A 230,686-nucleotide genomic window follows, 5' to 3' on the forward strand; every position below is an offset into this window, starting at 1 on the left:
TCCCAAGACTTTGCTATACCAAAAGCGGTTTTAATGCAAGAACGACGCATGTCTTGAACTGTGTTGATCTGCAAGGGAATTTCCGGGGAGGGTCTTTGTTTGGTAATTAATGTTAATTTCTCTACAACGCTATACAAGTCATCAGATTTTAAATTGAGTAGCTCTAAATTCTCCAGAAATACCAAAACATAAAACTCAGTTGTATCTGCGTACAATTGTTTGGTAGTAATAATATGTTTAACTATTTCTTCCCTGTAAGCAGTTTCACTTTTAGCTCTTAATATCACTGTCTTTTGAACTTCAATATGTCCTTTGACTCGCCCCACGTTGTATCACCTCCTTCGCTTGACTGTTTTAGTATACAAAAATGTCCCCGACATTTCCGATTTAGACATCATTCTTCATGGAATCTTCATCTAATTTTTCTACTTCTAAAGTTTTTCTGATCGGTTTTTCATACTTTCGCAAGCCGTAAAGCCTTGCAGAAAAACAATGCATGATTGCTAGCAGATCTTGCACTAACTCTTGTTGAGGAGAAAGCACGACTTGATTCAACACAATAACTTTACAATCAAATTGAGCACAAAGCCAAACTACAAGGTCAAAACCGAACCTGACCAACCGATCTGAATAAGCTACTACTATTTCTTTTACTTCGCGATTAATCACTCTTTCTAATATCGATAAAAGCTTTTTCCGCTTAAAGTTCAACCCCGAACCTACTTCGTAAATCATCTCTCCTTTAGGGTAGCGCGAGCGTAAAAAATCTAACTGCCGTTGCAAATCATCCTTTTGAGAATGCGTTGAGACTCGTCCATATATGATGACTGCTCGGTCGTCCTCCCCAATCATCTTTCTGAGGGAGGTCACATCGTATCGGCGATAACCACTCTCAGCTTTGATAAAGTCAATTTTCCCGGCGTCTGCCCACTTAGCTAGAGTTTTTGGATGAAAGCCTGTTAGTTCTGCGGCGTCTTTAGGACTGATATAAGGCATAAACTCAGAAATAGTATTAGATATCTTAAAATTAACACTAATTCCGACTTGTTCCATGAAACCGTTACTAGCTACGTCTCTCGCAATTCTCACAAATCAAATAGTATTGCTATAGTTGGGATTAAAGGACAACGACAATGTGGGTGGAAAGCATTACTCTCTCGAACATTAAGTGCTTTCGAGAAGAAAAAATATTCTTTACTCATAAGCAAGCCACGGGTCAGAGAGCAAAACCTTATTCCTGGATTACTTTACTGGGTGAGAATGGAGTTGGAAAAAGTACATTATTGCAAGCACTTGCACTGCTTTTGGCAGGTCCTGAAGCTGCGAAAGAACTTCTCCCACGTCCTACTGGTTGGGTTTGCGACCCCTCGATCCCTGGGAAATTAAGTGCTGTTTTACACAAAGAAGAAATTGATGCAGGTAGTTTCGGGGAAGATAAAAGGAGGCAGACATTTGCCTATTCTTACTTTGTGACTGGTGGAATACCTGTCCAAGTAGGAAAAGAAAAGGAAACCTACACTGAACCCGCACTCATTGAAGAACCTTCCAAAATCCTAAGTTGGCTGCGAACAAATGCTTTTGCTTCAGACAGTAAAGGGTGGTTTTCTGTCGGTTATGGAGCTTTTCGCCGATTGACAAGAGTTAGCCAAGTCTTGATACCTAGTTTAGAACCAGCAAAACGTTCTAGCAATTTCATCACTCAATTTGATGAAGATAGCGCTTTAAGCTCTTTTGAAAGATGGATGGTTTATTTAGAATTTCGTATTGCTAAAAATTCGAGTGATACTAGAGCGCAACAAATGCGAGAAGTAGGGGAAAAAGTTATCGAAAAGCTACTTCCTGGAGATGCAAAAATTGCTGAAGTTACTGCTGATGGTTTGATTCAATTCATAGTAAATGGTCAAAAAGTTTCAACTATTAATTTATCTGATGGCTTTCGTAGCGTTATAGCTTTAGCAGGAGATTTAATCTGGCGCTTACTTCAAGCTTTTCGGGATTTGGAAGATCCAACCCAGGCGTCTGGTGTAGTCTTAATAGACGAGTTAGATATTCACTTACATCCATCATGGCAAAGACAAATTGCTGGTTGGCTGCGTCAGGTTTTTCCCCGACTCCAATTTATTGTGGCTACTCATAGTCCCTTAGTAGCTGCGGGAGGAGGAGACGATGCCCTAACTTTGCGCTTAGAATTGGTAGACGGTGAAATTGAGGTTAAACAAGTTCAAGATATATCAGCTTACGACTCTGACTATATTCTGAGAAGCCCTGCTTTTGGTTTAGAATCCACTTATTCACCAGAAACTCAAGAAAAAATAAATCGTTATCACGAACTTAGTAAGAAAATAGACAATCTTATGGAGCAAGAACGTAGGGAGTACGAGCACTTAAGACGATTCATGAAAGAAGCACAACCTATTGGTGGTCCTCCCGAACCTGGTAGTTTAGAAGCTCGAACTAGAGCTTTTTTGGAGGCAAATTTGCCTTGATTCCTGTATCTCGACCTCAACAACCACCAGTGGTTTTAAAACGAAATGCAGCAAAATGGTTAGCTAATTTACAGACAGCCATAGCTCATTTACAGACTGTTAAGGCTAATCCTTCTGCCACAAAAGACGAAATAGCTAAGGCTGTCAAGAATGTTGAAAATGCTACAAATAAGTATAGACACAAAGAAATTAAAGACTTACTAGAGCAGATATTTCATGGTAAATGTGCTTACTGTGAAAGTAAAGTGACAACTACAGGATATGGGGAGATCGAACACTTTTGCCCAAAAGGAAATTCACGATGCATTCATTTGACATTTGAGTGGAATAATCTCTTACTTTCATGCGAAAGATGCAATGATGGTGGTCACAAAGGTATACAATTCCCACTCGATCCCAGTGGCAAACCTTTGTTAATAGATCCAACCGATGGTGTTACAGATATTAATAAACATCTAAAATTTTCCTGGGATGATGTAGATGGTGCAACAGTCGTCGGTCTTGATGCACGAGGAAAAGCGGTTGAGCAAATCTTCGACCTGAATTCTATTCGCGGTACTAGAAAAGAACTAATAAAGCACCTTACTAATTACGTTCGACAAATACTTAGCTTGCTAAAAATTGCTCTGGAAGCTGGTAACTCTTAAGCAATAGCATTGCTTCTAGAACATTGCCAGCCAAGTTCTGAATACAGTGCTTTTGCTCGTATTCATGTTCTCCCTTTCCTTGCTCACCATTTTCAGATTCCAGAAGCGATCGCGCTTTTAAAAGAATTCAGCAAGCAAAGTCCAGAGTATGCAACTTTTGTTCGTATTGACCAATTTCCTGGGTAAGGAGGTTTTAGATATCCATTGTCTGGGTTGAGATGTTGGTGAGGGATTTCGTAACAAGTAAGGAGTAAATAGACACATTGTAGGGGCGCAAGACATTGCGCCCCTACGGTCTGTGCTTCCTGGTTTCCATTAGTTCGACTTCCGAAGAAGTTCAAAGCACAGGTAAACATCAAGGTACGTGGTCAGGAGAGTGTTTCCATTAGTTCGACTTCCGAAGAAGTTCAAAGTGGCAGCTATGCTACACTCTCTCTGAGTAGCGTCGTGTTTCCATTAGTTCGACTTCCGAAGAAGTTCAAAGTTTGTGTGGGTTTTGTTGGCATCACTGCGGTTTTGTTTCCATTAGTTCGACTTCCGAAGAAGTTCAAAGTTATCACTAAGTCTGGTGCTTAATTCCTGACACAACTGTTTCCATTAGTTCGACTTCCGAAGAAGTTCAAAGGGTAAAGGACTCGAGATGACTCTCGATAGCCGTGTTTCCATTAGTTCGACTTCCGAAGAAGTTCAAAGAAACGGTAATCAGTATGATCTTGATATTTTTGTCGCAGGTTTCCATTAGTTCGACTTCCGAAGAAGTTCAAAGTATTCCGATGGCAAAGGACTCGAGATGATTCTCGACGTTTCCATTAGTTCGACTTCCGAAGAAGTTCAAAGTTCTAACGAAGAAGTAAAGAAGAAGTCTGGCTTTGGTAGCGTTTCCATTAGTTCGACTTCCGAAGAAGTTCAAAGACCTGCTCAAGACACAGACTTGACAGTGGACTACCAGTGTTTCCATTAGTTCGACTTCCGAAGAAGTTCAAAGCAAAAATCAGTGTTACTTGAAGCATAAATTGGCAAAATTGCAATTTAATGCTTCCACTTTGAGTGTTACTTAAAGCAAAAAGTGGCAGTTTTTAAAGCATAAAGTGGCAGCAGTCAGTTGAAACAGTAATGGTAAATATTTGTATTGAAGCCAGAAATTGAATTAGCAAAAGTCTAAATTTGTGGTAAGAGCCTGTTGCGTGCTTTGAAGGCTTGGGGAGTCAGTATGTTGAGTGACCTTGAGTTCAATGATTGGTGTCACTACGTGAATTTACCACAAGCGGCTCGGCAAGTCATCTCCCAAATCCGCGAGTCTCAACCAATCCGGCGAGTGAAGAGTAGCGGGATTAATGTTAGAGGCGACTACGCCAGTCGAAAAATGGCAAAAACCATCCAATTCGAGTCGCATTCTGTCGAATTACCAGGTGTAGAAGAGTATGAAGAAGATTCAGATGTCCTGGAATACTACGACCAACCTTATCAAATAACTCTAGAATTTTTATCAAACAATGGGCAAATAGTGAAAGCTTCGCATATACCGGACTTTTTTGTGATTCGGAACAAGAGCGCCGGTTTTGAAGAGTGGAAACCAGAAACAAGATTAGAGAAATTAGCCGCTAAACAACCACAGCGCTATATTCGTACAGAAGATGGGCAATGGCGTAATCTACCAGCAGTTGCCTATGCAGAAAAATTAGGTTTATACTACCGAATCCGTTTAGACACAGAAATTGATTGGATTAGATACAGAAATCGACTATTTCTCAAAGCTTATAACGATAGCAGTTACGAAATTTCACCAGAAATAGCCGAGAATTTAGTAGCAGTAGTCAGTTTAAATCCTGGCATAACTTATTGGCAACTTCTGGATGATAAACAGGCTAATGCTGACGACATAAATGCTTTGATAGCCACTCAAAAAATTTACCTGAACTTGAGCGCGGCTCCCTTAGCAGAACCAGAAAGAGTACATCTTTTTCAGAACAAAGAAACTGCAGTAGCTTATAGTCAAATGGTGAAGTCTCAGCCCAAGGATGTGGCTGTAGATGTCTGGGATTTTGGCAAGATTACAAGCGTGTCTTCATCTCACAATCAATTAAGAATCACGCCCAAAGGAATGGAGATATTTCTCAGAGCTAGTCCTGAAGAATTAGCACAAGCCAACCAAAAATATCAAGTGATTGAACCATTACTCAATGGCTGTCCAAGGGATAACAAAACTGTTGCATCACGTACTATTTATAGATGGAAAGCTAAGTTTAAAGCCGCTCAAATTGCCTACAACTGCGGTTATATTTTTTACTTTGCCATCTACATCTAAGGGAACAGCAAAAGTTCAACCAAGCAGAGGTGTGAAAATTAATTATCTCTATTATTGGTCAACTGATGATTCGTTCCTAAGACCAGAAATTGAAGGAACTAATGTACCGATTCGCTACGACCCTTTTGACGTAGGAACTGCTTATGCTTACGTTAAAGGTCATTGGGTGCGCTGTATCTCTGAATATTACAAATCTTTTCAAAATCGTTCGGAGCGAGAAGTAAACATAGCTAGTACCCAATTACGTCGAAAAAGACAAAAACACGCTCAAAGGGTTACGCTCTCTGCCAAAGAAAAAGCTACTTATTTAGAAGGAATTGAAGCCCAAGAAGCTTTGTTAATACAACGCTTGCATGATTTAGCACATCAAGATGTCTGCGCTTTGATTGAGGGGAAGTTAACTCAAGAAAATCCTCAGAATTTTCGGAAGAGTTTAGAGAAAAATAATGGAGAGCTATCCGAAGATAATCAACCCGTAAAAGTATCAGCAACCCCATCAATAGATTTCAACGAAATAGAAGCTTACAGTAGGTCGGAATTATGGTGAGAACACAGACACGCTCTTTTCCAGATGAACTCCTCTTACAGTCGAACGAAACCAAGACTAATTACTTCAAAAATATTACTATTCCCCATAAACGACTCAAAGAAGCTTTGGATGTTTTATTAATTAATATTCTAGAGCCAGCCGACACATTAGTCTTTTTAGTTTTTGGTGTGACTGGCGTAGGAAAAACAACGTTACGCTTACGTCTTGAAAAGATGCTCCTCTCGGAATTCCTCCCTTCATTACGCCAAAACCCCGGTCAAATTGCTGTTGCAGGTATTGAAGCTATTCCTGCATCTGGTGGGAAGTTTAGTTATAAGGATTATTACACTCGTGTCCTAGAAGCTCTCAATGAAGTTTTGATTGAATACAAAGTTGATTATGGATTTACTGGAGATGAGGGAAATGATTTGGGCTTGCTAAATCGGGCTTATCGCCAAGATGCATTTGCATTACGCCGAGCAATGGAAAAAGTATTTCGTCACCGTCAGCTCAAAGCTTTTACTGTAGACGAGGCGCAGCATTTATTGATGATGGCTGGTGGACACCAAATGTTACAGCAAATGAACTGGATTAAGTCCATTGCTAATCTTACTGGTACAGTGCATATCCTATTTGGCACTTATGAACTGCTTAACTGTCCTACTCTGAATGGACAGGTAGGACGACGTAGCGAGGATATCCACCTCTCACCTTATCAAGCTGATAACCCAGAAGATATGACTGAATTTCTCAGAGTTATTAGAACTTTTCAACACCATATTCCCCTTGCACAAGAACCAAAATTAGAACAACACTACGAGTATCTTTTTTCTGGCTCAGTTGGCTGTGTGGGACTCTTGAAGAATTGGTTGACTCGCTCTCTGAGGGTCGCTTTAGCAGAAGAAGCTCGTACTCTCAATACTAAACATCTTAAAGTAGGTGCTTTTTCTGCATCCCGTATCAACAAAATTAAGGAAGAAGCAGAACAGGGATTTAGACGCTTCCGAGAAGAAACAAGTTTTGTTGAGCAGCAATATTTAACAGAATACGGCACAAAAATGCGAGTCGGAAATCGTGTATCTAAAAAAGGTCGTGTTGGACAAAGAAAACCCAAACGAGATACTGTAGGGGTGAATCCAGATGATATTTAACACAGCACTTAACGATGAATTATGGATTCAAGAAACACAATTTATCCCCAGCCCTAGCCGTTTGTTTCATCTAGAACCAATTGGTATAGGCACAAGTTATGTTGAGAGTCTGACTAGTTATGTTGCTCGTCTAGCCGAAGCTCACAGTGTACCAAGTGGAACTTTATTAGCTAGAGAGGTAAGACCACTAGTCAGACATGACAATGCTACCAATTCCTTGAATTCCTCAAGCACAGTAGCTTTGTATGGGCAAGCTTCTGTAAAAGCTTTAAACGGAACTCAAAGTGGAGCCAAACAACTTGTTAAAGCTCTCGAAGCACTTACAAAACGCACTGACTTACAGTTTTTGACAATGCTACCTTGGGCACAAGTCTTTCCTGTTTTGGGGTTGCTCAAAGATTTTCATGCTTGGTGTCCTTATTGCTATCAAGAGTGGTTGAACAATAAACAGGTCATTTATTCACCTCTACTGTGGGCTTTGAAAGCTGTCAAAATTTGTCCAAATCATCTTCAATTTTTAGAATCTAAATGTCCCCACTGTGAACAAGAATTTTTACCTCTATGGCACAATTCCCGACCTGGATTTTGCTTAAAGTGTGGTCGCTGGTTAGGAATTAAGCCGGAAATGAACGACCAACACAAGCACTTGTTTGAGGAGACAACCAACTCCCAACAAGAAATTTGGAAAGTTCAGACTTTAGGAGAATTAATTCAATTAGCTCCTGAGTTTTCCCATCCACCTTTGAGAGAGACTATTAAAACAATGCTCAAGGCTTATGTACATCAATATACTCAGGGCAATGTTTCCGCTTTTGGTCGTTGGTTGGGACTATCGAGATATGAAATCCTACATTGGTATTCAGGTGTAGCCATCCCCAATTTGGATAAACTCCTAAAAATTTGTTACATATTGGAAACAACTCTTGTCAATTTTCTCCAGCTTAAACTAGTACCGATTTCTCCTAATAAACTAGCTTCTTTAGAAGCTAATGAGCCGATAAAATTAACACAACCTGCTCTAGTTACTTCTAAAAATACTCCCAAGCCCGAACAAGTTATTCAAGCGATGCAACTAGCTTTAGAAGAGGAACCACCTCCTTCTTTAACTCAGTTAGCTGTTCGTTTAGGATTCAAAACTTATAGTAGTTTAACCGCCATTTCAAAATCTTTATCAGCATCTATTGCTGCTAGATATACTGAATATCAGCAACAGTTAAGGCACTCACAGATCCGCGATTTACTCGAATTGTCTCTTTTTGGCTCGGAGTCTCCACCACCTTCTCTGAGAAAAATAGCTCTTAGGACTGGGATTGGTCTGGCAACTTTTTACCACTATTGCCCTACTTTGTGCCATGCTATTTCTTTGCGCTACAAAGATTACCGAAAATTTCTTCATAAACTATCAATTCAGCAGGGTTGTCGAGAAGTCAGGCAACTAGCTCCAGTGCTTCATGCACAAGGCATTACTCCCACTGCTAAAAATCTGCGAAAATTTATGCAGAATCCCTCTTCATTGTGGCACTCTGAAGTCATTGAGGTTTTAAAACAGGTAAGACGCAATCTTGAATAGTCAATATCATTTTACCCTGTATCAACAGGGGTTTTCCGCTACTGCCACTTTATGCTTTAAAAACTGCCACTTTTTGCTTTAAGTAACAGCAGTGTGCAAATTTATCCTTACAGTCTGTGCAGATTTATGGGTCAAGTAACAAAATGCTAAGTTTGACATTGTTGATACGAAAGTTTCCATTAGTTCAACTTCCGAAGAAGTTCAAAGGCTAGACTTTTGAAAGGCTTGCCCTGACTGAATTGTACACCCCATTATCTGAGGGGGTCAAGTTTTCCCCAAAATTATTAATAATTCTTCTCAATAAACTCATAACCAACCACCTTCAAACCCTTATCCAGTAAGTTACCTGAGGGGGTCAACGAAAGAATGAAGGTTTCAGCCATTGCTTGACCCCCTCAGATGCTTATCAATAATGGAGAAAATATAATGGTAACTTATTAATTAAGAGTGCCATACACTCTTTAAAGGCCACTTTGTATCAATCAACATTTATTCCAAGCATCAGCAACATAAGCCGAATCAACCACAGTACCCATTAAATTGACAGGCGTATTCGCTGAAGCATAATATTTAACCTTTCGCGACAGTTCATCAATAGCATTTATTCGTTGCTTCCCAGGTCGAATATAAACGACTAAAACAGCTTTATTTGGAAGCGCATTCAAAATTTTTTTAATTTGCTCAGCTACTCTTTCTTCTGTTAAATTAGCAATTTCCACTTCTGATAACTTATTTTTTTCTTCATCTAAGATTAACTGATAATTTACTAAATCTAGAACAACAACATCGCCAGATATTTTCAGACGTTTGGAAGCATCTAAAATTTGTGTGGATTTAAAACCCCTTTCTGCAAGCAGTTGATACTCTTCTGGATAATCATCACTCAGCAATGGTTTGTCTTGTGGAAGAATGTAATTAATATTTATCCCACCAAGAACCTGTTCTCGGTCTAAAATTCGTTTGAGATTGTCAACTTGTTGTCCGATCGCTTCACCAACCGATATTTGGAGTCGTCGTTCAACTTCCTCACGAATTAACTGTCGTGCTTCTTTAAGACTTTGATTAAACAAGTAAATGCTAATAGTTCCAGTCACTCCTAAAATGACTCCAAAAACTACAAACGAAAGATTAATAGCACCAACAAAACTACCAAAACTATTATTCAGGCGCGTGTTAGCATCTTGTAGAAACTGGATTTGAGTTTTTAGCAGTTCGACATCCGCAGCTGGTGAGGGTGATGGTTTAGGAGTTGATGCAGGTAGCCCAGGAGTTTGCGCGATGAACAACATCCAAACTTTCCAAAACCAAACTCCAGTTAAATTCAATAAACTTTGCCAATCCATATCTTCCTCTATATCTAGTACTTTTGTCACATCATTGACCGTATATAGTGGTATGATACGCGACAAATAGGGCTGCGATCGCCGAGCCATAGCACACCAGCGTTCAAGCTCCCAAGCGGGTAGAGTATAGCATTGAGTTAAATATTTGTCACACAATTGGTTCCAAATGAGACCAATTTGCTCTGAGATGGTCTAAATGTGTGCCATCAAGCCATTTCTATGTAAATCTACATAGAGCAAACCTCTATAAATATGAGGATAAGAGTTCAGTATGAGCAACCCGCAAACAGAATTTGATAGTCCTTGGAAAGATATCCTACAAATATATTTTGAAGACTTCATGCGCTTCTTTTTCCCCCAAGCTTATGAGGAGGTGGATTGGACGCAAGCACCAGAGTTCTTAGACAAAGAACTGCAGCAAGTGATGCGGGATGCAAAACTGGGGCGGCGATTGGCGGATAAACTGGTGAAAATTTACCTGAAAACAGGAAAAGAAGTTTGGGTGCTTGTACATATTGAAATTCAAAGTCAAGAAGAAAGCGACTTTGCTCAAAGGATGTTTATCTATAACTACCGCATCTATGATTGTTACAAGTGCTCGGTGGCTTCATTGGCGGTTCTAGGAGATGAACGCAGTAATTGGCGACCGAATCAATTTGGATATCAGTTATTTGGTTGTGAAGTTGGGTTTAAATTTCCGATAGTAAAGTTGTTAGACTATCAATCGAGGTGGTCAGAGCTAGAAGCCAGCCGCAATCCCTTTGCAGTGGTAGTGATGACTCACTTAAAAGCAAGACAAACCCGTAATAATCGTACAAAAAGGCTTCAGTCGAAGCTAGAGTTGACTAAACGACTATACGAGTTGGGCTTCAGTCGAGAAGATATCATTAACTTATTCAAGTTAATCGATTGGATCATGAGCCTCCCTGAAGAGTTAGAGCAAGAATTTTGGCAGGAATTTCGGAATTTTGAGGAGTCTAAAAGTATGCCGTATATTACAAGTGTCGAACGACTTGGAATTCAAAAAGGTAAACAGGAGGGACGACAAGAAGGACGACAAGAAGGACTGCAAGAAGGACTACTTGAAGGTATATCCTTAGGTTTGAAACTCAAATTTGGTGGATCTGGTCAAACTTTATTACCAGAAATTGAAGCCATCGAAGACGTGAATTTATTAAAAGCAATTCTCAAAGCTTTGGAATCAGTCTCTACACTAGAGGAGTTGCGTCAAATTTATCAGACTCACAACTGATAGTTGGTAGTACAGAGCGTAGTATGGTGCGAAGCACAAAGCCTAACGTACCATACAGAAACTACAAATTCAGTCAGTTAATCAGGTCTTGAACGTGAGAATGCGAGCAACTTACAGTCATGACGCTACACGCACAATGCGATCGGCTGTAAGGAAACCCAACAAATGTCTGTAAATGTTGGGTTTCGTTCCTCAACCCAACCTACGTGTTTTCGTATTTTTAGGCTTAACCACAAGTATTGAGTTCCGATCGCATTATGGTGCGAAGCGCAAAACCTAATGCACTATAGAAGAACTACAAATTATATTAAACGTCTAACAGCGCGTAAGCCTCGTTAATTAACCGCATTTTCTCTTGAGCCTGTTTTTGCTGTTGTGGCTTATTGACAAACAGATCGGGATGCCATTTTTTCACCAAAGTTCGATACGCCTGTTTCACTTCAGACTGTGAAGCACCGGCTTGCAAACCCAAAATAGTATAAGCACTCTGAATTTTTTCTTTCTTCGTCTGTGCTGATGGTTGATTTGGTACTTTGTTACTTTGAGTCGATCTCTGTTGCTGACTCGCTTGAGAACTAGATGAACCCGTGTTCGCTTTCATCTGTGCTATTTCTTCATCAATTTCCCAAGCACGGAATTTTGCTTCTACATCTTTCATATTAGGAGGTGGAGGTGATGGAATTTGGGAAGTATTCCCCTTGTCTCCCTTATCTCCCTGTCCTTTTGTCCCTACTTCCTCCTTCACCCCCTTACCTGATTGACGGTACACCGATCGCACGTCTTTAGGTTTAGGCATTTCCGCTTCCACCTTCACCTCAGCAGGAATGGGAATTTTCAAAGTTTTTTCTAACTGTTGATACAATTGATATAAACCATTTTGTAGCTGCCATAATTCCTGACGCTTTGGAATCATATCTAAAGGCTCTTGTTCTTTATTTTCTAAAAAACAAATGACTTTTTCAGATTTTTTATCACAATCACTTAAGATAGATAATCCGCGATCGCTAAGACAAATTAAATAATTATCAACAGCATCCAAACAAAGTTTAGCTACCTGTTGATGATAAGATTCTTTTGTTGTTTTTTCCCCATCTTGTTGTATTTTCTTATTCACTAAATAAGAAATACTGCCAACAACAGCAGCGCCTATAGGACCGCCTAACAACCAACCGATACCACCTCCAACTGCTATGGAACCAGGTTCACTCAAACCATCAGAGCTACCTGGCTGAGAAGGTAAAATGACTTTTGGCTCATCGGGTAAGGGAATGAATAAATCCTCTGGGCGTTCTTCTTGAAAAAATTCGTATGCTTGGTACAGCCATTTCACTATATCTTGCTGTAACTCTTTTAAATCCTTTTGAAGATGATCTTTCTCCCAAGTTTTAAAACTATTTTGTGCTAGAGCCACGGCTGCATCCGCTTGATACTTATCTTGTAAATTGGATAAAGCCAACCAACCGCGTAACTTAGAGAGACTAACAGAGAAGCCTTGTTTGATGAGTTGTTCTGCACGGATTTTTATATCATGTTTAGCGTTTTGTTTCTCATCAAATGCTTTGATTTCATTTTGCAAGGGAGTTATTTTAGCTTGTAACGATTGTTGAATTTTGACAGCTATAGATTCAACCCTTGGTAAACGCACCTTTTGACTATTTTGTTGAAATGTTGACACAATACTTTGCAAAGCAGATTCAAAAGCAACTAAACCGCTACTACTTGCTGCTGCGACATCACCTTTCAGCCTTGCTCTTAACGCAGGTAAAGCATCAACACGATATAAATTGCTAAAACCAGGTGGTAATTCAGATCGAAAACTTTCAGCGACAAACCGCAAACGATTTTGGACTTGTTTTTGGTCTTCTGGCTCCAGTAAGTTAATAAAATTAGCAACAAAAATAACTGTTTTAATACCCCGTTCTAATAACCAGTCCCGCAAGTGTTCTCGCTCGCCTAAAGTCATTAACTTACGAGCATCAAGAAGTTGTACAACTAAATCTGCACCCAAAAGTTGTTGGCGGACTAAATTATCTTGTTCTTCTCTGTCATTTGTTCCTGGTAAATCCAAGAATTCTACACCAGTGTCTAAAAAGGGGTGAGGACAAAAAACTTCTACAGATGCAACATCGCTTCGCATCCGCCGGTCATTATCTAAAACGGCAAATTGCTTTAAAACTTCGGTTCCATTACGATAAACTTCTGTCCCATCTGTTAGCATAATCCGAGTTCTGAGGCTAGTTCCATACCTAACAATAATTGCAGCCCCAGTTGTGGGAATCAAATCTATTGGTAATGCGCGATCGCCCAACATGGCATTGATTAGGGTAGACTTACCATGATTAAACGGACCAAAGACTGCAATCCGAAAGTTGGGATGAGTGAGGTGATTGCAGATAGCGATCGTATCTTGATACAGTTGTGATTTAGGATCTAAATTGAGCAAAGCAGATGCCGATTTTAAAGTATCTGCTAGTTGTTGGTAATCTTCTTGTTGCTGTGGTTGCATCCTTTTCTTCTCCTCCCCACTCCCTACTCCCTACTCCCCACTCCCTATCTAAAGCTAACTGTAGTAAGCTAGTAAATTGTTGTAAGCTGACTCAACTGTCTGCAATTGAGTAAAGATGTCTTCTTCCAACTTTTTCAACCGCTTCAATTCAGTTTCGCGATCAATTTCACGAGTTTCCTTTTGCTTGAGCAAATTATCCAACTCCGATTTCCGGGCGGAGATATCATCATTAATGCGCGTGCTGACTTCTTTTTCATAAGAATCAAAGCACTCCTTTACCGCCTTATGAACAGTATGCCATTGCTCTTGGGCGACTTGTGGCAAATGCTTCACTAACTCTTTCTTTGCTGTTTTCACTAACTCTTTACGTGCTTGATCTGCTTGTAAAAAGCCAACACCCAAGCCTAGCAAAGCAAATCCAATCGGTCCGAGGAAAACACCTGTCACTGCTGTAATTATCCCACCAATCCCAATGACAGTGAAGTAGTTTAACAGAATATTTTTCCAGTCAAAACCAGCACCAGCCATCGCAACACCCGCTAGGTTACCGCGAGAGAGGGATAACAATCCCATCGCCCACTTCGCCCAACCAGGAGAGTTATCTTCTTCAGCTCTGCTGTTCGTGTTAACGTTGACTTTTTCTCCAGTCAATTGTTCTGTGATTCTGTCTGTGACTTGATTATAAGATGCACCATACTGTGCTGCACTTCTCGACAGTTGGACAAAGGCTGTACTGATGTCTTTTTCAGCGGTTAAAGTCCAAGCAGCAGATTTATCGGTGATGTATTGTTCAAAAGCTTTTTGCAGTGCGATATTAAAGGCTTCTCGCTTCCCACTGCTGAGAAAATCAAACAGATTTAATTCTGGCTGATAGCGGAGGAAATCTGTTTCAAAGGTATTTCCCAAGCCCAAAACATAGTCGCGGAAAGAATCTGCAACAGCTTTAGATTTTGTGTCACTGGTGTTTCTGATTTCTTGCTGAAATCGATCTCGGATATTTGTGAGTTTTTGGAATTCTGGTTCTACAGAGTTAATTCTTGTTCGCAATTGGTTGACATCTTGGTCAAGTAATGGGATTCTTCTTTCAATGGCTTCACGAGTGCGATCGCATGCTTGTCTTGCTAATGTTCTGACTTGGCGCAGTTCTGCGATCGCTCTTTCGCGAGTCAGAAAAGTGTTCAGCGAACCCATAAATTCAGGAAAACCAGTTCCCTCCAAAGAAGCCTGAGGATTTTTCAATCTGCGGCGCAGTGCTTGAATAGAAGAGATTTCAAACACTCGTTCATCATAGATATCGTGACCATCTACGTAACAGTATTCCGATAAATTAGCTCGGAAAACTTGTCTCAATCTATCCTCAGCCGATTTTAATTCCTCTTCGTCGTCAGGGTCAATCAAAGATTCCTTCACTTGATCCCAAGCATTAATCAGAAAGAAAACGGACAGTCCCCGACCTTTAATATAATTTTCCAGATAGCGCCGTTCCCCAAGCGTGCAAGGTTGCGATGCTCTCATAACAAACAAGATAGCATGACAGTTATTAACGTAACCCAACGATAATTCGTTTCTTGCTTCTGTATCATTTAATCCTGGGCTGTCAACAATTTCAATCCCCTTGGATAATAGAGGTAAAGGGTACTCAACCACTGCATAATCAACATCTGGAAAAGCTTGTTTTTTCTCTTGCTCTAGTTTTTTTGCTTCTTGCGGGTCGATAGTATATTTAAACTTAAAATTTTGAAAATCCAATTGCTGCGGGCTTTTGCCATCATTATAGTGGACAGTGACTTTTTTTTCCGAGCCGTAGCGTAAAACTGTTAAAACTGCTGTACAGGGATTCACATCACTTGGTAACAAATTCTCACCAAGTAAGGCATTCAGCAAAGTACTTTTACCCCGTTTCATATCTCCGAGAACGAGTAGGCGAAAGACACCAGTACGGAGGTTTTTACTAGCGACTTTAATATCTTCAATATCGCGTTCTAAACTCAGTTTTCCGGATGTTGTGTCTCCAGCAACTTCCGCTTTATCAATGGTGTCAGCTATTTTATTTAAAGCAACAGCCACCTCAGAGCGAACTTGTACAACACGCTCTAAGTCATTGAGAAATCTATCAGTTCCTGCTTGAGTTACCATATTTATTTTTTCCTAAAAATATTTTTACTTGTTGGGTCAAAAAAGAGTTTATAAGCAACAAACCCTAGCAATCCAATGATGACAACGCCTGCTAAAGCTGATGCTACTTTAACAGCAACAATTGCTATAACTCCAAGAGCAAATAATTTCGCTCCTAGAATAGCTTTTTTTTGCCACAGTTTTTCAGATGTTTCAGGCTGATGCTTTACGGTTTGATAAACCTTGGCATTGTCAGCATTGATTTGATTTTCTAACTCACGCAGTCTCAGTTCAGTCTCTTTTTCCCGAAGTTGACGCTCAACTCGTTCTAAGTCTTTATACTTATCATCTGGAGATTTCACCCTTGTTTACTCCAATCAATTAGGATAATATCAGCACTAAAAAAGGATTATAAGTAAAATAGCCTACATTTATTTAAAATAACACCAGTGTAAGTACGGATTTAATGGTCATTAAATTCCATAAGATCCCCGACTTCTTCAAGAAGTCGGGGATCTTGCAGAGCGTCAAATCTTGGACTGATTACTGTTCACTGTTCACAAATCTTGCTAACAGATCTTCACGGGATAAATTAGGTAACTGTAACAACAAAGCTGCATACTCTTGTGAAGGTAAATCAGCGATTGGTTGAATCGCTGCTGCTAATTCTTCATCTACAGTTCCAAATCGCATTCTCAATCAAGAATCTAAAGTATCTATTGTACGGCGACGTTCTGCTTGAACCCCTTGTTCTCTGGCTTCTGCAAGTCTTTGTTCGTAAACTGGTGATAACTGCATAATTAAATCCCGCTCCTCTGGGTCTAAATCTTGTTTCAGTTCTAATGTACTTTTGAGATTACTTAACAAATCCATCAATACTTCCCGTACGGGATGATCTTCTGGTAACGCTTGCAATTCTTGGATAGCTTGTTGCTGTACTCTTCCTTTTCCCAGTATCCTCAACCATAATGTTTTTTCTGTCGGTGGTAACTGATGTATTGCAACGATTGCTACTAAAGTTTATCCGTGTATCTACTGTTATTTAGACAAATATGGTTATGACTATTGCTCTTTTAAAGCTCGACGTGCCAATTTCGCATAAGTCTTTACAGTCTCATAAGGCATATCCAAATCTTGCGCCACGACCTGCAAAGACTCTCCCATTTCCCGTCTTGCCAAAATAGTTGCCCATTTCGAGGCTATTTCATCTGCACGTTCTCCTCCAGTTCGCTTGCGTTGCGCCCTAAAAATTTCTACTAAATCCTCAATTCGTTTTGCTAACACGCTTTGCACATCAGGTATATCTTGGAGAACTTCAGATGACCAACCCAAACGTGTTTGTCCCAAACCAAAAGTGGTTTTATGACCGGTTCCACAATAAATTGCGAGTTTCCCCAAAGCATAAAATAACTGCTGAAACTCTGGTTGTTGTGCTGCTTCCTTAGTCAAACTCAACTCAATTGACCCTGTAAATCCTGTAACTGCACCTTTTTTACCTGCTAATACCTTTACAGTTGTCACCTGACAACGATTAATCAAGACATTATCATCGACCCAAGTCAGAAAAGCATCTTGGTCAACAGATATACCGGAAAAGTCATTCCAACGCCTTAGGTAGCTGTGAAAGACGTTCACTGGAACGGGTAAAGGTAGATGATGACCTTTGCGACGGAAACTCGTAGGGCTAAGAAATTTTAAAGAGATTATTCCACTGTGTTCAGAATCTAACAGTTCAGCATAGGTTGTAGGAGGATGTGAAATTTGACAGGAAGCTATAGTCAAGGGGGCGTCCCGCAAATCTACTGTAGAAGGTAACTTTTTTACCCACTGCGCCATCCACTTTTGCACTCGACTGGATAAAGCGGTGACGTACCAATGATAAGAAGTGTTTGCAAGTAGTTGTATTTGTCTACCGCTACTTGTTAGCTCTCCATCTAATGCTGAAATAGTAAAGGGTTTTTCGGATTCTCCATCGTGGAGGTAAGCTGAAAGTTCTGGATCTGTGGAACGTACTTGATCGAGAAACCAAGCATGAAGTCCGATAGTGTATTGGGCGTAAAGATAAAAATCTTTCTGGGGGACTAACTCAAACACCAAGCCTATTAATTCTGTGTTTGGCGACCATTTTAGGCGAGACTGAGGTTTGCTTGGCTTTTTTTGAGAGCGTGGAGGCATGATGGTGTTTGAGTTTTTTTGTATTTTATCTTGCTTTCATCCCCATTAGGGGATGAAAAGATAAATTTTTATTGACTACAGGCAAAGGTTTTTTTCGGGAATATTACAGGTTTGAATATGGACAAATCACAGCAATTGTCACTCTTATTAGACCACATGCAATACTTGTCGGTTAAGCCTTTTTTTCCTCCCCTGCACCCCCTGCAACCCCTGCACAAAGGTGCTTGTCTCCCTCGACAATTTTCTCAGCCCTTGCAGTATTGAGACCACATGGAGTGGGGTGGGCGTCCTCGCCCGCCCTCTATGATGTACGGGCGGGGACGCCCGTACCACAAGAGCATAGTGTGGTTCATATATTGGAAAACTGCTGTAGTCTTAATTAAGCATGACATCCATTGTTTTGCTACCTCTTGATTAGGTGCAGGCTGTTGTAAAGAGAGTTCATTTAAGATTAAGTCGATATCCATGTTCTACTCTCCTGCTGGTTCAAGCAAAGCGTCTAAACTTTTTTCCCACTCATCAAAGAAGCCATCTGGCCATTGGTCTATTCTTCCATTTCTATCAATTTTTGGTGAAACAACTTCAGAAAAAGCCAATCCTTCTTTTTCCTTGCGTTGAAAGTAATGCAACTGAACGTCTTCAGGAGCAAGCTTACCGCCATGAACAGCAAGACGAATTCCATTTAAAACATGGTCGCTATGAGTTTCTATCACAACCTGAACGCCGCAACTAGCTGCGATCGCTAGCAACTCGCCCATTTTTGCTTGTCCTCTTGGATGCAGATGAGCTTCGGGATTTTCAATTATAATTAGCGTTCCTGCATACGATGACAGTACTGTTAAAATAATCGGCAGAGTGTAACTAATTCCAAAACCAACATTTGTGGCACGATAAGGGTTACTATCTCCATAAGAGTATTGAAAACTCATCAAATCAACATCTGGTTTTGGAGTAATTTTGATGCGTGTACCAGGACTCACTTCCCCTATCCATGCTTCAACTTGATTAATTAAATTCCAAGACTTTGCCTTTGGATGGCTCAGTTCTTTATTAGGAATATCTTTATCTCTATAAATTGAAAGAAAGTGTGCAGTGTATTCACCTTTAGTCCCAATTTGCCCAAGTCGTCTTACTTGATAATCTGACATTTCATTAAAGGGTCTCGGTCCAATACGCTCTGCTTGAAGATAATGAAATTTGTTGCTGAAAAGGCTTAATTCATAAACTTCTTGAGTAAGCATCTGTGATGCAATATTCAATACGTCAACCTCTCTGTCATATCTAAAACGCCATATTCCTTCTATACCATTTTCCCAAACAATATCAAAGCCAATAGGATCTTCTTTACCTGCACCCTCAAAAAGAGCATCTTGAGCTGTACCAATACAAACTAGATCCCCATTTAATGCTAAACCTATGTCAGGCAATAAACTTTGTTGATATGATTGACGCAAGAGTAGTAATGATTGTAACACTGATGATTTCCCAGTACTATTGAGACCAGAAAATAGAGTGAGTGGTCTGAATTTAAGGGATTGATTTTCAAAAGCTTTGAAATTAATTAAGCGTAGTAAATGAATCATACAAGTACTTCCTGAATAATTTTTTCAATAGTAATAAACCTATATTCTATTTTACTTGTAGCTTGAGAAATAGACGTTAAAAAATCTTTATCATTGTCTACATAAAAAGTAAAACTATTGAGTAATTTTTTCTTCCGTTTTTTCAAGGTTTCAATTTGTTCATTATTCAGTTGGCTCAAATTTACTGACCAGGACTCAAATAAGGATTTATTGACTGGATATTTTTTCTTATTTTTATTGGAAACTTTTCGGAAAGCATCCGTTCCAAAAATTTCCAAAGCTACAAGCATTACTTTTTTAAATTCTTTTTCAATATTTTCTAATTCTTCATCTGATAAATAATTCGCTTTAGACAAGGCTTTACTTAAAAAAGAATCTCTAGTTTCCTCTTTATAATCTTTATAAGAAGTCAGAGTAAAAGCTAAGAAACCTAGTACAAATTCCCGATCATCCATACGTTTTCTTTTTGCATCACTCAAAGGAATTACTCGCTGAAACTCTTGAGTTTCCGTAAGTCTAATCAAAAACTTGTTTGCCTTACCAGGGTTTAAAGCATGACGCAGTTCTTGAGAAGAAAGTGGTACACCTCCTGTATTAATTCTTTTAAAAATATTATATTTTACTTCAATAGGAGTGCCTTTTTCAATCAGATAAACTGTTACTTGAGTTTCTTCAATTCGCCGTTGATATCGACGCTCTAATTGATCGTATGTTTTATCCTCTAACTCCTTGAGATACTCCAGACCTGTTAGCTTTAGATTTTTATCACTCACAAACTGTTTCAGAGCAGATAGCCGTTGCAAGCCATCTACAACCAACCATTTATCTTCATTAGTAGCATCCATATAAAAGGCGGGTAGGGGAATGCGAATGAGGATAGATTCAATAAGTCTGCTTTTAACATCCTCCTTCCATATGTTGGCTTGACGTTGAAAATCAGGTGCTAAATCAAGTGCTTCCTCATCAATTCGTCTTAATAACTGTTCAATAGTTGGTTCTTTGGTAACAATATTAATTTTTTCAGGATCGTACCGTAAAGTAGTATCTTTATCATCTAGAAATTCTTCTTCATTATTTTCTTCATCTACCATATCTTCATCAATGAATTCAGCATTATAATTCTCATTTTTCATTTCAAATACTCCTTAGCCATTAATATCTAAATCTGTTGTCACAAATCAAGCTAACTAGTCAGGCTTGCTATTTATCATTTATCAGTTGTTATTTTTTAAGTATAGGATTGAGTTAATCCTAACTAACCGTTGAAAATCTCAGTTCTCTCTTTCCTCTGTGTCCTCTGCGTCCTCTGCGGTTCAAAAACAAATCAAATAGGATTGCTATAGTCCAATCATATCAGCTAGGTAAATTTTTTTTAACCAACCATTAAGTACTCTTAAAATTTGCTTGATAGATAACCTCTTGCTTACCATAACAGCTAGCTCTGATAAAATGAGTACTAAGTGTAAAGCTGCACTTAGCACTCAAAAAACTCACAATTTCGCAAAAATCAAATTGATTTTGCTGAAAAAAATAAATTTGTTATTATTCAAGACACAACACTACCAACTGGTGCAACCCCTGCTAAATCCAAAATTTGCGGAATCAAATCTTCACGCTTCACCGCCATCATGTGAACTCCATGACACAATTGACGCGCTATCTGCACTTGTTCGGCAGCAATTTTCATACCTTCTTCTAAAGGTTTTTTTGCTTTTGCCAATCTATCAATTATATCTTCAGGAATATTCACACCCGGTACGCATCGATTAATAAATTGAGCATTCTTAGCTGATTTTAAAAGAAAAATTCCTGCTAAAATCGGTTTATTACAACCACCCCCTATTTGATCCATAAACTTTTCTAGCCGTTCAAAATCTGTAATTAACTGACTTTGAAAGAACTGCGCTCCTGCTTCTAGTTTGCGCTCAAATCGGCTTTGCAAACCCGACCAACTTTTACATTGTGGGTCAACGGCTGCACCAGGAAATAAGTTAAGTGCTCCATCTGTTAAAGGTTGCTCGTTGCAATCAACACCATGATTGAGCTTCTGTATTATTTGTAGCAAGCGTATTGACTCTAAATCAAAAACCCCTTTGGCTTCTGGATGATCCCCTGCTTTCACGGGGTCACCAGTCAAAGCGAGTATATTATGAATACCCAAAGCATGAGCGCCCATAAGATCGGCTTGCAAACCAATCCGGTTGCGATCGCGGCATGCAATCTGACAAATCGGCTCAATTCCATTCTGTAACAAAATAGCTGATGCCACTAGCGAAGACATCCGCAGCACAGCACGGCTACCATCTGTGATGTTGACAGCATGAACCCTCCCCTTAAGGGTCGCCGCCATTTCAAGCATATGTGTTGGATCTCCCCCTTTAGGAGGTGCAACCTCAGCAGTCACGAGAAACTCCCCTGCAAGCGCTGCTGCGCGAAATGAACTCAAGGGAGTTGTTTTTAAGATGTTGTCCATAAAATTGGAAGAAGTTAATTTTAGACCTTAGATGTACAGTCCATCTAAAATCTAAAATTAAAAAGGTAAAAATGCTACAGTGGTATTGAGTAACCCATTGCCTTCTTCACTTGTGTCAGTGTTTCGTTGGCAACAGTCTCAGCTTTCTGCCTTCCTTCACGCAACACAGACTCAAGGTAGCCTTTATCGTCCACGATCGCCTGATACTTTTCCTGAATGGGTTTCAAAGCAGCGTTCACCACATCTGTAAACAAAGGCTTAAATTGTCCCCAGCCCATATCCTGACATTCAGCCGCAACCTCTTCCTTAGTTTTGCCTGAAAGCAGCATATACAGTGTTAATAAATTGTTACTTTCAGGACGTTCTGAGTTATCAAACTCCAAACCGCGAACTGGATCGGTTTTACACCGCTTAATTTTCTTGGCAATCTCATCAGGAGAGTCTAACAGATTAATCCGGCTCAATTCTGACGGATCGGACTTTGACATTTTCTTAGTCCCATCCGTTAAACTCATTACCCTAGCACCTTCCTTACGAATTAAGGGTTCTGGTAACTTCAGCACTGGACGATCCGGTTTAGCAAACAAGTGGTTAAACCTGTTAACAATATCCCGCGTCAATTCCAAATGTTGCTTTTGGTCTTCACCCACTGGCACCTTATCTGCTTGATACAGTAAAATATCAGCAGCCATTAACACTGGGTAGTCTAACAAACCCGTATTAACGTTTTCTCCCTGCTTCACTGCCTTTTCTTTAAACTGAATCATATCTTCCAGCCAGTTTAGGGGAGTGATGCAGTTAAGCAACCAAGTCAGTTCGCTATGGGCAGATACGTGAGATTGTATAAAGATAGTGGAGTGGCTTAAATCAATACCACACGCCAGATAGAGAGATGCGATCGTGTAGCTATCTGATGCAAGGGTTGCGGGATTGTGCGGTGCTGTAATGGCGTGCAAATCCACCACACAAAAGAAATTATCGTACTGGTTTTGGATTTCCACCCAGTTACGGATAGCACCTAAGTAGTTACCCAAATGTAGATTGCCCGTAGGTTGAACGCCAGAAAGGACTCGTTGCTTGTTGCTCATGTATTTTACTTTGATTAGTCGTTAGTGGTTGGTGGTTAGTTGTTAGTGGAAGAACTACTAACCACTGTACGGGCGCAATGCCTTGCGCCCCTACTAACCAATAACAATTAGTTTACAAAAATAGACAAAACGTAAGCTCTTTTGAAGCAAAGTAGAAGTAACCTAAGTTTAAGTATTTTTAACACTCCGAGGTGTGTGCTCCATGAAAGCTTTACTCCTCTGGCCTATAATGCCCAATTCTTTCTGGTCTTACCAAGAAACACTCGATTTGTCAGGTTTACGCACTACAAATCCGCCTTTAGGATTAATTACTGTAGCTGCATTGTTACCTGCTGATTGGGAAATTCGGTTGGTAGACCGTAATGTCCGTCTGGAGACAGATGACGATTGGGCTTGGTGCGATATTGTGATTATCTCTGCAATGATAATCCAGAAACAAGATTTTCGAGAATTGATTCAAAAAGGAATTGCGTTAGGTAAAAAAGTTGCCGTGGGTGGACCATTCCCCACATCAGTACCAGAATTTGCTTTAGAGGCCGGAGCTAACTATCTCATTTTAGATGAGGGGGAATGCACTATCCCCATGTTTTTGGCAGCTTTAGCACGAGGAGATGAACGGGGAATTTTCCGCTCTACAGAAAAACCAGATGTCACTCAGACTCCCATAGCCCGCTTTGACTTACTGGATTTGAATGCATACCTAGCGATTACCGTACAGTTTTCACGGGGTTGCCCTTTTCAGTGTGAGTTTTGCGACATTATCAACTTGTATGGACGTAAGCCCCGTACAAAAACACCAGAACAAATGCTTAAGGAGTTTCAAGTCCTCTACGATTTGGGCTGGCGGCGGTATGTGTTTGTTGTGGATGACAATTTTATTGGCAACAAACGCAACGCTAAATTGTTTTTGCGATCGCTCATCCCTTGGATGGAGGAACACAATTATCCGTTCATCCTCATAACAGAAGCTTCTCTTAACTTAGCAGAAGATGACGAACTCATTGAGTTAATGGTGAAAGCTGGTTTCACCATGGTGTTCATGGGTATTGAAACACCAGATACAGATAGCCTATTGGGCATTCACAAAGTTCAGAACACGCGCCAAGATTTAATGGAGTCTTGCCATAAGATCGCACGAGCGGGATTGCAGATTATGTCTGGCTTCATCATGGGCTTTGACAACGAACGCCCTGGTGCAGGTAAAAGGATTCGGGCATTTATGGAAGAGACAGGAATTCCTCAAGGACATTTTAGCTTGCTACAAGCATTGCAAAACACTGCTATGTGGAACCGCTTGCAGCAAGAAGGAAGATTGCTGGATGGGTTTGGGACGGTTCACCAAGGCTCGATTATGAACTTTGTACCAACGCGTCCAGTGGAAGAAATTACCGAGGAATACATTGACGCATTTTGGCATATTTACGAACCAATGCCCTATCTCAAACGAACCTTCCGTCACATGATGATGATGAAAGGATGGCGTGGGAAAACCAATCGGCCAATAACGTGGCATGAAATTCGCTTATTTGCGGCATTATGCTGGCGTCAGGGTGTAGTGCGTTCTACAAGATTTAGGTATTGGTGGCAATTGATAGCGATCGCTCTTGCCAAACCCCGTCTTGTCTATGATTATTTAACAGCCTTAGGTATTGGAGAGCACTTTTTTACCTACAGACATGAAGTTAAAGCACAGTTGCAAGCGCAATTAGACGCATTACGCCATGCAAAGGAAGAACAGCAGGAGGAAAAAAGTTATCAGCTCGAGACTGTTTAAGAGAAAGCACATTTAACTAACAAATTGCTCGCTCTTAAGGTTTTCTTTGTGTTCTTAGCGTCTTCATGGTATAAAAAATATTTTTGAACCGCGAAGACGCTAAGATCGCGAAGGTTAACAGCAGTCAAAATATAGTTGGGTGAGAATGCCTACCTCTCGGAACAAAGGGATTGCAGTTTTGTTACTTGATGCCGAAAATCTTCAATTAACGGTAGAGATGGAAACGTTCTTGCAGTCGCGCTGTTCTTACCAAATCACTTACAAAATCGCATTCGCCAATTGGCGGACGTTAGGAAATGCAGATCAATTATTGTACGAGAGAGGATACGATCTTATTCAAGTACCTGGGGCCAAGGATGCTGCTGATGGAAAAATGATTGCTTTTGGATGTCAATTGCGCGAACTATACCGCAAAGCCAAAGCTGTATTTGTCTGTTCATCAGATACAGTTATGGTAAGTTTGTGTAATTGTTTGTTGCAACAAGAATTAGAAGTCTACCGAGTTGTGCGACAAGATACCCAAATCAAAGTATCGAAATATCCTGGCGATAATAATGTCGCTGTTTTTGGTAAGAAAACTGCGACGACAACAACTGTTGCGGCTACTCAAACTGACGAGCCTAACCGAGCAGCGATTGAACAGCAGTTAATAGATATTATTCATGATGTTGGTACTGACAAACAATCTATTGCCTTATCGATTTTAGGTCAAGAGTACTTAAAGCGTAATAATGAACCAGTTACTAAAGCATTGACTCGGTTGAAACTAGGTGGCGATTTTAAGAAGTTTATTACCAATTCTAAACTTCTAGAATTACAAAAAGTTAACAAAGTTTTTAAAGTTACGCTTATTTAGAGGATGTTTGTAAAGTCTCAATTCATGCTTGTCTTGGCGAATGGAATTCGCGTCTATACAGGCAAAACCCACCTACGTGGGTTGGGGCGATTTGCGTTTAGCTTATCACTGAGTGCCGTTCTGTTTACGGTTGGCTTTCTCTTTCTAACACGTAACCGTTCAGGGAGGGAGTGCCCTGAAACAGATCCATTGCCTAATTAATCGCTGTGGGCAGAGATAATTAGACGAAGATGAACCGATGTAGATTCAGGGAGAATCACTCAGGCGATCGTAGACAAAGATGAACCGATGTAGATTCAGGGAGAATCACCCAGGCGATCGTAGACAAAGATGAACTGATGTAGATTCAGGGAGAATCACTCAGGCGATCGTAGACGAAGATGAACTGATGTAGATTCAGGGAGAATCACTCAGGCGATCGTAGACAAAGATGAACCGATGTATATAGTCAACATCCCCAGAACCGAGAACTGCTGATCCTCACCAAGGAAGTTACAATTGCATTGCTAGATTTTGGCTCCTGGTCACTCATTGATTACCTCTGGAAGCAAACAAGGAGCTTGTTTGCCAAGGCGAGCACGACTCAACCGCTTGTGTTATAAACTCCAAAACATGACGTTGCTGAGATTTGAGAGTTGTAACAACAGTGAGCATTCGCGCCACAAAAGTGCTCCCAGCTTTTGTTTGAGAACCAAAACTGGTACGTCGCTTTTCGGACCGCAGGACGAATAGCTCTTTCTGCTGCATTATTTGTTGGCTCTACACCCTCCGTCGCCACAAAAAGCCACATTGCAGATTCGACCTTAAGTAGTTGACGACAAGTACGAACAGTTTTAGCTAGAGGGGTTTTTTCACGTGATGTAATCTCGTAATCTGCCGCTTCAAGCAATAGTGCTTTTATACTGCTACGAATATCTTTGACTAATTAACGCTCGTAAGAAGGAAGAGGGAAGACCGAAGTTGTATCCCCATCAATAAATTGAGGGGATTTGAAATGGCAAGAACAAAATTTTACTTTTCCATCAATAAATTGAGGGGCTTCTACCTTAGGAAGGAGGAAGTGAATGGGTGGCTCAAATTTGGGCAACCTTTGTGCTGCGATCGCGTAACTAACTTTCAGGTAACTTGCACTTCAGAGAGTTAAAAACTGTTTCTGCTTTTTGCACGCCATCCACACCATGAGCCAACACAATAACAAAATAGCGGTTCTTTCCGATTACCACACTCGTTTTGTAACTAACAGTAAAATGAGTTTTGGCATCGTCTGGTGATTTCGTCTCCCCTTCTTCCACAGTTACCAGGGTGGGTGAACCACAAAGTTTTTTAGGTTCTGACCTGGAAGTAGAGACTTGAAAATTATCTCTGTCTCCTAGAAAAGTGCTATCAAGAATTTGCTCAACTTGCTTTTTATCTGTTTGCGAATCAATGACAACCCTCGCAACTAAAAGACGTATGTCCGGATTGTCACTGTTACTGGTAATGAGTGCTATTTGCGCTCCTGCTAGATTTAAACCAAGTACACCTTGAGAACCGTCTGGAAAGCTATAGTTCATAATGCTCCTAGCTATAGCTTCTGCTCTCTGTGGCTTGAAGGCATTGGTCGTGAACTGAATCGCTAGTCCAGTGATGCCAATCATTACTAGAAAAATAGCCCCAAAAAATACAGCAATTATTTCTAGTAACGTAACTTTATACTTGAAATTTTTTGGTGGTAAAACTTGGTTCATGTGTATTTGTTCAGGAGGCATTGCGACTGTTCTTTTTTCTTGGCGTTTTTGGTTCTACCGATCCCTTTATGCAAAATTGGGTTCAAAATCGTTGGAAGCATTACCCTGTATGTATTTTAATTACGCCTTGAAAGGATTGGCAATACCCATCCTACACTATTTGAAGAAGACCGTATTTAAATGAACTGCATAATTGGTTTTAGCATAGCTTCTGAATACCGTAGAAAAAGCCTCTTGTGTCCGGTCAAACTATAACGGACATCAAGAGGCTGATATAAATGACTACTAATTAGGACATTGTCAGTTGCCTATTCAGCAAATAGCTGCCAATCAAAGACGATCTGATACTTGCCACCGTATCCAAAAAAGGCGATCGCTTCCCAGGTGATTCCTGTTGTCTGCCTACTGGAGAGCACTAATTAAGTAGTCGAAGTAACAGTTAAGGTTTAACATTCAATTGCATAAGCTTTGTTAGCATTCCTCTACAGCATGACAAAGTGCTGTTTTATTTCTGGGTTTATTCGTTTTATTTGATTGACTTACAATACAAAAAGTAAGGAAAGTGTCGATTTGAACTCTTTTAATTGACGCTCACGAAAAATCTTCGATGTGGAACTCATTCTCATAATTAGGGTCTTGAGTACCGAGTAGTTTGTCCCAGAGCGTAAAATACAATCCGTAGTGCATGGTGTACTTGCGATGATGTATCGAGTGATGCGTCGGACCGATGAACCACCTTCCGAACCAGTGGCTCTTAAATGACGAGGGAAATAGCTCGAATCCAACATGATTCAACACTGCCCATACCGTCATCGTTATGAGCGCCGCAACTAAGGTGATGAAATGGAGCGGGACTATGAAGACTACACCTACAAAGAAGAGCGCCTGTACAATCGCCTCTGGCGGGTCAAAAGCGAAGGAACTCCAAGGTGTTGGATCTCCCGAACGGTGGTGTCCATGATGCATCCATTTGAAAAGCAAGGGGTGGTGAAACATCCGGTGAATACAGTAAAAGTACGTATCCTGAAAGATAAGCACTGCCACAAAGCTGACTCCTAAATACCACAGTCCATACTCACGGAGGTCAGTGTACAAGAGCGTTACTCCCAAATCGTATTCTGAGATGATGAATGCTGCACAAAGAGCAAAAATAACCGCAGAGAGAATCGATAGTTTGATATCGTTCCAAATCGACCGACTCAACGGTGGCTTGAAACGCAAACTCCGTTTGGCCAGAGACTTCCCTAGAATCGAATAGAAGAGCAAGTACGCTCCCCCTGCGATCAGAAAGTATCGGGCAAAAATAACCCCGAAGAAGACAAACCAATAGAACCAAAATGAGTAGTTCGTCAATTTAACGTTTTCTCCTTCGGATAGAACAAATCGCTCTCACTTTATATTTCGTTTTTGAATTTTGAGTACTATCTGTTAGTATACTTTTTTTCATACTAAAATACCAACTAGAAGAGCATACAGATTACGAGTAGAGCCTTACCAGAAATAGCTTTCATATCGATAGCTCAACTAACTGCTTCTCTGGCTCAATTTCTTCTCGCTCACTTGCAACCTCTAACCAACCTTGAACAGCTTCCTGTAACATCTCTAGCAAGTGTTCGTAGCTCTCTCCCCAAGTATGACATCCTGGTAGTGCAGGTACAGAACCACACCACACTCCATTTTCTTGCCAAATAACCGCTTTGATTTTCATGAACTATCCATCAGTCTGTACTCAATAAATTTTAACGCATTGGGCATTTTCTGCGCTTCCAACTTCTGACTAAATAGTGATCGGTAATTTGGATTGGTTTCATTTCGATAAACAGCCAAGCACAGCAAGGAACTCATCAAAATCCAAGGGTTTGGTTAACCACAAGTCAAACCCAGCACACAGAGCACGTTCAAGCATCTTTTCATTGCCATAGCCTGTCACAGCAATGGCTAGCACCACTTCCCCTTGCTCTCCCGAAGAGGTTCTCACTTGTTGAATTAGATCGTAGCCCTTATTCAAAATTAACTTTATCGTAAATATCAGCAAGCGCGATTTCAAAATTAATATAATTTAGAGAAATTGTTTCGTTTAAATCATCATATTCGACAAAAGTCCAGCGCTTCTTATCTGTTTTAAAATATTGCTCGATATGTACTTTATATTGATCTATTAAAATATATTCTTGGAAAGTTGGAATAGTACGATAAGCCGCAAATTTATCATCTCTATCGTAACTTTTAGTAGAGTTTGATAAAACCTCAGAAATTATCAAAGGATTAGTAATAGTATCTTTTCGTCCTTCTTGTAATTGCAACTCACCATCAACAACCATGACATCGGGATAAGTGTAAATACCCTTTTCGGGTATCCACAACCTTTGGTCAGTGACAAATACTTGATAGGGTTGACGCCTAAGCGCGAAATTTAAAGCAGCACTCAAATTGAGAGCAATTTTATTGTGATTTGGTGTACCACCAGTCATAACTATAATTTCACCATCGATATACTCATGACGTTCCTGGGAATTAACTTCTAGTTCCAAATATTCCTCTGAAGTATAATATTTGATTTCGTCAACTTGTGAAATCATCGCTTTTGCTATCTAACCCTTCAAGACCTTATTCCCATTCTACTAAATTATGAGAAGGTGTCAGTGCTTTTGAGGAGTTGTAAGTTCAAAATGGCTGAACGCACCTATGCGAGCGCAAAATCAGTTAATCACCGTTCTTCAGGATAACAATAATTTGGCGATCGCTTTGTTCTACCGCGAACAACATTTCAGCGTTTAATTGCTTGATTTCAGAGCTTGGAACTAGCTACGCATCCCAAGGTGAGTCTTTTAACTCTTAATGTGAACCCAGCTTGTTTAAGGCTGATAGTCTGGTGCAACTAACTAAAATGGTGAGGCATGAAGCCCCATCACTTTAGTGCGGGGTGCTGACGCTAGGTATCTTCGTTTGCGGGCATAATTTACATCTAAGTCTTGCCTTTCATTGTAGACCCAAGTTATAGAATAAATTTATCCTCTATGTAAACCCCATCATGACTATCCCAGAACTCGAACAAAAACTCCTTCAGCTTCCCCCCAACGATAAACTGTATATCATTCAAATCCTTGCACAAAGCCTGACTACACACAAAAACAACACCCACTCAGAGCAATCCACTAAACTCTCAGAATTCTTCCGTCAATCCCTCTTAGCTGAACTTACCGAAGAATTAGACATTAGCCGAGGCTGGACATTGCTAAAAACCCTCATCGACTCCCTACAACCAGAAACTCCAACTCAAAAACCAGAATACCCCCTTCCTCAATTTTATGGATGTATCCAAGATGAAACATTTTTTCGACATCCCCAAGGACAACAACAAGAACGCGAAGCGATTCTATGAAATTCTTGCTAGATACTAACACTTGCATTATCTATCTGCGTGGTAGAAATTCTACCTTAAAGCAGAAACTAGAATCCACTACCGCTAGAGATATTGCTGTTTGCTCAGTCGTCAAAGCCGAACTCTTTTATGGTGCAATGAAAAGTGCTAATCCAGAACGTAATCTTACTTTGCAGCAAGAATTTTTAGCTCAATTTATATCACTACCCTTCGACGATCTAGCAGCAATGACATTTGGAATAATTCGCTCTCAGCTAGAAGTATTAGGCACCCCAATCGGAGCTTACGATCTACAAATTGCCGCCATCGCACTGACAAATAACTTAACCCTCATTACCCATAATACCAAAGAATTTAAGCGCGTTCATAACTTGCTGATTGAAGATTGGGAGATAGAAAATTGACAAAGGACTCGACTGTCTACTCCCTTCCCTCTTTCTTCGCGTTCTTTGCGTCTTTGCGGTTCATTTAAATAGATAGTCTTCGATCGGAAAAGGAGTAGTCGTTTCGCGAGTCTCAAAAAATCATGCTTGACTCGCATTCACAGTACAATCTTATTCCAAATCAACCCCCAAAAAGCGGTCTAAAAATCGCGATCGCCACATCAAACGCACAATGAAACTCCACTCTATAGCAACTAACCCCAACCACAAGCAATTGACAGGTGAAATTGGTGCTAATTCAAAAAAGTTACGGATAGGAGGAATATATAAAATTAAAAGATAGGCAATAATTAAAATCCCTGCGACAGTGGAATAACGCCAGTCACCACTCAGAGGTTCACTAGCAACCCATGCTGTTGTGGGCGGTTTTAGAAAAGGAATTAATAGCAGTTCGCAAAATACCAAAATAGTCACGAGTGCTGTGCGAGGAATTTCATAATCGACTCTAGCAATTCCAGCCGCAGGAGGTAGATCGAGTATGGCACTGACTAAGTAGAAAAGGTAAACAATTAAAGCCACCAAAGTGATAGACAAACTTGCAGGAATAATAAAATGGAGAATGGAACGCACCATGCTTCGTTTTGATTGTTCTCCCGGTTGCGCCCAAACAGGAATAAACATGGTGGGAATGCCAACACCAATGAGAGTGACAATTGCACTGTGTTTGTTCATCAACGGGAAGCTATCGGAAACGATCGCTGTGGCAAAAATAAGTAGTGTGACACAGCAAACTCGCACCATAAAGAGTTTCATGACATCACGGATGCCATTGCGAATCCTTTGCCCTTCTAAAAAGGCAGGGGGTAATGCTTCAAAGGAATCTTTGAGCAAAACTATATCGGCAATACCTCTAGTTGCTTGAGTGCCACTTTCCATGGCAATTCCTAAATTTGCCATCTTAAGGGAAAGGACATCGTTGACTCCATCTCCTGTCATAGCAACGTAATGTCCTGCATCTCTGAGACTTTTGACAATTTTGGCTTTCTGCTGGGGCGTAATTCGCCCAAAGACATTATAACTGGAAGCCGCTTGAGCAAATTGGGTATCATTCATTTGCTCTAACTCAGCACCAGAAACCAGCTTGATTTCTTCGCTAAACCCTGCTTGTAAAGCAATGGCTGCTACAGTTTGAGGATTATCTCCAGAAATGATTTTAACTGCAATTCCTGCTTTGGCAAAACCTTGTAGTGTTTCACTCGCTCCTTTTCGCAAGCGATCGCTAAAACTTAATATCCCGATCGCGCTAAGATTTGGTGGCAACGAAGGAGTCTTATTTGCTTCTAGAGAAACAGATCCCCTGCTGCGAGCAAACAGCAGAACTCGTAACCCTTGGTTAATTTGCTGCTGAATGTAATTTTGTGCTGCTGCATCTAAGGGTGCAACAACTGACAAAACTTCCGGCGCACCCAATACATATGTACCATATCTTTCGGAGTCGTCAAAGACTACTGAACTCCACTTGCGATCGCTAGAAAAAGGAACTTCAGTTTTGATAGGCTTGGTATAACCGGAGCAACCGTTAAGAATGGCAACTGTTGTTCGATTGCCTGACTTAGTACTGGCAGCATAATCACCTAGTAAGGAGCGAAGATCTCCTTCAGGAATTTGTATGGGATAAAGATCGTGTAATTCAATTTGATTGGTTGTGAGTGTTCCGGTTTTATCAAGACACAATACATCGACATTACTTAAAGACTCTATAGCATTAGTTTGCTGGATTAAGATATTTTTTCCCAACATCTGAACTGCACCCATGACATAGGCAAGTGTAATTGCAATTAAAAGCCCCGCCGGAATTAAACCTGCAATGACAGCGGCTCTTTGAACAATTTCATTTAATGATTGAGAGCGGATAATAAAACTAATTGCAATCAAAATCCACAAAAAACAAGCTAGGAGTAAAAGTATCCGAATAATTAAGTTAATTTCTTGCTGTAGTGGCGTGTAAACTTGACGGAACTCTCTTGCACCAGCCATGAGTTGGTAAGCGACTGTTTCAGTACCCACCTTCTGTGCTTCATAGCAAGCACGCCCACTGACACAAAAGCTACCAGAGTAAACTTCCTGTCCCTCTATTTTTGGAATTAAATCTGATTCACCTGTTAGCAGTGACTCATCGACTTCAATCCGTCCTTCACCAACAATCTTACCATCCACCAGGATTTGTTCGCCGGAATACAGTAGGAGGAGATCTCCCAACACTATTTCCTTCGGATCGATAGTATATTCTTTGCCGCCTCGAATGACAGTTGCCAAAGGGCGAGTTAGCAGGGCAATTTTATCTAGTTTTCGCTTTGCCCAAATTTCTTGGCAGATACCAATAACAACACCACTAAAAATGATAACTGCCACAAAGATCGCATCAGAAGGGCGCTGTAAAAACAGAAAAACACCGCTAATGGCAAAAAAAACTGCGTTGACAAAAGTAAAAAGGTTTTCGCGTAAAATTTGAAAGTAAGAACGGCTAGTTGGCAGTTTGACATTGTTACTCTTTCCTGCTAATCTCCTTTCTCTGACTTCTTGTTCGCTCAACCCTTGGAGCTTTGATATCTGCATAAATAATAGCAATTTTGGATTTTGGATTTTGGATTTTGGATTGAAAAACTTTGTATTTAAACTGTTTCAACCCAGGCATACAATACAAACTCTTCCAATTTGGTATAATTTAAAATTACGCTCATTCCTACACAATGTTGCCTCAATTGAGGTAAACAGTGGTTTTTCATGAGTCAATTGACAATAACTGAAACTGCCTTTGAAGTTAATTCAACGTTCATCGTTCCTTCACAGCAAGTCTCAATGTTTTTGCTAGAATCGTCAGGGTAATTACACAATTTAGTTTATCCCAAACAAATACAAAATTACATCCAAAGATAGATTTATTATTTTGCATTTTTTTGACTTGTCAAGGACAGGTTAGAAGCAGCGCCGCTTGGAAATCAGCAAACTGCGGCTGGTTACTAACGCGATCGCGAAGCGCAAGCTAAAAGAGCGCTTATCGCTCCTTGTGTATCAACCATCAGTGACTGAGATTATGATTTTTTCCCTCTCTGGCTCCTTTATCAAACGACCTGTCTTTGCAACGGTTTGCTCTATCATCATTACATTACTGGGGATAGCCTGTATCCCGACACTGCCAGTTGCTCAGTATCCGGAAATTGCTCCCCCTCTAGTCACCGTAACTTCAAACTATGTTGGGGCGAATGCGGAAGTCGTTGAGTCTACAGTGACCAATATTCTGGAGCAACAACTCAATGGTATTGAGGGTGTGCGCTACATCAAATCCACGAGTGCCAATGATGGAACGAGTAGCATTAACTTGACGTTTGAACTGGGGAAAGACCAAGACATTGCCGCAGTAGACGTACAGAATCGGGTGTCAACCGTTCTATCGCGGTTACCGGGACCTGTAACCCAAACAGGTGTACAAGTCCAGAAGGCTAACAACAACTTCTTGTTGGCGATTGGGCTTTACTCGGATCGCGATGAAAGCAAAGGACAAGATATTTACGACGTGACCTATCTCAGTAACTACACCGACCTTTATATTGCAGATGCTATTAAACGGATTAAAGGAGTTGGTGATGTTCAGATATTTGGGGAGCGGAAATATGCTATGCGCCTTTGGCTTGACCCCAATCGTCTCGCTAGCCGGAACTTGACTCCTCAAAATGTCATTACAGCACTTCAGCAACAGAACTTGCAAGTAGGTGCCGGACAGATCGGACAACCTCCTACTCAATCATCACAGCAGTATCAATATGCTGTCAATGCTCAAGGACGACTCAAGGACGTTGAAGAATTCAACGAGCTAGTTATTAAAACCACGGAAGATGGGACGCTTATCAAGCTGAAGGATGTGGGTCGGGCTGAGTTGGGAGCGGAAAACTACAGTTCTTTGTTGAGGTTTACTTCCAGCGATCGCGTGACGCACCAAGGTGTCGGGTTAGGGATTAACCAGCAAGCTGGTAGTAATGCACTAGATACGGCTGTAGCAGTCAAAGAGGAAATGAAGCGATTGGCTGAAAATTTCCCTCCGGGCATCCACTATGAAGTTGCTTTTGATACCACTACTTTTATCGAAGCGGGAACAGAAGAAGTTATTGTCTCTTTGTTTCAAGCAGTCGTTTTGGTTGTTCTCATTGTTTACCTGTTCTTGCAGAATTGGCGTGCTGCATTAGTGATTTCACTGGCAATGCCTGTAGCTCTTGTCGGTACGTTTATCTTCGTTAAACTGCTGAATTTCTCTATTAATACCTTGACTCTATTTGGTTTAACTTTGGCAACAGGTCTGGTGGTGGACGATGCGGTGGTGATTGTGGAGGATATCACTCGCCGCATTCAAGACCAGGGACTAAAACCTGTGGAAGCAGCAATCCAATCAATGAACGAGCTGTTTAGTGCGGTGATTGCCACCTCTGTTGTGTTGATTGCGGTATTTGTGCCAGTCGCATTTTTCCCCGGTACAACAGGACAGCTTTACAAGCAATTTGCACTCACGATCGCTTTTTCCATCACCATATCCACCTTTAACGCTGTTACCTTTACCCCCACACTGTCTGCCATTTTACTCAAGCGGACTCAAGCACCGAATAACTGGTTTTTTAACAGTATTAACTGGTCGATTGATAAAACACGACAAATGTACAGTCGCAGCATAGTCGTTTTAACCAGGTTTAAGTTTGTTATCTTAGCACTCTTCTCAGGTGCATTGGTGCTAACTTATTGGATTTATAATATTGTGCCGGCTGGTTTTATTCCAGATGAAGATCAAGGGATCTTTATTACTCTGGTTCAAGCACCAGAAGGGGTGTCTCTCAACTACACTCAAAAGGTGTTGGAACAAGCCGAGGCAATTCTCAAAGAAGTTCCAGAAGTTCAGCAAATTTTTGCCGTTGGTGGCTTTAGCTTTAGTGGTTCGACGCCTAATAACGGTTTAATATTTACAACCCTCAAACCTTGGGAAGAACGTAGGGAAGCAAACCAATCGCTGCAAGCCATTATTGGGGGATTTTTCCCACAACCTTTTGGGTTATTCCCTAAAATGCTGGGAATTCAAGAAGCAACTGTAATTCCATTTAATCTGCCATCCATTAATGGTGTTGGTAACTTTGGTGGTTTTGAGTTTCACTTACAAGATAGGGAAAATTTAGGATTTGATACGATGGGTACAGCCCTCAATAGCTTGGTTGGTCGAGCCAGTACTTACCCATCTCCCGATAAACCTCAAGTAAACGGGTTGCGTCCCAATTTTAACGCCAATACACCCCAAATTTCTGTGGAAGTGGATCGCACCAAAGCCAATGCCCTTCAAGTTCCTGTTGAAGATATTTTCAACACCTTGCAAGTTTTTCTAGGCTCAACCTACGTGAATGACTTTAACCAGTTCAATCGAGCATATCGCGTTTACGTTCAGGCAGACCAAGCATTCCGCTCAAACCCAGAGGATATTCAAAAGCTGTACGTGCGTTCGCAAACAGGTCAAATGATTTCCCTAAGCAATTTAGTGACGATTAAAGAAATCATTGGACCCTCAATTATTAGCCATTACAACCTGTTTCGCTCTGTGGAAATTAACGGTTCCCCAGCACCTGGTGTAAGTTCGGGACAAGCCCTCAAAGCAATGGAAGCATCTGCTAAAGAAACCTTGCCCAAGGGATTTGGTTATGAGTGGTCTGGGCTTTCTCTAGAAGAAATTGAATCTGGCGGACAAGCTCTCTTTATCTTTGGTTTGGGTGTTGTCTTTGTCTTTCTCATACTATCAGCACAATACGAGAGCTTTGTCGATCCATTTATTATTTTGCTGACTGTACCGTTGGCAATTTTGGGTGCGTTAATTGCTCTTGTTATCAAAGGATCTGCTAACGATATTTATACCCAGGTTGGATTTGTCATGCTGATTGGGATGGCAAGTAAAAACTCGATTTTGATTGTGGAGTTTGCTAACCAACTTTGCGACCAGGGTTTAAGTATTACAAAGGCTGCGATTGAGTCTGCTAAGGAGCGTTTGCGACCCATTTTGATGACAGCTTTCTCCACAGTTGCTGGTGGTATTCCACTTATGGTGGCAACAGGACCTGGGGCGGCTGCTCGTCAATCCTTAGGAACAGCAACTTTTGGTGGAATGTGCATTGCAACTGTGCTGAGTCTGTTTGTTATACCAATCTTGTATATCATTATCAAGAATGCAGAAGTTGCTTTTGGTAAACGCGATCGCACAGTGGTAGCTAGTGAGGAAACAGTGACCAGTAACCAGTGACCAGTAACCAGTGACCAGTGACCAGTTATCGGTCACTGGTCACTGATGACTTGGTAAATAAGTTATTCATCCTTATAAACTTCCCTACGATGTCCAACTCTTACAACCGATATTATTAAAACGTCGTCAAAAATATCGTATAAAACGCGATAGCTACCCACGCGAATACGATAAGTATCATTACTTCCTTCTAGCTTTATAACCCCACTAGGACGGGGATTTTCAGCTAGTTCTAGAATTTTTTCGTTAATCCTATCTCTCATATCATTGGGTAGCTTTTTTAATTGCTTTGCCACCTTACTTTTAATTTTTATTTGATAGGTCACGATTCTAATTCTCGCTTATATTCTTCCCAACTAATACTAGGATCATTTTTAGCTTCCTTAATAGCTTGAATATCTTCTTCATCTTCAGCCTTGCGAATGTTTAACAGTTCTATGACATCTTCTAAAGTGTCTTCATAAGCCTGTTCTAATTTTTCGTAGATTACTTTTAACAACGCTTGTCTTTTGGTTGTGGTTTCCATTTTTAGATCCTTAATTAAATTTAATACCGAAATTAACTCCTAAGACCTCTTTTATTAACTGTTGACTCATATTTATCCAACACAGATTATACTATATGGGATATAATTAAAAAACGTTTTTCATGTTTCCAGGGTTGTGGCTGGCGGTGTCGGCATTATTGGAGGGTAACATGATGTTCGTGCTGAATGTGCTGCAAGCAGGGATTGGTGACCCGAAACATCAGGCGTTTGTTCAGGATCTGGCTGGGCGATCGTAAGCTGAATCTATACTGAGATGAACAAGGCAGATGAGATTTTTACCCAAATCATTCAATGGGCAAAAGGTGAAGAACCTATCCGTGCGATGATCCTGGTTGGTTCACGAGCAGGAATCGAACCTGTTGATGAATTAGCTGATTTTGATGTCGCAGTCTTTGCCACAAACTACCAGTCTTACCTACAAGAGGATAGATGGTTACATCACTTCGGTCAGCTATGGGTTTACATTCCCGAACAGTATGAGATAGACAACAAAGGAATTGCTCTTGCAGATGATTGAGTGGCATGAACAAGCTCATCACGGTTGGAACTACAATACACATTATATGGGAAAGCACCTCAAGAAATGGGTGGATGCTGACATCTGGAAAGCTCTGCATAAAACCTTTGGTCACTTTGACTATGCGGACAGCCGAGATGCTCTGTATAGAACAATGCAATTGTTTCGACAATTAGCACAGGAGACAGCAGAGCAACTTAACTTCACTTATCCAAAAACTGTAGACGAAAGCATCAGTAAATTTATTGAACTCACTATCATCTAGCCTCACTCATAAAATGAAATTATGCACGCTCTATATACTCTTATTCAGAAAATCCAAAAAGCACCTTCCATGTATCTGGGTAGAGCATCGATTGTTTGTCTTCAAGCTTTTCTATCTGGGTATAGTATAGCCCAATATGAACTTGGTGCTACTCAATCTCCGCAAGACAAAGATTTTCAAGAATTTCCAGAATGGATTAAACAAAAGTTTAATATTCAAAGCAGTCAGTCTTGGGCAAACATATTACTTTTTTATGCGGAAGATGAGCAAAAAGCTTTGGATTTATTCTTTAATGTGTTTGAAGAATTTCGCGCTCGGCATGCTTCTGTTTCCACCCCGGTCAACTCTTGCAAATCAGAAACTTTAGCTTCTTAAAATTTCAATGTTTGAGCATCACCGAATTATTAGTATATCTCCTGAGTAATTATGGAATATTCCAATATGTAGTTCTAACGATCGCGGGTCTCGCGAATTTCACGCTAGGATGAGATGAGCGAGAGAGGTTTTGTTGTCATGAGTAAGAGGACTCAACTGCTCGAAGCAATTGCAGCCCTACCGGAAGAGCTAGTTGACCAAGTGTCGATCTATGTGCAGATGTTGCAAAATCCGATTCAGATTACACCGGGAGTTTGCGGGGGGCAGGCACGGATTCGGAATACGCGGATTCCGGTATGGACTTTGGTGGCATATCGTCAACAGGGTTCCCCGGATGAGGAGTTATTGGCAAACTATCCTGGGTTGACTGCACACGACCTCAGTGCGGCTTGGGATTATTATGAGCAAAATCGCGAACAGGTTGATCGAGAGATTGCCCAAGATGAGGCAGTTTGATAGTATAATCGTCTGTTGCGGGTCATGAAGCAAAATATAAAGTCAATCAGACCTAGTTTTGTTGTGCAGGAGTATGGCAAAGGTTGACTGTCTCCACTCATTCCTTCGCCTACTGTCTGAATGTTACTTTCGCACAGAAGTGTAATTTCCGCACGAAAGTATAATTTTTAATTTACAGAACGCAACTTGCGCGTATTTTCAACTAAACTTTGGGCAAATTGGTCAAACCGTTGTGAAAGCTTCTCATCTAAAAGTTTTCCCTCAGGGCTAAAAGCTTTCCATGCTTGTCCGATCGCAATTTGTTCCGGAATCACCCAACCATGCACCCATCTCATGATGATTCGTAAATCGTTTAAGGCATTACTATTGGGTTGTCCCCCCAAAATACTGATAAGCCCGGTAACTTTGCCTGACAGTTGATCGAAACTCATCAAATCAAGGGCATTTTTGAGGACGCCACTGACTCCACCATGATACTCTGGTGTTGCCAAAATTAACCCGTCAGCTTGACTTACCGCATCACGCATACGCTGAACATCTGGGTAATTTGGATATTCCTCTTCACCATTACAAAACGGTAACTGCATTTGCCGCAAATCGAGGATTTTAACTTCTGCACCCAAGGCTTCCACTCGCTGTGCAGTTATATTCAACGCTACTTGCGTGTATGACTCAGTTCTTAAACTGCCGCCAATTCCAACAATTTTTACCATACTTAACTCACAAGGTCTCAATTATAGTTAGCTTTAATCCAAGGTTAGTTTTTTTGTAAAGCGTAGTCATTACGAGTATGTTTATAGAGTAACCTATATATTAGCGAGTTGTGACAGAATGTGTAAAATTTCAGTTGGTAAAGAATTTTCTGCTATGGAGATTGAGTTTTGGTCTTTTTGATGGGCTGCAAGATCCCTGACTTCTTGAAGAAGTCGGGGATCTGACACATAAAGGAGCAAATGATTTGTGTCAATTCCTGGTATGTGTTCAAGTGGGAGGAATTTGTAAAGAGTGGATGCATTCAAGGGAATAAAGGGGAAAAACTTGGGAATGGTTTTTTGTGGAAGCTACACTAGACAATTAGACACCAAAAAATTATTTGCTAGAAGAACAGCCATAAAAATGAGCATTAGCTTCTGCCAGCACAACAAGGGTAGTTATTTATGAAAAAGGTTGAGAAAAAAACATCAATGAAAAAGCAAGCAGCAAAGCGGGCTGCCTTGACTGGAGCGCTGGCTGCCAGTTTGCTCGTATTGCCTAGTGTATCGGGAGGGGCTTCCGCACTAGCACAAAAGGCAGAACGCGACTCTCAAGCCCTATCTTATGGCGATTTGATCCAGAAAGTTCAGAGTGGAGAAATCGCAAAAGTAGAGCTTGATGAAACCGAACAAGTCGCAAGAGTGTATCTAAAAGATCAAAAGCCAGAGACACAACCACAGCAGGTGCGGCTTTTGGAACAAAATCCAGAGTTAATTAACAAACTAAAAGAAAAGAAAGTTGACTTTGAGGAAGTTTCCTCTGCTAGCAGTAGAGCTGCTGTCAGTCTTTTGATTAACTTAATGTGGATTTTACCACTCGTAGCTTTGATGCTGTTGTTCTTGCGCCGCTCCACAAATGCTTCTAGCCAAGCCATGAATTTTGGCAAATCTAGAGCACGCTTCCAGATGGAGGCAAAAACTGGAGTCAAGTTTGATGATGTCGCTGGTATTGAAGAAGCTAAAGAAGAACTTCAAGAAGTTGTTACTTTCCTTAAACAACCTGAAAAATTTACTGCTGTTGGCGCACGTATTCCCAAGGGAGTCTTGCTCATTGGACCGCCTGGAACAGGTAAAACATTATTGGCAAAAGCGATCGCAGGTGAAGCTGGTGTACCGTTCTTTAGCATTTCCGGCTCAGAATTTGTAGAAATGTTTGTTGGGGTCGGTGCGTCTCGCGTGCGCGATTTATTTAAAAAAGCAAAAGAAAATGCTCCGTGTTTAATATTTATAGATGAAATTGACGCTGTAGGACGGCAAAGGGGTGCAGGAATTGGCGGTGGAAATGACGAACGGGAACAGACCCTCAACCAACTGCTAACGGAAATGGATGGCTTTGAGGGCAACACGGGCATCATTATCATAGCCGCCACGAACCGTCCGGATGTGTTAGATGCTGCTTTGCTCAGACCCGGAAGATTTGACAGACAAGTCATTGTGGATGCCCCAGACCGTAAAGGTCGCCTTTCTATTTTACAAGTTCATGCCCGGAATAAGAAAGTCGATCCATCTGTTTCTTTAGAAGTTGTTGCTCGTCGCACGCCCGGTTTTACAGGAGCAGATTTAGCAAACCTTTTGAATGAAGCTGCTATTTTGACAGCACGCAGGCGAAAAGAAGCAATTACACAGCTAGAAATTGACGATGCTATTGACCGTTTAACAATTGGTTTAACTCTCAATCCACTGTTAGATAGTAAGAAAAAGCGGTTGATTGCCTACCATGAAATTGGACACGCTATTTTGGCTACACTTTTAGAAAATGCTGACCCGCTCAATAAGGTGACCATTATTCCCCGTTCTGGAGGAGTGGGTGGTTTTTCACAGCAAATTTTGAACGAGGAAATGATTGACAGTGGGCTTTACAGTCGGGCTTGGTTGATGGATAACATTACCATGACATTGGGTGGAAAAGCAGCAGAAACAGAAGTCTTTGGAGAATCTGAGGTCACAGGTGGTGCTAGTAGCGACCTGAAAGTCGTAGCTAATCTTGCGCGTAAGATGGTGACGATGTATGGAATGTCAGAACTGGGGTTAGTGGCTCTTGAAAATCAAAACAGTGATGTTTTCCTCGGTCGCGATTGGATGACTCGCAATGATTATTCAGAAGAGATGGCTACCAAAATTGACCGACACGTTAGGGAAATGGCAAGTTTTTGCTACCAAGAAGCCCGTCGCATTATTCGCGAAAACCGTCCTGTAGTTGATCGGTTGGTGGATTTATTGGTTGAACAGGAAACAATCGAAGGTGAGCAATTTCGCAAGATTGTTTCGGAGTATACTGAGTTGCCAGAAAAACAAAAGATTGTGGTGTTTGGTTAGTGGTTCACCAGTGACCAGTGACCAGTGACCAGTGACCAGTGACCAGTGACCAGTGACCACTAACTAATAATTTGAATCTCGTTGAAATTTAGACTCCTCAATTACGACTTGCGATTGTTGGGGAGTCCATTTTTCTGATGATGCTCTTGTAACTTGTTGCTGTGAAAACATTGCCCGCAGAACTACAGCTGGATCTACGTAGTTTTTGGCGTATTTTAATCCCCAATGGAGATGAGGACCTGTTGTACGCCCAGTCATCCCTACCCGACCAATCCTGAATCCAGCCGGGACTGGCTGACCTTCCCAAAGTTGAATTCCCCCGTTTCGGTCTATTAGGTATCGGCGACCACTTGCGCTTTCTACGTGTCCTTCCATATGGCAGTAGGTGTGCTCCCACGGACCGGATTCAATCACAATATGAGTGCCGCAAGCGTTGCGATCGCCTACCTTACTCACTCTACCTGCCCACCAGTTACGAATGTAACTTCCTTGTGGTGCGGCAATATCTAAACCACTGTGAAATTCCCACCTAGAACCACCAGTCGCAGAGGGACGATATCCAAACGCTGATGTGTATGCCTTGAAATTTTCTACGGGGAAAGAAGCTGCTAACCAGGTGTTATTATTTGTTGCTTGTAAGCTTGGTTTTTTCTGAATTTGACGCGGTGCGATCTCATCTGGCGTTGATGAGCGTGGTATTCTTGCTATAGGAGTCGGAGTTGAACTGTGTGAATCTCGCTCGGGGATTGAAATAAAGGAAAACGCATTTACGTTTTTATTTTCCTTGGGCAAGAGAGTATTCAAATTAGCAATACTCAATCCTGATAAAAATAGTGTGACTACAGAAATTGCTACTGTTTGTCGCCACTGACTCATTTTAAAATTCCTCTAAGCGATGATTTATCTGTAAATTAGGCACAATTTAAATGCAGCAGAAGTTTGAATCTGATGGCCGATTATGATTGACATCTGCTCGCTTTTACGTTATGCACCATGATGAAAGATGAAAATCGTCTTATTTTTGCTTTTCCATCGAAATATATTACCAAAAAACCTTCCCAATGGTAGAGTGGAAAATCAGTAAAAATGCTGATAAGTTATTTTAATACCTTTGGGGAATAAAGTAGATTTGGCTTCGATAGAAGCAGAAAAGCATCATCTACACTACCGTCGGAAGCCATGCTCACTGAAATATTGCCTTTTAGCCTTGAGTTCGATAAAATAGCGATCGCAGGAACTAGTTTGTGGTCGTTGGCATTGTATTTGGGATTTTCCACCGCCGGTGAATGGGTGGCTCTACAACTCAACAGCTGGTTTAATTTTGCAGAGCGTTCCCTTTACATGAGCCAATCAGAATTTGAAAAGACCAAAAAGGCAAGGGAATCTCAAAATGCCCTGTACGCTTCACTTTTTAGTATTCTGCCTTTTTTAGCGATTGGAGCTTTGTGTAATTGGGGAATAGAAGTTAGCTTAGGTCAAAGTTGGTCTATCAGCATGGGGATACTGGCTTGTATGGGTTCGGGAGTTTACGAACTCGGACGGCGCGATGGAAAAAATGATGAATTATGAACTCTCCAATTCTTCTTTCACCAAGTTGGCTAACTTTTGCGCTGCACCAGGTTCTCCTCGAATACTACGTAGCTTGGCTCGCATCTTTTCTAATTTTTCTGGATGATTCAGAAAATCTAGGATCATTTCCCCAACATCTTGAGGCTGAAGTTTTCCCACTAGTTCTGGTACAACCATTTCTTGTGCCCAGATATTAGGCCAAGCTAACAAACCCAATCTTCTCAGTACTAACCAGTTAATTAACTTGGCAAAACTGGAACCAAGCAACGGCATATTTGCTAGCAGTCCTGGCAATCCATCCCAAGAACGCATGGCATCTAGCTGTTGTGTTGGTAGCAAAACAATCATCGGTACAGCTAAAGAACCAAGTTCAGCTGTATTTGCTCCTACAGTTGTTAAACAAATACTGCACTTAGATAATATATCGTATGCTGGTGTCTCAGTGTACAGTTCGACATTCAAGCCTGTTTCTGTTTTGAGACTGAAGATTGAGGACTGAGCATTGGAGATTGTGGTGAGAGAAGCACTACTAAAACCAAAGGTTTGAACAAAATTGTTTTTCTGAGGATCGGCAAAACTGGCTAAAGTTTCTACATTTAAAGTGGGAGCAACAGGAATCAAAAATTGAGTTTGCGGTCTTTTTGCCTTGATATATTCGGCAATTGCCAACATTAAAGGGACTCCCTGTGTAAGTTTTGCCGCCTTCGATCCGGGAAGCAAACCAATCAACTCGGTAGGAACTTGGGAGGGGGTGAGGAGGTGAGGGGGTGAGGGGGTAGAATTCTCCCCATCTCCCCATCTCCCCATCTCCTCCTCTCCCTGGGCTTCTGCCATCAAATCTCCGATGACTGTGAACTTATGAGTATATTTTTGAGGGATACGAGCTGCTACTTCAGGTTTCATCACTCCAAAGCGGTCAATCCAGTTATGCCATCGTGCTTCCCATTCGGCATAAACAACTGTACGGTATCCCAATCTTCTGCCAATAATAACTGGGAAAATCTGATCCCCGCCCAAAAAAACAATAACACCGCACTTGCGCCATTCCCAATTTTCACTGGTTTTTCCCCAAAGCAAAAAATTCCAAAAATGTTCTGCTGCTTGCACTCTATCGACTTCGGGAAAAGAACGGGCTATCTCTGCCTCTTTTCCACTAGAGTTGGGACAAGGTGACAAAATGATGGAAATCCTAATTTGTTCGCGGTCATTTCCCAATTGTTGCCGCAATTGCTTCACCACTGGGCGCACCCAAGTTGTGATTTCTCCAGGACCGTTTGAAAGAATTAAAATATCGGCAGTCATTAGGGGATAGGGAGTAGGGAGTAGGGAGTAGGGAGTAGGTTTCCTCTCCTCCTCTCGTTCTGGTGGCTGAGCCACTGGAGCGAGATGAGATAGTACAATACGGTTGGTCAGATGCCCGACTTCTTGAAGAAGTTGGGCATCTTGCATATCTTGCACCATTGTCATTATTAAGGAAATTTTTGTTCCTTTGTCAGTTGACGATTTAAAATTCTGTACGAAATCCCTACTCCCTCCAAAATTATTGCGAATTATTTACAATTAGTGAGGCAATACTCAGAAAATTTGTCAAACAAGGTTACAAAATATTTCATTTTTTATATCATTTTGTGTCAGATAGAGGACAAAATGCCTTACTAGTAAGCATTTTCTGATAAAAAACTCATATTGCCGACCAGAGGAAGACTCGATTGGCAAGTTTTGCCGAAAAGTTCTTCCAGTCAGAGAACACGCATCAAAGGAGCCTAGGAAGCATGTTCACCCACGTCAAGTCCACCATTAGACATATAGCCCCCAACCAATTGCAGGGACGTCACTTAATTAAGGTGGTCTATGTCGTGTTAGAGTCCCAGTACCAAAGTGCATTGTCACAAGCGGTTCGGGCGATTAACGAAAACAATCCCAATCTGGCGATTGAAATCAGTGGTTATTTAATCGAAGAACTCCGCGACCAAGAGAACTACGAGGAGTTTAAAAAAGATATCGCAACTGCCAATATCTTTATTGCTTCGCTGATTTTTATAGAAGACTTAGCCCAGAAATTAGTAACAGCAGTAGCACCATACCGCGATCGCCTAGACGTTGCCGTTGTGTTCCCCTCAATGCCTGAAGTGATGCGCCTAAATAAAATGGGCAGTTTCTCTTTGGCACAGTTGGGGCAATCCAAAAGTGTCATAGCACAGTTCATGCGAAAGCGCAAGGAAAAATCAGGTGCGGGTTTCCAAGATGGAATGCTAAAGCTACTGAGGACATTGCCGCAGGTACTTAAGTTCCTGCCAATGGACAAAGCACAGGATGCCCGAAATTTTATGCTCAGCTTTCAGTACTGGTTAGGAGGCTCTCCAGATAATCTGGAAAACTTCTTGCTCATGCTGGCTGACAAGTACGTTTTGAAAGGTATAGAGACGAGGAAGAGCGGGTCTGTACAATACCAACCACCAGTGGTATACCCAGATATGGGGATTTGGCATCCTCTTGCTACCACAATGTATGAGGATGTCAGAGAGTACCTGAATTGGTACAGCAGCCGTCAGGATATCTCTCCCGATCTCAAAGACCCGTTAGCACCGTGTATTGGGTTGGTCTTGCAACGCACGCACCTTGTTACTGGTGATGATGCTCACTACGTAGCGATGGTACAAGAACTCGAATCCATGGGAGCAAGGGTTATTTCTGTGTTTGCATCTGGGTTGGATTTTTCCAAGCCTGTAGAAGCATATTTTTATGATAAGGGGACTGAGAAAACTTCCAGCCCTCATTCCTTAGTGGATGCGGTTATCTCCCTAACGGGCTTTGCTTTAGTAGGTGGACCTGCACGTCAAGACCATCCCAAGGCAATTGAGGCGCTGAAGCGGTTAAACCGTCCTTACATGGTGGCGCTACCTCTCGTCTTCCAAACTACAGAAGAATGGCAGGATAGCGATTTGGGATTGCACCCCATTCAGGTGGCATTGCAAATTGCGCTTCCTGAATTAGATGGTGCAATTGAACCGATAATTCTCTCAGGTCGGGATGGCACAACAGGGAAAGCGATCGCACTGCAAGACCGCATCGAAGCAGTGACACAACGCGCTCTCAAGTGGGCTAACCTGCGCCGCAAACCCAAGTTAGACAAGAAAGTTGCCATCACTGTGTTCAGTTTCCCACCAGATAAAGGGAACGTGGGAACGGCTGCATACCTAGATGTGTTTGGTTCCATTTACGAGGTGATGAGAGCACTCAAGAACAACGGTTATGACGTGCAAGACTTGCCAGAAAACGCTAAGGAGTTGATGGAACAAGTCATCCACGATGCCCAAGCGCAGTACAGCAGCCCCGAACTTAACATTGCTTACCGGATGTCGGTTCGCGAGTATGAAGCACTCACACCTTACTCCCAACGATTAGAAGAAAACTGGGGACCACCACCGGGACATCTTAACAGCGATGGTCAAAACTTGCTGATTTATGGTAAGCAATTTGGGAACGTTTTCATTGGGGTTCAACCCACCTTTGGTTATGAAGGCGATCCAATGCGGTTGTTGTTCTCCCGTTCTGCAAGTCCCCACCACGGTTTTGCGGCTTACTACACCTACTTAGAACAAATTTGGCAAGCGGATGCAGTGCTGCACTTTGGGACTCACGGTTCCTTGGAATTTATGCCAGGGAAACAGATGGGTATGTCTGGAGAATGTTATCCAGATAACTTAATTGGAATGATTCCCAATCTTTATTACTACGCTGCCAATAACCCCAGTGAAGCAACAATTGCCAAGCGCCGCAGTTACGCTGAAACAATTTCCTATCTGACTCCTCCTGCAGAAAATGCTGGATTGTATAAGGGTTTGAAAGAACTCAGCGAGTTGATTGCTTCTTACCAAACTCTTAAAGATAGCGGACGCGGTATTCCTATTGTTAATACCATCATGGATAAATGCCGGATGGTAAATTTGGATAAGGACATCATTAACGATTTTGGATTGCCGATTTTAGATTTTGGATTAGAATCGGATAATCCAAAATCCGAAATCCAAAATCCAAAATTCCTTGATGCCAAGGATATGAGCGGTGAAGAACGCGATAATATCGTTGGTTTGGTGTATCGCAAGTTGATGGAGATTGAATCGCGACTGTTACCCTGTGGATTGCACGTGATTGGGAAACCACCTTCTGCAGAAGAAGCGATCGCAACTCTAGTTAACATTGCTAGCTTAGACCGTTCTGAGGAAGAAATTCTCAGTCTTCCCCGGATTATTGCAAGTAGCGTCGGACGCAACATTGACGAGGTATATCAAAACAGCGACAAAGGCATTTTAGAGGATGTCCAGTTGCTGCAAGACATCACAATGGCAACCCGTACTGCTGTTTCAGCCCTTGTAAAAGAGCAAACAGATGCTGAAGGACGAGTTTCCCTCGTTTCCAAGCTCAACTTCTTCAATATGGGCAAAAAAGAACCTTGGGTTCAAGCAATTTTGGATTTGGGATTTCCGATTTTAGATTCTAATTCTCAAATCCAAAATCCCAAATCTAAAATCCAAAATCTCTTTGAGTATTTGGAATTCTGCTTGCAACAAGTTTGCGCTGATAATGAATTAGGAGGATTGCTCCAAGGGTTAGAAGGTGAGTATATTCTTCCCGGTCCCGGTGGCGACCCCATCCGCAACCCAGATGTATTGCCTACAGGGAAAAACATCCACGCCCTCGATCCCCAATCTATCCCCACAACGGCTGCAGTACAATCAGCAAAAATTGTTGTAGATCGACTGCTGGCAAGGAATAGGGCAGAAAATGGCGGTCAATATCCCGAAACCATCGCTTGCGTGCTCTGGGGAACCGATAATATCAAAACTTACGGTGAATCTCTAGCACAAATCATGTGGATGGTGGGAGTGCGCCCGGTTCCCGATGCGTTGGGACGGGTGAACAAGTTAGAACTGATATCTCTAGAAGAGTTGGGACGCCCCCGCATTGATGTGGTTGTTAACTGTTCTGGTGTATTCCGCGACTTGTTCATCAACCAAATGAACTTGCTGGATCAAGCAGTTAAGATGGCAGCAGAAGCGGATGAACCTCTAGAAATGAACTTTATCCGCAAACATGCCCTGGAACAAGCTGAGGAAATGGGGATTAACCTGCGTCAAGCAGCAACTCGCGTGTTCTCCAATGCTTCTGGTTCCTACTCATCCAATATTAACTTGGCAGTAGAAAACAGCACTTGGGAAAGCGAAGCTGAATTGCAGGAAATGTACCTCAATCGTAAGTCCTTTGCGTTCAGTGCCGATAACCCCGGTACGATGGAAGAATCAAGGGCTATTTTTGAAAAGACGTTGAAAACTGCTGAGATGACTTTCCAAAATCTCGACTCTTCCGAGATTAGCTTGACTGACGTTTCCCATTACTTTGATTCCGATCCTACCAAGGTCGTTGCTAGCCTGCGGGGTGATGGTAAAACACCAGCATCCTACATTGCAGATACGACGACAGCTAACGCACAAGTTCGCACTTTATCAGAAACTGTACGTTTGGATACCCGTACCAAGTTGTTAAATCCCAAGTGGTATGAAGGTATGCTTTCTCACGGTTACGAAGGTGTGCGAGAACTCTCCAAGCGATTGGTCAATACAATGGGTTGGAGTGCAACTGCAGGTGCTGTTGATAACTGGGTTTATGAGGATGTCAATACCACGTTTATCAAAGATGAAGAGATGCGGAAGCGTTTGCTGAATCTTAACCCCCATTCTTTCCGCAAAATGGTTTCTACTTTGTTGGAGGTGAACGGTCGCGGTTACTGGGAGACGAGTGAGAACAATTTGGAATTGTTGCGCGAGTTGTACCAGGAAGTTGAAGACCGGATTGAGGGAATTGAGTAGGGTGCGATCGTGTAGCATCTAAATGTAGAGACTAGCCATGCTAGTCTTTACAGAAATAGGGACAAAATCTTTGGACGGAGTTGAGATGAACCACCCCACCGCATGGCTGATGGGGTTTCTAATTTACTGACCCGGTTCAGTGAGTCCTATAGTCGTACAACAAGACAAGCCTGCTGCCGTACCTTTACGTGATGGTAATTTTTTACCTATCCAAATATTGATTGTCTTGAGAATTTGACACACCCGAAAAGTAATTTTTGATGTATCAATTTTTGCTTTTCTCAAAATATTGGATGCACCTTATCTCTTATTAAATTCTTAATAATAACAACAACAACAGCGTAGCTGATATTAAGTTTTATCACTACGCTGTTTTTACTTGTCAGCAATTTTGTAGTATACAATTACAATGTAAACATAGCGATTGAAGTTAAAGACGATGAAAGTCCAAAAAGGTATCATTCCATACTCCAACCGTCCGGTTTGGATGGTGTTGGATGACAATTACTTACCGATTGAAGCAATCGAAAAGTACTTGCACTACCTAGATAACGTGGGACGTTCTCCAAATACGATTGGAACTTATGCCCATAATCTCAAGCTGTTCTGGGAGTTTTTACGAGATTCTCAGTTAGATTGGCGCTCTATTAATCTGGAACAATTATCGGATTTTATTCACTGGTTAAGGAACCCTAATTCGCCTGTTGTCTCGATTCAAGCACAAGTATCAAAACGTTCTGAAAAAACGATTAATCACTGTCTGACAACTGTGAGTGGATTCTATGAATTTCAAGAGCGTATAGGAGCAATCAAAAAAAATGACGTTTATCGTTATCAGTTACAGCCAGGGCATAAATATAAGTCTTTTTTACACCACATCAGCAAAGGTAAAGGGGTTAAAACACGACTATTAAAAATCAAAGAGCCAAAAACATTCCCTGGATGTTTAACACCTGAAGAGGTAAACATATTGATTGAAGCCTGTAACACATTACGTGACAAGTTTTTCATGAGGTTGCTATATGAAACAGGATTAAGAATAGGTGAAGCTCTGGGGCTAAGACATGAAGACATGGTTACTGGTAAAACAAATGAAATCTATGTTGTGCCGAGATTAGATAACGTTAACAATGTTCGGGGGAAATCGGGAGTAGAGCGAGTAGTTCATGTTAGCAAAGAACTAATGCAGTGGGACTCAGCCTACCTCTGCGATGAGTACCCAGAAGATATTGATTGTGATTTCGTGTTTAATGTGCAAGCTAGAGCCTTAGAGCATGGATACTGCGCTAGACCTAAAATGTTAGGTGATTGTGATATTCCTGGTTTTGATGGATGCTACAACTGCCCACATTGGAGAACAAATAAAAATTTCTTACCGATATTGAAAAGCACTTTAGAACGCACTAACAACGTTTTAAAAAAAGCTCAAAGTTGTGCTTGGGAGTTGCAAATTTATAAAAATACTCCAATTAAAGACAACTTAGAAAAAGTTATTAAAACCTTGGAGGTAGACAATGACTAACACTAAGATTGAAGCCTTACGCTCTGCAGCAGCACAGAAAGCCCATGTAACAGCAGAGCGTGTGGATAAAGCTCTTGAAAGGATGATAAAGCCAGGTCAAATAATTAGTTTTCAATCTGTAGCAACCACTGCTAATGTATCTACCGCTTACTTGTATAAGCAGTCAGATTTGAGAAATAGAATTGAAACTTTACGTAACCAACAAAAACAAAAACCCAAACAATCGCAACCACCAGCATCTGAAAATTCTAAATCAGTTATTATTTCTACTTTGAGGGAAGAGAATAAGAAATTAAGAGCAGAAATAGAAGGTTTACGCCGAATTAATGAGGGTTTAACTGGCAGAATTTATCAACTTAAAGGTGCAGAGGAGTTAGTAGAGAGACTTAAAGTTTCCTATGCGGAGTTAAAACAGCAATTTGATGAATATCAGCAACAAGCACAACCAAATACAACATTAACAGTAAATCATCTAAAAGTTGCATCTTTAGATAAAAAGAGAACAGAACGTTTAAATATTACTGAGCAAGTTAAACAGTTACTTGAGCCATTAGGTATTCAACTTAATTCAACTTTAACTAAAACAATTAAATCCGTATCAGAATCAACTGTTTTAGATGCAGTAGTTACATGCATCAATTTTAGCCTGAGGTAATGGGATGTCTTTTCCAAAAGTTAAACGCCAAGCAACTTGATGATTTTACGGCAGCAATGCTTAATTGGCAACAGTCTCTTGAGATGGAGGAATGGCTCAAAGGGAACGAAACACCTCATGACTAATTAACAATATTTTTCGGTGAGACTTCTCGAAAAGAAATCAGAAAAAGTGTTAGCCCGTTCGTCAATCAAATCGGATGGGTTAACACTTTTTAATGTTGCAATTTATTCTGTAATAATTATTGCATTCGAGACCTGACTTCTTCTATGGGCAATGAAAGAGCTTCGGCTATTTGTTCAATAGATAATCCTAATCTAAGTAGCCGGGGAATTGCATCTCGCTGTGCATTTTCTGCTACTTCAGCACGCTCACGCTCAGTTTCGGCACGCTCACGCTCGGTTTCGGCACGCTCACGCTCGGTTTCGGCACGCTCACGCTCAGTTTCAGCACGCTCACGCTCAGTTTCAGCACGTTCCCGTTCAATTTCAGCACGTTCGCTACCAATTAATAGCATATTTCCTGAAGTATCCCACCAACGTAACCAACGTTGGGTTTGATTTTGATAAGTTCCTGACCATAAACCTAATTCGACTTCCAATGGCTCAATCAAGTAACGTCCTTGTGCATTTGGTTGCATTTTACGATAGGAACCACCTACTAATTTGTAAACTTCTAGATTACCTGTTTTAATTTCGTATATTCCATAATAAGGTATATTAATAATACATTCGTAAACCCAAAACTTGCCTGGTTTAATTATTTCGCCTTCCTGATTACGAGATAAAGGAGTCGTATCTCTTTCTTCTGAACCGTCACCACTGGCAAATTCCAGAGCAATTAATGGTCGGATATACTCTAGCCTAAGTACGTAGGAGCGTCTAATTTCGCCATTAATAGTAGGAGGTACACCACCAACATAAAACCAGTCAGGCGCCTCTGCACCTTTTTCCGGGGGGTCAGTTTCTCTCCAATAGATTCCACAATCTTGCCCAATAGCATATTGACCATCAGAATGAATTTTTTCTAAGACTGGGCCAATAGAGTCTGTTAAAATAAGACTCTGGGGATGCTCCTGAAAATTCTTCACAAAAGTTCCGTCTTCGTCTGGTAATTGAGTATGGTCTGGGAAAGGAGAGAGTATTGCCGTGCGCTCAATGCTTGTAGTCATGTTATCAAATAGCGTTAAAACGTAGTAAATCAGGGTCAATCGCAGTAAAACTGTATTCATAGCCATCGGAGCGATGAATTAATTTAACGTATTGTCGATCTAGAGAAATCCGATGACCGCTAATTAAGACTTCTACTCCTTTTTGAGTTGGAGTTTTAACTCTGGCACGATAAGTTCCTGCTTTAACGTGTTTGCGATCCTTTCGGAAATCACAAATTACGTAGTCACCTGCTGTGGCATGAGTGTATTTTTGATTTTTGCTAACTAACTTAACTTCTTTTTTACCTGTAGCAGAGTTCTTTTTAATGCTGGCTATAGCCGGAAAACCACTGGCATTCATTCTTTGAACTTGTCTTGTGCCATGTCCTTTACAGGTAACGCGCAATGGTTGGCATATTCGCAATTTTACAATTTGGTCGGTTGCGACGCACGCTGAGTCAATCCAGTGTTGTTTCGGTAATTGGCTTTTAATCCTAATCATCTTGGTAGATGCACCATCTCCACTAATTACGGGTAATCCAAATTTGTGTGCCATTTCAAATACAGCTTTACGAGTTGAGTTAACAGCAGCTGCATTTGATAATGACTTTTTTTGGTGTGCTTTAATTTTTTGGAGAATTTCTGATTTGTTTTTCAGAAATTGCTCTACTGGCTTATTCCCCTTTTTTTGATTGCATTTTTCACAAGATAATGTGAGATTTGAGAATCGGTCACTACCTCCTAGTGAGCGTGGATTGATGTGTTCTATTTGTAGTGGCACATCCGTCTTGCCACAATACACACACTCTCTACCCCAATGTTCTAAGAGTGCAACACGAGTGAGTGTAGCCGAATAATGTACCTTGCTGATATTCAATGCCCTCTATATCTGGTGTTTCCATTTTTTGCAAATCGAATTTAACCGATTCGATGGCAATGGATTTAATTGGTGCAACTTTAAGTAATCGTTTTATCCAAGTCTCAGTAGTTAACAATCTATGTCTTAAACTTGGCGGTAGCCAACCATCTGGCTTTTTGCGGTCAAATCTTTTCTGGCGATAACGAAGTCTTCTTGACCTTCTAGAACGTCGAACACCTGCTCTAGTCAGCATCTCCATTTTTATGGCTAATCCCCGATGTTCTAATTCCATTGCCCAAATCACTTCGTTCTTATTTAAGTCTACGAGAGAAATTCCCGAAAATTGGCTTCCTGGATCGATCCTAAGTTCCAATAATGGTTCTACATTTTCATCAACCTCCTTTTCTAAGATTAGAGTAAATGGGAATAATTTCCGTTTTTTAGCTTGGCCTTGGGATTGTAAAATCCTTGCTCTAACTGGTGTTGTTGGCTTTAGTATCTTTCCATTTTTACTCAGAACGAATACAGAGTTGCTAATCATTTGATTAACTCCCAAAAGGGGTATAGTTTGCCTTGACACTGCTTTTAAACTTCTCAAAAAGGTTCGGTGTTACACTAGCGCAAAATAGCCATGTTCCTCCCTCGACGCTTGGGACTGGCAAATCCCATTAAGTCATGATTTAAAAGCGGACTGAAATCCAATTAATTGGATAACGTAGAATAAACAGTTCTACGCTGAGTCTTGGTGAAGTCAGTTAATCGAATTGCTCCGATTCACTACGAATTACTTCGTTTTGCGAACTTCTCATAGTTTTTAGCCTCCGTTTTTCCATTTCTCCAATATAACAATCCTAAACGCGGCAAATATCTACACACACTTTATACTTCAGCACCTCAATTAAAAGATTAGCATAAGTAACTAGTTTCTTTGTACTGTTTTTTTGCAGAAAAAGGATTAACCGTTTTCTTCTTACCCACGTACTCACCGTAGTTAAATATTATTGAGATTCTCTGGCGTTTTATCAAATATGAATGGTTAAGCGGTATCAACTTGAGCAATGCTAACCTAAGCGGTGCTAACCTGAGCGATACCGACCTGTTCGGTGCTAACCTGAGCGGTGCCTACCTAAGTAATGCTGATTTGAGGAATGCTTACCTCAGCTGTGCCTACCTAAGTGATGCCAACTTGAGCGGTGTTAACCTATTTGATGCCAACCTAAGTGATGCTATTGTTGTTAATGCCTTGTTCGGAAGGAATGAAGGTCTTACAGAGGATATGAAGCATGACTTAGAGCAACGAGGCGCAATTTTTGGCGATCGTCCTCCGGTTTTGACTCCACACTAAAAAGCGAGTGCGCGGAACGGTATAAACCCCTGGCAATTAAGTTATTTCAACAGCAATAATAATCCCGCCGGATTGGTGGGGGTTGTGTTGAGGGAGGAAGTTCAACTACTTCGCTAGTTTTTACTGGTTCAACGGGTTATGGCTGATTAAACTCAATCACTCAATGAACTGCTTCAAGTGGCTCAGAATCAATTCAGGGTCATAAGGTAGATTCCAACGCTGCTCGATCCCAATTTCCTAAATTTGCACCTGCATCATAAGTACTTTGCAAAAAGGCAAGGATGACTGCATCCGGATCGTCAGATCGCCGCACTGCTTCGTATGGCAAAATGAACTCTCGCATCTGAGAACTGTAAAATGCTTCCTTTGGTTGGATGGGGTAATCTTTAAATCCCTCCGGTTCGGGGTAAGCATAGGAGTAAAAAATAGGTTCTGTTACTGCTCCACCACCTAGCCAAAACCCACAGCTGCTCACCTCATGGGAGTAAGCCTCTCGTGTTACCCAATCCGCCATGTTTGGAACTCCACCTGGATGCTCTGGAGCACGATATCCAGAGAAGCGGGTAACAGCTAAGTCAAAGCTGCCCCAGAAAAAGTGTACAGGGCTACATTTACCAATGAAACGCGAGCGAAATATTTTCATGACTCGATCTGCTTGCACCAGAAGACGCCAAAACCTCTTTGCGTACTCCGGATCGTAAGCTGTATGTGTACGATCGCGATTAAAGGGAATTGGCCGATCTACTTCTTGTGGCATTGTCCAAATCCGAACAGAAATGCCGATTGCGTTCAGCGTACTCATAACTTCCTGGTAGAAGTCAGCTACAGAGCGAGGAACAAGCGCGATTGTTCGGGTAATGCCGTCGCTAGTTTCGATTTGTAACTGATGCTCAAAAAAGTCAAAGCTAATCTCCAAGGTGCTTGTTTTGTAAGGAATTGAAGAGGTTGTTAGCCCACGCGGAGTTACATACAGAGTAGAGTGCCACCAGTGGTTAATTTTGGGAGCTAGCGCCATCCGAATTTTACCAACGATTTGAGTCCACATATGCAGAGTTGCATATGTATTTTGCCATGTTGCAAGAGGCAAACTGGGCCAGATGGGATCGCTAAGTGTGCCACGAACAGGTTCTACCATAACGGAAACCTCCATGTAGGGATATGGGTAAGGGAGACTATTGAACGAAAATTACTATGGTTATGTGGGCTGAATGAACTGAAGATTGCCTGATTTTTCTGTGTACAGTGCGTACCCAATCGCTTATCTATTAAACCAGGTACAGCAGCCTAAGTTCTTTTTTTCATTGATTAATTTTGCTTATAACATTATTCGCATAATCACTCATGAAATATGCTGAAACGAATTAGCATTGCCACGCATTGGAATATTTCGGAGTTAGAACTGCTTTACTGACAGGCAAAAAATCGTTAGCAATAGAGGGGCGATAAGCACTCTTTCGGCTTGCGCTTCGCGATACGGCAGTATAGCCGTTAGCGCTTACGCTATCGCATTGACAAAATCTTACAGTCCATACTCTTGTTCTAGAAAAGCCAGTATTTTTTCTTGCCGAACGGTATTATATGTATCAAATTGCACTACAAAGTCTAAAAAATATACTGTAAATAAATATTTTTGGAGAATTACGGAATAGCGTCATTTCGCTTTGTAGGTAATTACAGACATAGGACTTACGCACGCTCTACGAATTCTTGGCGCTCTTGGCGTCTTGGCGGTTCGATAAATCAAGGTTTCTAGCAATTTTTGCGTAAGTCCTGAGACAAATAAAAACGGGGTCAACTGATGAGAGGTTTGTACCTTTCTGGAAAAACCCCACACCTCAATAACTTTTTAATTTATTAACTTGAAAATCTTTATAATAATCCAGACCGCATTGCTAATAAAGTAGTGCGGTCTTATGATTTCTAACCCCGGATTTCTCACAAAATTTGAAGAAACAGGTGAAATGAGAAAAGATGACAGAGGTTTTGAAGTAGGCGATAATCTTCGATTAGTTGAAGTTGACCCCGACAAAAACTTAGAACCTACTGGGAGAGTTGCACGATATAAAATCACCTACATCCTAAGAAGTGAGCAATGGGGCATACTGCCAGAGTACGCGATACTAGCAATTAAATAACCAGTAAATATGAGACCAGAAACCCGAACTGTACTGCTAAAAGCTTACGCGCAACTACACCAAATCATTGAGGATTTATATAACGCTCATGATAATGCAGCTGCAAATAACGATGATGAAGAGTAACCGTTCAGGGGGGAGTGCTCCAGCAACGCAAAGCTGAAAAATCATCTCCAGCAATTATACTACATTGACTACAAGGACTTCTCTACCTTAAGGCAATAAAGCTGTGAGTGCTTCTCTGTATCTTAACCACAGTTTTTGCTATACCTCACCGAAAGGCCAAAATGACCCTTCGGTAATATCGCATCAACAAAATCTTACAATCCATACTCTTGTTCTAGAAAAGCCAGCATTCTTTCTTGCTTGGCGGTAAGATTTGATGGATCGGAAATCCTTGCCAATGCCTCTACCACAGCCACATGAGTCAGCTCGTACTCTTTGTAAATTTTGTCACTCAGTTGTCGAATGCGATGGCAGTTTTGAGCAGCACGCACTTCACACTTGACATAGACTGGCTCTAAGTTTTCTGGTTTGACTGTAGGAAAATCCATTTTCCAAGTTTGGATGTAACAACTGTGTAAATTAACTTCTTTGATTATGCCCCAGCATTTGGAGAACTTTTTCAATTCGGGATCGCCTTGAGCAACAATTTGACAAATTTCCCCTACACGTCGAGGGTTGGGTACGCGCTGTTTATTTTTGATTTGTTGCGTGATATCCAAAGAATTACGTTTATTCTTTAAAAACAGCTGTGCGGCTTCTTTGCCTTCATCCCTTACGATCCTAGCCAAGGACAAAGTGTCTTTTTTGGTCAGTCCTGCGGTACGAGTTAAGATGGAGTGTTTGAGATCTTCCCCCAACACCTGAGCTATGATATCCAGTGCTGTAGTGAATTGAGCATCTCGCTTGATAGTACGCTCGCCAACTTTGTGTTGCTCAGCCAAAGTTTTTGCTGTGCTCTCCGAAGGGTCAAAATGGCCCTTCGGTAAATTCACATTCTCAGGTTCTTCTTTCGATAGGAAACTTTTGTCCTTTGGTGGGTTCTTCTTCTGAGGTTCTTCTTCCGAAGGGTCAAAATGGCCCTTCGGTAAATTCTGTTTGAGATTATTCTCTTTATTGCCCTTCAAATGCAAGTAGCGCTTACCTCTGAGATAACTTGCTGTCTCTGGTGTCACGTTGCGCCGTCCTAACTGATGGTTGGCAATCCAACATATAGCTGCGTCTTTACTTGGCAAGTCTATCTCTACTGTCTCATAGTGCATTTGAAGACGAGTACATATTTCATAGCGATTGTGTCCATCTAATAAAATACTTGTGCCTTTCCACACTATGAGAGGATCGAGACAGCCAAATTCCTGAAGGTTTGCTTCGAGTTGTAATTTTTCTTCAAATGACAGTGGTGGAATGAGATTTTTGAATTCAGGATCGATTTTCAGTATCCAGTAGGATTGTCGTGACTCAAATACTTTCCGAGCGATCGTTGCAGATGTTGTGGGTGACTCCCCATATATCCAAGAGTCATCTACAAAAAATGAATGCACAGATCTGTGTTCAGCAGACGAATTGTCTGCTAACCTATACTTATAATTCATTTAGTACGTGTCTCCGTCTTAGCTGTTCGGAAATACTGCCCCTGGAGTTGCCGATCGCGAGGGGTCTTTCAAATAGATTGTATCGAATTGTACCACAAAATTTTGAAAATATACTGTAAATAAATATTTTTGAAGAATTACGGAATGGTGGCATTTCATTTTGTAGGTAATTACAGACAAATAAAAACGGGGTCAACCGATGAAAGGTCAATATCTTAAATCTGGAAAAACCCCACAACTCAATAACTTTTTAATTTATTAACTTGAAAATCTTTATAAGAATTCAGACCGCACTACTTAATAAAGTAATGCGGTATTATAATTTTTGATATAATTGAAAACTTAGGTAAATATTACTTTAAGTTTTTTACAAAGTTGTGTTTTTACAATAAGGTAGAGTTGGTTTACATTCTTTACCAGGGTATGAAAAGTTTTATGACAATCGGGGAATGTATGATTTAGGTCTCGATGAAGATTTAGATGAGCTAGTATATTTCGAGTATGGAATTTGGCGTCAACGCTTACCCTGAGGTGAAAATGGACAACCTAAAAGAACAACTCTATTCAGTCTCCAGTCCTCTCGACTTATTAGTTGACTCTAACTATATGTCGCAGGCAATAGCAGACGAAGGAGAAGTTGGAGGCAACATCGGTGCCGGATTGGACTGGGGATTGCTTATGGGTTCATTATTATCCGATTTACCCCTACTTGGACGCCTGACCACTCTACGTATATCGCTTAACCGTGAAGCACGACTAACTATCGAAGCTCTGAATTTGGGAGATGGAACTAAACAGATAACACGAACGGCGAGAGCGTGTATAAAAAATAGATTGTTGTCCCCGACAGAAGCAGCTATTCCTCATATAAAAGCTGTCTTGTTACAAGATAATTTATATACCGAAGAGTATATATCTAACAGGCAAGTTTTAAAATCTTTACTTAAAGAACTTCTCACAGATTCCGACAGAGAAGAAATCGCTACAGCAGGAGCTAGTTTAATCCGCACACAAATTCTCTCTCAACTGAACTAGCGGCTGTTGCTTACAAAGATCTAGGCAAAGCAAAAGATGCAACTTTTGAAGACTTTCAATCTAAAATCTAAAATCTAAAATCTAAAGTCCAAAATAGTCTTATGCCAGAAGAAAAGACATATTTAGAGTTTTCAGACGCTAATGGAGGCTCCCATAAGTTTTATGAAGTGTTAGTTCGAGATAACGAATTAACGATTCGTTACGGTCGTATTGGCGATTCAGGACAAACTCAAACGAAAACTTATCCCACTCCAGACAAAGCTAAAGCGGAAGCTAGTAAGAAGGTTAAAGAAAAACTCAGTAAAGGCTACGAACTAGCCGTCATGGGTGTTCGCCAGAAACGTCCCGTGACGCGCCGTCAAGTTACCAGTACCACCTCCACAGCACTCCAAGCTCCAATTCTTTGGAAGTTTGCTTCCAATTCAGCAGCTTTTGGGATTTTCATTGATGCTAAACTATGCTGGATGGGGAATCAAGATGGTCAAGTTTTTGCGTTGAATCATCAAGGTAAAGTTGTGAATCGGTTTAAGCTTCCCGATGGTGTTAAATGCTTAGTTGCTGATGATGTTTGGATTTATGCTGGCTGTGATGATGGTAATGTTTACGACTTGACTGGCAAATTACCACGTCTTAGTTACAAAATAGATGAGAATGTGGATATTTTTTGGTTGGATATTAAAGATGGTTTACTAGCTGTCTCTGATGCTAGTGGTGGTGTAACGACAATTGACCATGATGATGAGTCACAGTGGACTCGTCTCAGTCAGGGGGATGATGGTTGGATGGTGCGCTGCGACGAATCGAGAATCTATCACGGTCATAGTAAAGGCATAACTGTGTACGATCGCTCTGAAGGACGGATGTTATGGCATCAAAAAACTCAAGGTAGTGTATTATTTGGCTGGCAAGAAGCATCAGCTGTCTATGCAGGGACAAGCAACCATAAAGTCTACTGCTTTAGTAAAGACGGGGAAATTGGTTCAGTCTACAAATGTGATGCAGCAGTTTACTCTTGCGCTACTGCTCTTAACGGTCAGTATGTCTTTGCTGGAGACAACAGTTCCTCTATTTACTGCTTCAATCAGGGAGGAGAACGTCTTTGGAAACTCTCTACTGGGTGCGGTTCGGCTTTATCCATGCAGTTTCTCGATCGCCGTGTTTATATTGTGACTACAGATGGTTATTTAGCTTGCATTGATACAAGTGAGACTGCGATCGGATCTGCTCAAACTGGTACAGTTCCAGAAACAGCAGTTATTCAAGCACCACTAGGTGAAGGAGATGCACCATCTGCTGTTTTAGAAAGTACGACAGATACAAGCTCTGGAGTAATTGTTGAGTGCTTTAGGGAAGGAACTAAATTGAGAGTTCGTGTTGTTTCTCCGGGATACAATTCCAATTGGAAAGTGCAATTTCCAAAAGATATCCGTATTGAGGGTGAGCGTTACCTTGTTCAAGAAATACGCGAATCTGCTAGTGGCGGATTTTACCGTGCTTATGGTGATATTCAAAAATTAGTTTAGCTTAACTGTCTCAAACCTTAATTTAATTGGTATCATTCCCGTAGATTCTGGCTGGGTTGAGTTTGATGAATAGGTTGAGTGTTGTTGAATTGCTTCAATACCTGTAAGCTGAGAATGGCAGCTACTAATGCCCCAAACAACCTAAAAATCCACCATTTCAATGGTTTCTTTTCTGGAGAATCATTAATATTATTAACTACAGTATTTTCTGCTTCAGTGCTTGTACTTGCAAAGTCAGATGTGTTTTGTAGGGCTTGAACTATTGCCTGAGAGAGCGCAGTTAACCCCACTGACTCAGTAAAGTAACCGAAGCGATCGCAACCTACTTCTTGAATTTGCGGTTGTGAATTTCTCTCCATACTGATACTTTTTATACTTTTTACTGTGACGGCGATGTCATTGGGTTGACTGAAAAAAGGCACTACTACAGCTTTACGAAATAATTTTTGCATGAGCCGTTCTAAGGGACTTGAATTTTGATTGGCGTCTGCTTTCAGAGCAGAGGGAATAATAGATGCATTCCCAGCAATAATTGAGTAAGGTATTTTCGGGTCGGGGCTGGCTGCTAATTTTTGCAAGAACTGAGAACTGGGATGCATCTGCTCTAAGGAAATATCAACGGTTTCCATCCCATCAGCAAATTTGTTAATTGCCTTGAGCAACATCCCGATTGCTGATGCTGACCAAGTAAATTCTGACAGATCATTTAAACCAATGCTTAAGGTAGCTAATGCCCAATCTTGAACTGTAGACCAAGGAACGCCAGCATTGGGTGTACCTACCATAATTAAATGCTGAACGACCTGGTTACCTCCTTCTTGCTCAATAAACCAACGAGAAACCAACCCTCCCATTGAGTGAGCGATAATGTGCAAAGTTTTCCCGCGATCGTCCCCTAAACCTACAGCTTGGAGTTTCTGCTTCAGGAATCTGGCATTCTGTTCAATTGAGATATTCAAATTCTCATAATCATAAGTGAGAACTAGGTCATACAGTTCAGCAAGCGGTTTTTCGACTCCATCGACTTCAACCTTGGCTGAGTGCATACTGGAAACCCAGCTTTGACTGTTACCAATCATACCGTGAATATACAGGACTATTCGCTTGGCTTGGGCAACCCGCATCTTGACTTGCTCAATTTGTGTTGTGTATTCTACAACTCCTTCTGGAGTGACATCCGCTACCGCCAAAATTGGGTCATTAAACTCCAACCCCAGTTGTTGAGACACGACTTTTTGGAAGAAAATCCGAATGGAACCTCCCAAGCTGCGGCTACCTTCACTTATTGGTTCCGTTAACCGTTCCAATAAAATCTCTGTTTTGCCCTCTGGGGTTGTACAAGCACGTCCCAAGGGAAGGAAAAATTCACCATCGTAGCTAATGGGTAACAGTTGCTCGTTGGATGCAAGGGGTATATCAACAATGACTTTCAGGGGATTGTTAGGTGTAACAATTGATGGGTTTTCGACCTCAGTAAATTCCAACACGCTCAATCCGGGGTCAGTTCCCCGACTAGTAGTGAACTGGAAGGGCTGAACTCCCGGATGGTCTGCCCGCAGTATTGTTGGTAACATATGGTTGCCCAAATCGCGGGTTGATTGGGTGACTGTGGTCAAACGTGCCTTGGCTCTAAATTCAGAATGTGCGTATAATCTAACGTCTTCTCTCAGAAAAGCCGACTCGTCCCCTCTGGGAATAGGAGTTGTGTGCAGAGGACGCACGGTAGTCATGCTAATTTGACTAGTTACCCAATCGTCATATATTTCGTCTTCTTCTGGTCTGCTGCGGAGATCGCGAGATGGAATTCTTTGCATTAAGCGGTTTAGGGTACCATGACCGCGACGGGGTGTAGGCGAAACCCGTTGGGGTAGGTCAAGTTCCGGTTGTTCGAGCAAAGTCGCATCAAATTCTGTCGTGCAGACAATGAGTTTGAGAATATCTTTAACTTCCGTAATCCCTGCGTTCTGCCATAGTTGTTTTGGAACCGATGGATAAATTGGATTTCCTCGATTTACCGATGCTTCATCTCCTACTTGTCCGCTTGGTTGTAACCAAATTCCTCCTCCATCTAACAACTCAGCTGTGACTGCATAACGATCGTTCAAATCAAGCAGGGCGCAATAAAGTGGTTCTTGAGTGGTATTTTTCAGCTTAATTTTAAATGTGGGCTGTCTCCACTTGCCATTTTCTTGTTGATATTCTAAGCGAATTTGAAGATCGGACAATGGTTGCCCATTTTGCTGGTAAATCAGCATTTCTACGGCATCAGGACGAATCCGGCTGGTGGCTGGGCTGGAAAGTTCAGCGATATTCATCCAACGGGTAATGTGTTCTAATCGTTGGATCGCCTGCAAACTTGTGGCGTTGGTGTAACCTAAAATTGGAGCAACTAAGGGACGGTCGTCTGCTGGTCGTGTAATTAAATATTTATCATCACGGGCAAGTAATTTAAACTCGGCAGTTTCAGGTGTTGCTACTTCCCGGACGTAAAGTGAGGGTTGATTGCGTGCAGCAGTGAGCAGGGTGGCATGAGCTAATTCTACTCCTGCAAGTTCTCCTTCTAAGAGAACTCCTTTAGATGGTAGGGGCAGACTGGTGACCACTGCTTTTAACGTCATTTCCGGATTTAAATCCCCGACGCCACTTATTCTTACTTGACTCAATTGTGGCATCACTTCCAAGATTGTTGCTTCACCTACTGCCGTTGATAATTGGCGAAGTTCCTCTGTGGGTGTGTCAAAGGGAAATAATGCAAGTATCGTTGTCTCATCCCCAACTGGTTGAGAAATGCCATGAACAGCACCGCCATCGATCGCCCAGCCGTAGTTTCTATCATAAAAGACAGTAAAGTAGGGTGTACGGTGAGCGATCGCACCTCCCAAAAAAGGTTGGTCTAAGTCACTCAACTCCGTAGCTTCGATTTGTGGAGATTGTGCATCAACTTGACTGCGAACTAGGGCATTGGTACGCTTAAATAAATCTCTATAACTCAGGCTGCCATTGGCTTTCTTTAAAGTATCTATTAAAAAGTAAGAAAATGCTCCCCTTGGTTCCTCATCCACGTAGTATTCTTTCGCTGTCTCACTATCCCGACAAGCAGCCAGGACGATATGTTTTCCTTTTGGGAAGTTCCAACCACTGGGATTGTTTTCCGGGCTAAGGGTAGCCGAAAGTTTATCGGCTTCACTCAAGGAGAAAATAAAACTATCCAAAGGACGCTTGCGTTTGTCAGTGGAGGTTTTACGAATTGCTGTTTCTCCTTCTAGATCGCCACGGGTGCCAGAACCGGAGTGACAGCAGTCTAAAATGATGGCAATGTGAGTTTTTTTTTCGGCTACCTCAGCGATTAGCTTTGCTAACTCCTTATCTGCCAAGTCCCAGCCTCCCAAACAGCGACTGTCATAACAGACTAAAGTTTCATCCAGTCGGTCTGGCTCGATAGCCCAAAACTCCTGTGGTGCTTGCTCTTGGCTACCATGCCCTGCATAGTAAAAGAAGGCAACATCTTCACAACTGGCTTGACACAAATGCTGCCTAAAACCATCAATGACAGCCTGACGGGTAGCATCTTGATTTAAAAGCGTGCGAATATGAAGTTGATATCCATCTGTAGTGACCCGTCCTTGTAAATATTCTTGTATTGCTAGAATGTCGTTCACACAACCATTTAAAGGCGGAACAGGCTCAATGTATTCATCAATACCTACTAGCAGAGCATAGATACTACGGGTCATATCTTATAGCTTAGTGGTTTGTAATTGTATGCATACATTAGAGACGCGATACGTCTAGAACTCAAGTATTGACAAAAATTTTATTATGTGCAGTATATAAGATTTTGATTTGAACTGTTTTTCAGATGCATTACTTTGTCTCAATTAGAGCTTTCAGGTTGAGAATACATACACAATGTGAGAAACTGGCGAGAATATTGTAAATTTATATAAACTCGCCGTTTACCAGGATTAAATCCACAAAAGTTGAATTATGCAGGCAAAATTAGTCAATCAGTTGTGGAGTGGGAATTTGGGTATCAATATATGCTTGAGATAGCGTAGGGATTGACCAGGTACCTTCACCAGCCTTGTATACTTTAGCAGGTTCAACATTCAATTCAATTGCACCAGTTGCAGGGTTGACTTTAGCAACAGATTGTGTACCATCAACAAACTTAACGGCGATGGGTTCAGCCAACTCTTGTGGTTGAGCATTCGGGCTGAGAGCTACCTGAGTCTGAGCAGGCAAATAGATGCCATCACAATCCCAATCATCATCAGTGATTTTTCCTGCTCCTAAATAGTAGAGCTGAGTTGGAGATTTTTTTGGTTTATTGGCATATACAGCTAACGTCTTTCCAGTTTGATTGCGGCATTGTGCTCGTTTCGTCGCTGTTTCGATGATATTTTTCTGTAACTGTAATTGTGCCAGTCGTGTCTGAAATTCTTCGGGTGTATAGCCTGCTTGCTCTGGAGCATTTTGCACTCTCAGAAGTTCATTCAGCCCCTGAGTAACCTCAGCATAGTCAGCACCCTTGGTGAAATTTTTACCTGCCCAAGAAGGCTGAGCCATCACCAAGTTCACGATAAACACAACAGCGACAAGAACAATTTTGATAAACTGCATATTTTTCTCCTTTGTTTGACATGAGTATGGGTTCTGACAAAAAATGTGATGGGGAAGTTGGATGTTGCTTCATCCTTCAGTCAGCGACGGGAAATGCTTTTTTACATACTTTTGGATGAATTTTATTAACTTTTTAACTTAAAACATGGGATTTCGGTATTAATTTTACTACACTTGTGATGACTTTACTTTAAACTAGTGAATCAAGAATAACAAATAGTTTTAGTTGTTGATTGCATAAATTTAATTGATGAATTATTCAGTAAATCTTTAAACTTTCTCTTGAATAGGGTGAAACTTCTCCAGCTTGTTTGGATTTACCCAACGATTGATAAATTCGTGGTTTTTGCGGATTTTGATTTGTACTTGCTTGTCGCTTAACTTCACGACTTCAGCAGGAATTTTGTGAACTTCATCAAAGTCGGCACGAGCTTTGTAAAGCCAAATGACTTTCTGTCCTACTTCAAAATCATCAGCATCTTTAACCAAGGAAGGAGTTTTTGCCCAAGAGGGGAAAGCGATGACTAGGTTCAGCACAAGCACTAAGACCACTAAAAAGACTCGAAAAAGTTTCATGGTTTTTTAAGGATTACAAACTTTGAGTTTTGAATTTTGAATTTTGAATGGTTTTGATCAGTCCCATTAAACTCAAGCAAATAGCTATTAAGGTAATTGGAGTTAGGGAGGCACTATCTAAAATAATAAACACACCCAAGCCTATCAAGACAAACGGTACAAGATTATTACCATAGCGGTTTAGGAGATTAGCGATCGCAGGTTTGCAGGTAAGTTTGTACGTTAGAGTACACCAAACACCAACCAGTAATAAGAAGACTGCAATAATGACTAACAGATCCCCAAGGGTAGAGTGAGCAAACAATGGCATATAAATTCCCACATTGTCACTGCCATTAGCGATGGTAATAGCTGCCACACTATAAGTTTGGGGAGACAGGAAACCAACAAAGGCAGAAGAATGAGTCAACTCGGATTCTGACTGACTTTGAGATGGTGAATCGCTGTCTGGATTGAGCAGACGATTTAGTCCAATGGAGATCGGGACTAAACCTAGCAACCCAATCCATTGGGATGGTACAACTAAACCTCCGAAAAAACCAACTAAGCTGGCAACCACCAAAGTACAAAAGCCCAGGTACTGACCAATGACAATGTGCCGACGCCGGAATGTTGCATTTACCTGCGAAAATAACAGTGTCAGGATAACTAAATCATCCAAGTTTGTGGCTGTAAAAGCTGTAATTCCAGTAGGGATAGCGGTAACAAGTGAGTGCATTTCTATTTCTCCTCAATCTTCTTGCTAGCGATGTCTGAGCTAGATGTGGTCTATATCTGCAAAGACTTGTGTTTCACAGGGCTTTGGGCATTGGCTATCATCTCTTTCAAACTTTTTTCTGCCATCAATGCCCTCAGCAGAACTGTCTTCTTCAAGTGCAAAGGCTATAATTACACCCAGAGAACGGACTTCATCAAAGTAAATATTCTTTTTTCTCAAAATCTTTAAGAGAGTCTAGAGCCTAACCTAAAAACGTATCGATTCGGTGTAACATTACGATTCTCATAGCGATAAGCCGGGTACGGCTTGCGCTTCGCGATCGCAGGGATGAAACAAGTACTGGTGGCTCAATCTTACCAACGAATCAACTCTTCAGCCACTTTGCGATCGTCATCTATTTGTTGCTCAACACTCGAAAGCTTATTATGGGAAGCTGACTTCAGGAATTTGTGATTGGTTTGAACATTACTTCCTTTGACTAAATGGACTTTAACCTCTTGAGATTCAGTCACTAAAGCGACTTTCATCTCATTCAGAGCTTGTTGTTGCTCTTTGATAATTTGTGTTAGTTCGTTTAACTTTTGAGCGTGAAATTCATCCAATTTTTCATGCAACAGTTCAATATTTTGTCCGGCTCTGAGATTCACTTGGTGGTCAATTTCAGCATTTCTGCGATCGGTATCAGATTGGCGATTCTGACTCATCAAGACTACAGGGGCTGTGTAGGCTGATGCAAAGGAAAACACTAAGTTCAGCATCATGAATGGTGACTCATCCTTTGTGAGGTACTCCAGGCATAGCATTCAAACCTACCCATCCTGCCAAAATTGCACTTTGACTAATGAGAAATCCCCAAGAACCTACTTGGGAAGCTAATTTATCTGCAAGGCGCTGTCCCCTCGTCAATTCTTGAGTTGGTGTGTTTTGGGTTACCGATCGCTCTTTCTCCACAACAGAGGAATTTTGAACGGCTTTTGTATCAACAGTGTTTGATAATGTTTTCTTTGTCAGCTTCATCTTGCACCTCGGCGTTTTTCTTGTGTTTTACCTTATGTCTCTTAATGTACGCCGACCCAACGATAAGAGCAAATACTCTTTGTTTTCAAAACGATAGATAAAATTGATGGTGCAACTTTTGCTCAAGGCTAGACAGACTGTTTCTCTTTTTGACCTCAAGCAAATTATAGCGTTGCTAAATATCCAGTCTGCATAAGTAGGACAATTTATTGTATCGACGACCACCTGTTTTGGTATTATCAATTGACAGTTTTTTGGAATGAAAACCAACAAATAAAGATAAAATGGGAAGCAAACTTAAATCACCTTGAGCAATCAATGTATGAATCCAAGTTTTACCCGCAAGATTTGCCCTCACCCTAGCCCTCTCCCAAAGGGAGAGGGGACAAGAATTCTAGCTCCCTTCTCCCAAAGGGAGAAGGGTTGGGGATGAGGGCAATTCATACTGTTATTCAGCAACGCCTTTCCTCCTTGAGAAAACGATTTTTTCTTACAAATGGTATGATTATCATTAATCATCCCTAAAACTATGTTTTCCCGAAATGTAGCATTGATAATTGGTATTAACGATTACACTAACGGCATTTCTCCCCTACAGAATGCCGTTAACGATGCTAAAAAACTGGTGGAGATTCTGCGCGAACAACATGAATATCGAATTTGGGTCTGTTTAAACCAAGTTGCCACCCTGCACAACCTCAACAAATTACTGGCAGAAACTCTTCCCCAACAAGTGACAAAGGATGACCGTCTCTTATTTTACTTTGCAGGTCATGGAATTGCTCTTAACGGTGATGATGGTCCACAAGGTTATTTAATTCCTCAAGATGCCAAGCTGGGCGATATCAACACTTACCTGTCAATGGTTCAGTTGCACGAATATTTAAGTCAACTCCATTGTCGCCATTTTTTGGGAATCCTTGACTGCTGTTTTGCAGGTGCTTTTAAATGGTCGAGTAACAGAGATTTGTTAACAGCCCCAGAGGTGATTCACCAGGAAAGATATGACCGCTTTATTACCGATCCTGCTTGGCAAGTCATAACGAGTGCTGCCTATGACCAAAAAGCTTTAGATGCTTTTAATTTTAATACAGAACGTGGCAAGGCTGGCAATCATTCCCCTTTTGCTGCGGCATTAATCGAAGCGCTAGCAGGTAAAGCTGATGCTTATCCTCCTTCTACCAATGGTCAACCCCCAGGAGATGGGGTGATTACTGCTACTGAGCTTTACTTGTATCTCCGTGATATCGTAGAACCAGCCACACAAGGACGACGCCAACGGCAAACACCAGGGATTTGGCCCCTGAAGAAGCACGACAAAGGGGAGTATATTTTCTTGACTCCGGGACATATACTCAACTTACCACCTGCACCACCGTTGGATGTGTCAAAAAATCCCTACCGAGGTTTGGAATCATTTGAAGAAGAACACAGCCAACTGTTTTTCGGGAGAACTCAACTGGTAGAAAAGTTACAGAATTTGGTCAAAACTCAACCGCTCATAGTGCTGTTAGGTGCTTCAGGTTCGGGTAAGTCTAGCTTGGTGAAAGCAGGATTAATTCCCCAATTACGGCAAGACAAAACGGAGAAATGGTATATTTTGTCACCCATCCGTCCTGGTGAGGCTCCCTTGCAAGCGTTAAACCATGCTTTGAAAAATGCTCAATTGCCAGAAGTCGCAGCCCAAAACCCACAAAAAACTCTGGCGATGAGCATTGATGCTTGGGCGAAAAATCACCCCAACTCTAAGTTATTAGTGTTTATTGACCAAAGTGAAGAAATTGTCACACTGTGTCAAAATGAGGATGAGCGTAAAGAGTTTCTTCAAGAGATACTCAAGGCGGTTAATACCCATAACCAGAGATTGCGGGTCATACTCTCTTTACGTTCTGACTTTGAACCCCAACTAAGAGATGCAGGTTTACAGTTTGTTCCCACAATCCTAAAAGTTGGAAACACCGTGCTGAAAAATCGCTGGCAAAGCGGACGATTTATTGTATCGGCGATGACACGAGCCGAACTGCGCCAAGCCATTGAGAAACCAGCAGAAACACGGGTGATGTTTTTTCAGCCCGACGAATTAGTAGAACAACTGATTGATGAAGTGGCGGATATGCCGGGAGCATTACCTCTGCTGTCTTTTGCCTTGAGCGAACTTTATCTCAAGTATTTAAAGCGACAAAGGGATGCACAAAATAAAGGTATAACGATTGACCGAGCGCTCACTCAAGAAGATTATCAAGATTTAGGAGGGGTGATTCAGTCACTGACTCAAAGGGCTGATGAAGAATATGAAGCGCTTGTGAAAGAGAACCCCGCTTATGCTCAGATTATCCGCCAAATGATGCTGCGGATGGTTGCCCTGGGTGGAGGTGAATTAGCACGCAGACGAGTCCCGTTATCGGAACTGGAATATCCGCAACAGAAAAACCATTTCGTGAAAGAAGCCATTGAGCGCTTTACGAATGCCCGCCTACTTGTTAAAGGAGAAGATGCTGAAGGGAATCCTTATGTAGAACCAGCTCATGATGCTTTGGTGCGGGGATGGCAGAAGTTGCTGGCATGGAAGCAAGAGGATGAGGAAAGTTTAATTTTGCAACGGCGTTTGACTCCATCTGCAATGGAGTGGAAAATGCTTGAAAGCAAACAACAATCATTCGGTTTTCAAACCAAGATTGATTGGTTGGATCGCAACCTCTACGGTGTCAAAAACTTGTTGAACATCATGACTCAATTGGTTCAATCCGGGCGGCGATCGCACAATCATCAAGAGCGCTCCAGAGAGAACCCAGTACAGTTTTTGTGGAATAGCAATCCCTATCTTGATGTCTTGAATGAGCAACTTAAGTCCAGTAACAACTGGTTTAACCAGGTTGAAGTTGAGTTTGTTCAGCGAAGCGTTTTGCAAAAACGCAAAAATTCAGCTTGGCGTTGGCGCATTACCTTTGGTGTCATGTTAGGGTTAAGTGGACTAACGCTTTTAGCTCTCATCGGTCAAAGGCAAGCACTTGACGAAGAAATTATTGCCGAGCGACAATCTTCAGAAACATATTTGCAATCAAATCAGCCGGTTCTAGATGCATTAGTGAGTGGTTTACGAGCAGGTAAATTACTCAATCATTGGCTGCTGCAAGTAGCTAAACCAAGCGAACAACAGCAAATTCAAATTACCCGGACGCTGCGAAAAGCATTTTACACAGTGCGTGAAGACAGTCATTTGGTTGTCAATAAAGGTAAGATTGCAAGTGTCTTTTGGAAGAAAGGTCAGTTATTGCTGGCAACATGGGAAAATAATGGTACTGTCAGCATTTTGGAAAGAAACCAAGGACAGCTAGCTGAAATAAATGTACCACCAAACTCAGTGACAAAAGTTGCTTTTAGTCACGATGGCAGTCGAGTGGCGATCGCTCGTAAAGATGGAATAATTCTCTTGTGGGATTGGAGAAAGACAGCATTGCCGAGGGAATTGAAGGCACATGAAGCTGAGGTAACAGATGTTGTATGGAGTCCAGATGGCAGTCGATTTGCAAGTCTGACAGCTTCGGGAGTTGCCCGTATTTGGGACAGTTTTGGTAACAAGTTGCAGGAATTTAACAAACCGCAAACTGAAGTTGTGGGTATTAGTTTTGACTTAAATAATCAATTTCTACGGCTCACAATTGGTCGAGACAATCGTATTGTCTGCTTGTGGGGTTCGAGGGGACGAGAGTTAGAAAAGTTCACTGCTCTGACTAGAATTAAGAAGGCAACAATGAGTCCTGATGGCAAGCCAATAGCTATTACTTATACATCTGAGCAAAACGGTGTCTCGAGTTGGTTGTGGAACTGGGAAGAGAAAAAACTACACCCTTTGGGGAACGATGTTCTTGTCAGTTTTAGCCTTGATGGCAGACTGTTAGCAACAACAGGGTTTGATGATGGCACTGTTAGGTTAAGAAATTGGTTTGGCGAACAGGAAGGACAAGAATTTCAAGGGCATCAAAGCCAAATTAGTAGTCTCAATTTTCGGTCTGATGGTGAATTGCTAGCGACTGGAAGTAATGACGGTAAAGTGAAATTATGGAGGGTGCAGCCTCCACAGTTAAGCTTATTCAAACAACTTCCTCTTAAAGTGACAAGTGCTAGCTTTAACTCAAACGGTACACAGATTGCTACCCTAGGAACCGATGGTAAAATCCGTATTTTAGATTTGTCAGGCAACTCATTGAAAGTATTTTCAAGTGAATACGACTTAAAAGGGAAGTTAAGTTGGAGTCCGAATGGCAAGCAATTAGCGGTTGCGGATAAAGGGAAAATCCTCCTTTTAGATGCATCTTCGGGTAAACAAGAGGGTGAATTACCAGGACAATACGAAGCTGTTAGTCTTTTGCGCTTTAGCCCTAATAGCCAGAAATTAGCGCTGATGGAAAAGAATCGGATTATTCGCACCTTTAATTTGTCCAACAAAACAGAAGAAATACCATTTACGTGGTATGAAAACATTCCCCTCAGCACTGTAGTTTGGCGTCAAGATGACAACCAAGTGAAGCTATTTGTGGGTGTGATTGAAGAAAACGAGAATTCAAAAGCTAGGAGTATCCGTATGTGGGATATAAAAACAAGTCAACAAATTGCTATTTCATTCCACAAATATTTGCGTGATTTCAAGAGCATTCATTTTAATAATGACGGAACTTTAGCAGCGGTTGCTAAACCCGATGCAACTGTTAGCATTTGGTATATGGAAGGAGATAAGATGGGAGAATTGAAAGCGGATACACCCAGTCTTCAAAGTGTTAGCTTCAGTCCCAGGGGAAATGTGTTGGCTGTCATTGCTAGCGATGGAACAATGAAGTTGTGGGAGCTTGGAGACTTAAACAAACTGATGGTAATGGGGTGCGATCGCTTGCGTAACTATCTTGAGAAGAACGCCAATGTTAATGAGGGTGTTAGCGAAGCCATTCCCGAAAGGCAGGAGGCTCGCCATCTTTGTAGTGATATTGGTAAGAAAAAATTATCAGACTAAAAATCTCGATCTTTCCCAGGAGAACGAGAAGACACTCCTCTTATAGAACGAGAAGGCGAGTCATCAGTTCTATCGGATTCTACTTTTTCTTTTTTAGGAGGAGTTACTGTTGCCTGAGATTTAGAGTTGTCTTCTTCTAAGGGTTTAGTTTCGTCATATGTATCAATTGGTACTTGATTTTCCGTTATTTTTTTAGGCTCTGTATTTTCCATAGCAAATTTTTTACATTATGATAGTTTATCAATATGCACTCGTAGCAAGCCTGGAGTGACCTTGGCATCGGTCGTTTCATGACAGCTTTATAGATTTTATCAGTAACTGACCAGAAGTCAGCCACAACTTAGAAACAAGTCAGTCATCCTCAGGTAATAAATCAGTACGCGGTAGAGTTTGATAAATATATCAGGATCGAACAAGCTAAACCTGATGTTCAACAAACCTTAAATACTAAATCTGTTTTTCTAACCCCTTTTAGCCGTGCGATTGGAAATCGCGGCTATACAAACGAAGTCCGCCTGCGCGGACTTCTATATTAAGTCCACGTAGGTGGACTTTGTTTGTATAGCCCCAGAATTCTATTCTTGCAGGCTTGTGCCAAATTGGAATGCTCCCAAACCTGATGCTCAACAAACCTTAATTCATAAAGGAGAAAAACAAGACATACTTCGCAGAGTCTGCTGGCATACAAAACTCTATTTTAAAGGGGTTTAAACAAAAAATCCATATGATGAAAAAATAGATTTGTAATTGTATAAATCTGATATTTTTCAAGTGAAGAGAATGGATTAAGAATTTAACTCACCTGTAAGAGTTGACCATCAATTTTGATATCTTAGAGTTTTCGCTCTTTAGCAAAAAGTATTTTTGACAATAATTCGGAAAGCTGTTATCTATCGTTGTAGTTTAGCAAGTCAGCTTATTTTTGTGGTGGAAGTAAATAAACACAATAAAACTAAACTGTAGGAACAAACGTAAATAAGGCTCAAACCTTTTTACCCCCTGCTTCCTGCTCGCTGTCTCCTGTCTTATTCCAACAATAATGTGTTTACGCCCACCTACTTATTGTAAAAAATAATATTGTTGCTATATGAACCGGAAGATCTACGCATTCATCAAGTTACGTTAGCTATATTTCATTAACCAAGTATTTATAAAAGTCAGTTACAAGTCAGTCATCTTCGGACGGTAAGTCAGTATGGGGTGGCATTTGCTCAATGTATCACATTCAAACAAGTAGAACAAATAACCAACATATGAAGGAACTGTTTTTATGTCTGACTTTTCTAGAAATCTGGCATTTATCATCGGAATTAATAATTACAAAAACGGTATTTCGCCTCTACAGAACGCAGAGAATGATGCCAAAAAGCTCATTGAAATACTGCGGGAACAGCATGGATATCAAATATGGGTGTGCTTAAACGAACTTGCCACCCTCAACAATTTAAATCAACTATTAGAACAAACACTACTAGAACAAGTCAGTGAAAATGACCGCTTGCTGTTTTACTTTGCCGGTCATGGAATTGCTCTCAATGGCGATGATGGTCCAGCAGGTTATTTAATTCCCCAGGATGCCCAATTGGGAGATACGAATACATACCTGCCGATGGCTAGGTTGCTTGAATGCTTGGAGCAACTACCCTGTCGTCATTTCTTAGGAATCCTCGACTGCTGCTTTGCAGGAGCCTTTCGTTGGTCAAGCACCAGGGATTTATTAACTGTACCAGAGGTGATTCACAAAGAGCGTTATGACCGTTTTATTAGCGATCCAGCATGGCAAGTCATCACTAGCACAGCTTATGACCAAAAAGCCTTAGATGCATTTGATGTTAACACAGAGCGCGGCAAGGCTGGGAACCATTCTCCCTTTGCAGGGGCGTTAATCGAAGCGCTAGCAGGTAAAGCTGATGTCTATCCTCCTTCTACGAATGGTAAACTCTCAGGAGATGGGGTGATTACTGCTACCAAACTCTACTTGTATCTGCGTGATGCCGTTGAACCAGCCACGGAAGAACGTCGTCAACGGCAAACTCCAGGAATTTGGTCTCTGAAGAAGCATGATAAAGGGGAGTTTATTTTCTTATCTCCCGGACATCCACTCAACTTACCGCCAGCGCCGCCTTTAGATGCATCAAAAAATCCCTACCGAGGTTTGAAATCATTTGAAGAGAAACACAGCGAACTGTTTTTCGGTAGAACTGAACTAGTAAAAAAGTTACAGGATTTTGTTAAAACTCATCCCTTAACAGTAGTGTTGGGTGCTTCGGGTTCGGGTAAATCTAGTTTGGTGAAGGCAGGATTAATTCCCCAACTGCGGAAAGACAAGAGTGAGCAATGGTGTATTTTACCACCCATTCGTCCTGGCGAGACTCCCTTACTTGCCTTAAATAATGCTTTGAAAAGTGCCCAATTACCAGAGGTAGCACCACAAAACCCACAGCAGAATCTGGCTTGGAGTATTGATGTTTGGGCGAAGCGCAACCCCAACTCTAAGTTACTACTGTTTATTGACCAAAGCGAAGAAATTATTACACTCTGTCAAAATGAGGATGAGCGGAAACAGTTTTTCCAAGAGATACTCAAAGCAATCAATGCCCATCGCCATAGATTACGAGTAGTGTTAACCTTACGCTCTGATTTTGAAACCCAAGTCAGAGATGCTGGCTTAGAGTTTGTCCCCACAGTTCTGAAAGTAGGAAACACAATGCTGAAAAATCGTTGGCATACGGGACGATTTGTTGTACCAATGATGACACGAGGAGAACTGCGGGAAGCCATTGAGAAACCAGCAGAAACACGGGTAATGTATTTTCAGCCCCACGAACTCGTAGAACAATTGATTGATGAAGTGGCAGATATGCCGGGAGCATTGCCTCTGCTTTCTTTTGCGTTGAGCGAACTTTATCTCAAGTATTTAAAGCGACAACGAGATGCTCAAAATAGAGGTATAACAATTGACCGGGCACTAACGCAAGAAGATTATCAAGGCATGGGAGGAGTCATCCAATCACTGACTCAAAGGGCTGATGAGGAATATGAGGCGTTAGTTAAAAAAGATCCAGCGTATGCCCAGATTATCCGCCATGTGGTGCTGCGGATGGTTGCTCTTGGTGGAGGTGAATTAGCACGCAGACAAGTCCCGTTATCGGAATTAGAATATCCACCAGAGAAAAATGATTTTGTTAAAGAAGTCATTGAGCGTTTTACCAAAGCACGGTTACTGGTTAAAGGAGAAGATGCAGAAGGTAATCTCTATGTGGAACCAGCCCATGATGCTTTGGTGCGGGGATGGCAAAAGCTGCTGAATTGGGTAAAAGAGGAGAAAAACTTAAGATTGCAGCGCCGTTTAACACCTGCTGCCCTAGAGTGGAAAAGCAAACAACAGCTACGGTTTCTTTGGAATGTTGACCCCTATCTGGATGTGTTGCAAAAAGAGGTACTTAACTCAGAAAACAACAACTGGTTGAACCAGTTAGAAACTGAGTTTGTGCAACAAAGCATTAGGCAAAAACACAAAGATACCCGTTCGCGTTGGGGTATTGGGATCACTGTGTCGCTGGTCATCACAACATTTGTTGCATCCGCAGCGACATTTGTAGGGACAGTATGGTCTAGCTTGACAAACAAACCAAATGTTATATTTGCTTCTCCTGGGCAAGAGATTCAAGGAACTACAGACTATACATTCTCGTATAATCCTTCCACTCAAAGAGCCTTTGGTCCAAGCGTATTTCACCAAATTGTGTTCGGTATCCCCAAAAATACACAAGATTGCATAAATGTTAATCAACTTCCAGATGGGGAAAAATCCGAAAAGGGAAAGCCTTTCAATATAACTGCACCAAAAGAGCCAGGGGTCTATTACATTGAATTCGCTATAGACTTAGAGTACTCTTGTGACGTACCTAAAGGTAGGTGGGTACGTGGAGAATATGGAAACGTTCCTGGGCAATCAAAATTAGGAATTGTTGTAGTCGGGAATGTATTTAACTTCTCTATCTATAGCAAGATTTTGGATGCCTACTCTAAAAATGTACCTACTTCATACGTTCTAACTGGTGATGAACATAAGCGTTCAGGTGGCTATATTGCTTTAAAAAACTTTAAGTTTGACAAATAATAGCGGCAATGCCTCCAAGTAATTTACCAGCTTTGAAGATAAAAAATTGAACGTTGCACACTAGCACTTCTAGCTTTTCACTTAAAGTGAGAGGAATCGTGAATAATTTTGTTACTGTATTCCGAACCAGCCACCAGTATCGCCACCTGCCCAGCAACCCTCTTTGCAGGCTGACGGCAAGAGTTTAGCAAAGATTAATTTGAACTTAGGGTCAGCGCTAATATCCACTTTTTCATAACCTACTGGCAGACAAATTCTTTCCTGATAACCGCCGGGAACCCTAACTTGTCCCATTACATATATGTCTCCACCGACTGAATACACACTTTTCTCTTTTCTGCGGGAGTAGGCGGCAACATAACAGCCTGGATAACCGATAAATTTATTAACAGTGGGTAAAGTCTTTTCCTCAAATCCTGGATAGGACACATTCACCACAACATTATCTCTGACGTAAACTTTGAAGTTTGCAGGAAGAATAGCTTTATTGGGATCTGGATCTTTTCTGCCATAAATACTGATATCCGTTGATTGCCCCTTGACTTTGAATTTAATTTGTCCATTTACTAAGGTAGGCATTCTACTATTTCTCTCCCCTGAAGCCTGTTGATCTTTGCTTGGAGATAATTGAAATTTGCCAACTTCCTGCTTGAGGGTCACAAATTTATTGCTTATTAAGTTATCTAATACACTTTGCTGAATCGTAAAATTTTGCTGGCAACCAACAAGAAAGCTGAGGGAAACAGCTACGAGGGTTTTGATATAGTAATTATTAAATATAGGTTCCATCATTAGAGAATTACTCTAGCCTTGTTAAAGTTAATATCTATACTAACCCTCCTTCATCACTCTCGCCCAGGGAAAATCATAAGCCTTGTTTATCAAAATTTTTATCGATTGACCAATACTAATGAAATAAGGGAAGCGATCGCCGCTAGCGGGAACTTCGTGCCATCGCGCTTCTGGTGTGTATCTTCGTTCAGAAGTAGTGAGGTTAAGGCTTATCGCCTCAATATTCTCTATGGTTGCTGGAGGAAGCTAAGTACAGCATTTCATAAATTCGTGACGAATTGAGTGGCTTGCTGGTAAGGCTTTTCAAGGACTCAATAACGCTACGAACTTGTGCAAAGCTGTAATAAGCGATCGCTTTGTTTGGGATGGGTATAGTATTTGGTTCAGGTGCAGGCTATTCTAAAAATAAGATGCGTTTGTCGCGATCAGTAACACACTAAAGTCAGTCACAACTCACAAACAAGTTAGTCATCCTCAGGTGATAAGTCAGTATACGGTGGGGTTTGATGAATATATCAGGTTCAAACAAGCTAACCCTGAAGTTCAACAAAACTCTACTAATAAGGAAACAAATATGACTAAGGCTTAAGCACTTTACAAATAGCTCGTTGTATGAGTGAACGGCACATTTGCTGTTGTTTAACTATAATGCGTACCACCATACTCATACTTTCGCCCTGGAGTCTGCTTGTGGGCAAGGCGCTAGCATTTTTCTTACTTGTATGTCTTAGAGTACATAAGTAAATATTGCTTACACCTTTTAAAAATATAAAAGAAAGGCGCTGATAACTCTATTAAATATTAGGAGATAAAATGCTCAATATTTTACCTATTGATGCTGATAATAAAACCAGAAACCTCTTAATGGAATGCTTGGAAACCGCAGGATTTGAGGTAGTTAGTATAGAGAATGACCTTGTTGTTGTTCAGCTAGCACAGGAGAAATTGTCTACTAATGAGGAAAATATAAAATCAAATACTCTACGAACGTCCATCTTTCCATCTATTCCCCGACTACATGAGGTCTTCGAGTTTATAGAATTGAATTATCATCAACCTATTAACCTAAAAGAAGTCGCTCAAGCAGTAGGTTATTCCTCAGCTTACTTAACCGATTTAGTACGAAGACTTACTGGAAAAACGGTTAATAACTGGATTATTGAACGTCGGATAGTTCAAGCATGTAACTTACTTCTAGAAACTAATTATTCAGTTAATCAGATTGCTTTGGAAGTAGGCTATCAAAATACCAATCATTTCTACTGTCAATTTCGCGCTCGCCATCAAAATACTCCTCATGCTTGGAGAGAAGCACAGCGTTGCAAATTAGATCGCAACTCAATACATTTCTAAAAACAAGCTCCCCGACTTTGTAAGGATATATATGATACAAAAAACTAGTTCAACCATCGTGATGATAGCAGTTTTAGCATCCTTCATAAGTGGCTGTCGCTCCAGTGCAGAATATCAAAGATTAGCAAAAGCTGGAAACACATACACTACGGCTATGGATAAGTTATTAACAACTGCTGGTCAAATTAGAATTGACACAACTTCCGAGCAGTTACTGAAGGATGACGAGCTCAGTCATCAAACGCCTGAAAGTTATAACGAGTTATCTAAACTTGATGTTGAAAGACTTGAAATACTGGAAAATCTCCGCAAACATAATCGACTTCTAACGCGATACTTCGCTCTTATAGATGAGCTTGCGACTTCTAATGCACCTCAAAAAGCTCAGCAGGAAATTGAGGGTGTTGTGGGGAATCTGAATAAAATCGGTACTCAACTTCGTGGTAGTGCTCTTGTTCCGAATACAAGTGTCATTAAATCTGTAGGAGGTTTAGTTATTAGTTCACAAATTCGAGGTGCGCTTAGGGAAGAGCTTGAAAAGCGTAAAGATATTATCGATCGCGAATTTAAAACTCAACAATTTTTACTAGAAGCACTTAGTAATTCTATTAAGCAAGATGTCAGACTTACAATAGAATCACGAGAGTTACGCCAAGTTATTAGACCTTTAGTTGATAGAAAACAATCCATATCTGATGCTGATAATTGGATTGCAAAAAGAAGAGCTATCTTGACTATGAATAACACTGTCTCTGAACTGGAAGATGCAAGTAAATCTGCAGGAAAGTTTAGGGAATTATTTAAGGATTTTGTAGAAGGTAAGCTCAACCGCGAGCGCCTCAATACTCTTCTGACTGATATCGAATCATTTATCACAATCGTTGAACAACTTAAAAATTCATAGGAGGACAAATATGTTACTTGATATTGATAATCTAGATAAAATTAGAGATGAACGTCTGGAGCAACTAGAAAAGCAGGAACGAGAACTTAATTCAAGCAGAGTTCAGCTTTTCTGGGAAGATGTTAAGAAGCGCGATTCAGCTAAAGCAGAAAAATTTTTCAGGGAGCGACGGGTAATTGTAGTCCAACGAGTCAAGTTGGAGAATGAAACTTTGACAAGGATTGCCCGATCGCTAAATGAACTTGAAGATGACCTTAAAGAGGGCTGCGATAATCTACAAACTCAGATTGACAATCTAAATGATGAGGTGGCCTTTCTCAATGTTATCTCTCGCGTGACTGGCATTTTAGCTAGAATTCTTCTATTGTTCTAATTCGATAAGAGACCGAGCGCAGGTATTAGTAGAAGCTTTGCAACTAATTTTTAGCTTCCGTTATGTTGCATTTTGCATCTAAATGGAGTACACCCCCCTTTCATCCCCCCTTAGCAAGGGGGGACAGAGGGGGGTAATTTTTGTACCTCACCAAGTTAAAATTTGCTGTTTATTTATACATTGTTTCATAAAAGTCAATTTTTCATATCTCCATTAATGAAACTTTCTTAAATATAAAAAATAATGAATAACTAAAAATAGTTAATTATCTGTTCTCTTAATACCTAAAAATCTTGAATTAGCGATCAAGTTAATCATGAATACTATTGATATTAGGAAAGAACAAAAGAGCTAGCCCTCAAGGTAAAGTCTCGTTTCATAAAATCAGGTAGAAATGAACGCGAAGACGAAAACTTTTCTCAAGGCATAATTTCTCAACCTATTTAATGACAACTTTCCTTCAACAAAACCTTCTAAACAACATCTAACAAAAAATTACATTATCAGGAGCAAACCTCATGTACAAAAATGTCAGGGCGATCGCTGCTACTTTTGTGACTCTTTCTACGACTATTCTTTCTCTCTTGAATACACCTGCTTATGCTATTGGATATACCTTAATTTATCTACAAAAGAATCGGTGCATAGCTGACTATGAGTCCGATCGATCTGTTACTCTTCCCAGGGGTTACTACCCTCTTGTAAGTAGAGAAAGATTGATAAATGGTGATGACTTATTTGAAATTATTGCACCAGATCCAGAAGAGCCAAGTATGCCAATAATTGTCACTGTTTCCAATAATTGTCTGATTAACGTTAATATGCCTTGTGCATATGATAGTTCTTTATATACAGTTAATCCTGGAGATTCGCTTTTTAAGATTGCGCGACGAGAGTTGGGTGATAGTAACCGTTGGCGGGAGATTAGGAAATCTAATGGTACACGATTGACAAAAGAGGAGGCTCAATTTTTAGAGCCAGGTGAGGAAGTCTGCATTCCTAATTCATATTAAATCCGGTTAAACAATCGCACTAAAAATGGCTAAAACGCTCATTATGATATGATTGCACATAGATGCAATCAACCGGATTTGATATCATATATCGAGTACATAGAAGTTAGGTTGTTCGCTCGGATAAGAAATCAGCTCACTAACTTTGAGTGTGTCCAAGAGATTGCATCCAACCCGCTAGAGCACCGCTCAAGTAATAAAGGTTGTCAAAAACAGCATTATGTGGATAAGTTAAAACGCCTATTTCCGGCTAAATTTTTGGGTCTAGTTTTTAGCGATTCTCCTTTGGAGACGCTACGCGAACGCATAAAACCTAAGCGCCTAAAAGTTCGATTTCTACAAGATGCACATCCTGTATTTTATGTCAACTACTTCTACTTGACCGACGCTCTAAACCCAACAAATGTCTGTAAATGTTGGGTTTCGTTCCTCAACCCAACCTACGTGTTTTCGTATTTTTAGGCTTGACCGACGCTCTAGGGGGGGCGATCGCTCTATACAATTTCTGAGGAAGAAATCTTGAGGTTTTCGCCGTAAAATATGTATTTAATGTCAGCTCTGCTGGATAAGGGAAGTTTACTCTGTCTCTACTGCACCAAGAGCTTTCAAAGTGTTTTTCTGAGGAGTTGTTAAACCACTTGCATTTTTAATATTCATACCTTCATAGGGTCTATCAATTCTCATGGTTGTGAGGCATTCGCCTGTTTTAATATCCCAAAACTTAATGGTTTCGTCTTCGCTGCTACTTACTAGCATTGAAGCATTAGGACTAAAAGCAATTGACCTTACTGCTTTGTGGTGTCCTTGAAATGTTTTGAGAACAACACCTGTACTCATATCCCATAGTTTAACAGTCTGGTCGTCACTACCACTTGCTAAAATCTTACCGTCTGGACTAAAAGCAATTGTTCTAACTCGATATGTGTGACCTGTTAACGTTTGTACACATTGCCCGGTTGCAATATCCCACAGTTTAATAGTCTGGTCTCCACTGGCACTAGCAAGGATATCTCCACGGAGGGTAAACATAACAGATAAAACCCAATCACCATGCCCTAACAACGTTTGCAGACAAATTCCCGTACTTACATCCCAAAGTTTGATAGTGTTATCATCGCTACCACTAGCCAACATTTTCCCGCAGGAACTAAAACTAATTGTTTTTACTTGATTAATATGTCCTTCCAAAGTGTGCAGGCATTCTCCCGTATGCCAATCCCAAAGCTTTACCGTTTGGTCGCGACTGCCACTTGCCAGAATTTGTCCATTTGGGCTAAAGCTAACTGAATGCACCCAACTATCATGTCCCCAAAGTGTTCTCAAACACTCTCCTGTATTTGCATCCCAAAGTTTGATAGTTGTGTCGTCGCTGCTACTTGCCAGAATTTGGCTTTCTTGTTGTTTACCAATCTCTCGGTCTGATATTATGCTCTTACTTGCTGTACAATCATTTAGGTTTTGGGGAGCAAATGTCACTGATGAAATCAGGTTAGTATGCCCTGGTAACGTTCGCAGGCATTGTCCTGTCGTCACATCCCACAATCTTACTCGTTGGTCTTCGCTACTACTCGCCAACATTTGACCATTTGGGCTAAAAGCAACGGATAAGATCCAATTACTATAGCCGTACACTTTTCTCAAACATTGCCCCGTGCGGATATCCCATAACTTCATCGTTTGATTTTCACTAACACTCAGCAAGCTTTTACCATCTGGATTAACAGCAACCAACCAAATGCGTGAAGCTTCGTTACCGCCTATAGGCGAATTGTTATGCTCGTGCAAAGTTTGTAAACATTTTCCTGTCAAGACATCCCATACCTTGACTGTTTTATCCTCGCTTCCCGTCACCAGTGTTTTACCATCTGGGCTGAATGCAACTGCCCACACATAGCTGTTGTAGTCTGGTAATGTTTTTATGCACTCACCAGTGGCTAAATCCCAAAATTTTACTGTTGTGCCATCGCTTCCTGTCGCTAGTGTTTGCCCATCTGGGCTGAGAGCAATGGATAGTACCCAATTGATGTGGATTTGTAGGACTCGCAGACATTTTCCCCCGTTCACATCCCAGAGTCTAACAGTTTCGTCTTCGCTGCCAGTGACCAAAGTTTGTCCATTGGGACTGAAAGTCGTAAAAATAACCCGATCGCTATGCCCTAACAAAGTTTGCAGGCATTGCCCGGTGTGGGCATTCCACAACTTTACCGTTTGGTCATTGCTAGCACTCGCTAAAATTTGCCCGTCTGGACTAAAAGCAAGCGATTGCACCCAACTTGTATGACCCCGCAGAGTTTTTAAACATTGCCCGGTGTGGGCATTCCACAACCTCACCGTTTGGTCGTTGCTACCACTGGCTAAAATTTGCCCGTCTGGACTAAAAGCAAGCGATCGCACCCAAGCCGTATGACCATTGCAAGTCACAATTTGGTTCATGTTTGCCACTTCCCACAACCAAATCTCATTATCAATACTTGTTGCTAGTAGTTTCCCATCTGGGCTGAAAATTGCTGATAAAACACCTCCTAAGGTTCGAGTCAAAGCAGCCTTGCTTAAATCTGTATTGGTAAAGTTAACTCGATGCAAATTCATGCCCTGTAGGTAAGCTTGCCAAACTGTTAAATTAGAAAAATCATAGCCAATCAGGTTAATATGAAGCTGCCAGAGTAAATTGAGAATATTACCACCTGCATATCCTGGTTTTCGAGGAGCAAAAGACTTCAGCTTTGCTAAAAGTTGATTCAAACAGTTCTGCACATTTTCTTGAGTACCAAAGAGGTTTAGTAATTTATCTGCAAGGGGTTTGAGCAACAGTTGAATTTGTGCATTGATTGCGTAGTCTTTGGCTTGAGTTTTGATTAATGCACAGCTATTAAATAGTGCTGTTTCTCCATTCTGAATTTCTTGGCAAATGTTCTCGATAAAGCGATCGCTGACATACTCCATCACCACTGGTTGTTGAGTAAAACTCCCAGAATTCTTCTCAATAAGCGAGCGTAACCGTAGAGATTCTAAAGTTTCTAACAAATTTTTGAGTGAAACAGCAGGAATAATATCCTTTTGTAAATCTGTAAACAATACCCATTCTCGATTAATGGTCAGCCAGTACATGATCTGTTTTTCTAAAGCTGACAAACGGTAAAACTGTTGATCGAGTAAATCCGAAATATCTCCAAAAATAACGGTACCTTGTTGTAGAAAGTCAGCAATATTGCCGTCAAATAACTCATGAATAGTAGTTGCGACAATTTTTAATGCTAAAGGATTACCTGCATAAAACTTCACCAGCGATTGACATTCGTCTTCTGAGACAGAAAAGCCTTTTTCTGTAAGAATTTTCTCACCTTGTACCTCTGTTAAACCGGACAATCTCAGCGAACGAATTGGAGAGTTGGTACCTTCTTGAATGCTAATGCCTCTGGGTTTTTCCCGGCTCGTCAACACTAAACAACTCTGATGGTTAGTCTCTCCCAAGCATCTGATGAGCTGTCCATATCCTTCATATCCTTGCCGATATCCTCCTGCACGTTCGTCACTAGATAAAATTGACTCCGCATTGTCTAACACTAACAAACAACGCTCTGCACGCAAATATTCTATTAAACAGGAGATTTTACTGTCTAAGCTTTCTGGTAAAGTTGTTTCTTGTTGAGCGGACAAAAAGTGAATCAGTTCGCTCAAAAGCTCATGAATTGGTGGCGCATTCCGCAGACTTCGCCAAATCAGGTACTCAAATTCGGTTTGCAAAAGCTGCGCTAATTTCACAGACAAAGCAGTTTTACCAATTCCACCCATGCCGACTAAAGTAACCAGTCGGCAACGATCGTTAACAATCCATTGCTTTAATGTGGCGATTTCTTCGGTGCGCCCGTAGAAAACTGAGACATCAATCGCCTCTCCCCAGTTCTGACGGGTGTTAGTGGTTCCAAAGCCAGTATTTTTATCTCGATCTAGAGTGTGGGCTGAAACCTCAAAGTCCAAATCGGCAATTTCTCTCCACGAGAGTGCTAATTTCTGACAAAGTTCTTCAAACGTTGTATGGTCAACGGGTTTACCTGTGAGAAAGTTGCTGACTGTGGCTAAAGCCAGCCCTGTGTCCTCAGCCAAAGCTCTTTGGCTGGGGAAGCAGTTACGCTTAACTGCCAGTTTTACTTTCTGAATGCAATCCTGACGAACTTTGAGTGACCTTGGCATAGCTCGTTTTATGATGACTTTATGGATTTTACCGTAATTGTTTCTTCCTCATCAGTTTCGACAATGAATCAACAACAAAGCCTTGATGCTGGTGGTCATGATTTTCTGGTGAAACCCGTTCCAGCCGAGGAATTATTTAAACTTTTACAAAAATACTTGCAAATCGAGTGGGTTTACCAATCCATTTCCACCAGCCGAGTTAAACCCCACAACAGGTGTTCAGTAAAGCAAGCAGGCTATACACCCGAAGAATTTCAGACCCGACTAGCACAATTACAGTTACAAAAAAATATCATCGAAACAGCGACGAAACGAGCACAATGCCGCAATCAAACTGGAAAGACGTTAGCTGTATATGCCAATAAACCAAAAAAATCTCCAACTCAACTCTACTATTTAGGGCTTGCTGAAAAAGAAAAAAAGGAGACAGTCTCTAAATTCTCAGACTATAGAAGTATATTCAGGTGCAAGAGAGGAGGGTAGAATAGCCAAAAATGCTTGCATCACTGCGATCGGCAGCATCAAGTATGCTGTTAGTAACCATGTACCGAAAACAGGGACAAACTTCAATCCCAACTGAAAACTTTGAACTCCCGTTCGAGGGCAAGTTATCAGAAGATAATCGTTGGGTAATGATGGCTGCTTTCATTCCTTGGACAGAATTTGAAGAAGAATATTCTTCATTTTTCTCAGTAGAGATGGGAGCACCTGCCAAATCTTTTCGGATGGCATTAGGGGCATTAATAATCAAAGAAAAGTTGGGGATAAGCGATAGAGAAACAGTAGAGCAAATTAAAGAAAATCCTTATCTACAGTACTTTATAGGAATGTCATATTATAGTAATGAAGCTCCATTTGATGCATCAATGTTGGTACATTTTCGGGAAAGAATTAGTGTGGAGCTTGTTAACAAAGTGAATCAAGAAATGGTGAAGAAGATGCTAGAAGCAACATCTTCTAAACTATCTGAAAAAAAAACAGAATCACCAGAAGAAGAAGGTGAGACACCCAAAAATCGGGGAAAATTAATAATAGATGCAACTTGTGCTCCGGGTGATATCAGCTATCCGACAGATTTAGAGCTACTCAATCAAGCAAGAAAACAGACAGAGAAAATTATAGACTTACTTTACGAACAGACTTTGGGTCAATTAGAGAAAAAACCAAGAACCTATAGAGAGAGGGCTAGAAAGGATTATCTAGCAGTCGCTAAAAAACGTCGCGTTTCCCAAAAAGACAGGAGAAAAGCAATTAGAAAACAACTTCAATATATCAAAAGAAACTTATCTCATATTGAACAGCTAATTATTTCAGGAGCCTCTCTGGAAGATTTAAGTCACAGACAATATAAGATGTTGCTTGTAGTTGCAGAAGTCTACCGTCAACAACTCTGGTTGTATGAAAATAAAAAACAGAGTATTGACGACCGCATTGTCAGTTTAACCCAACCACATATCCGTCCAATTGTCCGAGGGAAAGCTGGTAAATCGGTAGAATTTGGGGCAAAATTGTCTGCTAGTTGCTTTGAAGGATATATATTTTTAGACCATATAAGTTGGGATAATTTTAATGAATCAGGAGACTTAAAAGCTCAAGTAGAAGCCTTTAAAAATTACACAGGGTACTATCCAGAATCTGTTCATGTTGATAAAATTTATCGCACAAGAGAGAACCGAGCTTGGTGTAAAGAAAGAGGTATTATAATGAGCGGACCTCCTTTAGGAAGACCCCCAGCTAATGTTAGTAAAGAAAAAAAGAAACAAGATTTAGAATCTGAGAGAATTCGTAATTGTATTGAGGGAAAATTTGGACAGGGGAAAAGAAGATTTAGCCTCAATCGCGTGATGACGAAACTTGCTCATACTTCTGAAACTGCAATTGCTATTACTTTTTTAGTGATGAATCTTTCTACTCAGCTCTCGCGGCTATTTTATGCTTTTTTATGTCTATTTTTTAAAACTACACCTTTTTCCCCATTTACTATTATTGAAAATAATCAGTCCTTAAATCATAGATAGCATCTGCTTATATTAGACCCTTGTTGAGTAACTAATCAATTCTTATCTTGCTGTTTTCTGACTTTTTCAGCAAGCCCTATTTAAACTATTACAAAAACACTTGTCAATCGAGTGGGTTTACCAATCCAATGCATCGCCACTTGAGCCATCGGTTTGCTCGCAAGATGCATTGGCAACAAGTATTCCGTCTGTGGAACTGGTTGTCCCTGATGCAGAAGTCTTGGCACAGTTGCTTCAACTTGCTCAAGATGGACGTTTGAAAAAACTAGCGGAAGTGGCTGTTACCTTGGAAAAGCAGGATCGACGTTATACCACTTTTGTACAGCACATCTTGGAACTTACCAGGGAATTCCAGGTGGAGAAACTGGAAGCTTTTATCCAGCAATTTACCCATTAACTAGTACGTAAAGAGGTAAGATGAGAGAGATACAATTAATTTTGGTGGTAGATGATACTCCGGCGAATTTGGCAGTGACTTCCGAAGCACTGACTGATGCGGGGTTTGAGGTGGCGATCGCGAAGGATGGCGAACGTGCCATTAAGCAAGCCGAACGCAATTTGCCCGATCTGATTTTACTGGATATCATGATGCCCGGTATTGATGGTTTTGAGACATGCCGCCGCCTTAAAGCTTCACCGATTACCCAAGAAATTCCCATCATTTTCATGACTGCCCTTTCAGACACCACCGATAAGGTCACTGGGTTTAATTTGGGTGGAGTAGATTATATCACAAAGCCATTTCAAGAGGCGGAATTGCTTGCGCGTGTCAAAACTCATTTAAAATTACGTCTTCTCACTCAAAACCTAGAACAACAAGTTGCCGAACGTACAGCTGAACTTACAGGGACGGTACAACAATTGCAACAGTCTCAGTTTCAGTTGATACAATCAGAAAAAATGGCAACCTTGGGACTTTTGATGGCGGGAGTTGCCCATGAAATCAATAATCCAGTTAACTTTATCCATGGTAACCTCGGTCATATTGAGGAGTACACCCAAACGCTAATAGAATTTATTCAACTTTATCAAAAGCACTATCCTCATCCCGCGCCAGAAATTCAAGCGAAAACAGAGGATGAAGATCTAGAATTTTTGCAAGAAGACTTGCTCAAAATCCTGACTTCTATCAAAATGGGTAGCGATCGCATCCGAGAAATTGTGAAGAACCTCCGTAATTTCTCCCGCACTGACGAATTAGAAGTTCAAGCTGTTGATATTCATGAGGGAATCGACAGTACTTTGACTATTTTGCAACACCGTCTCAAAGCTCATTGCGATCGTCCGGTTATTGAAATTATCAAAGATTACAGCGCTCTACCCTTGGTAGAATGCTATCCTGGGCCTTTAAATCAGGCATTTATGAACATTTTAGTCAATGCGATTGATGCTCTAGAAGATTCATTTTACGCAGGACAAATGAGTCTTAAAAAACTGACAATTTCTATCCACACCTCAGTTATTGATGCTCAATGGATAGAAATAGCCATCGCTGACAATGGACGTGGTATTCCCGAACAGATTAAACAACGTATCTTTGACCCATTTTTTACTACCAAACCTGTCAATAAAGGTACGGGAATGGGGTTATCTATTAGCTACCAAATTATTACTGATAAACATAACGGCAAGTTAGAGTGTTTTTCTACTCCTCAAGCAGGAGCAGAGTTTGTTATGCAGATTCCGATTCAGCAATGCCAGAAATTAAAGAGTTTAGGAACCGCAGATGAACGCAGATGAACGCAGATTTTATGTACCTTATTGGTGTAAAAATTAGTTGCAGGCAACGTAAGCGAATTGAACACATCACACTCCCTCATCAAAAATGTCGCCGCTAATTTATGGAGTTGCAGGAATAGATAAAAGTGTTGGAGTAGAACTAGGCAACAGGGGAAGTTGATGGCGCAGTTTTGCCCAATCTTTGTACGTTAAACTACTCCAGTCACCATCAATGGGAGTGACTGTGATAAATCCAGAAAGGAATTGACCTCCTTCTGAGTCCGAATTGGAAGTTGTGTTTGATGCTAGGCTCACAGGCTCAAACTTCAAACCAACTCCAGTACCTGTAGGTAGTTCGCCGAAGGTAATATCGAAAGGTGTGATGCTATCAAAACGGGTTAAAGCAACTCCCCGAATTCCAGAAATACCATCTGGGAATCGCACGGGAATATTGATATTTAAGCCAATCCCTGGTGGTAATATTGTTGAATTTGGCTTTTTCTTCGCTTCAAGTTCTTTGATGAGCGCAACAATAAAATTTGCTCCTGTTTCATACGCTTGACGAGTGCTGGGGTAACCTGTAGCGCTCTCTGTTTGATTTATCCCAGCACTGATTGCGATCGCCGGAACACCGCGATTGAGGGCTGCTACTGCTGCACTGACTGTTCCAGAAGAAACAGCAAACAAGCCAACGTTTTCGCCTTGGTTAATCCCAGATACAACCAAATCGGGTTTATTGTCTTTAAGAATGTAATCCAAACCAGCCCATGTTGTCACTGTTGGCGTTGCATCTACGTACCAACGACGACTGTCATAATTGACAACTTCAGTTGGTTGGAGAATGCGAGCTGCATTAATTGATGTGCCAATACCGCTTTGGTCTTGTTTTGGAGCAACTATCGTAACTTCATGTCCTGCTGCTTGTAGGGTATCAAATAAAACTGCAATCCCTTGTGCTTGGTAGCCATCATCATTGACTACCATAATTTTGAGTGCCTGTGCTTTTGCTTGAAATACAAAAACCGCACAAGTCGTTGCTAAGCTAGTAAGTATTTTGGCAGAACTAGAATTAAGAAACTTCATTGATGACCTCCCCTAAGCAAAAACACCACTCTTTTTTGAACTGTAGGGGAAATGCATTAAACCTTTGTTAAAGCGTTATTAAAAACCATACGTAGTAGGTTAAGATAACAGATGTCTAGAAAATAGGGAGTAAAGAGTAGGGAGTGGGGAGTGGGAATAAAAAAATTTTCATTCCATCGTTGTGGGCGATCGCCTATTTTGTTTCCCAAAACTAAACAAGTGCCTAATCCTTTTAGGGACTTCCAAATAAAAAAATCTTCCAAAATTTCTTGTGGTGCAGGCATTCTGCCCGCCACTAATACAGCATGGGTCTTGACGCCCGTCCTACATTCCAGGGATGATTTATTTCTTGGAAATACTTATGAAATTACTGTTTATTTGCAGCCAGAATCGTTTACGCAGTCCGACAGCCGAAGCTGTGTTCTGTGAGTATGAGGGATTAGAGGTAGAATCAGCCGGACTGGACCGGGAAGCAGAAATACCTTTATGCAGTGAATCAATTCAGTGGGCAGATATCATTTTTGTGATGGAAAAGTCCCATATAAGAAAACTTTCAAATAAATTTCAACGTTGGCTTAAAGACAAGCGAGTGATTTGTCTGGATATTCCTGATGAGTATGAGTATATGGACTCTACTTTGGTGGAGTTGCTAAAGAAAAAAGTGCTACCACTGCTCGGAACCTTTTAAAGGTAAGTTTTCAGCAACAGCTTGTAAATTGTTATTAATTTTGGTGCGATCGCTTTACCTTATAATCCATCCAATTTCACAACAAAAAGCATCCCCCTGAAGATCGCTCTTGTTTAATCCAGAACCAGATTTCTGCGCCCTTAGATTTATCTATGAAGGACTTCATCCTTGACTTGACGTTTCAGTATGGAAAGAGCGCCGAGAGTGCTGAGGGCGAGTAAGCTAAGGATGGAGGTGGGTTCAGGGACAGTGATTATGGTTGCAGAAAAACTAATGGGTAACTCACTATCTTCTGGTCCAAAATTTTCAAAACCTGGTATAAATGGCGGCGCAGAGAAAACCTCTAAATAACCCGGTGTCGGCAAAAAACTAGCGAAAAACGGATTAGAGTAGTTTCCTCCTGATGTAAAATACCCAAAACCGTCACCCGTTAACTGCTGAGTATTCAGACTAATTAAATTGTCAACATCAAAAGGTTCGTTTCCTGGTATTGGAGTCCCGGAGGCTTGCAGACCCGTAATTGTTTCACCATTTCGCGTACCAGTAATTCCAGAAATCTGGTAAAAACCCAAATCGTTAGTGGTGTCATTTGTGGTAAAAGTACCACTCGCCGCTAAACCAGTACCAGAATAACTCCAGTTCCAAGTTAAAGCAGAGGCGGTTTGCATTGTCCCGAAAACTAATCCAGATGTTGCAGCAAGGGCTGTAGCAGATAGTAGAGCTAGATTTTTCATAGAGGTGTTAGTGCGATCGCGGATCTTGTAGCTTGGTCTCCCGGCTACCTGCTTCCCGTGCTATTAAGGTGTGTGGAGCGTCCGCTTTAAACGCTTCAGGCTTTCGCTTCGCATTGAGAGCGATCGCGGGTATTCTATCGTACCTTGTCTTTTAGTATTCAACAATTACCAATATTTTGTGACAGTAGTATAGATAGCTTATCAGTACATTTTCTGTATAAAAATATTAGCTTTTACCCGTACAAAAGTAATGTAAACCACTCAATTTAGGGAGGTGGGGACAGAGTATTTATACTCAGACAATCCCCAATCGCATCACCCCTCCCATTGCCCAAGTGCGATCACTGTACTCAGCGCAAGCGAAGCGATCGCACTCCGTCCCTTGTGTTCCTTCCGTACATTATCAGTATAATATAAGCTTATCCACCCGTACAAAAAGGATGTAAACCAGCCATTTGGGGAATGCGTCGATGAACATCTAAATCCTGACAAACGCCCATCTTAATATTCTGTTGATGAAACTCCAGATATCTTCATGCATTCTTCACTCCGGATTCTAATTTTACCGATTAGATTATCTATATATACAGGCAATAACTATAAATCAAAATTTAAACGCCTCCAGATATCGCGCTAGAGGCGTTTAAATTTTGAGGATGTCCTAACCGTATTCAAACAGACTACAGAAACCTCATCCGCTTTTTAACTTTTATTTTTAGTTTATGACTAGACGAAAACACGCTTATAGAAATCAACTTCTTGCTGAGGTGGCAACGACACGATCGCTGCTGTTGTTTCTGTTGCTATTGCTGTTGCTATTGCTGTTCCTTTTCCTGCGAGCCTGCGCTCCATTAAGTCCGTAGTCCTTTAGAATACTTATAACCTATGAGGGACGAGAAAATCATAGAAAAGTTTAGTCAACAGTGTTATCAGCGCCTGAGAGAACTAGCACGCTTGTCAAGGAATTGACATTCAAATTTCCAGGTGCAACATATGAGGTACTCCATCCACTACCAATACATCTCTGTTTGGTATACTGTACTATTTACTTGTATGCTTGAAATAAGTACGATGGGCGGGATATGCTTTACAGGACAGTCATAGTTATCGCTTTGGTAACCTTATCAATAAGTGTTTGCTCGCTCGGCTCCCTTTCTGCAAAGGAAATGACTCCTCAGCCTCACTCATTCCTATCAGTATCTACTATGAGTAATCTTACCGTTTTATCTGATACCGAACTCAAAGAAGCTTTAAGTCAACTCAGTGGTTGGAGTATCCAGTCTAAAAAACTTCACCGCAAGTTTGAGTTTAAGTCATTTGTTAAAGCCTTTGGTTTTATGACCAGTTTGGCACTAGTTGCCGAGTCTATGGGACACCACCCGGAATGGTCTAACGTTTACAACCGCGTCACCATTGATTTGACCACCCATGATGCTGGCGGAATCACAAGTAAGGATGTGGAATTTGCTCGTAAGGCAAACGATTTGGCTTCATAATTCTGTGGTCTAAAGGATGGAATATCGAGCGGCTATTACTAAGTAGTGGTTTTCTTGCTCAAAGTTCTCCAAAGTAGACCAAACCTGTCCTGGACTATTCGACAAGTTTGGGGAAAAGTACTATTCACTCCTTTCTAAAATTAAAAAAAAAATGAGAAAGTTTGCGTCAGATGTACAAGAGGTAATGTATAATCACCGAATAGATAATTTTAAGAAAAGGGGGTGATCAGCTTGCCCAAAGTAACGATACAGACGATAGTGCCAGAGCTAGAAGCTAATATCAAAGGACTGGAATACTTGGACGAATACAATGCCGTCTTTGGGCAAGCTATACGTAAGGGATTCTCATTAAGAAACCAAATTGGTAAGACTACTTTAAAGGAATCTTCGTTAGAGAAGCTGATCTGTAAAGAGTTAGAAACCCGGTTTGGGTTATCGAATTCTGAAGCAAAGAATGCCTACAACAAAGCCGAGGGTGTATATAGTTCTCAGGCGGAATTGGTGGACACATATATCGATGATAACTATAACCGGATAAAAGGGATTAGAAAGTCGATAGGTAAACTGAGGGGGAAAATAAAAAAAGCCTCAGAGATGGGGCACGCTCTCGCTGTCAAGTCTTTAACAAGAAAGATTCACTTCAAGTCGCAGAAGCTTAATAAGCTACTTGCCAAAATAGAACGACTCAAAGAGTCCAAGAAATCCGGTAAGTTTACCGTTACTTTTGGCAGCAGCAAGTTATTTAAAGCTCAATACAATTTAGAACAGAACGGGTATAGCTCTCACAAAGAATGGTTGGAAGATTGGCGCAAATCCCGGAGTGGACGGTCGTTTTTTGTTGGTTCCAAAAACTTCACCGCAGGCAATCAATTAGTAAGATATAGCCCAGAACTAGAAACATTAACCATCACCGTCTCACCATGCCTACAAGCCAAATACGGAACTCATGTTGTTCTGTATGAAATCACGTTTCAACGTGAGGAAAAATGGCTGACGGACGCAATCAAACCGACTGTCATCAAGTCAACTCGTAAGGGAAAAGATGGGGAGAAGAAAGAAACGGCTCGTCAGGGAAGTGAGCAACCTGTAACTTACGAAATAGTAGATAAAGATGGCAGGTTCTATATCAATGCGACGGTTAATGTCCAGCCAGCCAAGAAGGAATCTTCTCTCGAAGCAGGCGCTTTAGGAGTAGACTTCAATCCAGGCAGTATTGATTGGACGGTCGTAGATAGGCACGGCAACTTAAAACGTCACGGCTCTATTAAAATCAATATACAGGATAAACGGTCTAAACAGACGAAAGACATAATCGGAAAAGCAGTTGCCGAGATAGTTAGAATTGCATCCAATCATGGTGTTCCTGTCGTAATTGAAGATTTAGATTTCGCCAAAAAGAAAGCATCAATGATTGAAATTGGTGCGAAGTATGCACGGATGCTTTCTAATATGGCTTACAGTCAATTCAACCAAATGATTGAGACTAGATGCTCGAGATTTGGTGTTGAGTTGATTTTGGTTGACCCTGCCTATACATCGATTATTGGGGTCACAAAGTACATGAAAATGTATGCCTTGAGTTCTGGATGTGCAGCTGCATTGGTAATAGCACGTCGCGGTCAAGGCAGACTTGAAAAAGTACCTTCGTCTCTTCGTTCCTACTTTAGAAAGCCAGAGGATATGCTAAGGTCGGGCGCTTGGAGTCAGGTAGCCAAAAAAAGTAATACCATAGGCGGTTTTAATCGCAATAAGTTTTACTTTTCCGGTTCTCACAAAAAGGTTCCGACTAACTGTCGGATGCATGGCAAGCTACGGCAAACAAGTACCTTTCGCTTGCGAAAGTACAGTATCGTGCAAGTCCTTGAGGCTCCTCATATCCGTCAAAAACCCCGCGCTATCGGTTTTCCTGCCCTTAAGCACATTAATGCTTAAGTTTGGACAGGTTTTGAATAGCGCATCCGGTTAAGTTGCTAAGCAGACTCTTGCAGATGTTTGTGAAAGAATCGTGTTAGCTCGCGCCAAGAGTCTTCAGCCGCCAAGGGATTGTAGGAAGAACGCTCGTGGCAAAAAAACCCATGGTCAGCATCATTGTAAACCTTCAACGTGTAGTCTTTACCGAGTTCCTTGAGCCGAGACTCCATTTGTCTAACCCGTTCAAGAGGAATGAATGGATCGGTATCACCAAAGAACAAGTATATAGGCACCGTGATGTTTGTTGTTAAGGAAGATGCGATCGCAAATTCTCTCAATTAATTTTATCTTTGATAGCTTTATGAAGAGACGCTATCCAATCAGCTTTGACTAACGACTTTGGGGAAAGGTAAAGTAAAATGTTGTTCCTTGTCCTAAGTGCGATTCAGCCCAGATAAGCCCTTTATGACGTTCCACAATCTTCTTACAAATAGCCAGCCCAATTCCAGTCCCAGGAAATTCTTTGCGGGTGTGAAGGCGTTTGAAGATTTCAAAAATCCGATCGAGGTATTTTGCTGAAATCCCAATTCCATTATCTCGTACTGAAAACAACCATTCCCGTTCCTTTAACTCTGCTGAAAGATGAACTTGGGGGGGTTGTTCCCGGCGAAATTTAATTGCGTTGCTAATAAGATTTTGAAATAGCTGTACCAGTTGTGTCCGATCGCTATCAATTGTAGGCAAAAGGTCATGAGAAATGTTAGCATTGCTCTCGGCGATCGCCACCTGTAAATTTTTCAATGCCTGATTCACTACATTATTAACATCGGTGGGTGCAAATGCTTGACCGCGAGAACTTACACGGGAATAAGCAAGCAATCCTTGAATCAACTCCTGCATTCGATTTGCGCCATCCACAACAAAATCTGCGTATTCCAGCGCTGTCCCATCCAAACGATCTTGATACTCCTCCATTAAAAGTTGCGTATAACTCGTAACCGCCCTTAATGGTTCTTGCAAATCGTGAGCAGCTACATAAGCAAATTGTTCTAATTCTAAATTAGAGCGTTTTAATTCTTCATTTAACTTTTGCAATTCTAAATTTTTTTGTGACAAACTTTGTTGCATTTGCTGAAGTGTGAGTTGATGCTTGACACGCGCTAAAACTTCCTCTCGTTGAAATGGCTTGGTAATATAATCTACTCCCCCAACTTGAAAGGCTTTAACTTTATCAAATACTTCATTAGAAGCACTTATAAATATGATAGGAATATTACTGGTTTCTGATTTTTTTTTAAGCTGGTGACAAACTTCATAACCATTCAAATCTGGCATCATAACATCTAGTAATATCAAGTCCGGCTGACTTGCTTTCACAGATTGAAGCGCCATTTCACCATCGACAGCGACTCGCAATTTATAACCTTGTTCGGAAAGGATTGCTACCAAAAGTTGTAAATTTTCTGGGTTGTCGTCAACCACTAAAATATTGGCTTTGATAGTAGTGTTATCTATCATTTAAGTTTGTCATTGGTTATTGGTCATTTGTCAGGGTTGGGTTAGGCTTAATATCTTTTTAAGCTGAAAGTTGTTGACTAAAAAAGTCAAAGCATTGGCTAGAGACGGATGGCGATCGCGAATTTGGTCAATTAAGTTGAGCATTAACTGCATATCTCCCTCAATTGTAGCTGTATGGAGGGATTCGACCCAATGGCTGGGCAAACTGGCGAGAGATTCTGGAGTGAGAGTTTCTGGTTTGAATTCTACAGCAGATTGCTGAGAAATGCTTTGTTCGTATTGATACTGCACTCCCAAGTGTGTCTGAATTTTTTCAAATAACTCTGCTTCTTGAAAAGGCTTGCAAATAACATCATGACAACCAGTGGAAAGAATGACTGTGCGTTCTTCTTCAAAGGTACTGGCGGTTACGGCAATGATAGGTGTAGCTTGTCCTTTTAAAGTGGCTTTGATTTGTTTTATAGCTTGGTAACCATCCATGACTGGCATCCGCATATCCATTAGTATAAGATGGGGGTCCCAAGTATCCCAAACTGCGATGGCTTCAGCACCGTTACTGGCTTCGCACACTTCAAAGCCAACGGTCGTCAGTAATTTAACCAGCAGTTGGCGATTGTCCCATCGATCATCTACAACTAAGAGGCGGTAGGTTGATTGGTTGGGTTCTAAACCAACCACTCTATGGATTACTTTATTAGCGACAGGTGCTTTTTGAGGTGCGATAAGCCGGGTACGGCTTGCGCCAAGGGCGATCGCATTAATATTAAACTTGAAAATACTGCCTTTGCCTAACTCACTGCTAACTGTGAGGTTCCCTCCCATCAATTGCACAAACTTGCAGCTAATAGGTAACCCCAAACCCGTACCTTCTTGGATTTGCTGTCCGGCTTTGGCTTGTACAAAAGCTTGAAAGATAGTATCTAATTCCTCTGTAGCAATTCCGCACCCCGTGTCTTCTACTTCAAAATGTAATTGGACATTTTCTTGTCGATCCATCATTTCCTGTTTGAGACGTAAGGTCACGCTGCCAGTTTTGGTAAACTTGATGGCATTAGAGAGCAAGTTAATCAAAACCTGACGCAATTTAATTTCATCAGTTCTGATATATTGGGGTATATTTGGGGAACAGTCTAAAATTAACTCCAACTGCTTGACGTTCGCCTTTAATTGAAACATTTCTTTTAAATCCTTCAGCAGGTGGATGAGATCGAAGTCAGTTTCGTTAAAAGTGGTGCAACCGGCTTCTATTTTCGCCATGTCCAGCACCTCATTGATTAAGTTCAGCAAATGTTCCGCGCTGCGACTAACAATGCTAAGATTTTCTTTATGTTCGTTTGGTAAAGCAGAACTGCGGTTTATAATTTGAGTGAAGCCGAGAATAGCGTTAAGCGGTGTTCTCAGTTCGTGACTCATATTTGCCAAAAAAGCACTCTTCGCCCGGTTAGCAGTTTCAGCCAGTTCTTTGGCTTGTTGTAGTTCTAGCTCAGCTTTTTTGCGATCGCTAATCTCTTGTTGTAATTGAGTATTGGTACTAGCTAACTCAGCAGTTCTTTCTGCAACTTGAATTTCTAAAGTGCGGTTGTATTCTGCTAAAATTTTCTGAGTTTGTCGGCGTTCTGTAATATCAATAAAAGCATTAAGGGCAGAACTAATATTACCTTTTTCATCATAAATTGGCGTGGAGTACACTTCTAAAGGGATAATTTTATTAGGTAGACGAATTTCTAGATCGTTCACTTTCACAGTTTCACCTTTTAACGCCCGTATAGGTGGTAACCTATCGGTAGGATAGAGGTCATCCTTACCAGCAATATAAACTTGATAAACTTCTGATAATTGTTCTGCGAGTCGTGCTTCTGCTTTTACACTCTGACCAAGTATAAGCTGTCCAATCTCATTGAGATAAGCAACTTCACCATTAGTATTGTGAACGGATACTCCTACAGGCAAACCCTCTAATAATTGCGCTAATTTAGCCTCGTTTTGACGTACCTCAGCATACAGTTGGGCATTTTTGATAGAAACAGCCGCTTGGGATGCCAACAAATTCAAAACTTTTAATCTGTCGGGAGTAAAAGCACCAGTTGTGAGATTATTTTCTAGATATAAGATACCCGTAAGTTGGGCTTGATTCACCAGTGGCGAACACAGCACAGATTTTGGCTGCTGTTTGACTACATAGGGGTCGTGAGTAAAATTTCCCTCATGAACAGCATCGTGTAAAACTACACTGTTTTGGGTACGGATGACGTAATTAACGATCGCATTGGAAACTAATGGCGTATCTTGATTATTACTGACCGTTGTGATTGGGATAGATTGCAAAACATCAATTTCATCTAAGTTAATATTGCCTGATGCTTCGATCCTCCATTGCGATTGTTCATTCAAAATCAAATAACCTTTTTCTGCACCAGCATTTTCCAGCACTAATTTCATAATTTTTGCTAAGAGGACATCCAAGACAATCTCCTGAATCAAAGTTTGCGATGCTTTTAGAATACTGGTTAAATCAAGAGCATTTGATGAGTTTATATTAGTGTTGGAATTTGTGAAATTTTCTTCTGTAGAATTGATTAATTTTTTAGCAAGAAATTGAGGATATTGTGCTTCTAAATGCTTCACCTTTGCCACCGCTTGCCAACGAACATAACCATAATGGGCTTTAGTTATGTAAGTTTGAGCAAATTCTTCCATCCCAAGTTCTAAGTAAAACTTAGCTGCTAATTCATAAGCCAAAGCTTCTTCTTGTAAATAACCGTTAATTTTAGCACCTTTAATTGCTCTTTCGTAACCATTCATGGCTTCAACTATTTGACCTAAGACTCGTGCTTTCTCTGCCTCAACTAAGTCATATTTGTGCTGAAAATTCATAGGAGCAGATATTGCCCATTTTTGCATTTTTTCTTGATTAGCATTAACTCGCTCGTTGAAAGCTAGTTTTTCCATATCTGAAAGTTCGGGAAAGACTGCTAAATGCGCTAAAGAATCATAAAAATGAAAGATAGGTGTGACTATCATTGATAACACACTTTGTAAATACTGTTTAGCCATCTCCGCATTTATTAAGGCTTGATGAAAATCTCCAAATAAATAACAGAGAATAAGTTTATTTAAATACAACATTTGTAATCCTACGTTGTCTTCTGCTGCGATCGCGATCGCTATAAATTCTTTCTCGTTAAAATCATGACCGACTAGCTGTATAGGGTTTTCAGAGCTATCAAGTAAGTTAAGAATTGTTTGCCAATAGATAGCTATCCAATTACAAGACATTTTCTGCTTTATTTTGCGAATTTTCTGATGGTAATTCGCCACTTTTTTCTCTATCTTAACTAAATCTTCACCAAGTAAATATGCACATTTGCACCAACCACAGGCGCTATATGATGCAAATTCAAAATCTCCGCTTTCTAACGATCCTTGAAATGCGTCAGACAAAAATGTTAGTGCTTGTTTGAAATGTTCTTTCCAATGCAGAACGTGCTCGACAAACACAAGTAGGGATTTAGAACGTACTTTTTGATTGTAGAGTTTATGAGCTAAATTCAAAGACAGTTTTCCAAATCTATAACCTCTATCGATTTGTTGAAATACACCACATAAAACTATAGTATAAGCAGCATAAATTGATGGAGCAGAAGAGTTATTGCCATATTGGATAGATAAATTAACTTTTAATAAAGTAATGAGAAAGGACATTTTTGGAGAAACTATATATGCAGTAGGAGATATACTGTCTAAAATATTTAGAATAGCTAATTTTTCCGGTTGAGTTATTTCTGGTAGATGAATTAAATCTTCAATTTCACGATCGGCTAAAAGTAAATTATTTTCTTCTAGCAATTTTTGAATATGGTCAGAGCTTGGTTCTACTGGTATAATGACTCCTAACATCTGTAGGATTTGAAGACCTATAAGAATAACAGCTTTTAAATTACCTTGAGCTATCAAAGCTAGAATTTTGACTTCATAAACTTTTACTTTTTCTAAGTCTGTTTTGGCATGAGTTAGTACTGCTAGTACCAATTGCTCCATTTGCTGAAATTCACCAACTAAATAAGCTGCTTCAGCCATTTTTGAGTAAAGACTTAAAGTGAGTTTATACTGTTGCTGCCAACTATCTGTATTTAGGAGCTTGATTCCATTCTTAAAATATTGAAATGCTGGTTCATAAGCCGTTGCAGCTACAGCTTTTTCCCCAGCCATTAAATTTAATTGCGCTAATTTAACTTTTTCTGTTTGTGAATCAATGATGTCGATCGCTTGATTAAATTGATCGACGACATCAAAGATTCTTGCTTCTAAATCTTCCTGCGTAAAATTTGCTAAGAGTAAACGTCCGATTTGCAAATGAGTCACTTGCTTTTGCGTTTCCTCAATTAAAGAATAAGCAGCTTGCTGGACTCTATCGTGTAAAAACTGTAACCTAACTTGACTTAAAAAACTATCATCTCCAAGTCCCAGTAATTTATACTTCTCATTTAAGGAAATCAATAAACCTTCTTGCAATGCGCCTAGGAGTGTATTGAAAACTTGAGGAGCGGATGTTTGAGATATAGTAGCTAACGTTAGCAAATCAAAGTTATAACCAATACAAGCGGCTAACTTTAATATAGACTCAGTCATTTCTGGCAATTTGTCTATTTTGCTCACCATCAATTCCACCACATTCGCTGTGATATTTTTGGCTTGAATTTGGCTGACATCCCATTGCCACTTACGTTGCGTATAATCGAAGTTTAATAAACCTTCAACGTAAAGAGACTTTAAAAACTCAGTTGTGAAAAAGGCGTTTCCTTGTGTTTTTTCATAAACTAAATTGGTTAATGCTTGACTGGAAGTTTGGGAACAAGCTAAAGCGTCAGCAATTAAAGCGTTGATATCTGGCTGAGTCAGGTTATTTAAATGAATGATGGAAATTATCCCTTGTTCTTGTTTGATTTCCTCTAAAATTCCCATCAATGGATGGGTTGCATCTACTTCGTTATCTCGATAAGCACCAATAATTAGGATATGTTGCAGCGTGCGATCACTTATAATTGTTTTTAGTAAACTTAATGATGTCCTATCTGCCCATTGCAAGTCATCGATAAATAAAACTAAAGGATGTTCCGGCTGAGCGATCACTCTAATAAAGTTTTGGCAAACAAAGTTAAAACGGTTTTGAGCTTCTTGCACTCCCACTTCCACAACAGGTGGTTGAGAACCAATAACTCTTTCCAAATTAGGTATAAAATCTATTAAAACCTGTCCGTTATTACCAACTGCTGTCAGTATTTTCTCTTGCCATTCATTTAAGACAGCTGCGGTTTCAGTTAGGATGCGATCGCACAAACTATTGAAAGCCTGAGAAATTGCATAGTAAGGAATATTGCGCTGGTATTGGTCAAATTTACCAGAAATAAAGTTGCCACGCTTGGCAGTAATTGGTTTGTGAACCTCTCTCACTAAAGCAGACTTACCTACACCAGCATATCCAGCAACTAATACCATTTCGATTTTGGATTTTGGATTTTGAATTTTGGATTGGGGATTGGAGATTGGAGATTGGGGATGAAAAGTTTCTTCTGCTTCTTCCTCAGCAATGCGAACAAATGCTTCTAGTAACTTTGCTATCTCCTGTTCCCTACCATACAGTTTTTGAGGAATTTGAAATTTACCAGAAAAATCTTGTTTGCCGAGAGGAAAAGAAGCCATTTCTCCTTTACCAGTCAATTGTTGCAAACAAAACTCTAAATCTGTTTGAATGCCGTAAGCCGATTCATAGCGATCTTCAGCATTTTTTGACATTAATTTAAGAATGATTTGGGAAAGAATTATGGGTAATTCTGGTTTGATTTCATGGGGTAGGATTGGCTGTTTGGCGATATGATTGTAAACTAATTCCAAAGCATCATCGCTGTGAAAAGGCAATTGACCCGTCAGTAACTCATAGAAAGTTATGCCCAAAGAGTAAAAATCAGTACGATAGTCAATTTTTCGATTCATGCGCCCTGTTTGTTCGGGCGAAATATAAGCAAGCGTTCCTTCTAGAATATTTGGATTTTGAAAAGTTGGTGTTTCTCGTAAAAGAATTGCTGATATACCAAAATCAATAATTTTTACTTCTTTGGTATGAGGATTCAGGACAATATTGCTAGGATTGATATCTTTATGAATGATATTTTGAGCGTGAATTCGACCTAAAATGTCAGTAATAGAAATAGCTAATTGTAGAAAATCTAACAAAGATAAATTTCCAGATAATCCTAATAGAGATAAAGATTCACCACCAAAATCTTCTAAAACTATGATTGGACGTTGCTCTTCAGCTTCTATCCCTATTGCTTTGATTACCCCTGGTATATTTAGACTGCGCGTAATTTCATATTCGCGCTTAAACCAAGCCAAACGTTCTGGTGATGGATAGGCGTCTTTAAGCATTTTGAGAATAACAGGCTGTTGGTTTGATACCCGCCATCCTCGATAAACTAAAGAATTATTACTCTCATACAATTGCTTGATAATAGTCGTTCCTGAAATTGTCAGCATCTAAACACCTTCCTTTCAAGATATAAAATCAAAAGCTCACCGTTTACTCCCTTCCACTATAGGAATCATAAATGATTTATGAAAATCTCACCTCTTACCTCTGCGTACTCTGCGTCTCGGCGGTTAAATAAATTACTTTTAAACCTGACTAGGCGCACCAGAGCGCACCAGAGAAAAGATGAGGAATTGCCACCTGAATAGAACAGAAGGCTTATAATACAACAGTTACTTATTTCAAATTTATTCCGCGAGCTTTTGGCATAATGGTTGCGTTAACCGGATTTATCATTGGCACTTTGCTAAAAACAGGGGTAAAAGCAGTCTTATACCGTGGAATCCGGATTGAAGATCGATGCCCTGTTATTATCAAAGGGTTACGTCCAGAACAGTGTACACCTAATAATATTGAGCAACTCAAACACGAGTATACGATCTCCCGCCAGTTAAACACCACAGCAGCAGTCAAAGCCTACGCCTTAGAACTACATCAGGGTATCCCTTATCTTATCCTAGAGGACTTTGGCGGGCGATCGCTTGACCAACTTCTGGACGATTTTCGCCAACCCCTATCGTTCCTCAAAATTGCCCTTCAAATCACCACAGCACTCGCGCAAATCCACCATCGTAATGTTGTTCACAAAGACCTCAAGCCGCAGAATATCCTCATTAACCCCCAAACCCATGAGGTAAAAATCGCAGACTTTGGAATTGCGGCTTTCATCCCCTACGAACAGCAAATTGTCAGCAGTTCCAATCAAATTGAAGGAAGTCTGGCTTATCTTTCACCAGAACGAACCGGACGCATGAATCGGGGAATTGACCAACGCAGCGATTTATATTCCCTGGGAGTCACCTTTTACCAAATGCTAACAGGTCAGCTACCGTTTCAAGCCAAAGATCCCCTAGAGTGGCTCCATTGTCACATTGCCAAATCTCCTTTACCCCCTACACAAATCATCTCCCATATTCCCCAAATTCTCTCCGACATTATCATAAAACTGCTGTCAAAGATGCCAGAAGACCGCTATCAAACTGCTTTGGGCTTGCAGTTTGATTTGGAACGGTGTTTACAACAGTTAGAAACCACCGGAAAAATCTTACCTTTTCCTTTAAGTGAACGGGATATTTCAGATCGGTTTCAGATTCCACAAAAATTATATGGGCGAGAACAGGAGATTGCACAGCTTCTAGAAGCATTTGAGCGAGTTGTTAGCCAAGGGACACCAGAAATTGTGCTTGTCTCTGGCTATGCTGGTGTTGGGAAATCTTCTCTCGTGAATGAGATACACAAACCCATTGTCAGAGAACGTGGGATTTTTATCTCAGGTAAGTTCGATCAATACAAACGAGATATTCCTTATTTCACAATAGTTCAAGCTTTTCAAACCCTCATTCGTCAAATTTTAACTGAAAGCGAAGATAAACTTGCCATTCGGAAAAAGAAAATAATTGCTGCATTGGGCAATAATGGTAAACTGATTGCAGATGTTATTCCCGAAATTGAACTGATTATCGGCAAACAATTTCCCATACCAGATTTAGGACCTGCTGAATCACAAAATCGCTTCAATTTGGTATTTCAAAACTTTATTCAGGTCTTTGCCCAAAAAGAGCATCCAATTGCTATCTTTTTAGATGATATGCAGTGGGCAGACAGCGCTACTTTAAGTTTAATTCAAACCATTATTACAGGAGCGAGAATTCAGTCTCTTTGCTTCATTCTAGCCTACCGAAATAACGAGGTCGATCTCACGCATCCTTTAAATTTGATGGTGGAAAAGATTCGCCGCCAGGAGGCAAGAATCACTGAAATTGTGCTAAAACCCTTGAATATTACCTGCTTGAATCAGTTAGTTGCTGATACTTTACATAGTTCGGTAGAGCGATCGCAACCTCTTGCTCAATTGATTCTCCAGAAAACAGACGGCAATCCTTTTTTTGTGAACGAGTTTCTCAAAACCCTGTATCAAGAAAATCTGCTGACTTTCGTTCCCCCTCAGTCCCCTAATTATAAGGGTGGCTGGCAGTGGGAGCAAGCTAAAATTGAAGCTCAAGGCATGACAGATAATGTTGTCAATTTAATGCTTCAGCGAATGCAAAAACTTCCACCTGCAACTCAGCATGTGCTTAAGTTAGCTTCATGCATTGGTAACCGCTTTGATTTGGAAGTTTTGACAATAGTTAGTGAAACATCTTCTGAGGAAACATCTCATGCACTTTTGGAAGCTGTGCTGAGAGGATTCATCGTTTTAATAGAGATAACGGAAAATTTTGAGAAAAGCTATCGCTTCTATCATGACAGAATTCAACAAGCTGCTTATGCCTCGATCGCAGAGGAACAAAAACCAGCAATTCACCTCATGATTGGAAGGCTTCTACTTCAAAATACCAGCCCCGAACAAGCAGATGATCTCATTTTCGATATAGTCAATCACTTTAATATTGCTGTCGATTTGATTGTTGAAAAGACAGAACAAGATGAACTGGTTCGATTAAATCTCATTGCAGGTAAGAAGGCAAAAGCATCTACAGCTTACCTACCTGCAAAAAGGTTTTTTTCCACAGCTACAAACCTTTTATCAGAAAATGCTTGGAGCGAAGAATACGAACAAACCTTTACTTTATTCCGAGAACTCTCTGAATGTGAATTTTTAACGGGAAATTTAGAGCAAGCAGAAGAAATATTTAAACTTTTATTGCTGAGAGCACAATCCCATTTGGACAAGTGTGACGTTTATATGCTTCAAATCAGACTTTACCAAGTGGCAGGTAGGTATGAGGAAGCACTGGTACTGGGATTAGAAGCTTTAAAACTTTTTGGCATAATTATACCAGATTCTGATGCGGAAATTCAAGATGCGATCGCGAGGGAAAAAAATCAAGTCTCAACCAACTTAGATGGCAGAGCAATTTCCACTTTAATTGACGCCCCAATCATTCAAGATCCCAATCTAAAAGCATTAATTGCTTTGCTCACAACGTCAAGTCCTCCAGCTTATCTCGGCAAACCCAATATTTTTCCCTTGATTGTGTTGAAAGCAGTTAACTACTCCCTACAGTTTGGCAATACGGAAGATTCCTGTTTTGCTTACAGTATGTATGCCATGTTGTTAGTCTCCATCTTCCTTGATATTCCTACAGGTTATGCATTTTCTGAAATGTCAATTCAATTGAATGAAAAGTTGAATGACTTAAAACTGAGAGGAACAGTTTGGCACATTCATGGCAGTCATATTAATGTTTGGCGGAACCATATTGCTACGAGTCTTCCCTTTTTAGAGAAGGGATTTCTTGGGTGTATAGAAGCAGGTGATGTGACGATGGCTAACTACAATGGCTATCAAGGTTCTTGGCAAATTATACAAGTGGGTGCGCTCCTTTCAGACACTCATACCTCACTAGAAAAGTACATTACCTTTGCCCGACAATCCAAGCATGAAGCTGCTTATCAAACGATTAAATTACAGCAACAGCTACTAACAAATCTTCGGGGACTCACTCACCACAACCTGACTCTAAGTGATGCTGAATTTGATGAATCACTGGCTCTATCTATCATTACAGATGCCGGTTTTGTCAGTGGAATTATCTTTTATCATATTGTAAAATTAGTTGTGTTTTTCACTTATGGAGAGTACCTCGAAGCGCTAAACTCTGCCTTACAATTATCTGCGTTGCCAGTCACAACACTGGCATTACCCATTGAAACAGATTATATTCTGTATTACTCCCTAACCCTAACGGCTGTTTATCCGACAGTGTCTTGTGAAGAACAAGAAAGGTTCTGGCAAATTCTGGCAAAACATCAACGTCAATTGGAGTATTGGGCTAACCACTGCCAAGCTAACTTCTTACACAAATCTCAATTAGTAGGGGCGGAAATGGCTCGAATTGAGAATCGAGACTTGGAAGCAATGCACTTGTACGAGCAATCAATTCGCTCAGCCCGCAAGCATGGATTTGTACAATATGAAGCTTTAGCACATGAGCTAGCTGCTAAGTTTTACTTGGATCGGGAGTTTGAGACTATAGCCAAAACCTATCTGCAAGAAGCAAAAAATGCTTATGTCCGTTGGGGTGCGATGGGCAAAGTCAAGCAACTTGAGGAGTGCTATCCGCATATATTCCCCCATCAGGTTCCTGTCTCTAACAGCACATTTTTAAGCATGGGCGAACAACTTGACTTTCTATCGGTGGTTAAAGCATCTCAAACTATCTCTAGTGAAATTGTCTTCTCTCGGTTGTTAGAGATATTGATGCAGATTGCGATGGAGCAAGCGGGAGCAGAACAAGGTTATTTACTACTCGAACGCGAGGAAAATTTAGCGATCGAAGTAGAAGCTAAGGTGGATTTACAACAGGAAATCAACGTTTTGCGACCTGTATTTGAGGGTGAAATTTCACAGGTGATTCCTCTATCAATACTGAATTACGTTCAGCGAACTCAAGAAACAGCGATCGCGCATAACGCTACAGAGCACGACCTGTTTTCAAAAGATGAGTATATCATTCAAAAGCAGCCTAAATCCATACTCTGCTTGCCAATTACCCGGCAGTCAAATTTGCTCGGTATTTTGTATTTAGAAAACAACTTGATCCCAGGGGCTTTTACCCATGGTAAGCTTTCCGTATTGGAAATATTAGCAACCCAAATTGCCATTTCTCTGGAAAATGCCCGTCTTTATCAAGGGCTAGCAGAAAGTCAAGAACAGCTTAACCTAGCGTTAAAATCTGCCCAAATTGGTGTTTGGAGTTGGGACATTCTTAACAATCGATTTGATTGTGATGAGCAGATTTATCAAATGTTTGGCATCACGCCCGAAACCTTTATTGGGAGTTTAGAAGCAGTTTTAGATCGGCTGCATCCAGACGATCGCCAATTGCTAACCCAATCTTTGAACCAAGCAATTCAGGAAGGTGTGGAACACAACCTAGAATATAGAATTATAAGGGATGATGGTACTATCCGCTATGCAGCCTGTCGGGGAAAACCCTTTTTCAAGGAAGCAGGTGAAGCAATTTGTATCAAGGGAGTTATCCTTGATATCACGGAACGCAAGCAAGCAGAGGCTGAACGCGCTCAACTGATTCGAGAGCAAACCGCTAGACTGGAAGCAGAAGCAGATCGGCAGGGTGCAGCGTTTTTGATTGAAGTCAGTACGGTACTGACCTCTTCACTGGATTATGAAAGAACTCTTTCTAGTGTTGCCAATGTGGTTGTACCTTACTTTGCAGACTGGTGCTGTATCGATTTACTGGAAGAAAACCAATCTATCAGTCGGGTAGCAATAGCGCACCGCGATCCAGATAAGGTGAAATTTGGCTGGGAATTCCATCAGCGTTACCCCAGACGGCTGGAGATGAATTATGGAATTGCAAAAGTTTTACGTACCGGGCAAACAGAACTTGCGGCTGAAATTCCCGACTCTGCACTGGAGTTGGTTATTGAAGATGCCGAACAATTACGGTTACTGCGCGAACTTGGCTTAAAGTCTTGCATCATCTCGCCTTTGATAGCACGCGGACGAATCTTAGGTGCTATCTCCTTTGTCACGGCTGAATCAGAACGTCGTTACAGCACAAGCGATTTAACTTTGGCGCAGGAAGTTGCTCATCGTGCGGCGATCGCGATCGACAATGCCTGCCTTTACCGAGAAGCACAGCAGGCACAACAAAAAGCAGAGCGAACTGCTGAACGGATTGCCCGCCTACAGTCTATCACTGCTGCCCTTTCAGAATCGCTCACGCCTGCCCAAGTGTCTGATGTTATTGTAGAGCAAGGCATGGCTGTGTTAGATGCTAGTTCGGCACTAGTTGCTTTAGTGAATGAAAACAGGACGGAACTTCATATTGTGCGTGCGGTTGGCTATGAGGAGGATTTGGTAGAGGCATGGAGTTGTTTTCCCATTGATTCCCCCGCTCCACTTGCAGAAGCCGTGCGAACTGGGCAACCTGTTTGGACTGCACCGAGAGAAGATCGCATAGCGCGTTACCCTCATTTGGCTGAAATTTATGGGCGGTACAATTTTAGTGCTTGGATTTCTATTCCATTAATGGTTGAGGGGCGGGCTATTGGAGGCATATCTTTGGCATTTGTCAAGCCCCAACAAGTGAGTGAGGAAGATCGGGCGTTTATCCTAGCTCTTGCTCAACAATGTGCTCAAGCGATCGCTCGTGCTCACCTTTATGAAGCAGAACAAGCCGCACGGGAAACGGCTGAAGCAGCCAACCGATTCAAAGATGAATTTTTAGCTGTTCTATCTCACGAGTTAAGAACACCGCTTAACCCGATTCTGGGTTGGGCAAAACTTCTGCGGACTCGCAAGTTCGATCCCGCAGCGTGCGATCGCGCCTTGGAAACCATTGAGCGCAATGCCAAGTTACAAACCCAATTAATTGACGATTTGCTTGATGTCTCCCGCATCCTTCAGGGTAAGCTAAGCCTCAATGTCTGCCCAGTTAATTTGGCATCAGTGATTGAAGCTGCCATTGAAACAGTGGGTTTATCAGCTCGAGCCAAATCCATTGAGATGAGGTTAATTCTCGAACCGGATGTCGGGCAAGTTTCCGGCGATGCCAATCGATTGCAACAAGTCATTTGGAATCTGCTTTCCAACGCCGTTAAGTTTACGGAAGTTGGGGGAGAGGTTGAGATAAGATTAGAGCAGGTTGGCTCCCAAGTGCAAATCCGAATCACTGACACTGGTCTTGGGATCGCACCAGAGTTTTTACCCTATGTCTTTGATTATTTCCGTCAAGCAGATAGTGCCACCACTCGCCAATTTGGCGGTTTGGGTTTGGGATTGGCGATTGTCCGTCATTTGGTAGAACTTCATGGGGGAAGCGTGCGGGTAGATAGCCCAGGGGTTGGTCAGGGAGCGACTTTTACAGTGACCTTTCCACTTTTTAAGGGTTCAAAGACCAAGGATACAATAGATAAGCCCTCTGGTGTAAGTTTTTCTGCTTTACCTCTGGTTGGCTTCCAGATTCTAGTGGTAGATGATGATGCAGATATGCGAGAGTTTTTGACCTTTGTGTTGGAGGAGTACGGTGCAACTGTCACGACGGTAGCCTCAGCTTTTGAAGCTTTAACAGCACTCAGCCAATTTCACCCGAATGTTATTATCAGCGATATTGGAATGCCGCAAATGGACGGCTATATGCTGATGCAACAGGTGAGAAGTTTGAAACCAGAGCAAGGGGGAGAAATTCCTGCGATCGCGCTTACTGCCTACGCTGCCGAGATTGATTATCACAGAGCCATGGCAGCCGGATTTCAATTGCATATTCCCAAGCCTGTAGAGCCAGAGGAGTTGGTGAGGGCAATTCAGTCTTTAAATTGTGAATTAAATCAGTGGAACTACTCATAAATTCTTCCATCAGGCATAATTGCCCCAGTTAGGTTAGCTCCTATCAGTTTCACAAGAATTCTATCGCCAGAACTCATGCGTGCTCCTGTTAAATTGGCTCCCCGCAAATCAGCACCACTTAAATCAGCTCCGATTAGATTAGCACCGCATAAATTCGCTTCTCTTAGGTCAGATAACAGCAAATTTGCCCTAAATAGATTGGCGTCAGATAAATTTGCGCCTCTGAGATTCACTTTATGCATAAAACTATCACTGATATCGGCACCGCTCAAGTTGGCATAGCTCAGATTTCTACCGGATAAATCTTTGCCTTTCAAGTCAGCTTTACTGAAGTCCTTCCCACTTAAGTCGTTGTTGGGCTTCGGAGTAGAGTAAGTTTTTTGAGTTGGTTTTGTCTGTGTGTAGGACGTATATGCTGCTTTGCTATGTGACATTTGATACTGGGATTTAAAAGAGCGCAATTTTTCCCGAGCTTCATTAATTTCTTGCAGCTTTTTTTGCGCTTTTTCTTGCAAGCGGACGTTTTCTTTTGGCAGTCGGTCGGGATGCCATACAAAAACCAAATCTTTGTACGCTTGATTCACTTCCTCAAGTGTTGCTCCAGGCTCTAATTCCAACAATCTATAGTACCGCTCCAGCTCGCTCATAAGACTTTTCAGTGGAAATTAATTTCATTATGAGTGATACAGACAAATTCCGACTGCATCATTTGTATAATCTTTGTTTAACAGTGACCAGTGACCAGTGACCAGTAACCAGTGACCAGTAACCAGTGACCAGTAACCAGTGACCAGTGACCAGTGACCAGTAACCAGTGACCAGTGACCAGAAATTAGGTTTTTTTCGTAGTTGCTTTTATTTGGTGCTTATTTCATCCTTCATCTTTATATCCTTGAGTGGACTGGTTTCATAATAATCAAGAATTCAGTAGATTTTTCTTTAGCTAATAAACCTTACAAGAATGTAAATACTTGTATCAACATCAGCCCACTCGTGTTATCAATTGTAAACTAGTAATACAGAATGTATTCGTTAATTTCTGGATGAAAACAATTGGAAATTGAGCATCCATTATCAATCATATGCATTTTCTGAATAAAACCAATCTTTATTTTACCCTCTGCTTAGGAATCGCTGTTGTAGTGCTCGTACATAAGCTCGCAGCGGAATTTGATATACCTCAATCAACAGCCAAACAATAATTGCTAAATGAAAAGAAAAGGTTAAGACTGTCCAAATATATGGCACCCACGATAAGGGAACTTGTCCATTGGGTGGAAAATTATACGCTACTACACCAATCAAAGCAGTGGGAAGAAGTATAAAAATGACCGCAGCTACCACGTAACCCCAACCAAACTCGACTCCTTCTATTTGCGCTTCTGTCCAATTGAAGCCGTTCCAATACCAAATAAGAGGAGGTTGTCTAGAAGGCATTTTGAGTTGTTGTTGTTCTACGTTAGCAACAAAAATTTGCTGGCAAAAGTCACAAGACATAGCCTCCATCAGTGGCATATGACTAATTTTGCCCACACGGCACACCGGGCAAGGGTAGACTCCTTGATAATTAAAAGATGTGGAAAGGATTTTGGAACTGGGCATAAGCAATTCAAAAAGATTCAACACTAAGAAACGTACCACTGACAAGTATCCTACCTTCGTTGTAACTGCAATAAAATGCGTAACAGCTTGGTTACCTTTGTAGGGGGTAAGAAGTTGATGAGGTGAAGTAGAAAAATGAAGCCCTTTCGGGTTTGCACCAAGCGCACGCACTTGCCATTCTTCAGGCGTAAGAGACCTGCCTACAAGTTTAAGTACTTTGTGGGGGGTTGACGCAACTCTTTCCCTCTGTTAAGGTCATGTATATTAAGTCTAATCTATCTTTCTCCACAAAACATCGATCAAATGTTAAGCACTAATTCCTATTTTTATTTTTGGTTTAGGGTGGTTCACCGGGAGTGAATTCAGTTTCCACATGGAAATCACCCGGTGAACCGCAGAGCGAACTCTGCGGTTTTTGTTTTTTTCAGGAGAAGTTAAAAGGGCTAGAAGCTGTTAGATAATTTCTTGCCACCTCTTGCCAAACCTTCCGGAATGGTGAGAGAATGGGATGTAGTCTCTAATGGAATCCAAAATGGACAACATCTCAGAAATGACAATCAGTATTGGAGATGCCGCTAAAGAACTCGGTGTCTCAATCACAACTTTAAGGAGGTGGGCAGACTCAGGAAAGATTCGTTCAGAGCGTTCACCTTCAGGACAGAGAAGATTCTATCTAGCGGACATCAAACGCATCACACCAAGAGACTTGAAGCAGCTAGATGATCGCGTAACAATCAATTACGCCAGAGTTTCAAGTCATGACCAGAAAGAAGATTTAGTGCGTCAAGTGCAAGTATTAGAAGCGTTTAGCGCGGCTAACGGATGGCAATTTGAAACCATCCAAGATAATGGTAGTGGTCTTAATTACCAGAAGAAAGGACTAAATAAACTTCTGAAACGTATCATGCAAGGTGACGTTAGCCGTCTTGTGTTGACTCACAAGGATAGACTTTTGAGATTTGGTGCAGAATTGGTATTCGCCATGTGTGAAGAGTTTGAAACTGAAGTGGTCATTATCAATAAGACTTCGGAAGAAATCACATTTGAACAAGAACTCGTACAAGACATGATTGAACTTATCACAGTGTTTTCAGCACGTTTGTATGGTTCTCGTAGTAAGAAAAACAAGAAATTAATTGATGGGATGACTCAGGTTGTAAATGAGGTAGCGTAATATGACGACTCTCACATATGTTAAAGGATTACCGACAAGAGCAGAAGAATTGAATAGTTTAGGACTCACAGAGTTTGAGATGTTTCTGGCTGCTTACAGTCCGGTATTCCATAAAGCAGCGTGTGAGACGGCTAATCACCTTTTAAATAGTAAAAGTTTCAATAAGTCAAGTTGGAATACCCATTTGCAAGTAACTTATGGGATTTCTAAACGTCATGCTAATGGTGTGATAGCGAGTGCTCAAGGTGCGGTTGACGCTTCAAAGGAGCATCGTAAACGTCATATCAAAACATTAGAAGGCAAGCGAAAATCCATTAATTCTTGGATTAGCAAGTCTGAGAAAAAATTAGCTGATTCTTTAAAATTTTATAGTAAAAACAACTGGGAACAGTCCAAGACTGGCTGTAAGTTGCCCCTGTTCACCGACCTCCAATCCCGACAAACTAATTGGAAAAGTTTACATTTTCAAATCCACTCCAAAAAGCGTCGTGCTTTTCAACTAACTAAGCAGATTGAGCATTTAAAGACTGCACCAATTCAAACAGTTATTCCAAAGAATCAAGCTTTTGTTGTTGGTTCCAAAGATGAATCTTTTGGAAACCAGGTTTGTCAGTGGGATGGAGAATTTCTGAAGTTTCGTGTTCCAGCTTGCTTGGAAACAAGATTTGGGAAGTATGTTCAAACCAGATTAGGTGATTTTGAGCGTAACATTAACAGATTGCCTAAAGATGGTTCTAAGACTTGGCATTTCTACCGTAAAGATGGTAAGTGGAATGCAGCAGCGCAGTTTACACCAGCGCCCGTAAAGCGCGTTTCTCGACATTATACTTATGGCTGTATTGGGATTGACATAAATCCTGGTTCAATTGGTTGGGCATACGTTGACCATGACGGTAATCTCAAAGCGCATGGACAGATTCCATTACAAATGGGATTGCCATCAGGTCAACAGGACGCTCAAATTGTTGACGCTTGTTTACAATTAGCCATATTAGCCAACACCTGGGCTTGTCCAATTGTTTGTGAAGAATTAGATTTTTCAACCAAGAAAGAGCAACTTAGAGAACGTGGAAGAAAATACGCTCGAATGCTTTCTAGTTGGGCATACAGCCGATTCTACGAGTTACTAGAAAGCATTCTGAGTAATCGCGGTATTTATCTGATGAAGGTAAATCCTGCTTACACCAGCGTTATTGGACTGGTGAAATATGCACGTCAATATGGTCTAGCTAGTGATGAAGCTGCTGCTATGGCTATTGCTCGACGTGGTATGCACTTAAAAGAAAAAATGCATGACCCCATAACCGCCTCAACTTCCGTGAAGGATGGAAAGCACGTATGGAGCCAGTGGAGTCAACTGAATAAAATTCTTAAGTCTCGTACTGCTATTAAGAGTAGGCACTCTTTTTACAGTATCTCTAACTGGGGATTAGTGGTCAAGGAACCGGAGTTACGGAGCGATGGAACCAAGCGGCAACGCACTTCTAATTGAGCGAACTTATACCGTGGAGTTGGACTTGTTCAGTTTTGCTCATAATTGAGTAGATTTGGATAGGTTTTTAGAAGCGGTTAATTATAGAGTGCCACCCAGAACCAGAAAAATCTGTGTCTGATGCGCGTCAGGCATTGTCTTTGGAAGATATGGTGAATTTGGTTGATAGCTTAAAGCCCGTGGCTGCATCTGTCGGGCGGAATATATCAGAAACAATGGGGGCGGGTTTACAACCCGCCCCTATTTGTTATGCAGCTTAACTCTCTTGAAGTATAAATGATAAAATTTTTATCCTTTATACTTTATCCTTCATCTTGCTTAAGCTACGGCTAGCAACATCAGCGCTTAATCCCCAAAGTATCAACCCTAGAAAATCAGTAAAAGGTCTGGCTCCAAAGGTTTTACCATTTTCTATATAGAGAGAATTTAACCCCACACCAGTAAGAGTCAGTAATAGAGTTAAGGACAGTAACGGTTTGATAAACCATAGTGTTGCTTCAGCACGAACTTGGTCTGATAATCCAGAAAGTGTTACAAAAAACTTTTGCAAACGATCAGCTATGGTAGGTTTAATGAATGGGATAGACTCTATTTTAACAAGACGGTCAGTTGCAGCTTGTGCATTGTCTATAGACCTACTCATTTCTGAATGACCCGCCGATCTAGTTCCTATATTCTCAAAACATATTTTTAAATTTTCTAATAATTCATTTGCTGATATATCATCTTGTTGTGCTATAAAAAACCGGATTTTTTCTATTTGCGATCGCACCAATTGTTCGGTTTTCAAATCGAGTGATTCTTCTCCTATTCTTTGCTCCATTAATTGTAAGTTCAATAAAACTTCCAAGCGATTTCTGATAGCTTCAATTTGAGACATTGCCCCATCAATTTTGTCTCGAAAAACCAGTTTTCGGACTTCCTTAGACATATTTGTTAATATCTTGCGATCGTCTTGATTTTCTAAATCGGCATCTGCGATGTCTAAATCAAGACGATTCACTTCTTTCAAAGCCTCTGCTTGAGCGCCTCCTGACTTTTCTACGTACTGCATGAGCCTACCAAGAATGACTCCTAACAATAGTACAAGGAGAGGAATAAGTGGACCACTTCTGACATTTAAATCTAGGGGCAATGCTAGGCGGTTGCCAGTATCAAAATTCAGATAGACAGCACCGATGTAACGATCGGGAGGTATTGCAGAGCGTTTTAATAAAAGATTTATACCAACTATCTGGTTAGCAGGTAAAATCTGAGAGTTAGGCGAGATGACTGTAGCAGATGTGTTGAGTTGATAGCCCGTGATTTCACCTTGAGCGACAACTGTAGGATTAAGAACAGTTACATCTCTTGGAGTCCTGTTATCAAATTGCAACTCTCTACTATCAATATACGCACTTGCAGGCAGAAAGACACGCGACAAAGCACAATCTAACCACCCTCTACAATTCACTAAATTAAGCTGAATTTGCTTAGTACCTTCTAACGGAAGTAATGTTAACTGTTTGTTATCAGAAGTGCTGAGTGGAGGTGTTTGAGCTAAAGCTGAGTTCTGGAGTAGAACTAGAGGTAGTAGGATTGTAAATAACCATTGTTTCATTGCATTGTTTTTAGAAAATTTTCACTTTCATTGCAAGTGATGATCGTGCAATCCCTTGAGACCTCCCTTACTACACTGGTGTATTCTAACCTAAGATGCCGCAAGGCTTTGGATCGAAATAGTTGCTCTTTTAACTCTTCAGCCGTAAGGGAGTGAGGGTCAAGAAAACGAGAACTTGCTAAAATTAAGTATAAATATTGTGTGATACAAGTCTCACTTGCGATCGCACATCAGTTGAGTACTCCTTCAACCATGAGGATATTATTTTAGGTTTGCATCCAGCTTATAAGCGACCATATACAGGATATGGGGTAGCTTAGGTAACCGGAAGCGAGATATCTACTTAAATGCACCTGTTTCTCTGCTAGGTGCATTATCACATAGATAAATTTGCTTAGAGTTTTCAGGAATGTAAATCCAGTCAAGGTCTTTTAAACGATGCTTGAGATTACGTTTTGTTACTCCAAGTTCGTGTGCTATTGCATCAAGGTGAGACTCCTTAGTTAAGTCACGTCCCTTGCTTTTCTCTTCTAACTTAGATTGAGGCATCAGCAAGCAACTAGCAAAATACTGAGCCTGCCACTCAATCTTTTTAAGCTGTCTGCTCACATTACGGCATAGGAACGGTGGCATATTTACCTCAATACCTTGCTCTAACCGTTCTACACAAGATCCAAGCACATTGTGGTTGATATGAAGTTCCCAGTGTCCAATCTCATGGGCTAATGTGGATTCTCCGTATCCTCCGTGCAGTCCTGGAACATCTTGATTGATAACAATTTCACGTTCTGTAGGTAGGATTAAAGCCGCTATTGGTCCTTGTTCGTCAGGTGGTATGCTGTCCCAAACAACACCTATATCCAAAAAATCAGCCACACGAGTAGCATCAAAAGGCCATCTTGGAGAGTATTTAGGTGTAGCTTGCATCCGAGCAAGAAGGTCATTAGCTTGACGCTCAATTTCGCTTTTGGGAATGAATTGATACTGCTTAAATATATTCAATTTGGCTTCTCCTGCTGATCTGATTGTGTCGCATCCCGAAGAAGCTTTTTAGCAAAATCAGGGTTTTCCTGCATTCTGCGTAGCAAAGCAGGTACTTGTTTGTTATAAGTCTTAAGAAGTTCACCAAAAATTTTCTCATCATCGCTTGTGATTCGACCAGCTAAATACATTAGCTCCTCTTCACGTTCGGTTAAATCAAGGGTTAGCACTAACAACTGAATGACCTCTTTACTAGGAGGATACGCGGCATGGTCGTTCTCCAGTTTGGACAGGTAGGTGTAATCTACATCTACTAACTTCGCCAGCTCGCGCTGACTGTATCCCTTGTCCTTACGGGCTTGACGAATAACTTTGCCAAAAGTCTGACTCACTGTTTTTTCCTACTTAGCTATAAATCATATCAGGGGTTGACTTTCTTAGTCAACATAAGTTAGCGTTTGAATAACGGGTTGACTAAGGTAGTCAACAAACGAATTGAACACTGACTATGGTGCATCAAGACATTGGAGGAAAGAAAATGCCAACTCATTGGCTACCGTTTGCTAGTTACAACCTCTGGTTACAATTCGCTCCACCAGTAGGGCAAGAGCGTTGGCATTGTGATATGAAGCGGGGCTTTACTAAGGCTCGTAAAAAAGAACCATCTGTTGCAGCACTCTTGGCTACGGACACGACACCTCAACGGATTGGTCTATTGGCACAACGGGGAGTTTACGAATTTCATCAAGACCCCCTAATATTGTATAGCAGCGATGCTGTTGCGAAAGTGGCAGAAATTCTGCAATTGAACCAAGAGTTAGGGGTCGTTCAGGAGCGAGTGATTTCTATCCTGAAAAACTACCATTCCAATCCTATTCTCTTAGGGAAGAACATTATCAAGTTGAGCCGAGGCGACGAGGGGTTTCCAGAACCGATTTTAATTGAGCAGGGTAATTATCAATTCAACTTATTCGCTGCCATTGACTGCATTTTTGAAGAGCAAGATGGCACACTGCACATCTTGGATTTTAAGACTGGTCAAACTGACTTTGACAAACGACAAGCTTATGTTTACTTGCTAGCAGCGAGCTTTCTTGACCCTAGCCAACCAACTGTAGCATCATTTTACAACTTGGAAAATGGGAAGTGGTCTGAGTCCATCACTGCAACAGTGAGTCAGTTAAATGCCTTTCAAATTGAACTGGCGCGGATATCCCAACAACATCAGAAAGATTTGCGACATTACAGGCATTCTCCATCTGAATTTAGCCGAATTTTTCCTCCCAATCCAAGCATTAACTGCCAATACTGCCCATTCAATTCAATTTGTGAGTTTTCTGAACTTGAGGTTTCTGCATGACTGTTGCCCCTGTTGTTGTTTCTCAAGCTCCAACATTTTTAAGCGAAATTTTTCCGATCAACAACTCTCAACCCAATTTGATGTGCTTTAGGCTGACTCCAGAAGTTGAACGACAGGATGGCAATCGTTTAGGCTTCCGTTTTAGTCGTAAGTTCCCTGAGATTGTTGTTACCTGGCACAGTGGATATTTTTTTGTTTTAGCTAAACCAGGTCAGTCCATGCCTAGTCAAGATGAGTGGCGAAAAGCAATCTTGGAAATTCAAGAGGAATTGAAAGAAGATATTGGCGATCGCTATTACTCAATTCAATGGGTACGTCAGCCACACGCAACACCTTTAATCCTTGCCCAGCTTGCTATTCAAGTATTAAAAGTAAATCGCCCCTTTACACCTGTAACCGTTTGGGCGGAGTGTGGGGTAAAAGTCATACGAGAACCTGATTTTTGGGCAGAAACTGTTGAATTGCCAGAAGGTTTAAAGCCTGCTCTGACTTTAACGATTCACAGCAGTATTGTATCCAGGGGTGATTTGGCTGACTTTTTGGAAAATCACCCCTATCGCCAAGATCCAGAGAAGCTTTTGATTGGTTTGAAAGTTCAAGAAATTGAACGGGGTAGTAACTGTACTATTACTGGAATTGTTGGAACAGTTGGGGAACACAGAGAAGAACTGAAAGAGAAGGCAACTGGTGCAATTAGTCACCAAAAACTAGAGGAAGCACCCGACGATCAACCCCTCGTTGCTGTGCAGTTTGGCAAGAACAAAAAGCAGTTTTATTATCCACTTGTGGCTTTGCGTCCCAGCGTGACCGCCCAAACATCTGACCAATTGCAAGTTAAATACGGAGAGTTACTCAAGGCAACTAAAATTAGTCACTCCAGCCGACAGCAACTTTTAATTGAATATAAAACCGAAGCAGGAATTGCTCTAGCCGCCTATGGATTTCAGTTAGGGCGTAGTATCAACAGCCGCGATTACCCAACATCATTTTGGCAACTGCCAGTAGCGATTGAGCAAACCCCACTTCTTTTTGGTAAAGGAGTTAGAGGAATTAGAGGAGAAGTTCTTAAGGGACTCTCTAAAGGTGGTGTTTACAAGCGTCATGATGATTATCGTGAACCATCAAGAGTCATTCGCATTGCCGCTTTGAAGCTTTGCGATTTGAAGGTAGGTAAGTTTTTAGAGGAAATTCGGCAAAGATTGAAAATCTACGGATTTGAAAGTGAAATTGTGCATAAAAAAGAGTTACCTCAGTTAAGTGGCGCTGAAGCCAGAGCCGAACTGGAGAAAGCTATTAATGAATTGGAGACAACTGTTAATGAATTAATGACTGTTCCAACTGACATCTTTTTGACGTTTCTGCCAGAAATTGACCGCAGTGCTGATAACGACGATGGCGGTAGTTTATATCAACGGGTATACTCGCAGTTACTCAGACGCGGAATTGCTAGCCAGGTAATTTATTCTGATACATTGAGCAGTGTTGACCACCGACAAATTCTTAATCAGGTGATTCCTGGGATTTTGGCAAAGTTAGGGAATTTGCCTTTCGTTCTGGCTGAACCTTTAGAGATTGCTGACTATTTTATTGGGTTAGACATCTCCAGAGAGTCTAAGGAAAAGCTACCAGGAACTCTGAATGCCTGTGCAAGCGTGCGTCTCTATGATAGACAGGGGAAGTTTATTCGTTATCGGTTGGAAGATGCTTTGATTCCAGGTGAAGAAATCCCCCAACGGCTTTTAGAAACATTGCTTCCAGCAGTTGAACTAAGAGGCAAAACTGTTTTAATTTACCGAGATGGCTTTTTTTGCGGTCAAGAAGTTGAGCATTTACTGGAATGGGCTAGAGCAATTAACTCAAAATTTATTTTAGTGGAGTGCAAAAAGTCTGGCATTCCCAGGCTTTACAACTTAAATGAACAAAAAATTGTGACTTCCCCAAAAAAAGGGTTGGCACTTCGTTTATCATCCCGTGAAGCGGTTCTGGTAACAACTAAGGTTTCAGATCGGGTAGGTTTGGCTCGTCCTTTGCGTTTGACAGTGCATGAAGAAGGACACCAAGTCTCAATTGAAAGTGTTCTAGAAACTACTCTAAAACTGACATTGCTGCATCATGGGGCGTTACAGACCCCTCGGTTGCCAATGCCCCTCTATGGAGCAGATCGCATGGCTTATTTGCGGTTGAATGGGATTTATCCTACGAGTATGCTGTCAGGCGATCGCCAATTTTGGCTGTAGAGAACCCCCATTGCTCCAATCTACAGGGGTAGACTTATGTCCCGCCATTGAGAAAGACTACTATCGTGGCAAAGGGGCGATTGTCAAAAGTTCGTCAGAACTGTTGCAGTTGGTGAAAGAAGAATTGGAAAAGATGAAAAATAATGACCTTTTGTCGTAGGAGTGCAAGTCGTAATGATAGGATTTCAGTGCAGACAACAGTTGCCTTTGATTTTCTTACACGGGCATCAACCTGTGCGGGAGTTGAGCAATTCGTTGGTAAGTCTAGAACCGATAAGTACGAAACCTGTTGCCACCTCTGATGCCGTCGTCAGGCGTTTAGTACCCCTTATATCCACAACAGGTTTCTTCATTAATTCTCTACCATCTATGTTAGTAGGTAAATCTAGAAAAGCATGGTAGAGTAAAAAAAACTTCGGTCACCAATTTGGAGCCGAAGGACACACAATTATGTCAATGAAAACGGGGCTAAAGTGTCCCCGCAATACCCGTATGACTGCTTGAACTGTTCAAATCAGTGTTCTAGCTATTCATCCAGCCTAGAATTGGGACTACGTGGTGGCAAACAGTTAGCACAGTATTACCTGGAACTGGTGAAAATGCACCTGCCTTTCCACAATATGTTTGCCGATACCAGGAATCTACTACAAACTGACGCACAAAGAGATAGAGAACGCCGTGAAATAGAAGAGTACAGCAAGAAGTTCCCTAAGCGATGGTAAGGTAGCCATCTGTTTATTAACTTAACTGGGGTAACATTTAGCACCCCAGCTTGTCCTTCTATTGTATCAATACTCAACTTACTCAGCTAATTCGAGCGTACACAAGATTTTGGGTTTGATGACTGTAAGTAAGTCGGTGAGAAAAAACCAAACGATGTAACGAAAAGTAAAATCTCTGTATTTGGTTCGTAGTAGCGCTATGGCTGACGCCACGCGGCGCGAACAGCGCGCTCATCGCTACTACAAACCATGATTATTAACACCGACTTAGTTAATGACACAAAAGGTTTTACCACTTAGAGTGGAAAGCTAAAAGGTTAAAGAAGTTTTTCGCTGTTGACTTCTCCATTTACCATGAATAACATCATCAATTTGTCTTTTCCTGCGATCGGCACAGAGTTACCCGCAGATCACAACCATCGCCTCTGTGCAGCATTATGTAACAAATTACCGCATTTACACGGTCTGGAAGGGCTGGCTATCAACACAATTACAGGTATTCCTGACAAACAGGGCAAAATAAAACTTACGCACCAATCAAGGTTGCTTTTACGGCTACCTGTTGAGGCGATCGCCCAAGTTTACTCACTCACAGGTCAAACTTTAGATGTAGGTGGCTACAGCATTCAATTGGGTAACCCGGAACTTCAGACGTTAAAATCTGTAGATACTCTTAAAGCAAGACTAGTCACTATTAAGGGTTATACCGCACCAGAACTATTTTTGGGCGCGGCTTATCGCCAATTACAAGAATTAGGCATCAACGCTAACATCGGTATTCTTGCCAATGATAAAGGGGAACCCAAACGTCTGACACTCAAAATTAGAAAGTACACCATTGTTGGTTTCAGTGTGGTTGTTTCTGACCTGAGTTCAGATGATTCGATAAAGCTACAAGTTCACGGCTTAGGTGGTAAACGCCGTCTAGGTTGTGGTGTTTTCTATCCTACTGTTGCAGTATCTCAACGCCAAGGGGGCAATCGCCATGCTGAAACAGCTATTAGCTAAAAGACCTAAAACAGATGGGACAAAGCTCTCCTTGAAGCAGCATTTAATTGATACAGATGACGCTGCATTGGCTATTTTTAAAGGTCGAATGCTGCAAAACTGGTGCCGATTTTTTCGAGTGCGCGATCCACAGAAATTCCTAATTCATCTCCGGATTGCTGCTTTGTTCCACGATATGGGGAAAGCAAATGCAGAGTTTTACGCAGCTGTTCAAGGTAGTCGGGAAAAGCAAACTTTACGCCATGAATGGTTTAGCGCTTTCATTTTGCACCTACCTAAGGTCAGAAATTGGTTAGCAACAAGTGGGTTAGATTTAGAGGTTATTACTGCTGCGGTACTGTGTCACCACTTACAAGCCCATCCTAAAGAATGGGGAAAACCTCGCACTTTGGTAAAGCAAGTTGAATTGTACTTGACTCATCCAGAGGTTACCGACATTTTGGAAAAGATTGCTCAACTTGCTGGTGTTGAAAATTTACCGGAGTTACCACAACAGTGGGTTGCAGGGAATGTGTTTTGGAATCAGGTTTATCAAGATGCCAACGATGTTGGTGATGACTTTTTTATAGATATCCAAGACGATGATGAACAGCATAATGAACGGCGTTCCCTTCTACTGGCTGTGAAGGCGGGAGTTATTGCAGCTGATTCCGTAGCTTCTGCCATGTTTCGGGAAAAAGATTATACCATGCAGCAGTGGCTTGACAAGCATCTTCATCAAAGGGCAATTACATCAGAGGAAATAGAAACTAAAATTCTCCAACCTCGTTATCGCCAAATTGAGAAAAAGTCAGGAAACACATTTGAGCTAAGACCTTTTCAAGAAAAGGCTAAAGATTTAGGCGATCGCGTTCTTCTTCTCAGTGCTTGTGGCTCGGGCAAGACTATCTTTGGATATAAGTGGCATCAGTCAGTACTCAGCCGTCACCAAGTTGGTCATCTTATATTTCTCTACCCAACCCGTGGCACGGCTACGGAAGGATTTAAGGATTATGTCTCTTCAGCACCAGAGTCAGATGCAAGCCTTTTAACTGGGACAGCTAGTTATGAGTTGCAAGAAATCGCTCAAAATCCCACAGAGTCTACCCAAGGCAAAGACTACACGACTGACGAGCGGCTTTTTGCATTGGGCTTCTGGGGTAAACGTTTCTTTTCCGCCACGGTAGATCAATTTCTTTCCTTTCTTACCCATAGCTACAGTGGTTTGTGTTTGCTACCAGTTTTGGCTGACTCAGTGGTGGTTATTGATGAAGTTCACAGTTTCTCTAAAGATATGTTTGATAACCTCATAAGCTTCCTTCAGCATTTTGATATTCCCGTGCTGTGCATGACTGCTACTCTACCAAAATCGCGACGACAACAACTAGAAAAGGTAGGGTTAAAAGTGTTTGCCTCCGATGCAGACGAGGAATTAACCAAAGTAGAACAACAGCCTCGGTATCTCATAGAAAAAACTGATTTTCAAACTGCCTTTCAACGAGCAATAGAAGCATATCAGCAAGACAAATGTATCTTGTGGGTTGTCAATACCGTTGACCGTTGCCGTGAGACAGCCGCAGATCTGGAGCAAGAACTAGGTGTCAATGTCCTCACTTACCACAGTCGCTTCAGGCTAATGGACAGGCAAGAGCAGCATAAAGCAACTGTTGCAGCATTTGCTTTTAATAGGGGTCAACGTCAGCCTGTCATTGCTGTGACGACCCAAGTTTGTGAAATGTCACTTGACCTAGATGCGGATGTCTTAATCTCTGAATTAGCACCAATTTCATCACTGGTTCAACGGTTTGGTCGTTCTAATCGGTCTTCAGAGCGTCAAAAAACGTTTCGCTCTCAAATCTTAGTCTACGAACCTCCAAACATTAGACCTTACAAAGATGACGAACTTAAGGCAGCACAAAGGTTTATGACTGAAGTGATTGGTGAAGTCAGCCAGTGGAAGTTAGCAGTAGAACTAGAGCGGTATTCACCAGGAGAACGATTTGCGGATGGAGGCAGCAGCTTTGTTCATGGCGGTTACTGGGCATTTTCTCAGCCGTTCCGAGATACTGATGACTATTCAATGAATGCTTTGCTAGATAGTGACCTCAATGCAGTTAAGGAACTGATTAAAAAACGTAAATTTTATGACCAGTATGTGTTGCCAGTGCCAAAAAAATTCGCTCTTCCGGAAGATCGCCGCCCAGAGTGGATACCAAATTATATGGCAATTGCCGATCGCCAATTCTATTGTCCAAAAAGGGGGTTTGGAGAGTGAAAGAGCTAGAACTGAGTTATCAACTAGTGGCACTACCCTGTGCTCAACATCGTGCTGGTTTGGCAGGTCTGGTGCTAATGGTGCAAGAATTGCATCATCAATCTTGGTTTTTGGAGCGCCAAGGAGCAATGATTGAGCTAGAAGACCTCAATGAATTGGGCGTTACACTGCGATCGAACCTAGAAGGATTAAAAGCACTGTTTGATTTTACCTACAAAGCTTTTGAAGAGGAACGCTCAACGGATACAAAGATAAATAACTACACTCGTATCGACACTGTTGAAATTACTGGTGCCAAAGGTAAAAATAAGACTGTGTAACGTTACTATTATACAGCCACTGTTCCTCATGGTGCTTTCTTACCGGGCTGGGATCGATCAAGTGATGACCCTGACAACGGCATCTGGGTTAAGCTGTGGCGGGATATGCTTTGGCAAATTGTCCGAGGCGTTCCAGCAACTCGCAACCCATTTACGAATCGGGTGAATGGTGCATCATACTCTCAAGATGCTGAGCAAATTTGGTCACAACTGCAACATCCTGACAAGATTATCGGACAGTCAGGCAATTATTACCTAGGCGCAATGGCGCTTAATCCCGAAAATGTACCAACTAGAGATAAAACACGTTATCAGTTTCTCCTGCACTTTTGGGTTTTTGTGGTGCAAGTTTATTGTCCCGCAGTTCTGGATAAAGATGGTCACCGGGAACTAGCTGGTTATGCCTTAGCAATTCCAGACGTAGCAAATTTGCGAAATTTCTGTCGTGTATTTCCAGAAGTTTTGAAGGCACGACATTCAGATAAATGGAAATATTTGCCTCGTGAAGCAGTGATTGATTTGCCGGAAGAAGGGGCGCTAGACCTGCTCCTTCTATTGCAAAATCGGCTTGCCCGTGAAGCAGGTGACCAACTCAGGCGTATGATTTTGGGGGTTGAGCTAATTCATGCTGAGAAAGTTGGTAACAATGTCAAGATTCGTTCTATTAGCTATGTAGAGCCAGTTAAAGAGCAAGTGGACAAATATGCCCAAATTAAACAAGCTTACTGGTGTCCGTGGTTTCGGAAGCAGAGATTGCTCAATTTATTACAAGGAGATAAACCGGGATGGTTTGAATTTGGGGCTGTCTTGAGCCGAATCCCGCGTAATTGGTTGGAAGACCCTTACTTTAGCCATGATGCCCGTGAACTGTTGACTTTTGAAGGAGAAATTAAGGTGAAAAGAGACATTCGTGAATCTGCCCAACTTGTTTATGATGTTTGTCAACAATATGTTTTTAGTAAATTAGAGACTAAATATGGGATGAAATGGGACAAAACTAAGAACTGCCATATTCAATCTGGTCAACCCATTTCTCAACAAGATTTTGATGAAAAGAAATACAAAATCGCAAATGATGCTTTTCTTTCTGTGCGATCTCGAACAGAACCTAAAGCGTTTATAGATTATTTCGTTTCGACTCTCTATCCCTTTGTCCGTAAGGAGGAATTTGTAGATTTTGCAGAAAAACTATTCAATAAAACTGATGATATTCGTGCTCTAACCTTATTAGCACTTGCCAGTCAGTTTCCTCACCAGAAAAAATCAGAAGTGAAGAATGCGGAAGCTGCCTAGTTAATTAGAACTTTTCCTTTGATACTGAAAGTTGTTGAGCAACTGAAAGGTGTTGAGCAAAAGGCTTGTTACTCTGTACGCGATCGCACAGCTAAAGAGGTTTAACCTTTGATTGCCATCAGGCGTGTAAAAACTCCAAGGAAAATAGTAATGAACAAGAATCTGAATCTTTTTGCCACAATTTTAACTTACCCTGCTCCCTCAAGTAACTATCGCGGCGAGTCGGAAGAAAACCGCACGGTGTTGCAAAAAATTTCCATAGATGGTCAAAAGTATGCAATTGTCAGTCCTGAATCACTGCGGAATGCCCTGCGAGAAACATTAATTTTGATGGAACAGCCTCATAACCGCACGCGAATACATAATGCAGACCAATTAGCAGTGGAGTTTAAGGAATTTCCCAATGCTAGTAAGTATGCAGATGATTATTTGTTTGGTTTCATGGCAGCAAAGCCTCCCGAAGAGGTGAAAAAAAGCCGTCTCTTACCACTGAAAAGAGATAGTATTTTCCGTTGCAACATGGCAGTAGCTCTGACTCCTTATAGGTATGATGCAGTATTTCATCAATCTCCTATGAATGCTAAGACAAAGAATAATGAAAAAACCTACTGGAGTAATGCCACCAATTCGGCTTTACTACACCGCGAAGTGACTCATACAGCATTTCAATATCCTTTTGCTTTGTCGGGACGGGATTGTCAAGAACATCCTGAATGGGTACGGGCGTTATTACAGGCTATTGCCCAACTTAATGGAGTTGCAGGTGGTCATGCCCGCGCTTACTACGAGTTTTCACCACGCTCAATAGTAGCAAGATTAACATATAAGCTGGTTGCTGGTTACAACACTTACGGTTTCAATAATGCGGGAGAGTTTCCAGAGTTAAACCGTTTAGGCAATCGAGATGATGAAAATTGCGATTTGCCTGGTAATGAGTTTTGGGTGGGTGGTGAAATTGTTCGTAATTTAGAGGCAAATGCAAAAACGCGCCTGGATGATGCTGGAGTACATCTCTACGCTAATTCTGAGCGTTTGTTTGATGATTTAGCCAAAGAGTTTATGGGTAGCAAAAATGACGCAAGCTAAGAGATCTCAAGATATTGAAAAGCCGCAAATGATTGAGCAATATCTCCGGATGAAAGCTCCTTTTGCCTCTTTTCGCCCCTTTCAATCTGGTGCTTATCGTTCGACAACAATTGTACCATCACCATCAACAGTGTATGGGTTACTACTGAATTTAGCAGGTATTGAACAGCGGTCTGACTTGGCTGCTCCAATAACTCTGATAAAAGAAAATTTGCCAGAAATGGAAATTGCCATCGGGCAAATATCTCAGCCAGAAATGGCATTTCTGTCCCAGCAACTGCACCAATACCCAGTAGGAGCTTCCGGTGCAGAACTGGCACAAAAAACACATGGTGCCAAATACTGGATTGCACCAGTGCGGCGAGCTGTGTTGGCTAATCTGGATTTGGTTATTGGAGTAAAAGCTGAACAATGGTTGTGCGATCGCATTGTCCAAGGACTGAACGGAGAGCTAGATGAATCACGCTATGGGTTGCCATTTGCTGGTGATAATAACTTCCTGTTTAACGAAATTGAACCAATAGACAATCCAAAAATGGCACGCTGGTATTGTCCATTACAAAAGACTAGTCGTCCCGAGCGTGGAATTTCTCGTTTAACTGTTTGGGTAAACCGAGCAGATAACACTCAGACCAAAACGGCAGAATTTGCCCCCAGTGCTTTTTGCTTGATTCCTCCTACTGCTGCTTGGATACGGCTACCACCAAGAGCACTTGAAGAAAATTAAGTAGCAAACTCAACCTTTGATGCTGTAAGGCGTTGAACACCTCACGTTACCTTACAGACAACAAAAATGGAATTACTTGACTATATTACTACTAAACCTGACACCATCCGTGTTTCTGCACTCCATGCCCTAGCTTACTGTCAGCGCCTTTTCTACTTGGAAGAAGTCGAAGAACTTTATACCCAAGATGCAGCCGTCTTTGCAGGACGAAGATTGCATGTTGAAATTGAAAAAGCAGAGGACGAAGAGTGGGAAGAACTTTTCCTTACCAGTGAAGAATTAGGGTTACGGGGTCGGCTTGATGCCCTTCGCACCCGTGATGGACAAACAATTCCCTACGAACACAAACGCGGTCGCTGTCACCGAGACGAGAATAAGCAACCTCAAGCCTGGGAGAGCGATCGCCTGCAAATCCTCGCTTATGCCTATCTCTTAGAATCAGCCTTGGGAATCACGGTTCAAGAAGGTCGCATTCGCTATCATGCTGATAACGTACTAGTTCGCGTACCACTAGATGACTCAGGACGGTCAGCGGTTCGAGAAGCAATTCAACAAGCAAGGACCCTCAGACAATCTACCCACAGACCTCCAGTAACTGACAACGAGAGATTGTGCGCCCGTTGTTCCCTTGCTCCGGTTTGTTTACCAGAAGAAGCACGATTGGCTCATGACCGAGAGTGGCAACCAATACGCCTGTTTCCAGAAGATGACGATCGCCAAATCATTCACATATTGGAACCAGGTACCACCGTTGGTAGGACAGGAGAGCAAATCAAAATTACCCGTCGCGGTCAAGCTGTGGAAACAGTTCCTGCTCGTCACGTAGGACAGTTAGTGTTGCATAGTTTTTCGCAAATTTCCACCCAAGCACTGCATTTTTGTGCAGAACAAGGCATTGGAGTGCATTTTATCTCTGGAGGCGGACGCTATATTGGTAGTTTTGACACCAGGCAAGGTAGCATTCAACGCCGCATTCGCCAGTATGCTGCCCTAAGCAATCCTGATACTTGTTTGGAATTGGCTCGTAAATTGGTCAATTGTCGCGGTCAAGGACAAAGAAAGTTTTTAATGCGAGGAACTAGAGGCAAAACCGAAGTTTCAGACACTTTGAAGAAAGCCATTAATCAGATGCAAATTCTGCTCAAACAAGTTCCTAAAGCAAAATCCTTAGAATCGTTGCTAGGACTAGAGGGCAATTTAGCAAGACTATATATTAGTGCTTTGCCTTGTTTGATTTCTCAAGACATTCCAAAAGAATTACATTTTAGTAATCGCAATCGTCGTCCTCCCAAAGATAGATTTAATTCACTTTTGGGTTTTGGTTATGCCTTGCTGATCAAAGATGTGATGAACGCTATTTTAACTGTGGGATTAGAACCAGCTTTAGGTTTTTATCACCAACCTCGCTCTCAAGCTGCACCACTGGTACTAGATTTGATAGAAATTTTCCGAGTTCCGTTAGTTGATATGTCGATAATGGCGTCAATTAATCGGGGTCAATGGGAGGTACAAACAGATTTTGACATTCGAGGAGAACAAGTTTGGTTAAGTGAAACGGGTAAGCGCAAGTTTGTTGAGTTGTATGAACGACGAAAACAAGAAACGTGGAAACATCCAGTTACAGGTTATTCCCTAACTTACCGCCGCCTCATGGAATTAGAAGTGAGGCTGCTGGAAAAGGAGTGGTCAGGTGAAGCAGGTTTGTTTGCTCAATTAATCTTGCGGTGAGGTGTGGCAATGGCTGAATTAAAAAACTGTTACCTAATTTGTTACGACATTCGGTGCCAAAAACGCTGGCGCAAGGCTTACAAGTTGTTAGAAGGTTACGGGGAAAGAATCCAATACTCTATATTTCGCTGTTGGCTCAATCAGCGCACCCGCGAAAAATTACGCTGGGAACTCGAAAAAATACTCACAACTGAGGATGCTATTCTCTTCCTGCGATTGAGTAATCGCTGCCTTGAAGACATCCATAAGTATAACCGACCTAGCTCCTGGCCTCACGTGCAGGAACCATATCTCATCGTTTGACGCAAGCACCTGTGAGTGTGAAGTCTAGTAAAATGAATTTGTAGCGCAAAACCTTTACCATTAAAGCATTTAGGGACTTTTTAACTCTTTCTAGGTGCTTGCAAATCGCCAAATGCGCTCTAGAATAGGAGGTCTAGCTTGTACATTTTCTTTGGAAGCCTTCAATTTTTAACCAGTAGTGCCATTTCTCAACAGGTAATTGTAATATTGGTACAGAGCCTATCTCTGGCAAGGCTTTCAGAGACCGCCGTGTCCTAACCTAAGATGCCGTAAGGCGTTGAGCACAAGCTGAGAGAATCCTTGATTTAGCTAAGAAGCTAGTGTGTCCTAACCTAAGATGCCGTAAGGCGTTGAGCACTAAAATAATGGCATGGCTAGTCAAAGCCATTGATCGTGTCCTAACCTAAGATGCCGTAAGGCGTTGAGCACGAACTGGTTCGGAACAACCAAGTAGATGAAGTCATGTGTCCTAACCTAAGATGCCGTAAGGCGTTGAGCACTTCTAACATTGTTTTTGTACGTTAAATATTTGAACGTGTCCTAACCTAAGATGCCGTAAGGCGTTGAGCACATTTAGCTGCTAGCTTCCCTGTTTCTTTTGCAATAGTGTCCTAACCTAAGATGCCGTAAGGCGTTGAGCACACCTGGGCAGCTGCTCTTCCTTCAACTGAGATGCTCGTGTCCTAACCTAAGATGCCGTAAGGCGTTGAGCACCGTAGCATACGGAGAGCATCCCAATATATCCATCCAGTGTCCTAACCTAAGATGCCGTAAGGCGTTGAGCACAAATTGATGAGTGTAATAGATGCTATCATTGCGAGTGTGTCCTAACCTAAGATGCCGTAAGGCGTTGAGCACAATCCTAAATTGGTTCAGTTGCCACATCTTCAAGGGTGTCCTAACCTAAGATGCCGTAAGGCGTTGAGCACATAACTTCTGGGTTTGCGTATGCTGTACTAGTTCGTGTCCTAACCTAAGATGCCGTAAGGCGTTGAGCACGAGAATTGAAAAAATTCAAGCCCGAACATACAAGGGTGTCCTAACCTAAGATGCCGTAAGGCGTTGAGCACTTGTCGCCTGAGCAAGTTATTGCTCTTTGCAAATGTGTCCTAACCTAAGATGCCGTAAGGCGTTGAGCACGACAGCAAACAAGGGAGCGCTTCAAACCCCCGAACGTGTCCTAACCTAAGATGCCGTAAGGCGTTGAGCACTTTTGGCTAAAAAATCTCCCGCTGCCAAAATGCGGTGTCCTAACCTAAGATGCCGTAAGGCGTTGAGCACACAGAAGACGTAGTCAATAACGCAGCCAACAACGTTGTGTCCTAACCTAAGATGCCGTAAGGCGTTGAGCACAGTCAACCCCAAGGTTTAAATCGTGTCGAGAGCCTGGTGTCCTAACCTAAGATGCCGTAAGGCGTTGAGCACTACTTTGATCTATTTCTTCAATCTTGTAGGCATCATCGTGTCCTAACCTAAGATGCCGTAAGGCGTTGAGCACGCTCCCGATTGAATATTTATGGTTGCATTATTGCCGTGTCCTAACCTAAGATGCCGTAAGGCGTTGAGCACTAATACTTTCCCGATCGCCCCACTGGACGATTAATAGTGTCCTAACCTAAGATGCCGTAAGGCGTTGAGCACTCACCTTTAAGCACTTCATCTAACACGCCACGCTGTGTCCTAACCTAAGATGCCGTAAGGCGTTGAGCACACAGTGTTTGCGTTGGTGTTTGCGTTGTTGGCTGCGTGTCCTAACCTAAGATGCCGTAAGGCGTTGAGCACGTGGCACTGCAGGCGATGCAGGGAACCAAACCCAAGTGTCCTAACCTAAGATGCCGTAAGGCGTTGAGCACAATGCGAGATTCTAGATTCAATCGAGCGCGATCGCGTGTCCTAACCTAAGATGCCGTAAGGCGTTGAGCACGAAGCAGTCAAGGAAGCTATCAAAGATTTTAACTAGTGTCCTAACCTAAGATGCCGTAAGGCGTTGAGCACTAGATTGCGTAAAATTATGCTGTCTTTGTAGGTTGTGTCCTAACCTAAGATGCCGTAAGGCGTTGAGCACTGCGTTAAGCAGAGAGACCCTACAACGTAGGCATGTGTCCTAACCTAAGATGCCGTAAGGCGTTGAGCACATTATCTACCATAGATAAAAATCTAAGGCTTTTGATCGAAATAGTTGCTTTTTTAACTCTTCAGTGGGACTGGCGTGAGGGTCAAGAAAACGAGAACTTGCTAAAATCAAGTGTAGATATTGTGTGATAAAATTCGCTTATGAATCGGGCAACGTTCCCAGATGTTTTAACTCTTGAAGAAGCCTCAGAGTATCTTCGGTTACCTGTTGAAGCAGTTCTGCGTCAAGCCTTACAGGGGAAGATCCCAGGTCGCAGAATTGAAGATGATTGGAGGTTTTTAAAAGCTGCGATTGACGAGTGGTTACGTTCTCAAAGTGGTCAAACTATTCTCCTTCAACAAGCAGGTGCCTTGGAAGATGATAATTCTCTTGCTCAATTGAGAGCAACAATTTACCAGGCAAGGGGACGATCTGAAGTGGATGAGGAGCCTAGTGCTTGATGCATTTGCTGGATACTGACACACTGACCCATCTTTATTCCGGACGGTCAAGTGTAGTCGAGCGGTTGAGGTCGGTAGAAGATCCAAATGTCGGAATTACTATCATTACCAAAGTCGAAGTTTTACGAGGACGACTTGATTACCTTCTCAAAGCTGAGACAGCGACTGATGTGCTGAAAGCTCAAGAACTTTTATTTCGTACAGAGGATCTGCTAAATCAGCTTCTGATTGTTCCGATAAATCAGGCTGCATCAGAACAGTTTGATCGCCTGCGTACTATATCAAAGCTACGCAAAATTGGACGAGCCGATTTATTGATAGCCAGTATTGCTTTAGCAAATCGAGCTATTTTGGTCACGCGCAATATACGCCATTTTAAACAAATTCCTGGCTTACAAGTTGTAAATTGGGTTGATTAAATCTCCTGCAAGACGGCTGGAGCAATTAAGTCTCCCAAAATTTCACCGCTTCCTTTCATTGCTCCAAAAGTTGCGCGTTTGGGTTGGGTTGTTGCCGGACATATAACTACTAATGGTTTGCCCTCATGGGTAACAGTTAACGGTGTTTGAGTACGTTGTACTTCTGTAAATAGTTGCTGGAGATTTTTGGGTAATTCGTTTGTACTAATTTGTTGCATTTTTGGGTTTAATCGTTGGTGAGTGGGTTTTGGCTAGCGAAGTTAGTAAGCTTGTATGCTTCAAGTTTACATTCTCTCAAGTAGTTAAAGATTTGATATTAATTAACAGTTGTATCAATTAACCTCGTTTTCTCGGTTAATAATTCTTGCACCATCCCCTGTTTGATCCCACATTCCGCACCCTAAATGTTGAAGTCGGTTTTTACTTAGCTAAATGACTAAAAAAATTTAAATAATACTTAAGGTATTGTCAAAGAAACCTGGTTTCTGATTGCTTCACTGATTTCTAAATAATGCTTTTTGTAGGGTGGACACTGCTCACCGTTGGATGTTGGTGGGCAGTGCCCACCCTACGCTAGATAATAGATACTTGGGTTAGATTGAGACTAAATCAAAGCTTTATCAATCCAAAATCCACGCATCGACAATCCAAAATAATTAAGTTCCAGAAGTCCAAGAGTTGATGTACTCAATTTGGTCTGCAGTCAGGCTATCAATCTGAATACCCATTGCTTGCAGTTTCAAACGAGCAATATCTTGGTCTACCTCAGTAGGTATGGAGTGAATACCGGGTTCTAAGCTACCCTGATTCTTCACTAAGTACTCGCAAGCTAGAGCTTGGTTCGCAAAGCTCATATCCATCACCGCACTGGGGTGACCTTCTGCTGCAGCCAAGTTAATCAGGCGTCCTTCTCCTAAAACAACGACTGATTTACCGTTGTTGAGAAGATACTCTTGGGTGAAGGGACGTACTGTCTTCACTTCTTTTGCTTTACCACCTAAGGCGACGAGATCGAGTTCGATGTCAAAGTGACCGGAGTTACAAATAATCGCACCGTCTTTCATTACATCGAAATGCTCCCCACGAATCACGTGCTTGTTACCTGTCACGGTGACAAACAAATCGCCTATAGAAGCGGCTTCTGCCATTGGCATAACTCGGAAACCATCCATCACAGCTTCGATCGCTTTGATGGGGTCAATTTCTGTCACAACCACGTTAGCGCCAAGTCCTCTTGCGCGTAACGCTGTTCCTTTACCGCACCAACCATAGCCAACAACAACAATGGTTTTGCCTGCTAACAAAATATTTGTAGCGCGGATTATACCATCAAGGGTGGATTGCCCGGTACCGTAGCGGTTGTCAAATAAGTGCTTCGTGTCGGCGTCGTTAACGTTAACTGCGGGGAAGGAGAGTACGCCATCTCTGAACATGGCGCGGAGTCTTACAATTCCTGTTGTTGTTTCTTCAGTGGTACCAATAATATCAGCCAGTTGGTGCTGGCGTTGTTGTACCAAGGTCGCGACGACATCACAACCGTCATCGATGATGATGTTGGGACGATGATCTAGAGCAATTTGTACGTGGCGGGTGTAGGTTTCAGCATCTTCACCTTTGATGGCAAAGACGGGGATTTCATAATCGGTAACTAGACAAGCCGCTACGTCATCTTGAGTTGAAAGGGGATTGCTGGCAATCAATACCGCATCCGCACCACCAGCTTTGAGTGCAATTGCCAAGTTAGCTGTTTCTGTCGTGACGTGACAGCAAGCGACCAGGCGAATTCCGTCGAAAGGTTTTTCTTGGGCAAAGCGATCGCGAATCTGCCGCAAAACTGGCATTTCACGTCCCGCCCATTCAATGCGCTGTCTTCCCAAGGAAGCTAGGGCGAGGTCTTTAACCTCGTGCTTTAATCGGGGAGAAGTTGCAGTCATTAAATAGTCCTCAAATTGAGTAAAAAGTTGCGTAGTGATTTACGCACTCTACTAGAGTATTCCAAATTCTTAAAAATGCAAAAATAATCAGTGACCAGTGACCAGTGACCGGTGACCAGTGACCAGTGACCAGTGACCAGTGACCAGTGACCAGTGACCAGTGACCAGTGACCAGTGACCAATGACCAGTTGGTTATTGTTAAATATTTGTTACAAATGAAGAAAGACTAGTAAAATTACACACATTGAGTTTAGAGCTTAGCTCTAGACATGCACTCGACAGTCTATTCTGCACGAGGAGGTGTATATAGTGCGCTTTAAATTTTTGGCAGTCGCTCTTTGTTCGGCAGTAATCACCATTGGGGCGATGCCTCCAGCGACAGCGCAAATACCCTTTTTGCCCACAGTGCAAACTCCTACAACTCAAACTACTGAATCAGACACGAGAGTTGTTTCGCGTTGGGTTGCGTTGGATGGTCGCTCTTTGTTCCAGGTAGCGGCACCAAGGGCAAATATTTCAGAAAGATTAGAACAAATCAACCAAAATCTAGAAACGATTAGTCAAAGTTATTTTCAATCGTCCACACAAGACCCTAAAGTAGAGGTCACATTAGAAAATCAAATCCCCGTTATTCGCGTTAACGGCAGATACTTGATGACCATTACTCAGCAGGATGCTAACCTACGGCAAGTAGAACCAAAGGAGGCAGCAACTCGGATCTCTCAATTGTTGGAAGAACAATTGAGGGAAGGAAAACAGGAACGACAGCCTAAAAGTTTAATTCGTCAAGGTGGAATTGCTGCTGCTGTGGGCTTAACCATGCTTCTTGTCAGTTTGGGATTAAACCAATGGCAGAAACGTTCCAGCAAACGATTGACACAACAACTTGCTCCAACCCCTTCAATTGATAAACCAATCACAACCCAACTCAAGCAACAGCAAAATCGACATATGCATGAAGTCAGGAGACGTTTGTTTCAACTGGCTCAAGCAGGATTGTGGGGAGGTGGAACTTATTTTATACTGGGTCTGTTTCCTGTCACGCGAGTCCTGCAACTAGAAATTCTCGCAGCCCTGCAAATCCCTTTGAGATTGGGTGTTGTAGCACTCGGCACTTATGTCGCTATCCGCTTCAGCTACGCTCTCATCGATCGCTTTACTTCTGCGATCGTGAATAGCAGCGTTTTGCTGACTCCTGAAACCTCCGAACGCTTGCAACTCAGAGTTTCTACTATCTCTGGCGTGGCTAAAAGTGTTGTGACTATCATTTTGGTAGTTGCTGGAATTTTGGCAGCACTTACGTCCTTAGGTATAAATATTCTTCCCTTACTAGCTGGTGCTGGTTTAGTAGGTGTGGCAGTTTCCCTTGCCTCACAAAACCTGATAAAAGACGCAATCAACGGCTTTCTTATCATTGCAGAAGACCAATATGCAGTGGGCGATGTTATAGATGTGGGCAATGTGGGAGGTTTGGTAGAAAGTCTGAATCTCCGAATGACTCAATTGCGAGATGCAGAAGGGCGGCTCATCTCAATTCCTAACAGCGAAATCAAAATAGTTGCCAATCGCTCAAGTCGCTGGTCGAGGGCTGATTTAACTATCCCGGTAGCTTATGATGCCAATATTGACGGAGCATTGGAATTAATTGGAAAAGTTGCCTTAGAGATGGACGCAGATCCTAAATGGCAGTATCAAATTGTCGAAACCCCTCAAGTTTTGGGGGTCGATAATTTTGGCGACAGGGGTTTGATTATTCGCGTGTGGATTAAAACACAACCCCTCAAGCAATGGGATGTCGCACGGGAATATCGCCGTCGCCTGAAAGTTGCCTTTGACCAAGTTGGAATTTCTATTCCCGTACCTCAGCAAGCCATTTGGATCAACGATGGTCATTTGCTGAAATCTTCCCTTGATGGCAGAGGGAATTAATCGGTGATTAGTGGTTAGTAGGGGCGCAATGCCTTGCGCCCGTACATGGTTAGTGGTTGTTCTGACATACACTTATATAGTATTTTTGTACTATAATAGAGATAGCGTCCATAAAGCAAAGTAAAGTGCAAAACGGGTGCAGAACAGCGACGGGTTCAACGGTTTCTCCTTATGATTAAGCATTATATTCTCAGCCTCAATCCAACTGCTAAGCACGAATGGGATCGCTGTATCTTACGCGATCCGCTAACAGCAAAACGCCCAGAGATCGCCAAATTAGTTGCCGAAGTCGTTGGTGCTGATACGGGGAGTTATCTGGTGAGTGTCAATATCGAAGTTCAAGTTTTGGAACAAGCTGTAGTTCCTCAAACCGAACAACTTACACTAAACATTTTGGAGGTGAATGACAAGCCTCAAATACGAGAAGCAGCGTAGAACAATACGTAATTCTTAATTCGCAATTCCCGCCTGTATTGGGAATAGCGAATTCCCTACAATTTTAATAGGGACAAATATATTTAATACCAAGTTGAAAAAATCATGCGCCAAATAGGAGTGTGAAATTTTGCCTGGGGAAAGCTTTCCCAATCCAAAATCCAAAATCTAAAATCCAAAATGATAAATTTATGATGCAATTGAATCATTATCCAGCTGCGATCGCTCAAGCTGTTCAAAGAGTTAATGAAATTGACTCTCAGTTAATGGCGGTACAACATCAGATTAACCGATTTGAAGGTAATGCGGATCGAAACGCTGCCTTTGATATGGATTTAAAGAACGATACCCAACGCAAAGCACGTCGCTTTGAATTGCTACTTGTTAATCAAGAATATCAAAAAGCAATGGACACCTTAATACATTTGACCTCTGATAAAGCAAATGCCGTTGCTCACGTAGAATATTTACGCAATCAGTTTAGTGTAGCAAAATTGGAAACAAGACTAGCGATCGCACAACAACTTACCGATTTTGAAGCTCGTGAATTAGTAGGATTATAGGGGCTAATGACTAATGGCTAATGGCTGATTGTGGTGTTAAGAAGTTTGGCAATTTGCTGATTGATAACTGTGACATCAAAACGCTGGCTTGCAGTGGTCCTTGCATGATTAGCTACAGTCACAGTTTTCTCTTTTTCTTGAAAACAATTCGTAATGACTTTTGCAAGTTCTCGAGCATCTCCTGGCGTTACTAAAAAACCATTTACACCCTGTTCTACTAACTCAATAGCACCCCCAGCTTTCGCTGCAATGACAGGTTTTCCACAAAGCATAGCCTCTACAATCACTCTACCAAAAGGTTCTGCTGCAGTTGAGGTGTGAGCAACGATATCACAAGCTGTCATTAACACGGGAATTTCTGAACGAAATCCTAAAAATTTGACTCTTTTCTCTAGTCCTAACGTTGTCACTTGTTGGTGCAAATGCTGGACATATTCTTGTTCGCCAAACAAAGCATCACCAACTAATATAACTGTTACTTGTTGGGGACATTCTGCCAGAGCTTCTATTAATATATGCTGTCCTTTCCAAGGTGCAAGACGGCTGAAATGTCCGACAATAAATTGTCCATTAAGTTCCAGTTCTTGTTTGATTTTACTAATCTCAGAGTCTTGAACTTTAAAGCTTGCAGGATCGAACCCGTTGTAGACGACTTCTGTGATTTTGGCATTTCCTCCTGCTGCTATAAAAGCCGCTTTACTTGCTTCAGAATTGGCAATGACTAATGAGGCAAAACGATTGGCTAAGGTAACGGCAATGCGACGGTTTGTTTGACTGAAATGCTCTGGTGAAAGAATATCATGTAAGTGATAGACTAAAGGAGCGCGACTGAAAAAACTAGCTAAAGCTCCAACAACTAATGCTTTTTGCGTGTTGGCGTAAATTACATCAAATTTGCTTGCTTTTTGCACAACTTTGGTAATTAAGGGTATGAGTTGACTCAAGCTGCCTAATCCTTGTGCCAAGCTACTTTCTTTGCGGACTTGTATTTGTTGGGTTGTTAGAACTTCAACCGGAATTTGATTTTTCTCTAGTAAAGTTCTAAAAGAACCATCAGCAAATAACCCCACTAAACAGTTTTCTTTATAGGGTTTAGCAATATCTATCAAGCATAGTTCTGCTCCGCCCGGTTTACCGCTTTGGTCGAGGAAGAGAATTTTCATGATTTTGAATTTTGGATTTTAGATTTTGGATTTTGGATTGGGTTGACTGCGTTGGATAAATCTGATTGTAGAGTCTGATGGGCTGCAAGATCCCCGACTTCTCTAAGAAGTCGGGGTTCTAAGGGGATCTGACTTATCTAGCAAGCAAAACACTCCGCACATCTAGGGCTATTTTATGCCAGTCGAAATTGGCAACGGCGTACTGGCGACAGGCTTCTCGTGAAGGCGCTTGCACTTTTCCTGAAAGGACGTGTTCTAATTTTTCTGCAATGGCTGAAACTTCTGGAGAACTTGTAATTAAGTCCGGTGAAAATGGTTCTAGGATTTCTGGCATTCCTCCAACAGGGGTCACAATTACGGGAGTCCCACAGGCTAAAGATTCTACAACTGCTAGTCCAAAACCTTCAAAGGACTGACTTGGCATGACGCTGAAATCGGCAGCTTGGTATGCTATTGGTAAGTCTTCATCGGGTAAGTAACCTAGAAATTGGACGCGATCTTGAAGCCCTAATTCCAGAGCTTGTTGTTGCAGGGTCTCTCGAAGCGGTCCGCGACCTGCAATTGCCAACCAAACATCGGGAATTCTTGGCTGAATTTCTGCTAGGGCTAGTAACAATTTATCAAGTCCTACTCGATTCACCAATCGACGAGATGTGAACAGGATTCGACGGTCTAGATGCCACCCCAATTTAGCACGAGCCTCTTGTGGTGATAGGTTTGGTTGAAAACGCTTAACATCCACTCCACCAGGGATGATGTGAATTTTGTGCCATGGAATTTTATACTGTTGATGTAAAATTTTACCAAAAGCTTTACTCAGAACAATGAAGCGATCGCAGCGATTGTAAGTTCTTTGTTCTACAAAATAAGCTTTAAGAAAAATACTCAGATTTTGTTCCATGACTTCTTCTTTACTTTCATATGCCCAAGGACCGTGAAAGTTAAAGGTAATGGGTACTCCTTTTGGGAGGAGATCCAGAATTGGAACGCTGTAGAGCGCGAAATGTAAATTAATGGCGTCCGGGACATCACATCTTGTTTTCTTAAATGTATTGCGAATTGACCACAATCGCTTCCAGATGGGCGATTCTGGAGACGCTAAGTTAGTCAATTTTACTGGCAAATTTGGTTCGTTTTCCGGTAGACCAACTCCGCATAATTCAACTTGGTCTTGATTTGCTGCTAACTCATGGGTCAGGTCGTAGATATATCGTTCGAGTCCACCTGGTGTTTTGGGAAACCAGCCTACTCCTACACAGAGAATTGACGCAGATTCTGAAGCAGCATTTCTTTTGTTACCTTCCACTTACCTTTCTCCAAGTACTGGTTGTGCGCGTGTCTACTTATCTTTGTTTTTTCGCCTTTTTCTAGGATTCAGCATACTTCGTTGACGCTGACAGTACATTTCTTCTTCATTTCCGTACTAAATCAGAAATTTTTATGTCATTCTGCCGGGAGATTTTATTGCTTATCATCTATCTGAGGATAGTTTAATTTTATTTGATATAATATCTAGTCCAAATTTTAGTGATTAGTTCTTTTTTATACAATAAAATCTTGAACCAATTGCATAAACTTTGTCAATCTTAGATTATAGAGTCTGAGTGTGGTTTCTTTATAATATAAAGCATCTTAAAAGTAATTTTTCATGCCATTAAAAATTTTTTGTCGAGTTGAATTGAAAAACTTAATCAGTATTAAATATTACCTATTAACTAATTGTAAATAGATACTATAAATTCATTTGATTTAAAGTAAGATACTAGTACAAGTTGGCGGAATAAAGCAACCATTAGTAACAGACAAAAAGCTTCCACTACAAGCTTTTGCGCCTTCTACCCTAGTAGCGAGCGGACTCCTGCATTTTTGTACTAGGACTTCGCCACACTAAGTTTGCTAGGTAAAACAACATTCAAACTTATCATATGTCCCTCTTACTTTGTGCTATGAGCGTCTTTGTGGTTTTTTAATAACCTAGCAGGCGTTAGTGTGGCGGACTACTAGGACTTACACATAGCCGCCTTTTTAAAGGGGGTAGGGGGGATCGACAACACGTCAAATCCCAAAAATACCGTTGATATTGCGTAAGTCATGCTAAATTTTTTATAAAAAATTTTAAGTACTGTAGGGTGGGCTAAAGCAAGGGCAAAAGCTTTAGGTAGTGGGCTTTAGCCCTACCTACGTGTAGTTCAAAAATCAAATAGGATTGCTATAGAAGTCATTGAATTTTATAAATTGTACTTTTAGTATTAGATTTTGATGTTAAGTATCTAAAAAGACTTGATAAGTCATAATGTAGGATAAACATTAAGACAATTAATTAAAATACATTTAAAAAATATGTGTTTTTGATAAAGATTTCGTAAATATTATTTCTGAGAATTCTAATCTCAGTATTTACTAGGATAATTTTTATGGTAACGGTATAGTAAACTCATGAGATTTATGGGTTCAATTGATAGATTCAAGAATGGGAGTATTTATTGTATAAAGATAACACAAAATAGCAAGAGGTTAAATTTGAATTATGTATAAAAAAATGAAGACTCAGTAGACGGGAGATGAACAGCAGACAGATAGTCTAGCTGTAGAAAAACTAGAAGCCTGTAATTGTGTAGCAATATTGACTCACGCTATTGAACTAGAATGCATATGTTTGATCGATACATAAAGAATTTATCTCAAAGCAAGTACTTTCTAAAGAGGAAATACCATAAGTTTGCACTCACTCTGATTGTCGGTGCGATCGCAGCAATTTTTCTAACAACATGCTTTGTTCCCAAAATTACACCGGCTGCCAATACTTACACGACATCCTGGATAGCAAATTCTTTTGGTGGAGGAAAAAAGTGGGTACAAATTCAAATCAGTGGAATGTACGTGACTCCTGATGGTACAGTTTACACTAACAGTCCGTGGGATGAAGCAGGTCGAGAAGTTGGAATTTATCAAAATGGTGATGTCATTGGTTTAGCGGACGATTTACACGGATGGGAAAGACTTGGTGGAGTTGCTGTCACGGCTGATAAAAATTACATTTACGTGGCTATGTCCCAACGTCAAAGCGGGAGTCCTGGAGAAGATTACCCACCTAAGGGAACAACGTGGTATTGTGTAAGACGCTACAATAAGACGACTGGAAAAACCGCTCCATTTCCAGGTGGTCGTGGTTGGGATAAAAGTATGGCGATCGTCAGCACCAAAAGCCAAGTCACGGGATTGGCAAACGCAGGTTCGGAGTTGTATGTGAGCGATTCGGGAGGGAACAAAGTTCGCGTCTACGATACCAAGACGATGAAGGAACTCCGCAGTTTTTCAGTTCCCAACCCAGGTCCTCAGGCTGTCGATGGTAAAGGCACTCTCTGGATTCTTCCAAAGGCAGAAAGCGCTAGCTCTGGTAAAGTTTTCCATTATTCAAAACAAGGAAAGCAATTGCCAAATACCATCGCGGATGTTGCCAAGCCAAGTGCGATCGCAGTTGATAATCAAGGCAGACTCCTGATTGCAGACAATGGACCGCGCCAGCAAGTGCTGATTTACAGCATAACGGGAACCAAGCCAGTACAAGTAGGAACATTGGGTGCAAAAGGTGGGATTTATGGAGGTGTTCCCGGTGCTGTAGGGGATTTGAAGTTTGGCGGTATTACTGGAGTCGGTGCAGATGCCAAAGGGAATATTTACGTTGCGACTGATGGATTCAACCGTTCGGGCGCAGAATTAAAACAATTTTCTCCATCAGGAAAACTTCTGTGGCGGTTAATGGGTTTGTCATTTATAGACAACGCTGATGGAGATCCGGCGACAGATGCTGTAGATGTTTACACAAAAGACGAACACTTCGTCATGGATTACAGCAAGCCCCCTGGTAAGCAATGGACTTATAAAGGTTTTACTATCAATTCCTTTAAGTATCCTCAAGATCCGCGTTTGAATACCGCACCAGACGCCCCCTTCTTCCGCCGCATCAAGGGGAAGCCCTATTTGTTCCTCACGGATATGTACGGTGTCTTTCTACAAATCTATCGTTTTCAAAAAGACACAGATGGGGAAATTGCTATTCCGTCGGGGATGTTTATTGGCACCTACGAAGGTAAACAGGCAATACAAGGAAAGTGGCCACCCAATCAACCAAAGTCAGGCGAATGGATCTGGCGGGATAAAAATGGTAATGGTGCGTTTGATAGTGGTGAATATGATAACAGCCAAGATCATCCATATATTGGGGGATGGTGGGTAGATAGCAAAGGTGATGTGTGGAAAACTCTACGGACGCAGGATGGTGTTGGCATTCGGCATTATCCTTTACAGGGAATAGATAACAAGGGCAACCCTGTCTATACTTATAAGTCTATGTCCAAGCAAAAGACTCCTAGCTTCTTTACCGATTTGCGGAGAATTGAGTATTTTCCCGAAACCGACACTATGTATTTAACAGGTTTTACCAAAGAACACCCTGCAATTAATGGTGACTACGCAAAATTGGTGGGTTCGGAAATTGTCCGTTTTGATAATTGGAGTAAGGGGAACACCAAACCTCGTTGGCGGATTGTTTTTCCGGTCGATAAAAGTACACCTCCTGAAGTTTTGACTCCATCTGCAGTAGATGTGGCAAGGGATTACGTGTTTGCCGTCACTGTGAAAAAGGCAGAGGTCTACGTTTACAATGCGAAGACGGGGGCGCTTGTCAAAACATTAAAACCTGGTTCCGAGGTTGGGGGTGAGAGTGGCTGGGTTGATATCCCATATGGAGTTCGGGCTTTCCGTCGTTCCAATGGAGAATACTTAGTGTTTGTTGAGGAAGATCACAAAGGAAAAGTCATTATGTATAGAGTAAGCGGATGAACGAAATCGGATAATCTGCCAGTGTAGAAAAATACAGGCACCGTAAAAAGCAGGTAACTCTAGTACTTGACCAGATCCCCGACTTCTTGAAGAAGTCGGGGATCTAGAATGTAGCAAACCACTAGGTAACCTGCTTTTTGTTGAAAATAGGCATCCCCGAGTTCCCCAATCCCTTGATTGGAGTACAAATTGTTGCATAGATAACAGTAATTACAATAAATTTATATTTGTTATGTAAAAAAGAACAAATTTTGAATCAGAAAAAGCCAAAACTAAGGGATAATACTGACAAGGTGTTTTAAAAAACTATCAGTAAATTCTAAAAATGCATGAGTACAAAAGAAATTCTTAAACGAATCCAAAAACTAGTGCCAAGCACTTGGCTTTACCAGTTACAAGATATTCATTCTAGCCTAATTTTTCGGTGGCTTTTATATCGTGGCACTGAACCTGCAGCATTGAGCGAAAAATCTGCTTTGGTATTTTCTCCTCACCAAGATGATGAAACCTTTGGCTGCGGTGGTGCGATCGCTTTGAAAAGGGAATGTGGAATACCTGTTGCAGTCGTATTTTTGACGGATGGACAGGGTTCCCATGGCTCAGATTCACCAATCAAACACGAAATTGTTCAAATTCGCAAGCAGGAAGCCTTAAAAGCTCTAGATATTTTAGGAGTAGACGCATCAAAGATTCACTTTTTAGATAAGCCTGATGGAACTTTACCAGATTTACAGCCCGGACAACGAAGCGAGACAGTTGAGCAGATAGTTCAACTGATAAAGCTTTACAGTCCAGAGGAAGTTTACGTTCCTCATAGAAAAGACTGTCACAAAGATCATGAAGCTACTTATGAATTAGTGAAGGAAGCCATAGCAAAAGCAGGCGTCAAAGTAGAGCTACTGCAATATCCTATTTGGCTGTTTTGGCGAGCTCCTATTTTTATTATGCTGAAATTGCAGGATATGGCAGCTGCTCGCTGCCTTTCAATTACGTCTGTTCAAAATAAAAAAAGCAACGCCATAGCCTCTTACTGTTCGCAGTTAGAGGGTTTACCGAGTGGATTTGTAAAGCGGTTCTTAAGTCCTTATGAAATCTTTTTTAAAGTATCCCAATAGGTAAATACTTGATGATGATTAACTTTTATCAGGGGTTGTTCTTGTATCTACTAAGTACACATACACGCAAGCAAATCAAATAGTAAGCGACCGCTGTGGAGATAATATAAATGCGTATACTGCATCTTACAAATCACGTAGAAAAAATTGGTAACGGTATCGTTAATGTGGCAGTGGATCTCGCCTGTCAGCAAGCAAAGTTAGGTCATGATGTGGCGGTCGCATCTGCAGGAGGAGAATTTGAAACACTCCTACAATGTTATGGCATCACCCACTTTCAACTGAATCAATCGAGAACGCCGATAAAGCTTTTAAAAGCTGTATGGCGTTACTTAGATATTTTGCAAAAGTTTCAACCGGATATCGTCCACGCCCACATGATGACGGGGGTTGTACTGGCATCCGTTTTCAGAAATTCTTCATACCACTTGGTTTCTACGGTACACAATGAGTTTCAGCGCAGTGCAATATTTATGGGATTGGCTGACCGCGTCATTGCAGTCAGTCATGCAGTTGCTAAATCAATGGAACGACGGGGCATACCACAGAGTAAATTGAGTGTTGTTTCTAATGGAACATTAGGCAGTCCCCGCCATCGTAACATCAAAGAATACCAGCCCTTACCCCTCAATCGCCCTGCAATTACGACTGTCGCAGGGATGTATCAACGCAAGGGGATTGGTGAGTTGATTGATGCTTTTATAGAAATTGCCGAGAAATTTCCCAATGCCCATCTTTATTTGGTAGGAGATGGTCCTGACCGCAAGATGTTTGAGGAAAAGGTAAAAAAGACAGAATTTACAAATCGCATTCACTTTGAAGGGTTTCAGACAGAGCCTCAAAAGTATATGCTGGCATCTGACATCTTTGTCTTAGCCTCGTACCATGAATCCTTTGGCTTGGTTTTGACAGAAGCACGGGAAGCAGGATGTGCGATCGTTGCTAGTGATGTAGATGGTATTCCTGAGACATTAGACAATCGCCAAGCAGGTATTTTAGTACCACCTAAAGATAGTCATGCTTTAGCAGAAGCTATAACAAAACTACTGAGCGATCCTGCTGAACTGCGTAAGTGGAAATTTGTTGCTCGACAAAATTTAGAACGATTCAGTACTGCACGGGTTAACGAAGAAACTCTAGCTGTTTACAAAGAATTATTAAAGGATTCTTGTAAAACTTCATTGGTTTTGTAGCAAATTTACCAAAGCAAGGCAGTCTGAAAGCCCTCCTTTAAAAGAGGCTTTAGGGATTTCCAGGAAATAAATTGTCCCATATTGTGGGACGGGCGTCCCCGCCCGTCTTCTATTAGTCGCGGGTAGTCGCGGGTAATCGCGGGTAGTCGCGGGTAGTCGCGGGTAATCGCGGGTAATCGCGGGTAATCGCGGGTAGTCGCGGGTAATCGCGGGCGAGGACGCCCGCACCACAAGAAATTTTGGGAGATTTTTTTATTTGGAAATCCCTTAGCTCCTTAAATTCCTAAACCTATTAAGTATTTATACTTATAAAAATGGGTTTTTCAGATAAAAACTAAGAAATTCTATCAAGTAGAATTTTTAACTAACAATCTAATACTTAGATAGTCTTCTTGTTTTAAAGAGGTTAATTCAGCCGTTTCCATATGTGTTAGCTCTGTATCAAAAAATGCAAAGAAATGTATCATTTTGATGAGATTACGTTAAATAATGCTTAAATATATTAAGTACTTATAAATTTTTTGATAAAATTTCTAGCTACTTTGCCTATAATTAATGAGTAAGCATCTTGCTCGTGCTAGCTTAAGAGAATTCTGAACAGCTAAATTGAGTAAGCTGAGTGAGCAAGAACAATCAACTTGTTAAGGTTGAGAGATGAGCCAGTCTGTAGAGAGCGCTATCAACCAACCGCTCGCGGAATGCCTCGTTTGTTCTCTCAAGATAGACGATGTATGCACAGCAAAATCTTCTGGAGAAGCAATGGAACTGGCACACGTATTTATGAGCGACGACAAGCAGCACGATTCTCAACCACCCTTAATTTTAGCAGTAGAAGATAATGATGATAATCTACTGCTGTTAAGTTATGCTCTCGATTCGCTTGGCTGTAGGCTGATTTGTCAAAAAGATAGTTCAACGACGGTACTCGTTGCCAAAGAATACCAACCTGATTTGATATTGTTGGATATCCTGTTACCAGGGAAGAGCGGTATCGATCTTGTGCGTTCTCTGAAGCAAGAACCTCTGACTTGCCACATTGCAGCTATTGCAGTCACAGCTTTAGCTAGTGTGGAGGATAGAGAAAGCATTTTGAGAGCAGGATTTGACGACTATATCAGTAAGCCTTACATGATCGAAGACTTAGAAGATATGGTTCGCTCCTATCTGAATAGAAAATTAAATGTTGATTCAGCATTAGACTTATGCTGGGATTGAGTTCTCCCCCGGTTGAAACACGAGGGATTCTACATGGATGTTTCTCCGTGGGCTAAAGCCACACTCCGTAACGTATTACGAAATGAATGTTTGACGAACATGATAAAGAGCACAATTAATCAAACTGTTAGCGTGTTGACACTGGTCAATCCAAAACGCTTCTTCAATGTCTGTAAACCTTGCTTTAAGTGGGATTGTTCGATACAGTTAACTCACCTCCTTAGCTTCTGTTAATCTATATTTAGATTACTCGATAATTCTAAATATATAGTTTTACGAGGCTGTTCTCTCTGGGTTTTTTTCACTTGTAGATGAAAGTTTACGCTTAATTTTAGAAGTTGGATCGGGAGTGCGAACTTCTGGCGCATTTGTCAGAAGGGCAATAATTCCAGTCCGACCGGAGGCCAGTGTTGCATCGCTCAGTAGCTCAATGACAGAAACATTTAAAGTCTCTTCTATAAGTGTCTTAAGTTGTGGCTGAATTGCATCATCTAAGTCCGAGTGAACTTGCTCAGCGAGTTCTAATCGACCTGATTGAGCTAGTAATTGTTCCGGTTGAGTGGTGGAACCTTCCAGAACAAGAACTACATTTTGATCGGACAGTTGACAGGTGATCTTACTTGGTTGATGTCCTAATCGCTCTCGGTATAGAGCTTGAACACGTTGTACCAATGTTCTTTCTACTTGACCGCGAGTTGGTGTTGATGGAGTCATGCGTTTTTTTTCCTAGATAGTTAGACCGCCACTGACAAGTCAGAAAGCAAGCTGAGGAGAATTAGTCATTATGAGTTAGGAACTATGGATTCCTCACTCCTAATTCCTCACTCTTGGCTATTTGAGTTGTCATTAGCGATGTAATTTTTAATTTATTTTAATCAGCCAATACCAATTGGAAAAAAGACTAAGACAGATTATTGGGTGAGATCGAGTCCAAGCAAGACTTTCTCAATCCAAAATCTAAAATCTAAAATCCAAAATGGTATAAGGATTCATGAACCATTACTTGCATTGTAATGAAAGGGATTTCTTAAAATCACCATCCGAACGCAGTATTTTCCATGAATGCCAAGCAATCGCTTGGTATAGGCGGGAAAAAAGGGCAGAGAGTAGAAATACTGCCATATTTGGCATTTAACATTGCTTTGGCAAGCACACCGTAAATACACTGCCTTTACCAAGTTCGGAAGACACTTGAATTTTTCCTTTGTGGGACTCAATAATACGTTGCGAGAGATGCAGCCCCAACCCACTACCAGCGCGTTTATTTTTTCCTTGTCGAAAACGCTCAAACACAAAGGCTCGATCGTCGGGTGCTATTCCGTATCCGGTATCTTTGACATCAATGACAACCCACTCTTTATCTTTTTGGCTTGTCGGCGTTTCAGAAATACGAATGTTGACCCCGCCTGTATCGGTAAACTTGATAGCATTCCCTATAAGGTTGCTGATGACCCGCCTTAACTCTAGTTTATCGCCCATAACTGTACCGGCACTATCGCCTATTTCATCTAAAACGTTTGTATCTACCTCTACAGTCAAACCCTTCTCTATTGCCAAAGGACTTAGTTCTTGAGTGACCTCTTCTACAATCTGCTGCATATTACAGCTATCAAGTTGCATGGTTTTTTTACCTGCTTCAAAGCGATACACTTCTAGCAGGTTGTTGACCATTTCTAGTAAATTTTGATTGCTCCGAATCATCGCAGCGATCGCTTCTTTCATTTCCGGCGAAATTTTGCAGAATGTTTCTTGTTCAAACAAATTCAGCATCCGATCTGCTGCAACTAAAGGGGTTCGCAGATCGTGGGTGAGACGAGACACAAAGTCTTCTCGCATTTTTGCCATCTTTTGTTGCTCGTCAATACTGTGCTTGAGGCGCAGTAGCGATCGCACTCTAGCAAGGAGTTCATCTTGGTCAAATGGTTTGCGGATAAAATCATCTGCTCCAGCATCCAAGCCTTCAACAACGCTCACTTCGATGTGTGCTGTTAACAGCAGGATGGGAATGTATTGTATTTCGGGATGGGTACGGATTCGGCGCGTGACTTCATATCCATCCATTCCAGGCATCATAACATCCAATAGAATTATGTCTGGCGGAGATTTAATAATTTGCTTTAAAGCACTCGCTCCATCTGACACTAAGTCAACCTTATATCCTTCTACTTCCAACATTGTTTGAAGTAAGATGAGATTATCAACAGTATCATCGACAGCAAGAATGCGATCTATTTTAGAAGTTTCGCCAGACATCATAAATTTATCGACTTTTTTTGAAAAGAATATATAACTTGATTTTATGAGCTAATCTTAAAATTATAATTCCCTACTTTTCCTTTGCATACCTTCTGGAGCAAAGCGAGCCATTTCCTGCTGACGCCATAGATTTGTGCTAGTTGAAGAAGGAGCATTCCCTTCTCCGTCAGCACTTTGTTGATTTGACGCTATTATTTTACGGGGGATCTCAATCCGAAATACCGATCCCTCTCCCAAGCCACTTTCTACAGAAATTGTGCCATCCATCATTTGCAACAATGCTTGAATAATTGGCAGACCCAAACCCGTACCGGGATACCTGCGAGTTGTACTCTGATCGACTTGCCGAAAAGCTTCAAAGATATGCTTTACATCAGCCGGATCGATCCCAATTCCGGTATCAGAAACGACAAGCTGCACTTGCTCGGAAGTGAGTTCTTTAACCTCAATTTTAACACTTCCAGACTCTGTAAACTTAATTGCATTTGAAAGCAAGTTTGTTAAAATCTGTCGTACACGAGTTGGGTCGTTAAACACCACAGAGTTTGTTAATTCCATTTTAACCACCAAAGACAAATTTTTCTCCTCCGCGAGCGATCGCATTTCTTCTACAGTGGCATTAACCACCTTTGATAAATCAAATATTTCTGGCTTTAAATCTAACTTTCCTGCTTCTAGTTTAGAAAAATCGAGAACTTCATTGAGCAACATGAGCAAATGCTTGCCATTATTTAATATCCGCTCTACCATATCTTTTTGTTGATGCGTTAACGGTCCGCATTTTGGTCGCAATAACAACTGAGAAAACCCAATAATAGCATTCATTGGTGTTCGCAATTCATGAGACATAGTTGCTAGAAACTGCGATTTCAGCCTTGATGCTTCCACAAGTTTCAAATTTTGTATTTCAATTTTTTTTCGCTGTACTTCTAATTCCTGGTTTTTCCGAATGAGGAGATCGTTACTCTCTCGTAACTGGTGATTGGCTAAAGCAACCTGCATTTCCGCCTTGTGAACTCGAATTGCATTTCGCAACACCTGTGCCAATATTTCTGGAGATAACCTAGATTTCGAGAGGTAGTCAATAGCACCAGCTTTCATAAGTTCCACCGCTATTTGTTCATCTCCCTGACCTGTAAGAACGACAACTGGAACCCGAACCTCTTTTAAGCGTAGACTGTAAAGTAGACTTAAGCCGTCTTGGTCTGGTAAGCGATAGTCGAGAAAGACACAATCATAAGAACTCTTGCATAAGGTAGCGATCGCACTATTGCCATCACTTACTTCAAAAAGTTGCATTTCTACACCTGCTTTAGTCAGTGCGCGACGCACTGCCATGCGGTCTACTTCATCATCGTCTACAACTAAAACTCTTAGTTTCTCTTCCATCGCTCTTAGCTTTCGCCATTATTCAACACAGAAATCGCGTATTATAGGATTTACTTTTTGTATAACAAAAGTCTCTTTTTTTGACTGTCATTAAAATCATTTTATTAAAATATCAATAGTAGCTACCAGCACTTTTTTGTCACTGGTCACTGGTTACTGGTCACTGGTCACTGGTCACTGGTCACTGACCTACGGCATTTCACACAATGTCCAATATTTGTTTAAAGTTGCCATTAGTTCTATAAAACTATTGAAAGTAACAGGTTTAAGAATATAACCAGCCACATTGAGATTATATGCTTCAACTCTGTCCTTATCTTGATTAGATGTTGTCATCACTACCACAGGGGTTGCCCGTAATTGAGAATCGGAACGTAATTCTTGAAGAAATTCAATTCCGCCCATTTTAGGCATATTTAAATCTAACAAAATTAACCGTCTATCGGATGGAACTTCTGGTGGTTGACCGTTATTTCCACGTAACATTGACAGTGCTTCTATCCCATTTGTGGCAAGATAGAGGGGATTATTAATATTTACCTTTTTGAATGCCCGCTTGACATTCATCACATCAACTTCGTCATCCTCCACCAATAAAATGTTTATCACTCTTTCTGACATTTCCTTCGATTAAAAACAGTGTACTCAATATCCATTTCCGGCTATCGAAACAGATATTTTATCTTTAAAAGCTAATACTTTTAATTTGGCATAAAATGATGATTGTATCATACTATTAGCATAAAAAAAATGATTATACAAATAGCAAAAAAGGCTAAGTCCTAGTAAAACGAAATACTCAACTCAGCTCCAAATCGATTGTAATTGTACAGTGAGGAGTGCGTCTTCAGCCATTGGTCAGAGCTTGGACGACGATTTTGGATGCGTGGATGCGTGGATGCGTGGATTGAGCATTAGTTATCACTTCTACTCCCTACTCCCGTACAGACTAAGCATGGCTAGTCTCTACAACTCCCTACTCCAGAGATTTTTTGAGCCAAGTAAAGCGAAAAGTGCTACCTGCGCCATCTTGAGACTGTAACGAAATCGTTCCACCTTCTGTTTCCACAATTTTCTTGACAATCGCCAAACCGACTCCAGTGCTTTCTTTGCGATCGCGAGCTTCTAGAGTTTGGAAAATCAGAAACACTTTATCGTGAAACTCAGGAGCAATTCCAGAACCATCATCAGAGACAGCAAATTCATAAAACATTCCTCGGTCTTGCACGGAAATCTTGACGCGACCATCAGTTCTAGAATGGTGCTTCACGGCATTTCCAATGAGGTTACTAAATACCTGTAGCAGAGGTAAGCGCTTGGTCACAAAGGTAGGCATTCCTGATTCTACGTCAATGATGAACGTAGGTGGCGGACAAAGGGAGTCAACAACCTCCTTGATAAGTGAAGCAACATTGACCACCGATAATGGCACTTGAGTGCGTCCAACTCGTGAATATTCTAACAACCCGTTGATTAAAGCTTCCATTCGGCGTACTCGCCCTCGCAACAAGCGCATCTGCTGTTGATTTTCTTCGGGAAGACTATCTGCAAGATCTTCTTCCATCCATTCTGAAAGGCTAGCAATTGCTCTTAGGGGTGCTTTAAGGTCGTGAGACGCCACGTAAGCAAACTGATCGAGTTCGTCATTACGTTTTTTTAACATTGCTGTGGTTTGCGCCAAAATTGTGTTTAGATTTGCTAACTCTTCCGCTCGTTGTAGCAGTGCTATTTCTGCAGCTTTACGCTCGTTGATTTCTTCTATGACAGCAATGAAATATTTGGGCTGACTTGAAGGAGACAAGATAGAATTTTCTCCCTCGCTCCCCCTCTCCCTCTCTCCACTTTCTTCCTTCGCTAAAGAAACGGTCAAATCGATCCAAACAATTGAACCATCCTTATGGATGTAGCGTTTTTCCAATGAATAATGCTCGAGTTCACCTGCTAGCAGTTGCTTGATGCAGTTTAAATCATTTTCCAAATCGTCCGGATGAGTAATGTCCTGAAACCTTTGTTCTAAAAGTTCTTGATGAGAATAACCAACAATGTCACATAATTTTTGGTTAACTCGCAACCATCGACCGTCTATGGCGACATGAGCAATACCAACCGCCGCTTGTTCAAAAGTTGCACGCAACCGTTCGTCCGTCTCGCGTAATGCTTCTTCTGCTTGCTTTTGTTGTGTAATATTATCAAACACAACCCCAATACACCGATTTGACAATGGAAACACTTTAAGGCTAAAAAATTTACCAGATATGCGTTCGGCGCTACAGTACGCTTCATCTTGGTCTATGTGGCGATCGCACAGAGCCACTTTTGCATAGGATTCCAAAGTTGCTCTGTTCTGGTTGTCAGCACTAGGAAAGCATTCCGTGATTCGTTGACCGACACAATCTTTAAGAGATATTCCAGTGAGGCGGCTTGCTACAGGATTGCTAGTGACTAACCGGAATGAAGTCACATCTTTGGGATCTTCTAAATGCCACACAATCAAGCCGAATTGCATATTTTTAACAATGTCGGCGTAAAGCTCTAGTTGTATCTTTTCTGCCTCTAAATGTGGGTTCATGCTGCAATTTTCTATTTTGGTGGTAGCAGATGTAGAATCCTTGGAATATCTTAGTTGTTAAAATTCAATAATATTTCTACAGTTTAGTTTCTTTATAAATAATCATGCTCGCATGGAAAAATGATTTGTTGTCTATAGTATACAAAGATTCTATTTACCTCAATTTCTAATAAAAATTTAATATTATGCCCGGAGATAATTCATAAGGTTTAGCAGGTGGGTTTAGATGAGAGAAAAAGTAGGAATGAAACTTTCAGTATTTACAAACCCTGCACGAGCTACAAGACTCCGTCTAGAGAGCCGATACAGTAGTCAAAACGGGGCAAAAAACCCGGTTTATCTCTCTTGCAAAGCTTGATATCTCGTAGGCTCAACTTAAAGCAACCGGGTTTTTGGTATTGCTGTACCGACTCTTTAGTAAGAAATAGAATTTGTATAAGTATTCCACAACATTTTGTAAAGGAGCCATATATCTCAAGCTAGATATCGATCTGTATCCAATGACAAATAGATAAGAAATACCTTATTTCTATCGGTGGATGCAAGATAGAGCAAATATCATCTATCTTAAGTGTAGAAAAATAATAAAAACGTTGGCGATTTAGTCGGCTATTGACAGATGCTATCAGGAGCGAGCGAGTGTAGCGATGAGCGAAATTAGTATTGTTCTCATTGAAGATCATGACCTAACACGAATGGGGTTGAAAGCTGCATTACAATCTAACAGTACACTTCGAGTTATTGGCGAAGCACCAAATGCTAGTAAAGGATTAAAACTTTTAGAAACGGCTAAGCCAGATGTCGCTGTTGTCGATATTGGTCTACCCGATATAGATGGAATTGAGCTTACCCGAAGATTTAGGCAGTGGCAAGCAGAAACAGGTAACGCAGAAACAAAAATCCTCGTACTGACAATGGATCATACAGAGGATGCAGTGCTTGCCGCTTTTGCAGCAGGGGCAGACTCATACTACATGAAAGATACTAGCATCGATAAGCTAACTGAGGCAATCCATGCAACTCACACGGGTAACTCCTGGATAGATCCGGCGATCGCTAACGTTGTACTGCGTCAAATGCGACAAGGTTTACCTGAAGATCAGCCTACCGATAAGCCAAAAACCGTCAAAATAGAAGCGCTGTCTTCAGAGTACGAGCAAGTCCTAGAAACTTACCCACTGACACAAAGGGAACTAGAGATTCTAGAGTTAATCGTAGCCGGATGCAGCAACGGACAAATTGCTGAGAAGCTGTACATCACAGTTGGTACAGTCAAAACTCACGTCCGTAACATTCTGAACAAACTCTGCGCTGATGACCGTACTCAGGCTGCGGTTCGTGCTCTCCGTTCTGGGTTAGTCGCATAAAATTTAAAAATTAAGAGAATGAGGAATTTAAGTTATGAATATTATTGCTTGGATCGTACTAGGTCTAATTGCTGGAGCAATTGCCAAAGCTATTTATCCCGGTCGTCAAGGTGGTGGAATTCTTGCCACAATGATTCTCGGTATTGTTGGTGCTTTCATCGGAGGTTGTTTAGTTACTTTCTTGGAAACGGGAACGATACAATTTGCTGCTGCTAGTTTGAGTATTCCCGGTCTACTTGTCGCAATTCTTGGAGCAATGATTGCTATTTTCCTGTGGGGCTTAGTAACTCGTAATGCTGCTTAACAGTGACCAGTGACCAGTAACCAGTGACCAGTGACCAGTGACCAATTAATCCCTATATTTAAAAGTATGGGATTTGAATCATAAATCAGTGCAGTCATCTCTAAAAGTTAATAGTCTTCATATATAAGTGAAAAAGCAGAAAAGATTCGGTTAATTAATTTATCAGATTAATCGAGTTTTTTTTATTTAAGGTAAAATTAAGAGATGGTTTATAAGTAAACATTAAGAGCCTGTAGATTGGGTTGAATAACGAAACCCAACCGAAGCAGGATATTCTGTTTGATAATTTCTAAGACTGGGTTATGGGTATAGCAAGAAGTCGTAAGAAAACATTGTGGAAAAGTGAGATTAACGACGTCATCAGGGGTATTTGTGGAGGATTTTTATTTGGTATTCCTTTGCTTTATACAATGGAAGTCTGGTGGATTGGTTCGAGAGCCAAACCACAAATGGTGATGTTGGCTATAGCACTTATGTTTGTCGTAGTTTTCTTACTGAATCGTACAGAAGGCTTCAAGAAACACAAACGAAATTGCCCACCCTATCAATCAATAACAGACACAGTAGAAGCTATGGCAATTGGACTGTTCTGCTCTACTTTTGTCTTGATATTATTACAAGAAATTACACTGGCAACGCCTCTTAAAGAAGCTTTAGGTAAAATTGTTTTTGAAAGTGTCCCATTTACTTTAGGGGTAGCTTTAGCGAACCATTTTTTAGGAGACACTCGTAACGCCGACGCACAAGAACAAACAAGGGGCAAAAACAATCAAAATTCCAAAGAGTTAAGTGCTACTCTTGCTGATATTGGTGCAACCTTAATTGGTGCAACTGTAATTGCGTTTAACATCGCGCCTACAGATGAAGTTTCCATGTTAGCAGCAGCAGTTTCTCCACCTTGGCTATTGGTTATTATTGCCTCATCTTTGCTAATTTCCTATGGAATTGTGTTTGAAGCAGGATTTTCAAATCAGCAAAAGCGCAGACAGCAAAAGGGTATTTTCCAAAGACCTTTAAGTGAAACTGTAATGTCTTACCTTGTTTCACTGCTAGCAGCCACATTTATGTTGTGGTTCTTTCAGCAATTAACTTTTAACGATCCTTGGACAATCTGGTTGGAAAACACACTGCTGCTTGGCTTACCAGCAACTATCGGAGGTGCAGCAGGAAGGTTAGCAGTATGAGTCAACAAATAAACGAACTTACAGATTCTGAACAAAAACAACAGGAACCAAAGCGCAGTCTCGCGGAATGGATTACTTTCGGAGCCGCATCATTTATCTTAGCAGTGGTTGTGAGTTTGGTATGCTACACTTGGCTAAACGATAAGCAAGAACCTCCCGTCCTTTCCGTTAGCAGCAAACAAGCTATCCGACAAGTTAACGGACAATTTCATGTTCCCTTTGAAGTTGTGAATACAAGGGGAGAAACGGCGGAGTCAATTCAGGTTATTGGTGAGTTAAGGATAAATGGTAAAGTTACTGAAACAGGCGAAATCCAGATAGATTTTTTATCGACTCATGAAACAGAACAAGGGGCTTTTCTCTTTAGTCGCGATCCCCGACAAGGTGAGTTAATTATCAGAATTGCTAGTTATAAATTGCCGTAAAGTTGTTAATGGTTAGTTGTTATATAAATTCTAACAAAAAAGTAGGGTGGGCAATGCCCACCACAAGTTTTATGTGGTGGGCATTGCCCACCCTACGTATATTTCAAAAATCAAATAGAGTCCTATAGTTAATAGCTTGTATTAACAACTAACAACTAACAACTAACTAAACAGTCGTTTTTACTTTGGAAAGAACACCCTTTTCGTCTTCATCATATCGCTGATGAACTGTTTCCCAAGCGGCTTGTTCAGCCTTGGATTCATCGTTTGTTTCTCTGAGGACGGTATTGTAGCGCTCAATAAATGTGCCTTGAGCTTCAACAGAAAGATGAGAGCGAATCTCTGGAGATAAATCCTCTGGGCTGTTACAACCTCCAGTACATGCACGAGGTAACGCTTGCTCGATTGTATGAACTTCTTCGCCACCTGCACTTTGTAGTAAAAGTTGAAACTCTCCAGAACGTTCTGCAGGAATTTCTATCATGACCAAGAATTCACCAGCTTGCAAGCGGGTTTGATAAATAGCGGCTTTGTCCTCTGGCATTCCCAATGCAGTTAAGACGGATACTAAACCTGCACCAGCACTACCTGCGATCGCACCGCTAGCCGCCCCTAGTAATATTGCACCAATAGGACCTGCGGCAACAATCGGACCGACAAAAGGAATAAACAGTACACCAACACCAGTGAGCAAGCTTAGGAAGGAACCGAATAAAGATCCAAAGATTGCTCCTGTTCTCAATCCTCCTAAAATGACATCTCTTTTACTAATGAAGCCAGCAATTCGGGTTTCTGATTGAAAGTTTCTGCCCATAACCGAGATGTGGTCTCTAGACACACCTCGATCGAGTAAACGTCGAATTACATCATCAACTTGCTTTTGCTCTTTAAAAACAGCTGAGGTAGTACGTTCTGCTTTGTATACTTCTGCCACCTGGATACTCCTTTTTATTGGGAATGGGGAATAGGGAATGGGGACTAGGGACTGGGGACTAGGGACTGGAAACATCCCCAATCCCCAATACCTTATACGCCTACAGGGGTTTTTGTTTGTTCTAATCTATTTGAACCGTCAGATTGAACAGACTGTCCTTCAATGAAAGAACGCAGCATCCAAGCTATTTCCTCATGTCCTTCCATCAACCCGGTTAAGAAATCAGCAGTTCCTTCATCGTGGAAATCATCACTACTGCGATCTATATGTTCCCGTAAGTTGCGAATAACTTGTTCGTGATCGTCTACCAATCGAGCCACCATCTCAGTTGCTGTAGGGACATTCCCAGCTTCTTCTTTAAGAGTGGCATGATCTAGAAATCCTTTCAAAGTACCAACTGGGTATCCACCTAAAGTACGAACTCGCTCAGCTAAAGCATCAATGGTTTCAGTGAGTGTTTCATACTGTTCTTCCCAAAGTTCGTGAAGAGTGCGGAATTGAGGTCCGGTAACATCCCAGTGGAACTTTTTAGTTTTTACTAAAAGCACGTAGGCATCTGCCAAATCTTTATTGAGCAACTCAATAACGCCTTGACGTTGTTCTTCTGTTAAGCCAATATTTAACTTACGCATTGCTTGGTATTCCTCAGCTATCTTCTTTACTTAAGTTCACAACTTCTATCCCATATCATCATCAACCTAAGGAATGATTATTATAAATATAAATAGAAATAGACACCTTGCCATCAGCTATCAAGATGCCTATCCTATTGGTAAGATTGGTAGAGTCTTTCACCAATTTACTTTTGATTTGAGCAACTATTTACTTTTGAAATGCATTTCAAAAAATGTATCCCGATTCAGTAAAAAGTATGAAATGTTCCGTTAGTCCTTACCTGTCACTTTGTCTAACAAATTCTTCACTTCATCTTCTACTGTTGTTGCATTGCCTGAATTTTCAGGACGCTTCTGCTTCTCAATATCAGCTGTTCCCTGAATCTCATTCAGCCCGCCACCCTTTGTTGCCTCAATTTGCTCTTCAGCATTTAGAGGTGGTTTTGCAGAGGCTTCATCAGTTCTTTTTTGTATATCTAATAACTGTGTTGTAGCATCTTTAGGATTGCTCTTGTTGGTTCCAGCTGCTACAGCAGGAAAAGCATTAGAGAAAAACAACAAAGTACAAGCGATCGCTACAATTACAAAACGTACTGGACGTAGCATAGATAAATCAAAACCAACTTTCTTCATCTAAAATCCTCCTAAATGATTAGGTTATCCAAAAATCACGCATATACGGCTTTGACCGCAAACAAATAAGCATTACATAAATACTTATTTGTCGTCAGTTTCAGATACCACAACAGCCAACTACAATCGGCATATGATTGAAAGTTCTATCTTTACTAGCTGGAACGCCATATTTAAGATAGTTTCAAGGATGCCTATCGATATGGGTTAGCTTATTCTTTTTTTATTATGAAAGCAGTCAGTTATGTATCGACCCCAAGAAGGAAATTTTACCTGTATCAAAATCAATCTACAGATAGACCCAATTTGTACACTTTTAGTATCTGTATGAGTGATATTATGTATAGAGGCTAATGTTTTTTATTTGCTGCTAAGTATTCTATTTTATGCTATTGGCTTAAACTCAGACAACATCATAACAAAAGAAAATTTCAGGAAAAATTCCCATGAAAAGCATTAACCAAACTAGCTATGTTTGTTAGAGGATGTTTTAAAAGTCCTCTTGTTGGTAGCAAAACGTTTTAGATTTCCCTAAATCCCCCTTTCCAAGGGGGGCTAGGGGGGATCAATAGGTGCTTAAAAACACAGCAAACTACTTTTCAAACAACCTCTTACTCCCTTCTTTAAGATTGTTAAATGGTCACTGGTCACTGGTCACTGTTAAGGATGGAAATAATCGTAAATTTCTTGAGCTAAACGCTGACCAATACCCGGAACTTCAGCAATTTGTGCGAGTGTAGCCTGTCGAATGTAATCAACCGAGCGGAAATGTCCCAACAGTTGCTTTTGCCGATGGTGTCCCAGACCGGGAATTTCATCTAAACGCGATCGCTTTAACTTATCGCTACGCTGCTGTCGGTGAAAACTCACAGCAAACCTATGCGCCTCATCCCGCAATCGTCGTAAGAGTTGTACTCCAGATTGTTCGGGATCGGTTTCTAAAGGTTGCGACTCACCCGGTAAAAAAATCTCTTCCCGGCGTTTTGCCAAACTCACGACTCGCAAGTCTTCCAATAAATTCATCTCTTGCAAAACAGCAACAACAGAAGACAATTGACCTTTACCACCATCTATCATAATGAGGTCAGGCCAATCAGGGTTTCCCTCGCGAGGCAATTGCGGATCTTCGCCGTACTTGCGAAACCGACGTTGAATGACTTCAGCTAGACTGGCAAAATCATCTGAATGTCCTACTGTGACTGTCGGATTTTTAATTTTGTAATGGCGATAATACTGCTTTGCTGGTAATCCATCGATAAACACAACTTGGGAAGCAACAGCATTAGACCCTTGGATGTGGGAAATATCGTAACCTTCGATTCGGTGGGGTAAGTCGGGTAGATCGAGAATAGTGGCTAAATCTTGCATCGCTTCGTTATTGCGATCGCTCAATTTTTGCATTCTTTGCAGTTCATACTGAGCATTTCGCTCTACCATCTCAATCAACTCTGCCTTGACTTGGCGCTGGGGAGTCAAAATTATTACCTTTCGTCCTTTTCTCTGAGTCAAGACATCTGCCAGTATTTCGCTATCTAGCAGATCGTACTGTACCAAAATCTCTGTAGGAATTTCTACTGAGTCAGCTGTTTGATAATGCTCCTCAAGAACTCGTTGCAATATCGCCCCCGGTTCAAATTGGGGAGTGGGCTGTAGGGGTGCAATGCCTTGCGCCCCTACTTCCGCAACAAATGCCAAGCGTCCCACCAACTGTCCGGCACGAATCTGGAATAATTGAATGCAGGCGTGTTGTTCGTCTGCTGCCAAAGCAATGGCATCCCGTGACACAGTATCATCTGGTAAGGATACTTTTTGATCTGCACTCAGTGATTTTAACCCAGAAATTTGGTCGCGGATGCGTGCTGCTGATTCAAAATTCAGCGCCTCTGAGGCTTTGTGCATTTGTTCTGTTAGGGTATCTATAAGTTCACTAGACCGACCCTGGAATACCATTGCGACTTTTTGTACGGTTTTGCGGTATTCCTCTGGTGAAATCATCTGCTGACACACACCCGGACAGCGACCTAAATCGTAGTTCAAGCAAGGACGATCTTTAAACAGAGGTTGGGGGCGCTGTCTTAGAGGAAAAATCCGCTTGCACAGGCGCAGTATTTCCCGCAGTAAGTGAGAATCTGTATAAGGTCCGTAAAATTTATCTTTTTCTTTACCTATTTGGCGTTTGCGGGTAATAAAGATACGCGGATACTGTTCTGACCAAGTGATACAAACATAGGGATATTTCTTATCATCTTTCAGCAGAACGTTAAAGTACGGCTGATGCTGCTTGATCAGGTTAGCTTCTAAAGCTAAGGCTTCAGCTTCTGTATCGGTAACAATGAATTCTATCTCTGTCACCTGTTTGACCATCGTCGCAATACGTTCGCTCAATCTTTGGGATTCTCGAAAGTAGGAACGAACTCGCGATCGCAACTTTCGCGATTTCCCTATATAGATAATGCGATCGCTACCGTCCCGCATCAAATAGATTCCCGGTTCTGGAGGAATTTCTTGTAGACGGTTTTCCAGACGTTCTGGATCTTTAACAAGTGGTACTGTTTGAGCGGATGCTGTCACAACAATCTAATTTCTGGTATTTACAAAAATCTATCTAAGTAAGTCGGCGCAAACGTCACTAGTTTGTAGTTGCGTTTTAGCACGCTAAAGCGCAACTACGATCCGAATATAAACATTTATTTTTCATTGTCAACCTACTTATCTCTATTTTAAGGGATGTCCAAGAAATAAATTATCCCCAATTGTGGTAATAGCGTCCTCGCCCGTTTTATATCAGTGACGGGCTGTGAGCACCGCACCACAAGAGAAAGTTGGATATTTTTTTATTTGAAATTCCCTAAGTAAGATTACTAGGATTGTATAGCTGCGATGACGAACATCGCCAAGACAAGTATGAAATAGGACTTCTCAGACATCCTCTGAGGAGTTTTATATCAAGTAGAGCCATTAAATTAACAAAAACCCGGTTTCTTTGAGAAACCGGGTTTCTATGTCTCAGTTTTTTGATGTTGACCTAGTTAGTAGTCTGATTTGGTTTTAAAATACTCTTTTTCTCTCTGTGTTCTATCTTATCTCATGCGGTTAATAACAGTTTTCATAATTCCAAGAAGATTTTAATTATGAAATATACGTAGGGTGGGCAATGCCCACGTGTCAAGCTTTTGGACGGCATAGCTCTACCTACACAACCATCTTGATATAAATTTATTGTGTAAGAATAATTAAAATAAGGAAGACTTCGGATTAAAAATTGAGTCTTCAATATTAAGAGAATCAACGGATTTATATCTTAGAAAAACTCAATTATAATTAATAATACATTTAAGTTATTGGTGAAAAAGAAGAAGTGAACATACAAGAATTTGAATCACAGTATCGAGTTACTATGGAGCGAACGTTAAATGAACTGCAAACAGCGATTTTGCTCTTGGAACAAGTTCAAAGCAAAATTTCCCAGATTGGCAGTTCTGTACAAACTCTCAGTCAATGTGTTGAAGAGTTTATTACCGAGCAAAAGTCAGAGTAAATATGAAACAAGCATATAAATTTATATACTAAGACACGCAAATTCTTCTTGAATTGCCTGCATAAGATGTGAAAGATTGATAGGTTTAACAAAGTAACGACGAACTCCCAGTTCCATTGCTCTTTCTCGATCGGCGCGAAAGGCAAAAGCTGAAACTACGATAATAGGTATCTTGGCAAGCTGTGGTTGCTGTTGGATTTGTTCTAGCAGCACATAACCATCAATATCTGGTAATTTTAAGTCTAATAAAATTAACTCTGGCTGAAATTCAGCTATGGTGGAAAAAAAATTAGAGGCTTCAGCCAAGCTTTGAACGTTATAACTGTGGTAGCTCAGATAATCACTCAGCAACATCCTATTGGCATCATTGTCTTCAATAAGCAAAATTCGTCGAGTTTGTTGAGATTGCCGTTTCTGCTTTGCAGAAAGTAACTTTGCCGCCATTTCTACCTATCTTTTAAGTTATGAGTCAAGAATGATTGCCAAAATTTCAAATCTTGAAGATCGTAAAGTTACGTATTTAAACGGATGTCAAAATTTTAGTTTATGTATTTAAAAATTTTTAAATTAGGATTTTAAGTCAAAAATAAAGATGATGTTGTTAGCATCATCTTACAATATAATTTTCATAAAAATATCAAGTTTTATTGAATTTTTTTTAAAAAACTTTGAATATTTATAATCGCTCTCTAATTTCCTAAGATTACTCGATCAATCTACTTAATGTAAGCAACTAATGCTTCAATCTACAGTAATCATGAAGTAAAGATGTAGAGAAATAGGGGAGACCGAAAAAATACGGAAAATAAAAAGGAGCGATTATGCTCCCCTATTTAGTTTTTAGTTTGCAACCGTCATCTTAACGATGATTACGCCTTTTTCAACTTACGTTGTGTAGCAAATACTCCACCAACTACTAACATACCCAGCATGACAGAAGGTTCTGGAGTTGATTTTACAGGCTCGCCTTGAATAGTAACTTGGTAGTTGCCATTATGAGATTTACCATCACTTTTTTCAACTAACCCAGACTGTGTAGCTTGGAAGCTGTAAAGGAAGTCAGTTACTCCGTTGTAGGTATACTTCACAACTTCACTGGCTTGGAATCCATTCGGTACAAAAGAATACACATCTTTTAAATTGTAGTGACCGGCTAAACCAATACTGATTAAGCCAGTTGAGTCATTTTGGTTGACATAGGAGATGTTGGGGTCACTGGATCTTTGAAATCCACCGTTGGATAAAAAGCCTAAATATGTCGCAAAATTATAGCCAACACCAGCTTTGGTACTAAAATCTTTAAACCAACGGTTAGCAAGGTTATTTGCTCCAAAACCAGTGCTGTAGGTACCACCCGTTGTTGTAAACCAGTCCGCACCAGTTAGGCTGCTCAAGCTCAGGCTCTTGCCACCAATAGTACCGCTTAATGTGGTAACAGGAGCGTTTTTGAAGCTAGCCAAAGAGGCATAGGCGGGAGTTTCGCTGTCGGAAAAGAGTTCAACGTTACCAGTGGGGCTGTTGCTGTCACCAGTTAAGATATTGGACAAGCTAGCATTTGGATCTGCAAATGTATTCGTGGCATTAGCATTGTATTTAATATATTGACCACCAGTAATCGAAGCATTAGTCAAGCTTCCTGCAAATGCTGGGGAGGTTGCGATCGCACTTACACCTGCAGCGATTGATGCACCAATCAAAAATTTGTTAATAAGCGTTTTCATTTTTTGTCTCCATCAGTTGTGGGGTTGAGTTTTATACACTTAACTCTTTTTAGGGTTTGGCTGGCTTGACTACAGGTAATGGTTGTTTAACTACCGTTTCTTTTCCAAAACACGGCTGTTTTGCTCACCCCTGTTCATCACCTACACTCCACATTCAGTCTACGAAACTGGGAGACACAATAGGTTAAGTTACTGTAGAGTCTATATAAACTCTAGCTAAAAATATAACGGGAGTTATTGCAGTACTCTTAAGTAAAATCTCTTGATTTTCTAAAAATTAAAGTTTTATATAACACAAGCTTTATTGCAGTGACCAGTGATTAATCAGTCCCCAATACTGAAAGGCTGAGAAAATTGTCGAGTGAGACAAGGAGGCAATACTACTCGGATAAGAATTTTGTGGGTTGGGCTTTCCCCAAGGGGAAACTCAACAATGTCCTGTAAATGTTGGGTTTCGTTCCTCAACCCAACCTACTACCGCGTCCACCTTAAAATGTTGGGTTGAGACTGCAGGGGGGCATGGGAGCAGGGAGCAGGGAAGAAAAAAAGGGCGCATCCCAATTTGGAAAAAACACGCCTGCGATGTTCGTAATTGCGTCTATACAAACAAAGTCCACCGACGTGGACTTCATATGAAGTCCACGTCGGCGGACTCAGGCTTTTGCCAAAACTAATTTTCTTCCTGTCCCATGTTGAAGTTTGAGTTGCTTTGCTATCTTTTCACCAATTGGCGCTGAGTCGCACACAAACCCAAGACGGCCATTAGCCCCAACAGTGCTGAAGGTTCTGGTACTCTTCTTCTCTGAGTCTCGGCTCGATCGATCAAGGGTACCAAAGTTGTGGTATACGTAAATGTGTATGGATCTTCATTTACTTGAGCTTGTACCGAGGTCATAGCAAGCCCGTAAAAAAATAATGTTATTGACGCGTATCCAACAAATTTTCTAATCCTGTTCGCCATACTTAATATATATATATTCTTTTTACTTTTCGTAAACAGGCTACTGCAATTAAATGCTAATTGCGTGTTTGACAACTAGCATTTGACTCAGGTATGAAAACAACAAATTACTTAAGTAATATTTCAGTAGTTTAACTTGACTTTACGGAAAACAAGGAATAGATTTCGTAAACTTATCATTAATTCCCAGTAAAGCCTTAATAAATTTTCTCCAGAAAATGAGAAATTCTTTGGACAGCGGTTTGTAAAACAGGTACATCATGTACTAAAGCAAAACGAACATACCCTTCTCCAGATTTACCAAAGCCTGCACCTGGTGAAACGGCTACTCCTGTTTGTTGCACCAATTGGGTACAAAACTCTACAGAATTTTTCCTCCAAGCTTCTGGTAACTTAGCCCAAGTATACATTGTGGCACTAGGGGTAGGAACATCCCAGCCAATTTGGTGTAAAGCACTGATAAAGCCGTCTCGGCGTTTGCGGAACGTTTCAACAGTTGCTTTGACTCCAGTTTGAGGACCAGTCAGGGCTGCTATGGCACCATTCAAAATGCCTTGATACTGATTAAAATCAATTGCAGCTTTTATTTGACGCAAAGCTCCGATCAATTCCGTATTACCAATCGCAAAACCAATACGGAAGCCGCCCATATTGTATGACTTAGAAAGGGTAAAAAATTCTATCGAGACGCTTTTGTCTGTGTCGGCTTGGAAAATTGATGGGGTTGCCCATTGCCCAGTTTCTTCAAACACCAAATCTACGTAAGGAAAATCGTGAACCAAAACCAAGTTGTGTTGCTGACAGAATGCAACAGCGTCTTTAAAGAAAGACAGAGGCGCGATCGCAGTCGTAGGATTGTGAGGGTAGCTCAATACCATGAGTCGTGACTGTTCCAAAACAGGAATGGGAATATCCGCGAACACGGGTAAAAAACCGTTTTCTTCCTGCAGTGGCATTGCGTAAATTTGACCGTTAGCCAGGTGAACTCCTCCCATATGTGACGGATAACCTGGATCGAGCAGTAGGGCAAAATCTCCTGGGTTGAGAACTGCTAAAGGAAAATGACCTGTTCCTTCTTGGGAACCGATTAGGGGTAAGACTTCAGTTTCCGGATTGACGGGGATACCAAATCTTTGCTCGTACCAGTTTGCTGCTGCTTGACGAAATCCTTGAGTTCCACGAAAAAGCAAGTAGCCGTGAGTGCTTGGATCGTGTAGAGATTGGGTAATTGCTTGTATGATATGTGGTTCTGCTGGTAAGTCTGAAGACCCCAGTGATAAATCAATTAATTGTTGTCCACAAGCCAAAGCTTTTGCTTTCGCTCTGTCCATATCAGCAAATACATTAAATTGTAAGGGTTGTAACCGTTTAGCAAATTCCATATTTGGTTAGTGGTTAGTAGTTGGTGGTTAATGGTTGGTGGTTAGTGGTTAGTGGTTAGTGGTTATTAGTAGCTACTAACAACTAACAACTAACAACTAACAACTATCCACTAACTAAGTTCTCATCTAACATTTGAAGGAGCTTTTCTTTACCGATAACTCCTTCAATAGATGTTAGCAATTTGTTTCCTTGAATTAACCGGAATGCAGGTACACCTTCCACCTGATACTGCTTAACAGTAAGTGGGTTTGGATCGACTTCCATTTTGACAACTTTAAGACGGTCACTGTATGTAGTAGCCACCGAATTTATAACCGGTGACATTAATTGACAAGGTCCGCACCATGAAGCCCAAAAGTAAACCAATACTGGCTGTTCAGCTTGCAGCACTTCAGTTTCAAACTGAGCATCAGTGATGGTTATTACACCCTTACTCATTGCTGTCTCCGTCAGATGGCATTATTTAACGTTTGCACACAAATTACTTTATCCCAATCTGTTCGTAATTGACGCCAAGAAAGTCGGTTTCTCTAAAAATTCCTTCGTCAAAAATTTAGAGGGCTGCTGTGGCTGTTGTTGGTGAGTTGCTGAAAACCTTGAAATTGTAGTTTGGATAGCCTATCGTACAAAAGGTGTATTTACGCAAAATTTAAACAATTTACAAAAAAGTCTTTACTTTTGACAAAATTTGACAAAAGCTTTATACGTTTCAAAAGAAGAATAATGATAACACAATCCGCAATTTCTATTCCCAAGGAATAACTAATTTTACTAGATTCTATCAGGACTTACGCAAAAATTGCTAGAAACCTTGATTTATTGAACCGCCAAGACGCCAAGAGCGCCAAGAATTCGTAGAGCGTGCGTAAGTCCTATCTATTTTGACAAGCTTTTATTTAAAGTTTTAGTAATTTCTTAAAACTCAGTAGTATTACTTAAGAAAAATTCTGTAATGATGGCGATGAATAACGAGGCTCTGAAGGCATAAATAACCGCAGATCTGTTGTTTCCAGCTTTAACTAAGTACCACTTTTCGTAAATTCCTTATTTCCTGACAAACTTGTGCAATCGTATACTAAGATTTACAATAATAACAAATCTTGATAGTCTCTTTAGGCAAGCGCCAAAGAGATTATCAAGGCTTTTGTTTTTTGGCAAGAGTATAGGAACCTAGCAAAGGTTACAAATTGTCTAACTGCTTGCGTAGCGAATCCAACTCAGCATCGACAATTTCATTCTTATTCCCAGTGTTTGAATTGGGAGTCGTTGACTGTTGTGGTAGTGCCTGTTGAGTTGGTGAAGCACCAGGAAGGGTCATTTGTGCCTTCAAAGCTGCTAATTCATCATCAACATCGCTGCTAGATTCCAATTTTGCAAACTGAGTTTCTAGATCGGCACCAGCTAACTCAGCCGATGACTGGGCGCGGGCTTCCTGCATCAACACTTTTTCTTCCATACGCTCAAAAGCAGCCATTGCACTGCTGGTATTCATACCGCGCACCATGCCTTGGAGTTGTTCTTGAGCTTTAGCAGCAGTAATCCGTGCTTTAAGCATTTCTTTTTTGGTTTTTGCCTCAGAAATTTTGCTTTCTAGCTGGATGAGGTTGCGCTTGAGGGAGTCTACTTGGGTAGTTTGTTGATCTAAGCTCGCTTTGAGCGATCCTGAAGATTCGTTAAAAGTCTTTTTCCGCTCCAACGCTTGTCTTGCAAGGTTTTCATCACCTTTTTGCAAGGCAAGTTGGGCATTACGCTGCCACTTGTTCACTTCGTTTTGAGCATCATTGTACTGCTTTTCAGTACGTTTTTGGGCAGCAATAGCTTGAGCAACACCCTGGCGCAGCTGTACTAAGTCTTCCTGCATTTCTAGGATGGCTTGTTCTAGCATCTTTTCAGGGTCTTCTGCTTTACTCACCATGTCGTTGAGGTTGGCACCGACGACCCGCTTAATGCGATCGAATAATCCCATAGCTTTCCTTTTTCCTCTTGTGATTTACGCGCTTGGTTGGGCTGGCATGCTTTTTTAACTAATTTATAGCTACCTATTTCAATGTAATCTTTCCGGTTTAAATTGGTACCGCTCAACAAGCCCCTAATAATAAGGATATTCTTGAACTTCGGTCTTTGACCAATCTTTTACTTGTCGAGATTTCCAGGTAATTGCTGGGGTAATTTCCCGGAGTCGTGAGAAAGTTTATTTTTCATGGCTTCTAGTTCTGCATCTACCTTATCACTTTCTTCTAAGGCGGCAAACGCCGAATTCAGAGGATCTGCTTCAGTTATAGAAATAGTTTCGGCTTGAGCTTCTAGCTGTAAAACTTTTTCTTCCATGCGCTCAAAAGCTTTCATACTTTTGGCGTTGGAAGTAGCGCTTAACATTTCTTGAAGTTTATAGGAGGCTTCAGCAGAACGGGCGCGAGCAATATACAGATCTTTTTTATTCTTTGCTTCAGTCATTTTCATCTGTAGCGTCCGCATATCCTGCTTAAGCTTAGTCGCAACAGCATTTTGCTGTTCCATCTGAGCTAACAGTGCTGTTGCAGTTTCCTGATAAAATTGGCGTTTTGTCAGCGCTTCCCTTGCTAGAGATTCATTTTCTTGTTGCAAAGCTAGTTGAGCACGACGATACCATTCTTCTGCTGTAGATTGAGCGCTAGCTATCTGTCGTTCGGTACGTTTTTGGATAGCAATTGTTTGAGCTACTGCCTGTCGCAACTGGACTAAATTTCCCTGCAGTTCCATCACGGTTTGTTCCAGAATCTTTTCTGGATCTTCCGCATCTGCAACCAGACTGTTGAGGTTTGCACGAATCACCCGTAATATCCGGTTCATCAGTTCCATATCAACTTAACTCTTCCTCACTGGTCACTGGTCAGGTGGTCACTGGTCACTGATTCTGGCTTTGATACCTTTGTTTTGAAGTTGTTGCAGCAGAGTTTGTGCTTTTTCTTTGCTCTTGAGCGCCCCAAGATAAATAAATGCACCATTCTCTGACAAGTAAGCATCGGGAATAATTTTTCTTGCAGAGGCAAGAGCATTACTGTCTTTATTATCCGTAATGATGTGATAAAGCCCATCTGCTGATGGTTTTATTTCCGCATTCGGCGTTGGTTTGACACTTGGTGGTTTTGGTTTTGGAGAGGCAGTGACTATTGGAGATGGCAGAGTCGCGGTGGGAGGTGGTAAGGGTTGCACTCTCTGTGTTGGGGGATTGATAGGAAATGGGGGAGGAACTGGGTTTGGTGCGATCGCTGGAGGTGCTGGTTTGGATTTGGGTTTTAAACCAACGACATCATTTGGATCTCTCAGTTCTGGAAACTCTTGATTGGCAAGATTGGGATACTTACGTAGGGGTGTAAGTGTTGGTTCAGGGATATTTGTAGCAGACTTTGCACTCCTTTCCAAAGTTTCTGTAGCGAGTTGTGGATTTTTTTTAAACAGTCCATCTAAACTAATTTGCGGCAGACTCTTGGGATTGAACACTACGTAACCCAATGTCATACTTGCTACTAACAATAATAACATTGAGCCTATACCTAATGGTGATAGCAGACTGTCATTACTAGAACTTGGTTGCTTTTTCTCCTTTGATTGTTCTTCTGTTAAGCTTCGCAAAAGTGCCTCAGAGGACTCTAAGTAGTCGTTTGGCTGTGTTCGGCTATCATGATTATCTACTTCTGCTAGATTTTTCTGACTAACGTGTTCTTTTACACTGGTAGGAACTATACTAACAGAACTAGATCCGGTCGTGGTTTTTGTTTTAGCATGGTCAGAAGAGAGTGAGCTTTCGAGTTCCTTTATTGTTGAAGAAACTGATGCAGCCAAGCTTTGCAGTGTTTCTCGTTGCAGTATATCTTCAGCTTTGGCTGGAGAAGACGCCTTTTGAAGAGGTTCTTCTGTAGATGTTAGTGGCGTGTTGATTGTCGTAGCAGGAACAGCAATGTCCTCTTTTTCCATCCCTACAGGTGCAGATGGAGTTGCCACAAAACCAAACTTCTCTAACTCGTCTCCAAGACTATCTTCTGCTAGTAATTGAGATTTACCTCCTGTCGTAGCAATGGCTGACAACGATTGAGGTTGATTAGCCATCACTTTACCAACATGGATTTGGCTCAATGTTCTATATCCTGTTTTTGTGCGTCTGTATCGGGTTAACTCTTGATCTAGTTGCACTTCTAGACTAGCAAGAGCTGCTGCTAGTGCTGGTCTTAACCTATAGGGTTTGGAAGATTGAGCCGACGACGTATCTACTAAGGAGTTTTGACTCATTGCCTGTCTGCCTCAAACCAAGATTTACGGAATAACAGTAGTTTGTGACCACTTACCAAATTTTGGTTACGGGTCACTGTTTAATTGGTGACAAATTGAAAAATACAATTGTGCCAATCAAGCGCGAAAATTATCCTATATATAGGAATCCTAAATCATTCCTGAAAAATTTTAAGTAGCCATCATGAGAATTTGTCTTCTCCCTACTCCCCACTCCCTACTCCCCACTCCCCACTTTCGATGTCGTTAAAATCAATTAATAATATTTTAAGCGTTCTTGAAACACAGTCTAACTTGCAAGAACAACCATTTCAGCAATTACTCAAGTGTTGGGCTGAAATTGTAGGAGCAGCTGTAGCCGCTCACACTCAACCTTTGTCTGTTCAACGTGATGTGCTGCGGGTGGCAACTTCTAGTGCAGCTTGGTCGCAAAACTTAACTTTTGAGCGCAAGCGCCTGCTTTTAAAGTTGAATGATAAGCTGTCTCTTTCTCTCGTTGATATTCACTTTTCTACAGCAGGATGGCAAAGCCCTAAGGATAAGCTAGCCAAAGAGCCAATTATTTCACCACGGGAACACCCCAGTTATGTGGGCGGCGCAGACTCTTCCTGCAAGTTGACTTCTACTGCTTTGGATGCAAATGCCACTTTCCAAGATTGGGCTAAGAGGGTACAAGCGCGATCGCATAGCTTACCCCTTTGTCCTGCGTGTCACTGTCCCACCCCGCTTGGTGAACTTCGGCGTTGGCAAGTCTGTTCTATTTGTGCTGCTAAGCAATTTTAACGATAGGGGTTAGAGATCGGTCTTGAAATGGGGTGGGCAGTGCTCATCTCATTTTTTGCTAAATTTTGATGAAAATACTGAGATTTGTTTTGAAAACCACATTTTTTACTCTTTTTCAACAGTAAAATTACAGTTAAATTTTTTATTAAGAGATAGAGCATTATACTTTTTTTTAAAAAATTCCTCTTCCAAAAGATAGGGAAAGGCATATTACTTTAGTAAATATATTGAGTAACCGTTAAATTGGGCTAAATATGCCAAAAGATAAGCACCTGAGTCCGTGAAAAGTGCTTCTTGGGGCTGAAGTTAAAAGGCTAATGAAATCGTTAAAGTTGGTATTAGCGTTGATCCCCAATAATTTTTGCCTGAATTCAATATGCTTTACCTAACGCAATTAATGTATCACTTTGTTAACACAAAAATTGAAAAATATAACACAAAGATAAAAAGATTATAAAATTAACTTTTTCGTTGGGATCGCTGAAACCTAGATATATTCACGGGTTTCGGCTTTTACCCCAAGTTGTAGATAGACCAGAATAAAAAGATGAAAATCAAGCTCTAAAAGGGCAAACAATTTCACTGACTCTCTCCTTAGGTAGAGAGAGATTAACAGCCTAAAAGTTGTCGATCTAACAAGTGAGTAAACCTGAGCGTTGAACCGGAACGTACTTACGGATACCCCGTAAATTCGTACTATCTATCAAACCGTGTTTACGGTTGCTTTAGAAGGGACATCCTGTTAAACGCGATCGAGAAGACTTGAAAACAGGTTTGACGTAGTTCCTGGCTGATTAGCATTAAAAACTAAGTTTTTGTACTTTTTAGTAGTACGAGCATCTGATTTCCTCCAGCTTATCAATACAATATTTCCCACAAGGTTTTATGAAAAACATTAAATACTTGACTTCTGCCTGTCGATATTGTCGTCATTACCAGCCAGAGGGGCGTCGCGGCGGTGTGTGTCAGCAGCTGGGAGCACCAGTTCGAGGAGATTGGAAAGCTTGTTCTTTAGCACTCCCACCATTTGCACCTTCTTGGGAAAGTTTGGAAGATGTTTGGAGTTTGCCAGATGCAAAAGTAGTGTTAGCTTCAGGTTTAAGTAAGGGAGCGATCGCGAGTGCGGAAGAAACAGTAAACATCTCTCCCGAACAAGTTAAAACTCATACACGGGAAGCTTTGATAGTATAAAGGATGAAGGATAAAGGATGAAAACCTTATCCTTTATCCTTTGTTCTTGACTTTATGGCAGCCAAGGAAAGTCGCGAAAATTAGGTGGGCGTTTTTCTAAAAAAGCTTGTTTACCCTCTTGACCTTCTTCCGTCATGTAATAAAGCAAGGTGGCATTGCCAGCAAGTTCTTGCAAACCAGCTTGTCCGTCACAGTCAGCGTTTAACGCTGCTTTTAGACAGCGAATCGCAGTTGGGCTTTTTTCTAAAATTTCTCGCGCCCATTGGATACCTTCAGTTTCCAATTGTTCTATTGGAACAACGGTATTGACTAAACCCATGTCTAGGGCTTGCTGGGCATTGTACTGGCGGCAGAGAAACCAAATTTCTCGGGCTTTTTTTTGTCCTACAATGCGAGCGAGATAGCTAGCACCAAAACCACCGTCGAAACTGCCCACTTTAGGACCACTTTGTCCAAAAATAGCATTATCTGCAGCAATGGTCAGGTCACAAATTAAGTGCAGGACGTGTCCGCCACCAATCGCATAACCAGCAACAAGAGCAATGACTACTTTTGGCATTGAACGAATCAGGCGTTGCAAGTCCAGCACGTTTAAACGGGGGACACCCTCATCATCTAAGTAACCTCCATGTCCCCGGACACTTTGGTCACCTCCGGAGCAAAAAGCGTATTTGCCATCAGTGTGGGGACCTGCACCAGTAAATAATACAACACCAATCTTTGTATCTTCCCGTGCATTACAGAACGCGTCGTACAGTTCAAATACAGTTTTTGGACGAAAGGCATTGCGTTTGTGAGGGCGGTTGATGGTGATTTTTGCAATGCCCTCAGCTTTGTGATAGAGAACGTCTTCGTAGGTTTTTGCCGTTTGCCAGTTTAGAGCCATGAGGTAGAGTATAACTTTGCTGGTGTGGAAATTCTACCGCAGGTGGCATTGCTCACCTCACTTTCTGTGCAACGATTTGTATAAAAAGTTGGTTGGGTATGGCACAGACTGAGATTGAGAACACCTGCATGAATATAGACCTTCTGATGTTCACCACAACCCACATAGTGAGCAATACGCTTGTGTATAAAGGGTAAAATCTCTTGCTACCGCAATCCTTTCTCTCGCAGTAAAGAATCCATCCACTCTGCTTCTAACTTCGTAAGTGGTGGAACTGGTTCTTTGGTATAGTCAATTGCAACATCATAACCAGCCCTGTCATATACACAACTTAGTAGCACCTGTAAATCTACGCTTGGTAATCTATCTTGCGATCGCAATGGCAAGGAGAAAGTAGGAATTTTATCTGGTAAATTAAAGACAAACAAATCAGCACGGGGACGGCGATCGCCATGGCTGACTAAAATTCGATAATTGCCTTGGGTAGAATTACCAAAAACTGGCATGGGTTCGCCCCCTCTCAGTAAATCAATCTCAACTAAATTAGTCCGGCTTCCCAACACCTCCTGACGCTTTTGTTCGTATATATTCCTTCCTTTTCCCGGACGTTTATTGGTAGGCGAGAGGACTTCAATAACTGTCACCACTTCCTTTGTTGCTATCTCTCGAATTTCTAAATATCCCTCTCGAAATTCCATTGGCATTGGTACTGCTACAGCAACCGGAGTGGATGGAGGATTCGCCACAGCAACATTATGAGATGGCTTTAAGCTGGTTCCAGTTCGCGACTGTTCCACAGTAACATCAGGAATTCCTACAAAGATAGAATCTTCTCCACTTACCTGATAAACTCGCTTTTCAATAGCAGCCCTATATTTTGGTAGCAGTTGTGGATTTAATGACTCAGCAAGAATTCCGATGATTAAGTGATGGACTTCTGGCCAAAATTCTGGATTCTCTAGATAGGGATTCATTCCCGGAAATGGATAAGGCATGGTAAGATTAAACTTTTTTATTTGCTATTTGCCAAATGGATGCTATTATTATAACTTTTCTACTGCCTACAGGTTCGGGGTCAGACGCTGATATAGGTGTGATTGCTGTTGGTCAGTCATGCGATGTGACTGAGATACCAGGCATGACCCCTAGTAATTGGGCTAGTACCGTGCAACTCCATACAGGATTAAATGCTAGATTTGTCACATTGAATATATAAAAGTATAGAAATATACAGAAACAAAACTTAGCTTGATTGATGTTGATGAACCTGAAGATTATCATGGAGAAATTGAATTGTAAATATGAAACCAGAAACTAGAAACACATTACTAAAAGCTTATGTCCAATTACATCAAATCGTTGAGGAGTTATACGAAGCTCACGACCGAGCAATAGAAAACAATGATTTTGATGATGCTAGCTTACTAACCAGTAGAGCAGATAGACTTTATGAAGAAGTAGAAAATTTAGAAATTATCATCTCAGAATTGGAGCAGTAGAAATGAAAACAATCCAAGAATTAAAGACTCGGATCAAGGAACTCAGTAAACAATCTGTTGAATTTAGTAAAAAAGCAACTGAAGTATGTTTATCAGACCGAGAACAGGCTAAACAGTTCAGGCAAAAGGCAAGAGAAGCTAGTAAACGTTGTCAAATATTGATCCAAGAATTGAAACGCCAACAGGTTTAAAACTAAAAACTAGCTACTAGTGAAAATCGCCAGTTTCTGACTCTACATTTGAAAACCCTCATAAATGAGGGTATTTTCTTATTGTTTAGTCTAAACTCCAGATACTAAAAATTTACCCATATTCTCTTTGCGCCACTTAGCATCCGCTTTACGATTTGTCCGCAACTCCAAAACCCGAATCCCCTGAGTTGGTAATGGGTTGAATTTTTCCTGTAATTGCTTCCAAGAACTTATCAATTCGTGTTCAATACCGTAAGTAGAGCATAACTGAGCAAAATCAATGTCCTGAGGCGTGGCAAAAAATTCTTCAAATGGTGGTTCAAATTGTGCTATGGGTAACATTTCAAAAATCCCACCTCCATTGTTGTTAATCAAAACAATAGTTAAATGCCCGATAAACTTATTTCTAATTAAAAATCCATTGGTATCGTGTAGTAGGGCTAAATCTCCTGTCAACATCACACTACTTTGATGGCGATGGGCAATTCCCAAAGCAGTGGACAATGTACCATCAATCCCATTTGCACCTCGGTTGAAGAAGGGTTGCAAGCCTAGAGAATTTGGTTGCCAAAAAAATTCAACATCCCGCACTGGCATACTATTAGCAATAAATATGGGTGTTTTTGGTGGCAATGCTTGAGAAAGCAACCAGGAGGTTTTTCCCTCAAATAACTCTTCCATTTTGGCAAAAGTTTGGTCAATATTTGCCCTAACTTTTGCTTCTGCTGTCAACCACATTTCGAGGTAAGAGGAATTTCCCCCTCTCCCCCTCTCTCCCTCTCCTCCCCTCTCCTCCCATCTCCCCAATTCCTCTACACTTACCCGCAGGTGATTTGTCCTACCATGCAAGGGATCGAGGTTGCGATCGCTTGGATCGATCACCCATGTTTGCCCTTGAGTGTCAGTTAACCAATTGCGTAACTCTTTACTAGTAGGCATTTCACCGATTTGAATCGCGATCTTTGGTGCTAGCTGTTTTGCTAAGGAGCGATCGCGCAAAATAAGGTCATAGGTAGAAATAATGTTGGGGTTTAAATTGGCGTGGTTTCTGACTGGAGACAGCCCCTCTGCTAAAACGGGGAATTTTAAGGTTTGGGAAAGGTGGGCGATCGCATGGCAATACTCTCGTGGTTGTTGCGGTTGGGCAACACCAGCAATAATGATTCCTTGGCTGGAGTTTAGCCATTCATTGAGAAGAAAGGAGTGGGGGCAATACTGCAAGGGATACGATAATTGGGGTGTCAGAACCCCGGTTTCTTCAAGAAACCGGGGTTCTAATTTCTGCTTATGCGAGTAGTATTGGGAGTGGGGGCGGTAAGTAGTCTCTAAAGCTGGAGACTGGATTGGGATGTGAGAAAAAAAGTGTTCTGGTGGAAATTGGGATTGTAAAAATTGTAGGGATGCTGCGTGTGATGTTTCTACTTCTGAAAGGGGTGCGAGAGGATCTCGGAAGGGTACATTAAGGTGTACCGATCCGGGTACGGGATGAAGAGTTTTTTCCCATGCATAAATAATTGTTTGCCGCAAGTAGGCTAGCATTCCCATATCTGGAGAAGGTATGGCTAGTTCTGCTTGCCAGTTTGGGTAAGTGCCATATAATTTTAACTGGTCTACAGTTTGCCCTGAATGGCAATTTCTTAACTCTGGTGGTCGGTCGGCGGTCAATAACAACAATGGTATGCAGCTTTCTTTTGCTTCAATGACAGCAGGATAAAAATTCGCTCCTGCTGTTCCAGATGTACAAACAAGAGCTGCGGGAAGTCCTGTTGCTTTAGCGCGTCCTAAGGCAAAAAAGGCAGCAGAACGTTCATCTAGAATGGAAATGACTTCAAGATTTGGTGATTGTTGGGCAAAGGCGACTGCTAGCGGTGTGGAACGAGAACCCGGACAAATGACAACACACGCTAATCCCAATTGCTTCAATGTTTCAGCAAAAATCGATGCCCATACAGAATTCATGTTTCTAAAATCAATTGTCATTAAGGTTAGGGAGTAGGGAGTAGGGAGTAGGGATTGGGGGTCAGAGAAAAAAACTAATGCCCAATTCCCTTTTTCAATAAGTGTGAGATGATAATCTAATATTTGTTATCAACGGTACACGACTACTTATATGGACTGCATTCATTTGACAGGAATTCGCAGTTATGGCTATACCGGTTATTTACCAGAAGAACAGGTTCTGGGACAATGGTTTGAGGTGGATGTGAAGTTATGGTTGGATCTCTCAAAAGCAGGTGAAACTGATGCCATAGAAGATACTCTAGATTACCGCAGTATTATCAGCTTAGTGCAAAATACAGTGAAGACATCAAAGTTTGCTTTGGTGGAACGATTAACAGCGTTTATTGCTGATTCTATTTTGGCGTTGAGCGATCGCGTGACACAAGTTCAAGTCATTTTGAGTAAACCTGCTGCGCCCATCCCAGACTTTAATGGCAAAATTAGCATCGATCTGACCAAAAAAAGATCCTAACCCTTTATCCTTCATATTTCACTTAACGATTTTACGTAAATACCTCAGGTTCGTACCTGTTGCCAAATTCAGATTATGTTTTTTTGAAAAAGAAGTTTTTTATACCTGGGAATAGTTAGTAAGAAACAGTTTATTTAGCTTACTAGATATTTAACCCATAAATGATATTCATATGCTCTACTAAGTACATTAAAGGCAGTTATTTAAACCGCTCAAGTTTATAAATTCTCAAAAATAAGGACTCAGATATTAAGTATTCGATAAAGTAGAGTCTACAGTGATTTTGAAGATTTATGATGGTAGGATCGCTCAATTTGACATTGAGTGAACCGCCGTCCATAATATCTGAATCTTAGCCAACGGATTATCTTAGCATGTTCAGTCCTAAAATCCTAGTTATTGAGGATGAAGAAATTGTTGCATTCGATCTTAGACAAAAGTTACAAGAATTGGGATATACGGTTTCAGAAATTACTAACTCAGGAGAAGAAGCGCTTCATACAAGAGATATTCATATTGGGATCGAAATAGCGATTCGCAAGCATTATTCTGAAAGAACTTTGCAGGCAGAACAACAAAAGTTCACAGCAATTTTAAAAAGCATGGGTTGTGCAGTTATTATCACAGATATTCATGGTTGTGTCCAAATGATGAATCCCCTAGCGGAAGTACTGACTGCTTGCGCTCAACATGAAGTAACTAACAAGGAATTAGCAAGTGTATTAATATCGGCTGACAAAGAGACAAGGGAGGAGATAGAGAATTTAGCAAGACAAGTTTTACAAGAAGGGATATCTCTTAATCTCCCAAAAAATTGTATACTCTATGCAAAAGACAGTAGAGAAATAAATATTGAAGGTAGTATCACGCCTATTTGCGATGATAATGGTCATATCAAAGGTGCTGTCTTAGTTTTTCAAGATATTACTCAACGCAAACAGGTAGAAGCAGAACTCCTTCGCAATGCTTTTTATGATACACTTACGGGATTACCAAATCGAGCTTTATTTCTGGAACGACTGGGGCAGGCATTTGAACGCAGCCAGAGAATTAACGATTATCAATTTGCTGTGTTATTTTTGGATTTAGATGGTTTCAAAACGATAAATGATAGCTTTGGACACTGTACTGGCGATCGTTTACTGGTAGAAATAGCCCGACGTTTGGAGTCCTGTTTGCGCGGTTGCGACACGGTAGGACGATTTGGTGGTGATGAGTTTGTTGTCCTTGTAGAAGATATTAAAGATGTTGCTGATGCCATCAACGTTGCTCAACGCATACAAAATTCTTTAAAACTACCAGTTTCTATCAACGCACAACAACTCTTAGTTGGAGTGAGTATAGGTATTGCTTTAAATTGCTGTGCTTATAAAGAACCATTCGGTTTGCTGAGGGATGCTGATATCGCTATGTACCGTGCAAAAGCACAGGGAAAAGCTCAGTATGTTGTGTTTAATTTTTTACCTTAAACTAGGTAGACAGTTACCAGGGACAAATGACACTTACTTAACGATTAAGTTGTAAAAACCCTTGTAATGCCTCTTGCAATTGACTCTGTTTGATATAAGTCTCTGTCGCTTCAATTAAATTACTGATATTCTCTTCACTCACATCATCGAGATCGTCGCTCAACCGCTTACCAGTTAAATGTCGATCTAGTTTGAACTGCAACCGTAAAAGACGATTTTGAATAACTTGATAGGTAATGTATTCGTAAACGTCTGATGTTGCATCAAACAAAACATTAACAAGCGGTTGCGCCCATTGTATCAAACCCCATTGATGAGCAGATTCAAATGGAATGATTCGTGTAGCATCACCTGTTCCTATGGAGAGAACTGTAATTTCGTCTAGTGAATTCCCTAACCTAAGAGCTTCAGCAACAGCACAACTAGATGGATTATTTGCCGCTACACCACCATCAATGGCAGAGTATATGGTTTTGATTGAATAGGTAGAGGTATTATCGGGTATTACACTCCAAGGTGCATCTAAAAATGCTTGCTTTGTCACTCCTCTATATCTTTCTATAATACGAGATTGACCTTCTCCTGTACCATTAGTAATTCTCAAAACTTGCTTGTTATATAAGCCTTCCGTTGAGGGTGCATCACTATCTAAAACAATACTTTGTAAATCTCCTTGTTGAACTTTTCCATGTATATTTTTGTCTAGCTTATATGCTGGAAAATAAGTTGGCGCTGATGCCGAACACACACAAACCTCCCACAAAGGAATGTTTCCATAACCTTTGTCTTGTCGCCAACTTTTGAAAATAATTGGTTCTCGTTCAAAAGTGTCATAGGATACGATTAAGAGCAATGGTGAGCGAACATCAAACAGGCTCGTCTCTCCAAAAACTTCTTTCAAGACTTGAATCAAGCCTTCATTGGAAAATTTAGGTGCAGATAAACCATATTTGAGTAGTAATGGAATTCTTTTGAGTGAAAACAGACTTCGGTAAGGAAAAATTCTTTGGCTTTTATACCTGTACATTTCAATAATTTCTTCACTTTTGCGCCCTGTGGCAATTGCTGCTGCTAAAATTGAGCCTGTAGACGTTCCAGCAATTAAGTGAAAGTACTCATTCAAAGGTTGAGAGATTTGTTTCTCAATTGCCGCTAGCATTGTTGCTGCTACAATTCCTCGAATTCCTCCTCCATCCAAGCTCAAGATCCGAAAAGGCATACTCTTTCCCTTCGTTAACTACAGATATATGTATTTTACTGATATTTTACAGACTATTTAGCTTATACTACTTTTAGTATGACTCAGAGTAAGATATGGAAAAAACTGAAAAACAGAAAATGCTGTCAGGCGAGCTATATCTTGCTTCAGAAACAGAACTACTGAACGAGAGAAAAATAGCAACTCGTCTGCTGAGAATATATAACTCAACAACAGAAGAACAGAAGGAAGAGCGATCGCAAATCTTGCGAGAATTATTTGGTGAACTAGGGCAAGGAACAACTATCACACCACCATTCTACTGCGATTATGGTAAAAACATTTATGCTGGCGACGAACTATACATGAATTTTGGTTGTGTCATTTTAGACTGCAATACAGTTCATATCGGCAAAAATGTTTTATTTGCTCCATATGTTCAAATTTATACAGCACATCATCCTATCGAACCAGAAATTCGTCTTTCAGGTAAAGAACTAGCATCTCCGATTAGAATTGGTGATAATGTCTGGATTGGAGGTAATGCCATTATTTGTCCCGGCGTGACCATCGGTGATAATACTACCATTGGTGCGGGGAGTGTAGTGACAAAAGATATACCTGACAATGTCGTTGCTGTTGGCAATCCTTGTAGAGTCATAAGGCAGTTATAATTTGAAATAATAATTCTGTTAATATTTTTAAATGAAAATACAACCGAGAGAAATCCATTTGTACACCTCACTAGAAGGGCGTGTTCCCTTTGAGGAATGGTTCAATTCTCTACGGGATATTAACGCTAAAGCTAAAATTAGAATAAGATTAGACAGAGTTGGGCAAGGAAATCTGGGAGACTGTAAGTCTGTCGGCAAAGGAGTCTTTGAATTGCGAATTGACTATGGTCCTGGTTACCGAGTCTACTTCGGACAAGTTAATTTAGAAATTGTTCTCCTCCTTTGTGGAGGGGATAAAAGTACTCAAACACAAGATATCAGAAAAGCTCAGGAATCCTGGGAAGACTATACGAGACAAAACAATGCCTAAAACTAAAAGCTATCATTCCTTCTTAATAGAATCTCTTAAAGACCCAAACGAGGCGGCTGCTTACCTAAATGCTGCTTTAGAAGAACAAGACCCTCAACTTTTCCTTCTAGCTGTTAGAAATGTGGCAGAAGCTCATGGTGAGATAGCCAAACTTTTAGAAACAACTCAACTGAATCAAGACAATCTCCACCAAATGCTGGCAAAGGCAGAAAATCCAACGCTCTATAATTTTGCATCAATACTCGATATTTTAGGATTCAAGCTAGCTATTACTGTTAAGGAATCCAATCAAACAACGAAATCAGTTTGTTGACAATTAACTATGAGCATTATCGTCCTTGGTAGCATCAATATAGACTTAGTAGCAACAGCACCTCGATTGCCAGTTGCAGGAGAAACGCTGTTGGGACAGGACTTTTTCAAAGCACCAGGGGGTAAAGGAGCAAATCAAGCAGTCGCATTAGCAAGATTGGGAATTCCTACTCATATGATAGGGCGTGTAGGTGGAGATAGTTTTGGTGAGGAACTTGTTAGTAGTTTGCAAGAATCTGGAGTGAGAACTGAGAATATATTCGTTGATGAAACGGTAAGTTCTGGAGTTGCCATCATCGCTGTAGATGTAAAGGGTGAAAATCAAATTATTGTTATTCCTGGTGCCAACGGACACGTAAATGAGGAAGATATAAAACGGTTATCGCACTTATTACCGGAAGCGACAGCATTGCTTTTACAATTTGAAATTCCCATACCTACCGTTGTTTTAGCCGCCCAAGCAGCACAAGAGGCGGGAGTGACAGTGATACTCGATCCAGCACCTGCGAACAAGGATGTGCCAAAAGAACTTTACCCATTAGTAGATATCATTACACCCAATGAAGTTGAAGCAGGACAACTCGTAGGTTTTCCCGTGGATGGGGAAGACTCAGCAAGAAAAGCGGCTACAGTGTTGCGACAATGGGGAGTCAAAAATGCCATTGTGAAACTAGGTGCTAAGGGCGTTGTTTGTGCAACAGCAGAAGAAACCTTCTTCGTACCTGCATTTCCAGTTTGTACCGTTGATACAACTGCAGCAGGGGATGCATTTAATGGTGGTTTAGCCGCAGCACTTCACGAAGGACTTTCGTTACATCAAGCAGCGGTTTGGGGTGCAGCCGCAGGTGCAATAGCTGCAACAAAACCGGGCGCACAGCCTTCTCTTCCCGATAAAATGACATTTGATACTTTTTTGACAGTGACCAGTGACCAGTGACCAGTTATGATTACTGATTACTGGTCACTGATTACTGGTCACTGATGATGTTTGTATTAATGGATCACGATGGTGGTGTAGATGATTATTTAGCAACTATGCTGCTGATGACGATGGAGAATGTACAGCCTCTTGGTATCGTTGTCACTCCAGCCGATTGCTACGCAGAACCAGCTGTCAGTGCTACGCGTAAAATTCTAGATCTCATGGGATGCTCTCATGTTCCCGTTGCTGAAAGTACTGTACGTGGTATCAATCCCTTTCCCCGTCTCTATCGCCGTGATTCATTTGTTGTTGACCATTTTCCTATTCTCAATCAAAATGAAACCATTCGCACACCCTTACTAGCAGAACCCGGTCAAGATTTTATGATACGGGTGTTGCGAGAGTCACCAGAACCAATCACTTTAATGGTCACTGGTCCCTTAACTAATGTAGCCAATGCACTTGATACAGCACCATTCGTGGAGTCAAAAATCCAACGCATTGTCTGGATGGGAGGCGCGCTCAATGTCTCAGGTAATGTGGAAAAAAATTGGGAACCGGGACAAGATGGTTCTGCAGAATGGAATGCTTACTGGGACCCGATGTCTGTTGCAAGAGTGTGGCGATCGCAAATTGAAATGATCGTGTGTCCCTTAGATTTAACCAACAACGTACCTGTCACATCTGATATAGTATACAAGATGGGGAAACAAAGAAAATATCCCATATCTGATTTGGCGGGACAATGTTATGCACTAGTTATTCCCCAGGATTATTATTTTTGGGATGTGCTAGCGACAGCTTACCTGGCTCATGCAGAATTTTACGAACTGCGAGAATGGGAAACAGAAATAGTGACAGTGGGTCTCAGCCAGGGACGTACTAAAATAGTCCCTGGAGGTCGTAAGATTTACGCAATGGATAAAGTCGATAAAGAGGCTTTCTACTCTTATATTTTGCAACAGTGGGCAAGATGAATTTTGAACCGCAGATGCACGCAGATGCACGCGGACAATTATCTGCGTCCGTCAGCGTTCATCTGCGGTTAAAATTTCAAAAAATTCAATCCCAAGCACAAAGCTGCAACCGTTCCTGCAACACAAATTTCGCCTTGGACAATTTTTTCCCTGACTGATTCCACAGGAATTAAAAGAACTTCAATTTCTTCTGTAATATCTAAATTTTGGTCTCCCACTTTTGTGACATTCTCTGCTAGGAATAAGTGTATTTGATTGGTATCTTTGCTTGGTTTGTCATAAAGTGTTGATATCTTTGTTATTTGTTGGGCAAGATAACCGGTTTCTTCTTGCAGTTCTCTGATTGCTGCTATTACTGCACTTTCTTGTGCTGGGTCAAAACTTCCTGCGGGAAGTTCAATGAAAAACTCACCCACCGCGTGTCTGTATTGACGGACAAAAATAATTTCCCTGTTGCTGGTAATGGGTAATATGAGAGCAACTTCCTGTTTCAGATTAACAAAATAATCGTCTATAATTTTACCGTTAGGTAACTGTAGCTTATCTTGCCTGACTTTACACCAGTAATGGTCTAAAACCATTGTTGAGTGCAGAATCTTCCACTTGTGTAAGTTGGTCATGGATATAAGGATAAAAGATAAAACATGAAATATTTTATACTTTATTCTTCATCGTTTACATAAAATTATGCAGATAGAAGTAGAGACATTCACTGTAAACAAGCGCTTTCCTTTGACCATCAGTCGCGGTACAACGGCAAAGACGACAAATGTATGGGTAAAGATTTCGCACGATGGTATGGAAGGGTGGGGAGAAGCATCGCCTTTTGGTGTAGGGACTTCTCCACAATCAACAGAGATAATCAAAAATGCTTTGCTACAAGTCGTGCCTTCTTTACAGAAATTCAGCCCATTGCAAAGACAGGCAATTGAGGTTATCTTGAATAAATCTCGCATTCCTTCATCTGCCAAAGCAGCCTTGGATGTAGCCGTGCATGATTGGTTGGGAAAGCGTGTTGGGCTACCTCTATGGCAATTATGGGGACTAGAACGCAATTCTATTGTACCTACTTCAGTGACTATTGGTATTAACTCTCCCGAAGGAGCGAGGGCTAGGGCGCGAGATTGGTTACAATTTACTGATGTTCGTGTTTTTAAGGTAAAGTTGGGGAGTCCGGATGGTATTGCAGCAGATCGGAAAATGTTATTAGCAGTGCGCGAGGAAACACCAGATCGAGAATTGTACGTTGATGCGAATGGGGGTTGGAGTTTGGAAAATGCGGTACAAATGTGCAATTGGCTTGCCGATCTGGGTATAAAGTATGTAGAGCAACCACTGCAAAAAGGGCAGGAAGACAGGTTAGTACACTTAAAGAAGCAAACTTCTCTACCTATCTTTGTTGATGAAAGTTGCTTCACTAGCTCGGATATTCCCAAATTAGCAAACTACGTAGATGGAATTAATATCAAATTGATGAAATCAGGGGGCTTGACAGAAGCAATGCGGATGGTACATACAGCACGGGCGCATGGGTTGCAAGTGATGTTGGGTTGCTATTCCGACAGTACGCTAGCCAATACAGCAGCGCTACAGCTTTCCCCAGTAGCTGACTATCTCGACTTAGATAGCCATCTCAATCTTATAGATGACCCCTTTACAGGTGCAATATTGCAAGAGGGGAGAGTGTTACCAAACGATTTACCAGGGTTGGGGGTACAACGCAGTGCGTCTGGCGCTTAATCAAAGAGTTGCAATTCTATTGCATGAAGGAATCCAAGGACGGAGGGGTAAAACGGGACTTGCACTTTTACGTTACAGTGAGGCTTCAATAGTAGCAGCGATTGACCGCGAATGTGCGGGTAAATCTCTATTGGAGTTAACGGGTATCAAGCGTGATGTACCGATAGTCTCATCGGTGGCAGAATCGGTGGAGTACAAACCGCAAGTCTTGGTTATTGGTATTGCCCCTCAAGGAGGTACTGTACCGGATGATTATTGGCATGAAATCAAAGATGCTGTCATGGCTGGAATGTCAATAGTGAACGGTTTGCATACACCACTGTCAACAATGGCAGAGTTAAGGGCATTGCTAAAACCGGGACAAATCATTTGGGATGTACGGAAAGAACCGCCCAATCTGGGTATAGCTTCTGGAATAGCACGGTATTTACCCTGTCGTCGGGTGTTGACTGTGGGAACCGATATGGCAGTGGGTAAGATGTCAACAAGTTTGGAGTTAAACTGGGCGTCACGACTGCGAGGATTGCGTTCTAAATTTTTGGCGACAGGGCAAACAGGTTTAATGTTGGAAGGAGATGGCGTAGCGCTAGATGCCGTTAGGGTGGATTATGCTGCGGGTGCGGTGGAACAAATGGTTGTGCGTTATGGTAAAAATTACGACATTTTACATATTGAAGGACAAGGTTCACTGCTGCACCCCGGTTCAACAGCAACTCTGCCCTTAATACGTGGTTGCCAACCAACGCAAATGATATTAGTACATCGTGCCGGACAAACGGAAGTATCGAGTGGTGGCGTGTTTATTCCACCCCTATCAGAAGTTGTTCAGCTTTATGAAGCAGTCGCCCGTGCTGGAGGCACTTTTGCACCCGTACCTGTCGCGGCTATTGCTCTCAATACCAGGCATTTGGATGAGCCTGCAGCGAACGGTGCGATCGCATCGGTTGAAGCAGAGACTCATCTTCCCTGTACAGATCCCGTTCGTTTTGGTGCTGGTAAGTTATTGGATGCAGTAATGAAGGCTTAGAAATGACAGCAGATCCACTCTTTTATGAAATCTTCAAAGAAATCCCGGAGTTATTTTTTGAATTAATTGGGAGTTCGGAAAAAGACCCTAGTATTTACAAATTTAGCGCCCAAGAAATTAAACAGCGAGGGTTTCGTTTAGATGGGCTGCTTTCCACTCCCAATAATTACCCTGATGAACCCATCTATTTTATTGAAGCACAATCTTACAAAGATGATAATTTCTACAACCAGTTTGTCGCCAAAGTCATTCTTTATTTAACCCAATATCAACCACCTAATAAGCAATGGTACGCCGTCATTATTTATAATACGAAAAGTCATGAAGGAAACTTTCCAGAATATTTAAGTTTTTTTAAAGCACATTTACGTTGCTTCTATCTTGATGAGTTGGCAAAAACTCCCAATCAATCGCTGGCTGTGGGAGTCATGCGGTTAATAGTCGAAAAGAAAACTCAAGAAAAAACCGGAAAACTCGCCAAACAGCTCATGAGTCAAGCTCAACAAGAGCTAACCAATGTTATCTTGAAGGAAAAGGTTCTAGAATTTATTCAAACAGTGGTCATTGATAGGTTTACTAACTTGAGTCGGGAGGAAATTGCCGCTATGCTGGGTTTAGAGTCTTTGAAAAAAAGCAGAGTTTATCAAGAAACAAGACAAGAAGCTATACTGGAGACTAAGTTAGAAATGATACCAATTTTATTAGAGTTGGGATTAACTATTGAGCAAACTGCCGAACGCTTAAAACTGGATGTGGAAACTGTCAGAAAAAACGCTCAACAATGAAGAAGGGAGTGGGGAGTAGGGAATAGGGGATATCATCAAACTACTCCCTGACCGCCTCAAGATTACCGATCGAAATGAAATGAACCGCACAAGGGCGCAAAGAGCGCAAAGTCAAGAGGAACAGATGTTTGGTAGTCTGAGAGCGGAAAGGGAGTAAAGCGCTCGCAATTCACGAGCAGAAAGGCGCGATGATGAAGCTTAGTTAAAAAAAGGCGCGCTCGCCATAAACTTTGAAAAAGAAAAGCCATACTATCGGCTCTGTTGATTGAAGATAGCTATAGAGAATTTTATACTTAGAGAAACCTGACGGAAACGCACCAAGTCAATGACAGCAGATCCACTCTTTTATGAAATCTTCAAAGAAATCCCGGAGTTATTTTTTGAATTAATTGGGAGTTCGGAAAAAGACCCTAGTATTTACAAATTTAGCGCCCAAGAAATTAAACAGCGAGGGTTTCGTTTAGATGGGCTGCTTTCCACTCCCAATAATTACCCTGATGAACCCATCTATTTTATTGAAGCACAATCTTACAAAGATGATAATTTCTACAACCAGTTTGTCGCCAAAGTCATTCTTTATTTAACCCAATATCAACCACCCAATAAGCAATGGTACGCTGTCATTATTTATAATACGAAAAGTCATGAAGGAAACTTTCCAGAATATTTAAGTTTTTTTAAAGCACATTTACGTTGCTTCTATCTTGATGAGTTGGCAAAAACGCCCAATCAATCACTGGCTGTGGGAGTCATGCGGTTAATAGTCGAAAAGAAAACTCAAGAAAAAACCGGAGAACTCGCCAGACAACTGATGAGTCAAGCTGAACAAGAACTCACTAATGCCATCTTGAAGGAAAAGGTTTTAGAATTTATTCAAACAGTGGTCATTGATAAGTTGACTAACTTGAGCCGGGAGGAAATTGCCGCTATGCTGGGTTTAGAGTCTTTGAAAAAAAGCAGAGTTTATCAAGAAGCAAGACAAGAAGGTATACTGGAGAATAAGTTGGAAATGATACCAATCTTATTAGAGTTGGGGTTAACGATTGAGCAGACTGCCGAACGCTTAAAGCTGGATGTGGAAACTGTGAAAAAGGGAGTAGGGAGTGGGGAGTAGGGAGTAGGGGATTAACTTCATCCTTCAAGAAGTCGGGGATCTCATCGAATTGTGGTATGGGCATCCCCGCCCGTTGAGGTTTTCATGACTTTGATGACGAGATGGCGCTTTAGCAGTACTAGAGCGCCGCTCCAGTAGTCAAGCACGGGGGCAAAAAACCTGGTTTGTCTGAGAACACAGGTATCTTTATTTACCCAATTTAAGATTTCTATCTGTCTGGTCCATAGACTTCCCTATTGTATTGTAGGATCGCCTCAGAATCGTAAGGCTGCTGAGGGGGCGCAAAAGGCGGGACACCACGCTGCACAGAGCAAAGCGGTTCCATCTGGGAGACTGGCTTTGCAGGAGCGAGGGTGCTGGGATCGGTGTTATCACCACCCACATGAAATGTCACCATCATGTCGCAATCTTCATGCTCTAAGTTGTGGCAGTGTATCATGTATCTTCCCCGATGCTCTTTGGCAAATTTACCAGAAATCACAGCCTTTTCATTTTTTTGAATGACAAAGACATCTTTCCAACAGTTCGCCTCATAGGGTTTCTCATCAAGTGATACCTCTTCGTAGTTACCATCACTGTTTTTCTTAAAACGCTGGATGAGTTGCATATCAATGAGATGAATGTGAACTGGGTGAGGCTCTGCTACATCGTTAAGAATTGTCCAGACTACACATTCTCCACTTATTGGACAAGCAACATTTGTAGCCCATCTCTTGCCATTGATTTCAAATATTCTCTTATCATTTTTACATCTCTCACTTCTACTCTGAGCAAATCTGAATTCTGTTGTGCATTCGAGAGGCAAATCTGAATTATTCACCGATGCATTTAAACTTCCTTGAGGACAGTTATCAAAACGTTTAACAGAGCGGATGAAATCTGGAATAGAACTATCATCTTGGACTTGTTCGGGATTGATATCGAAACGGAGAACTGGCTGCACCTCTCCAGGTGGAGAAGGCACTATTCCCTTTAATTTTAAATAGATCTGACGTACTCCATTATTAAATACTTTATCAAAGTCGATAACGAACTCATAGCGCTCTCCCACGCCCATTTCAAGGTTGTCAACATCCACCGCTTTTTCCCGTAAGCCGCTATCCGTTCCAATCACGCTCAGCATTTGATTGTTCTCTTCTTCTCGCTGACCAATAGTGAGTTTAAAGAAATTTTTGGCAGTAGCGTTCAGGACGCGAAACCGATATTTATGCCGTTCAACCTCAAAATGGGGTGTTAAAGCACCATTAACAAGGATAGTCGTTCCTTCTAGATCTTCGGGGTGATTTTGTAGAATTAGTGGTACATCATATTTACCTTGAGGTAAAGGTAGCTTTCTCTCATATTCGTCTTCAACAATGTACATACCCAACAAACCTTTTTGCACGTTTCGCTCAGTTGTGTGAAGTGCATGATCGTGGTACCAGATTGTGGCAGCGCGATCGTTGGGATAGATGTAATCTTTGTAATGTGCTGGTGGAATATTATCATCAGCATAACCATCATACTGTGGCGCAGAAGCCATACCATGCAAGTGGACTACCGTCTTAATAGGGTTTCCTTCTGCGTCATTATCCAGTTTATTAATGAAGCGGACAACCGAATACCGCAATCCTTCCTTTTTCTGTAAATCCCCGACTTGTTGTTTGATCAGGGGACCGGGAGTCATACCGTTATAGCCCCAAATCTCAACTGGTTTTCCCCCAATCGTTTGCTGACTACTCTTAATTTCGATTTCGTAGTAATCTGTTAGTATTCCTTCGCTATTTTCGATGCTACACACAGGATTGAGAAGAGGTGGCATGGGTAGGCTGTCTTTAAACTCATCGCTGTCTTCTTGAGAAGACTCTTGAGCTAAAGCTTGGCTTTGATGACCTGAAGGAACTACGAAAGCTCCGCTCGCAATTAACCCTAACTTGATAGCTTCCCGTCTAGTAATGCTCATATACTAGCCTTCTTATTTAGATTCTAATGAGTTGACCAATGGGGAGAGTCAGTTGTTGCGCCGATCGGAATGCACTCTGAGGACAGGCGAGGACGCCCGTCCCACAAGAGCTAGATTTACTAAGGTTGTGCAAGTTAAAGAATTATTAGCTTAGTTTATGCAGTTGCTGGTAAAAAACAGCAAGATTGCATATGGTAACGAGTGACAGTTCTCTTAAGCTTCCAATGCAGCTGGTTTAACAATGACTTTTCCCCTCATACCGCCACCTGAGTGGAATCGACAACGATACTCAAAACCTGATTCATCGCTCGGATTCGCAAATGTGAACTCAAACGCCTCGCCAGGAGCTAAAACTTGGTCAAAGCGGGGCTCGTCGGTTCTAGTTACGGTGTGGTCTGCGCTACCTTCATTAATCCATTTTACAGTGGTGCCAACTTCTATCTCCACCTCGCTTGGCTCAAAGAGAAAATCAACTACCTTAATAAGTGTTGGAGCGACCTCTGGCGTAACAATGACTTTTCCCCTCATACCGCCACCTGAGTGGAATCGACAACGATACTCAAAACCCGATTCATCGCTCGGATTCGCAAATGTGAACTCAAACTCCTCACCAGGAGCTAAAACTCGGTCAAAGCTAGGCTCGTCAGCTCTAGTTACGGTGTGGTCTGCGCTACCTTCATTAACCCATTTTACAGTGCTGCCCGCTTCTACTTTCACCTCGCTTGGCTCGAAGCGAAAATCAACTACCTTAACAAGTGTAGGGTCTGCCATCTTACTACTCCAAAATGAAACTAAACTATCTGATGTTTATTGCTGTAAATAGATCGCTCTGCTCTCACCTTCGCCATCTACAGTTAATCTGTAAATATAGATTCCACTCGGCAAGCGTTTGCCCTCATCGTCCGTACCATCCCAAACAACCGTTTTCGAGCCAGCACTTTGGTCTTTTTCATCAATCAGTTTGCGAACCTGCTTGCCAAAACGATTCCACATATGGATTGTGACTCTGCTAGCAGCTTGTGGTAACGTATATCCGATCTCGATCGATCTCTCATATTCTTTGGGTGTCACTGTCTCCAGAAATCGGGTGGGAGCAAATGACTCAGCAAATGTCTCAGATCGAGTTCCTACGGGAGCTTCAGAATATTTGTACACTGTTTGACCTGCAGCATAGCCGACAGTGACGGGATTGCCTAGGAAGCGAAATCGATTAATAAATTTGCCAATCTCATCGGCATTTTCCCATGTTTTGCCACCGTCACGAGTTACACTGCTAGTACCTTTCTCGAAACTTTCATCTCCCCAACCACCAACCCAACCATGGGTTTCATTAATAAATCCGACACCTTCAAGGTTGGCATTCCCTTGAACGGGTAACCTTACCCAACTCTGTCCACCATCTGTTGTCTTTAGAATCGCAGCTTCCTTAAAATTTTCTAAAGAGACAAACCCAATCTCATTATTAAGAAAATGAATTTTCCACCCCCACTCTCCTTGAGGAAAAGACAGATTTTTAACGCGATTTTCCCAAGTCTGTCCCCCATCTTCTGTGTATAAAACCACTGGTGTCAAATCCTCGTACCTCGGGTTCTCTTTGTCAGAAATCCCGCCAACGACCCAGCCACGCTCTGGGGTTGGAAAATAGACGTCTATTAAATTTGAGGCATATTGACTCATATCCCAAGCAGTCCAAGTTTCCCCGCCATCAACGCTTTTCATCATGCGGGCAACTTCACTGGGAAAGTTGGTACCAGAAGCATAGATCGCCAAATCATTGACAGCATAAAGACCACAAACTGCTACGGGAGCTTTTTGAGGTATATTCTCCACAGCCTGCCAATTCTCGCCACCATCAAGCGTGCGATACAGACGTAAGTCCGGTGTCAGTGTTCCTACCCAGCCCTTCAGGTTATTGGCAAAACTTACACACCTTAAGTAAACTGCGTTGTTACTGTCTGTGACCTGGGCTTTAAATTTGATATCCCAACTAGCACCTCCATCAGTGGTTTTGAGAATATGACCGTCGCTATTGACAGACCAAGCCACTGTAGGGTTAATTAGCCATATATCGTCGTACCTTGAGCCAGCTATTGGAGCACGAGTGGGCGACCACTGTAACTTCGTATTTGTCAGCATTTTATAGTTAATCTCCTAGATACAGGTACTGAATGCTTACAAATAAGTCCCTACCGATTGGCGGAACGGAAGTTAAGCTTGGAAGCTCTTCTTCTATTTCTTAATCGGTGGAAGCAAAATCAACTTATGCACTTGCTCGCAAGTAAGTAGCCACTATGTCCTTTCGTACATTCCTATATCTATTAGCAACCGCTGATACTGTATTGTGAAGATTAGTTAAAAAATTACGCGATCGCCATAAACCTTGAAGAAGAAAAGCCATTACCCTGTGCTTATTTATCTAATTGCTCATACAGTTAATAAAGAGCTTTTTGCATAGGTTGATCGACCATGAAACGCAGATGGAAGTCGCTGCTACTATCGACGAGTTGGGTACTACTTTCCATTGGGACATCTATTATCATTATTCTCACCCATCCCCTAGTATCACCCGCAAAAGAACCTGCAGCGTCTACTACTGAAACTACCAAGACCCCTACTCCAGATCAGTCACCAGTCGTGATTCCAGAAGCGACGGAGACAACAAAACCTGTCGTTGTTCCAACAGCGACGGAGACGAAGCAGCCAACTGAGTCAACACCACCAACGCCCTCACCAGCAGCAACCGATCCAAAGAAGCCAACAGATTCCAAGAAACCAACAGCTTCAGAAGAGAAAAAGCCTGAGTCAGCCGCAGAACCTGCACCTACCCCTGAAGAAATTGCCCGCCAACAAAAACTGATGGAAGCGGATAAGCTTCACCAGTCGGGACAAATTGCTTCTGCAGAAAAACTTTATCGTGAAGCAAAAGAACCTTTTGCCAAATCATCTGAGACTCAACCGCGCAAAGAAGCAATTGTTGACCCTGCACAATTGTCACCTGGGGCTAAAGTTTACTGGCGGGAAGCAGAAGCGGGAATTGCCAGTCAGTTGTATACGAGAACTATGGTACCGCTAGAGCTTTTGGTTCAGCAGTACCCCGAATTTATTCCCGGTCATATTAAATATGCTGAAGTCCTCAAACAGGACGACCAAGAAAAAAAAGCATTGGATGTTTTGGAACGTGCGGCGACGCTGTATCCCAATCAACCAGATTTAATTAAAACAAGAGTTGCAGCACTCGCAGAGGCTAGAAAATGGATGGAAGCTTCCTTAGCTGCACGTCAATTCGCTCTGCTTAACCCAAATAATCCCCAAGCGCCTGAGTTTGCAGAACTGGCAGAGACACATCTCAAGCGTTATAAATCCCATATTAGGGCAAAAGTTAGAGGAAATACAATTGCTAACATTGTAACTGGTGTCTTGGGTTATGCAGTGACAGGTAGTCTTCTCGGTCCGTTTACTGCGCTTGACTCTACCATCATGCTTATGCGGGGTGAGAAATCTGTTGGCGAGTCAGTAGCAAAGCAGGCGCGAAAGCAACTGGATTTAGTTAAAGATGAGGCAATTTTAGGATATGTGGATGGCATCGGTCAGAAACTTGCCAAGGTTTCAGGACGTAATGACTTTAAATACGAGTTTTTTGTCATCCCTGAAGAAAGTTTGAACGCTTTTGCACTCCCAGGTGGGAAAGTATTTGTTAATGCAGGTGCGATCGCTAAAACCAAATCAGAAGCCGAATTAGCCGGATTAATCGGTCACGAGCTATCTCATGTCGTCCTTTCCCACGGTTTTCAACTCGCCACTCAAGGAAATCTCATTGGCAACTTAACTCAATATATTCCCTATGGCGGTACTATTGGGCAACTGTTTGCCATGAGTTACAGTCGAGATATGGAACGCCAAGCAGATACTCTTGGGACACGTCTCATTGTTGCATCAGGATATGCTGCTGATGGTTTGCGGAATTTAATGGTGACACTGGATAAAGAGCAAAAATACAAACCGCCTCAGTGGTTATCTTCCCACCCAGGGGGTAATGAACGAGTCCGCTATTTAGAAAACCTGATTTCACAAAATCAATACAACCGTTACACCTACGAGGGGGTAGCGCGTCACATGGATATTCAGCAAAAAGCAAAACAGATACTGAAAGAGCAAAAAGAAAAAAAAGAACGTCTCCGGAAAAAAAAAGACAGAATTGATGAATCAAAATGACACACTTGATCGTCACTAGAAATATCAACTCCCTACTCTGAACCGGTGTAATTATGTTATCCCAATCTCTAAAGATTTTATTTTTGAGCGGTCTTGGTTTATCTTTGCTTCTGAATCCTTCAACTGCATTTGCTCAATCCCGCAGTGGTGATGTCGTTGTACCAACAGAACCGGGTAATGGTTCTGTTAGACCAAGCACGGAAACAGGTCGTTCAACAACAACAAGTACATCAACAACTAGCGATCGCGGTCAGCGTTTTAGCTGTCGCTACCATAATGGTAATTATACCGTGATGTACAATCCAGAAGCTTTTCCTGGTGACTACTTTGCTTGGGCAACTCCCAGAACTTTAGGTGGCGGTTGGAATGCAGAACAGCGCTGCAATGAAATTGCCAGACGTTTGGAATCTTACCGTCCTGATGGCTTGGTAGAACTTAAGTCAGCCGTAGAGAACGGAGAAAACACTGTTTGTGTGACCACTGATGCTAGACCCAGCTGTCGAATTGTGCTGACAGTACCTCGCGGTCAAGATCCCGATGTTGTCCGCAATGGCATTTTCCAAAACCTAGTGACTGCGGATAACGGCGAACAAACCACTGCTGTCAATACCTTCACAGGTCGTGGCGGTGACCTCAGCAACATAGGTAAAATTTTTGGTGTGAAAACACCTGTATCTTCATCAAAAGCACCTATCAATCTGAAACCTTTCCTATCTCCTGCTGATGGTGGTACTGGAGCTAAACTTAGTAATGGAGTTAAGCTTCCTAGCTCACCATCTAAACCTAGTGGTAACACTCGGTTGAATCCTAATAAACTGCGTTAATTGTATACCAGTCCTTAATCATTTGCGATCAAACTAGAACCCCGACTTCTCAAAGAAGTCGGGGTTCTAAGTCTTTCAGTAATATCAAGTTTAGGGATTTCCAAGAAATAAATTATCCAATCTTGTGGTACGGGCGTCCTCGCCCGTCCTATATAAGTGGCGGGCGGGACGTCGCCCGTCCTATATAAGTGGCGGGCGGGACGCCCGCACCACAAGAGAAAGTTGGATATTTTTTTATTTGGAAGTCCCTTAGTTAAAGATTGAGCGTAAAGACAGACTTGAATTATTTAATGCCCGATCGTGTCGAATCATCAGCAGAAGCACCATTTATTTATAGAAGTCACGCTAAAAACGGTAATTGTTATTTTTATTCTTGCGCGATAATATATGTAATTAAAAAGAATAAAGGCGACATCTTAGCTATCCAAAAACAAGATATCAAATTAGTCACTATAAATGCTCTTTTAATATTATTGGGAAAAGTGGGTTTAGTAGGATATTTTAATAAATCCTTGATTATCCTGTTGAGAAGTTATAAGATATTATTTAATTCAGTTTCTGAGCTAGAAGCATCACCAAGTAGCTTGTTAAACCATGGCAATTTAATTATTAAATGCCACAGAAACATTAAGTATCGGGGCGAACAATCAATAATTCTTTCAAATCTTACACTAACAAACCAAGTCCGATATTGACTTGTCACTTCTTCTTGAACACGAATTGAATTCGTATTGGGGAAAGCGGGTTGTAAGAATTTGATTTCTATTTTTAATAACAACTCTTACTTGACCTTAATTTAAAACTTACAGTGTTTAGAAATTCCCAATATACGACTAGGAATTTATTAATGACTGATACATTTTATTCTCAAAAATATTTGCATTTTAGTCACGTATTGCAAGCTATAAAAAAACCCCTCAAGTTCTTCAATGAAGCAAGGGAATACGGTGATATTCTTTCCTCACGTTTTGGTTGGACACCAGTTTTAATACTTAATAATCCCAACTACATTGAAGAGGTTTTTTGTCGCAAAAGCAGGGTGTTTATGAGAAAAGGTCATTTCTTGCACAATAACTCCAAGTTACTTTTAGGTAATGGTTTGTTTCTCAGTGAAGGGAAGTTCTATCATCATCAGCGCAAATTGGCTCAACCTGCTTTCCACAAACAGATGGTTACTTCTTACGGAGAAGTGATGGTTGAGGAGACCAAGCACGCCATCGCCACTTGGCAAGATGGGCAAAAGCGGGATGTTTACCAGGAGTTTGTTGGCATCACCCTGTCGATAATAGCCAAATGTATGTTGGGTGATGAGTTAGACACTGTGGCTGCAAGCAAAGTGACTGCTGCTCTAGATGCAACCATGAACCGTCTGGTAAAGCGCATGAATGCTCTGTTTTTAGTGCCTAATTGGCTACCCACTCCGAGTCATCTGCGATTTCGTGAAGCAGTTAAGCAGTTAGATCAAATTATTTATGACATTATTCATCAACGCCATACCAGTAAACAAGACCGAGGAAACTTTCTTGACCTGCTACTATACGCTCAACAAAAAGATGGCAGCAAAATAACATTACAACAATTACGGGATGAGGTAGTCAATATTTTTCTTGCAGGTCATGAAACTACAGCGATCGCGTTGACTTGGATATCCTTTCTCCTCTCGCAACATCCATTAATAGAGGCAAAATTAATCGAGGAATTACAGACAGTTCTGAGCGGAAGAACCCCTACGGTGGCAGACTTATCTCAGTTACGCTACACCGAAGCAATTGCCCTAGAGGCTTTACGGCTCTATCCTCCGGTCTGGTTATTGGAGCGCATCGCTTTAGAGAATACAGAAATAGCTGGATATCCAGTGCCAAAAGGGACTTGGCTTTTTGCTAGTCCGTGGTCTGCACACCGCAACCCTGACTTTTTTCCCGAACCGGAAAAATTCAATCCTAGTCGCTGGGAGGATAGCTTAGCAAAACGGTTACCTTTAGGAGCCTATTTCCCCTTTGGTATGGGAGCGCGGAATTGTCTTGGCAAGGATTTTGCCATGATGGAACTCGTTCTTCTCATAGCGACAATCTTCCAAAATTTCCAGTTAAAGCTAGCACCAGAGTATCCAGTTGAGATTCTCCCATCCTTAACACTACGTCCCAAACATGGGATGAGAATGTTGTTAACAAGGCGTTAGGTGTTTTAACAGTGACCAGTGACCAGTGACCAGTGACCAGTTAATTCCCATACTTAAACGTAGGGGAGTTGGATAAAGAATTGAGTCAATAAAATTAGAGAAAGATAAAACAAAAATGCAGCTATTAGTTGATTCCTTAAGTAAAAGTTTAAACACTCGTTCTTTTCTAGAAAGAATGCAGGTTTACAAAACCCCGGTCTCCCAAATCAAGTCATTAGGAGTCTATCTCCCCGAACACATTGTTGACAATGAAGAACTTGCGGCGATGATTGAGGGACCGAGCGCACTCAAAAACAATTTACCCAAACTGATAGAACGACTGACTGGTATCAAAACTCGGCACTATGCTAAAGAAGGGACATCCCCATCCGAACTAGCAGTACAAGCAGCTTGGCGAGCTCTTGAGACAGCTAACTTAAGCATTAATGATATTGATACCCTTATATTTGCAGCTACGGATACCGATATCATAGAACCCGCTACTGCCAACATTGTGCAAGCAAAAATGGGAATTTCAAGAATTAACGCTTTTGATGTTAAGAATGCTTGTAATAGTGTTCTGCAAGCTCTAAATATTGCCAATAGCCTAATTGCAAATGGTGCTGCACGCCGAGTTTTGATTGTCAGTGGTGAAGTTGGGAGTTATACCGTTAATCGTAAAATTTCTAGTAAAGAGGAACTTCGTACCAAAATTGGCGGATTAACCTTGGGGGATGGTGGGGCTGCGATCGTTGTTGAGCCATCAGATGGAAAGTTAGGATTTCTAGAGCTAAACCTAATGAGTATGGGTGAATACTGGCACTTATGTCACATTCCCGAAGACCCAAATTGGCGTCATAGTTCTGAAGGAATGTTATTTTATAAATTTTATCTGGATTTGCCTGAGTTGGCTAAATTAATAAACAAGTATACCGTTCCTTATTTCCAGGAATATAACCATTACCGCCAGCAAGAATTTCAAGAAGGTCCTTTTTACGATCATTTGGCTTTAGTAGTGGGACACCAAATTTCTAAACGTTTTATTGAGGATGTCCGTCAGGCTTTGAACATTCCTCCATATAAGTCAATGATTACAGTCGAATATTTTGGGAATACAGCTAGTACAGCAATTCCTCTAGCTTTACACAACGCTATAGATTCGGGGTTGTTAAATTGGGGAACGGGACAGGAAGTCATGCTCTTTGGGGCTGCTAGTGGTTATGGTATTGGACATTTACGCGTGCGAATTTAATGACCCCAAAAATATGGCAAAAGATAAAGAAAGCCGATTACTTGAAGAAAAACCATCATATGGGTGGCGAATAATATTGGCGTTTTCGATTGTATTTGCCATGGTGATAATATTTATACCTGTTTTTTCACGATTACGGTATAATAGCCAAACTGTGTTGCCAAAACCCCGTCAGATAATTCCTCCTAGAGTGGCAATTACTGCCTTGGGACGTTTAGAGCCTCAAGGCGGAGTCACTCAGTTATCTGCTCCCAGTTCACTCACAGGTACCCAAATAGAAAAACTGTTGGTCAAAGAAGGAGACACAGTTCGAACAGGGCAAATAATAGCGTTCCTCCAAGGTTATGTTCAAGCAACAGCGGCACTAAGACAGGCACAAGACAAAGTGGAAGTTGCTCGCGCTCAATTAGCGCAGGTCAAAGCCGGAGCAAAGTCCGCAGACATTGAGGCTCAAAAGGCAGTACTGATAGGTTTAGAAACTCAACTACAAGGAGAAATTGCGACTCAACGAGCGACAATCGCTCGTTTACAAGCTCAATTAGACAATGCTCAAATAGAGAACGAGCGGTATCAAAATTTATACACACAAGGTGCCATTTCAGCTTCTATTGCAGACAGTAAAAGTTTGGAATTTCAGACAGTGAAGCAGCAACTCATAGAAGCTAAAGCAAATTTAAACAAGAGCGTATACACTCTTACTGCTCAAATAAAAGAGGCAAAAGCCAAACTAATAGGTCTTGACCAAGTGCGTCATGTAGATGTCCAGGTGGCACAATCGGAACTCAAGAGTGCCATAACTGCAGTCATGCAAGCAAGCGCAGAACGAGATTTAAGTTATGTTAAATCTCCTATCAATGGAAAAATTTTAAAAGTTCATGCCAAAACAGGAGAGATAGTTAGCAACTCAGGTATTGTTGAGATAGGTAACACATCTCAAATGTATGTAATTGCAGAAGTTTATCAAACAGATATTAAGAAAGTGCGTCTAGGTCAAAAAGCTACTGTTACAAGTACTGCGTTTAGTAGAAAAATATTGGGAACAGTCAGCAAGATTGGTTTACAAGTTAGCAAACAGAGTACTTTAAGTCTTAATCCAGGGGTAGACACAAATCGCAGAGTGATTAAGGTAAAAATCCGAATAGATAATCCAGTTGACAGTAGCCAGGTCGCAGGTTTAACCAACTTACAGGTGGATGTAGCTATTCAAATATAATGACCAACAAAAGTAAAACTAAATGACTCACAAAACTGGATTTCTAAGTTATGAAACCATATGATTGGCAAAATTTCCTTAGCATGGCTACAGTTAACTCATCAAAAAGTTCGTTTTATAGTCGCTATAGCTGGTATTACTTTTGTTGTGATTTTGATGTTTACACAACTTGGTTTCCAAGATGCTCTCTATTTAAGTGCGACTCGGTTACATCATAGTCTTCAAGGAGATTTATTTTTAGTCAGTTCTCAGTATAAATCTTTAACTTCAAATCAAAGCTTTTCTCGAACTCGTTTATATCAAGCTTTAGGTTTTAATGGTGTAGAGTCAGTCAGTCCCATATATTTAGGATTTGCGAAATTTAAAAATCCAGAAAATGGTGAAAAGTATTCTATATATATTATTGGTATTGAGCCAGAAAAAAAATCTATGAATTTATCAGAAATAGAACAAAATTTAGGGAAAATAAAAATTCCTGATTTCGTACTATTTGATCGTAATTCTCGTCCTGAATTTGGACCAATTGCCGATCGCTTTGAATCAACAAATACTGAGCAAATAGTTGAGATTTTTCCCTTTAATGCAATTAAAGGTTATAGAGTTAGAGTGGTTGGATTATTCAGTATAGGTCCTTCTTTTGGAGTAGATGGTAATTTAGTAGTTAGTGAATCAACTTTTTTAAGAATATTTCTAAATAGTCGATCTTCTGAAATGATAGATATTGGTGTGGTAACACTGAATCCAGGGGTAGAAAAGCAAAAAATTTTAGAAAATTTGCAAGTCTATTTACCCAAAGATGTCCGAATCTTTACCCGCGAACAATTTATTAATTTTGAGAAAAAATATTGGGCTACTAGAACACCTATTGGTTTTATACTGAATCTTATGTTAATAATGGGTTTTGTTGTTGGTGTGGTTATTGTATATCAAATTCTTTATAGTAATATCTCTAATCAGATAACAGCATATGCTACCTTAAAAGCTATAGGTTATTCAAATAATTATTTATTAAATGTCGTATTTCAACAAGCTATTATTTTAGCACTTTTTGGTTATCTACCTGGATTTGCTTTTTCTTTATTTATATACGATTTTGCTGTCGTTGCTACTAAATTACCAATAATGATGAGCTTTAATAATGTATTAATTATATTAAGCGCAACAAATTTAATGTGTATATTTTCTGGAGTATTAGCTATGAACAAACTCCGTTCCGCAGATCCAGCAGATATTTTTTAAAAAATTACTCCCTTTCCGCCCAAAGATTACCTATCTAAATAAACCGCAAAGACGCAAAGAGCGCAAAGAAAGAGGAACATCTGTTCGGTAGTCTTATAGCGAGAAGGGAGTAATGCAATTGCAATATTGCAAAGGATTACGATAATTGAGGTGTAAGAACCCCGGTTTCTTAAAGAAACCGGGGTTCTAATTTCCACTTATCCCAGTAGTCTCAATACTGCTCGGTTAAGGGAAAGTGAAGCCTAAAATTCCGAAGAAACTGTTCTCGTTTTATTTACGAGAACAAAAATGAGAGAAATTTGTATAAATGAACCCACAAGAGATGAGCAAGTATCTCTCAAGAATGTTTATATTTAATTGAAAAAATCTCTAAACCTTGTCCCTTTTAATTTTCTATCTAGTTCAACTATCTTCTACTACTAGATGATGTCAACTAGCGGTTGTAAAAATTGTAAAAGATAGTTGTTGCCGGGGAGTATAATTATTTCTATGACATCGTTTTTTAGTTTTAAATTTAGAACGAGTTTTCTTGATTACCCTCGGATTAGTTCTGCCTGAGGTTGGTGGTATTTGTAAGTCTAAGATTTCCCAGATTAACCAGCTAAAATATATATTCATATTCTCAAGAGAATGATTAACTTGCTGTTGAAACTGAGGAATAGCACGTCTGACAACTCTTAGAGAACTGGTAAAACTTAAACTTAGGGGAGATATTCCCTTGATTGCTGCACTTTGAAACATTAAATAACGTATACAATAGTGTCCTAGTAACCAACCATAAATTTCTTGGATAACTTCACGAGGATTCTTCGAGCGGATAGGAATTTTACGACCGTTCAGATGGACTTTTAACTCATCCAAGGTGTTCTCAGCTTCCCACCGTTGATGGTATTCTTGGGCTAAGAGCAATGCAGGAAAAGTTGAAATATCCATCAAATCAGTTACTAAACGATACACCTTTTCTACACCCTCAACTTCAATAATATATTCAATGACACGAACAGGTATTTTCGTCGCTCCCTTCTTTCTTGACTTTCCATCAGGAGCAAGCCAACTTAGATAGGAACCATCAGGAAAAGCTTTAACAAACTCAAATTTTACATGAGATGGCACGCGACCAAGAATATGACATTTTTGTTTGATTGCAGCATGAATCATTTTAAATGAGTGCAGTCCTCTGTCCCACATTAACAACATACTCTCCTCAACACTTCTTAATAGCTTTAAAGCTCCTTTTCTCTCTCCAATTCGATATGGACAACAAAATATGTCGATAATTAAATGAGTTCCTGCTTCGACTAAAAAAGTTAACCTAGCTTTGGGAAAAGCCGGATTTGTACCAGGACGAGAACCAGGGTAACCAAATACTTTAGCATTAGTTTCTGTATCAGGAACATCAAAAACTGTGCCATCCAAAGCCATTATTCTCAGTCCACCCAAAAAAGCACCTGGTGTTTTAATTGTTGCTAAAGGTTTTGCAACAATTTCAAATAAACGAGTCATAACAGCAGCACCAATTCGTTGTCTAGCTTCACTTATTGATGAAGATGTTGGTATCTTAAAACGTCTCTTAAAGGGGATTTGCAAAGAATTAAAACCCTGAATGAGATTTTTCAATACATCCACGATTGAATCGGAGGACCAAAAACTCATGGCGATTACTAGAGAGATTACTACGTGTGTAGGAAGTATTCTTTGACGCCGTGCGGTACTACTCGTTGTTGTAATCGCTGCCATAATCGACTCGGTAGGGATGATCTGGTTAAGAGCCAGCAGTAATTGTGCCCGATTTAGGATTTGATTGTTGAATTCAAAGTTAACTAGCATCATTAGCACTCAGTTTTGAAGTGAAATTTCGTATAAGATAATATTGATTAAAACACTTTTTGTTCTCGTAATCTATTCGAGAACTCTATCTTTCCCCAATTCCAATTGATGCCTACGAAAACTGACGATATTATTGCCAGAGCCGAACTCTTACAGCAAGCGATCGCTACTCTACAACTACAAATTCAACAAATTCAAGCTTCAGGAGAAGTTGCACCCGAAGGTTGTTGTGTCCTGCGCTACCAGGCACGCGGTCAAAAAGGAACTTACTGGTACTATAAGTTGCACGCTCAAATGCCGATTTTCCCTACGCAAACTCCTAATAAATTAAGTAAATATAAGCATTTGGGGAAAGCTGGAAGCCCCGCTCATATTGATGCTGTTATGCAAGTTACACGAAGAATGCAAATCGACACCTTAAAAAATACGATTCATTCTCTCAGACAAAACTGGATAGATTTGTACGAAAGTCTCAAAGACAAAAAATAACCTTGCCCATCCGCTTTCAGTTATCGTTTTTAATACGCGAACACATTTGACACTGTTTTACCCTTTATTTCCCTTAACCGAGCAGTATTGCCAGTAGTCTTAGAATTTGAAGTTTAAATAAACTTCAATATCCGGATAAAAACATATAAAATTAAAATAATTTATAAATTATTTAAGATTTCTATATAATCTCTAAAACGAGAAATTCTTAGTATTAAAATCTTAAGTTGGAAAAGTAAGTTTCCTTGGGAAAAGTAGGAGAAATTTTCAGTATTCTTGTATTTATCTTTCAATTTGTGTAAGCTTATAAGTAGTAATTATTACTGAGAATAAACGTTTAGTAGCGAGCGTTCGGCTACGAAGCAAAATCAAAAGCTTTCTCATACCTGTTGAGGGTATCTGACAGTTTTGATTATCAAAAATTCTCAGTGAACGAATTGAAACTAATGTCGCTAATCCGAACTCATTTTGTACAAGGAAGAACTTCTTATGTCACATATCATGATTGAGCAACTTACTTCACATATTACTGAGCAAGAAGAACCCGCAGTTATGAGAGAGTTGAATGATCGGGAAATCGTTACCGTCTTAGGAGGTCGCAGTAATGCCTATGGTGGCTCCAATAACGATGTGGATGGCGCTAACAATGTGAATGTGAATGTAAATGTACTGCCCATATTATCTCAAAATACTTTCGCACTAAGTATCGGCGGGTTACTAAGTGGTATAAGTTCCAGTTTAGTTAGCACTTTGGGTCTTACTCAAGCCTAAGCGAGCAATTCACTTTTTAGAAGTACGGTAGCGGGGTGTGCTACCAAAATTTTCAAACATCCTCTTTAGCAATCAATAGCTACGAGCTAAAACAAAATTAAAGTGATGCACGTTGACGAAAGTCAAAAGTCAAAGCTCAAAAATCCATTTGTTTTTTACTTTTAACATATCTTCCTTCAGTTATTAAGGTTGCAACTACCAAAATTGCAGCTACAGAATTTTACTCGCTCCAAACTATTTTCTGTTTTGACTCCCACCTAATTTGGGGTTTGGAGCCACTCCGCGCACTTATCTTATGTCGTTTGCAACGTCTACAACGTAAATATAGCAAAGCTTTTACGTTGTTTTCACATTCTACAACGTTAAAGCTAATACAGATCGGCGTAAATAAAGCAACCATTAGTAACAAACAAAAAGCTAACAATAAAAGCTTTTGCGCCTTCTGCCCTAGTAGCGAGCGTACTTCTGCCTTCATGTACTAATCATAAATTATCAAGCAAGTGGCATAATATTAGAAAAAGTCCCTACATGAGGGGAAAATAATACTTTGCAAATTCCTGTAGCACCATTGCGAGTTTTCGTTACGTTAATTTCCATAACTCCTTTATCCTGTGTATCTGGATTGTAATATTCGTCTCGATCAAGAAGCACCCCTGCATCCATATTGTGATTAAGGTATTAATTTTTATTCAAATTGATTTCATTAAAATAAAAGTTTTTCGTGTGAAAAGTTATTTGAGAGCTAGCGTAACATTAGCGTACTGCTGCTTTGAATACTTTAGTCTGTAGAACTTTGGTATTCAAAACCTTAATCTGTACTTTATGCAGCCCAGTAACTTAGATCGGATTTTAGGACAAGAAATACAACGCCGTCGCATAGAGAAAGGTTGGTCACAGGAATATCTAGCAGAGGTTACAGGTCTGCACAGAACCTATATTAGCCAGCTTGAACGGGGGCTAAAAAGTCCATCTGTTAGAGTTCTTAATCACATTACAAAAGCTCTGGGCTTGAAAATGAGCGTTTTTTTACAAGCCGTAGAGGAATTGTTGAATGCTGACGGAAAATGAGATTGAAAGATTAAAACAAGCTGTTGTTGCTACCATAGCATCCCCTGTAATCGGCTCGATAGAAGATTATACTTGGGAAGCAATTTTTCACTATATTAAGGATATTCCTTTATCAGATCCAGCATTAGGACGTCGTAAACTTCTTTATGATGCTGTAGATGCTACAACAGAAACTGGCTGGTCGCTCAAGTCTCTTCAATTGAATAATCTTACTGCTGTAAAGACATTTTTGTTCGTTATTCAGAGAGCAGATATTGTAAAAAAAGCTACCCAGCTTGGTTTTCCTGGTTTGACTGAAAAATCCTCACCTAACGAACTAGGAGCAGCTATTATTCAACATTGGAATGAAAAAATCATATCGAGTCAGGCAGCACAGGGGGTTGTTAATAGCTATGAAGCCATATTACTGAAAACCATTAGAGGATACGAGTACATTTACTGCGAATTCCCATTAAATCCACTTGACCCAAGTGCATTCTCATGGGCTTGGACGGTTGATAAAACTACTGGGAAATTAGGAGCAGGACTACAAGGGAATATTGCTGGTAAAACAGAGTTGATATGGTACAAAAATCAGAAGCAACTCTTTAGAGCTAGAACTCTTCCCCCAGAAGCAATACATATCAAGGTCGAACGAACTCGGCTGACACTCGATCGCTATGTACAGACTGTTATCTTAGCTTTACAGGATCAACTCAGTACACCAGATTTCTGATTGTGTGCTTGAAGAATAGCTTCAGCTATCACTTTGCCTAAAAGTGGAGGTACAGATTCACCGATTTGAGAAGCCATCTCAGTATATGTTCCCAAAAAGTGAAAATTATCTGGATAAGAGTGTAGTCTTGCAGCTTCACGAATCGTAATTGTGCGATTCTGGGTTGGATGGAAAAATCTGCCAGATCCAGGATGGAAAACCCACCTTGTAATAGTTCGTGCTGGTTTATCCCAGTAAAGTCTTCCGTATGCACCACTATAATGCTTTTTAGGCGCTAATTCAGGTGGTAAATCTCTAGCATCTTGCCCTTCACTAAGAACACGCGCTCTTGACATTTGAATAGGACTTAAAGCACGAGCAATGTGATTGGTAAGTTTCGTACTTCCATTACGTATAATTGCTTGATATGGAGTTTGCGGAGGAATGGGATAAATTTCCGCATTATACTCCTGACCTGCTTCTAAGCTTGGCAGGTCTCCAATTGCATCTCTGACTGTGACAACTGAAGAAATGTTTGATTCTAGAAGAGTAAGTTGATTGCAAGATTTTTTAGCTCTGTAATCGCTTCTAATATCCCCAGAATGTGTAGGCTTAGGGAATTGAAGATATTGATCTAAACTAGCTAAGAAAAAAGCTCTTGCTCTAGTCTGTGGCACTCCATAGTTTGCAGAGTTTAATGAAGCAGAACTGACTTTATATCCTTGGGCTTCAAGTTGTTCTGTAATTTCATGCCTAATTACACCATCATACGCTTTCAGAATTTCAGGTACATTTTCTATAACAATATAAAGGGGTCTAAATTCCTTTACAAACTCTAAAAATGTCCGATATAGTTGATTGCGAGAATCATTAAGATAGCGATAATCAGCAGGGATATTTCTTGAAAATCCTTGACATGGAGGACCACCTATCAGTGCTGTTAGTTCCTCCTTTTGTAAACCCAACCATGATCGTAAATCTGAAGGATCAACCTTAAGTATATCCTGATTAACAATTTTAGTATTGGGATAATTTTGCTTATAAGTCGCCAAAGCTTTTGCTTCTACATCGATCGCACATAAAGATCCAAAACCTGCAAGGTGAAAACCTGTAGTGAGTCCACCCGCACCCGCAAATAAATCAATAATTTTGTGTGTCATTACTGAATACTATAGTCTTCGTTATATACTGTCAAGCAACCTCCTCAAAAAGATAGTAATAGTAGTAACCGTTCAAGGGGGGGTAGATCATTCGCCTAAATTCTAAAGCCTTGACTTAGCAAGGGTTTCGGGTGATTTATTGTAGGCGCTAATAACACCTAAAAAACCTCCGCGAAGAATTATTGATGCCAACAGGGTTAACTGATGTCTTAACCTTTTGCTAGTTAGTTCTTAATCTGACTGGTATAACTTAAGGGTGCGGAATACAAATTAATACCACAAACGCTCCCAGTTATCGCGCTCCATGTCCTTCCTTAAGGTATGGGTGGTGCTGTCATGTCCGTATCTGTCCTGACTGTCAAGGTTTTCCTTGCAGCCAACACATCTTGAGTTGCAATCACAATGGCATTTACACTTCAGATACTACACGCCTCTGATTTTGAAGCTGGCATCCCCGCCTTAAACGATGCCGTAGGTTTTTCGGCAGTTGTGAACCGTCTCAGAACTGACTCAAGGCTGCCATCTACGGTTCTCGCTAATACCTTAACTTTATCCTCTGGTGACAATTATATCCCAGGTGCTTTTCTCAACGCCTCTAGCGATCCTAGTCTCAACAATATAGGAGGCTTGGGAAGCTCTTCTGGTCCAGTTGCAGGTCGGGGGGATATTGGTATTCTCAATGCCATTGGTATCCAAGCTTCAGCACTCGGTAACCATGAGTTTGACTTGGGCGTTGGACAAGTAGCCGGACTCATTCGCACTGGAAGTGGTAACCCAGGAACAAATTTTCCGTATCTTAGCACCAATCTTAACTTTGCACCAGAAACTCAACCAGGAGGCAATCTATCAAATAACGACCTCGCAAGCAATCAAAATACTGCTGAAGCAAGCACAATTAAAGGCAAGCTTGCTAAAGGTACGGTGATTACCTTACCTGGAGCAGACGGTATTCTGGGAAATGGGGATGACCAAAAAATTGGTATTGTTGGAGCCACAACACCCACTCTACCTAATATTTCATCACCAGGTCGGATTGGAGTATCTCCTGCAAACCCCACAGATTATGCAGCTTTAGCCGCCGAGATTCAAACTTCTGTCGATGCGCTCAAGAATACGGGTATCAATAAAATTGTCCTGCTGGCGCATATGCAGCAGTTGAACATTGAGCGAGATGAATTAGCGCCCCGATTGCGGGATGTTGATGTTATCATTGCTGGTGGTTCTAATACTCTATTATCTGATGCCAACGACCCCTTGCGAGCAGGTGATACAAGCAGGGGAGAATATCCCATTCTCAAAACTTCTGCTAGCGGTCAACCTGTTTTGGTTGTCAATACCGATGGTAATTACAAATATGTAGGGCGCTTGGTTTTTGAATTTGATGATAATGGTGTCATTAACCTTAACAGCCTCAACAGTAATGTTAATGGCGCTTATGCTACGGATGAAGCGGGAGTCGATCGCATCTATGGCAGTGATGTTAATCCCAGAGCAGTTGCCAATCCTAATGTAGTTGCAATTACTGATGCCTTGCGGGGAGTTATTGGCAGCAAAGATAACAATTCCTTTGGTAAAACTACTGTATTTCTCAACGGGACTCGTAATGATGTACGTACCCAGGAAACTAACTTTGGTAACTTAACAGCAGATGCTAACTTAGCAATAGCTCGCAATACTGACCCTACTGTTGTTGTTTCTTTGAAAAATGGGGGAGGGATTCGGGATAATGTGGGGGTCATATCGGAGAGTGCTGGGGGAGTGAATACTGATGACTTTAGAAGATTACCTCCACAGCCAAACCCCATTGCCCCAAATAAACAGACAGGGGATATTTCCCAACTGGATATTGAGAACGCTTTGCGGTTTAATAATGGTTTGACCGTGGTGTCGGTGACAGCAGCAGAACTGCGTCTGATTATGGAACATTCTGTTGCTGGGACAAGGGAAGGAGCAACACCCGGTCAATTCCCTCAAGTGGGCGGGCTGAGCTTTAGTTTCGACCCCAGCCGTACTGCAGTAAGATTTGACAACAATGGGAATGCGACAACTCAAGGAGAACGCATCCGTTCTCTTGCAATTCGCGACCAAAGCGATCGCATTACTGATGAAGTTGTTCGCAATGGACAAGTTGTAGGTGACCCCAATCGTCTCATCAGGCTTGTAACATTAAACTTTTTAGCCAATGCTGGTTCTGGAACTCCTGGGGTTGGAGGAGATGGTTATCCTATTCCCCGGTTTGCCAAGAATCGCGTAGATTTAGTACAGCAAACCCTTACTGGCTCTGCAACTTTTGCAAACAATGGTTCGGAACAGGATGCACTTGCAGAGTATTTGTTGACAAATTACAGAACAAATCCTTACAGCGTTGAAGATGTTGGTATTCGTCAAGACGGACGAATCCAAAACTTGTCACAACGCAGCGACAGCGTATTTGCAACACCCGGTCTCACCAAACAATCAAACAACCTCTTCACCTTCTCCAATATCTTCAGCCCCTCAAATTTAGAAGTCAATCTCGTCAGCAGAGATGTGACAAATGTCAATGAAATAGGGGTATTTGTCGTTGATGATAACCAAGGTCGGGTAAATGGTATTGCACCCGGACAGGCTGGATACTTGCAAGCCGCATTAAGCAGAGCAGAAGTTGTCTTTTCCGTCCTCACAGACGGTTTTGGATTTGAGAATCCCACTCGTTTGTTGAACTTTGGTGCTGGAAATCAACAGCTGATGTTTTACTTGGTGCAAAATAGCAGCACCGATACCGTACTCTCTGAATTGCGAGCGGGAAAAACTCCTGGAAACGTACTTTTAGCAACATCTGACAAATTACAGGTTGCAGATGGTAGCAGTGGTACGTTTAACTTGAATTGGGAGGATGGTTCAGATAACGACTATGATGACATTCGTTTGAGAGTCCAAACTTCCAACAGAAATATACCTCAGAGAGTCATTCAAGAACGGGCGGAACTATTGGATTTGAGGTTTTCAGGTAATGCACAAGCAAGCTTCTCTGTCAATAGCAGTGCTGATTACAGAAACTTTGTTGGTTTCTACAGAGTGGCTGACCTTGACGGTGGTATTGACAGAGATGGTAATGGAACCGCAGATCTGCGCCCTGGTGATGCAGGGTATGCTCAAGCAGCGATTCAAGGAAGCGTTTTCAATGTGGGTTCCAACGGCGCTTCTGGAGTGAACTTGACAGGAGGGGCATTGTATGCGCCATTTATTATTGCGAACGCCACTGTTGCTGATTTCTTAGCACAAAATCCTACAAATCAAGCAAGTGGAAATGTGAAGGCTTACTTTGCTTACTTAGGAGCAAATCCCGATGGAGTGGATCACATCCGCCTGTTGGGTAACAATACTTTCGGTTATGAAGATCTACCTGGAGGTGGCGACTTGGATTACAACGACATCGTTTTACAAGTAAATTTTACCTGATTGTTCATTATTTACTGGTCACTGGTCACTGGTCACTGTTTACTGTTTACTGGTCACTGTTTTATGATTCTATTTTCAAGTTGGTTGCATTGGTTTATGGTACTGACATTTACTTCACTGGTAAATGTTGTTCCCTTCTCTGGTGATATTCTTAATTCAAATAACAACACTTATGGGTTTGAAAATGCGATTGCACAAGCCCCTGATATTGTTCTCATCCACGATATTCAAGGTGCAAGTCACACCTCTAAATTAGTAGATAAAACAGTAACCGATGTCCCTGGGGTGGTAACACTGGTGCTGGATTCGGGTTCCGGTCGCGGGTTTTATATGCAAGATCCAAATCCAGACGATGATGATGCAACCTCAGAAGGTATTTTTGTTTTTTTAGGTAAATCCGAGATTCCCAATCCTGAAGTTGGTCAATCGGTAGCAGTCACGGGAAGAGTTACTGAATTTCGACCAGGAAACAATGCCAATAATTTGACAACAACTCAAATTACTGCCAACGTAGAGGGTGGTGCAGTTCAAATAATCGATTCTTTGGGAACTATTACTCCCACTGTTATCGGTACGGGAGGTCGCATTCCACCCAATACTGCAATTAACGATGATTTTACAGCCAGCGATCGCGGTAATGTAGAAACAGAGGGTGATTTTGAACCAGCATCAGAGGGTATAGACTTTTATGAAAGTCTAGAGAGTATGTTAGTTCAAATTAACAATCCCTTAGCAGTTAGTCCGACAAATGAATTTGGAGAAATTTGGGTACTTTCAGACAACGGGTCTAATTCAACGAGACGCACGGTTCGCGGTGGAAGTCGTATTTCACCGAAAGATTTCAATCCCGAACGCATTCAAATTGATGACGCACCAGCCATCTCTGGTAAGTCTCCTGAAGTTAATGTCGGCGCAACTTTAGGCACAATTACAGGGATCGTTGATTACAATTTCAACAGCTATGAAATTCTGCCGTTTTCTATCACTGTTAATTCTCAGAGTTCTTTAACTAAGGAAAAAACCAATCTTATACCAGAAGGGAACAATCTAACCGTTGCAACTTTTAATGTTGAGAACCTTGATGCCAAACTAGAGGATATCAACAAGGTTAACAAACAGCAAAAAAGTAACGTTGATGACGATTTGGGCAATGGTAAATTTGCCGCACTCGCTGATCGCATTGTAACCAATTTGCGTTCTCCAGATATTATTGCCCTAGAAGAAATTCAAGACAACACAGGAGCAGAAATCGATGATGGAGTGGTAGATGCAGACCGAACCTACCAAGAGTTAATTAATGCGATCGCATCTTCAGGCGGTCCTACATACGATTATCGCCAAATCAACCCTGTTGAAGGACAGGATGGAGGTCAACCTGGTGGTAATATTCGGGTTGGTTTTTTGTTTAACCCCAATCGAGTGCAATTTGTAGATCGTGCTGGAGGTGGCTCGACGACCAACACGACGGTAAAAAAAGTCAACGATCAACCAGAACTATCCGCCAGTCCTGGAAGAATTAATCCGACTAACCCAGCTTTCGATGACAGTCGTAAGTCTTTGGTAGGCGAGTTTATCTTTCAAGGACAAAAACTGTTTGCGATCGCCAATCACTGGAACTCAAAAGGTGGAGACCAACCCCTGTACGGTCCCAATCAGCCCCCAGTCCTAACAGCAGAAACCCAGCGCCGTCAACAAGCGCAAGTTATCAATGATTTTGTAGACAGTATTTTGGCGGTAGATCCCAAAGCTAATGTAGTGGTTTTGGGAGATTTGAATGATTTTGAGTTTTCCGAACCACTCAATATCTTAAAAGGAAAACCTAGTGGTCGAGGTAGCGCGGTGTTGAGAAGTTTAATAGAAACTTTACCCGCCAACGAGCGTTACGCTTATAATTTCCAAGGTAATGCTCAAGTCTTAGACCACATCTTAGTTAGCCAAAATCTCTTTAAGAAATTAAAGGGTTACGATGTCGTCCACATCAATTCTGAGTTTGTCGAGCAAGATAGCGATCATGACCCCAGTGTCGCTCAATTTGATTTACCAGTGACCAGTGACCAGTGACCAGTGACCAATGACCAATCCAAAATCTAAAATCTAAAATCCAAAATCATGGTAACCACAAACACAATTCGCTTTTCTCAATTCAATGCTTCCTTGAACCGTGGTGCAGAGGGTAAGTTAATTCAGGATTTATCTACCTCCGAAAATGCACAAGCAAAGTCCGTTGCAGAAATTATTCAACGCACGAACCCAGATGTACTGCTGATTAATGAGTTTGACTATTATGAGCCAGACCCGTATAAAGCGGTAGAACTTTTTCAAAAAAATTACCTTTCAGTCAGTCAAAATGGTGCAAATCCGACTGAATACTGCTACGCCTACATTGCACCCTCCAACACTGGTATCGCATCTGGATTTGACTTAAACAATAATGGTACAGCCGTCACAACTCCTGGGACACCAGGTTACGGTGATGATGCTTTTGGTTTTGGTGAGTTTCCCGGTCAGTATGGGATGTTAGTGCTGTCAAAGTACCCTATTGATACTGAAAATCTGCGGACTTTCCAAACATTCTTGTGGAAAGATATGCCAGGGTCGTTGCTTTCCACAATTGCTCTTCCTGATTCTAATACGCTTTGGTATTCACCAGAAGAACAAGAGGTCTTGCGTCTTTCTTCTAAGAGTCATTGGGATGTTCCGATCCTAGTGAATGGCGAGACTATTCACGCTTTAGTCAGCCATCCTACACCGCCTACATTTGACGGACTTGAAGACCGTAACGGTAAGCGCAACTATGACGAGATTCGCTTCTGGGCAGATTATATTACACCCGGAAAAGGCGACTATATATATGATGATGCAGGGAACAAAGGTGGTCTTGATACTGGGTCACGCTTTGTGATTATGGGTGACCAAAATGCAGACCCCTTTGATGGCGACAGTTACGACAACGCTATCCGACAACTGTTACTCAATCCCGGTATCAATACGAATTTTATCCCTTCCAGCCTTGGTGGTTCTCAACAAGCAATATTACAAGGTGGGGCAAATTTAACTCATCAAGGGAATCCTGCTTTTGACACTGCGGACTTTGCTGATACAGCCCCAGGAAACTTGCGGGTAGACTATGTACTACCATCTGCTGATTTGCAAATTAGCAATTCATCTGTGTTTTGGCCTCTCAATACAGACCCTCTGTTCCGACTGGTAGGCACATTCAATCCAACTTTACCTGGTGGATATCCCAGTTCCGATCATAAATTAATTTGGGCAGACTTGCAAATTCCACCAACAGAAGCCGGGAAAACTGTTCCCGAAGCGGACTTTTTGGGACAAACAGTATTTCCTACTGGCTTTATTCCCGGTGGTGCAGCTGGAATAACTGCACTGGGTGGACTGTCTGGGATCGCCTATGATGCTGCAAATGATGTCTTTTATGCTGTCTCTGACGATCGCTCTCAATTTGCGCCTGCCCGATTTTACACCTTAGAAACCCGGTTTCTTCAAGAAACCGGGTTTCTGGAAAGTGCAACTTTTACCAATGTTATTACCCTAAAAGATGCCAACGGTCAAGAGTTCGCACTGAATAGCTTAGATCCAGAAGGAATTGCGCTGACCAACAAAGGAACAGTTTTTATTTCCTCAGAGGGAGAAGCAAATATCAGTGCAGGTCGAGTGACCAATCCCTTTATCAATGAATTCTCCCTCACCACGGGACAGCAAATACGTTCTTTACCCGTACCAACGAAGTTCTTACCAGTTGTTCAAGATACCAACGGTAGTGGTGCTGTGGATACAGGAGATACTCAGGTATCTGGTATTCGCAATAATTTAGCGTTTGAAAGTTTAACGATCGCACCCGACCAAAAATTCCTGTACACTGCAACTGAAGGTTCTTTGTTCCAGGATGGTCCTATTGCCAGTCTTAATGGGGGAAGTCGTTCTCGAATTCTCCAATACAACTTGGTTTCAGGTCAACCAGAAAAAGAATACCTCTACATCACCGATCCAATTCCTACACCACCAAACCCAGCAACAGGTTTTGCTGACAATGGGTTGGTAGATTTGTTAGCGATCGATAACCGAGGGACTTTACTCTCGTTGGAACGTTCCTTCGCTGAAGGTGTTGGCAATACAATCAAAATCTACGAAGTCAGTTTGCAAGGTGCAACTGACATCAAGTACTATGATTCTCTCAACACTTTAAGTACTGGAGAGTTAACAGCAATTCAACCTGTTGAGAAACGCCTGGTGTTGGATCTCAACTCACTCAAATTGCCCAACGGTACAGATAATATTGAAGGAATCTCCTTTGGACCTAAACTAGCAGATGGTCGTCAGTCCATTGTGTTGGTGAGCGACAACAACTTCAACCAAACGCAATTTACCCAAATCATCGCTTTAGGTGCAGACTTAGTTCCCACCGCAGCACCCACAGTCGAAACCCGTCCCGATCTCTTTGATGACCCCACATTACCACGCGACCAACAGGCTGATGCAGATGACCCTGCTATCTACGTAAATTCCGCAAATCCAGAACAAAGTCTGGTATTGACGGTGGTTAAAAATGCTGGTTTGCGAGTTTATGATTTATCGGGTAGTTTGTTGGAAGAAGTTAATCCAGGTAATATTCGTTACAACAATATTGACCTGCAATATGGATTTAGCTTAGGCGGTCATCCTGTCGATATTGCCGTAGCAACAGACCGCAATAACGACAAACTGGCAATTTTCAAAATCAATTCCCAACCTAATGCTTCTGGTAAATACCTAGAAGATATTACTGACAGTAGTTTTAACACTCTGTTTCAATCATCACCCTACGAACCTCCTTACTCCCCCTCAGAACGAAGTGCTTACGGAGTCGCTTTATACCGCAGCCCGGTGACAAACGATTACTATGTCTTCACCAATCGTAGAGAAACCGGAGATGTTGCACAGTTAAAGCTGGTAGATAAAGGTAATGGTAAGATTGGCACTGAGTTAGTGCGGAATTTCACCGTACCTACAACAGCAGGACGCGATCCGCAACTTGAGGGCATGGTAGCAGACCAAGAACTCGGCTACCTTTATATTGGACAAGAAGATGTGGGTATTTGGAAGTACCAAGCAGAACCAAATAGTAACACAACGGGTGTGTTGATTGACAAAGTTAAAGATTTGGGTGGTAAATATTTAGAAGATGATGTCGAAGGGTTAACTATTTACTACGGCAATCAAGGTACTGGTTACTTGTTAACATCCAGTCAGGGTGATAACACTTTTGTTGCTTATACTCGTGAGGGGAACAACGACTTTTTGGGACGCTTTGCTGTTGGTAACAATGGATCCATTGACAGCGTGCAAGAATCGGATGGTGCAGATGTGATTAATGTACCTTTAGGTCCTAACTTCCCTTATGGTGTGTTCGTGACCCAAGATGGGAATAATTTACCTGCACGTTTAGTTGAGGATGATGGGGAGTTTGAGAATGTCAACACTAACTTTAAGTTAGTCCCTTGGGAAAATATTGCCTATGCTTTCCCAACTCCTTTGGGACTGGATACAACTAGCTACGATCCTCGCAATCCCAGTCCTTACTACTTGTTTGATTCTAACAGCACCATTATCAGTGACCAGTGACCAGTGACCAAATAATCTTGTGGAACGGGCGGGACGCCCGTTCCACGAGAGCATAGTGTGGTTCATTTATCTGAAAACTGCTGTATAAATGACCTCTTCAAGAAACCACTATGCTCAATGATATGGAACAGTGGTATTGGGCGGGAAAACTTCCTGACGTTAAGTAGATCGTCACAAATAAAGCTAACTGTCAGGATCGTCATTTGTTATTTGTCATTAGTCAAAAGTAAGGGTTTCAGCGTATTTACATATCTTTACATAGTTCGGTTTTTTCCCACCTACCTACTTATGTAAGACATATTTCCTGAGATTAACATTTTTCATAAAGTTTTAAGGTTGACTCAATGAAAGTTTACTAAAATTGTTACGTTTTGAAGTTTAATTTTAAAGCTGACGCTGCAAATATATCATTCTCCATAGCAGCAATAGTTTCTTCTATTCTGGCTTGCAACTCAGCATTACGATGAGCAAATTTTCGGAAAGATCTTTTAAATTTGCTACTGATAACCAATCTATACATCGGCTGCACTTGGGTTATTAAGATATTGCCGTAATTCTTGAATTGCTTCGGTAGCAGTCTGGACTTTGAGCCTACCTGCTTGGAATTCAGCAATGGAAGTTGCTGCATCTGACGCAATTTCATCTCGCCGACTCTCAATAATTCGATTAGTGAGAATTTGTACCAGCATTTCTTGTTGCTCTAAAGGAAGCTCCATTGCCGCATCTAAAACTCTATCTAGGTTACTCAATTGCTTCATCCTCTTAATTATTGATGGTAATATATAAGCTTACAAGTCTTACCTGATTGCTTTTTTAGCTTTATCGAACTCACGTTAAATTATCGCACTAAATCAAAGGTGTTGGCGGGATAATAGACTTTACCATCCCTATTTAGACTGCTGATTCATCATCTCTTTGCCACAGGGTGCTGAGGGTATTGCGTGCGATCGCAAAGCATAACGCCCTTAAGGCTGGTTATAATAGGTAATGTTCGCTCTACAGTAATTGGGCGCAATCTTTATGACACAAGCTGCTCCTAAACTCCTGACTATCGATGATTTCATCGCTCGGTATGGAGATAACGAGCGTTATGAATTGATTGATGGGGAACTCATTGACATGGAACCAACTGGACCGCACGAAGAGGTAGCTGCTTTTGTCCTGCGAAAAGTTAATGTCGAGATAGATCGGTTGAGTGTCCCCTGGTTTACACCCGCCCGTTGTTTAATCAAACCTCTGGGAACTTCAACTGCTTTCCGTCCTGACGTAGTGGTACTTGACAAAGCTGCGATCGCGTCAGAACCCTTATGGCAGAATGAGCCTATTATCACCTTGGGAACTTCCATCAAACTTGTTGTAGAAGTCGTCAGCACTAACTGGCAAAATGACTACGCACGAAAAGTTGAGGACTACAGCGCTTCGAGGTATTCCAGAATACTGGATTGTGGATTACTTGGGCTTAGGGGGTCGAGATTATATTGGTAATCCAAAGCAACCGACGATATCGATTTATCAGTTATCAGCTAGTGGGAATCACTACCAGAAGCCTGCTCAATTTCGGGGTAGCGATGCTGCAAAGCAGCCGCTACGCGAACGCATTATCTCCCCCACATTCAACTCATTACAGCTAACGGCGGAACAGATATTTGCTACTGGCGCTCTCAACAATATGTAGATGAAGATATGAGCAGTTGTTCAAAGAAATTTTGGGGGATTCATACTGTGCAATACTCGAGAGTTGTATGTCAGTACTTATGAATTAGATGGCCAAAACACCCATTGATTTATACCGCAGAGGCAGCGCCAATTCTCCTAAAATGGATAATGTACGACCTGACCTAGATGTCGCTGTGTATGAGTATAATAATGAAACTTGGGTTATGGAAACTTTAGTCGGACAATCACCTGGAGGAATTTCAACGTTTGCTAATTCAGGAAAAGGAAAAAACTGGTGGAAATTAGACGCGGATACAGAAATTCCTCCTGAGCTAGAGTTGATTAATGACCACGGCAATCATTGGTTGTGGAAACCACGTCAAGCTATGCCAATATCCAAGTATAAAATTGCTTTGCAACTAATTGGTGAATCTTTTTACAAAGTGAGTTAGTTTTTTATGAATTTATCATTTAAAGATAAAAAATTCATTATTGAAGCTCTTAATCATCTTCAGTCCGAGTATAACAAACGGCTAGCTGAAATCGAAGACCAAGAAGAATATGAAGATGAAGCTTCTGAGTTGGAAAATGATATTCTATTTCTAGAATCGCTGGTTCTAGAATTAGATAAAACTTTAAATGAGAACAAAACATATTCGTTACTAACATCATCTAAGATACTTTCCAAAAAGGAAAAACCAACATATGATGAGAATTTAGTACGTTTAGTTCTTCAATTATCTATTAATGAACGGTTATTATTAGTAGAGGCAATTTCCGAATCTATTCGCCACGATAATAGCCTTAAGGCTAGTTAAAAATTGTGTATTCCATCGCTATCCATATCAAAGGTGTTTGTATCCACAGACACACCCACCGACACCGCACCAGTGAAATGAACCATACGCCTATAATCTTTGCGGGATGATTTTATTTTCTCTGTCAGTTGAAAAACTTAATTCTTGGCGCTCTTGGCGTCTTGGCGGTTCATTCTTCATCCCCATTTTATGCAACGCCCAAATAAATGAACCACACTATGCTCTTGTGGTACGGGCGTCCCGCCCGTGTATTAGAGAGGGCGGGCGAGGAAGCCCACCCTAGAGTCAAGTAGTCTATTAACCTGAAAATTGCTGTAACTACATGGATGTTGGGCCGCGATCTATGTAAACCCGACGTAGAGGAAATGGTACTTTCCATGCTCCTTTGTTTTTATCCCCGTGAGGGGAAGAGAAATGTAAACAAAAATCTCCTAGAAAAAAATGAAAAAGGACAACTATGAGTTTCCGTCCCCGTGAGGGGAAGAGAAATGTAAACGACGTGTGGACCGTGACAGAAAAGGTCGAGGAACAGTTTCCGTCCCCGTGAGGGGAAGAGAAATGTAAACAACTTATCTGAGTTACCAGATTTCTCTAGAGTAAATTTCTGTTTCCGTCCCCGTGAGGGGAAGAGAAATGTAAACTTCTTGGACAATAGATAAAACAACGAAAGGGTTATACATTTGTTTCCGTCCCCGTGAGGGGAAGAGAAATGTAAACTAACAACCCCTACCCATGTTACTTATAAAGACGAAAAATGTTTCCGTCCCCGTGAGGGGAAGAGAAATGTAAACTGGCTCCACCGCTTCCTCTCATCGAGGAACCTTGACCCGATTGTTTCCGTCCCCGTGAGGGGAAGAGAAATGTAAACTCTTCTACTGGTGCTACTGAAACCTACTTTGAGACTGACAGTTTCCGTCCCCGTGAGGGGAAGAGAAATGTAAACACTTGCAGTCTATTGATGATGTTGTTACTGGCTTCTTTAGCTTTTGTTTCCGTCCCCGTGAGGGGAAGAGAAATGTAAACTTGAAGGTCAAAAAATTGACCTGCGGTATCAAGACGGTTTCCGTCCCCGTGAGGGGAAGAGAAATGTAAACACTTTTTCTTCCGTCATTGATGACACTCTTTCCGAGTTTCCGTCCCCGTGAGGGGAAGAGAAATGTAAACCCTACCCTTCTAGACTCCTTACCAGGATTGACTTTGAAGGTGCTATTTTCGCGGGGGTCTAGTTGCTATGTCAATAAGCTTGACTTTATTGACAAAAACTGGTTAAGACAACCGCTTTAAATCCTTAGAGTATAAGGCTTTCGCGGGGGTGAACGAAATCACAAGGGTTTCAACTATCGCTAGACCCCCGCGAAAAATCTAAGTGTTGAAAGTCAAAAGCAACACTTTTACTTTCATTTGGAAACTTAATATTGAGTTGTCAAGGTTCTGTTGAGGTTTGGCTTTAATTTTTAATAGTATAACAAATTACTTCTCACTTTTCAACACCCACCTTGCTAACTTCGCGAATATTCCATCGACTTACATATTTTTTATCTAAAAAATATCGGGATACCCAAAACTAGACACTGGTTACTGGTCACTGATTGGTCTCTCCCTGACAAATCCATGCTCCCCAGTAAAGTGGATGTTCAAGTGGGGTATCTTCTTCTTTGGTTTGTTGTGACAATTTGTTAACGCTTAAGAGTTCTTCCAACACTTCTATACCCAAGCTAGACTGACGCAATTCCTTGACTGTCAGCTTGCGGATGTAATTCTGGGCGTTCTGTAATGCTTCTGCACGATTCATACTATGCTGTAAGTTGTCGAAGAAACGCTCCATCAGCAAAGCAGTTGCGGTGTCAGGAACTTTCCACAGACTCATCACTAATGTCTTCGCTCCTGCGACAGCAAAAGCACGACGCAATCCAAATACGCCTTCACCAATTTTAATGTCTCCTCTGCCAGTATCGCAGGCGGATAACACAGTGAGTTCGTTCCCCCACAAGTCTAAACTGGCAATGTCTTGGGCTAGGACAAATCCTTTACCTGCTTCACGGGGTAACGTACCACCAGAGAGCCAAGTATTAGCTCCTGCGAGAGCAACCCCGGATCGCATCATGGGGTTTTTGACTGTTGACAGCGCAAAATGCTCGAATTCTTGATTCCCTACCTTGGGTGGTTCTTGCTGTATGTCTGGTAAGAACAAACCGTGAGTGGCGATGAGCATGATTTTGGGACATTCTTGGGTGGTTAAGTGTGTTTCAAGTGCTTCTGTTCCTACATATAACCGTACATCTTTGAGCTTTTTGGCGACACTTTCACCAAGAAATCTTGTCCCGTGAGCGCGGGACAAAAGGTTACCATCAAGAGTGTTGATAAATTCTTCGTTTGAGGATTGTTGTGAAGCGATCGCAGTTTTAACTTGCGTGCTTTGTGAGCTTTTCCCCACTTCCCATCTTGTTGGCTCGCTTGCTAAATCAAAATCTGGATCGGCTATGATTATAGATGTATTCGCAGTTCTTGTTGTCTGAACTCTAGAGCGGAGAATTTCGCGTCCAACTCCTAAATACGAGACAGTGTATTCATCCATAAGAAGATGTGTACCCGTCTCATCAAGTGGTAATATTTGAAACGGCACTAAGTTGATGTTTCCATCTGGTGCGAAAATCAAATGTTTGTAGCCTCTGACTCCCTTAAGGATTGGCTGAAAAAGTCTTTGACTGAGTTGGATAGCTGTTGTGGAAGCAGATGGTGTAATTTGGGACTTAGGTAGAGGAGCGGTTTTTTTCCACGCCAGTGTTTCTTTGGTAGAATCGGATACCTGTGAATGAAAGACTTGAATAAGGTTATCAATGGGTTGTACTTCTCCTAAATCGATGGTTTGCACTGCATCCGGTTGCCCAGATGGTAGAATGAATGCCAAATAACGGGGAGCATGCCATTGTTTATCTCCCTTAGCCCTGACTGCATGAAAATCGAAAACATCGAAGCGGACAAATTCAATTAAAATCGAGTCAGTTGGTAATGCCTCAGCTACCGCAAAACGGTTAGGAAGTTGCTCGGAGAGTTGAATTTCTGGGACTTCAGATGCGAGTTGCTTTTGTAGGTTATTGTGTTGCGCTTCAAGTTGCGCTAACTGTTCTTGATACGCAGTGAAATCGTTGAAGAGAGAAGCAGAGAAAGTTAGGTTGACTAACTGCGCGTTCAACTCACCCAGTTGACGAAACTTGTCTTGAAGATGAGGATAGCGATCGCTATACAAGGCTTGGTTTTGGGCGGCGAGGGAAGCAGTTGTGAGAGCTTTGCGTTTCAACACAAAGTCCAATGCTTGTTGCTTGGCGCTATCTGAGTCCAATAGATGCTTGTAAATTAAAGAGAGAAACAAATCAAAATTGCCTCGAAGTTTCTCAATCAACGCGAAACGGTCATTATCGGAACTGAAGGCAAACACTCGACTAATTAACTTATCATTAATATAACTTGCTTGGATACGGTAAGACAAAGCTTCAGTAGGGCGATCGCTAGCTGTTAATATAGTTGCAAGATGATTCAAACTTCTTGCAACATCTGGATGTTCTTCGCCTAGTAGCCGTTTCCTCAGTTCCAAAGCTTCTGAGTATTTCCGTTCTGCTTCAAAGTAGCACCCTAGCGAAAAGTCTATTTTTGCCAAATTATTTAAACTGCGAGCCACATCAGGATGCTCTTCTCCTAATAAAGATTTTCTAATCTTTAACACTTCTGTATACATCTGTTCGGCTGACAAATAGCGCCCTTGAGAGGTATAAATAGCCGCTAAACCATTCATACTGCTTGCGACTTGTGGATGTCGCTCTCCAAACACGCCTTTGATAATTGCCAAAGTTTCTAAGAATAATGACTCGGCTTGAGAATATTTAAACTGCTCTGCGTATAATACTGCTAAGCTGTTGAGACTCGCAGCCACATCAGGATGCTTTTCTCCTAGAAATTTTTTGCTCATGGCTAATGCTGTTAGGTGCATTTGCTCGGATTGAATATATCTTCCTTGCAAACGATAAACTTCTGCTATATCGTTAAATATCTCCGCAATATAAGGATGTTCCTCTCCTAGCGATATTTTTCTAATTTCTAAAACCTCCAAATATTTTTGTTCGGCTTCCGAGTAACGTCCTTGATGTTGATAAAGCTTTCCTAGATTGTTTAAATAATCGGCGTAATCAGGGTGCTGTTTACCTAGTAATCGTTCGCACATTGATAATGCGTCTAAATGCATTTGCTCTGCTTGGATATAACGCCCTTGATGTAAGTAGAGCACTGCGAGATTATTTAAATTCTCTGCAATATTGGGATGTTCTGAAGTCAACAGACGTTTCCTCATAGAATAGGCTGCTAGATAATTTTGCTCTGCTTCTGGGTAACGCCCTTGTATAAGATAAATTTCTGCTAAATTACTCAAGCTAGCTGCAACTTCAGGATGCTCGTCTCCAAAGACGCTTTTTCTCATTGCCAAAGCTGCCATGAATTTTTGTTCTGCTTCCAAATAGCGTCCCCGATCTTTGTAATTTCCTGCTATATTATTTAAAGTTGATGCAATATAGGAATGCTCATCACCTAGCAATTTTTTCAATATTGCCAAGGCTTGCAGATAGTTTTCTTCTGCTTGGAAGTAACGTCCTTGTGAATCATACAAAACTGCTAAATTATTTAAGCTGGTAGCTACATCATGATGTTCTGAACCCTGGAGATATTTTATTCTCTCTATGGCTTCTAAATACTTATTTTCTGCATCTTGATAACGTCCCTGAGACTTATAAAGTGTAGCGAGATTGTTTAATGTACGCCAGATATCTTGAACTTCATATTCATTTTCACGCTCGTTTTGTATTTTGATAATTTGTAAATAGATATTTTCTGATTCTTGATAACGCCCTTGTTCTCGATAAACTTCTGCTAGATTATTAAGAACAATTAAAACTTGAGGATGTTCATCTTCTAGCAAACGCTTACAAAGATTTAAGACAGTTAAGAAATATTGTTCGGATTGAGAATAATATCCTTTTGATAAATAAAGTGCTCCTAGATTGTTAAGAGATTGTGCGACATATATATGCTCTTCTCCAAATAATGTTTTTCTCGTATTTAAGGCTTGTTGATATAAAGGTTCTGCTTCTGAATAACGCCCTTGTATGCGATATAATTCTGCTAGATTATTTATGCTGTCGCAATAAACGGAATGTTCGGTAGTTTGTGTATTTTGTGCTAACATGACTGCTTGCTTCGCAACAATGACTGCTTGCTTTATGTCACCTTGTCCACAGAGTTGTACAACTTGCGCGTTCAGAATGTTTAAGTGCTCAATTATGTGTGTCATAAGAGGATGTTTTAACAGTTTTGGACGAATAGAATTCGCTACTATACAAACGCTCATCCCTCCGTTGTATCACCCGCCGTGTGATTACGAACACCGCCAAAGCAAGTATGAATTAAAACTTGACAAATATCTTCTCAACCATATTCAATTTGATACAAGAACAAATATCCGTAAGGGCATTATAGCTGTAGACTTAGCAAGGTGGGTACTATTATGATAAAAAACGAGCAACAGTATCATATTACCAAAGAGTGGTTACAAAAATTTGAACAGTCGGTAGCAGGAATTGATAATGATGAGAGTTTGAAAGCAGACGCGCTAAGATGGCAGCTATATAGGGATGCGTACCAAAGCCAAGTTGACGATTTTAAGGCAGAAATTGCCGAATATGAAAGATTGACTAATTGCGAGCGAAACCACCCTATAAAAATTCAAGTTGAAAACTTCAATAAACTGCCAGATGTGTTAATAAAAGCTCGTATAGCTGCGAAAATGAGCCAGAAAGAACTAGCTGATATCTTAGGTATCTCTGAACAACGAATCAAAGAGTGCGAAGAGCAAGATTATCAATGCGCTAGTTTTCTAGAAATCCTAGATATCAGTGAAGCATTAGGTGTAGCATTTAAAAATGCTTCTGTACAAGTTGATTTTGAAGAAATCGAAGAATTTAAGAAAGTCGCCGATAAATGGCGTAAACGGCAACAAGAAAAGAAAAATATTACAAGCTCAACTTTATTCAACGAGAGTAATCTCGAAACCAATACTACTCGGATAAGCGGAAATTAGAACCCCGGTAACTCCTGCGAAACCGGGGTTCTGACACCTCAATTCTCGTTAACCAAATAGTATTGATCTCGAAACAGCTTGAGCATAAAAATAGTCGTTTCAAAATCCTACTCCCTTCTCGCTATAAGATTACCGATCTGCTTTTCCTCTTTCTTGGCGCTCTTTGCGTCTTTGCGGTTCATTTAAATAGGTAATCTTCGGGCGGAAAGGGAGTAATGTTAGCAAACGCGATAGCATATCAACCAATAATGGTCGAGTTGTTAGCCATTTTTGCCAACATGAATGGGGATATCGTATTCCTGACCGTTCAATTTTCTCTTACCAAATATTGATTGACAGTGTTGAGAAGATATCTTGCGAAGAAATATTTGTATAAAAAATTATTCTGTAATCATATATTGTGTATACAAAACCTGGTACTCTCCTGTCTGATTAATATATTCTAATAATCGGCTTAAATGACTTGCTTCTAGTTGCAAAGGGTTATCGCTTTCTTGAGGTAGCCAATCTAAACCGGGCATTGTTTTAGTTACAACTGCCAAAATTTCCTCTTGACCTGGAGTCCCTTCAATTGGGAAAGCTCTCATGGAGGAACCTTCTTGGGGCAAAATGGTTTTACCTGCATTTAGGTAGGGTTGGGAAGCAAAACATGATGGACAAAAACACCACACTTCTCCAGATGTATCTTTTTGTAGAAGCAATAAATAACCGGGGTTATCAAAATTAACTTCAAATTGAATACAGTTACCCACACGTACAGATTTTTCATAAGGATTCGGAGTTTGCCAGTTCCAACCTAATGTTTTTTCTTTTACCAAGACGACTCCCATTTTTTCCGTAGGTGAGCCAAGAGTTTGAAGTTGCTGCCACAATTTATCTAGGGGTGTTAGGTTTTCGGTTTCTTCTTCTACAGATTGTGCAACAATATCTTGCCAGTCTAGGTCAAGAAATTTGCAAATTTCTTCAAACTTGGTGCGGTAGATTGGTTTTCCAGTAAAAAAATTATTGACTGTTGAGTAAGCAAACCCTATTTTCTCTGCAAAAATCTTTTGATTAAAATTTTGGCGAGCTAAGGCGGCTTTAGCGCGACTGATTCCTTCTGGGGATGCAATAATTGAGCGCTGATTCATAGCCTGTCGTAAAAACCCAACTACATCAACTCATACACGAAGTCATATATCTAAGTCAAGAACTCGTATACGTACTCATATACGTGCCTGCAACAATTAAATTTAAGGGCAATACAAATTTTCTCACTTTTTTATGATGTTCACTCTTGAACAAATGACTTCTGCATGGCTTCTTGTCCGTGCAGGAACTAAAAGTGCAGGTGTCGATGGGATCGATGTTGACTTATTTGCATCTGCTGTTAATGACCAGTTACGCATTCTTTTGCGTCAACTACAACAAGAATCTTACTGCGCTAGCCCTGCTAAAGGATTTTATCTCGCTAAAAGCAGTGGTGGTAAGCGTTTGGTTGGTATTCCTACCGTGCGGGATAGAATTGTGCAACGTTTGCTACTGGAGGAACTGTATTTTCCATTAGAAGATACGTTTCTTGATTGCAGCTACGCCTATCGTCCCGGACGAAATATACAGCAAGCAGTACAGCATTTATATTCATACTACCACTTGCGACCAAAGTGGATTATTAAGGCTGACATTGCTGAGTTTTTTGACAGTTTGTCTTGGGCTTTACTGTTAACTGCTTTGGAAAAATTACCGCTTGAACCAATTGTAGTTCAATTACTGGAAGGGCAACTGCGATCGGGAATTGTCATCAATGGCAAACCGATTTACCCAGGTAAAGGAGTGCTGCAAGGTGGTGTTTTATCTGGAGCATTAGCAAATCTATACCTGAATGAATTTGACAAAAAATGCCTTCATCAGGGGATAAATCTAGTCCGGTACGGAGATGATTTTGCAATTGCTTGTAGCAATTGGCGAGAAGCGACTCGTACCCTGGATAAAGTGGCTGCTTGGTTGGGTGAATTGTATTTAAATCTTCAACCAGAAAAAACCCAGATTTTTGCTCCTGATGACGAATTTACCTTTCTTGGGTATCGCTTTGCTAAAGGCGAAGTTTACGCACCACCCCCACCAGTCATCACTCGTGAAGGGGAATGGGTGACAAACGAATCAGGTTTACCTTATTTTCGTCCTAAGAAACGACCTGTAAAATTTGTTTCCCGTCCTCCAAAAGCTTGCAGTACCGACAAGCCTATCAAATTTCCTTCAGCACCAATTTCTCATCTTTGGCAGGAGTCTATGTCTACATTATACGTAACCGATCAAGGCGCTTATCTAAGTGTAAAAAATCAGCAGTTTCAAGTATTCTATCAGGGCGAATTACGGATTAAACTTCCGGTCAGCAGGGTCAGTAATGTTGTGTTATTTGGTTGTTGCAATGTATCCCATGGTGCGGTGAGTATGGCGTTGCATCGACGGATTCCAATCATGTATTTGTCTCAGAAGGGAAGATATTTTGGCAGGTTACAAGTAGAGGGTGATGCAAAAGTTGAATACTTGATGCGACAGGTTGAGTGCTGTCAAAACCCTGATTTTACACGCCGTCAAGCTGAAGCAATAGTTAGAGCCAAGTTGCATAACTCACGAATCTTGCTCATGCGGTTAAACCGTCGTCGTAAATCTCAAGATGTAGATGAAACAGTTATCAAGACGGCGGCTCACGATTTAGAGGTTTTGATGAGTAAATTACCTTTTGCAGAGAATATGGATATGCTGCGGGGATATGAAGGAAAGGCGGCGACAATTTATTTTCAAGCACTGGGAAGTTTATTTTCTGGTTCGTTTAAATTTGAAAAGCGCACTAAGCGTCCGCCCACTGACCCAATTAATAGTATGTTCAGTTTGGGCTACACTCTGTTAAGTCAAAATGTTTTTTCTTTCGTTCAAACAATAGGATTGCATACCCACTTTGGCAATCTTCACGTTCCAAGAGACAATCATCCAGCGCTGGTTAGCGATCTTGTTGAGGAGTGGAGGGCGTCAGTTGATTCTCTAGTGGCTTATTTGGTAAATTCTCAAATTTTCACGATTGATGATTTTACGTTACCCGATGAACGAGGTGGGGTGTATTTTCAACCACACGCCCTGAAAAAGTTTCTCAAGCATTGGGAAGAAAAATTGCAATCAGAGTTGACACACCCTCATACCGGACAAAAAGTGGTCTTTCGTCGTGCGATCGAGTTACAGGTACGCGAGTACATCTCCTGTTTGAAGGGAGAAGTGGAAGTTTACCGTCCCATGGTTTGGGAAAAGTAATCAGTGACCAGTTTTGAAATTTAGATTCCCGACTTCTTCAAGAAGTCGGGAATCTAGCCTACTGAATTTATCTGATAGGAGAGTAAAATTTATATTAAGTTGACAAATCGTGCTTTAAAAATGAAGAGTAATTTGTTATACTTCAAAAAACGGAACCTTGACAGTTTAATAAAAGAAACTTCCAAACAAAAAATGTCCCGAATTTTTCTGTGGGATTAAGTGTCTTGCCCGTTGTTCATTGAGATAGCGATCGCGATGCTTGTTCCATAAGAAGGGAAAATTTGTCTTTTGCAATTCCCCTAAAGTTTCCAATTGAAAGCTAAGGTATCACTTTTTGCTTTCCACACGCAAGCTTTTCGCGGGGGTATGGCGATCGCTGGAACGTTGATAATTTCGTTGACCCCCGCGAAAGGTCTGTAGTGTAAGAGTTTGAGATGGGTGTGGAGATGAGTTATTGACACTAAAACACGCCTGTTGACAGTAAAACTACACCCCCCGCGAAAATGGCATCTTCAAACCCAATTGTAGTAAGGGTTCCATCAGGGTAGGGTTTTAATTCTTCT

Annotated in this window: 191 protein-coding genes, 5 pseudogenes and 4 CRISPR repeat arrays (2 of these 200 running past the window's edge); of the genes and pseudogenes, 107 read left to right on the plus strand and 89 right to left on the minus strand. The window is 41.2% G+C overall.

The features are described 5' to 3' along the window. Together WA1_RS01050 and WA1_RS01055 are read right to left on the minus strand one after the other, a co-directional pair. Positions 1–326: the start of an IS200/IS605 family accessory protein TnpB-related protein gene (locus tag WA1_RS01050; RefSeq protein WP_017750186.1), read on the minus strand. Its footprint begins 1,210 nt before the window's first position; the window shows 326 of its 1,536 coding nt (coding positions 1–326); its start codon is at positions 324–326; its stop codon lies off the left edge, out of view. A gap of 61 nt (positions 327–387) precedes the next feature. Next, positions 388–1,089, minus strand: a complete 702-nt coding sequence (locus WA1_RS01055) for an IS607 family transposase (RefSeq protein WP_272819042.1) — start codon at positions 1,087–1,089, stop codon at positions 388–390. 44 nt (positions 1,090–1,133) lie between these two features. Here WA1_RS01055 and WA1_RS01060 point away from each other — a divergent pair, with 44 nt between their 5' ends. The 7 genes from WA1_RS01060 to WA1_RS01085 all read left to right on the plus strand — a co-directional run bounded on the left by WA1_RS01060 (position 1,134) and on the right by WA1_RS01085 (position 8,688). Next, a complete protein-coding gene (locus WA1_RS01060) occupies positions 1,134–2,486 on the plus strand; it encodes an AAA family ATPase (RefSeq protein ID WP_017750182.1) in 1,353 nt (450 codons plus the stop codon). Then, a complete protein-coding gene (locus WA1_RS01065) occupies positions 2,483–3,133 on the plus strand; it encodes a hypothetical protein (RefSeq protein ID WP_017750181.1) in 651 nt (216 codons plus the stop codon). Before WA1_RS01060 ends, WA1_RS01065 begins: the two co-directional genes overlap by 4 nt. A 9-nt stretch (positions 3,134–3,142) precedes the next feature. Further along, the gene (locus WA1_RS58480; protein ID WP_017750180.1) at positions 3,143–3,319 is read left to right on the plus strand and encodes a hypothetical protein; all 177 of its coding nucleotides are present in this window, start codon (positions 3,143–3,145) and stop codon (positions 3,317–3,319) included. A 122-nt stretch (positions 3,320–3,441) separates the two neighbouring features. After that, positions 3,442–4,118: direct repeats of the CRISPR family, unit length 35 nt; unit sequence GTTTCCATTAGTTCGACTTCCGAAGAAGTTCAAAG. 225 nt (positions 4,119–4,343) lie between these two features. Further along, positions 4,344–5,438: a TnsA endonuclease N-terminal domain-containing protein gene (locus tag WA1_RS52085; RefSeq protein ID WP_272819043.1), complete on the plus strand. Its 1,095-nt coding sequence runs from the start codon at positions 4,344–4,346 to the stop codon at positions 5,436–5,438. Next, on the plus strand, positions 5,422–5,985 hold the full coding sequence (locus WA1_RS59220; RefSeq protein WP_033336839.1) for a Mu transposase C-terminal domain-containing protein: 564 nt from the start codon (positions 5,422–5,424) through the stop codon (positions 5,983–5,985). Before WA1_RS52085 ends, WA1_RS59220 begins: the two co-directional genes overlap by 17 nt. Further along, positions 5,979–7,118: an ATP-binding protein gene (locus WA1_RS01080; protein ID WP_017750178.1), complete on the plus strand. Its 1,140-nt coding sequence runs from the start codon at positions 5,979–5,981 to the stop codon at positions 7,116–7,118. Before WA1_RS59220 ends, WA1_RS01080 begins: the two co-directional genes overlap by 7 nt. Beyond that, the gene (locus WA1_RS01085; protein WP_017750177.1) at positions 7,108–8,688 is read left to right on the plus strand and encodes a TniQ family protein; all 1,581 of its coding nucleotides are present in this window, start codon (positions 7,108–7,110) and stop codon (positions 8,686–8,688) included. The genes WA1_RS01080 and WA1_RS01085 overlap by 11 nt, the downstream gene beginning before the upstream one ends. 482 nt (positions 8,689–9,170) lie before the next feature. On the opposite strand, the gene WA1_RS01090 is transcribed toward WA1_RS01085, so the two are convergent. Further along, positions 9,171–10,121: a hypothetical protein gene (locus tag WA1_RS01090; RefSeq protein ID WP_272819044.1), complete on the minus strand. Its 951-nt coding sequence runs from the start codon at positions 10,119–10,121 to the stop codon at positions 9,171–9,173. A 181-nt stretch (positions 10,122–10,302) separates the two neighbouring features. On the opposite strand from WA1_RS01090, the gene WA1_RS01095 reads away from it, so the two are divergent. Further along, a complete protein-coding gene (locus tag WA1_RS01095; protein WP_017749287.1) occupies positions 10,303–11,283 on the plus strand; it encodes an RpnC/YadD family protein in 981 nt (326 codons plus the stop codon). Positions 11,284–11,590: 307 nt separating this feature from the next. Here the strand turns inward: WA1_RS01095 and WA1_RS01100 are convergent, their stop codons facing one another. The 11 genes from WA1_RS01100 to trpS all read right to left on the minus strand — a co-directional run bounded on the left by WA1_RS01100 (position 11,591) and on the right by trpS (position 23,223). Next, a complete protein-coding gene (locus tag WA1_RS01100; RefSeq protein WP_017749286.1) occupies positions 11,591–13,789 on the minus strand; it encodes a dynamin family protein in 2,199 nt (732 codons plus the stop codon). A gap of 54 nt (positions 13,790–13,843) precedes the next feature. Then, on the minus strand, positions 13,844–15,925 hold the full coding sequence (locus WA1_RS01105) for a dynamin family protein (protein ID WP_017749285.1): 2,082 nt from the start codon (positions 15,923–15,925) through the stop codon (positions 13,844–13,846). 2 nt (positions 15,926–15,927) lie between these two features. Next, positions 15,928–16,266, minus strand: a complete 339-nt coding sequence (locus WA1_RS01110) for a DUF3040 domain-containing protein (RefSeq protein WP_017749284.1) — start codon at positions 16,264–16,266, stop codon at positions 15,928–15,930. 181 nt (positions 16,267–16,447) lie between these two features. Further along, complete coding sequence (locus tag WA1_RS59225; RefSeq protein WP_017749283.1) at positions 16,448–16,597, minus strand: hypothetical protein; 150 nt, start codon at positions 16,595–16,597, stop codon at positions 16,448–16,450. Positions 16,598–16,603: 6 nt separating this feature from the next. After that, a complete protein-coding gene (locus WA1_RS59230) occupies positions 16,604–16,867 on the minus strand; it encodes a hypothetical protein (protein ID WP_017749282.1) in 264 nt (87 codons plus the stop codon). 99 nt (positions 16,868–16,966) lie between these two features. Further along, a complete protein-coding gene (cas6, locus tag WA1_RS01120) occupies positions 16,967–18,079 on the minus strand; it encodes a CRISPR-associated endoribonuclease Cas6 (RefSeq protein WP_017749281.1) in 1,113 nt (370 codons plus the stop codon). A 245-nt stretch (positions 18,080–18,324) separates the two neighbouring features. Further along, entirely contained in the window at positions 18,325–18,546 is a 222-nt protein-coding gene (locus tag WA1_RS01125; RefSeq protein ID WP_017749280.1) for a hypothetical protein, read from the minus strand. Between the two features lie 3 nt (positions 18,547–18,549). After that, positions 18,550–19,662 (minus strand): AAA family ATPase, encoded by a 1,113-nt coding sequence (locus tag WA1_RS01130; protein WP_017749279.1) that lies wholly within the window; start codon positions 19,660–19,662, stop codon positions 18,550–18,552. After that, positions 19,659–20,795 (minus strand): DUF262 domain-containing protein, encoded by a 1,137-nt coding sequence (locus WA1_RS01135; RefSeq protein WP_017749278.1) that lies wholly within the window; start codon positions 20,793–20,795, stop codon positions 19,659–19,661. Before WA1_RS01135 ends, WA1_RS01130 begins: the two co-directional genes overlap by 4 nt. A gap of 413 nt (positions 20,796–21,208) precedes the next feature. Continuing rightward, positions 21,209–22,135 carry a methylenetetrahydrofolate reductase gene (locus WA1_RS01140; protein ID WP_017749277.1) on the minus strand — a complete coding sequence of 309 codons (927 nt, stop codon included), beginning with the start codon at positions 22,133–22,135 and terminating at the stop codon, positions 21,209–21,211. A gap of 74 nt (positions 22,136–22,209) precedes the next feature. After that, the gene (gene trpS / locus WA1_RS01145; RefSeq protein WP_017749276.1) at positions 22,210–23,223 is read right to left on the minus strand and encodes a tryptophan--tRNA ligase; all 1,014 of its coding nucleotides are present in this window, start codon (positions 23,221–23,223) and stop codon (positions 22,210–22,212) included. A 202-nt stretch (positions 23,224–23,425) separates the two neighbouring features. Here trpS and WA1_RS01150 point away from each other — a divergent pair, with 202 nt between their 5' ends. Together WA1_RS01150 and WA1_RS01155 are read left to right on the plus strand one after the other, a co-directional pair. Beyond that, the gene (locus tag WA1_RS01150) at positions 23,426–24,997 is read left to right on the plus strand and encodes a B12-binding domain-containing radical SAM protein (RefSeq protein WP_017749275.1); all 1,572 of its coding nucleotides are present in this window, start codon (positions 23,426–23,428) and stop codon (positions 24,995–24,997) included. A 145-nt stretch (positions 24,998–25,142) separates the two neighbouring features. Further along, positions 25,143–25,853: a hypothetical protein gene (locus WA1_RS01155; protein WP_017749274.1), complete on the plus strand. Its 711-nt coding sequence runs from the start codon at positions 25,143–25,145 to the stop codon at positions 25,851–25,853. Between the two features lie 524 nt (positions 25,854–26,377). Here WA1_RS01155 and WA1_RS01160 read toward each other — a convergent pair. The 6 genes and pseudogenes from WA1_RS01160 to WA1_RS01185 form a co-directional block, all read right to left on the minus strand. Next, positions 26,378–26,775, minus strand: a pseudogene (locus WA1_RS01160) (IS66 family transposase); the annotation flags it as partial. 187 nt (positions 26,776–26,962) lie between these two features. Further along, entirely contained in the window at positions 26,963–27,601 is a 639-nt protein-coding gene (locus tag WA1_RS01165; RefSeq protein ID WP_017749273.1) for a hypothetical protein, read from the minus strand. A 570-nt stretch (positions 27,602–28,171) separates the two neighbouring features. Continuing rightward, on the minus strand, positions 28,172–28,933 hold the full coding sequence (locus WA1_RS01170) for a sterol desaturase family protein (protein ID WP_017749272.1): 762 nt from the start codon (positions 28,931–28,933) through the stop codon (positions 28,172–28,174). A gap of 154 nt (positions 28,934–29,087) precedes the next feature. After that, a complete protein-coding gene (locus WA1_RS01175; protein ID WP_017749271.1) occupies positions 29,088–29,288 on the minus strand; it encodes a type II toxin-antitoxin system HicB family antitoxin in 201 nt (66 codons plus the stop codon). Positions 29,289–29,387: 99 nt separating this feature from the next. Then, entirely contained in the window at positions 29,388–29,558 is a 171-nt protein-coding gene (locus WA1_RS01180) for a response regulator (RefSeq protein ID WP_272819045.1), read from the minus strand. Between the two features lie 22 nt (positions 29,559–29,580). Next, positions 29,581–30,159, minus strand: coding sequence for a Uma2 family endonuclease (locus WA1_RS01185; protein WP_017749269.1), 579 nt, complete (start codon positions 30,157–30,159; stop codon positions 29,581–29,583). A 452-nt stretch (positions 30,160–30,611) separates the two neighbouring features. Here WA1_RS01185 and WA1_RS58485 point away from each other — a divergent pair, with 452 nt between their 5' ends. Then, positions 30,612–30,962: a hypothetical protein gene (locus WA1_RS58485; RefSeq protein ID WP_017749268.1), complete on the plus strand. Its 351-nt coding sequence runs from the start codon at positions 30,612–30,614 to the stop codon at positions 30,960–30,962. Next, complete coding sequence (gene vapC, locus WA1_RS01195) at positions 30,959–31,366, plus strand: type II toxin-antitoxin system tRNA(fMet)-specific endonuclease VapC (protein ID WP_017749267.1); 408 nt, start codon at positions 30,959–30,961, stop codon at positions 31,364–31,366. Before WA1_RS58485 ends, vapC begins: the two co-directional genes overlap by 4 nt. Positions 31,367–31,516: 150 nt before the next feature. On the opposite strand, the gene WA1_RS01200 is transcribed toward vapC, so the two are convergent. After that, a complete protein-coding gene (locus WA1_RS01200; RefSeq protein WP_017749266.1) occupies positions 31,517–33,961 on the minus strand; it encodes an HAD-IC family P-type ATPase in 2,445 nt (814 codons plus the stop codon). 478 nt (positions 33,962–34,439) lie between these two features. Here WA1_RS01200 and WA1_RS01205 point away from each other — a divergent pair, with 478 nt between their 5' ends. Continuing rightward, a complete protein-coding gene (locus WA1_RS01205) occupies positions 34,440–37,664 on the plus strand; it encodes an efflux RND transporter permease subunit (protein ID WP_051077143.1) in 3,225 nt (1,074 codons plus the stop codon). 62 nt (positions 37,665–37,726) lie between these two features. Here WA1_RS01205 and WA1_RS01210 read toward each other — a convergent pair whose 3' ends face one another. Then, positions 37,727–37,990, minus strand: coding sequence for a type II toxin-antitoxin system RelE family toxin (locus tag WA1_RS01210; protein ID WP_017749264.1), 264 nt, complete (start codon positions 37,988–37,990; stop codon positions 37,727–37,729). Beyond that, positions 37,987–38,190: a hypothetical protein gene (locus WA1_RS01215; RefSeq protein ID WP_017749263.1), complete on the minus strand. Its 204-nt coding sequence runs from the start codon at positions 38,188–38,190 to the stop codon at positions 37,987–37,989. Before WA1_RS01215 ends, WA1_RS01210 begins: the two co-directional genes overlap by 4 nt. Positions 38,191–38,312: 122 nt before the next feature. On the opposite strand from WA1_RS01215, the gene WA1_RS59235 reads away from it, so the two are divergent. From WA1_RS59235 to WA1_RS01235, 5 genes are all read left to right on the plus strand, one after another. Then, positions 38,313–38,447: a hypothetical protein gene (locus tag WA1_RS59235; RefSeq protein WP_272819046.1), complete on the plus strand. Its 135-nt coding sequence runs from the start codon at positions 38,313–38,315 to the stop codon at positions 38,445–38,447. 17 nt (positions 38,448–38,464) lie between these two features. Then, the gene (locus WA1_RS01220) at positions 38,465–38,728 is read left to right on the plus strand and encodes an aminoglycoside 6-adenylyltransferase (RefSeq protein WP_017749262.1); all 264 of its coding nucleotides are present in this window, start codon (positions 38,465–38,467) and stop codon (positions 38,726–38,728) included. Then, positions 38,721–38,993, plus strand: a complete 273-nt coding sequence (locus WA1_RS01225) for an aminoglycoside 6-adenylyltransferase (RefSeq protein ID WP_017749261.1) — start codon at positions 38,721–38,723, stop codon at positions 38,991–38,993. Before WA1_RS01220 ends, WA1_RS01225 begins: the two co-directional genes overlap by 8 nt. A gap of 21 nt (positions 38,994–39,014) precedes the next feature. After that, positions 39,015–39,368, plus strand: coding sequence for a hypothetical protein (locus WA1_RS01230; RefSeq protein ID WP_017749260.1), 354 nt, complete (start codon positions 39,015–39,017; stop codon positions 39,366–39,368). 138 nt (positions 39,369–39,506) lie between these two features. Continuing rightward, positions 39,507–39,824 (plus strand): DUF433 domain-containing protein, encoded by a 318-nt coding sequence (locus WA1_RS01235; RefSeq protein ID WP_026135296.1) that lies wholly within the window; start codon positions 39,507–39,509, stop codon positions 39,822–39,824. 167 nt (positions 39,825–39,991) lie between these two features. Here WA1_RS01235 and WA1_RS01240 read toward each other — a convergent pair whose 3' ends face one another. After that, the gene (locus tag WA1_RS01240; RefSeq protein WP_017749258.1) at positions 39,992–40,537 is read right to left on the minus strand and encodes an NADPH-dependent FMN reductase; all 546 of its coding nucleotides are present in this window, start codon (positions 40,535–40,537) and stop codon (positions 39,992–39,994) included. Between the two features lie 444 nt (positions 40,538–40,981). Between WA1_RS01240 and ftsH the strand changes: the two genes are divergently transcribed. Continuing rightward, on the plus strand, positions 40,982–42,892 hold the full coding sequence (ftsH, locus tag WA1_RS01245; protein WP_017749256.1) for an ATP-dependent zinc metalloprotease FtsH: 1,911 nt from the start codon (positions 40,982–40,984) through the stop codon (positions 42,890–42,892). Between the two features lie 63 nt (positions 42,893–42,955). On the opposite strand, the gene WA1_RS01250 is transcribed toward ftsH, so the two are convergent. Next, positions 42,956–43,768 carry a M23 family metallopeptidase gene (locus WA1_RS01250; protein WP_017749255.1) on the minus strand — a complete coding sequence of 271 codons (813 nt, stop codon included), beginning with the start codon at positions 43,766–43,768 and terminating at the stop codon, positions 42,956–42,958. Positions 43,769–44,071: 303 nt separating this feature from the next. On the opposite strand from WA1_RS01250, the gene WA1_RS01255 reads away from it, so the two are divergent. Next, positions 44,072–44,461 (plus strand): hypothetical protein, encoded by a 390-nt coding sequence (locus WA1_RS01255; protein ID WP_017749254.1) that lies wholly within the window; start codon positions 44,072–44,074, stop codon positions 44,459–44,461. On the opposite strand, the gene WA1_RS01260 is transcribed toward WA1_RS01255, so the two are convergent. Beyond that, positions 44,456–45,763, minus strand: a complete 1,308-nt coding sequence (locus tag WA1_RS01260; RefSeq protein WP_026135295.1) for a glycosyltransferase family protein — start codon at positions 45,761–45,763, stop codon at positions 44,456–44,458. The genes WA1_RS01255 and WA1_RS01260 overlap by 6 nt on opposite strands. A gap of 470 nt (positions 45,764–46,233) precedes the next feature. Here WA1_RS01260 and WA1_RS01265 point away from each other — a divergent pair, with 470 nt between their 5' ends. After that, positions 46,234–50,328, plus strand: coding sequence for a magnesium chelatase subunit H (locus WA1_RS01265; protein ID WP_017749252.1), 4,095 nt, complete (start codon positions 46,234–46,236; stop codon positions 50,326–50,328). 123 nt (positions 50,329–50,451) lie between these two features. Here WA1_RS01265 and WA1_RS56520 read toward each other — a convergent pair whose 3' ends face one another. Continuing rightward, on the minus strand, positions 50,452–50,613 hold the full coding sequence (locus WA1_RS56520; protein ID WP_158516577.1) for a hypothetical protein: 162 nt from the start codon (positions 50,611–50,613) through the stop codon (positions 50,452–50,454). Between the two features lie 154 nt (positions 50,614–50,767). Here WA1_RS56520 and WA1_RS01270 point away from each other — a divergent pair, with 154 nt between their 5' ends. From WA1_RS01270 to WA1_RS59240, 3 genes are read left to right on the plus strand one after another with little or no spacing between them, the layout of a single operon-like run. Beyond that, positions 50,768–51,850, plus strand: a complete 1,083-nt coding sequence (locus WA1_RS01270) for a tyrosine-type recombinase/integrase (RefSeq protein ID WP_017749251.1) — start codon at positions 50,768–50,770, stop codon at positions 51,848–51,850. Next, complete coding sequence (locus tag WA1_RS01275) at positions 51,843–52,505, plus strand: DUF6262 family protein (protein WP_017749250.1); 663 nt, start codon at positions 51,843–51,845, stop codon at positions 52,503–52,505. Before WA1_RS01270 ends, WA1_RS01275 begins: the two co-directional genes overlap by 8 nt. After that, entirely contained in the window at positions 52,505–52,630 is a 126-nt protein-coding gene (locus WA1_RS59240) for a hypothetical protein (protein ID WP_017749249.1), read from the plus strand. Before WA1_RS01275 ends, WA1_RS59240 begins: the two co-directional genes overlap by 1 nt. 116 nt (positions 52,631–52,746) lie before the next feature. Here WA1_RS59240 and WA1_RS01280 read toward each other — a convergent pair whose 3' ends face one another. From WA1_RS01280 to iscB, 3 genes are read right to left on the minus strand one after another with little or no spacing between them, the layout of a single operon-like run. After that, positions 52,747–53,676, minus strand: coding sequence for a Uma2 family endonuclease (locus WA1_RS01280; protein ID WP_017749248.1), 930 nt, complete (start codon positions 53,674–53,676; stop codon positions 52,747–52,749). A 4-nt stretch (positions 53,677–53,680) separates the two neighbouring features. Continuing rightward, complete coding sequence (locus tag WA1_RS59245; RefSeq protein WP_051077142.1) at positions 53,681–54,436, minus strand: HNH endonuclease; 756 nt, start codon at positions 54,434–54,436, stop codon at positions 53,681–53,683. A gap of 28 nt (positions 54,437–54,464) precedes the next feature. After that, positions 54,465–55,055: an RNA-guided endonuclease IscB gene (gene iscB / locus WA1_RS59250; protein ID WP_051077141.1), complete on the minus strand. Its 591-nt coding sequence runs from the start codon at positions 55,053–55,055 to the stop codon at positions 54,465–54,467. A 504-nt stretch (positions 55,056–55,559) separates the two neighbouring features. On the opposite strand from iscB, the gene WA1_RS01290 reads away from it, so the two are divergent. Continuing rightward, positions 55,560–55,859 (plus strand): pentapeptide repeat-containing protein, encoded by a 300-nt coding sequence (locus WA1_RS01290; RefSeq protein ID WP_272819395.1) that lies wholly within the window; start codon positions 55,560–55,562, stop codon positions 55,857–55,859. 199 nt (positions 55,860–56,058) lie between these two features. Here WA1_RS01290 and WA1_RS01295 read toward each other — a convergent pair whose 3' ends face one another. Next, complete coding sequence (locus tag WA1_RS01295; RefSeq protein WP_017749246.1) at positions 56,059–56,994, minus strand: DUF5996 family protein; 936 nt, start codon at positions 56,992–56,994, stop codon at positions 56,059–56,061. A 778-nt stretch (positions 56,995–57,772) separates the two neighbouring features. Here WA1_RS01295 and WA1_RS01300 point away from each other — a divergent pair. Continuing rightward, entirely contained in the window at positions 57,773–57,994 is a 222-nt protein-coding gene (locus WA1_RS01300; protein ID WP_017749245.1) for a DUF3850 domain-containing protein, read from the plus strand. A gap of 320 nt (positions 57,995–58,314) precedes the next feature. Here the strand turns inward: WA1_RS01300 and WA1_RS01305 are convergent, their stop codons facing one another. Continuing rightward, a complete protein-coding gene (locus tag WA1_RS01305) occupies positions 58,315–59,589 on the minus strand; it encodes a ParB N-terminal domain-containing protein (protein ID WP_017749243.1) in 1,275 nt (424 codons plus the stop codon). Between the two features lie 392 nt (positions 59,590–59,981). On the opposite strand from WA1_RS01305, the pseudogene WA1_RS59255 reads away from it, so the two are divergent. The 3 genes and pseudogenes from WA1_RS59255 to WA1_RS01315 form a co-directional block, all read left to right on the plus strand. Continuing rightward, a pseudogene (locus WA1_RS59255) lies at positions 59,982–60,119 on the plus strand (GNAT family N-acetyltransferase); the annotation flags it as partial. A gap of 7 nt (positions 60,120–60,126) precedes the next feature. Further along, positions 60,127–60,624: a hypothetical protein gene (locus WA1_RS01310; RefSeq protein ID WP_066613328.1), complete on the plus strand. Its 498-nt coding sequence runs from the start codon at positions 60,127–60,129 to the stop codon at positions 60,622–60,624. Between the two features lie 101 nt (positions 60,625–60,725). Beyond that, the gene (locus tag WA1_RS01315) at positions 60,726–62,147 is read left to right on the plus strand and encodes a WGR domain-containing protein (protein ID WP_017749241.1); all 1,422 of its coding nucleotides are present in this window, start codon (positions 60,726–60,728) and stop codon (positions 62,145–62,147) included. A gap of 32 nt (positions 62,148–62,179) precedes the next feature. Here WA1_RS01315 and WA1_RS01320 read toward each other — a convergent pair whose 3' ends face one another. The 7 genes from WA1_RS01320 to WA1_RS59265 form a co-directional block, all read right to left on the minus strand. Further along, positions 62,180–65,881: a caspase family protein gene (locus WA1_RS01320; protein WP_017749240.1), complete on the minus strand. Its 3,702-nt coding sequence runs from the start codon at positions 65,879–65,881 to the stop codon at positions 62,180–62,182. 265 nt (positions 65,882–66,146) lie between these two features. Next, the gene (locus tag WA1_RS01325) at positions 66,147–66,770 is read right to left on the minus strand and encodes a hypothetical protein (protein WP_017749239.1); all 624 of its coding nucleotides are present in this window, start codon (positions 66,768–66,770) and stop codon (positions 66,147–66,149) included. Positions 66,771–67,040: 270 nt separating this feature from the next. Next, entirely contained in the window at positions 67,041–67,346 is a 306-nt protein-coding gene (locus tag WA1_RS01330) for a hypothetical protein (RefSeq protein WP_017749238.1), read from the minus strand. A 13-nt stretch (positions 67,347–67,359) separates the two neighbouring features. Then, positions 67,360–68,064, minus strand: coding sequence for a cadmium resistance transporter (locus WA1_RS01335; protein WP_017749237.1), 705 nt, complete (start codon positions 68,062–68,064; stop codon positions 67,360–67,362). Positions 68,065–68,103: 39 nt separating this feature from the next. Continuing rightward, entirely contained in the window at positions 68,104–68,283 is a 180-nt protein-coding gene (locus WA1_RS54515) for a hypothetical protein (RefSeq protein ID WP_148662588.1), read from the minus strand. Positions 68,284–68,417: 134 nt separating this feature from the next. Next, complete coding sequence (locus WA1_RS59260) at positions 68,418–68,825, minus strand: DUF1003 domain-containing protein (RefSeq protein ID WP_017749236.1); 408 nt, start codon at positions 68,823–68,825, stop codon at positions 68,418–68,420. Positions 68,826–68,835: 10 nt separating this feature from the next. Continuing rightward, a complete protein-coding gene (locus WA1_RS59265) occupies positions 68,836–69,081 on the minus strand; it encodes a DUF1003 domain-containing protein (protein WP_017749235.1) in 246 nt (81 codons plus the stop codon). Between the two features lie 529 nt (positions 69,082–69,610). Between WA1_RS59265 and WA1_RS52100 the strand changes: the two genes are divergently transcribed. Further along, positions 69,611–74,086: an nSTAND1 domain-containing NTPase gene (locus tag WA1_RS52100; RefSeq protein WP_017749233.1), complete on the plus strand. Its 4,476-nt coding sequence runs from the start codon at positions 69,611–69,613 to the stop codon at positions 74,084–74,086. Here the strand turns inward: WA1_RS52100 and WA1_RS01360 are convergent. After that, the gene (locus WA1_RS01360; RefSeq protein ID WP_017749232.1) at positions 74,083–74,298 is read right to left on the minus strand and encodes a hypothetical protein; all 216 of its coding nucleotides are present in this window, start codon (positions 74,296–74,298) and stop codon (positions 74,083–74,085) included. The two genes, WA1_RS52100 and WA1_RS01360, sit on opposite strands and share 4 nt — an antisense overlap. A gap of 1,058 nt (positions 74,299–75,356) precedes the next feature. On the opposite strand from WA1_RS01360, the gene WA1_RS01365 reads away from it, so the two are divergent. Beyond that, positions 75,357–78,209 carry an nSTAND1 domain-containing NTPase gene (locus tag WA1_RS01365; protein ID WP_017749230.1) on the plus strand — a complete coding sequence of 951 codons (2,853 nt, stop codon included), beginning with the start codon at positions 75,357–75,359 and terminating at the stop codon, positions 78,207–78,209. A gap of 111 nt (positions 78,210–78,320) precedes the next feature. On the opposite strand, the gene WA1_RS59270 is transcribed toward WA1_RS01365, so the two are convergent. Next, a complete protein-coding gene (locus WA1_RS59270) occupies positions 78,321–79,001 on the minus strand; it encodes a hypothetical protein (protein ID WP_272819047.1) in 681 nt (226 codons plus the stop codon). Positions 79,002–79,814: 813 nt separating this feature from the next. On the opposite strand from WA1_RS59270, the gene WA1_RS01375 reads away from it, so the two are divergent. The 4 genes from WA1_RS01375 (at position 79,815) to WA1_RS01390 (ending at position 82,644) form a co-directional block, all read left to right on the plus strand. Beyond that, on the plus strand, positions 79,815–80,354 hold the full coding sequence (locus tag WA1_RS01375) for a helix-turn-helix transcriptional regulator (RefSeq protein ID WP_017749228.1): 540 nt from the start codon (positions 79,815–79,817) through the stop codon (positions 80,352–80,354). A gap of 31 nt (positions 80,355–80,385) precedes the next feature. Then, positions 80,386–81,258, plus strand: a complete 873-nt coding sequence (locus tag WA1_RS01380) for a hypothetical protein (RefSeq protein ID WP_017749227.1) — start codon at positions 80,386–80,388, stop codon at positions 81,256–81,258. A gap of 10 nt (positions 81,259–81,268) precedes the next feature. Beyond that, positions 81,269–81,631 (plus strand): hypothetical protein, encoded by a 363-nt coding sequence (locus tag WA1_RS01385; RefSeq protein ID WP_017749226.1) that lies wholly within the window; start codon positions 81,269–81,271, stop codon positions 81,629–81,631. A 518-nt stretch (positions 81,632–82,149) separates the two neighbouring features. Further along, the gene (locus WA1_RS01390) at positions 82,150–82,644 is read left to right on the plus strand and encodes a LysM peptidoglycan-binding domain-containing protein (protein WP_017749225.1); all 495 of its coding nucleotides are present in this window, start codon (positions 82,150–82,152) and stop codon (positions 82,642–82,644) included. 576 nt (positions 82,645–83,220) lie between these two features. On the opposite strand, the gene WA1_RS01395 is transcribed toward WA1_RS01390, so the two are convergent. Beyond that, positions 83,221–86,835, minus strand: a complete 3,615-nt coding sequence (locus WA1_RS01395; protein ID WP_017749224.1) for a WD40 domain-containing protein — start codon at positions 86,833–86,835, stop codon at positions 83,221–83,223. 63 nt (positions 86,836–86,898) lie between these two features. On the opposite strand from WA1_RS01395, the gene WA1_RS58490 reads away from it, so the two are divergent. The 4 genes from WA1_RS58490 to WA1_RS01415 all read left to right on the plus strand — a co-directional run bounded on the left by WA1_RS58490 (position 86,899) and on the right by WA1_RS01415 (position 90,593). Then, the gene (locus tag WA1_RS58490; RefSeq protein WP_066612676.1) at positions 86,899–87,318 is read left to right on the plus strand and encodes a response regulator; all 420 of its coding nucleotides are present in this window, start codon (positions 86,899–86,901) and stop codon (positions 87,316–87,318) included. 59 nt (positions 87,319–87,377) lie between these two features. Continuing rightward, on the plus strand, positions 87,378–88,853 hold the full coding sequence (locus WA1_RS01405) for an IS5 family transposase (protein ID WP_026135401.1): 1,476 nt from the start codon (positions 87,378–87,380) through the stop codon (positions 88,851–88,853). Positions 88,854–88,953: 100 nt separating this feature from the next. Continuing rightward, on the plus strand, positions 88,954–89,250 hold the full coding sequence (locus tag WA1_RS01410; protein ID WP_066612679.1) for a hypothetical protein: 297 nt from the start codon (positions 88,954–88,956) through the stop codon (positions 89,248–89,250). A 20-nt stretch (positions 89,251–89,270) separates the two neighbouring features. Then, the gene (locus tag WA1_RS01415) at positions 89,271–90,593 is read left to right on the plus strand and encodes a sensor histidine kinase (RefSeq protein ID WP_017748656.1); all 1,323 of its coding nucleotides are present in this window, start codon (positions 89,271–89,273) and stop codon (positions 90,591–90,593) included. Between the two features lie 99 nt (positions 90,594–90,692). Here WA1_RS01415 and surE read toward each other — a convergent pair whose 3' ends face one another. Further along, the gene (gene surE, locus WA1_RS01420) at positions 90,693–91,655 is read right to left on the minus strand and encodes a 5'/3'-nucleotidase SurE (RefSeq protein ID WP_017748657.1); all 963 of its coding nucleotides are present in this window, start codon (positions 91,653–91,655) and stop codon (positions 90,693–90,695) included. 56 nt (positions 91,656–91,711) lie between these two features. After that, entirely contained in the window at positions 91,712–91,939 is a 228-nt protein-coding gene (locus tag WA1_RS01425) for a hypothetical protein (protein WP_017748658.1), read from the minus strand. Positions 91,940–92,016: 77 nt separating this feature from the next. On the opposite strand from WA1_RS01425, the gene WA1_RS01430 reads away from it, so the two are divergent. Next, on the plus strand, positions 92,017–92,343 hold the full coding sequence (locus WA1_RS01430) for a low molecular weight protein tyrosine phosphatase family protein (protein WP_017748659.1): 327 nt from the start codon (positions 92,017–92,019) through the stop codon (positions 92,341–92,343). Between the two features lie 146 nt (positions 92,344–92,489). Here WA1_RS01430 and WA1_RS01435 read toward each other — a convergent pair whose 3' ends face one another. After that, a complete protein-coding gene (locus WA1_RS01435; RefSeq protein ID WP_017748660.1) occupies positions 92,490–93,077 on the minus strand; it encodes a PEP-CTERM sorting domain-containing protein in 588 nt (195 codons plus the stop codon). A 726-nt stretch (positions 93,078–93,803) separates the two neighbouring features. Continuing rightward, on the minus strand, positions 93,804–93,929 hold the full coding sequence (locus WA1_RS59275) for a hypothetical protein (RefSeq protein ID WP_017748661.1): 126 nt from the start codon (positions 93,927–93,929) through the stop codon (positions 93,804–93,806). A gap of 353 nt (positions 93,930–94,282) precedes the next feature. Here WA1_RS59275 and WA1_RS01440 point away from each other — a divergent pair, with 353 nt between their 5' ends. Beyond that, positions 94,283–94,573 carry a 4a-hydroxytetrahydrobiopterin dehydratase gene (locus tag WA1_RS01440; RefSeq protein ID WP_017748662.1) on the plus strand — a complete coding sequence of 97 codons (291 nt, stop codon included), beginning with the start codon at positions 94,283–94,285 and terminating at the stop codon, positions 94,571–94,573. A 222-nt stretch (positions 94,574–94,795) separates the two neighbouring features. Next, positions 94,796–96,505: an IS200/IS605 family accessory protein TnpB-related protein gene (locus tag WA1_RS01445; protein WP_017748663.1), complete on the plus strand. Its 1,710-nt coding sequence runs from the start codon at positions 94,796–94,798 to the stop codon at positions 96,503–96,505. 38 nt (positions 96,506–96,543) lie between these two features. Here the strand turns inward: WA1_RS01445 and WA1_RS01450 are convergent, their stop codons facing one another. Genes WA1_RS01450 through WA1_RS01460 form a run of 3 tightly spaced genes read right to left on the minus strand, consistent with a single transcriptional unit; the run spans position 96,544 to position 104,536 of the window. Continuing rightward, positions 96,544–96,822, minus strand: a complete 279-nt coding sequence (locus tag WA1_RS01450; protein ID WP_081402813.1) for a dienelactone hydrolase family protein — start codon at positions 96,820–96,822, stop codon at positions 96,544–96,546. Positions 96,823–96,874: 52 nt separating this feature from the next. Then, positions 96,875–98,002 (minus strand): response regulator, encoded by a 1,128-nt coding sequence (locus WA1_RS01455; protein ID WP_017748665.1) that lies wholly within the window; start codon positions 98,000–98,002, stop codon positions 96,875–96,877. A 30-nt stretch (positions 98,003–98,032) separates the two neighbouring features. Further along, a complete protein-coding gene (locus tag WA1_RS01460; protein ID WP_017748666.1) occupies positions 98,033–104,536 on the minus strand; it encodes a hybrid sensor histidine kinase/response regulator in 6,504 nt (2,167 codons plus the stop codon). 263 nt (positions 104,537–104,799) lie between these two features. Between WA1_RS01460 and WA1_RS01465 the strand changes: the two genes are divergently transcribed. Further along, positions 104,800–111,906, plus strand: a complete 7,107-nt coding sequence (locus tag WA1_RS01465) for an AAA family ATPase (protein ID WP_017748667.1) — start codon at positions 104,800–104,802, stop codon at positions 111,904–111,906. Here the strand turns inward: WA1_RS01465 and WA1_RS01470 are convergent. Both WA1_RS01470 and WA1_RS01475 read right to left on the minus strand, forming a co-directional pair. Then, entirely contained in the window at positions 111,897–112,553 is a 657-nt protein-coding gene (locus tag WA1_RS01470) for a pentapeptide repeat-containing protein (protein ID WP_017748668.1), read from the minus strand. The two genes, WA1_RS01465 and WA1_RS01470, sit on opposite strands and share 10 nt — an antisense overlap. A gap of 466 nt (positions 112,554–113,019) precedes the next feature. Further along, on the minus strand, positions 113,020–113,508 hold the full coding sequence (locus WA1_RS01475; RefSeq protein ID WP_026135231.1) for a hypothetical protein: 489 nt from the start codon (positions 113,506–113,508) through the stop codon (positions 113,020–113,022). Between the two features lie 532 nt (positions 113,509–114,040). Between WA1_RS01475 and WA1_RS01480 the strand changes: the two genes are divergently transcribed. From WA1_RS01480 to WA1_RS52105, 3 genes and pseudogenes are all read left to right on the plus strand, one after another. Continuing rightward, positions 114,041–114,682, plus strand: a complete 642-nt coding sequence (locus tag WA1_RS01480) for an IS607 family transposase (protein WP_017748670.1) — start codon at positions 114,041–114,043, stop codon at positions 114,680–114,682. Between the two features lies 1 nt (position 114,683). Then, on the plus strand, positions 114,684–116,174 hold the full coding sequence (locus WA1_RS01485; RefSeq protein ID WP_017748671.1) for an IS200/IS605 family element transposase accessory protein TnpB: 1,491 nt from the start codon (positions 114,684–114,686) through the stop codon (positions 116,172–116,174). 77 nt (positions 116,175–116,251) lie between these two features. Beyond that, positions 116,252–116,434 (plus strand): annotated as a pseudogene (locus WA1_RS52105) (3-deoxy-7-phosphoheptulonate synthase); the annotation flags it as partial. Between the two features lie 35 nt (positions 116,435–116,469). Here the strand turns inward: WA1_RS52105 and WA1_RS01490 are convergent. The 3 genes from WA1_RS01490 to WA1_RS01500 all read right to left on the minus strand — a co-directional run bounded on the left by WA1_RS01490 (position 116,470) and on the right by WA1_RS01500 (position 119,147). After that, complete coding sequence (locus tag WA1_RS01490) at positions 116,470–117,774, minus strand: hypothetical protein (RefSeq protein WP_017748673.1); 1,305 nt, start codon at positions 117,772–117,774, stop codon at positions 116,470–116,472. Positions 117,775–118,113: 339 nt separating this feature from the next. Continuing rightward, positions 118,114–118,776, minus strand: a complete 663-nt coding sequence (locus WA1_RS01495) for an ImmA/IrrE family metallo-endopeptidase (RefSeq protein WP_017748674.1) — start codon at positions 118,774–118,776, stop codon at positions 118,114–118,116. Continuing rightward, positions 118,773–119,147, minus strand: a complete 375-nt coding sequence (locus WA1_RS01500; protein ID WP_017748675.1) for a helix-turn-helix domain-containing protein — start codon at positions 119,145–119,147, stop codon at positions 118,773–118,775. Before WA1_RS01500 ends, WA1_RS01495 begins: the two co-directional genes overlap by 4 nt. 146 nt (positions 119,148–119,293) lie before the next feature. On the opposite strand from WA1_RS01500, the gene WA1_RS01505 reads away from it, so the two are divergent. The 14 genes and pseudogenes from WA1_RS01505 to WA1_RS01555 all read left to right on the plus strand — a co-directional run bounded on the left by WA1_RS01505 (position 119,294) and on the right by WA1_RS01555 (position 134,786). Beyond that, entirely contained in the window at positions 119,294–120,115 is an 822-nt protein-coding gene (locus WA1_RS01505) for a PD-(D/E)XK nuclease family protein (RefSeq protein ID WP_026135232.1), read from the plus strand. Beyond that, on the plus strand, positions 120,112–122,352 hold the full coding sequence (locus WA1_RS01510; RefSeq protein WP_017748677.1) for a Piwi domain-containing protein: 2,241 nt from the start codon (positions 120,112–120,114) through the stop codon (positions 122,350–122,352). The genes WA1_RS01505 and WA1_RS01510 overlap by 4 nt, the downstream gene beginning before the upstream one ends. A 10-nt stretch (positions 122,353–122,362) precedes the next feature. Beyond that, positions 122,363–122,512, plus strand: coding sequence for a hypothetical protein (locus WA1_RS56525; protein WP_158516578.1), 150 nt, complete (start codon positions 122,363–122,365; stop codon positions 122,510–122,512). Positions 122,513–122,526: 14 nt separating this feature from the next. Next, positions 122,527–122,754, plus strand: coding sequence for a hypothetical protein (locus WA1_RS54525; RefSeq protein ID WP_148662590.1), 228 nt, complete (start codon positions 122,527–122,529; stop codon positions 122,752–122,754). A gap of 98 nt (positions 122,755–122,852) precedes the next feature. After that, entirely contained in the window at positions 122,853–123,074 is a 222-nt protein-coding gene (locus tag WA1_RS54530) for a hypothetical protein (RefSeq protein WP_158516579.1), read from the plus strand. Between the two features lie 354 nt (positions 123,075–123,428). Beyond that, entirely contained in the window at positions 123,429–124,082 is a 654-nt protein-coding gene (gene cas6 / locus WA1_RS01515) for a type I-MYXAN CRISPR-associated protein Cas6/Cmx6 (RefSeq protein ID WP_017748678.1), read from the plus strand. Beyond that, a complete protein-coding gene (locus WA1_RS01520) occupies positions 124,060–126,336 on the plus strand; it encodes a CRISPR-associated helicase/endonuclease Cas3 (protein WP_017748679.1) in 2,277 nt (758 codons plus the stop codon). Before cas6 (WA1_RS01515) ends, WA1_RS01520 begins: the two co-directional genes overlap by 23 nt. 128 nt (positions 126,337–126,464) lie before the next feature. Then, positions 126,465–127,949 (plus strand): annotated as a pseudogene (gene cmx8, locus WA1_RS01525) (type I-MYXAN CRISPR-associated protein Cmx8). A gap of 150 nt (positions 127,950–128,099) precedes the next feature. After that, on the plus strand, positions 128,100–129,035 hold the full coding sequence (gene cas7i / locus WA1_RS01530; RefSeq protein WP_017748682.1) for a type I-B CRISPR-associated protein Cas7/Cst2/DevR: 936 nt from the start codon (positions 128,100–128,102) through the stop codon (positions 129,033–129,035). After that, entirely contained in the window at positions 129,022–129,762 is a 741-nt protein-coding gene (gene cas5, locus WA1_RS01535) for a CRISPR-associated protein Cas5 (protein WP_017748683.1), read from the plus strand. The genes cas7i and cas5 overlap by 14 nt, the downstream gene beginning before the upstream one ends. Positions 129,763–129,828: 66 nt before the next feature. Next, positions 129,829–131,490, plus strand: a complete 1,662-nt coding sequence (locus WA1_RS01540; protein ID WP_017748684.1) for a type I-MYXAN CRISPR-associated endonuclease Cas4/Cas1 — start codon at positions 129,829–129,831, stop codon at positions 131,488–131,490. Between the two features lie 9 nt (positions 131,491–131,499). Continuing rightward, a complete protein-coding gene (cas2, locus tag WA1_RS01545; protein ID WP_017748685.1) occupies positions 131,500–131,793 on the plus strand; it encodes a CRISPR-associated endonuclease Cas2 in 294 nt (97 codons plus the stop codon). Positions 131,794–132,042: 249 nt separating this feature from the next. Then, positions 132,043–133,928: a CRISPR direct-repeat array (repeat unit 36 nt; unit sequence GTGTCCTAACCTAAGATGCCGTAAGGCGTTGAGCAC). 139 nt (positions 133,929–134,067) lie between these two features. Further along, the gene (locus WA1_RS01550; RefSeq protein WP_017748686.1) at positions 134,068–134,367 is read left to right on the plus strand and encodes a helix-turn-helix domain-containing protein; all 300 of its coding nucleotides are present in this window, start codon (positions 134,068–134,070) and stop codon (positions 134,365–134,367) included. Next, complete coding sequence (locus tag WA1_RS01555) at positions 134,367–134,786, plus strand: type II toxin-antitoxin system VapC family toxin (protein WP_017748687.1); 420 nt, start codon at positions 134,367–134,369, stop codon at positions 134,784–134,786. The genes WA1_RS01550 and WA1_RS01555 overlap by 1 nt, the downstream gene beginning before the upstream one ends. Here the strand turns inward: WA1_RS01555 and WA1_RS01560 are convergent. After that, positions 134,783–135,004, minus strand: a complete 222-nt coding sequence (locus tag WA1_RS01560; RefSeq protein WP_017748688.1) for a type II toxin-antitoxin system Phd/YefM family antitoxin — start codon at positions 135,002–135,004, stop codon at positions 134,783–134,785. The two genes, WA1_RS01555 and WA1_RS01560, sit on opposite strands and share 4 nt — an antisense overlap. Positions 135,005–135,442: 438 nt before the next feature. Beyond that, positions 135,443–136,720: an adenosylhomocysteinase gene (gene ahcY / locus WA1_RS01565; RefSeq protein WP_017748689.1), complete on the minus strand. Its 1,278-nt coding sequence runs from the start codon at positions 136,718–136,720 to the stop codon at positions 135,443–135,445. A gap of 367 nt (positions 136,721–137,087) precedes the next feature. Between ahcY and WA1_RS01570 the strand changes: the two genes are divergently transcribed. The 3 genes from WA1_RS01570 to WA1_RS01580 all read left to right on the plus strand — a co-directional run bounded on the left by WA1_RS01570 (position 137,088) and on the right by WA1_RS01580 (position 139,648). Beyond that, the gene (locus tag WA1_RS01570) at positions 137,088–138,650 is read left to right on the plus strand and encodes a mechanosensitive ion channel family protein (protein ID WP_051077135.1); all 1,563 of its coding nucleotides are present in this window, start codon (positions 137,088–137,090) and stop codon (positions 138,648–138,650) included. 171 nt (positions 138,651–138,821) lie between these two features. Continuing rightward, positions 138,822–139,085: a hypothetical protein gene (locus WA1_RS01575; RefSeq protein WP_017748691.1), complete on the plus strand. Its 264-nt coding sequence runs from the start codon at positions 138,822–138,824 to the stop codon at positions 139,083–139,085. Positions 139,086–139,276: 191 nt separating this feature from the next. Then, complete coding sequence (locus tag WA1_RS01580; protein ID WP_026135235.1) at positions 139,277–139,648, plus strand: hypothetical protein; 372 nt, start codon at positions 139,277–139,279, stop codon at positions 139,646–139,648. A 17-nt stretch (positions 139,649–139,665) separates the two neighbouring features. On the opposite strand, the gene WA1_RS01585 is transcribed toward WA1_RS01580, so the two are convergent. Further along, a complete protein-coding gene (locus WA1_RS01585) occupies positions 139,666–140,811 on the minus strand; it encodes a glycosyltransferase family 4 protein (protein WP_017748693.1) in 1,146 nt (381 codons plus the stop codon). A gap of 133 nt (positions 140,812–140,944) precedes the next feature. After that, positions 140,945–142,117 carry a glycosyltransferase family 4 protein gene (locus tag WA1_RS01590; protein WP_017748694.1) on the minus strand — a complete coding sequence of 391 codons (1,173 nt, stop codon included), beginning with the start codon at positions 142,115–142,117 and terminating at the stop codon, positions 140,945–140,947. A 1,346-nt stretch (positions 142,118–143,463) separates the two neighbouring features. Between WA1_RS01590 and WA1_RS01595 the strand changes: the two genes are divergently transcribed. The 4 genes from WA1_RS01595 (at position 143,464) to WA1_RS01610 (ending at position 149,176) form a co-directional block, all read left to right on the plus strand. Further along, positions 143,464–145,653, plus strand: coding sequence for an NHL repeat-containing protein (locus WA1_RS01595; RefSeq protein ID WP_017748695.1), 2,190 nt, complete (start codon positions 143,464–143,466; stop codon positions 145,651–145,653). 329 nt (positions 145,654–145,982) lie between these two features. After that, positions 145,983–146,768: a PIG-L deacetylase family protein gene (locus WA1_RS01600; protein ID WP_017748696.1), complete on the plus strand. Its 786-nt coding sequence runs from the start codon at positions 145,983–145,985 to the stop codon at positions 146,766–146,768. 110 nt (positions 146,769–146,878) lie between these two features. Continuing rightward, complete coding sequence (locus tag WA1_RS01605) at positions 146,879–147,961, plus strand: glycosyltransferase family 4 protein (protein ID WP_017748697.1); 1,083 nt, start codon at positions 146,879–146,881, stop codon at positions 147,959–147,961. A 759-nt stretch (positions 147,962–148,720) separates the two neighbouring features. Continuing rightward, positions 148,721–149,176, plus strand: a complete 456-nt coding sequence (locus WA1_RS01610; protein WP_026135236.1) for a response regulator — start codon at positions 148,721–148,723, stop codon at positions 149,174–149,176. Between the two features lie 273 nt (positions 149,177–149,449). On the opposite strand, the gene WA1_RS01615 is transcribed toward WA1_RS01610, so the two are convergent. The 5 genes from WA1_RS01615 to WA1_RS59280 form a co-directional block, all read right to left on the minus strand. After that, on the minus strand, positions 149,450–149,890 hold the full coding sequence (locus WA1_RS01615) for a Na-translocating system protein MpsC family protein (protein WP_017748699.1): 441 nt from the start codon (positions 149,888–149,890) through the stop codon (positions 149,450–149,452). A gap of 417 nt (positions 149,891–150,307) precedes the next feature. Then, positions 150,308–151,432 carry an ATP-binding response regulator gene (locus WA1_RS01620; protein ID WP_026135237.1) on the minus strand — a complete coding sequence of 375 codons (1,125 nt, stop codon included), beginning with the start codon at positions 151,430–151,432 and terminating at the stop codon, positions 150,308–150,310. A 60-nt stretch (positions 151,433–151,492) separates the two neighbouring features. Further along, the gene (locus WA1_RS01625; RefSeq protein ID WP_017748701.1) at positions 151,493–152,821 is read right to left on the minus strand and encodes an ATP-binding response regulator; all 1,329 of its coding nucleotides are present in this window, start codon (positions 152,819–152,821) and stop codon (positions 151,493–151,495) included. A 189-nt stretch (positions 152,822–153,010) separates the two neighbouring features. Beyond that, positions 153,011–153,442 (minus strand): response regulator, encoded by a 432-nt coding sequence (locus tag WA1_RS01630; protein WP_017748702.1) that lies wholly within the window; start codon positions 153,440–153,442, stop codon positions 153,011–153,013. Between the two features lie 355 nt (positions 153,443–153,797). Further along, positions 153,798–155,390: a sensor histidine kinase gene (locus WA1_RS59280; RefSeq protein ID WP_017748703.1), complete on the minus strand. Its 1,593-nt coding sequence runs from the start codon at positions 155,388–155,390 to the stop codon at positions 153,798–153,800. 647 nt (positions 155,391–156,037) lie between these two features. Here WA1_RS59280 and WA1_RS01640 point away from each other — a divergent pair. From WA1_RS01640 to WA1_RS01655, 4 genes are all read left to right on the plus strand, one after another. Continuing rightward, a complete protein-coding gene (locus tag WA1_RS01640; protein ID WP_017748704.1) occupies positions 156,038–156,757 on the plus strand; it encodes a response regulator in 720 nt (239 codons plus the stop codon). Between the two features lie 34 nt (positions 156,758–156,791). After that, positions 156,792–157,061: a GlsB/YeaQ/YmgE family stress response membrane protein gene (locus WA1_RS01645; protein ID WP_017748705.1), complete on the plus strand. Its 270-nt coding sequence runs from the start codon at positions 156,792–156,794 to the stop codon at positions 157,059–157,061. A 302-nt stretch (positions 157,062–157,363) separates the two neighbouring features. Continuing rightward, on the plus strand, positions 157,364–158,245 hold the full coding sequence (locus WA1_RS01650) for a TIGR02587 family membrane protein (RefSeq protein ID WP_017748706.1): 882 nt from the start codon (positions 157,364–157,366) through the stop codon (positions 158,243–158,245). Continuing rightward, positions 158,242–158,670, plus strand: coding sequence for a TIGR02588 family protein (locus WA1_RS01655; RefSeq protein ID WP_017748707.1), 429 nt, complete (start codon positions 158,242–158,244; stop codon positions 158,668–158,670). The genes WA1_RS01650 and WA1_RS01655 overlap by 4 nt, the downstream gene beginning before the upstream one ends. Before the next feature lie 166 nt (positions 158,671–158,836). Here WA1_RS01655 and WA1_RS01660 read toward each other — a convergent pair whose 3' ends face one another. From WA1_RS01660 to uvrC, 4 genes are all read right to left on the minus strand, one after another. Next, a complete protein-coding gene (locus tag WA1_RS01660) occupies positions 158,837–159,604 on the minus strand; it encodes a ChaB family protein (RefSeq protein WP_017748708.1) in 768 nt (255 codons plus the stop codon). Positions 159,605–159,696: 92 nt separating this feature from the next. Then, complete coding sequence (locus tag WA1_RS01665) at positions 159,697–160,236, minus strand: Dps family protein (protein WP_017748709.1); 540 nt, start codon at positions 160,234–160,236, stop codon at positions 159,697–159,699. Positions 160,237–160,488: 252 nt separating this feature from the next. Then, positions 160,489–160,851 carry a hypothetical protein gene (locus WA1_RS01670; protein WP_017748710.1) on the minus strand — a complete coding sequence of 121 codons (363 nt, stop codon included), beginning with the start codon at positions 160,849–160,851 and terminating at the stop codon, positions 160,489–160,491. A 660-nt stretch (positions 160,852–161,511) separates the two neighbouring features. Beyond that, positions 161,512–163,422 (minus strand): excinuclease ABC subunit UvrC, encoded by a 1,911-nt coding sequence (uvrC, locus tag WA1_RS01675; RefSeq protein ID WP_017748711.1) that lies wholly within the window; start codon positions 163,420–163,422, stop codon positions 161,512–161,514. Positions 163,423–164,209: 787 nt separating this feature from the next. On the opposite strand from uvrC, the gene WA1_RS54540 reads away from it, so the two are divergent. Then, positions 164,210–164,389 carry a hypothetical protein gene (locus tag WA1_RS54540; RefSeq protein WP_026135239.1) on the plus strand — a complete coding sequence of 60 codons (180 nt, stop codon included), beginning with the start codon at positions 164,210–164,212 and terminating at the stop codon, positions 164,387–164,389. 21 nt (positions 164,390–164,410) lie between these two features. Here the strand turns inward: WA1_RS54540 and WA1_RS01685 are convergent, their stop codons facing one another. From WA1_RS01685 to WA1_RS01720, 8 genes are all read right to left on the minus strand, one after another. Beyond that, complete coding sequence (locus WA1_RS01685; protein ID WP_017748713.1) at positions 164,411–164,833, minus strand: response regulator; 423 nt, start codon at positions 164,831–164,833, stop codon at positions 164,411–164,413. A gap of 425 nt (positions 164,834–165,258) precedes the next feature. Beyond that, positions 165,259–166,110, minus strand: a complete 852-nt coding sequence (locus WA1_RS01690; protein WP_017748714.1) for an NF038130 family PEP-CTERM protein — start codon at positions 166,108–166,110, stop codon at positions 165,259–165,261. A gap of 712 nt (positions 166,111–166,822) precedes the next feature. After that, positions 166,823–167,005: a PEP-CTERM sorting domain-containing protein gene (locus WA1_RS01695; RefSeq protein WP_158516580.1), complete on the minus strand. Its 183-nt coding sequence runs from the start codon at positions 167,003–167,005 to the stop codon at positions 166,823–166,825. A gap of 263 nt (positions 167,006–167,268) precedes the next feature. Beyond that, positions 167,269–168,453 (minus strand): LL-diaminopimelate aminotransferase, encoded by a 1,185-nt coding sequence (locus WA1_RS01700; RefSeq protein ID WP_017748717.1) that lies wholly within the window; start codon positions 168,451–168,453, stop codon positions 167,269–167,271. Between the two features lie 103 nt (positions 168,454–168,556). Then, positions 168,557–168,892 (minus strand): thioredoxin family protein, encoded by a 336-nt coding sequence (locus WA1_RS01705; RefSeq protein ID WP_017748718.1) that lies wholly within the window; start codon positions 168,890–168,892, stop codon positions 168,557–168,559. 742 nt (positions 168,893–169,634) lie between these two features. After that, positions 169,635–170,420: a PspA/IM30 family protein gene (locus WA1_RS01710; RefSeq protein ID WP_017748719.1), complete on the minus strand. Its 786-nt coding sequence runs from the start codon at positions 170,418–170,420 to the stop codon at positions 169,635–169,637. Between the two features lie 167 nt (positions 170,421–170,587). Beyond that, the gene (locus tag WA1_RS01715) at positions 170,588–171,292 is read right to left on the minus strand and encodes a PspA/IM30 family protein (RefSeq protein ID WP_017748720.1); all 705 of its coding nucleotides are present in this window, start codon (positions 171,290–171,292) and stop codon (positions 170,588–170,590) included. 39 nt (positions 171,293–171,331) lie between these two features. Further along, positions 171,332–172,720, minus strand: coding sequence for an SPOR domain-containing protein (locus tag WA1_RS01720; protein WP_017748721.1), 1,389 nt, complete (start codon positions 172,718–172,720; stop codon positions 171,332–171,334). Positions 172,721–172,960: 240 nt separating this feature from the next. Here WA1_RS01720 and WA1_RS01725 point away from each other — a divergent pair, with 240 nt between their 5' ends. Together WA1_RS01725 and WA1_RS01730 are read left to right on the plus strand one after the other, a co-directional pair. Continuing rightward, positions 172,961–173,503: a DciA family protein gene (locus WA1_RS01725; RefSeq protein ID WP_017748722.1), complete on the plus strand. Its 543-nt coding sequence runs from the start codon at positions 172,961–172,963 to the stop codon at positions 173,501–173,503. A gap of 885 nt (positions 173,504–174,388) precedes the next feature. Next, on the plus strand, positions 174,389–174,694 hold the full coding sequence (locus WA1_RS01730; RefSeq protein WP_017748724.1) for a hypothetical protein: 306 nt from the start codon (positions 174,389–174,391) through the stop codon (positions 174,692–174,694). 52 nt (positions 174,695–174,746) lie between these two features. Here the strand turns inward: WA1_RS01730 and menB are convergent, their stop codons facing one another. Then, on the minus strand, positions 174,747–175,580 hold the full coding sequence (menB, locus tag WA1_RS01735; RefSeq protein ID WP_017748725.1) for a 1,4-dihydroxy-2-naphthoyl-CoA synthase: 834 nt from the start codon (positions 175,578–175,580) through the stop codon (positions 174,747–174,749). Positions 175,581–175,786: 206 nt separating this feature from the next. Further along, the gene (locus tag WA1_RS01740; RefSeq protein ID WP_017748726.1) at positions 175,787–176,575 is read right to left on the minus strand and encodes a DUF4058 family protein; all 789 of its coding nucleotides are present in this window, start codon (positions 176,573–176,575) and stop codon (positions 175,787–175,789) included. Positions 176,576–176,610: 35 nt separating this feature from the next. Here WA1_RS01740 and WA1_RS01745 point away from each other — a divergent pair, with 35 nt between their 5' ends. From WA1_RS01745 to WA1_RS01755, 3 genes are all read left to right on the plus strand, one after another. Next, positions 176,611–176,796, plus strand: a complete 186-nt coding sequence (locus WA1_RS01745) for a hypothetical protein (RefSeq protein ID WP_017748727.1) — start codon at positions 176,611–176,613, stop codon at positions 176,794–176,796. A gap of 85 nt (positions 176,797–176,881) precedes the next feature. Continuing rightward, positions 176,882–177,079 (plus strand): hypothetical protein, encoded by a 198-nt coding sequence (locus WA1_RS01750; protein WP_017748728.1) that lies wholly within the window; start codon positions 176,882–176,884, stop codon positions 177,077–177,079. 2 nt (positions 177,080–177,081) lie between these two features. Then, the gene (locus WA1_RS01755) at positions 177,082–177,270 is read left to right on the plus strand and encodes a hypothetical protein (RefSeq protein WP_017748729.1); all 189 of its coding nucleotides are present in this window, start codon (positions 177,082–177,084) and stop codon (positions 177,268–177,270) included. A gap of 90 nt (positions 177,271–177,360) precedes the next feature. Here the strand turns inward: WA1_RS01755 and menD are convergent, their stop codons facing one another. Next, positions 177,361–179,250 carry a 2-succinyl-5-enolpyruvyl-6-hydroxy-3-cyclohexene-1-carboxylic-acid synthase gene (gene menD / locus WA1_RS01760; protein ID WP_026135240.1) on the minus strand — a complete coding sequence of 630 codons (1,890 nt, stop codon included), beginning with the start codon at positions 179,248–179,250 and terminating at the stop codon, positions 177,361–177,363. 130 nt (positions 179,251–179,380) lie between these two features. On the opposite strand from menD, the gene folB reads away from it, so the two are divergent. Then, positions 179,381–179,743: a dihydroneopterin aldolase gene (folB, locus tag WA1_RS01765; RefSeq protein ID WP_017748731.1), complete on the plus strand. Its 363-nt coding sequence runs from the start codon at positions 179,381–179,383 to the stop codon at positions 179,741–179,743. Between the two features lie 374 nt (positions 179,744–180,117). Continuing rightward, positions 180,118–181,212, plus strand: coding sequence for a diguanylate cyclase (locus tag WA1_RS01770; RefSeq protein ID WP_017748732.1), 1,095 nt, complete (start codon positions 180,118–180,120; stop codon positions 181,210–181,212). Between the two features lie 37 nt (positions 181,213–181,249). On the opposite strand, the gene WA1_RS01775 is transcribed toward WA1_RS01770, so the two are convergent. Beyond that, complete coding sequence (locus tag WA1_RS01775; protein ID WP_017748733.1) at positions 181,250–182,431, minus strand: patatin-like phospholipase family protein; 1,182 nt, start codon at positions 182,429–182,431, stop codon at positions 181,250–181,252. 95 nt (positions 182,432–182,526) lie between these two features. Between WA1_RS01775 and WA1_RS01780 the strand changes: the two genes are divergently transcribed. Genes WA1_RS01780 through WA1_RS01800 form a run of 5 tightly spaced genes read left to right on the plus strand, consistent with a single transcriptional unit; the run spans position 182,527 to position 185,665 of the window. Then, on the plus strand, positions 182,527–183,084 hold the full coding sequence (locus tag WA1_RS01780) for a sugar O-acetyltransferase (RefSeq protein ID WP_017748734.1): 558 nt from the start codon (positions 182,527–182,529) through the stop codon (positions 183,082–183,084). A 31-nt stretch (positions 183,085–183,115) separates the two neighbouring features. Continuing rightward, positions 183,116–183,454, plus strand: a complete 339-nt coding sequence (locus WA1_RS01785; RefSeq protein WP_017748735.1) for a type II toxin-antitoxin system RelE/ParE family toxin — start codon at positions 183,116–183,118, stop codon at positions 183,452–183,454. Then, positions 183,447–183,767: a helix-turn-helix domain-containing transcriptional regulator gene (locus WA1_RS01790; RefSeq protein ID WP_017748736.1), complete on the plus strand. Its 321-nt coding sequence runs from the start codon at positions 183,447–183,449 to the stop codon at positions 183,765–183,767. The genes WA1_RS01785 and WA1_RS01790 overlap by 8 nt, the downstream gene beginning before the upstream one ends. Positions 183,768–183,776: 9 nt before the next feature. After that, positions 183,777–184,703 (plus strand): ribokinase, encoded by a 927-nt coding sequence (gene rbsK, locus WA1_RS01795; RefSeq protein WP_017748737.1) that lies wholly within the window; start codon positions 183,777–183,779, stop codon positions 184,701–184,703. A gap of 59 nt (positions 184,704–184,762) precedes the next feature. Next, on the plus strand, positions 184,763–185,665 hold the full coding sequence (locus tag WA1_RS01800; RefSeq protein ID WP_026135242.1) for a nucleoside hydrolase: 903 nt from the start codon (positions 184,763–184,765) through the stop codon (positions 185,663–185,665). A gap of 68 nt (positions 185,666–185,733) precedes the next feature. Here the strand turns inward: WA1_RS01800 and WA1_RS01805 are convergent, their stop codons facing one another. Then, complete coding sequence (locus WA1_RS01805) at positions 185,734–186,285, minus strand: NUDIX hydrolase (protein WP_026135243.1); 552 nt, start codon at positions 186,283–186,285, stop codon at positions 185,734–185,736. Positions 186,286–186,352: 67 nt separating this feature from the next. Between WA1_RS01805 and WA1_RS01810 the strand changes: the two genes are divergently transcribed. The 4 genes from WA1_RS01810 (at position 186,353) to WA1_RS01825 (ending at position 190,331) form a co-directional block, all read left to right on the plus strand. After that, positions 186,353–187,405, plus strand: coding sequence for a dipeptide epimerase (locus WA1_RS01810; protein WP_017748740.1), 1,053 nt, complete (start codon positions 186,353–186,355; stop codon positions 187,403–187,405). Next, positions 187,389–188,432 carry an N-acetyltransferase DgcN family protein gene (locus WA1_RS01815; RefSeq protein ID WP_017748741.1) on the plus strand — a complete coding sequence of 348 codons (1,044 nt, stop codon included), beginning with the start codon at positions 187,389–187,391 and terminating at the stop codon, positions 188,430–188,432. Before WA1_RS01810 ends, WA1_RS01815 begins: the two co-directional genes overlap by 17 nt. 2 nt (positions 188,433–188,434) lie before the next feature. Further along, complete coding sequence (locus WA1_RS01820; RefSeq protein ID WP_017748742.1) at positions 188,435–189,217, plus strand: Rpn family recombination-promoting nuclease/putative transposase; 783 nt, start codon at positions 188,435–188,437, stop codon at positions 189,215–189,217. A 325-nt stretch (positions 189,218–189,542) separates the two neighbouring features. Beyond that, positions 189,543–190,331: an Rpn family recombination-promoting nuclease/putative transposase gene (locus tag WA1_RS01825; RefSeq protein WP_017748743.1), complete on the plus strand. Its 789-nt coding sequence runs from the start codon at positions 189,543–189,545 to the stop codon at positions 190,329–190,331. A gap of 208 nt (positions 190,332–190,539) precedes the next feature. On the opposite strand, the gene WA1_RS01830 is transcribed toward WA1_RS01825, so the two are convergent. The 3 genes from WA1_RS01830 to WA1_RS01840 form a co-directional block, all read right to left on the minus strand. After that, complete coding sequence (locus WA1_RS01830; protein ID WP_017748744.1) at positions 190,540–192,273, minus strand: multicopper oxidase family protein; 1,734 nt, start codon at positions 192,271–192,273, stop codon at positions 190,540–190,542. A 213-nt stretch (positions 192,274–192,486) separates the two neighbouring features. Then, entirely contained in the window at positions 192,487–193,044 is a 558-nt protein-coding gene (locus tag WA1_RS01835; protein WP_017748745.1) for a plastocyanin/azurin family copper-binding protein, read from the minus strand. A 36-nt stretch (positions 193,045–193,080) separates the two neighbouring features. Continuing rightward, complete coding sequence (locus tag WA1_RS01840) at positions 193,081–194,409, minus strand: YCF48-related protein (RefSeq protein WP_017748746.1); 1,329 nt, start codon at positions 194,407–194,409, stop codon at positions 193,081–193,083. A 330-nt stretch (positions 194,410–194,739) separates the two neighbouring features. On the opposite strand from WA1_RS01840, the gene WA1_RS01845 reads away from it, so the two are divergent. From WA1_RS01845 to devC, 7 genes are all read left to right on the plus strand, one after another. Then, positions 194,740–196,485: a M48 family metalloprotease gene (locus tag WA1_RS01845; protein WP_017748747.1), complete on the plus strand. Its 1,746-nt coding sequence runs from the start codon at positions 194,740–194,742 to the stop codon at positions 196,483–196,485. Between the two features lie 53 nt (positions 196,486–196,538). After that, positions 196,539–197,309 carry a COP23 domain-containing protein gene (locus WA1_RS01850; protein WP_017748748.1) on the plus strand — a complete coding sequence of 257 codons (771 nt, stop codon included), beginning with the start codon at positions 196,539–196,541 and terminating at the stop codon, positions 197,307–197,309. A gap of 290 nt (positions 197,310–197,599) precedes the next feature. Next, the gene (locus WA1_RS01855) at positions 197,600–198,004 is read left to right on the plus strand and encodes a hypothetical protein (protein WP_017748749.1); all 405 of its coding nucleotides are present in this window, start codon (positions 197,600–197,602) and stop codon (positions 198,002–198,004) included. Between the two features lie 152 nt (positions 198,005–198,156). Then, positions 198,157–199,488, plus strand: a complete 1,332-nt coding sequence (locus WA1_RS01860) for a cytochrome P450 (RefSeq protein WP_017748750.1) — start codon at positions 198,157–198,159, stop codon at positions 199,486–199,488. A 115-nt stretch (positions 199,489–199,603) separates the two neighbouring features. After that, positions 199,604–200,719, plus strand: coding sequence for a 3-oxoacyl-ACP synthase III family protein (locus WA1_RS01865; protein WP_017748751.1), 1,116 nt, complete (start codon positions 199,604–199,606; stop codon positions 200,717–200,719). A 13-nt stretch (positions 200,720–200,732) separates the two neighbouring features. After that, a complete protein-coding gene (locus WA1_RS01870; RefSeq protein ID WP_026135245.1) occupies positions 200,733–201,932 on the plus strand; it encodes an ABC exporter membrane fusion protein in 1,200 nt (399 codons plus the stop codon). 60 nt (positions 201,933–201,992) lie between these two features. Continuing rightward, positions 201,993–203,171, plus strand: a complete 1,179-nt coding sequence (devC, locus tag WA1_RS01875) for an ABC transporter permease DevC (RefSeq protein ID WP_017748753.1) — start codon at positions 201,993–201,995, stop codon at positions 203,169–203,171. 429 nt (positions 203,172–203,600) lie between these two features. Here devC and WA1_RS01880 read toward each other — a convergent pair whose 3' ends face one another. After that, positions 203,601–205,001 (minus strand): IS4 family transposase, encoded by a 1,401-nt coding sequence (locus WA1_RS01880; protein ID WP_026135398.1) that lies wholly within the window; start codon positions 204,999–205,001, stop codon positions 203,601–203,603. Between the two features lie 105 nt (positions 205,002–205,106). On the opposite strand from WA1_RS01880, the gene WA1_RS01885 reads away from it, so the two are divergent. Then, a complete protein-coding gene (locus WA1_RS01885) occupies positions 205,107–205,487 on the plus strand; it encodes a hypothetical protein (RefSeq protein ID WP_017750188.1) in 381 nt (126 codons plus the stop codon). 489 nt (positions 205,488–205,976) lie between these two features. Continuing rightward, on the plus strand, positions 205,977–206,258 hold the full coding sequence (locus WA1_RS01890; protein WP_148662593.1) for a hypothetical protein: 282 nt from the start codon (positions 205,977–205,979) through the stop codon (positions 206,256–206,258). Between the two features lie 492 nt (positions 206,259–206,750). Here the strand turns inward: WA1_RS01890 and WA1_RS52120 are convergent, their stop codons facing one another. After that, positions 206,751–206,921, minus strand: coding sequence for a DnaB-like helicase C-terminal domain-containing protein (locus tag WA1_RS52120; RefSeq protein ID WP_017741201.1), 171 nt, complete (start codon positions 206,919–206,921; stop codon positions 206,751–206,753). 159 nt (positions 206,922–207,080) lie between these two features. On the opposite strand from WA1_RS52120, the gene WA1_RS01895 reads away from it, so the two are divergent. Beyond that, the gene (locus WA1_RS01895) at positions 207,081–207,326 is read left to right on the plus strand and encodes a helix-turn-helix domain-containing protein (protein WP_017741202.1); all 246 of its coding nucleotides are present in this window, start codon (positions 207,081–207,083) and stop codon (positions 207,324–207,326) included. Continuing rightward, positions 207,310–208,041 (plus strand): hypothetical protein, encoded by a 732-nt coding sequence (locus tag WA1_RS01900; RefSeq protein ID WP_017741203.1) that lies wholly within the window; start codon positions 207,310–207,312, stop codon positions 208,039–208,041. Before WA1_RS01895 ends, WA1_RS01900 begins: the two co-directional genes overlap by 17 nt. Here the strand turns inward: WA1_RS01900 and WA1_RS01905 are convergent. After that, complete coding sequence (locus WA1_RS01905; protein ID WP_017741204.1) at positions 208,017–209,180, minus strand: DNA cytosine methyltransferase; 1,164 nt, start codon at positions 209,178–209,180, stop codon at positions 208,017–208,019. The two genes, WA1_RS01900 and WA1_RS01905, sit on opposite strands and share 25 nt — an antisense overlap. A 402-nt stretch (positions 209,181–209,582) precedes the next feature. Here WA1_RS01905 and WA1_RS01910 point away from each other — a divergent pair, with 402 nt between their 5' ends. The 3 genes from WA1_RS01910 to WA1_RS01920 all read left to right on the plus strand — a co-directional run bounded on the left by WA1_RS01910 (position 209,583) and on the right by WA1_RS01920 (position 218,243). Beyond that, a complete protein-coding gene (locus WA1_RS01910; protein WP_017741205.1) occupies positions 209,583–212,621 on the plus strand; it encodes a 5'-nucleotidase C-terminal domain-containing protein in 3,039 nt (1,012 codons plus the stop codon). A 63-nt stretch (positions 212,622–212,684) separates the two neighbouring features. Beyond that, entirely contained in the window at positions 212,685–214,682 is a 1,998-nt protein-coding gene (locus WA1_RS01915; protein WP_017741206.1) for an endonuclease/exonuclease/phosphatase family protein, read from the plus strand. 48 nt (positions 214,683–214,730) lie between these two features. Next, a complete protein-coding gene (locus WA1_RS01920; protein ID WP_017741207.1) occupies positions 214,731–218,243 on the plus strand; it encodes a phytase in 3,513 nt (1,170 codons plus the stop codon). Between the two features lie 512 nt (positions 218,244–218,755). Here WA1_RS01920 and WA1_RS01925 read toward each other — a convergent pair. After that, positions 218,756–219,001 carry a hypothetical protein gene (locus WA1_RS01925; protein ID WP_017741209.1) on the minus strand — a complete coding sequence of 82 codons (246 nt, stop codon included), beginning with the start codon at positions 218,999–219,001 and terminating at the stop codon, positions 218,756–218,758. A gap of 262 nt (positions 219,002–219,263) precedes the next feature. Between WA1_RS01925 and WA1_RS01930 the strand changes: the two are divergent. The 3 genes and pseudogenes from WA1_RS01930 to WA1_RS01940 all read left to right on the plus strand — a co-directional run bounded on the left by WA1_RS01930 (position 219,264) and on the right by WA1_RS01940 (position 220,717). Next, a pseudogene (locus tag WA1_RS01930) lies at positions 219,264–219,918 on the plus strand (Uma2 family endonuclease). An 88-nt stretch (positions 219,919–220,006) separates the two neighbouring features. Continuing rightward, a complete protein-coding gene (locus tag WA1_RS01935) occupies positions 220,007–220,351 on the plus strand; it encodes a Tse2 family ADP-ribosyltransferase toxin (protein WP_017741210.1) in 345 nt (114 codons plus the stop codon). 6 nt (positions 220,352–220,357) lie between these two features. Beyond that, positions 220,358–220,717 (plus strand): hypothetical protein, encoded by a 360-nt coding sequence (locus WA1_RS01940; protein ID WP_017741211.1) that lies wholly within the window; start codon positions 220,358–220,360, stop codon positions 220,715–220,717. A 387-nt stretch (positions 220,718–221,104) separates the two neighbouring features. Next, positions 221,105–221,881: direct repeats of the CRISPR family, unit length 35 nt; unit sequence GTTTCCGTCCCCGTGAGGGGAAGAGAAATGTAAAC. 418 nt (positions 221,882–222,299) lie between these two features. Here WA1_RS01940 and WA1_RS01945 read toward each other — a convergent pair. Beyond that, positions 222,300–226,052: a CHAT domain-containing tetratricopeptide repeat protein gene (locus tag WA1_RS01945; protein ID WP_066613329.1), complete on the minus strand. Its 3,753-nt coding sequence runs from the start codon at positions 226,050–226,052 to the stop codon at positions 222,300–222,302. Between the two features lie 213 nt (positions 226,053–226,265). On the opposite strand from WA1_RS01945, the gene WA1_RS01950 reads away from it, so the two are divergent. Further along, positions 226,266–226,838 carry a helix-turn-helix domain-containing protein gene (locus tag WA1_RS01950; protein ID WP_017741213.1) on the plus strand — a complete coding sequence of 191 codons (573 nt, stop codon included), beginning with the start codon at positions 226,266–226,268 and terminating at the stop codon, positions 226,836–226,838. Between the two features lie 380 nt (positions 226,839–227,218). On the opposite strand, the gene WA1_RS01955 is transcribed toward WA1_RS01950, so the two are convergent. Further along, positions 227,219–227,968, minus strand: a complete 750-nt coding sequence (locus tag WA1_RS01955) for a DUF4384 domain-containing protein (protein ID WP_017741214.1) — start codon at positions 227,966–227,968, stop codon at positions 227,219–227,221. A 136-nt stretch (positions 227,969–228,104) separates the two neighbouring features. Between WA1_RS01955 and cas1 the strand changes: the two genes are divergently transcribed. Beyond that, positions 228,105–230,123 (plus strand): CRISPR-associated endonuclease Cas1, encoded by a 2,019-nt coding sequence (gene cas1, locus WA1_RS01960; protein ID WP_017741215.1) that lies wholly within the window; start codon positions 228,105–228,107, stop codon positions 230,121–230,123. A gap of 549 nt (positions 230,124–230,672) precedes the next feature. Beyond that, positions 230,673–230,686: a CRISPR direct-repeat array (repeat unit 36 nt); it runs 959 nt beyond the window's last position.

The organism is Scytonema hofmannii PCC 7110 (assembly GCF_000346485.2).
GTDB classification, from domain to species: domain Bacteria; phylum Cyanobacteriota; class Cyanobacteriia; order Cyanobacteriales; family Nostocaceae; genus Scytonema; species Scytonema hofmannii.

What these genes read in the sequence shown, in the direction of transcription:
- WA1_RS01730 (WP_017748724.1), top strand. Translation starts at nt 174,389, where the DNA reads ATGAAAAACATTAAATACTTGACTTCTGCCTGTCGATATTGTCGTCAT.
- WA1_RS01150 (WP_017749275.1), top strand. Translation starts at nt 23,426, where the DNA reads ATGAAAGCTTTACTCCTCTGGCCTATAATGCCCAATTCTTTCTGGTCT.
- WA1_RS01415 (WP_017748656.1), top strand. Translation starts at nt 89,271, where the DNA reads ATGAGAGAGATACAATTAATTTTGGTGGTAGATGATACTCCGGCGAAT.
- WA1_RS01955 (WP_017741214.1), bottom strand. Translation starts at nt 227,968, where the DNA reads ATGAATCAGCGCTCAATTATTGCATCCCCAGAAGGAATCAGTCGCGCT.
- WA1_RS01650 (WP_017748706.1), top strand. Translation starts at nt 157,364, where the DNA reads ATGGGTATAGCAAGAAGTCGTAAGAAAACATTGTGGAAAAGTGAGATT.
- iscB (WP_051077141.1), bottom strand. Translation starts at nt 55,055, where the DNA reads ATGATTAGCAACTCTGTATTCGTTCTGAGTAAAAATGGAAAGATACTA.
- WA1_RS01890 (WP_148662593.1), top strand. Translation starts at nt 205,977, where the DNA reads ATGTCACATATCATGATTGAGCAACTTACTTCACATATTACTGAGCAA.
- WA1_RS59225 (WP_017749283.1), bottom strand. Translation starts at nt 16,597, where the DNA reads ATGCGATTTGGAACTGTAGATGAAGAATTAGCAGCAGCGATTCAACCA.
- WA1_RS01920 (WP_017741207.1), top strand. Translation starts at nt 214,731, where the DNA reads ATGGTAACCACAAACACAATTCGCTTTTCTCAATTCAATGCTTCCTTG.
- WA1_RS01600 (WP_017748696.1), top strand. Translation starts at nt 145,983, where the DNA reads ATGAGTACAAAAGAAATTCTTAAACGAATCCAAAAACTAGTGCCAAGC.
- WA1_RS01235 (WP_026135296.1), top strand. Translation starts at nt 39,507, where the DNA reads ATGAGTAAGAGGACTCAACTGCTCGAAGCAATTGCAGCCCTACCGGAA.
- WA1_RS52120 (WP_017741201.1), bottom strand. Translation starts at nt 206,921, where the DNA reads ATGGATGCAGGGGTGCTTCTTGATCGAGACGAATATTACAATCCAGAT.
- WA1_RS01685 (WP_017748713.1), bottom strand. Translation starts at nt 164,833, where the DNA reads ATGGCGGCAAAGTTACTTTCTGCAAAGCAGAAACGGCAATCTCAACAA.
- WA1_RS01310 (WP_066613328.1), top strand. Translation starts at nt 60,127, where the DNA reads ATGGACAACCTAAAAGAACAACTCTATTCAGTCTCCAGTCCTCTCGAC.
- WA1_RS52100 (WP_017749233.1), top strand. Translation starts at nt 69,611, where the DNA reads ATGTTTTCCCGAAATGTAGCATTGATAATTGGTATTAACGATTACACT.
- WA1_RS01585 (WP_017748693.1), bottom strand. Translation starts at nt 140,811, where the DNA reads ATGAAAATTCTCTTCCTCGACCAAAGCGGTAAACCGGGCGGAGCAGAA.
- WA1_RS01090 (WP_272819044.1), bottom strand. Translation starts at nt 10,121, where the DNA reads ATGGCTCGGCGATCGCAGCCCTATTTGTCGCGTATCATACCACTATAT.
- WA1_RS01135 (WP_017749278.1), bottom strand. Translation starts at nt 20,795, where the DNA reads ATGAAAAATGAGAATTATAATGCTGAATTCATTGATGAAGATATGGTA.
- WA1_RS01250 (WP_017749255.1), bottom strand. Translation starts at nt 43,768, where the DNA reads ATGAGTCAGTGGCGACAAACAGTAGCAATTTCTGTAGTCACACTATTT.
- WA1_RS01215 (WP_017749263.1), bottom strand. Translation starts at nt 38,190, where the DNA reads ATGGAAACCACAACCAAAAGACAAGCGTTGTTAAAAGTAATCTACGAA.
- WA1_RS01315 (WP_017749241.1), top strand. Translation starts at nt 60,726, where the DNA reads ATGCCAGAAGAAAAGACATATTTAGAGTTTTCAGACGCTAATGGAGGC.
- cas2 (WP_017748685.1), top strand. Translation starts at nt 131,500, where the DNA reads ATGGCTGAATTAAAAAACTGTTACCTAATTTGTTACGACATTCGGTGC.
- WA1_RS01780 (WP_017748734.1), top strand. Translation starts at nt 182,527, where the DNA reads ATGGAAAAAACTGAAAAACAGAAAATGCTGTCAGGCGAGCTATATCTT.
- WA1_RS54525 (WP_148662590.1), top strand. Translation starts at nt 122,527, where the DNA reads ATGATAGGATTTCAGTGCAGACAACAGTTGCCTTTGATTTTCTTACAC.
- menB (WP_017748725.1), bottom strand. Translation starts at nt 175,580, where the DNA reads ATGGCTCTAAACTGGCAAACGGCAAAAACCTACGAAGACGTTCTCTAT.
- ftsH (WP_017749256.1), top strand. Translation starts at nt 40,982, where the DNA reads ATGAAAAAGGTTGAGAAAAAAACATCAATGAAAAAGCAAGCAGCAAAG.
- WA1_RS01580 (WP_026135235.1), top strand. Translation starts at nt 139,277, where the DNA reads ATGATGCAATTGAATCATTATCCAGCTGCGATCGCTCAAGCTGTTCAA.
- WA1_RS01380 (WP_017749227.1), top strand. Translation starts at nt 80,386, where the DNA reads ATGATACAAAAAACTAGTTCAACCATCGTGATGATAGCAGTTTTAGCA.
- WA1_RS01865 (WP_017748751.1), top strand. Translation starts at nt 199,604, where the DNA reads ATGCAGCTATTAGTTGATTCCTTAAGTAAAAGTTTAAACACTCGTTCT.
- WA1_RS01610 (WP_026135236.1), top strand. Translation starts at nt 148,721, where the DNA reads ATGGAACTGGCACACGTATTTATGAGCGACGACAAGCAGCACGATTCT.
- WA1_RS01300 (WP_017749245.1), top strand. Translation starts at nt 57,773, where the DNA reads ATGATTTCTAACCCCGGATTTCTCACAAAATTTGAAGAAACAGGTGAA.
- WA1_RS01715 (WP_017748720.1), bottom strand. Translation starts at nt 171,292, where the DNA reads ATGGAACTGATGAACCGGATATTACGGGTGATTCGTGCAAACCTCAAC.
- WA1_RS01100 (WP_017749286.1), bottom strand. Translation starts at nt 13,789, where the DNA reads ATGCAACCACAGCAACAAGAAGATTACCAACAACTAGCAGATACTTTA.
- WA1_RS01220 (WP_017749262.1), top strand. Translation starts at nt 38,465, where the DNA reads ATGAACAAGGCAGATGAGATTTTTACCCAAATCATTCAATGGGCAAAA.
- WA1_RS59270 (WP_272819047.1), bottom strand. Translation starts at nt 79,001, where the DNA reads ATGATGGAACCTATATTTAATAATTACTATATCAAAACCCTCGTAGCT.
- WA1_RS01520 (WP_017748679.1), top strand. Translation starts at nt 124,060, where the DNA reads ATGCTGAAACAGCTATTAGCTAAAAGACCTAAAACAGATGGGACAAAG.
- WA1_RS01810 (WP_017748740.1), top strand. Translation starts at nt 186,353, where the DNA reads ATGCAGATAGAAGTAGAGACATTCACTGTAAACAAGCGCTTTCCTTTG.
- cas5 (WP_017748683.1), top strand. Translation starts at nt 129,022, where the DNA reads ATGACGCAAGCTAAGAGATCTCAAGATATTGAAAAGCCGCAAATGATT.
- WA1_RS01265 (WP_017749252.1), top strand. Translation starts at nt 46,234, where the DNA reads ATGTTCACCCACGTCAAGTCCACCATTAGACATATAGCCCCCAACCAA.
- WA1_RS01700 (WP_017748717.1), bottom strand. Translation starts at nt 168,453, where the DNA reads ATGGAATTTGCTAAACGGTTACAACCCTTACAATTTAATGTATTTGCT.
- WA1_RS01320 (WP_017749240.1), bottom strand. Translation starts at nt 65,881, where the DNA reads ATGACCCGTAGTATCTATGCTCTGCTAGTAGGTATTGATGAATACATT.
- WA1_RS01405 (WP_026135401.1), top strand. Translation starts at nt 87,378, where the DNA reads ATGTACCGAAAACAGGGACAAACTTCAATCCCAACTGAAAACTTTGAA.
- WA1_RS01205 (WP_051077143.1), top strand. Translation starts at nt 34,440, where the DNA reads ATGATTTTTTCCCTCTCTGGCTCCTTTATCAAACGACCTGTCTTTGCA.
- WA1_RS01480 (WP_017748670.1), top strand. Translation starts at nt 114,041, where the DNA reads ATGGACAACATCTCAGAAATGACAATCAGTATTGGAGATGCCGCTAAA.
- WA1_RS01295 (WP_017749246.1), bottom strand. Translation starts at nt 56,994, where the DNA reads ATGGTAGAACCTGTTCGTGGCACACTTAGCGATCCCATCTGGCCCAGT.
- cas6 (WP_017749281.1), bottom strand. Translation starts at nt 18,079, where the DNA reads ATGCCTCCACGCTCTCAAAAAAAGCCAAGCAAACCTCAGTCTCGCCTA.
- WA1_RS01695 (WP_158516580.1), bottom strand. Translation starts at nt 167,005, where the DNA reads ATGACCTCGGTACAAGCTCAAGTAAATGAAGATCCATACACATTTACG.
- WA1_RS01270 (WP_017749251.1), top strand. Translation starts at nt 50,768, where the DNA reads ATGAAAGTCCAAAAAGGTATCATTCCATACTCCAACCGTCCGGTTTGG.
- WA1_RS01460 (WP_017748666.1), bottom strand. Translation starts at nt 104,536, where the DNA reads ATGCTGACAATTTCAGGAACGACTATTATCAAGCAATTGTATGAGAGT.
- WA1_RS59260 (WP_017749236.1), bottom strand. Translation starts at nt 68,825, where the DNA reads ATGATGCTGAACTTAGTGTTTTCCTTTGCATCAGCCTACACAGCCCCT.
- WA1_RS01440 (WP_017748662.1), top strand. Translation starts at nt 94,283, where the DNA reads ATGAGTAATCTTACCGTTTTATCTGATACCGAACTCAAAGAAGCTTTA.
- WA1_RS01620 (WP_026135237.1), bottom strand. Translation starts at nt 151,432, where the DNA reads ATGATGTCTGGCGAAACTTCTAAAATAGATCGCATTCTTGCTGTCGAT.
- WA1_RS01130 (WP_017749279.1), bottom strand. Translation starts at nt 19,662, where the DNA reads ATGATTCATTTACTACGCTTAATTAATTTCAAAGCTTTTGAAAATCAA.
- WA1_RS01705 (WP_017748718.1), bottom strand. Translation starts at nt 168,892, where the DNA reads ATGAGTAAGGGTGTAATAACCATCACTGATGCTCAGTTTGAAACTGAA.
- WA1_RS01240 (WP_017749258.1), bottom strand. Translation starts at nt 40,537, where the DNA reads ATGGTAAAAATTGTTGGAATTGGCGGCAGTTTAAGAACTGAGTCATAC.
- WA1_RS01390 (WP_017749225.1), top strand. Translation starts at nt 82,150, where the DNA reads ATGTACAAAAATGTCAGGGCGATCGCTGCTACTTTTGTGACTCTTTCT.
- WA1_RS01280 (WP_017749248.1), bottom strand. Translation starts at nt 53,676, where the DNA reads ATGACTACAAGCATTGAGCGCACGGCAATACTCTCTCCTTTCCCAGAC.
- WA1_RS01555 (WP_017748687.1), top strand. Translation starts at nt 134,367, where the DNA reads ATGCATTTGCTGGATACTGACACACTGACCCATCTTTATTCCGGACGG.
- WA1_RS01125 (WP_017749280.1), bottom strand. Translation starts at nt 18,546, where the DNA reads ATGGATATCGACTTAATCTTAAATGAACTCTCTTTACAACAGCCTGCA.
- WA1_RS01800 (WP_026135242.1), top strand. Translation starts at nt 184,763, where the DNA reads ATGGATCACGATGGTGGTGTAGATGATTATTTAGCAACTATGCTGCTG.
- WA1_RS01080 (WP_017750178.1), top strand. Translation starts at nt 5,979, where the DNA reads ATGGTGAGAACACAGACACGCTCTTTTCCAGATGAACTCCTCTTACAG.
- WA1_RS58490 (WP_066612676.1), top strand. Translation starts at nt 86,899, where the DNA reads ATGAATCAACAACAAAGCCTTGATGCTGGTGGTCATGATTTTCTGGTG.
- WA1_RS01470 (WP_017748668.1), bottom strand. Translation starts at nt 112,553, where the DNA reads ATGAGCGAGCTGGAGCGGTACTATAGATTGTTGGAATTAGAGCCTGGA.
- cas1 (WP_017741215.1), top strand. Translation starts at nt 228,105, where the DNA reads ATGTTCACTCTTGAACAAATGACTTCTGCATGGCTTCTTGTCCGTGCA.
- WA1_RS01255 (WP_017749254.1), top strand. Translation starts at nt 44,072, where the DNA reads ATGCTCACTGAAATATTGCCTTTTAGCCTTGAGTTCGATAAAATAGCG.
- WA1_RS01275 (WP_017749250.1), top strand. Translation starts at nt 51,843, where the DNA reads ATGACTAACACTAAGATTGAAGCCTTACGCTCTGCAGCAGCACAGAAA.
- WA1_RS59265 (WP_017749235.1), bottom strand. Translation starts at nt 69,081, where the DNA reads ATGAAGCTGACAAAGAAAACATTATCAAACACTGTTGATACAAAAGCC.
- WA1_RS01260 (WP_026135295.1), bottom strand. Translation starts at nt 45,763, where the DNA reads ATGACTGCCGATATTTTAATTCTTTCAAACGGTCCTGGAGAAATCACA.
- WA1_RS01860 (WP_017748750.1), top strand. Translation starts at nt 198,157, where the DNA reads ATGACTGATACATTTTATTCTCAAAAATATTTGCATTTTAGTCACGTA.
- WA1_RS01425 (WP_017748658.1), bottom strand. Translation starts at nt 91,939, where the DNA reads ATGCCTGCACCACAAGAAATTTTGGAAGATTTTTTTATTTGGAAGTCC.
- WA1_RS01710 (WP_017748719.1), bottom strand. Translation starts at nt 170,420, where the DNA reads ATGGGATTATTCGATCGCATTAAGCGGGTCGTCGGTGCCAACCTCAAC.
- WA1_RS01185 (WP_017749269.1), bottom strand. Translation starts at nt 30,159, where the DNA reads ATGATTTCACAAGTTGACGAAATCAAATATTATACTTCAGAGGAATAT.
- WA1_RS01670 (WP_017748710.1), bottom strand. Translation starts at nt 160,851, where the DNA reads ATGAAGAAAGTTGGTTTTGATTTATCTATGCTACGTCCAGTACGTTTT.
- WA1_RS01935 (WP_017741210.1), top strand. Translation starts at nt 220,007, where the DNA reads ATGGCCAAAACACCCATTGATTTATACCGCAGAGGCAGCGCCAATTCT.
- WA1_RS01330 (WP_017749238.1), bottom strand. Translation starts at nt 67,346, where the DNA reads ATGAAACTTTTTCGAGTCTTTTTAGTGGTCTTAGTGCTTGTGCTGAAC.
- WA1_RS01850 (WP_017748748.1), top strand. Translation starts at nt 196,539, where the DNA reads ATGTTATCCCAATCTCTAAAGATTTTATTTTTGAGCGGTCTTGGTTTA.
- WA1_RS01880 (WP_026135398.1), bottom strand. Translation starts at nt 205,001, where the DNA reads ATGATGCTAGTTAACTTTGAATTCAACAATCAAATCCTAAATCGGGCA.
- WA1_RS01375 (WP_017749228.1), top strand. Translation starts at nt 79,815, where the DNA reads ATGCTCAATATTTTACCTATTGATGCTGATAATAAAACCAGAAACCTC.
- WA1_RS01950 (WP_017741213.1), top strand. Translation starts at nt 226,266, where the DNA reads ATGATAAAAAACGAGCAACAGTATCATATTACCAAAGAGTGGTTACAA.
- WA1_RS01900 (WP_017741203.1), top strand. Translation starts at nt 207,310, where the DNA reads ATGCTGACGGAAAATGAGATTGAAAGATTAAAACAAGCTGTTGTTGCT.
- WA1_RS01830 (WP_017748744.1), bottom strand. Translation starts at nt 192,273, where the DNA reads ATGAGCATTACTAGACGGGAAGCTATCAAGTTAGGGTTAATTGCGAGC.
- WA1_RS01790 (WP_017748736.1), top strand. Translation starts at nt 183,447, where the DNA reads ATGCCTAAAACTAAAAGCTATCATTCCTTCTTAATAGAATCTCTTAAA.
- WA1_RS01060 (WP_017750182.1), top strand. Translation starts at nt 1,134, where the DNA reads ATGTGGGTGGAAAGCATTACTCTCTCGAACATTAAGTGCTTTCGAGAA.
- WA1_RS01725 (WP_017748722.1), top strand. Translation starts at nt 172,961, where the DNA reads ATGTCGTTAAAATCAATTAATAATATTTTAAGCGTTCTTGAAACACAG.
- trpS (WP_017749276.1), bottom strand. Translation starts at nt 23,223, where the DNA reads ATGAGCAACAAGCAACGAGTCCTTTCTGGCGTTCAACCTACGGGCAAT.
- WA1_RS01915 (WP_017741206.1), top strand. Translation starts at nt 212,685, where the DNA reads ATGATTCTATTTTCAAGTTGGTTGCATTGGTTTATGGTACTGACATTT.
- WA1_RS01200 (WP_017749266.1), bottom strand. Translation starts at nt 33,961, where the DNA reads ATGCAGATATCAAAGCTCCAAGGGTTGAGCGAACAAGAAGTCAGAGAA.
- WA1_RS01105 (WP_017749285.1), bottom strand. Translation starts at nt 15,925, where the DNA reads ATGGTAACTCAAGCAGGAACTGATAGATTTCTCAATGACTTAGAGCGT.
- WA1_RS01640 (WP_017748704.1), top strand. Translation starts at nt 156,038, where the DNA reads ATGAGCGAAATTAGTATTGTTCTCATTGAAGATCATGACCTAACACGA.
- surE (WP_017748657.1), bottom strand. Translation starts at nt 91,655, where the DNA reads ATGAAGTTTCTTAATTCTAGTTCTGCCAAAATACTTACTAGCTTAGCA.
- WA1_RS01435 (WP_017748660.1), bottom strand. Translation starts at nt 93,077, where the DNA reads ATGAAAAATCTAGCTCTACTATCTGCTACAGCCCTTGCTGCAACATCT.
- WA1_RS01485 (WP_017748671.1), top strand. Translation starts at nt 114,684, where the DNA reads ATGACGACTCTCACATATGTTAAAGGATTACCGACAAGAGCAGAAGAA.
- WA1_RS01550 (WP_017748686.1), top strand. Translation starts at nt 134,068, where the DNA reads ATGAATCGGGCAACGTTCCCAGATGTTTTAACTCTTGAAGAAGCCTCA.
- WA1_RS01615 (WP_017748699.1), bottom strand. Translation starts at nt 149,890, where the DNA reads ATGACTCCATCAACACCAACTCGCGGTCAAGTAGAAAGAACATTGGTA.
- WA1_RS01665 (WP_017748709.1), bottom strand. Translation starts at nt 160,236, where the DNA reads ATGCGTAAGTTAAATATTGGCTTAACAGAAGAACAACGTCAAGGCGTT.
- WA1_RS01775 (WP_017748733.1), bottom strand. Translation starts at nt 182,431, where the DNA reads ATGCCTTTTCGGATCTTGAGCTTGGATGGAGGAGGAATTCGAGGAATT.
- WA1_RS01570 (WP_051077135.1), top strand. Translation starts at nt 137,088, where the DNA reads ATGCCTCCAGCGACAGCGCAAATACCCTTTTTGCCCACAGTGCAAACT.
- WA1_RS01175 (WP_017749271.1), bottom strand. Translation starts at nt 29,288, where the DNA reads ATGAAAATCAAAGCGGTTATTTGGCAAGAAAATGGAGTGTGGTGTGGT.
- WA1_RS01825 (WP_017748743.1), top strand. Translation starts at nt 189,543, where the DNA reads ATGACAGCAGATCCACTCTTTTATGAAATCTTCAAAGAAATCCCGGAG.
- WA1_RS01845 (WP_017748747.1), top strand. Translation starts at nt 194,740, where the DNA reads ATGAAACGCAGATGGAAGTCGCTGCTACTATCGACGAGTTGGGTACTA.
- WA1_RS59280 (WP_017748703.1), bottom strand. Translation starts at nt 155,390, where the DNA reads ATGAACCCACATTTAGAGGCAGAAAAGATACAACTAGAGCTTTACGCC.
- WA1_RS01490 (WP_017748673.1), bottom strand. Translation starts at nt 117,774, where the DNA reads ATGAAACAATGGTTATTTACAATCCTACTACCTCTAGTTCTACTCCAG.
- WA1_RS01095 (WP_017749287.1), top strand. Translation starts at nt 10,303, where the DNA reads ATGAGCAACCCGCAAACAGAATTTGATAGTCCTTGGAAAGATATCCTA.
- WA1_RS01925 (WP_017741209.1), bottom strand. Translation starts at nt 219,001, where the DNA reads ATGAAGCAATTGAGTAACCTAGATAGAGTTTTAGATGCGGCAATGGAG.
- WA1_RS01785 (WP_017748735.1), top strand. Translation starts at nt 183,116, where the DNA reads ATGAAAATACAACCGAGAGAAATCCATTTGTACACCTCACTAGAAGGG.
- WA1_RS01630 (WP_017748702.1), bottom strand. Translation starts at nt 153,442, where the DNA reads ATGTCAGAAAGAGTGATAAACATTTTATTGGTGGAGGATGACGAAGTT.
- WA1_RS01505 (WP_026135232.1), top strand. Translation starts at nt 119,294, where the DNA reads ATGCCAACTCATTGGCTACCGTTTGCTAGTTACAACCTCTGGTTACAA.
- WA1_RS01430 (WP_017748659.1), top strand. Translation starts at nt 92,017, where the DNA reads ATGAAATTACTGTTTATTTGCAGCCAGAATCGTTTACGCAGTCCGACA.
- WA1_RS01595 (WP_017748695.1), top strand. Translation starts at nt 143,464, where the DNA reads ATGTTTGATCGATACATAAAGAATTTATCTCAAAGCAAGTACTTTCTA.
- WA1_RS01395 (WP_017749224.1), bottom strand. Translation starts at nt 86,835, where the DNA reads ATGCCAAGGTCACTCAAAGTTCGTCAGGATTGCATTCAGAAAGTAAAA.
- WA1_RS01140 (WP_017749277.1), bottom strand. Translation starts at nt 22,135, where the DNA reads ATGGACAACATCTTAAAAACAACTCCCTTGAGTTCATTTCGCGCAGCA.
- WA1_RS01655 (WP_017748707.1), top strand. Translation starts at nt 158,242, where the DNA reads ATGAGTCAACAAATAAACGAACTTACAGATTCTGAACAAAAACAACAG.
- WA1_RS01455 (WP_017748665.1), bottom strand. Translation starts at nt 98,002, where the DNA reads ATGATAGATAACACTACTATCAAAGCCAATATTTTAGTGGTTGACGAC.
- WA1_RS01740 (WP_017748726.1), bottom strand. Translation starts at nt 176,575, where the DNA reads ATGCCTTATCCATTTCCGGGAATGAATCCCTATCTAGAGAATCCAGAA.
- ahcY (WP_017748689.1), bottom strand. Translation starts at nt 136,720, where the DNA reads ATGACTGCAACTTCTCCCCGATTAAAGCACGAGGTTAAAGACCTCGCC.
- WA1_RS01855 (WP_017748749.1), top strand. Translation starts at nt 197,600, where the DNA reads ATGCCCGATCGTGTCGAATCATCAGCAGAAGCACCATTTATTTATAGA.
- WA1_RS01820 (WP_017748742.1), top strand. Translation starts at nt 188,435, where the DNA reads ATGACAGCAGATCCACTCTTTTATGAAATCTTCAAAGAAATCCCGGAG.
- WA1_RS01605 (WP_017748697.1), top strand. Translation starts at nt 146,879, where the DNA reads ATGCGTATACTGCATCTTACAAATCACGTAGAAAAAATTGGTAACGGT.
- WA1_RS01305 (WP_017749243.1), bottom strand. Translation starts at nt 59,589, where the DNA reads ATGAATTATAAGTATAGGTTAGCAGACAATTCGTCTGCTGAACACAGA.
- WA1_RS01645 (WP_017748705.1), top strand. Translation starts at nt 156,792, where the DNA reads ATGAATATTATTGCTTGGATCGTACTAGGTCTAATTGCTGGAGCAATT.
- WA1_RS01560 (WP_017748688.1), bottom strand. Translation starts at nt 135,004, where the DNA reads ATGCAACAAATTAGTACAAACGAATTACCCAAAAATCTCCAGCAACTA.
- WA1_RS52085 (WP_272819043.1), top strand. Translation starts at nt 4,344, where the DNA reads ATGTTGAGTGACCTTGAGTTCAATGATTGGTGTCACTACGTGAATTTA.
- WA1_RS01940 (WP_017741211.1), top strand. Translation starts at nt 220,358, where the DNA reads ATGAATTTATCATTTAAAGATAAAAAATTCATTATTGAAGCTCTTAAT.
- menD (WP_026135240.1), bottom strand. Translation starts at nt 179,250, where the DNA reads ATGACAATTGATTTTAGAAACATGAATTCTGTATGGGCATCGATTTTT.
- WA1_RS01230 (WP_017749260.1), top strand. Translation starts at nt 39,015, where the DNA reads ATGCACGCTCTATATACTCTTATTCAGAAAATCCAAAAAGCACCTTCC.
- folB (WP_017748731.1), top strand. Translation starts at nt 179,381, where the DNA reads ATGGACTGCATTCATTTGACAGGAATTCGCAGTTATGGCTATACCGGT.
- WA1_RS01360 (WP_017749232.1), bottom strand. Translation starts at nt 74,298, where the DNA reads ATGGAAAATACAGAGCCTAAAAAAATAACGGAAAATCAAGTACCAATT.
- WA1_RS01840 (WP_017748746.1), bottom strand. Translation starts at nt 194,409, where the DNA reads ATGCTGACAAATACGAAGTTACAGTGGTCGCCCACTCGTGCTCCAATA.
- WA1_RS01945 (WP_066613329.1), bottom strand. Translation starts at nt 226,052, where the DNA reads ATGACACACATAATTGAGCACTTAAACATTCTGAACGCGCAAGTTGTA.
- WA1_RS01720 (WP_017748721.1), bottom strand. Translation starts at nt 172,720, where the DNA reads ATGAGTCAAAACTCCTTAGTAGATACGTCGTCGGCTCAATCTTCCAAA.
- WA1_RS01905 (WP_017741204.1), bottom strand. Translation starts at nt 209,180, where the DNA reads ATGACACACAAAATTATTGATTTATTTGCGGGTGCGGGTGGACTCACT.
- WA1_RS58485 (WP_017749268.1), top strand. Translation starts at nt 30,612, where the DNA reads ATGACTATCCCAGAACTCGAACAAAAACTCCTTCAGCTTCCCCCCAAC.
- WA1_RS01625 (WP_017748701.1), bottom strand. Translation starts at nt 152,821, where the DNA reads ATGGAAGAGAAACTAAGAGTTTTAGTTGTAGACGATGATGAAGTAGAC.
- WA1_RS01365 (WP_017749230.1), top strand. Translation starts at nt 75,357, where the DNA reads ATGTCTGACTTTTCTAGAAATCTGGCATTTATCATCGGAATTAATAAT.
- WA1_RS01885 (WP_017750188.1), top strand. Translation starts at nt 205,107, where the DNA reads ATGCCTACGAAAACTGACGATATTATTGCCAGAGCCGAACTCTTACAG.
- WA1_RS01155 (WP_017749274.1), top strand. Translation starts at nt 25,143, where the DNA reads ATGCCTACCTCTCGGAACAAAGGGATTGCAGTTTTGTTACTTGATGCC.
- WA1_RS01325 (WP_017749239.1), bottom strand. Translation starts at nt 66,770, where the DNA reads ATGCAGTTTATCAAAATTGTTCTTGTCGCTGTTGTGTTTATCGTGAAC.
- WA1_RS01510 (WP_017748677.1), top strand. Translation starts at nt 120,112, where the DNA reads ATGACTGTTGCCCCTGTTGTTGTTTCTCAAGCTCCAACATTTTTAAGC.
- WA1_RS01475 (WP_026135231.1), bottom strand. Translation starts at nt 113,508, where the DNA reads ATGCCCAGTTCCAAAATCCTTTCCACATCTTTTAATTATCAAGGAGTC.
- devC (WP_017748753.1), top strand. Translation starts at nt 201,993, where the DNA reads ATGATTGGCAAAATTTCCTTAGCATGGCTACAGTTAACTCATCAAAAA.
- WA1_RS01745 (WP_017748727.1), top strand. Translation starts at nt 176,611, where the DNA reads ATGGATGCTATTATTATAACTTTTCTACTGCCTACAGGTTCGGGGTCA.
- WA1_RS59240 (WP_017749249.1), top strand. Translation starts at nt 52,505, where the DNA reads ATGGGATGTCTTTTCCAAAAGTTAAACGCCAAGCAACTTGATGATTTT.
- WA1_RS01750 (WP_017748728.1), top strand. Translation starts at nt 176,882, where the DNA reads ATGAAACCAGAAACTAGAAACACATTACTAAAAGCTTATGTCCAATTA.
- rbsK (WP_017748737.1), top strand. Translation starts at nt 183,777, where the DNA reads ATGAGCATTATCGTCCTTGGTAGCATCAATATAGACTTAGTAGCAACA.
- WA1_RS59275 (WP_017748661.1), bottom strand. Translation starts at nt 93,929, where the DNA reads ATGGAGCGCAGGCTCGCAGGAAAAGGAACAGCAATAGCAACAGCAATA.
- WA1_RS01805 (WP_026135243.1), bottom strand. Translation starts at nt 186,285, where the DNA reads ATGACCAACTTACACAAGTGGAAGATTCTGCACTCAACAATGGTTTTA.
- WA1_RS59235 (WP_272819046.1), top strand. Translation starts at nt 38,313, where the DNA reads ATGTTTCCAGGGTTGTGGCTGGCGGTGTCGGCATTATTGGAGGGTAAC.
- vapC (WP_017749267.1), top strand. Translation starts at nt 30,959, where the DNA reads ATGAAATTCTTGCTAGATACTAACACTTGCATTATCTATCTGCGTGGT.
- WA1_RS01335 (WP_017749237.1), bottom strand. Translation starts at nt 68,064, where the DNA reads ATGCACTCACTTGTTACCGCTATCCCTACTGGAATTACAGCTTTTACA.
- WA1_RS01085 (WP_017750177.1), top strand. Translation starts at nt 7,108, where the DNA reads ATGATATTTAACACAGCACTTAACGATGAATTATGGATTCAAGAAACA.
- WA1_RS01385 (WP_017749226.1), top strand. Translation starts at nt 81,269, where the DNA reads ATGTTACTTGATATTGATAATCTAGATAAAATTAGAGATGAACGTCTG.
- WA1_RS01895 (WP_017741202.1), top strand. Translation starts at nt 207,081, where the DNA reads ATGCAGCCCAGTAACTTAGATCGGATTTTAGGACAAGAAATACAACGC.
- WA1_RS01870 (WP_026135245.1), top strand. Translation starts at nt 200,733, where the DNA reads ATGGCAAAAGATAAAGAAAGCCGATTACTTGAAGAAAAACCATCATAT.
- WA1_RS01540 (WP_017748684.1), top strand. Translation starts at nt 129,829, where the DNA reads ATGGAATTACTTGACTATATTACTACTAAACCTGACACCATCCGTGTT.
- WA1_RS01575 (WP_017748691.1), top strand. Translation starts at nt 138,822, where the DNA reads ATGATTAAGCATTATATTCTCAGCCTCAATCCAACTGCTAAGCACGAA.
- WA1_RS01465 (WP_017748667.1), top strand. Translation starts at nt 104,800, where the DNA reads ATGGTTGCGTTAACCGGATTTATCATTGGCACTTTGCTAAAAACAGGG.
- cas6 (WP_017748678.1), top strand. Translation starts at nt 123,429, where the DNA reads ATGAATAACATCATCAATTTGTCTTTTCCTGCGATCGGCACAGAGTTA.
- WA1_RS01770 (WP_017748732.1), top strand. Translation starts at nt 180,118, where the DNA reads ATGTTCAGTCCTAAAATCCTAGTTATTGAGGATGAAGAAATTGTTGCA.
- WA1_RS01690 (WP_017748714.1), bottom strand. Translation starts at nt 166,110, where the DNA reads ATGAAAACGCTTATTAACAAATTTTTGATTGGTGCATCAATCGCTGCA.
- WA1_RS01225 (WP_017749261.1), top strand. Translation starts at nt 38,721, where the DNA reads ATGATTGAGTGGCATGAACAAGCTCATCACGGTTGGAACTACAATACA.
- WA1_RS01165 (WP_017749273.1), bottom strand. Translation starts at nt 27,601, where the DNA reads ATGCCTCCTGAACAAATACACATGAACCAAGTTTTACCACCAAAAAAT.
- WA1_RS01910 (WP_017741205.1), top strand. Translation starts at nt 209,583, where the DNA reads ATGGCATTTACACTTCAGATACTACACGCCTCTGATTTTGAAGCTGGC.
- cas7i (WP_017748682.1), top strand. Translation starts at nt 128,100, where the DNA reads ATGAACAAGAATCTGAATCTTTTTGCCACAATTTTAACTTACCCTGCT.
- WA1_RS01755 (WP_017748729.1), top strand. Translation starts at nt 177,082, where the DNA reads ATGAAAACAATCCAAGAATTAAAGACTCGGATCAAGGAACTCAGTAAA.
- WA1_RS01835 (WP_017748745.1), bottom strand. Translation starts at nt 193,044, where the DNA reads ATGGCAGACCCTACACTTGTTAAGGTAGTTGATTTTCGCTTCGAGCCA.